This window comes from Pseudomonas moorei (assembly GCF_008801475.1).
GTDB lineage: Bacteria > Pseudomonadota > Gammaproteobacteria > Pseudomonadales > Pseudomonadaceae > Aquipseudomonas > Aquipseudomonas moorei.
In genome coordinates this window covers 57672-225570 of the sequence record NZ_VZPP01000012.1, presented here as the reverse complement: position 1 = coordinate 225570, position 167899 = coordinate 57672, and the positions used below count along the sequence as shown (strand labels likewise).

The following is a 167899-nucleotide window of genomic DNA, read 5'->3' as shown; positions in this document are numbered from 1 at the left end:
GGGAACAGGCTGGTCTGGCTGCGGGGCTCTCCCTGGATGTAGGCCATAACGAAAAATGCTCCGTATCTTTCGATACGGAGCATTTTCTTTGAGCGCTGCGCAGATTGCTAGGTTTTCACACAGTCTGTTGTGGGCCTTTTTGCTTTTCCATGGGCGAAAAAAAGGGGCGGTTTGACCCGCCCACATTTTTTCCCTATTCCCTTTGTTCCTTTTCATCGTCCTGATGAATCGCTTCCTGCGATGTCCCTACCCTTCGTCCTTGAAGGGCGTGTCTGTCCGTCGACACAACCCGAATATTAGAGCCTTCAGCGGCAAGAGCAATCGGGCTCCGGGGCTGGCCCGGCCTGTCATATATCGTAAATCTTAAGTTTTTTACCTACGTTTCAATGGGATAGATCTTCTCTGTCAGATGTATAACCGACGACTGCCCTGTAAAAATAACGAACACTTACGAAAGAGTAAGCAATGTCTTACAACGCAAGACTACGAACCAGAGGTCATGCCCGGGGATGCAGTCGTTTTCACTCCAACAACAAAAGCCCCGAACCAGTCGGGGCTTTTTTCTAGCTGCTACGAAGCCGTTACTGGAACAGCGACTCGCTGGACAGGCCGTTTTTCTCCAGAATCTCCCGAAGACGCTTCAGGCCTTCAACCTGAATCTGTCTGACTCGTTCCCGAGTCAGGCCAATCTCAAGGCCTACGTCTTCAAGGGTGCTGCTTTCGTGGCCGCGCAGACCGAAACGCCGCACCACCACTTCGCGCTGCTTGTCGGTCAACTCTGAAAGCCACTGATCGATGCTCTGGGACAGGTCGTCATCCTGCAACAGTTCGCATGGATCGGTTGGGCGATCGTCAGTAAGGGTATCCAGCAGGGTTTTATCCGAATCCGGACCCAGCGAGACATCGACCGAAGAAACCCGCTCGTTCAGGCCCAGCATGCGCTTGACCTCGCCTACCGGTTTTTCCAGCAGGTTGGCTATTTCTTCGGGTGAGGGTTCATGGTCGAGTTTTTGCGTCAGCTCCCGTGCGGCCCGCAGGTACACGTTGAGCTCTTTGACCACATGAATCGGCAATCGGATGGTCCGGGTCTGATTCATGATCGCGCGCTCGATGGTTTGACGAATCCACCAGGTCGCGTAGGTCGAGAAGCGGAAGCCGCGTTCAGGGTCAAACTTCTCTACCGCCCGGATCAACCCCAGGTTGCCCTCCTCGATCAGATCCAGCAGCGACAAACCACGATTGACGTAACGCCGGGCAATTTTAACTACCAGCCGCAGGTTACTTTCAATCATGCGCTTGCGTCCGGCCGGATCGCCACTTTGCGACAGGCGCGCAAAATGAACTTCTTCTTCGGGGGACAATAATGGGGAAAAACCGATTTCATTGAGATACAGCTGCGTGGCATCGAGTGCACGCGTGTAATCAATGTATTTATGCTGCTTTAAAGACGCGGAGTGTTTGGATTTGGCACGAACGGAAGGTGGAGCCGCCCCTTCATCATTCGACATCGAATCCGTACCGATGCCGGTCTCCATAAGGAGAACCTCATCGTCGATGTCAAACTCCGGCACTTCTTTACTGAGAGCCATTGTTATAGTCCTTTGGTGAGTTCGACCTCAAGCTCAAGCGGCGCCTTTATCCTTGGCAACGCTGGAGCCTGTCCCCTCTACGATGGAACAGGCTGGTAAGCGATCAACGACGTGGCAGGAATTGCAGCGGATCTACAGGTTTACCTTGCCGGCGAATCTCAAAATGCAGTTTCACCCGGTCCGTACCCGTTGACCCCATTTCGGCAATTGTCTGTCCGACCTTGACCTGCTGCCCCTCCCGAACCAACAGCCTGCGGTTGTGTCCGTAGGCACTGACGTAGGTTTCGCTGTGTTTGATGATCACTAATTCGCCGTAGCCCCTTAAGCCACTCCCGGCGTATACGACCGTCCCATCAGACGCAGCTAAAACAGGCTGTCCCAAATCCCCGGCGATATCAATTCCTTTATTCAAACTACCGTTTGAAGAGAATTTTCCAATTAAAATGCCATTAGATGGCCATCCCCAGCCGGTCGGGGCCGGGCCCGGGGGAGGCAATGGTTCGGGTGCCGGCTTGTTGGCGACGGACGGTACCACCGTCGGCGCAGTGGTGGTCGAACCGTTTACCGGACGACGGATCACCGTGGTTTTAATCGAGGACGATGGCGTTGAATTTGACGAACTGACTGTCGTTGTCGACGTTGAATCGCTGCGTCCGTCGAAGCGAATCGTCTGACCAGGATGGATCGTATAAGGCGCAGGAATGTTGTTGCGCGCCGCCAGGGCCTTGTAGTCCCAGCCGTAGCGAAAGGCAATGGAAAACAGGGTGTCTTTGGGGCGAACGACGTACTGCCCCGTCGTCACGGCCGGACGCTGGGCCACGGCATTGTTGCGATCGACGACGCGTACATCGCTGGATTTGTTGCTGGAACATCCGACCAGCAAGGTGCTCAAGACAAGGCCAGTCACCAGGCGCTGAAAGCTCGTTATACCCATACGCTGCGCAATGACTGTGAGACTCACCCGCCGCTCCCTTTATGGTGGCTGAAAATGTGATTTGCCGTGTTTAGGCATGAAGTGTCGCAAGTATAACGGGCCGGCCACGCTTTACCTTTAATGAAGCGAAATGGCTTCGCGCACACGTTTGCTGCCCGATAAAACAACCTGTTTAACTGATCGACGCCGCTATAAGACAAAGGCAATCGAGGAGAATTCAGCGGGCCGAAACAAATGCTCAGGCCAGTGGCCCGTTGAGCAGCGGAACGAAGCGCACCGCCTCCAGAACGCGCCTGGAAAAGCCGTGTTCTTCTCGAATGATCAGCAGCAACTGCTGAACCTCTCCCGCCCCCACCGGGATCACCATACGCCCGCCGGGTGCCAGTTGATCGAGGAGCGCCTGCGGGACATCGGTCGCCACTGCTGTCACGATAATGCCATTGTACGGCGCCAGCGCCGGCCAGCCTTCCCAGCCATCGCCCCAACGAAACACCACATTGCGCAGGTTCAATTCAACCAAGCGTTCCTTGGCGCGATCCTGAAGGACTTTGATGCGCTCGACGGAAAACACTCGTTCGACCAGCTGCGACAAAACAGCCGTCTGATAACCCGACCCTGTTCCGATTTCCAGCACTTTGTCCAATGGACCGGCTTCCAGCAGCAGCTCGCTCATTCGCGCCACCATATAAGGCTGGGAAATGGTCTGGTTATGCCCGATCGGCAGTGCCGTATCTTCATAGGCGCGGTGCGCCAGCGCTTCGTCGACGAACAGGTGACGAGGTGTGCGGCGGATGACTTCCAGCACCTTGGCGTTCGACAACCCTTCCTCATACAAACGCTGGATAAGGCGCTCACGGGTCCGTTGCGAAGTCATCCCGATGCCGCGACGCAGCATATCGTCGTGCTCACGAGACATTAGCGCAGCCCCTCCAGCCAGCCATCGAGACTTCTGAAGGCGTCATTGAAGGTACGATCCAGTTGCAATGGGGTAATGGACACATAGCCCTGCATGACCGCATGAAAATCAGTGCCCGGACCGCCGTCCTCGGCATCCCCGGCAGCCGCGATCCAGTATCCGGCCTTGCCTCGCGGGTCGACCACCTGCGTCGGCGCCGCCGCACGTGCGCGATGGCCGAGACGGGTCAACTGGATACCGCGGATGTGGGCCAGCGGCAAATTCGGAATGTTCACGTTCAATACCGTACGCGGAGGAAGTTCAAGTTCCGCATGAGCTTCGACCAGTTTGCGCGCAAAGTACGCCGCCGTAGGAAGGTTCTCGACTTGTCGTGAGACCAACGAAAAGGCGAACGAAGGGCGTGCCAGGAAACGCCCTTCGAGCGCGGCCGCCACGGTTCCGGAATACAGGACATCGTCCCCCAGGTTGGCGCCCAGGTTGATCCCGGACACCACCATATCCGCTTCACGCTCCAGCAAGCCATTGAGGCCCAGGTGCACGCAATCGGTCGGCGTGCCATTCACGCTGATAAAGCCATTGCTCAGCGTCTGCGGGTGCAACGGACGGTCGAGCGTCAATGAGCTGCTGGCGCCGCTTTTGTCCTGGTCCGGGGCGATAACCACGCACTCGGTGTAATCCGCCAGCGCAGCATAAAGCGCGGCGAGACCGGGTGCGGTTACCCCATCGTCGTTTGAAATCAGAATACGCATGGGCTGTCCGTTTGCCCCACCGGCACCAGATCAACGAGTTCGCGCACCAATACGGTGGCGAAGCATCCGGCCGGCAGGACGAATTCCAGTTGCAGAATGTCAGGCTCGGGATAATGCCACGTCAACCCGGCTATGGGCAGTCGCAGGATGCGACGTTCGTGGCTCATTCCGGCGTTAATCAACCAATCGCGAAGGTCGGCTTCGCGGGCGGCGATTGCCTGCTCCAGTTCATGGACAGCGCCCGCGGTCGGCGAGTCACCTTCGCCCCACTGCGGGCCGGTCGGATGCAGATCGAGAATCGCCAGACGCGGGTCGCTGCACTCGGCCTCACCGGCCGGAAAGAAGCTGCGGCTATCGGTGAATGCCAGCAAATCACCCACTTGGGCGCGCTGCCAGGTGCCATCGGCGACACGGGCGGCCAACACCTGGTTGAACAGAAAACTACGGGCTGTGGAGAGCAGGCGCGACCTGACGTTGCGTTGCTCTGGCAAGGCCTTGCGCGCAGCCCAGGCGCGGGCATCGACCACATTGCCGCCATCGTGCCCGAAGCGCTGGGCGCCGAAATAGTTGGGGATGCCTTGTTGGGCGATCAACTGCAGGCGCTCTTCAATGGCCGCCTTGTCGCCGGCGAACTGCGTCAGGCGCAAAGTAAAGCCATTGGCCGAGTGGGCCCCGCGTTGCAGCTTGCGCTTGTGCCGACTGGTCTTGAGGATTTTCAGCGTGTCGTTTTCTGCCGCCGACAGATCCGGATCGGCCTTGCCCGGCAACTGCACGCTGAACCACTGTCGTGTCAGCGCCTGGCGATCCTTGAGTCCGGCATAGCTGACGGTGCGCAATGGCACGCCAGCGGCCTTGGCAATGCGCCGCGCTGCTTCTTCCGTATTCAGGCCGCGTTTTTCCACCCAGATCCACAGGTGTTCGCCATCACCGCTCAAAGGGATATCAAGGACTTCGTCGACCTGAAAATCTTCCGCGATGGCTTTCAAGACTGCGGTGCCGAGGGCTTCACCATAGGCCCGCGGGCCGAGCAATTGCAGTTCGTTCATGCGCGCAGCAACAAGGCAACGGAGTGCACCGCAATGCCTTCTTCGCGACCGACAAAGCCAAGCTTTTCGGTAGTGGTAGCCTTGACGTTCACTTGATCCAACTCAACTTGAAGATCCGCGGCAATCAGCGCGCGCATCGATTCGATATGCGGGGCCATTTTCGGCGCCTGGGCGACGATGGTGTTATCGACGTTGCCGACCTTCCAGCCCTTGGCGTGAATCAGTGCGACGACATGACGCAACAGCCCACGGCTGTCGGCGCCCTTGAATTGCGGGTCGGTGTCCGGGAAATGCTTGCCGATGTCACCCAGCGCAGCCGCGCCGAGCAAGGCATCGCTCAAGGCGTGGAGCAGGACGTCACCGTCAGAATGGGCGAGCAGCCCGAAGCCGTGTGCAATGCGCACGCCGCCCAAAGTGATGAAATCGCCTTCAGCGAAACGGTGCACATCATAGCCGTGGCCAATACGCATAAAAAACGCCCCGATTTTTGTCAGGGCGTGATTCTACCTGCTATTGAGCGGCTAGTGTCCTGTCTCACAAGTACGTTCCTCTTTTGACGACAACAGACGCCGTCAAAAAGGAACAGTACTTGCGAGACGGGGCACTAAAGCATGCGCGTGATGCCGCAAGTGATCATCGATGAAACTGGCGATGAAGAAATAGCTGTGGTCGTAGCCGGGCTGCAAGCGCAACGTCAGCGGATGACCGGCCAGTTTGGCGGCCTGTTGCAAGGCTTCGGGCTTAAGCTGGGTGGCCAGGAAATCATCGCGATCACCCTGATCGACCAGCAGCGGCAACTTCTCGTCAGCCTCGGCAATCAATGCGCAGGCATCCCACTCGCGCCATTTGGAACGGTCTTCCCCGAGGTATCGGGAAAAAGCCTTCTGCCCCCAAGGGCAGTCCATCGGATTGTTGATCGGCGAAAACGCCGACACCGAGAGATAACGCCCCGGGTTGCGTAAGGCACAGACCAACGCACCGTGTCCGCCCATGGAGTGACCGCTGATGCCGCGCTTGTCCGACGCAGGGAAATGAGCCTCTACCAAGGCAGGCAATTCCTGCACGACGTAGTCATGCATCCGATAGTGACGCGACCAGGGTTCCTGCGTGGCATTCAGATAAAAACCTGCGCCGAGACCGAAGTCCCAAGCGCCATCGGGATCGCCCGCCACCTCCGGACCACGAGGGCTGGTGTCCGGGGCAACGATGATCAATCCCAGCTCGGCAGCCATGCGCATAGCGCCGGCCTTCTGCATGAAGTTCTCGTCGGTGCAGGTCAGGCCGGACAGCCAGTACAGCACCGGCAGTTGACCGCCCTGCTCCGCCTGCGGCGGCAGGTACACGGCAAACACCATGTCGCAGCCGAGCACGTCTGAGCGATGCCGGTAACGCTTGTGCCAGCCGCCGAAGCTTTTCTGGCAGGAAATATTTTCCAGGCTCATGGCTGACCTCAGAAATGGATGACGGTGCGGATACTTTTTCCTTCATGCATCAGGTCGAAAGCCTTGTTTATATCTTCCAGGCCCATGGTGTGGGTGATGAAGGTGTCCAATGGGATTTCCCCGGTTTCGGCCATTTCCACGTAGCTTGGCAACTCGGTACGGCCGCGCACGCCACCGAACGCCGAACCGCGCCAGACGCGACCAGTGACCAACTGGAACGGACGGGTGGAGATTTCCTGACCAGCACCGGCCACACCGATGATGACCGACTCGCCCCATCCCTTGTGGCAGCACTCCAGTGCGGCACGCATCAATTGGACATTGCCGATGCATTCGAAGGAGAAGTCGACGCCACCATCGGTCATGTCGACGATGACTTCCTGAATCGGACGGTCGAAGTCTTTCGGGTTCACGCAGTCGGTTGCACCCAACTGTTTGGCGATTTCAAATTTGGCCGGGTTGATATCGATGGCAATGATACGGGCGGCCTTGGCTTTGACTGCACCGATGACAGCCGACAGACCGATACCGCCAAGGCCGAAAATGGCCACGGTATCACCGGGTTTCACCTTGGCAGTGTTGAGGACTGCGCCGATGCCGGTGGTGACACCACAACCCAACAGGCAGACTTTTTCCAGGGGTGCTTCTTTAGCGATCTTGGCCACGGAGATTTCCGGCAACACGGTGTACTCGGAAAAAGTCGAAGTGCCCATGTAGTGGAAAATCGTTTCACCCTTGTAGGAAAAACGCGAAGTGCCATCCGGCATCAGACCTTTGCCCTGAGTTGCGCGAATTGCCTGGCAAAGGTTGGTTTTGCCCGACAGACAGAATTTGCACTGACGGCATTCAGGGGTGTACAGCGGGATCACATGGTCGCCGACGGCCACAGAGGTCACGCCCTCGCCAATGGCTTCGACAATCGCACCACCTTCGTGACCGAGAATCGACGGAAAGATACCTTCCGGGTCGGCACCGGACAGGGTGTAGGCATCGGTATGGCAAACACCGGAAGCCACCACGCGCAGCAACACTTCACCGGCCTTGGGCATGGCGACATCGACTTCAACAATCTCCAGAGGTTTCTTGGCCTCGAAGGCAACGGCGGCGCGCGACTTGATCATGGTGATTCTCCAGTGAATAAAAACGAGACAGGGAGTGTATTACAGCGCCTTACGGTGAATAATCCGGACAAAAGCAAAACATTATTGCTACACAGGGATAATCCAGGATGTCCGAAAATCGCTGGGAAGGTATCGACGAATTTGTCGCGGTCGCCGAATGCAGTCAGTTCACCGCTGCCGCCGAACGCCTGGGGGTTTCTTCCTCCCACATCAGTCGACAAATCGTACGACTGGAAGAACGCCTGCAAACCCGCTTGCTCTATCGCAGTACGCGCCGGGTCGCGCTGACCGAAGCCGGGCAAACTTTTTTGCAACATTGCCAGCGTTTGCAGGACGGTCGCGAGGAGGCGTTGCGCGCGGTCGGCGACTTGACCAGCGAGCCCAAGGGCATGTTGCGCATGACCTGCGCCGTAGCCTACGGCGAACGCTTTATCGTGCCACTGGTCACGCGCTTCATGGGGCTCTATCCGCAGTTGCGGATCGACATTGAACTGAGCAATCGCCAGCTCGATCTGGTGCATGAGGGCCTGGACCTGGCCATCCGCCTGGGTCGCTTGCAGGACTCGCGACTGGTCGCCACCCGCCTCGCGCCACGGCGCATGTTTCTTTGCGCGTCGCCTTCCTACCTGGAACGTTATGGTCGCCCACACAGTTTGTCGGAATTGAGCCGTCATAACTGCCTGATCGGCAGCTCCGATCTCTGGCAACTGGAACAGAACGGGCGGGAATTTTCCCAGCGCGTCCAGGGAAACTGGCGCTGTAACAGTGGGCAAGCGGTGCTGGATGCGGCGCTACAGGGCGTAGGGTTATGCCAGCTGCCGGATTATTACGTGCTGGAGCATTTGAAAAGCGGTGCGTTGATTTCGCTATTGGAGGCGCATCAGCCGCCGAACACTGCGGTGTGGGCGCTTTATCCACAGCAACGGCATCTGTCGCCCAAGGTGCGCAAACTGGTCGATTATCTGAAGGAAGGATTGGCCGAAAGACCCGAATATCGGGGTTAGGATCGACTAGCCTCGGTTAGCCCAACGTTGACGCAACCACTCCAAATCTTCAGGGCGAGTGACCTTGAGATTATCGGCGCGCCCTTCGATCAGGCGCGGCGCCATCCCCGCCCACTCCATGGCCGAAGCTTCGTCGGTAATGACGGCGTCGGCCACCAGGCTGTCCGCCAGCGCGCGATGCAATGCGCCAAGACGGAACATCTGCGGCGTATAGGCTTGCCAGATCACGCTGCGATCCACGGTTTCCACCACACGCCCCTGCTTGTCGACCCGTTTCAAGGTATCCCGTGCCGGTACCGCCAGCAGTCCACCCACCGGATCATCCGCCAGGTCGCCCAGCAACTTGTCCAGATCATCGCGGCTCAGATTGGGCCGGGCAGCATCGTGCACCAACACCCAATCCTCATCGTCCGCACCTAACGCATGCAGGTGCAGCAACGCATTGAGTACCGATCCGGAACGCTCGGCACCGCCGTCAACACGTTGAATGCGCCGATCGGAAGCACACGCCAGGTTCGGCCAGTAAGGATCATCAACAGCAAGACTGACCACCAACCCCTTGAGGGCCGGGTGATCAAGGAAACAGCCGAGGCTGTGTTCGAGAATAGTGCGCCCGCCCAATTGCAGGTATTGCTTGGGACGGTCTGCGGCCATACGGGCACCGACGCCCGCGGCAGGAATCACGGCCCAGAAGGCCGGTAGAGACACGTTCATTGCGCCAGCTGGTAAAGGGTTTCACCGTCCTTGACCATGCCCAGCTCATGGCGAGCCCGCTCTTCAACAGTCTCCATGCCCTTTTTCAACTCGCTGACTTCAGCGTCCATCACCCGATTGCGCTCCAGCAACGACTCATTCTCAGCATGCTGATCCGCGATCTGCTGAGTCAGTTCGGCCACTTGCGCCAGACTGCCATTGCCCACCCACAGGCGGTACTGCAGGCCAGCCAGCAGCAAGAGCAAGACGAGGAACAACCAATTGGGACTGCGCATCGAATATCAGGTATCCAGTGAAAAAAGACAGCCATACCAAAACATGAAGCTACTGATAGCACGAAGCCTGGATGAACCAGGCTTGTGCTTATAAGGCATCAGATTAGTGGTAAAAACGTCGCCGCAGCGATTTTTCCGACACAATCCGGTGTCTTTTTTACTATGTACTGGTTAGCCGCGGAATTCACTGCGGCCGTTGTACTTGGCTTTGCCGTTCAACTGCTCTTCGATACGCAGCAGTTGGTTGTACTTGGAAACGCGATCGGAGCGGCACAGGGAGCCGGTCTTGATCTGGCCAGCCGAGGTGCCCACAGCCAGGTCGGCAATGGTCGAGTCTTCGGTTTCGCCGGAGCGGTGCGAGATCACGGCGGTGTAACCAGCGGCCTTGGCCATCTGGATGGCTTCCAGGGTTTCGGTCAGGGTGCCGATCTGGTTGAACTTGATCAGGATCGAGTTGGCGATCTTTTTGTCGATGCCTTCTTTCAGGATCTTGGTGTTGGTTACGAACAGGTCGTCACCTACCAGCTGGGTCTTCTCGCCGATCTTGTCGGTGAGGATTTTCCAGCCAGCCCAGTCGGACTCGTCCAGACCGTCTTCGATGGAAATGATTGGATAACGCTCGGTCAGACCTTTCAGGTAATCAGCAAAACCTTCAGCGGTGAAGACTTGGCCTTCGCCCGACAGGTTGTATTTACCGTCTTCGTAGAATTCGCTGGCCGCGCAGTCCAGAGCCAGGGTCACGTCGGTGCCCAGCTTGTAACCGGCATTGGCCACGGCTTCGGAGATCACTTTCAAAGCGTCTTCGTTGGAGGCCAGGTTCGGCGCGAAACCACCTTCGTCACCGACGGCAGTGCTCAGGCCACGGGCCTTCAGCACGGCTTTGAGGTGATGGAAAATCTCGGTGCCCATGCGCAGACCTTCCGAGAAAGTCTTGGCGCCTACTGGCTGAACCATGAATTCCTGGATATCGACGTTGTTGTCGGCGTGCTCGCCACCGTTGATGATGTTCATCATCGGAACCGGCATCGAGTAAACACCCGGGGTGCCGTTCAGGTTGGCAATGTGAGCGTACAGCGGCAGATCCTGGTCCTGTGCAGCTGCCTTGGCCGCAGCCAGGGAAACGGCGAGGATCGCGTTGGCGCCCAGGGTTGCCTTGTTTTCAGTACCGTCGAGCTTGATCATCGCCAGATCCAGCGCTTTCTGGTCGCTTGGGTCTGTACCTTTCAACAGGTCGCGGATCGGACCATTGATGTTGGCAACGGCCTTCAGTACACCCTTGCCCAGGTAACGGCTTTTGTCGCCATCACGCAGCTCGAGCGCTTCACGCGAGCCAGTGGAAGCACCGGACGGCGCGCAGGCGCTGCCGATGATGCCGTTGTCGAGAAGCACGTCCGCTTCCACGGTGGGATTGCCACGGGAGTCGAGAACTTCACGACCTTTGATGTCGACGATTTTAGCCATTGTTGTAAACACTCCAAAGTTGACGAAAACGACGCAGCTGTAGGAAATCTTTTATCGTCGGCAAGTGATGTGCAGCGGGCAGACTTGCGGACGACAAGGCCCAGACCCGAGGGCCTGAGCGTTAAATCGTGCGGTACTTTACCGGAGAAATGAGGATTACGCGGTTTCTACCGTCGGAAAACTCTTCACCAGTTCGTCCAGGGCTTTTAGCTGGGCCAGGAATGGCTCCAGTTTGTCCAGACGCAAGGCGCAAGGGCCGTCGCACTTGGCGTTGTCCGGGTCCGGGTGCGCTTCCAGGAACAGGCCAGCCAGGGACTGACTCATGCCTGCCTTGGCCAGATCGGTGACCTGGGCGCGACGACCACCGGCGGAATCGGAGCGACCGCCAGGCATTTGCAGGGCGTGGGTCACATCGAAGAACACCGGGTATTCGAACTGCTTCATGATGCCGAAGCCGAGCATGTCGACGACCAGGTTGTTGTAGCCAAAACTCGAACCGCGCTCGCAGAGGATCAACTGATCATTACCGGCCTCCACGCACTTGTTCAGGATGTGTTTCATTTCCTGAGGTGCGAGGAATTGAGCCTTTTTGATATTGATCACGGCACCCGTCTTGGCCATCGCGACCACCAGGTCGGTCTGGCGCGACAGGAAGGCCGGCAGCTGAATGATGTCGCAGACTTCAGCAACGACCGCGGCCTGCTCCGGCTCATGGACGTCGGTGATGATCGGCACACCAAAGGCTTGCTTGATGTCCTGGAAGATCCGCATGCCCTCTTCCAGGCCGGGGCCACGGTAAGAGGTCACGGAGGAGCGGTTAGCCTTGTCGAAACTGGCCTTGAACACGTAAGGGATACCGAGCTTCTCGGTAACCTTCACGTATTCTTCGCAGACCTGCATTGCCATGTCGCGGCTTTCCAGCACGTTCATGCCACCGAACAGCACCATTGGCTTGTCGTTGGCAATCTCGATATCGCCTACACGGATGATCTTCTGCGCCATAAGGTTCAAGCCTTCTTCTGGTGTTGAGCCAAAGCGGCTTTGACGAAACCACTGAACAACGGGTGACCGTCGCGAGGTGTCGAGGTGAACTCAGGGTGGAACTGGCAAGCAACGAACCATGGGTGATCCGGTGCTTCAACCACCTCAACCAGCGCGCCATCACCGGAACGACCGGAGATTTTCAGGCCGGCTTCGATGATTTGCGGCAGCAGGTTGTTGTTCACTTCGTAGCGATGACGGTGACGTTCGACAATCACGTCCTTGCCGTAGCAATCGTGAACCAGGGAACCCGGCTCCAGCAGGCAGTCCTGCGCACCGAGGCGCATGGTGCCGCCCAGATCGGACGCTTCGGTACGGATTTCGACGGCACCTGTGGCATCTTCCCACTCGGTGATCAGACCCACGACCGGGTGACCGCTAGCGCGATCGAACTCGGTGGAGTTGGCGTCTTTCCAGCCCATGACGTTACGAGCGAACTCGATCACGGCCACCTGCATGCCCAGGCAGATACCCAGGTATGGCACCTTGTTTTCGCGAGCGTATTGAACCGCAGTGATCTTGCCTTCCACGCCACGCAAACCGAAGCCACCCGGGACCAGGATTGCATCAACGCCTTCGAGCAGCGCGGTGCCCTGGTTTTCGATGTCTTCGGAATCGATGTAGCGCAGGTTGACCTTGGTACGGTTGCTGATGCCGGCATGACTCATCGCTTCGATCAGCGATTTGTAGGCGTCCAGCAGCTCCATGTACTTCCCGACCATGGCGATGGTGACTTCGTGCTCCGGGTTCAGCTTGGCGTCGACCACAGCTTCCCACTCGGACAGATCGGCACCGCCACATTGCAGGCCGAAACGCTCGACGACGAAATCGTCCAGACCCTGGGAGTGAAGAATGCCCGGGATCTTGTAGATGGTGTCGGCGTCTTCCAGCGCGATCACTGCACGTTCTTCAACGTTGGTGAATTGCGCGATCTTGCGACGCGAAGACACATCGATCGGGTGATCGGAACGGCAAACCAGCACGTCAGGTTGCAGGCCGATGGAGCGCAGCTCCTTGACCGAGTGCTGGGTTGGCTTGGTTTTGGTTTCGCCGGCAGTGGCGATGTACGGCACCAGCGTCAGGTGCATCAGCATCGCGCGCTTGGCGCCGACTTCGAAACGCAACTGGCGGATGGCTTCGAGGAACGGTTGGGATTCGATGTCACCCACGGTGCCACCGATCTCGACCATCGCCACGTCGGCGTCGCCGGCGCCCTTGATGATACGGCGCTTGATTTCGTCGGTGATGTGCGGGATGACCTGGATGGTTGCGCCCAGGTAGTCACCACGACGCTCTTTGCGCAGCACATGCTCATAGACACGGCCGGTGGTGAAGTTGTTGTTCTGGGTCATGGTCGTGCGGATGAACCGCTCGTAGTGGCCCAGGTCCAGGTCGGTCTCGGCGCCGTCGTGGGTGACGAACACTTCTCCGTGCTGGAACGGGCTCATGGTGCCCGGGTCGACGTTGATGTACGGGTCCAGCTTCAGCATGGTGACCTTAAGTCCCCGCGCCTCCAGGATGGCCGCCAATGATGCCGATGCAATGCCTTTCCCCAATGAAGAAACAACACCGCCCGTGACGAATATGTAGCGCGTCATGAAAAACCCTAGAAGTCTGCGTTAAAGCGGTCCGAGCCGCCGGGGAAAGCGAAGGAAGGCCGAAGCCCCCGATCACCTGCATTAATCACAGTGCACCTTTCAAAAAAACCGCCGCGTTGGGACAGACCGGAAGATGAAACACCGGTACGTTGCTCGCTACACATTTTTTGGAATCGCCCAGCAAAGACTGCTTGGTAATCGGCAACTCCTGCAATTCAGGCGAATCCACAGAAGTTGTATCAAGAAGGGAGCGTAGTCTACCGGAAAGCCCCTTTCAGCTCAAACCTTGATCTTCGCTCGGCGGTTGCCAACACAATTTCCAGCCATCTGCCGTACTGCCATCCAGCCCCGGGAGGTTCGCCACCGCCAGTAATTGCTGACCTTTGTACAGCAGCGGCAATCTGCCGCGGACGAACAACGGTACAGCGCTTTCGTTGAGCAAACGCTTCAAGTCGCGATGACCCCGACCTGGCAAATCCATCACCTCGCCCCCTTCACGATAGCGGATCTGCAAAGGGCCATCGGGCATTTGCCCGGTAAGGGCAAGCACACCATTGTCGGGTAGGACCCGTGGCAGCGCAGGGTCGGGCCACGCGCCAACAGCAGGAGGCGGACGCAACCAGGCGCCGGATAACCACCAGACTCGCCCCCCCGCGCGGTGCAACTCACCCTCCGCCAAGCGCCAGATGGGCCGCGCATCGCCAGTGGCATCGCGCAAATCCTCCCAACCCGACCAATGGTCTCTGTCCGGGAGGTTTGTCAGGGGCTCGAGCCAGTGACTCAAGGCGTTGCGTTGGCGCGCGTCGGAGAGTTTTTCCAACGGTGCCAATTCCAGCGACGGCAAACCCAGCCAATCGAAATCACCGGGTGTGCTGGCCTGGCTCAAGTCGATTTGTGCCAACTCGCCGAGCAATCCTTGCGCTTCGCCCATATGCCCAGCGCTGCGGGCCATGCTCGCGATTGCCTGCGGCCAGCGCGCGGTCAATACCGGCAATACCTGATGACGCAGATAATTGCGCGAGAAGTGTTGATTCAGGTTGGACGGGTCCTCGATCCAGCTCAATTGATGCTCGGCCGCGTAGGCTTCCAGATCGGCGCGAGTCGCATCCAGCAAGGGCCGCAACAGATAGCCCTTGCCCAGCCGACGCTGGCGAGGCATCCCCGACAGACCTCGCACCCCCGCCCCCCGCAACAATCGGAACAGCAGCGTTTCTGCCTGGTCGTCACGATGCTGTCCAGTCAACAGAACTTCATTGGCCCGGGTGACCTCGACGAACGCAGCATAACGGGCATCCCGGGCCGCACGCTCAAGGCTGGCGCCGGGCTGAACCTGCACCCGACTCACGTGCAATGGCACTTGCAGGGCGTCACACACCGACCGGCAATGATCCGGCCAGGCATCAGCCACAGACTGAAGACCGTGATGGACATGAATGGCACTCAATGGCGGCAGGGATTCGGTTTTCGCGAGTTTTGCGAGAAGGTGCAACAGGACGGTGGAGTCGAGACCACCGGAGAACGCGATGTGCCAGGCTTTGGCGTTGCGCCAGGGCGCGAGATTCAGGAGAAGTCTGGCGGGCAGATCAATATTTGACTGACTCATAACCTTCATTCACTTAAATCAAATGTGGGAGCGAGCTTGCTCGCGATAGCGGTATAACAGACAACGAATTGGTTGAATGTTAAGACCCCATCGCGAGCAAGCTCGCTCCCACATGGTAAAGCGAACAGCGAGGTCAGGTCAGAGACCGTAGCTCATCAGACGCTCGTAACGACGATCCAGCAACGCCTTGTGATCGAGCTTCTTCAGCATCGCCAGTTGCGAGCTCAGTTCGGCACGGATATTGGCAGCGGCCGCCGCTGGATCACGGTGCGCACCGCCCAATGGCTCGCTGATCACTTTGTCCACGATGCCCAGGCCTTTGAGGCGCTCGGCGGTAATGCCCATGGCTTCAGCGGCGTCCGGTGCCTTCTCGGCGGTTTTCCACAGGATCGAAGCGCAACCTTCCGGCGAGATCACCGCGTAGGTCGAGTACTGCAGCATGTTCAACTGATCGCAAACACCGATCGCCAAAGCGCCACCGGAACCACCCTCACCGATCACGGTGGCGATGATTGGGGTTTTCAGGCGAGCCATGACACGCAGGTTCCAGGCAATGGCTTCGCTCTGGTTGCGCTCTTCGGCGTCGATGCCAGGGTAAGCGCCCGGCGTATCGATGAAGGTCAGGATCGGCATTTTGAAACGCTCGGCCATTTCCATCAGACGGCAGGCCTTGCGGTAGCCTTCCGGACGCGGCATGCCGAAGTTGCGGCGAACCTTTTCGCGCACTTCACGGCCTTTCTGGTGACCGATCACCATCACTGGCTGGTCATCCAGACGAGCGATACCGCCTACGATGGCGGCGTCGTCGGAGAAGTGGCGGTCGCCGTGCAACTCATCGAACTCGGTGAAGATATGTTCGATGTAGTCCAGGGTGTATGGGCGACGCGGGTGACGCGCCAGACGCGCGATCTGCCAGCTGGTCAGCTTGCCGAAGATGTCTTCGGTCAGGGTGCTGCTTTTATCCTGCAGGCGGGAGATCTCATCGCCGATATTCAGCGAATTGTCATTACCGACCAAGCGCAACTCTTCGATCTTGGCTTGCAGGTCGGCGATCGGCTGTTCGAAATCTAGAAAATTCGGGTTCATAGGCGTCCGTCTTGGGTCGACGTCCAAGAGAGCTTGGGCCGGCCGGTTGTCTATTCGCGCCCTACCTTAAGGGACAGGCGCGTTCAGGTCGAGATTAAAAATTCAGGTCAAGGTCAGGGCGATCCAACAGCCCTGACCGTCAACGGTATTGGAGGAAGACGTTGTCTCGCCCGAACTGGTCACGCAGGGCTTGAATCAACGCATCCGCCGGATCGATTCGCCAGCCTTCGCCGAACTGCAGCAAGGCTTTCGCATCGGGACTGGTGTAGTCCATGGTAATCGGGCACGCACCGCGGTGGCGCTTGAGCAACTCACCCAGCCAGCGTAGCTGATCACCTTTCAAATCTTTCGCGTGCAACTTCAGGCGCAGGCTCTCAGCCAGGTTGGTACGCGCATCTTCCATGCTCATTACCCGCTTGACCCGCAACCGCAGGCCGCCTGAGAAGTCATCGTTGCTGACTTCGCCTTCAACCACCACCATTGCATCGGTCTGCAACAGTGATTGCGCGGAATGGAACGCATCGGCAAACAGCGACGCCTCGATCCGCCCGGAACGGTCATCAAGGGTAATGAACCCCATCTTGTCGCCCTTTTTGTTCTTCATTACCCGCAGGGCGATGATCATGCCGGCGACCGTCTGGGTATCGCGCGCAGGCTTGAGATCAATGATGCGCTGACGGGCGAAACGGCGTATTTCACCTTCGTATTCGTCAATCGGGTGACCGGTCAGGTACAGGCCCAGGGTGTCTTTTTCCCCTTTCAACCGCTCCTTGAGGGTCAGTTCCTTGGCTCTGCGATGATTGGCGTAGACATCGGCATCTTCTTCGACGAACAAACCGCCAAACAGGTCGGCATGGCCGCTGTCGTGGGTGCGGGCAGTTTGCTCGGCAGCCTTGATCGCCTCTTCCATGGCCGTCAGCAGGACGGCACGATTGCGGTCGATATTGGCTTGATAGGCCTTCGGCTCGTCGTGGAAATACGGGCCAAGACGATCCAGCGCACCGCTGCGGATCAAGCCGTCGAGAGTGCGCTTGTTGATGCGCTTGAGGTCGACCCGGGCACAGAAATCGAACAGATCCTTGAACGGACCGTCCAGGCGCGCTTCGGTGATCGCTTCGACCGGCCCCTCGCCCACGCCCTTGATCGCGCCCAGGCCGTAAATGATCCGGCCTTCGTCGTTCACCGTGAACTTGAACTCCGAGGTGTTCACATCCGGTGCATCGAGGCGCAGCTTCATCGTGCGCACTTCTTCGATCAAGGTCACGACCTTGTCGGTGTTGTGCATATCCGCCGAAAGCACCGCCGCCATGAATGGCGCCGGGTAGTGCGCCTTGAGCCATGCCGTCTGGTACGAGACCAGACCATAAGCGGCGGAGTGGGATTTGTTGAAGCCGTAGCCGGCGAACTTTTCCACCAGGTCGAAGATGTTACCGGCCAGGTCGGCATCGATATTGTTGGTGGCGCAACCTTCAATGAAACCGCCACGCTGCTTGGCCATTTCTTCGGGCTTTTTCTTACCCATCGCCCGACGCAGCATGTCCGCACCACCAAGGGTGTAGCCGGCCATGACCTGGGCAATCTGCATCACCTGTTCCTGATACAGGATGATGCCGTAGGTTGGCGCCAATACGGGTTTGAGGCCTTCGTACTGGTAATCCGAGTGCGGGTACGCCAGTTCGGCGCGACCGTGTTTACGGTTGATGAAGTCATCCACCATGCCCGATTGCAGCGGGCCGGGACGGAACAGCGCCACCAGTGCGATCAAGTCTTCCAGGCAGTCGGGCTTGAGCTTCTTGATCAGCTCTTTCATGCCGCGGGATTCGAGCTGGAACACCGCCGTGGTTTCGGCTTTTTGCAGCAGCGTGTAGGTCGGCTTGTCGTCCAGCGGGATAAACGCGATATCCAGCGGCGGTTCGTTGACCTTGGCGCGGTCGCGATTGATGGTTTTCAGCGCCCAGTCGATGATCGTCAGGGTCCGCAGGCCGAGGAAGTCGAACTTCACCAGACCGGCGGCTTCAACGTCGTCCTTGTCGAACTGGGTCACCAGGCCATCGCCTGCTTCGTCGCAATAGATCGGCGAGAAGTCGGTCAGCTTGGTGGGCGCGATCACCACGCCACCGGCGTGCTTGCCGACGTTACGCACCACACCTTCAAGCTTGCGGGCCATCTCCCAGATTTCCGCGGCTTCTTCATCGACCTTGATGAAGTCACGCAGGATCTCTTCCTGTTCGTAGGCCTTTTCCAGGGTCATGCCGACTTCGAACGGAATCATCTTCGACAGACGATCCGCCAGACCATAAGACTTGCCCTGCACCCGCGCCACGTCACGGACCACGGCTTTTGCGGCCATGGAACCGAAGGTGATGATCTGGCTTACCGCGTTGCGGCCGTACTTTTCGGCCACGTAGTCGATCACCCGGTCACGACCGTCCATGCAGAAGTCGACGTCGAAGTCGGGCATGGAGACCCGTTCCGGGTTAAGGAAACGTTCGAACAGCAGGTCATATTCCAGCGGGTCGAGGTCGGTGATCTTCTGTACATAGGCCACCAGCGACCCGGCACCCGATCCACGGCCAGGCCCCACCGGCACGCCGTTGTTCTTGGCCCACTGGATAAAGTCCATCACGATCAGGAAGTAACCCGGGAATCCCATCTGGATGATGATATCCAGCTCGAAATTCAGCCGGTCGACATAGACCTGGCGCTTGGCCTCATAGTCTTCAGTGGTGTCCTTGGGCAGCAGAACCGCAAGCCGCTCCTCAAGACCATCGAAGGAAACCTTGCGGAAATATTCGTCGATGGTCATGCCATCGGGAATCGGGAAGTTGGGCAGGAAGTGCGTGCCCAGCTTGACTTCGATGTTGCAGCGCTTGGCGATCTCGACCGTGTTTTCCAGCGCTTCGGGAATATCGCTGAACAGCTCGGCCATTTCCTCGGCGCTTTTGAGGTACTGCTGATCGCTGTAATTCTTCGAACGCCGCGGATCGTCGAGGGCACGGCCCTCACCGATGCAAACGCGGGTTTCGTGGGCCGCGAAGTCTTCCTGCTTGATGAAGCGCACATCGTTGGTCGCCACCAGCGGCGCACCGATTTTCTCGGCCAGCGCCACGGCGCCGTGCAGTTGCTCTTCGTCGTTGGGGCGGTTGGTGCGCTGGATTTCCAGATAGAAGCGGTCCGGGAACACCGCCATCCACTCCCGCGCCAAGGCTTCGGCTTCGTCCGGGTTGCCACTGAGCATCGCCTGGCCGATTTCGCCCTCTTTCGCTGCCGACAGCATGATCAAGCCTGCGCTGGCTTCGGCAACCCACTCGCGCTCGATGATGATCGAACCATTACGCTGGCCGTCGATAAAGCCCCGTGAAATCAGCTCGGTAAGATTGCGATAACCTTCGGCGTTCATCACCAACAGGCTGATCCGGCTCAGCGGGTTGTCCGGATCCTTGTTCGACAGCCACAGGTCGGCGCCGCAGATCGGCTTGATCCCGGCACCCATGGCGGCTTTATAGAATTTGACCAGGGAACACATGTTGTTCTGATCGGTGACCGCAACGGCAGGCATGTTCATGCCAACCAGGGTCTTGACCAGCGGCTTGATCCGCACCAGACCGTCGACCAGGGAATATTCAGTGTGCAGGCGTAGATGAACAAATGAAGCCGGCATAGTGATCCTGCGTATATTCATGAAAACAACAAGGCCCGGATTGTACCGGGCCTTGGCAAAAAAAATCAGCCTTGCTGCTAACTCTCGATCAGGCTTTCCCGCGCTTCAAAAGCCAGACGCACAGGCGCAAACGAACGTCGGTGGATAGGCGTCGGCCCAAGGCGCGCGAGCGCTTCCAGATGAACAGGCGTCGGGTAGCCTTTGTGGCCGCCGATACCATAACCAGGGTAAATCAGCTCGAAAGCCGCCATTTCCCGATCACGACTGACCTTGGCCAAAATCGAAGCCGCTGCAATGGCCGGTACCTTGCCATCACCCTGCACCACCGCCTCGGCGCGCATCGGCAATTTCGGACAGCGATTACCGTCGATCATCGCCAGTTTCGGCTGGATATGCAGCCCTGCTACCGCGCGCTGCATGGCCAGCATGGTGGCATGCAGGATGTTCAGCTCGTCGATCTCTTCGACTTCCGCGCGGGCGATACACCAGCTCAGGGCTTTCTCGCAGATTTCATCGTAGAGTTTTTCGCGGCGAGCTTCGGTGAGCTTCTTGGAGTCATTCAAACCGAGAATCGGGCGGTTCGGATCAAGGATTACCGCAGCCGTCACCACGGCACCGCAGAGCGGACCGCGACCAACTTCGTCGACACCGGCAACCAATTCTTCCACTTCAGCGACCAAGGTGAAATCCAGCCCCATCTGCATGCTTGCTTTACTCATTGTACTTGGCCGATCAGGTTCAGCACCGCATCCGCCGCCTGATTAGAGGCATCCAGACGCAAGGTACGGTGGATTTCATCAAAACCGCGGGTTTGCTCTTCGCCACCCTCGATCAGCGGCGATAGGGTCTGGGCCAGGGCTTCGACCGTCGCATCGTCTTGCAGCAACTCGGGCACCAGCAGACGCTGGGCCAGCAGGTTCGGCAGAGAGACGTAGGGACTTTTCACCATCCGCTTGAGAATCCAGAACGTCAGCGGCGCCAAGCGATACGCGACCACCATGGGCCGCTTGTACAACAGGGCTTCAAGCGTTGCCGTTCCAGAGGCGATCAGCACCGCATCGCACGCAGCCAAGGCCAGATGGGATTTGCCATCGAGCAACGTGAGCGGCAGATCGCGACCGGCCAACAGCTCTTCAAGCTGCGCGCGGCGCTGCGGATTGGCACATGGCAAGACAAACCGCACGCCTGGACGCAGCGCCCGCAGGCGTTGGGCAGCGTCGAGAAACAATGCACCGAGACGGCCCACTTCGCCGCCTCGACTGCCGGGCATCAAGGCGACCAACGGCCCATCAGGCAATCCAAGCTCGGCCCGCGCTGCTGCGCGGTCGGCCTCAAGCGGAATGGCATCGGCAAGGGTGTGCCCGACAAACCGTACCGGCACGCCCTTCTCTTCATAGAACTTCGCTTCGAATGGAAATAGCGTGAGCATCAGATCGCAACCCTCGCGAATCTTCAGCACCCGCTTCTGTCGCCACGCCCAGACCGACGGGCTGACGTAATGCACAGTCTTGATGCCGGCCTGACGCAGCTTGAGTTCGATATTGAGATTGAAGTCCGGGGCATCGATTCCGATGAACACGTCCGGCTTCGCAGCAATCAGGTCCGCGACCAGTTTCTTGCGACGCGCCAGCAATTCGCGCAACCGACCCAGCACTTCCACCAGGCCCATGACGGACAGGCGCTCCATCGGGAAATACGAGGTCAGGCCCTCAGCCTGCATCAATGGACCGCCGACACCGATGAACTCGACTGCCGGGTATTGAGCCTTGAGCGCACGCATCAGCCCCGCACCCAGAATGTCACCGGAAGCCTCACCCGCCACCAGCGCGATTCGCAGATTGGCCATGATCAGCGGGTGATGCCGCGGGTCGAAGACTGGATGGAGTCGCGGAACACCGCCACTTCCGGGAATTGCTCAGACGATTCGGCCAGCTCGGCGAGCGCCTGCTCAACCGTCAGCCCCTGGCGGTAGACCACCTTGTAGGCGCGACGCAGGGCGTGGATTGCATCTTCGCTGAAACCACGACGGCGCATGCCCTCGAAGTTCATGCTGCGGGCTTCGGCCGGGTTGCCGAACACCGTGACATAAGCGGGAACGTCTTTACCGATGGCGGTACCCATACCGGAGAAGCTATGGGCGCCAATGTGGCAATACTGGTGAACCAGGGTAAAACCGGAAAGGATCGCCCAGTCGTCAACGTGCACATGACCGGCAAGTGCAGTGTTATTGACCAGAATGCAATGGTTGCCGATGACACTGTCGTGACCGATGTGCGCGTAGGCCATGATCAGGTTGTGGTCACCCAGGGTGGTTTCCGAACGGTCTTGAATAGTGCCCCGGTGAATGGTCACGCCTTCGCGAATGACGTTATGGTCGCCAATGACCAGTCGGGTTTCTTCACCCTTGTATTTCAGATCAGGCGTGTCCTCGCCTACCGAGGAAAACTGATAGATGCGATTGTACTTACCGATTCGGGTCGGGCCTTTGAGAATCACGTGCGGCCCGATCACTGTTCCCTCGCCGATTTCCACACCTGCGCCGACGATCGACCACGGGCCGACCTCGACACCGTCGGCCAGAACAGCCGTCGGATCGATGATTGCGCGAGGGTCAATCAAACTCATAGTTTGCGTTCCGCGCAGATGATTTCAGCAGAGCAGACTGGTTTGCCATCGACCGAAGCCTGGCATTCGAACTTCCAGATCTGACGCTTGCAGCTAATGAACTTGGCTTCAAGGATCAACTGGTCACCCGGCAACACCGGCTGGCGGAAACGCAGCTTGTCGGAACCGACGAAGTAGTAAAGCGTGCCATCAGCCGGCTTCACGTCGAGCATTTTGAAACCAAGGATCCCGGCAGCCTGAGCCATCGCCTCGATGATCAGCACGCCCGGCATGATTGGATGCGCAGGGAAGTGACCGTTGAAGAATGGTTCGTTGATGCTGACATTCTTGTAGGCGCGAATGCGCTTGCCTTCCACATCCAGATCCACGACCCGGTCCACCAGCAGGAACGGGTAACGGTGAGGCAGGTATTCGCGAATCTCGTTGATGTCCATCATTTCGGGGGGAAGCCTATGTAAAGATTGGAAGCGCGCGACTGACGCGCACTCCTCTAGCAAATCAAGGGCGCAGTCTAGCGGCTGTGCACGCTTGATATGGAAATGGTATCAGCCATCTGATGAAGCATTACCGTCAGGGGTCACTTCCCCTACTTGCTTTTCAAGCTGTCGCAAACGCCGTGCGATATCATCGAGCTGACGGATACGGGCCGCGCTTTTGCGCCACTCGGCCGCTGGCTGCATTGCCGTACCGGAAGAGTAGGAACCTGGCTCGGTGATCGAGTGGGTCACCATGGTCATCCCGGTAATGAAAACGTTGTCGCAAATATCGATATGCCCCACCAGCCCCACACCACCAGCAAGCATGCAATGCTTACCGATTTTGGTGCTGCCGGAAATCCCCACGCACGCGGCCATGGCCGTGTGATCACCAATCTGGACGTTGTGGGCGATCTGAATCTGGTTGTCGAGCTTAACGCCATTACCAATGACGGTATCGGCCAGCGCACCGCGGTCGATGGCGGTGTTCACGCCAATTTCCACGTCGTCACCGACCAGCACGCCACCGATCTGGGCGATTTTCTGCCAGATACCCTTCTGGTTGGCAAAACCAAAGCCTTCACCACCGAGTACGGCACCGGACTGGATAACCACCCGCTTCCCGACGCGTACATCGTGATACAGCGTGACCCGCGGCGCGAGCCAGCCACCTTCACCGATGACACTACGAGCGCCGATGAAGCAGTGCGCACCAACCGTCACACCCGCGCCAATATGCGCCCCGCTTTCGATGACCGCAAAAGCACCAATACTTGCCGCAGGATCGACCACTGCGTCAGGCGCAATCACCGCCGTCGGATGAACACCCGCAGCAGCCTTGGGCTTGGGATCGAACAAGTGAGAAATACGAGCGTAGGCGGCGTATGGATCAGGTACCACCAGTGCATCTCCGGCAAAACCTTCAGCATCAGCAGCTTTGAGCAACAAAGCTGCGGCTTGACTGCCTGCCAGGTATTTACGGTACTGGGGATTTGCGAGAAAGCTCAACTGAGTTGGGCCAGCCTCCTGCAAGGTAGCTAGCCCAGTAATTGCTTTGTCCGGGTCGCCACTGAGGGTGGCACCGAGGAACTCGGCCAACTGGCCGAGCTTGATAGTCACGGTCATGGATTATTTCAGCTGATTCATGCGCTCGATAACCTGGCGCGTGATGTCGTACTGAGGTTTGACATCAATCACTGCACCACGCTCGAACACCAGGTCGAAAGCACCTTTCTTGATGACTTCTTCTACAGCGCTATCCAGTTTCGGCTTGAGCTGCTTCAGCATTTCACGGTCGGCAACGGCTTTGGCTTCATTCAACTCCTTGGACTGGAATTGGAAGTCACGAGCCTTTTGCTTGAATTCAAGCTCCAGACGCTCACGTTCGCCTTGCTGCATTTTGTCACCACCAGCCATCAGACGATCCTGAATGCCCTTGGCACTGCTTTCCAGTGTCTTGAGCTTGGTCAGCTGCGGACCAAATTTTTTCTCGGCATCAACGGCGTATTTCTTGGCCGCATCAGACTCCAGCAATGCCATCTGATAGTTCAGAACAGCGATTTTCATGTCGGCAAAAGCCGGGCCTGCTACCAGTACGGAAGCCAGGAGAACCAATTGAGTCAACTTACGCACGATGCACTCCTACAAAATCCATTGTCATTATCTTGGGTCAGACGCTTAGAACGTCTGGCCGAGGGAGAATTGGAACACTTGAGTCTCGGCATTGCTGTCCGGCTTTTTAACTGGCATCGCCAACGCGAAGCTCAACGGACCAAGGGCGGTAACCCAAGTCACACCGACACCCACAGAACTGGCCATATTACTCAGGCTGATGTCATTACATTGAGTGTTGGACTTCGAGCCATCGGCGTTGGTGCTCTGCTTGCAAGTCGAATCGAACACGTTACCCACATCCCAGAATACCGAGGTACGCAAGGAGCGCTGATCTTTCACGAACGGCAACGGGAACAGAAGCTCTACACCACCCTGGATCAGGACGTTACCACCAAACGGCAGTGGATCCTGATCCGGATCGACTGCGGTCCCCGGGTTCACGCCCCGGCTCGGAGTACTACGAGGCCCCAGAGTGCTGTCCTTGAAACCGCGAACCGAGTTGAAACCACCAGCATAGTAGTTTTCATAGAATGGCAAGCCATCAGTGGAACCATAACCATCGCCATAACCCAGTTCGGTGTGCAGGCGCATGGTGTAGTTTTCAGACAACGGCTGGAACAGTTGACCGCGATAATCCAGTTTGAAGAACGACAAATCGCTGCCCGGTGTTGTCGCTTCCGCGGTCAAGCTTTGGGAATGACCACGGGTTGCCAGTACGCCTTTGTTCAATGTGGACTCGGACCAACCGGCCGATGCCTTGAAGTTCAGGTACTGATCGCCTTGCTGGTTAACGAAGTCGAAAATTTCGTCGACGGTATAAAGACCCGTCTTGATCTTGTCCTGTTGCGCAGTCAAACCAAAGGTAAGACGCGAAGTCTCGCTGATCGGATAACCGACACTGACGCCCGCTCCCAGGCTGTCTACGGCGTAGCTGGCAACGTTTACATCAAGATCTTTATAGTCGGTTGTGCGATAGAACGCGTTGTAACCCAGGCTCACACCATCAGCAGTCCAGTACGGGTCGACATAACCGAAGTTATAGCGACTTTGATATTGGCTGCGAGTCAAGCCGATGCTGACCTTGTTACCCGTACCCAGGAAGTTGTTCTGGGTAATCGAACCACCGAGAATCAGACCTGCACTCTGTGCAAAACCAATACTCGCGGTAATCGAACCGGACGCTTGCTCTTCAACGCTGTAGTTCACATCCACCTGGTCATCGACGCCAGGCACGGCAGGTGTTTCAACGTTGACTTCCTTGAAGAACCCCAGTCGCTCCAGACGAGTCTTGGATTGATCGATCAGGTAAGTCGACGCCCAACCGCCTTCCATCTGACGCATTTCACGACGCAGCACTTCGTCTTCGGACTTGGTGTTGCCACGGAAGTTAATGCGGTTGACGTAAGCACGCTTGCCCGGATCCACAGCAAAGGTGATATCTACGGTGTGGTCTTCATCATGAGGCTGCGGCACGCCGTTTACGTTGGCGAAGGTATAGCCTTCGTTACCCAGGCGACGGGTGATCAGCTCGGACGTAGTGGTCATCAGCTTGCGCGAGAATACCTGGCCTTTCTGCACCAGGAGCAGGGACTTGACCTGATCCTCGGGGACCTTCAGGTCACCGCTCAACTTGACGTCACGTACGGTGTACTTTTCGCCTTCGTTAATATTGACGGTGATGTAGACGTGCTTCTTGTCCGGGGTGATGGAGACCTGGGTCGAAGCGATATCCATGTTGATATAGCCACGGTCCAGGTAGTAGGAACGCAGACGCTCCAGGTCACCGGACAGTTTTTCACGAGCGTACTTGTCGTCGTTCTTGAAGAACGACAACCAGTTGGTTGTCTTGAGTTCAAACAGATCAATGAGGTCTTCATCAGGGAAGACAGTGTTGCCTACCACGTTGATGTGCTGGATAGCTGCGACGGTGCCTTCGTTGATGTTGACCTTCAAGCCGACGCGGTTGCGCGGCTGCGGTACCACCTCGGTGTCGACGGTAGCGGAGTAGCGACCCTGAGCGACGTATTGGCGCTGCAGCTCGTTACGTACACCTTCGAGGGTAGCGCGCTGGAAGATCTCGCCTTCGGCCAGACCGGATTGTTTGAGACCCTTCATCAGGTCTTCAGTGGAAATCGCCTTGTTACCTTCGATCTCGATACTGGCGACCGACGGACGCTCGACTACAGTAATAACCAGGACGTTGCCATCGCGGCCCAGCTGGATATCTTGAAAGAAACCGGTTTTGAACAACGCACGAGTGGATTCCACCAGGCGACGATCATCCGCCTGTTCGCCGACGTTCAACGGCAAAGCACCAAAGACGCTACCCGCGGAGACCCGCTGGAGGCCATTGACGCGAATATCAGAGATAGTGAAGGACTCGGCGTGAACTTCGGCGATCATCAATACGGTGAGAACCGCAGTTAGCAGCAGACGTTTCATGAAGTCCTTTCTTATTCCAACTGGCAATAAACAAACTGCCGCAAAATGCGGCAGATTCGCAATTCAGCGACGTTACAGACGACCCAGATCATTGACCAGAGCAAGCAACATCACTCCGACCACCAAACTGATACCGATCTGTATCCCCCAACCTTGCACCCGATCCGACAAGGGACGACCACGCGCCCACTCAATCAGATAAAACAACAAATGCCCCCCATCCAGCACAGGAATGGGCAGCAAATTCAGAACACCCAAGCTAATACTCAGATAAGCAAGGAAATTCAGGAAATCAGCAACACCCGACTGGGCCGAAGCGCCCGCCACTTTAGCAATGGTTATCGGTCCACTCAAGTTTTTTACCGAGAGCTCACCGAACAACATTTTCTTGAGTGAATCCAGGGTCAGCACGCTCATTGTCCAGGTGCGTCGAGCCCCCTCAGCAATTGCGGCCACTGGCCCGTAACTGACCTCGCGAATCATCTCAGGCGGCCAGTCGACAGCCTTTACCCCAGCCCCCAGGTAACCAGTGGGGGCTTTGCTTTCGCCACGGGCAGCCAGCGTGACAGGGACGTCGATTTGAGCACTATCACGCTCAACCCGCAGCATGATTTTGGTACCAGGATGCATACGAACGGTATCGACCACCTGCTGCCAGTCATCCAGCGCCTTGCCATCCAGTGCCAACAATCGGTCGCCGGTTTTCAAGCCAGCCGCTTGAGCCGGGCCCTTCGGATCCAATTCGGCCAGGACCGGCGGCAATGCAGGACGCCAAGGACGGATACCCAGCGAACGAATCGGATCCGGCTCATCAGCCCCCTTGAGCCATTTATCCAGCGCCAGCTCACGAGGAGAGTCAACCGTGGAGCCCTGATCACGAACCAACACCTGCAGCGAACCGCTCTCCCCCAGTCGGCGGACCAATTGCAAATTCACTGCCGCCCAGCCGGTAGTCGGCTCACCGTCGATAGAGATAATTTCCTGTCCAGGGCTCAATCCGGCCCTGGCGGCGATACTGCCCGACTCCACAGCACCGATGACCGGGCGCACCTGCTCGCTACCGAGCATGGCCAAAACCCAGAAAAACACCATCGCCAACAGAAAGTTGGCGATCGGTCCCGCTGCCACGATGGCAATGCGCTGGCGCACCGATTTGCGATTGAAGGAATGATCGAGCTGATCGACAGGCACTTCACCTTCGCGCTCATCGAGCATTTTGACGTAGCCGCCCAAGGGGATGGCGGCCACCACGAACTCGGTACCTTTCTTGTCGTGCCAGCGCAGCAGCGGCATCCCGAAGCCCACGGAAAAGCGCAGCACTTTGACCCCACAGCGACGCGCAACCCAGAAATGGCCGAACTCGTGGAAGGTAACCAGCACGCCCAAAGCCACCAGGGTGCCGACAATCATATAGAGCGCGCTCATCTACTTTCTCCGCAATCCTATCCGGTGCTGCATGGGCCAACGCAGTGCACACTTACCGCCCGTGTCGACTCAACCATTGTTCGGCCAGTACACGTGCCTTCGTATCTGCCGTGAACACTGCCTCGAGATCATCCACTGCTACCACAGGCTCGAGATTCAACGTTTCTTCGATGATACTCGCGATTTCAGGGTAGCGGACCCGTCCGTCGAGAAAGGCTGCAACCGCGACCTCATTTGCCGCATTCAACATGGCCGGTGCACTGTTGCCTGCTTCGGCCGCCAGACGCGCCAGCCGCAGACAAGGAAACCGCTCTTCGTCGGGCGCCTGGAAGTCCAGGCGCGCGATAGCAAACAGATCCAGCGGTGCCACACCTGAATCGATCCGCTCCGGCCAGGCCAGTGCATTGGCGATTGGCGTGCGCATGTCCGGGTTGCCCAACTGAGCCAACACCGAGCCATCGATGTAATCGACCAGCGAATGAATCACGCTCTGCGGATGAACCACCACTTCGACCTGGGACGGCCTGGCATCGAACAGCCAGCAGGCTTCGATCAACTCGAGCCCTTTATTCATCATGCTGGCCGAATCAACCGAAATCTTGCGCCCCATGGACCAGTTCGGATGAGCACAGGCCTGTTGGGGAGTCACATGGGCCAGTTCAGCCATGGGCGTCTGGCGGAACGGGCCGCCAGAGGCTGTCAGCAAAATCCGACGCACACCCACCGCACCGAGACCACGGGCAAAATCCTGCGGCATGCACTGGAATATCGCGTTGTGCTCACTGTCGATCGGCAGCAATACCGAGCCACTCTTGCGCACGGCCTGCATGAACAACGCACCGGACATTACCAGCGCTTCTTTGTTGGCCAGGAGAATTTTCTTGCCCGACTCGACGGCCGCCAGGGTTGGACGTAATCCCGCCGCACCGACAATGGCCGCCATGACCGCATCGACTTCAGGGTCTGCAGCAATCTGACACAGCCCTTCCTCCCCCACCAGAACCCGGGTTGAAAGCCCCGCTGCATGCAGATCATCCTGCAAGGCTCGGGCAGCTCCCGCCTCTGGCACAACAGCGAACCGCGGCGCGTGGCGAACGCAAAGTGCCAACAACTCGCTCAAACGTGTGAAACCGCTCAAGGCAAAGACTTGACAACGCCCGGGGTGGCGAGCGATGACATCGAGAGTGCTCAGACCGATCGATCCGGTCGCTCCCAGAACGGTAATCTGCTGTGGGCGGTTCAAGGCGCAGCCATCCATAGCAGTACGGCGAACACGGGAATAGCTGCCGTCAGACTGTCGATCCGATCCAGAACGCCACCATGCCCCGGTAACAGATTACTGCTGTCCTTGATCCCGGACTGACGCTTGAACATGCTTTCGGTGAGGTCACCCACAACCGAGACAAACACGATCAAGGCTGCGCCGATCAGCCCCTTGAACAGCTGGGCAACTGTCCAGTCCCGAACAAACCCGACGATTACAGTGATGAGCAGGCTCGACACCAAACCGCCGTAAACGCCTTCCCAGCTCTTGCCAGGACTGACCTGTGGCGCCAGCTTGCGCTTACCGAAAGCCCGGCCGGAAAAATACGCACCGATATCGGCGCCCCAGACCAGCACCATCACCGCCATGATTAACCAGTTCCCCAGCGGTTCCTGCTTGATCAAGACCAAGCCTTGCCAGGCTGGTAATAGAATCAACAGACCGACCACCAGCTTGCAGGCCGCACTGGCCCAATGCGCGCTGGACTGCGGATAGGTGAGCACGAGATACGTCGCAACCCCCCACCAGATGACCGAAGCCCCCAGTATCCAGGGCGCGAGACCGGGTAGCAGGTGCATGACCAACAACATCACCGCGACGACAGCAGCATAGCCAAAACGCATCGACTGGGCGGTAAAGCCTGCCAGGCGAGCCCATTCCCAGGCACCGAGAGTCACAACCAACCCGATGAACAAGGCAAAAGCGGAACCCTCGAGGAGAAAAAACCCGCACAGGGCAATCGGCAGCAGGATCAATGCCGTGATGATTCGTTGTTTAAGCATTAAACCCGGGCTCCAGCCTCGACCTGCTCACTCGTTTTACCGAAGCGGCGCTGGCGAGATGCGAAATCGGCCAGCGCGTTCCGCATGGCATCGTGTTTGAAGTCCGGCCAGAACAGGTCGGAAAAATACAACTCGGCATAAGCCAACTGCCACAGCAGAAAGTTGCTGATGCGGTGCTCGCCTCCGGTACGGATGCACAGATCGGGCAACGGCAGATCGCCCGTAGCCAGACAGGTTTGCAGCAGTTCCGGGGTGATGTCTTCAGGACGCAGATGCCCGGCCTGAACTTCCCGCGCCAGGCGCTGAGCGGCTTGCGCGATATCCCACTGCCCACCGTAGTTGGCCGCGATCTGCAGGATAAAGCGATTGGCGCCGGCCGTCATGGCCTCAGCTTCGCGCATCGCAGCCTGAAGTTCAGGGTGAAAACGCGAGCGGTCGCCAATGATGCGCAAACTGATGTTGTTTTCGTTGAGGCGCTTGGCCTCACGACGCAATGCCTTGAAGAACAAGTCCATCAAGGCACTGACCTCATCGGCCGGACGCTGCCAGTTCTCGCTCGAGAACGCGAACAAGGTGAGCACTTCGACTCCTGCCTCGGCACACACCTCGATAACCGCACGAACCGCATCCACACCCGCTTTATGCCCGGCGACGCCAGGCATAAAGCGTTTTTTCGCCCAGCGATTATTACCATCCATGATGATCGCGACATGGCGCGGCACCGTGGACGGTGCAACCTGCTTGGTCTTTTCCATGAAAACGCGACCCTTATACGGCCATCAGGTCTTTTTCTTTCTCTGCCAGCTTCGCGTCGATTTCAGCCACGAACTTCTTGGTCAGGTCGTCGATTTCGCCAGTGGCGCGACGCTCTTCGTCTTCGCTGATTTCTTTTTCCTTGACCAGGTCCTTCAGCGAGCTGTTGGCATCACGACGGATGTTGCGCACGGCTACACGGGCGTCTTCGGCAACATCACGAGCCTGCTTGGTGAAGCCGCGACGGGTTTCTTCAGTCAGGGCAGGCATGGAGATCAGCAACAACTCGCCAAGGTTGGTCGGGTTCAGGTTCAGACCGGCACTGCCGATCGCCTTGTCGACGGCGCCGAGCATGTTGCGCTCGAAGGCAACGACTTGCAGGGTACGAGCATCTTTGACGGTGATGTTGGCCACTTGCTTGATCGGAGTATCGGAACCGTAGTACGGCACCATCACGCCTTCCAGAATGCTTGGGTGTGCTTGACCGGTACGAATACGGCCGAAGTTGTGCGCCAGCGACTCCACGGATTTCTGCATGCGCTCTTTAGCGTCTTTCTTGATTTCGTTGATCATTGTTGGCCTTCCTCGATCAGGGTCCCTTCAGCGCCGCCGTGCACAATGTTCAGCAGGGCGCCGGGCTTGTTCATGTTAAATACGCGCAACGGCATCTTGTGGTCGCGGCACAGGCAAATGGCCGTCAGATCCATCACCCCAAGCTTGCGATCCAGTACTTCATCGTAGGTCAGATGATCGAACTTCTCGGCATGCGGGTCTTTGAATGGGTCAGCGGTGTAGACGCCATCGACCTTGGTCGCCTTGAGCACGACATCGGCATCGATTTCGATCGCGCGCAGGCAGGCTGCCGAATCCGTAGTGAAGAATGGATTGCCGGTACCGGCCGCGAAAATCACTACATCCTTGGAGTTGAGGTGGCGCATGGCCTTGCGGCGATCATAATGATCGGTTACGCCAACCATGGAAATGGCCGACATCACGATGGCGGAGATATTGGCACGTTCGAGCGCGTCGCGCATGGCCAAGGCGTTCATCACAGTGGCCAGCATGCCCATGTGGTCGCCAGTGACCCGATCCATGCCAGCCTTGCTCAGTGCCTCGCCGCGGAACAGGTTTCCGCCGCCGATCACCAGACCCACCTGAACACCGATGCCAACCAGCTGGCCAACTTCCAGCGCCATGCGATCCAGAACTTTCGGATCGATCCCGAACTCTTCCGAGCCCATCAGGGCCTCGCCGCTAAGCTTGAGTAGAATGCGTTTATAGCGAGCCTGATAACCACTGCCCTGCTGAGCCATTGCGAATCTCTCCTGCGGCGTATTTTAAAAATTCTTTGCGAGCTGTTTTCAGCTGGCGTTCACTCTAGCTTGGCGCTGCTTCAGCGCCATCGGAACATGGCTTTGTAAGCCAGTTCCAAAAGGAAACCAATTAAAAATTGGTACCCCATCTGAAAAGAGGCTGCGCGCGTGAGCGGGCAGCCTCTTCAGGGCGACAGTTAAAAAAACCGTCTTATTGCTTGGAAGCAGCCGCAACCTGAGCAGCAACTTCTTCAGCGAAGTTGTCAACTGGCTTCTCGATGCCTTCGCCAACCTTGAAGTAGGTGAAGGAAACGATTTCTGCGCCAGCTTTCTTGGCCAGAGCACCAACGGTGACTTCTGGATTCATGACGAAAGCTTGCTCGACCAGGCTGGCTTCGGCCAGGAACTTGGTGATACGGCCGGCGATCATCTTCTCGACGATTTCTGCTGGCTTGCCTTTCATCTTGTCTTCGTTCAGGGTCAGGAAAACACCCTTCTCGCGCTCGATGGCTTCTGGCGAAACCTGCGATGGCAGCAGGAACTCTGGGTTGCTTGCCGCCACGTGCATGGCGATCTCTTTGGCCAGCTGAACATCGCCGCCCTTGAGAACAACAGCAACACCGATCTTGTTACCGTGCAGGTAGGTGCCGACAACATCACCCTCTACGCGTACCAGACGACGAATGTTGACGTTTTCGCCAACTTTGGCAACCAGGGCTTCACGAGCCGATTCCTGAGCGGCGATCAGCGGAGCTGCGTCGGTCAGTTTTTCGGCGAAAGCTTTTTCTACGCTGGCAGCAACGAAGTTCTTGAAGTCGTCTTGCAGAGCCAGGAAGTCGGTCTGCGAGTTCACTTCCAGCAGTACCGCGGACTTGTCGTCAGCCTTGATGGCGATTGCGCCTTCAGCAGCAACGTTACCCGCTTTCTTGGCAGCCTTGATGGCGCCCGAAGCACGCATGTCATCAATGGCTTTTTCGATGTCGCCGCCAGCCTTGGTCAAGGCCTTTTTGCAGTCCATCATGCCTTCGCCAGTACGCTCGCGCAGTTCTTTGACCAACGCTGCAGTAATCTCTGCCATTTCAAAATTCCTCTTGGATAGGTTATCAACCATTCCACCCGATCGAACGGGCGTTCAATTCTTCCCGAACCACCCTTGTTAGCTGCCGCACGTTACAGATAAAGCAGTGGGCGCCGACAAATGGTTTTCGAGGTGGCAAAAAGGGGGCCAAGCCCCCTTTTTGCTTACTGAGTCAACGCCAGGGCGTCAATTACTCAGCTGCAGCTGCCGGAGCTTCTTCAACGAAAACTTCGGTGCCGCCAGCAACGTTGTTGCGACCACGGATAACAGCGTCAGCCATCGAACCCATGTACAGCTGGATAGCGCGGATTGCGTCATCGTTGCCTGGGATGATGTAGTCAACGCCTTCCGGGCTGCTGTTGGTATCGACTACGCCGATAACCGGGATGCCCAGCTTGTTGGCTTCGGTGATCGCGATGCGCTCGTGATCAACGTCGATTACGAACAGAGCGTCTGGCAGACCGCCCATGTCCTTGATACCACCCAGGGAACGATCCAGCTTTTCCAGGTCACGGGAGCGCATCAGCGCTTCTTTCTTGGTCAGCTTGGCGAAAGTACCGTCTTCGGCTTGTACTTCAAGGTCACGCAGACGCTTGATGGAAGCACGGATGGTTTTGAAGTTGGTCAGCATGCCGCCCAACCAGCGGTGGTCGACGTACGGCGAACCGCAACGTGCTGCTTCTTCAGCAACGATCTTGCCAGCGGAACGCTTGGTGCCGACGAACAGAATCTTGTTTTTGCCCTGGGCCAGACGCTCTACGAAAGTCAGAGCTTCGTTGAACATTGGCAGGGTTTTTTCAAGGTTGATGATGTGGATCTTGTTACGCGCGCCGAAAATGTATTTACCCATTTTCGGGTTCCAGTAACGGGTCTGGTGACCGAAGTGCACACCGGCCTTCAGCATATCGCGCATGTTGACTTGGGACATGATAGTTCCTTAATAAGTCGGGTTTGGCCTCCACGTATCCCAATGACCAACCAGCAGCATCAGCTGAAGGCACCCAGGTCATCGTGTCGACACGTGTGTGGATTTAGGCTTTTCGGGGCATCCCCGGAAAGCGGCGCATTTTATATCACAGGGGAGGAAAAAACGAAACCCGGATTCTGAAATCCTGGCGACCACGCAGCTCCATCCCTTGGAATCCGCCCACAATGCACCATTCTATGGAGAGAAGCGATGCACAGAGCGGCGGATTTGCCCTGATCGTCTGTTAGAATTGCGTTTTTCAGGGCTGCGAAGTTCGATTGCGCAACGCCCTTTTCGTTGAGAAGCGCCATCGAGCGCAGAGAGAGCCTGTATGACCGTCACCCTCAAAACCCCCGAGGACATCGCAAAAATGCGCGTCGCCGGCAAACTGGCCGCCGATGTGCTGGAAATGATTGCCGAATACGTCAAGCCGGGTGTGACCACCGATCAACTGAACCAGATCTGCCACGACTATATTGTCAACGAGCAGAAAGCCATCCCTGCCCCCCTGAATTACAAGGGCTACCCGAAGTCGATTTGCACGTCGATCAACCACGTGGTCTGCCACGGCATCCCGAACGACAAGCCGCTGAAAGACGGCGACACCCTGAACATCGACGTCACCGTCATCAAGGACGGCTACCACGGCGATACCAGCCGCATGTTCCACGTCGGCACCGTGCCGGTCTGGGCCGAGCGTCTGTCGCAAGTGACCCAGGAATGCATGTACAAGGCGATTGAAATCGTCAAACCCGGTTGCCGCCTTGGCGACATCGGTGAAATCATCCAGAAACACGCTGAAAAGAACGGTTTCTCGGTGGTTCGCGAATTCTGTGGTCACGGCATCGGCAAAGTCTTCCACGAAGAACCGCAGATCCTGCATTACGGTCGCGCAGGCACCGGCATGGAACTGCAAGCCGGCATGACCTTCACCATCGAGCCGATGATCAACCAGGGCAAGGCTGACACCAAGGTGCTGGGTGACGGCTGGACCGCGATCACCAAGGACCGCAAGCTGTCGGCACAGTGGGAACACACGCTGCTGGTGACCGAGACCGGTTACGAGATCTTCACCTTGCGCAGCGATGACACCATCCCGCGCATTTCGGCCTGATCCGCCCCGCTCCACTCCCAGCCTTATAGAAAGGAAAGCCAATCGATGCCGCAGGTGGATCCAGAACTCTTCGATCGCGGCCAGTTCCAGGCTGAACTGGCCCTGAAGGCAAGCCCCATTGCGGCCTTCAAGAAGGCAATCCGCCAGGCCCGCGAGGTGCTCGACGGGCGCTTTCGCAGCGGCCGGGACATTCGCCGGCTGATCGAGGACCGTGCCTGGTTCGTCGATAACATCCTGCAAAAGGCCTGGGAGCAGTTCAACTGGAGTGAAGACGCCGACATTGCGCTGGTAGCGGTCGGTGGCTATGGTCGGGGCGAACTGCATCCGTATTCAGACATTGACCTGCTGATCCTGCTCGACAGCGCCGATCACGAAATCTTCCGTGACTCCATCGAGCGCTTTCTGACGTTGCTGTGGGACATTGGCCTGGAAGTCGGTCAGAGCGTTCGCTCGGTCGAAGAGTGCGCCGTCGAGGCCCGCGCCGATCTGACGGTTGTCACCAACCTGATGGAAAGCCGCACCATCTGTGGCCCGGAGCGCTTGCGCCAACGCATGCTGGACGTCACCAGCACCGCGCACATGTGGCCGAGCAAGGATTTCTTCCTGGCCAAGCGTGCCGAACAGAAGGCCCGTCACCACAAGTACAACGATACCGAATACAACCTGGAACCCAACGTCAAAGGCTCGCCGGGCGGACTAAGGGATATTCAGACGATTCTGTGGGTGGCTCGTCGCGAGTACGGCACCCTGAACCTGCGCGCACTGGCGGGCGAAGGCTTCCTGGTAGAAAGCGAAAACGCCCTGCTGGCCTCGTCCCAGGAGTTCCTGTGGAAGGTGCGTTACGCCCTGCACATGCTCGCTGGCCGTTCGGAAGATCGCCTGCTGTTCGATCACCAGCGCACCATTGCCAAGCTGCTGGGGTTCGAAGGTGACGACGCCAAGCAAGCCATCGAAAACTTCATGCAGCAGTATTACCGGGTGGTGATGAGCATCGCTCAGCTCAGCGACTTGATCATCCAGCACTTCGAGGAGGTCATCCTCGCGCCGGATGATCAAGCGCCGCCGCAGCCGATCAACTCGCGATTCCAGCTCCACGATGGCTACATCGAGGCGCGCAACGACAACGTGTTCCGCCGCACTCCGTTTGCCATGCTCGAAATTTTCGTGCTGATGGCCCAGCAACCGGAAATCAAGGGCGTACGTGCCGACACCATTCGCCTGCTGCGCGAGAACCGGCACCTGATCGACGACGATTTCCGCAACGACATTCGCAACACCAGCCTGTTCATTGAATTGTTCAAGTGCAAGATCGGCATCCATCGCAACCTGCGCCGCATGAACCGTTACGGCATCCTCGGGCGCTATCTGCCGGAATTCGGATTTATCGTCGGACAGATGCAACACGACCTGTTTCACATCTATACGGTTGATGCCCACACCCTGAACCTGATCAAACACCTGCGTAAGTTGCAGTACACGCAAGTGTCGGAAAAATTCCCTCTGGCCAGCAAGCTCATGGGCAAACTGCCCAAACCCGAGCTGATCTACCTGGCCGGGCTGTACCACGACATCGGCAAAGGCCGGCATGGCGACCACTCGGATATCGGCGCCGTGGATGCCGAGGCTTTCTCCCAGCGTCACCAACTGCCCGTGTGGGACAGTCGCCTGATCGTCTGGCTGGTGCAGAACCATCTAGTGATGTCGACCACCGCCCAGCGCAAGGACCTGTCAGACCCGCAGGTGATCCACGATTTCGCACAGATCGTCGGCGATGAAACCCGCCTCGACTACCTCTACGTGCTGACCGTCGCCGACATCAACGCCACCAACCCGACGCTGTGGAACTCCTGGCGCGCCAGCCTCCTGCGCCAGCTCTACACCGAAACCAAGCGTGCCCTTCGTCGCGGCCTGGAAAACCCGGTTGATCGCGAAGAGCAGATCCGCCAGACCCAGAGCGCCGCCCTGGACATTCTGGTGCGCGGCGGCACCGATCCGGACGATGTCGAGCAGCTTTGGGCGCAACTGGGCGATGACTATTTCCTGCGCCATACCGCCGGCGACGTGGCCTGGCACAGCGATGCGATCCTTCAGCAGCCAGCCGATGGCGGGCCACTGGTGCTGATCAAGGAAACCACTCAGCGCGAGTTCGAGGGTGGCACGCAGATCTTCATCTACGCACCCGACCAGCACGACTTCTTTGCCGTGACCGTCGCCGCAATGGACCAGCTCAACCTGAACATCCACGACGCCCGGGTCATCACCTCCAGCAGCCAGTTCACCCTCGATACCTACATTGTGCTCGACGCGGATGGCGACTCGATCGGCGATAACCCGGAGCGGGTCAAGGAGATCCGCGATGGCCTGACCGAAGCCTTGCGAAATCCGGACGACTACCCGACCATCATCCAGCGCCGGGTCCCCCGCCAGCTCAAGCATTTCGCCTTCGCGCCGCAGGTGACGATCCACAACGACGCCCAGCGCCCGGTCACCGTGCTTGAACTGACCGCTCCCGACCGCCCTGGCCTGCTGGCGCGGATCGGCACGATCTTCCTGGAATTCGACCTGTCGTTGCAGAACGCCAAGATTGCGACCCTGGGCGAACGGGTGGAAGACGTGTTTTTCATCACCGACGCCAACAACCAGCCATTGTCGGACCCGCAGCTGTGCAGCCGTTTACAGGACGCAATCGTCGAGCAATTGAGCGTCAATCAGGAACCCGATATCAAACTGTCGCGAATCAGTATCTGACATGACAAATTTTCCCCTGTGGGAGCGAGCCAGCCCTTCGTTGTAGCTGGCTTGCCAGCGATGGACCCAAGAACACCGCGCTTACCCGGCAAGCACGCGTTATCGTTAACGACCATCGCTGGCAAGCCGGCTCCCACAAGAAACATGGGTTGTCCACACCCCGCACCGAACGAGATCTACCGATGAACAACGCTCTGACCCAGCTCCAGCCCTACCCTTTTGAAAAGCTCCGCGCGCTGCTCGGTAGCGTCACGCCAAACCCGGAAAAACGTGCCATCGCACTGTCCATCGGCGAGCCGAAACACCGTTCGCCAAGCTTTGTCGCCGAAGCCCTGGCAAGCAATCTGGATCAGATGGCCGTATACCCGACCACCCTCGGCATCCCGGCCCTGCGTGAAGCCATCGCCGCATGGTGCGAGCGTCGCTTCAACGTCCCGAACGGCTGGATTGACCCGGCGCGCAACGTGCTGCCAGTCAACGGTACCCGTGAAGCGCTGTTCGCCTTCACCCAGACCGTCGTCAACCGTGGCGACGATGCGCTGGTGGTCAGCCCGAACCCGTTCTATCAGATCTACGAAGGCGCCGCGTTCCTGGCTGGAGCCAAGCCGCACTACTTGTCATGCCTGGATGAAAACGGCTTCAACCCGGATTTCGACGCCGTTTCACCGGACATCTGGAAACGCTGCCAGATCCTGTTCCTGTGCTCGCCAGGCAATCCGACCGGCGCACTGATCCCGGTCGACACGCTGAAAAAGCTGATTGCCCTGGCCGATGAGTACGACTTCGTGATCGCTGCCGACGAGTGCTACAGCGAACTGTACTTCGACGAACAAACCCCGCCGGCCGGCCTGCTCAGTGCCTGCGTGGAACTGGGCCGCAAGGACTTCAAGCGTTGCGTGGTATTCCATAGCCTGTCCAAGCGCTCGAACCTGCCGGGCCTGCGTTCGGGTTTTGTCGCCGGTGATGCGGACATTCTCAAAGGCTTCTTGCTGTATCGCACTTACCACGGCTGCGCGATGCCGGTGCAAACCCAACTGGCCAGCGTTGCCGCGTGGAACGACGAAGTGCACGTGCGCGCCAACCGTGCGCTGTACCGCGAGAAGTATGACGCGGTGCTGGAAATCCTCAGCCCGGTCATGGACGTACAGCGCCCGGATGGTGGTTTTTACCTGTGGCCGAATGTGGCCGGTGACGACGCGGCCTTCTGCCGTGACCTGTTCGAACAGGAGCATGTGACCGTGGTGCCGGGTTCTTACCTATCGCGGGATGTCGATGGGGTCAACCCGGGAGCCGGGCGCGTACGCATGGCACTTGTGGCGCCGCTGGCTGAATGCATAGAAGCAGCAGAACGCATCCGCAACTTCATTATCACCCGTAAATAACTTTTTATAATTACCCGCACTGTGCAACGCAGTGCGGGCTGATCTTTTCAGTTACAACCACCCTCTATACAAACCTCCAACCAAACATTATTTTCAAAACCCCATTAAACCCAACATACCCACTCAACAAAACAACTAACACCACCAAACAACCAACAACCCCTTGCTTGATACACGGACGTACAACCATGACCTCATTTATCCCCTGCACAACAATCACCCCCACTAGCAACTCCTCTTCTTATAACGCAGCCACTCAAGAACGCCCTCTTAATTCCAACACCCGCTCTTCAAGTCGCCCGAAAAGAAATATTGGATCCCATACAAAGTATTGGAAAAACGGAAAAACGCTCAAAATCGCCATGTACGACGCCAGTGCGGAAGCTATTGCAGCGGTAAAGGAGGCCGCCAGTGAATGGCTCCCCTACGTTAACCTGAAGTTTGAGTTTATAAATGGCGAGATAGGCGATATCCGAATCTTTTTAAACCCACCAGACGGCGTTCAGTCCTCTGCTATCGGTACAGACGCCCTTATCGACGACATCGGCGGCACTGACGAGCTTAGGCGAGGCCCAAGTATGTTTCTGAAATGGGTACCCGGCGACAGCCGATTCAAGTATGTGGTCATGCACGAATTCGGACATGCCCTTGGGGCGGAACACGCTCACCAGCACCCCGATTCTGCAATCCCCTGGAATGCCGAGAACACTTATAAATACTGCATACAACATTATGGCTGGAGTAAGAGTGTAGTCGACAAAAATATCTTGCCCCTCCCTCGAAACGACCAACACACCTACATCCCTTATGACGGAGACTCCGTCATGCATTATGAAATCATTCCTGAATGGACGACTGACAATTGGGCCCAGTCGGAAACCTGGGCAATTAGTGACGGAGATATTGCGATTATGCGCATGGCTTATCCCAAGGATTAACGACAATGCGCAATACAAACTACCGCGCCTGTCAGGCAAGTAATTGGCTATTTCACCACCCCCAGATCAGCCTCACTTAAGTCCAGCTTCCCCAACATTTCTCGAAGCACGTCATCACCAATACGGTGATGACGTTGGAGCTGTACAACTCAAGCTGCTGCGCCCGTAGCGCTTTCAAACGCAAGCGACGCTACAACAGGTCCATCTGAAGCGGTCTTGCGCCCACTTTGAAAAGGGAACCAAGGCACAGTTGAAGGCAAACTCCGGCAATGCCCATACTGGCGCTGGCCAGCGAAAACACGCCCGTCACCGCTGCAACCAGGGCGAACTTGAACGTCACCAGACTCTAGACATTGCTCATCAGCGCCTCGCCCTGCAGCCTGTGCATCAATAGTGCCGGCCAGGCGAGCAGCGCACCGGCGGTGATCTATAACAGCGGCAACGGCAGTGGGATCACCTGTCCGATCAGGCGTAAAACGCCGACCAGCATTAACATGATCACGACGGTACAGGCGATTTGCATAACGCAGGGTTCCCGGGCGATCGACAGCATTGAAGTGCCATATCAGCCGCTTAGACTGTGCACTGACCTTTGCACCAATGTCGCACGCAACAATCACCGCTATCACCCCAAACCCTGTCGAAGCCGAGCTTGCTCGCGATAGCGCCGGATCAGCCATCATCAATGTTGAATGTTAAGCCGCCATCGCGAGCAAGCTCGCTCCCACAGGATTTGCGCTTCCATGGCATAATCCCGGACCTTTTATTCCCGGCACCTGTAAAGGGGGCGATTCCTTGACCGTTTCAAGTAAAACATTGCACCTTTTCGGCATCAAAGCCTGCGACACCATGAAAAAGGCGCGCACCTGGCTTGATGAACACGCTGTCAGCTATGACTTCCATGATTACAAGGCGGTCGGTATCGACCGTGAACACCTGACCCAATGGTGCAACGAGCACGGCTGGGAAGTGGTGTTGAACCGTGCAGGCACGACCTTTCGCAAGCTCGACGACGAACGCAAAGCCGATCTCGACCAGTCGAAAGCCATCGAGCTGATGCTCGCACAACCTTCGATGATCAAGCGCCCGGTGCTCGATCTCGGTGACCGAACCCTGATTGGCTTCAAGCCAGATATCTACGCGGCAGCACTCAAGTAAGCAGCCCGTTCCAATTTGCTAGAGGTATCAACATGTCCACTACCCCGTTCAGCCTGGCCTTTGGTGTCGGCACTCAAAACCGTCAAGGCGCATGGCTGGAAGTGTTTTACGCGCAGCCATTGCTCAATCCGTCCGCCGAACTGATCGCTGCCATTGCCCCGATTCTGGGCTACACCGAAGGCAACCAGGCCATCGCCTTCACCACCGCACAGGCTTCGCAACTGGCTGAAGCGGTCAAAGCGGTCGACGCTGCCCAGGCCGCCCTGCTGACCCGTCTGGCCGAGAGCCACAAGCCGTTGGTCGCGACCATTCTGGCCGAAGACGCTCAACTGACTTCCACGCCTGAGGCTTACCTCAAGCTGCACCTGCTGTCCCATCGCCTGGTCAAGCCGCACGGCCTGAACCTGGCCGGTGTGTTCCCGCTGCTGCCAAACGTGGCATGGACCAGCCAGGGTGCAATCGACCTGGCCGAACTGGCCGAGCATCAACTGGAAGCCCGCCTGCGTGGCGAATTGCTCGAAGTGTTCTCGGTAGACAAGTTCCCGAAAATGACCGACTACGTCGTACCGGCCGGCGTGCGTATCGCTGACGCGGCACGTCTGCGCCTGGGCGCTTACGTTGGTGAAGGCACCACCGTGATGCACGAAGGTTTCGTCAACTTCAACGCCGGCACCGAAGGCCCGGGCATGATCGAAGGCCGTGTATCGGCCGGCGTGTTCGTCGGCAAAGGCTCTGACCTGGGCGGCGGCTGCTCGACCATGGGCACCCTGTCGGGCGGCGGCAACATCGTGATCAAGGTGGGCGAAGGCTGCCTGATCGGCGCCAACGCCGGTATAGGTATCCCGCTGGGCGACCGCAACACCGTTGAATCGGGCCTGTACGTGACCGCTGGCACCAAAGTGGCGCTGCTGGACGAGAAAAATCAGTTGGTCAAAGTGGTCAAGGCCCGTGAACTGGCCGGACAGCCTGACCTGCTGTTCCGTCGCAATTCGGAAACCGGTGCCGTGGAGTGCAAAACCCACAAATCGGCGATCGAACTGAACGAAGCGCTGCACGCTCACAACTAAGCGTCACACAAGCTCACCTGTAGGAGCGAGCCTGCTCGCGATGGACGTCAACGATAACGCGGGGCATCAGATAGCCCGTGTCGTCCAGTCGATCATCGCGAGCAGGCTCGCTCCCACAGGGGTCTGGCGTACGCCCGCCCAAGTTCAACAGGGCTCAAAAGCATGATGATTCCCTCCCCCTGGCGCGCCGACTTTCCGGCCATCGCCGCGCTGCAACGGCAAGACCAGACCTATCTGGACAGCGCCGCCACCACGCAAAAACCTCAAGCCCTGCTCGATGCCCTCACGCATTACTACGCCAATGGCGCGGCCAACGTGCATCGGGCGCAACACCTGCCAGGTGCTCACGCCACCCAGGCGTTCGAGGACAGCCGCAGCAAAGTCGCCCAGTGGCTCAATGCCGGTGACAGCGGGCAGATTATCTTCACCCACGGCGCGACGTCTGCGCTGAATCTCCTGGCCTATGGCCTGGAACACGTATTCAACCCGGGCGATGAAATTGTCATCAGCGCCCTGGAACATCACGCCAACCTGCTGCCATGGCAGCAACTGGCGAAGCGTCGCGCATTGAAACTGGTGATCCTGCCGCTGACCGCCGACGGTCTGATCGACCTCGAAGCCGCGGCGCAATTGGTCGGCCCGCGCACTCGCCTGTTGGCGGTCAGCCAGTTGTCCAACGTGCTCGGCGCCTGGCAACCATTGCCCGCACTGTTGGCGATGGCCAAGGCGCACAATGCATTGACTGTGATCGACGGTGCCCAAGGCGTGGTCCATGGTCGACATGACGTCCAGGCACTGGGTTGCGACTTCTATGTGTTTTCCAGCCACAAGCTCTATGGCCCCGATGGCCTGGGCGTGCTGTTTGGACGCCATGAAGCCCTGCAACAGCTTCAGCCCTGGCAGTTCGGCGGCGAGATGGTGCTGGACGCCAACTACCACGACGCACGCTTTCGCCCTGCACCGCTGGGATTTGAGGCGGGCACACCGCCCATTGCCAGTGTGATCGGTCTGGGCGCGACTCTGGATTACCTCGCCGGGCTTGATCAGGACGCCGTGTCCGCCCATGAAGCGGCACTGCATGACTATCTGATCAAAGGCCTTGAGGCGCGCAACGGCATCCGCCTGCTGGGTGCACCGCAAGTGGCACTGGCCAGTTTTACCGTCGAGGGTGTGCATAACGCCGATCTGGCCCACTTGCTGACCGAGCAAGGGATCGCCGTTCGCGCCGGCCATCACTGCGCCATGCCATTGCTGAAAAGCCTTCAACTGGCCGGAGCAATTCGGGTGTCGCTGGGGTTATACAATGACTCTGAAGACCTTGAGCGTTTCTTTGAAGCCCTGGATCAGGCACTGGAGTTGCTGCGATGAGTTTGCCCGCCGATGCCGTGACCGCCCTGCAAGCCTTTCAGAATGCACCTGGCTGGGAACAACGGGCACGCCTGTTGATGCAATGGGGCGAACGCCTGCCAGCGTTGAGCGATGAGGATAAGGTCGAGGCCAACCGCGTGCACGGCTGTGAAAGCCAGGTATGGCTGGTGGGCGAGCTGCGCGATGGTCATTGGCAGTTCAGCGCCAACAGCGATGCGCGGTTGATTCGCGGATTGGTAGCGCTGCTGCTGGCACGGGTCAACGGCTTGTCGGCGGCTGAGTTGCAACAGGTGGATTTACCGGACTGGTTCAATCAACTGGGGCTCGGTCGCCAGTTGTCCCAGTCCCGTAGCAATGGTTTGAATGCTGTTTTACAGCGGATGCGTGACTTGGCAGGTTAATGGCCTGCTCGCGATGAGGCCATCAGCAACAACCGTCAAACCTCAGGTTTGACCCGATCCGCCGGCCGCCGCACCCCCGCCACGATCTTATCCACAGCCTTGGTCGCCGCGACCATGCCGAACGTCGCCGTCACCATCATCACTGCGCCAAAGCCGCCGGCGCAGTCGAGCTTCACACCGTCACCGACAAAACTCTTCTGCAGGCAAATGCTGCCGTCCGGTTTCGGGTAGCGCAGCTGCTCGGTGGAAAACACGCAGGGCACGCTGTAATGGCGGGTCACGGTGCGCGAGAAGCCATAATCTCGGCGCAGGGTTGAGCGCACTTTCGAGGCCAATGGGTCGTTGAAGGTGCGGTTGAGGTCACAGACCTGGATCAATGTCGGATCAATCTGCCCGCCCGCGCCGCCGGTGGTGATGATCTGGATCTTGCGGCGCTTGCACCAGGCGATCAGCGCCGCCTTCGCATTGACGCTGTCGATGCAATCGATCACGCAGTCGATGTTCGGCGTGATGTACTCGGCCATGGTCTCGCGGGTGACGAAATCCGCCACCGCGTGCACGGTACAGTCCGGGTTGATACCGCGCAGGCGCTCGGCCATCACCTCGACCTTGGGCTTGCCGACGGTGCCGTCCAGCGCATGCAATTGACGATTGGCATTGCTGACGCAGACGTCGTCCAGGTCGAACAGCGAAATCTCGCCCACGCCGCTACGAGCCATGGCTTCCGCCGCCCAGGAGCCTACGCCGCCGACGCCGACGATCGCCACATGGGCCGCGCGCAGGCGCTCAAGGCCCTCGACGCCATACAAACGGGCGATACCAGCAAACCGCGGATCTTCTGTACTCATGACCATTACCCCAAAAACCGGCGCGCATTATAGAGGGTGTCCGGCCTTCTAATAAGATTTAACTTTCAAGCTACAAGTGTAAGAACTTATGTGAAAGCACATTGCCCAATGTCGAGCATTTCCCTGTCCGATGTACGTTCAGCGATCTGCCGGTGTAGGATGCGCGCCCCTTGGCGGTAGCCAACCGTTCCTTCGTTCCACAGCCTTTGGAACCCGAAATAGCTATGTCATCGCGTAAATTTGGACTCAATCTGGTGGTGGTGCTCGCCATCGCCGCCTTGTTTACCGGCTTCTGGGCACTGATCAATCGCCCGGTCACCGCTCCCAACTGGCCTGAACAGATTTCCGGCTTTTCCTACTCTCCGTTCCAGCAGGGGCAATTCCCACAGAAGGACCAGTACCCCACTGACGACCAGATGCGACGCGATCTGGAAATCATGAGCAAGCTGACGGACAACATCCGTATTTACTCGGTCGACGGCACGCTGGAGGACATCCCCAAGCTCGCGGAAGAATTCGGCCTGCGGGTGACCCTGGGGATCTGGATCAGCCCGGACCAGGAGCGTAACGAGCGAGAAATCGCACGGGCCATCGAGCTGGCCAACACTTCGCGCAGCGTCGTGCGTGTGGTTGTAGGCAACGAGGCGATTTTCCGTAAGGAAATTACCGCCCAGGAACTCAGCGTACTGCTGGACCGCGTTCGCGCCGCCGTGAAGGTGCCGGTCACCACGTCCGAGCAGTGGCACGTCTGGGAAGAACACCCGGAACTGGCCAAGCACGTCGACCTGATCGCCGCGCACGTTCTTCCTTACTGGGAATTTATCCCGGTGGACAAGGCTCAGCAGTTCGTTCTGGACCGCGCCCGCGACCTGAAAAAGCTGTTCCCGAAAAAACCGCTGTTGCTGTCTGAAGTCGGCTGGCCGAGCAACGGCCGCATGCGCGGGGGCGCCGACGCGTCGCCGGCAGACCAGGCGATCTACTTGCGCAACCTGGTCAATAAACTCAACCGCCAGGGCTTCAACTACTTCGTGATCGAGGCCTTTGATCAGCCGTGGAAGGCCAGCGACGAAGGTTCGGTGGGCGCGTATTGGGGCGTGTTCAATGCCGCGCGCCAGCAGAAATTCAACTTCGAAGGCCCGGTAGTCGCCATTCCGCAATGGCGCGTACTGGCTATTGGCTCGGTGGTGCTCGCACTGCTGTCGCTGACCCTGCTGATGATCGACGGCTCGGCCCTGCGCCAACGTGGTCGTACCTTCCTGACGTTTATCGCGTTCCTCTGCGGTTCGGTGTTGGTATGGATCGGTTATGACTACAGCCAGCAATACAGCACCTGGTTCAGCCTGACGGTGGGCTTCCTGCTCGCCCTTGGTGCGCTCGGTGTGTTTATCGTGCTGCTCACCGAGGCACATGAACTGGCCGAGGCGGTGTGGACTCACAAGCGCCGCCGGGAATTCCTGCCGGTGGTCGGTGATTCGAGCTACCGCCCCAAAGTGTCGATTCACGTGCCGTGCTACAACGAGCCGCCCGAGATGGTCAAACAGACCCTCGATGCCCTGGCCAACCTCGACTATCCGGACTTCGAAGTCCTGATTATCGACAACAACACCAAGGACCCGGCGGTCTGGGAACCGGTGCGTGACTACTGCGAAACCCTCGGCCCGCGCTTCAAGTTTTTCCACGTCGCGCCATTGGCCGGCTTCAAGGGCGGTGCACTGAACTACCTGATTCCGCATACCGCCAAGGACGCCGAAGTCATCGCGGTCATCGACTCGGACTATTGTGTGCATCCGAACTGGCTCAAGCACATGGTGCCGCACTTCGCCGATCCGAAAATCGCCGTGGTGCAATCGCCACAGGACTATCGCGACCAGAACGAAAGCACCTTCAAGAAGCTCTGCTACGCGGAATACAAAGGCTTCTTCCACATCGGCATGGTCACCCGCAACGACCGTGACGCGATCATCCAGCACGGCACCATGACCATGACCCGTCGCTCAGTGCTCGAAGAACTGGGCTGGGCCGACTGGTGCATCTGTGAGGACGCCGAGCTGGGTCTGCGGGTGTTCGAAAAAGGTCTGTCGGCGGCGTACTACCATGACAGTTACGGCAAGGGCCTGATGCCCGATACCTTTATCGACTTCAAGAAACAGCGGTTCCGCTGGGCCTACGGCGCCATTCAGATCATCAAGCGCCACACCGCCAGCCTGCTGCGCGGCAAGGACACCCAACTGACCCGCGGCCAGCGTTATCACTTCCTCGCGGGCTGGTTGCCGTGGGTGGCGGACGGCATGAACATCTTCTTCACCGTTGGTGCACTGCTGTGGTCGGCGGCGATGATCATCGTGCCGCAACGGGTCGATCCGCCGCTGCTGATCTTCGCAATCCCGCCTCTGGCACTGTTCGTGTTCAAGGTCGGCAAGATCATCTTCCTCTACCGCCGTGCGGTGGGTGTGAACCTGAAAGACGCATTCTGCGCGGCCCTGGCCGGACTGGCGTTGTCGCACACCATCGCCAAAGCGGTGCTGTACGGTTTCTTCACCAGCAGCATTCCGTTCTTCCGCACCCCGAAAAATGCCGACAACCACGGCTTCTGGGTGGCGATTTCGGAAGCTCGCGAAGAGGTGTTCATCATGCTGCTGCTATGGGGCGCGGCGCTGGGGATCTTCCTGGTCAACGGCATGCCGAGCAATGACATGCGCTTCTGGGTCACCATGTTGCTGGTGCAATCGCTGCCTTACCTGGCGGCGCTGATCATGGCGTTCCTGTCGTCGCTGCCAAAACCCGTGGCCGAGACGGCAACGGCACCTGCGGTCTAAATCTTCGCGGATGCACTAAACGGCGGCCTATGGTCGCCGTTTTGCTTTAAGATAACCGCCATTTTGCAGGGCTTGGCGCAATACGAATCCCTGTGGGAGGGAGCCTGCTCGCGATGACGATGTAACAATCACAGATTATGTTGACTGACACGCCGCCATCGCGAGCAGGCTCGCTCCCACATTGGCCCTTGCCCATATTCAAGTTTTCCGGAGTTTTCACATGACGGCCCACGCCGACCTTTCGCCGACCCTTCAACTCGCCATCGACCTGATCCGTCGTCCATCCGTGACGCCGGTCGACGCCGATTGCCAGAAGCAGATGATGCAGCGCCTGGGCGATGCCGGTTTTGCGCTCGAGCCGATGCGCATCGAGGATGTGGATAACTTCTGGGCTACCCACGGTAATCACGACGGTCCCGTACTGTGCTTTGCCGGTCACACCGACGTCGTACCGACCGGCCCTGTGACCGCCTGGCAGATCGACCCGTTCAACGCGGTGATCGACGAACACGGCATGCTCTGCGGCCGTGGCGCGGCGGACATGAAAGGCAGCCTCGCCGCCATGACCGTGGCCGCCGAACGTTTCGTCGCCGACTACCCGGATCACAAGGGCAAGGTCGCGTTCCTGATCACCAGTGACGAAGAAGGCCCGGCGCACCATGGCACCAAAGCCGTGGTCGAGCGCCTGGCCGCGCGCAAGGAGCGTCTGGACTGGTGCATCGTCGGCGAGCCGTCGAGCACCACCCTGGTCGGTGACGTGGTCAAGAACGGCCGTCGCGGCTCCCTTGGCGCCAAGCTGACCGTCCGCGGCCTACAGGGCCATGTCGCCTATCCGCATCTGGCGAAGAACCCGATCCACCTCGCTGCCCCGGCCCTGGCCGAACTGGCCGCCGAGCACTGGGATCACGGCAACGACTTCTTCCCGCCGACCAGTTTCCAGATTTCCAACGTCAACTCCGGCACCGGTGCGACCAACGTCATCCCTGGCGACCTGGTAGCGGTGTTCAACTTCCGCTTCTCTACCGAGTCGACCGTCGAAGGCCTGCAAAAACGCGTGGCCGACATCCTCGACAAACACGGTCTGGACTGGCACATCGACTGGGCACTGTCCGGCCTGCCATTCCTCACCGAGCCGGGCGCGCTGCTCGACGCAGTCTCGTCCAGCATCAAGGACATCACCGGTCGCGAGACCAAGGCGTCCACCAGCGGCGGCACCTCCGACGGGCGCTTCATCGCCACCCTGGGCACGCAAGTGGTTGAGCTGGGGCCGGTCAACGCGACCATCCACCAGGTCAACGAACGGGTTCTGGCGGCTGATCTCGACGTGCTGACCGAAATCTATTACCAGACCCTGATCAAGTTGCTCGCCTGATGCTGGCCTGCCCGATTTGCAGCGAACCGCTCAACGCGGTGGACAACGGCGTGGCCTGCCCCGCCGGGCATCATTTCGACCGAGCACGCCAGGGTTACCTGAACCTGCTGCCGGTGCAGCACAAGAACAGCCGCGATCCCGGGGACAACCAGGCGATGGTCGAAGCACGCCGCGACTTTCTGAACGCTGGGCACTATGCGCCGGTGGCCAAGCGCCTGGCGGAGCTGGCGGCCGGGTATGCGCCGCAGCGCTGGCTGGACATCGGTTGTGGCGAGGGTTACTACACCGCGCAGATCGCCGATGCCTTGCCGGACGCCGACGGTTACGCGCTGGACATTTCCCGGGAAGCGGTCAAACGCGCCTGCAAACGCAATCCGCAACTGACCTGGTTGATCGCCAGCATGGCCCGCGTTCCCCTGGCCTCTGGCAGTTGCCAGTTCCTGGCCAGCGTCTTCAGCCCGCTGGACTGGCAGGAAGCCAAACGCCTGCTCAGCCCTGGCGGTGGACTGATGAAAGTCGGACCGACCAGCGGCCACCTGATGGAATTGCGCGAACGGCTGTATGACGAAGTCCGCGAATACGTTGACGACAAGCATCTGGACCTGGTGCCGGAAGGCATGGCGCTGGCGCACAGTGAAACCCTGGAATTCCGACTGACGCTCACCAGCGGTCAGGATCGTGCCAACCTGCTGGCCATGACGCCCCATGGTTGGCGCGCCAGTGCCGAGCGCCGCGCCGCAGTCATTGAGCAGGCCGAGCCGTTCGAGGTCAACGTGTCGATGCGCTACGATTATTTCGTTCTTCAATAACTTTCAATTTTGGCCTTGGGCGATCCCCCAAGGCCGGCTAAATCCGCGAATGGATTTTTCAGACCGCAGTGAGGACATCCATGCGCCAACCCGATATCGAGATTTACCTGAAAGACGCCGACGTCGACCACAAGGCCATCTCCGCCTGGCTCGGCACCGCCCTGGGCCCGTGCACCGACTGGGTTCAGAAAGGCCAGACCTACAAGTGCAAGGCCGGTAACGTGCCGGTGACCTGGTTGCCAAAAGCCGTAGGAAAATGGAACAGCCTGTACCTGGAAAGCGACCAGACGCCGTGGGAAGACGACATCGCTTGTGCACGCGCCGCCTTTGCCGCGCTGAATGTCGAAGTGCGTTGCGCACCGGGGAGCTGGGTCGAGGAGGAAGGTGAGGAGACGGCCGATCGCTGGATTCGCATCAGTGCCGACGGTGAAGAAGAAATCACCTGGAAGACCGCTTAAAGCCTGAACACCGCACCTGTAGGAGCGAGCTTGCTCGCGATGGTCGTCAACGATAACGCGCCAATTCCGGAAAGCGCGGCTTCCTTGAGATCTTCGCGAGCAGGCTCGCTCCCACAGTGTTTTTCTGGTCCGATGAATGTGCTTACAACCCCACCACATCCTCAGCCTGCAAACCCTTCTGCCCTTCCACCACCGCATATTCAACCTGCTGGCCTTCGGTCAGCGAGCGATGCCCCTCACCACGAATGGCCCGGTAGTGCACGAACACGTCCACCCCGTCCGCGCGCTGGATAAAACCGTAGCCCTTGGCGTCGTTGAACCACTTCACGTTGCCGGTTTCACGTGTTGCCATCTGTTCATACTCCTTTTTTATTATTGATCGGGCTTTTCGCAGGAAAGCCTCGGGAAAATTGCTTGCACTGGTCGTGCCACTGTCTGGCCAGCGCGGGCTCGCCGAGTATATGACAGCCGTAAAAACTCTCAACTCACTTTACTTAGCCGCTTTTTTGCCGATTTTCAGCGAATCCGGCACACTATCGACCGCCCGAGCATTTGCTTGGTTTTATTCACTCACGCAGAAGCCGTATGACCCGTTCCCCGCTCCGCCGTCTTGTGTTTGGCACCCTGCGCCGACTTTTGTACCTCTGGGTTCGCTCGGAGACGATCAACCAGTCGTCGTTCACCCTTGACCTCGACCGCAGTCGCCCGGTGTTCTACGTCCTGCAAAACCCTTCGCTGACCGACCTCGCCGTGGTCGACACCGAATGCACCAAAGCCGGTCTGCCGCGCCCGGTGCTGCCGGTCTCGGTGGGCAATCTGCTGGAACCGGCCGCGTTCTTCTACCTGACGCCGGACCCGGACTGGCTCGGCCGCCAGGACAAGCGCGGCGCGCCGCCCACCTTGACCCGCCTGGTCAGCGCCTTGAGCCAGAACGCGGCCGAAGACGCACAGATCATTCCGGTCAGCGTGTTCTGGGGCCAGTCGCCAGACAGCGAATCCAGTCCCTGGAAACTCCTGTTCGCCGACAGCTGGGCCGTCACCGGGCGCCTGCGTCGCTTGCTCAGCATCATCGTGCTGGGGCGCAAGACCCGCGTGCAGTTCTCCGCGCCGATCCACCTGCGCGAACTGATCGACCACAACAAGGGCCACGAGCGCACCGTACGCATGGCCCAGCGCATCCTGCGGGTGCACTTTCGCAACTTGAAAGCCGCCGTGATCGGCCCGGACATTTCCCACCGCCGCAATCTGGTCAAGGGCTTGCTCAACCAGCCACTGGTCAAACAGGCGATCATCGAAGAGGCCGAGCGCGAAAACATCTCCCTGGAAAAAGCCAAGGCCCAGGCCCTGCGCTATGGCAACGAGATCGCCTCGGACTACACCTACACAGCGATCCGCTTCCTGGAAGTGGTACTGAGCTGGTTCTGGAACAAGATCTACGACGGCATCAAGGTCAATCACATCGAAGGTGTGCAGAAAGTCGCCCAGGGTCACGAAGTGATCTATGTGCCGTGCCACCGCAGCCACATCGACTACCTGCTGCTCTCCTATCTGCTGTTTCGCAACGGCCTGACCCCGCCGCACATTGCCGCCGGGATCAACCTCAACATGCCGATCATCGGCGGCCTGCTGCGGCGTGGCGGTGCGTTTTTCATGCGCCGTACCTTCAAGGGCAACCCGCTGTACACCTCGGTGTTCAACGAATACCTGCACACCCTGTTCACCAAGGGGTTCCCGGTGGAGTACTTCGTCGAAGGCGGGCGTTCACGCACCGGGCGCATGCTGCAACCGAAAACCGGGATGCTCGCGATCACCTTGCGCAGCTTCCTGCGTTCGTCGCGCATGCCCATCGTGTTCATACCGGTTTACATCGGCTACGAACGCGTACTGGAGGGCCGGACCTACCTCGGCGAATTGCGCGGCGCGAGCAAGAAGAAAGAATCGATCTTCGACATTTTCAAAGTCATCGGCGCGCTCAAGCAGCGCTTCGGCCAGGTGGCGGTGAACTTTGGCGAGCCGATCAAACTGGCGGAGTTCCTCGATAGCGAACAGCCGGGCTGGCGTAAACAGGAGCTTGGCCCGCAGTTCAAACCGGCCTGGCTCAACGAAACCACCAACCGTCTCGGCGAGAAAGTCGCGCAACATCTGAACGAAGCTGCCGCGATCAACCCGGTCAACCTGGTCGCTCTGGCACTGCTGTCCACCAGCCGCCTGGCGCTGGACGATCGCGCCATGGCGCGGGTGCTCGACCTGTATCTGGCCTTGCTGCGCAAAGTTCCATATTCGCCACACACCACCCTGCCGGATGGCGACGGCCGGGCCTTGATCGAGCATGTCAAGGACATGGATCTGCTCTCGGAGCAGAGCGATGCCTTGGGCAAGATCCTGTATCTGGACGAGCAGAACGCTGTCCTGATGACCTACTACCGCAACAACGTGCTGCACATCTTTGCCCTGCCGGCGCTGCTGGCGAGTTTCTTCCAGAGCGCCTCGCGCATGAACCGCGAACAGATCCTGCGCTACACCCGCGCGCTGTATCCGTACCTGCAAGCGGAGCTGTTCATACGCTGGTCGCTGGACGAACTCGATGCAGTGATCGATCAATGGCTCGAGGCCTTCGTCGAGCAGGGCCTGCTGCGCTTCGAGAACGGCGTATACCTGCGCCCGGCACCGAGCTCACGGCATTTCGTGCTGCTGACACTGCTGTCGAAAAGCATCGCCCAGACCCTGCAGCGCTTCTACATGACCGTTTCCCTGCTGCTCAACAGCGGCCAGAACAGCATCAGCGCCGAAGAACTGGAAGACCTGTGCACAGTCATGGCCCAGCGCCTGTCGATCCTCCATGGCCTGAACGCTCCGGAATTCTTCGACAAAAGCCTGTTCCGCCACTTCATCCAGACACTGCTCGACCTCGACGTGCTCAAACGCGATGCAGCCGGCAAGCTGGGCTATCACGAATTGCTCGGCGAACTGGCCGAAGGTGCGGCCAAACGAGTGTTGCCAGCGGAGATTCGTTTGTCGATCCGTCAGGTGGCCTTGCATCGCAGTGAAGATGCAGCAGAGCTGGCAACGCCGCGCTGACCCAGATCGCAGAAGCAAGGAAGCTTCTCATCTAAATGACCGCACTTTAGCTGTCGCGCGCAGGACTTTCCCTACATTGGATTGAGTACTGGGGGAATATGCTGTCGGTTCGTCACTTTCGACGAGTCAATGATAAGGAAATCAACATGAGCAACGAAAACACCCTGAGCATCAGCGGCAACGTTCACTATCTGGAAAGGATTGCGCTTTTGCCGAACTCGACACTTTACGTCAGTCTGCAAGACGTTTCACTGGCTGATGCCTCTGCCAAACAACTGGCCGCTCAAGTCATCCCTCATGCAGAAAGCGCAGGCTTGAACTTCAATCTTCAGTACAGCACCGCAGACGTCCTGCCCCGTCATACCTATGCCATCAGTGCACAAATCAAAACCGATGGCGAACTGGTCTTTGCCAGCACTGAGCATCACCCTGTAGAGCTGGGCGTCGACGGCGTGCAGCCTGTTGAAGTGCTGGTCCACAGGGTTTAACACAAACCTACGGCAACAATTCTTCAAACCCTGAGCATTAACGCCAGACTCCCCGTCAGGCGTCTGCAATACCTTGCCGGGCGATATCGCCGGCAATTTCCTTTAAATTATCGTTGGCGCCGAGCTTCTTCGGCGTCAACGACATGGATTCCAATGATGAAAAAACTTTCGCTTCTGGGACTGACAGCTCTGCTTGGAGCTTGCCAATCGATACAACCTGCCGCCAAGACCAGCCTGGACGGTGAAGTCTTCTACTTGCAACGCATCGCCCTACCCCCTGACGCCGTCTTGAACGTGAGCCTGCAAGACGTGTCGCTGGCCGATGCGCCGGCGGTGGTTCTCGACGAACAGAAAGGCCAGATCAAGGGCCAGGTGCCGCTTCCCTTTCATCTGAGTTACGATCCTGCGCAGGTCAAACCGGGTCATCGCTATTCGGTCAGTGCGCGCATTGAGGTCGATGGCAAGTTACTGTTCATCACCACCGAAAATCACGCTGTGAAGCTTGATGGCAACGATCCACAACCGATGAAAATCCGCGTTGACGCCGCCCGCTAACTCTCATTTTTGAACAAGGAAGCTGCCATGCTCCGCCCCACCCTCCGCTTTGCTGGCCTGTGCGCTGGCTTGATGATCTGCGCCAACGCCATGGCACTGTCCCTCAGCGACCTGTCGCAAAAAGACGCCACCGGCGGCCTCAGGGATGCACTGACTCAAGGCGCACAACTGGCCGTGAAACAACTCGGTACGCCGGGTGGTTTCAGCAACAATCCGGAGGTAAAAATCGAACTGCCGGGCAAACTGGGCAAGGTTGCCAGCAAAATGAAACAGTTCGGCATGGGCGATCAGGTTGATCAACTGGAAGTCAGCATGAACAAAGCGGCGGAAACCGCCGTGGTCCAGGCTCAGCCGATCCTCGTGGATGCGGTGAAGAAAATGACCGTGGAAGACGCCAAGGGCATTCTCAGTGGCGGCAACGACTCGGCCACCCAGTACCTGAACAAAACCAGTCGCGAACAGATCCGCGCCAAGTTCCTGCCTATCGTCAAGCAAGCCACCGACCATGTCGGTCTGGCCCAACAGTACAACTCATTCGCCGGCCAGGCCGCGACCATGGGCGTGATCGACACCAAGAACGCCAACATCGAAAGCTACGTCACCGAACAGGCACTGAACGGCCTGTTCGAGATGATCGGCAAACAGGAAGAAACCATCCGCCAGAACCCCGCAGCTGCCGCGACCAGCCTGGCGAAGAAGGTGTTTGGTACGCTCTAAGCCGAAACACAAATCCTGTGGGAGCAGGAACATCCGAGGGAAATTGGTCGGCTGTCAGGCCGCCATCGCTGCGATGCGGCGCCCCGACAAGCCAGCGCCCACAGAAAAGCAAGTCGGCGTACACCCACCCGCTCATCACCACTCATCAGCGAGCGTTAGCTCGCCTGCAGCTCTTGATCTACCCGCCCCTTCGGGAGGCTGAGTGGAGGTGTTCATCCGGGGAATGGCGCGCAGCGCCGTTCGACGCAGTCGAACACGCTGCATGTAGGTCGTCGCGAAGCAGACCGGAGGGCAGTGTCCCTGGATGAATACCGCAGCGAAGGAACGCCGAGCCCCAGCGAGGGGCCGGACGCTCGGGGCGAGCCTTTTTGGGTACTTTTTGCTGGGCCGGCACTCCGGCGTTTGAAAAAAGTGCCTCGCCGTAAGGGCGAAACCGCCAGCCGCCATCACCACAGCAACGGATATGTACCCAACCACCCCAAAGCCTGGTCGGCCCGAAGGCCGCCACGCCCAAAGATCAGACCGACTCTTTCCTGACCCGGAACCAAGCCGCATACAACGCTGGCAAAAACAGCAAAGTCAGCGCCGTCGCCACGATCAACCCGCCCATGATCGCCACCGCCATTGGCCCGAAAAACACGCTGCGTGACAGCGGAATCATCGCCAGCACCGCCGCCAGTGCGGTCAGCACAATCGGTCGGAACCGCCGCACCGTCGCCTCGATAATCGCCTGCCATGGCTTGAGCCCGGCCGCGATGTCCTGCTCGATCTGATCCACCAGAATCACCGAGTTACGCATGATCATCCCTGACAATGCGATCGTCCCGAGCATCGCGACAAACCCGAACGGCTGCCGGAACACCATCAGGAACAGGGTCACCCCGATCAGCCCCAAGGGCGCTGTCAGAAACACCATCGCCGTGCGAGAAAAACTGCGCAGTTGCAGCATCAGCAACGTCAGCACGACCACGATGAACAGCGGTACGCCAGCCTTGACCGAGTTCTGCCCGCGTGCCGAGTCCTCCACCGTACCGCCGACATCCAGCAAATAGCCGTCAGGCAGTTCCGCGCGAATCGGATCGAGGGTCGGCAAGATCTGCTGCACCAGGGTCGCCGGTTGCTCCTTGCCATAAATGTCGGCGCGAACCGTCACGTTGGGCAAACGGTTACGGTGCCAGATCACGCCTTCCTCAAAGCCGTATTCCAGTGTTGCGATCTGCGACAGGGCCACGCTACGACCGTTATCGGTCGGCACCGCCAGGCTTGGCAGCAACGACAGTTCGCTGCGTTCATGCAAGGTGCCGCGCAGCAGGATCTCGATCAACTCGTTGTCTTCGCGGTACTGGCTGACACTGGAGCCGGTCAGTGAACTTTGCAGGAACTTCGACAGGTTCGCCGTGCTCACGCCCAATGCACGAGCGCGGTCCTGATCGACGTTCAGATACACGACTTTGCTCGGTTCTTCCCAGTCCAGGTGGACATTGACCACGTGCGGATTTTCGCGAACCTTGGCCGCGACTTTGCGAGCCAGTGCGCGGACTTCCTCAATGTGTTCACCGGTCACGCGGAACTGCACCGGATAACCAACTGGCGGGCCGTTTTCCAGGCGCGTAACCCGCGAGCGCAGGGCCGGGAATTGTTCATTGAGGGTGTCGATCAGCCAGGTGCGCAGCGCTTCACGCTCCTCGATGGTCTTGGCCAGGACGACAAACTGGGCGAAGCTCGCTGCGGGAAGTTGCTGGTCCAGTGGCAGGTAAAAACGCGGCGAGCCGGTGCCGACGTAAGCCACGTAGTTATCGATTCCGGCTTTGTCCTTAAGCAGCGCTTCGAGGCGTTTGACCTCCTCGGTGGTATTGCTCAGGGAAGCGCCTTCGGCCAGTTTCAGGTCGACCATCAACTCCAGTCGCCCGGAGGCCGGAAAGAACTGCTGCGGCACAAAGCGGAACAGCACGATGGAGGCAATGAACAACACCACGGTCAAGGCGATAACGGTTTTACGCCAGCGCACACACCACTCCACCAGACGTCTGACGCGCTGATAGAACGGCGTTCCATAAGGGTCGGGCTGGCCCGTGCCGTGTTTGGCTGCGTGAATTTTCGCCAGGTCCGGCAGGAGTTTTTCCCCCAGATACGGTACGAAAACCACAGCGGCCACCCAGGAGGCGAGCAGCGCGATCGTCACCACCTGGAAGATCGAGCGGGTGTATTCGCCCGTACCCGATTGCGCGGTGGCAATCGGCAGGAAGCCGGCGGCGGTGATCAGCGTGCCGGTCAGCATGGGGAAGGCGGTGCTGGTCCAGGCGTAGCTGGCGGCTTTTATGCGATCGAAGCCTTGCTCCATTTTGATCGCCATCATTTCCACGGCGATGATCGCGTCGTCCACCAGCAAACCCAACGCCAGCACCAGCGCGCCGAGGGAAATCTTGTGCAGGCCGATCCCCAGGTAATACATGCAGGCGAAGGTCATTGCCAACACCAGCGGAATCGCCAGGGCGACCACCATGCCCGTGCGCACGCCGAGAGAGAAAAAACTCACCAGCAGCACAATCACCAAGGCTTCCACCAGCACCTGAACGAACTCACCGACGCCGGTTTTCACCGCGGCGGGCTGGTCCGACACCTTGCGCAACTGCATGCCGGCCGGAAGGTTTTTCTGGATGCGGGCGAACTCGACTTCCAGGGCTTTGCCCAGCACCAGGATGTCGCCACCATCTTTCATGGCCACGGCCAGACCAATCGCATCTTCAGCCATGAAGCGCATGCGCGGTGCGGGAGGATCGTTGAAACCGCGGCGTACGTCAGCCACATCGGAGATGCGGAAGGTGCGATCCCCGACCCGTATCGGAAAGTTCTTTATCTCATCGACTGTCTGAAAATTCCCCGATACCCGTAGCTGCAATCGCTCGCTGCTGGTTTCAAAGAAGCCGGCGGTGGACACCGCGTTCTGTTCTTCAAGCGCCTGTTGCACCGCCGCCAACGGCAAGCCAAGGGTGGCAAGCTTGACGTTGGAAAGCTCGATCCAGATTTTTTCATCCTGCAACCCGAGCAGGTCAACCTTGCCCACATCCTTGACCCGCTGCAGCTGGATTTGAATGCGGTCGGCGTAGTCCTTGAGCACGGCGTAGTCGAATCCTTCGCCGGTCAAGGCGTAGATATTGCCGAAGGTAGTACCGAACTCATCGTTGAAAAATGGCCCCTGGATGCCCGGTGGCAGGGTATGGCGGATGTCGCTGACCTTCTTGCGTACCTGATACCAGAGGTCCGGGATTTCCACCGAGTGCATGGAGTCGCGCGCGATGAACGTCACCTGGGATTCACCCGGACGGGAGAACGACACGATGCGCTCGTACTCGCCGGTTTCCATCAGTTTCTTTTCGATGCGCTCGGTCACCTGACGCGAGACTTCCTGCGCCGTCGCCCCCGGCCAGTTGGTGCGGATCACCATGGCCTTGAAGGTAAACGGCGGGTCTTCGCTTTGACCGAGCTTGGTGTAGGACAGTGCACCAACGATTGCCAGCAACAGCATCAGGAACAGTACGATCTGGCGGTTACGCAGCGCCCATTCGGAAAGATTGAAGCCCATCGGGGATTACTCCTTGTCCGCCAGATTGACCACGCGGTTGGAGCGATCCACCGGGCGCACATGCTGCCCGTCGAGAAGCACATGGACGCCAGCGGCCACGACCCAGTCGCTGGCATTGAGACCTTCGAGCACCGGGACGGTCTTCTCACCGAAGGCACCGACCCGCACAGGGGTCTTCTTCAACGTATTGTTGGCGCTGACCACCCAGACGTAGGTCACGCCATTTTCCGCGGTCAACGCCGAAAGCGGCACGGACAGCGGGATCACCTCAGCGGTCTGCACAAACACTCGGGCGCTCTGGCCCAGCTCGGCAGGGACCTTGCCGCCGGTGAAGGCGATGCGAGCGGCAAAGGTGCGGGATTTTGGATCGGCGGCCGGCGACAGTTCGCGGATATGCCCGGCGAAGCGTTGATCGGGTTGCGTCCACAGCTCCACCGAAACTGGCTGCCCGACCTTGAAGCGGCCGAAGCTCTGTTCCGGCAGGCTGATCAACACTTCACGCTCGCCATCGGTGGCCAGGGTAAACACGGTTTGCCCGGCCGCCACTACCTGCCCGACTTCTACGGCACGCTTGGCCACCACCCCGTCCTGCGGCGCACGCAGCACGGCATAGCTGGCCTGGTTGGTCGAGACGTTGAACTCGGCTTTGATCTGCTTGAGGCGTGCCTCACCGGATCGATAGAGGTTTTCGGCGTTGTCGTACTGCGAACGACTGACCAGCTGACGGTCCATCAGGGTCTTGTAACGATCGCGTTCGGAACGTACCAGGTTGAGGTTGGCTTCGGCGGCGGCGACTTGGGCACGGGTGGCCTCCAGTTGCAGGCGAACGTCCTGGGGATCGAGCTCTGCCAGCGGTTGATCGGCCTTGACCCGCTGCCCCTCTTCGACCAGTCGTCGGCTGACTTTACCGCCAATCCGGAACGCCAGGTCGGGCTCATAGCGGGCACGAACTTCACCGGGATAGCTTTCCATCGCCTGCGCCGAAGGCTCTGGCTGAACCACCATGGCCGGACGAATGCTGATTTGGGGCGCCTCTTCGTGACCGCACGCAGACAATAAAAACGCCAGACTGACTGGCAACGCGAGGGGCAAGGCATAGCGGAACATGGTGAAGGACCTTTCGCTAATAGTGCTTGGAATATTTATACTGGCCAGTATGTTATTAATAGCAAACTGACCAGTCCAGTAATAAAAGCGAATATGCCGAACAATCTTTCAGCACCCAGCGGCCCAGGCCGCCCCAAGGATCTGGCCAAGCGCCAGGCGATCCTCGATGCGGCGAAAACGCTGTTTTTGAGCAAGGGTTACGCCAGCACCAGCATGGACGCCGTCGCAGCCGAGGCCGGTGTGTCGAAGCTGACGGTCTATAGCCACTTCAACGACAAGGAGACGCTGTTCTCCGCCGCCGTGATGGCCAAGTGCGAGGAGCAATTGCCGCCGCTGTTCTTCGAACTGCCGCAAGGCGTGGCGGTGGAAACGGTGCTGCTGAATATCGCGCGCGGGTTTCATCAGCTGATCAACAGCGACGAGTCGGTGAACCTGCACCGGTTGATGATGACCCTGGGCAGTCAGGACCCGAAGCTCTCGCAGATTTTCTTCGAGGCCGGGCCACAGCGCATGTTGCAGGGCATGGAGCGTCTGTTGACCCGAATAGACGACAGTGGCGTGTTGAGCATCGACAAACCGCACAATGCGGCCGAGCACTTCTTCTGCCTGCTCAAGGGGGCGGGGAATTTTCGTTTGCTATATGGCTGCGGTGAACCGCCGGTGGGCGAGGCGGCGGAGAGCCATGTGCGGGAAGTGGTGGGGTTGTTTATGCGGGCTTATCGGCCTGATCCCGTGTGAGAGATTTGTAGTGTTCTGGTAGACGCCATCGCGAGCAGGCTCGCTCCCACAGGGTCAGAGGAGAACCTGTGGGAGCGAGCCTGCTCGCGATGGGGGCAACCCAGTATTAAGGCTTGAGCGCCTTCTTCGGATAGATGTCATACCGACTGGATTTGCCATCCAGCGCATGACTGGGCTTGGGCCCTTCAATGCACGGCGCCTTGCGCGGTCGCTTGACCACCACCCGATGGCTGGCCAGCGCCAACGCCGCTTCAAGCAGTGCCGGCGCGTCCGGGTCATCGCCCACCAGCGGCCGGAACAGGCGCATTTCCTTTTTCACCAATGCGGTTTTCTCACGGTGCGGGAACATCGGGTCGAGGTAGATCACCTGCGGTGGCTCGCCTTCCCAGTTGCGCATCACATCGATGGAGTTGCCCTTGAGCAAACGCATGCGCGCCACGATCGGCGCCACGTCGAAATCTTCCGCGCCGCGGGCCAGACCATCTTCGAGCAAGGCGCCGATCAGCGGCTGACGCTCGATCAGGCTCATCTCGCAACCCAGGCTGGCCAGCACGAATGCATCCTTGCCCAGCCCTGCCGTGGCATCCAGTACACGTGGACGCACGCCCTGAGCGATGCCAACGGCCTTGGCGATCATCTGCCCGCTGCCACCCCCGTATAACCGACGGTGAGCCGCGCCACCCTCGACGAAATCAACTCGCACCGGCCCCGGCGCATCCGGTCCCAGTTGTTGCAGCTGCAAACCCTGCTCGCCCACCTGCAAGACAAACTCGCCGTCGGCCACCTGCAATGGCAGGCCCAGGCGCTCGGCCCACTGCTCGGCTTGCGGCTCGAACGCCGCGTCCAGGGCCTCGACATGAATGCGGCAGGCCGCGGGTTGATCAATCATCGGAAAACACGCTCAAAAAATTAATGATCGGCAAAAACTGCCGATAACAAAACTATCGAGCATTTTGCCAGAGCTGAGCGTCGACCGAGAGAAATGTCAGACATTCAACCCACAATCACAGGTTTTATCTCGCCCTACGGCAATTACAACCTGCGAAATACCCAGGCACTGAGCGGTGTCAGTCACATCTGGCAGGATTTCTTTGCCCGTGCGCTGTCCGATCAGTCGGGTGATGTGCTGCCGCAATCTCTCAACTTTCCACCGGTCGATCTCGAAAGCCCGGTTGAGCCCACCGTTGGCAGCGACCTGCTGGCGCACATCGTTTCCCAGCGCGAGTGCGACGTGAAAGACAACGTGGTACGCCCGCCCGAGCCGCTGTTCCTGCCGATCGCCGAGTTTGAAATGGACCTGGCCGACAAGCCGTTCCCACCGTTCCCGCCGGAAGAAATCGCCGCCCAGCAGAAACAGCAGGACTTCGAAAGTGGCTGGGTTCGTCCGATCGTGTTGACCGCCGGTCAACCTGTGCCAGCTGCCGGTCCCGCGCCGCAACCGCGTCCCCTGCACCTGCCGATCGCCGAGTTTGATCTCGACCTGCTGGACAAGCCTTTCCCGCCCTTCTCCCCCGAAGAACTGATCGAGCAACAGAAGCAACTCGACTTCGATAACGGCTGGGCACGGCCGATCATCCTGCAAAACCTGCGTCTGGCCGCCTGACCCTCAGCGACACCTGCGCTGTTCAGTCCTTGAACAATGAATTGGCCTGCTGGAACGGCATGGAGCGCGACGTGAAGCCGAACGTCCCCGAATCGCGGATCTCCTGGGCGGCCCGGAAGAACTCGCCATAGGCTGCCAATGCCAGCGCCGAACCGACACTGATCCGTTTAACGCCCATCTCACTCAACTGCTCGACCGATAACTTCAGGCCGCCGGACATCAATACGTTGACCGGTTTCGGCGCCACGGCGCGGACCACCGCCAATACGTCTTCGGCGCTGCGCAGGCCCGGCGCATACAGGACGTCGGCACCGGCCTCGGCAAACGCCTGCAAGCGGCGAATGGTATCGGCCAGGTCGGGATTGCCGTGCAGAAAGTTCTCGGCCCGCGCGGTCAGCGTGAACGGAAACGGCAAGCTACGGGCGGCGGCAACGGCGGCTTCGATGCGTGCCACGGCATGTTCGAAGCAGTAGATCGGGCCCTCTTCACGCCCGGTGGCGTCTTCGATCGAGCCACCGACCGCCCCCACTTGCGCCGCCCGCAAAATACTCGTCGCGCATTCGGCCGGATTGTCGGCAAAGCCGTTTTCCAGATCGACTGCGACTGGCAAATCACTGGCCGCGACAATCGCCTGAACGTTCAACAGGGTTTCGTCGAGGGTCAACCCGCCATCGGGACGCGCCCTGGAAAACGCATAACCGGCACTGGTGGTCGCCAACGCCTCGAAGCCCAGGCTGGCGAGCATTTTTGCTGAACCGGCGTCCCACGGATTGGGAATCACGAAAGCGCCTTTGCGCTCGTGCAGGGCTTTGAAGGCTTGGGCTCGAAGGGTTTGTGCGTCCATTGGCAGGCTCCTGAAAAGGCGAACGAATCCGCTTCAGAGCAGGCCAAGTTGCTCGGCAGCGGGTTCTCTGTATAGCTCAGGCAGCGGCGGCAAGCCAGGTAGACGCAACATCAATCTGGCGTGAAACCGCTGCGCCAGTTTCGCCGCCAACACGTTGTCGGCGGTGTGCAGGAAGATATAAGGCGTGCGCCCCTCTTCGATCCACAGGGCAATTTTCTCCACCCAGGGCAGCAGAAACGGATCGTTGGCTTCCAACTGCGGATGGCCGATGAAGCGCACCTGGGGACATTGCGTGAACGCCGCCGGACGGGGTGGGACCCGCGGCTTTTTCGATTGGGCGTGCAGCACCGAAGGGTCGGTCGATGTGCAACTGAACAGCGCGCGCGAATCGAGACAAATGCGCTCGACGCCGCGATCCAGCAACAGGCGGTTGAGCTCGCGTTCGCTGTCACCCTTGGCGAAAAAGGCGTCATGCCGCACTTCCACCGCCAGTGGTCGCTCAAGGGCATCGATAAAACCCGCCAACTCGGGCAAGCGTTGCGGTGTAAAGCTCTTCGATAGCTGCAACCACAACGGCGCTACCCGCGCGCCGAGCGGGCTGAGCAACTGCGTGAAGGTTTCGGCGGCGGTCAGTTGTTCACGCAGGTCGCCGCCATGACTGATGTCGCCGGGGAACTTGGCGGTGAAGCGAAAGTGTTCGGGCAGGGTTTCGGCCCAGCGCTGCACGGTGGTGGCAGCCGGGCTGGCGTAGAAGGTCGTGTTGCCTTCCACAGCGTTGAACACTTGGGAATACAGACTCAGAAACTCGGCGGGCTTGGCGTCCGCCGGATACAGATACTCACGCCAGGCGTTTTCGCTCCAGGACGGGCATCCGAGGTAGTACGGCAGCATCATCAGATGTACAGGTCGAGACCCAGTACTTCGGCATCCCAATCGACAAAACCGGCGGTGCTCAAGTAGCTGGCCAAAGCCATCGCCACACTTTTGCTCATGGCACGGTGGTAAATCATGTCTTGCTGACGGGCAGGGAGATTGCTCAGTTTTTGTGCGGAGGCTCTGGCGGCTCGGGCGGCCAGTTGCTCTTCGGACGGAAATTCCAGCTCACCGTCGATATCGACGGACTCGTCTTCCACCACATGGCCTTTACGAGGCTTGCGCTTGATGGGGTAGGACTGAGAAGAAATGCCGTCTATACGCATAATTGTATGCTCGGTATCAGTGATGGCAGTTTAGTGGCGCATATCCCACTTCGCAAACCGCCGAGTGATAACTAGAACACATAAAAAGCAAAAGGTTTAAAAGCGGGAATTAGAAACTGACGATTGGTTTGGATTGGCACACTTTGTGGCGAGGGAGCTTGCTCCCGCCGGACTGCAAAGCGGCCCCATTCCTACAGCCTCACCTTGCCACCAGGTATTGCGACGGCTTCGCCGCCGAACGGGAGCAAGCGCCCTCGCCACAAAAGCGATCTCAGCACTGAATCTGGTGAATCAACGCGCTTTCGGCGTCGCCACCTTGTCCCGCAAATAAACCGGCTGTGCTTCATCCGCCACAATCGCCTCACCGCGCTCCCAGGCAAATCGCGCCAGCGTCAGCAAGTCTTCGGCATGGGGCAGCATGCCCGCGTCCTGACCGCTCAGGTGGACGCCGATACGCTCGGCATACCCCCAACCTGTGCCCGCGCCAAACCATTCGCCACTGGCATCAGCCGGCAATGCAGCCACTTCCGGGGCCAATACCGCTTCAGCCCCGACCAGTCGCATCTCCCCTGCCGTTTCGCGGTAGCAGCCCCAATACACCTCGTCCATCCGCGCATCGATGGCCGCCGCAACCTGGCTGACACCCTGCTCGCGATACGCACGCTGGGCCAATACGGCCAGATTCGACACCGGCAACACCGGGCGATCCAGGGCAAATGCCAGGCCCTGCACCACGCCGATGGCAATCCGCACGCCGGTAAACGCACCCGGTCCGCGACCGAAAGCGATGGCGTCGACCGCTTGCAGCGTGGTCCCGGCATCGGCCAGCAACTGCTGGATCATGGGCAACAGCTTCTGCGCATGCAGGCGCGGGATCACCTCGTAATGGCTCGTGACCTTGCCGTCATGCAGCAAGGCAACGGAGCAAGCTTCAGTCGCGGTGTCCAGGGCCAGCAAGGTGCTCATCGATGTATCCGTAAAAGAGGTCAGAAAAAAGTGCGTCAGTATAAACAACTACGGCCCGCAAGCGGGCCGTGGATGATGCAGCAAATCAGACTTTTCAGCTCAGGGCAGCCAGCACCTTGGCGGTGATCGCTTCAACCGAACCGACACCTTCGATATGACTGTACTTCGGCTTGCCATTGGCAGCCGAGAGCTTCTGGTAGAAGTCCACCAACGGCTTGGTCTGCGAATGGTAGACCGACAGGCGATGACGCACGGTTTCTTCGGTGTCGTCCTTGCGCTGTACCAGGTCTTCACCGGTGATGTCGTCTTTGCCCGCGATTTTCGGCGGGTTGTAGACGATGTGATACACGCGACCGCTGGCCTCGTGAACACGGCGACCGGCGATACGCTGAACGATTTCTTCGTCTTCAACGGCGATTTCAACCACGGCATCCAGCTCGACGCCAGCCGTCACCAGGGCTTCAGCCTGAGGAATGGTGCGCGGGAAACCGTCGAACAGGAAACCGTTGACGCAGTCGGACTGGGCAATGCGGTCCTTGACCAGTGCGATGATCAGGTCATCGGATACCAGGCCGCCCGCATCCATGATGCTCTTGGCTTTGATGCCCAGCTCGGTGCCGGCCTTGACCGCTGCGCGCAGCATGTCGCCGGTGGAGATTTGCGGAATACCGAATTTCTCGGTGATGAACTTAGCCTGAGTACCTTTACCGGCCCCGGGAGCTCCCAGCAGAATGACGCGCATCGATGTGCTCCTCAATTTTTTTATATAGATAACGTCAGATTCGCCTCATGGGGCCAATCTCAAAAATAGGGTCGTGACCGCCCAAACGGCCAAAGGCTGATCAAGATACACAGCAGGCTGCGCCCACACAAGCCGCCAAAAGTCGGAGAAACCGCCGCCTCCTGCGACCTTTTGGCGCGGTTCCCCTGGTCGCAACCCCATCATTAACTGTCGCCTTGCCGCACTTTCTTGCTTGCCTTTGACCGGCATCCGCCCCCTGCAGCGAATGCCTGCCACAGGGCAAAAACCTTAGCCGGTATTGCGCAAACCGGCAGCAATCCCCGCCACAGACACCAGCAATGCCTGTTCTACCGGGCTGCCCTGTGCCACGTCCTGTTGTCGCGAGCGCGCCAACAACTCGGCCTGCAATAGATGAAGCGGGTCGAGGTAGGTATTACGCAAGCGGATGAATTCAAGGGTGTCAGGGCTATGTGCCAGTAGCTGCGACTGTCCGGTCAGACCCAGGACGACCGCGCATGCCTGCGACAATAGGTCGCGTAAGTGTGCGCCCAATGGCAGCAATTGCGGTTCCACCAGACGCTCATCGTAGGACCGGGCGATGTCCGCGTCGGCCTTGGCCAGGACCATTTCCAGCATATCGATGCGCGTACGGAAGAACGGCCACTGCTCGCGCATTTGCCCCAGCAGCTCACCTTCACCGCGCTCCAGGGCCTTGCTCAAGGCCGCTTCCCAACCGAGCCAGGCCGGCAACATCAGGCGTGTCTGGGTCCAGCCAAAGATCCACGGGATCGCCCGCAGGCTTTCGATCCCGCCGGCCCGGCGCTTGGCGGGACGGCTGCCCAACGGCAGACGCCCGAGCTCCTGCTCAGGGGTGGACTGGCGGAAGTATTCAACGAATTGCGGATTTTCCCGCACTACGGCGCGATAAGCGCTCACGCCGTCGGCCGCCAGTTCGTCCATCAGATGGCGCCACTGCGGGGTCGGAGGGGGCGGTGGCAACAGGGTCGCTTCAAGCACCGCCGCCAGATACAGATTGAGGTTTTGCTCGGCGATGTCCGGCAGGCCGAATTTGAACCGGATCATTTCCCCCTGCTCGGTGGTACGGAAACGTCCCGCGACCGAACCCGGCGGCTGCGACAGAATGGCCGCATGAGCCGGGCCGCCGCCACGGCCCACGGTGCCGCCGCGACCGTGGAACAACAGCAGCTCTACCTGCTGCTCGCGGCAGATATCCACCAACCGTTCCTGCGCCCGATATTGCGCCCAGGCCGCCGCCGTGGTGCCGGCGTCCTTGGCGGAGTCGGAGTAGCCGATCATGACCTCCTGCGGCCCTTGCAGGCGCGAGCGATATCCCGGCAGCAGCAGAAGTTTCTCGATCACCGGCCCGGCGTTATCCAGGTCCGCGAGGGTTTCGAACAACGGCACCACGCGCATCGGCCGCAACACGCCAGACTCTTTGAGCAGCAGTTGCACGGCGAGCACATCGGAAGCGGCACCGGCCATGGAGATCACATACGAACCGAGGGATGCCCCCGGCGCCGCGGCGATTTCCCGACAGGTCGCCAGCACTTCGGCGGTGTCGGCAGACGGCTTGTAGTGCGGCGGCAGCAAGGGCCGACGGTTGTTCAGTTCACGCATCAGGAAGGCAATGCGCTCTTCTTCGCTCCAGTCTTCGTAGCGACCCAGGCCAAGGTAATCGGTGATTTCGGTCATGGCTGCACTGTGCCGCGACGAGTCCTGGCGCACATCGAGACGCACCAGGAACAGGCCGAAGGTGACCGCTCGGCGCAAGCAGTCGAGCAACGGGCCGTCGGCGATCACGCCCATGCCGCATTGATGCAGCGAGTGGTAGCACAGTTCCAGCGGATCGAGCAGTTCCCGATTGTTCTGCAAGACATCGGCCGGTGCCGGCGCAGGTGTGGTCAACGCAGCGTGAGCCCAGTTGCGCGTCGCACGCAGGCGCTCGCGCAGTTGTTTGAGGACCGCGCGATAGGGCTCGGCACTGTCGCCGGCCCTGGCTTTCAATTCGTCGCTGGCCTGCTGCATCGATAGTTCGGCGGCGAGCTGATCGACGTCACGCAGGTACAAATCCGCCGCCATCCAGCGCGCCAGCAGCAACACTTCACGGGTAACGGCGGCGGTCACGTTCGGGTTGCCGTCGCGGTCGCCGCCCATCCACGAAGCAAAGCGAATCGGCGCGGCTTCCAGGGGCAAGCGCAGGCCCGTGGCGGCATGCAGGGCCTGATCGGCCTTGCGCAGATAATTGGGAATGGCTTGCCACAGCGAATGCTCGATCACCGCGAAGCCCCATTTGGCTTCATCGACCGGTGTCGGACGTGTACGACGGATCTCTTCGGTGTGCCACGCTTCGGCGATCAGGCGCTGCAGTGTCGACTTGATCTGCTCGCGCTCGGCGCCGGTCAGGTCGCGATGGTCCAGGGCCGCCAGTTGCGCGGCGATGGCATCGTACTTCTGGATCAAGGTGCGACGCGCGACTTCGGTCGGGTGCGCGGTGAGAACCAGCTCGATTTCCAGCCGCCCCAATTGCCGGGCCAGGGACTCGGCGCCATGGCCTTCGGCGCGCAGCCGGGCAAGCAGTTCCGGCAGCACACGCGCTTCGAACGGCGCCGGCCTGGATTCTTCGCGGCGGTGAATCAGCTGATATTGCTCGGCGATGTTGGCCAGATTGAGGAACTGATTGAACGCCCGCGCCACTGGCAGCAACTCGTCCTCGGTCAACTGATTGAGGCTGGCGCTCAATTCGGCGTCCATGGAACCGCGGCGATCGGCCTTGGCCCCTTTGCGGATCTGCTCGATCTTGTCGAGGAAACCGTCCCCGTACTGGTCACGAATGGTGTTGCCCAACAGCTCACCCAACAGGTGAACATCCTCGCGCAAGCGTGCATCGATATCGGTCATCAGCAGTTCTCCAGCGAAAAATCCGGGCGGCCATGAACTTAAAGAGTGCCGCTCCAGAGCGCTTCTTACAAGCAAGACGACGAAGGGACTTTAAACCTTGGGCGTTAAGGCTAGTCTGAACTATGAGCCGTACAACGACTGTCACCGGCCAATGCCGGACACTCACCCGGCCTGCCACGAGCAGGAGCGCAATGAGGTCATTATGAAAATCCGCGAACTGGCCCAGCATTGGGAAGAAAATGCCAAGGGTCGCCTGACCAAGACCGGCTACACGATTCATCTGGACGTGGAAGCCGCCGCACGCCTGGCGGCCATTACCGAGATGTACCCCAAACGACAACCCGAGGAGCTGCTCGGTGAACTCATCGGCGCCGCGCTGGAAGAACTGGAAAAAAGCTTTCCCTATGTGAAAGGCTCGACCGTGGTGGCCACTGACGAAGAAGGTGACCCACTGTATGAGGACATCGGCCCGACCCCTCGCTTTCTCGCCTTGTCCCGCCGGCACTTGCATGACTTGTCAGCAGGCAACGACAAGCAAAAACACTGATTTTCCCTCCGAATGATCCCCTTGTAGGAGCGAGCCTGCTCGCGATGGTCGTCAACGAAAACGCGGGAAGTCTGGTTCCCAGCGGCGTTCGAGAGTCCATCGTCGGAACGCCGCCCGGAGCTGGCTCGCTCCTGCAAACGCCAGACCTCACGCCTGATTAATTTCTCTGAACTTTCGAAAAACCCCTCGGGTCAACCCAGTAACCATGCCTGGGACGGCCGTATCAAATCCCCTCGAAACCTTAGCTCGCGGCTCCTTTGCCCAGGATGGATTTTTTTGTTGTTCAGGAGTTAGTCCAATGGAGTTGAAGATCATGAAAACAGGTACTGGCAAATCCTCATCCACCCCTCTGCATGGCCTGAAAATGGCAACCCTCGCCCTCGGCGGCAGTCTCGTACTGGCCGGTTGCGCTGGCAACCCGCCCACCGAACAATTCGCCGTCACCGAGTCAGCGGTCAATAACGCTGTCAGCGCCGGCGGGACTGAATTCGCGGCGGTGGAAATGAAGTCTGCGCAAGACAAGCTCAAACAAGCCGAAATCGCCATGCACGACAAGAAGTACGAGCAAGCGAAAACCCTGGCCGAGCAAGCCGAATGGGATGCTCGCGTGGCCGAACGCAAAGCCCAGGCGATGAAAGCCGAACAAGCGCTGAAGGACGCTCGCCAAGGAGTTCAGGAACTGCGTCAGGAAAGCCAGCGCACCGTTCAGTAACGGCGCGGCGCGACGTATTTCTTACTCGACTAAAAGGACGAAACCATGATTTCCAAATGCATGAATTCCAAACAATTGATGATCCCTGCCCTGCTGGCCGCCAGTATTGCCCTGGCAGCGTGCTCGACACCGCCCAACGCCAATCTTGAACAGGCCCGCACCAACTATTCCGGCCTGCAGGCCAACCCGCAGGCGAGCAAAGTCGCAGCGCTGGAAACCAAGGATGCCAGTGATTATCTGGACAAGGCCGACAAGGCCTATCTGGATAAGGAAGACCCGGCCAAAGTCGATCAACTGGCCTATCTGACCAACCAGCGTGTCGAAGTGGCGAAACAGACCATCGCCCTGCGTACGGCGGAAGCCAACCTTAAAAACGCTTCTGCGCAGCGCGCCCAGGCCCGCCTGGATGCGCGTGACCAGCAGATCAAGCAATTGCAGGACAGCCTCAACGCCAGGCAAACCGATCGCGGCACGCTGGTGACCTTCGGTGACGTGCTGTTTGCCACCGACAAGGCCGAGCTGAAATCCAACGGTCTGATGAACATCAACAAACTGGCGCAGTACCTCCAGGAAAACCCCGACCGCAAGGTCATCGTCGAAGGCTACACCGACAGCACCGGTACGGCGTCGCACAACCAGTCGCTGTCAGAACGTCGCGCCAACTCAGTGCGCATGGCACTGGTGAAAATGGGCGTCGACCCGACCCGCATCGTCGCCCAGGGTTATGGCAAGGAATACCCGGTGGCGGACAACACCAGCGTGTCGGGACGGGCACAGAATCGTCGGGTGGAAGTGACGATTTCCAACGATAACCAACCGGTGATTCCACGGTCGGCGGTGAGTGCCAACACCCAATAAAAACCACAATGGGAGCGAGCCTGCTCGCGATGAGGCCTGGACATTCAACATCTGTGTTGACTGTCACGCCGCCATCGCGAGCAGGCTCGCTCCCACGTCAGGTTTCTGTTCAGGGTTGCAGTTGCTGCGGCGTTTCCTGACCCATGCAACGCACGGCTTTTTTCTTGCTGTCGATCAGCACCCCGGTCAGGCCTTTCTGTTCGGTGTCGAACAGCACCAGCACGCCATCGATGCACTGCGCCACTTGGGCGGCCGGTTCCAGGGAGACTTTATAGTCCTCGCCCGGCACGGTCTTGAGCATGGTGAATTCGTTGAGCAGCAACGCATCCTCAGGCTTGGCGAAGTGCAGGTAGCCGTACCACCACAGGGCACCCACAGTGCCGAGGATGCTGCAAATACCGGTGATGATCAGCGGGATGGCGTTACGTTCTTCACTCATTGCGGACTCTCTGGTGGTTCATCTTCAGAATGTTCGGGCGCCGGGTAATTGGGGATCTCACCCAGGCGGCGCAGACCGTTGAAATGCTGCGGGTCATCAAGAAAACGCAGCATGACCTTGCGCCAGACCGGATCGGCGAACGTCTGCACGTGCCCCCCGCGGGTCAGTTGCAGCACGCGCGGCGGCGGCGCAGCTTGATACAGACGGATGCCGTTGGAAAGAGGCACGAGTGGGTCGTCGATGCTGTGGTAGATCAGTTTCGGCACGCCATTGATCTTTCCCATCGAGTTGATTGCACTGTCGCCGTCCGGCACCAGCCACGACAACGGCACCTGAAATGCCCAGGTCAGCCATGAGTTGCTCAGGGCATATCGGCCGACACTGCGGTAACTGGCGGGCACGCCGTCGAGCACGAACGCCTTGAGTTGTTTCTGCCGCTCCGGGTGCAGAGCCAGGTAATGCACGGCCATCGAGCCGCCGAGGCTTTGCCCGAGGAGGATCACCGGCTTGCCCTTGACCTCCGGCGCCTGGTCCAGCCAGGCGAATGCCGCGTCGATGTCCAGATAGATCTCCGGCAGGCTCGGCTCGCCTTCGGACAGGCCATAACCGCGATAGTCCACCAGCAACACTTGGTAACCCTTTTCCGGCAACCAATAGCTGCCGCCCAGATGCATGGGCAGGTTTCCGCCATTGCCGTGCAGGTGCAGCACCGTGCCCTTGACCTCTACCCCCTTTTTCGCCGGCAACCACCAGGCATGCAGGCGCAGGCCGTCGGCAGTGGTCAGTGTGACGTCGCGGTATTCGAGCCTGGCTTTTTCCGGGGTGAACAACTGGCCGGGTTCGGGGTAGAACAGCAGCGAGCTGCAACCGCTCAGGGCCAGGAGCAGGCAGATGACGCCGAGGATTCTCATCCGTTGAAACCTCGCAAAAAAGAAGAAGGCCGAACACCGAACCCTGTGGGAGCGAGCCTGCTCGCGATGGCGGTGCATCAGTCAACATTGAGGTTGAATGTAAAACCGCTATCGCGAGCAGGCTCGCTCCCACAATGGTCCATGGCTTACCGCTACAGGATGTTGGAGTAATCCGCCTCGATCCGGTCCAGGCTCAGGTGATTGAGGAAGTTGGAGAAGCACATCCACGCCGACAACGCATTCATGTCGCGGAACTGCTCCGGCAGGTACTTGGGCGGTACCACCAGCCCTTCATCCACCAACTGCCGCAGGGTGCGCATGTCTTCCAGCGTGGTCTTGCCGCAAAACAGCAGCGGTATCTGCTCCAGTTTGCCTTTGCGCACGGCCAACTGAATGTAGTTGTAAATCATGATGAAGCCCTTGAGGTAGGACAAGTCTTTGGTAAATGGCAGACCTGTCGGCACCGAACCTCGAAAAACGCGACTGGTGTTGCTGTAGCTTTCCGCCATTTCAAAACCCTGCTCGCGGAAAAACTCGAATACCTGCAGGAAGTCGGCCCCCTCCTCAACCATGTGAATGGCGCGGGTACGGTTGGTCAGTTTGCGCAGGCGACTCGGATAGGAGGCGAAGGTGATGATTTCCATCAGGATCGCCAGGCCTTCCTGGGTCACCGTCGACGAGGGCGGGCCCTTGGCCAGGAAGGTGCAGATCGGCTGGTTCAGGCCATTGAGCGTGGTGCCGACGTGCACCAGTCCTTCGTGGACTTCCAGGGCGCGCACATCGCGCTGGTTGAACATCGCGTCGGCGCGGATCTTGATGTAGTCGGCACCGGCCGCCGCATCGGCGACGATACCGTCGGACTCGAACACCCGAATGGTTTCCTCGGCCTCGCCGAACACCTTGTTCAAGCGATGCTGGAGCATTTCCACCGCATCCTTGGCCGTCAGCGTCTTCGGTTCATCCTTGAGGTCGCCACGGCCATCGATGTTGTTCAGGTAATCGGAGAGCATCAGCCCCAGGTCGGACAGGGTCGGGTCACCGGCGTGGAACGCGTCGGACGCGGCACCGTACAACTCCTGGGAAATCAAGCCGAAATCCTCGGTGCCGCGCGCTTCGAGCATGCGCACCACCATCCGGTATTCCTTGCACATGCGCCGCATGATCTGGCCGACCGGGTTGAACTGGCCGAGCTGGCGGGTGATGTCGCGCTCGATGTTCTGGAACTCCAGCTTCACTTTGCTGGAGTCGAAGGACAGCGGCCGGTTCAGGTAGTAGTCGCGGTCCACCGCCGGCATTTCCTTGCCCTTGGCCTTGAGGAAACCCTTGCGGATGTTGTCGTCCCACTTGACCGCATCGAGGACGCGGATCGGCGTCTGCGCCAGCACAATGCGATCGGACAAAATGCGTATCGACTGCTGGTATTCGTCCACCCGAAACTCCTGTTGAAAGCGTTATGTGGGTTTATTTGGCCTTGGCCTGGCGCTGATAACGCACCACCTCGACGAACACATCGGAATTGGCCGGGTCATCGAGGTAGGCGGACACCTGGTCCATCTTGCTGTTGATCAACACGCCGTCGCCTTCAGCCGTTTGAAAGCCATCGCCGCTCAGGGCCTTCTGCTGCAATGCCTGATTGATTTGCTCGAGGTCGAGGTTGTAGACCACCAGTTCATGTTTGTCGGTCAATTCGAAGCCGGCGATGGTGAAGTGCCCGCCGAACTGCGCTGGCACTTTCGCCGACAGATACCAGCGACTGCCATGTCGTGACACCGTGAAAGGATAGGCTTCGCGCTCCTTGGGTTTGGCGCGAAAGTAGCTGATCGCCTGGTACTGGTTATCACCGATGCGCGTCAGCTCCAGATTCAGTGGCTCACCCCAGGCGTTGGTGCTGGTCCATTTGCCGAGCAACCCTTTGGGCGCGGGTTCGCTCGTGGGCAGCGGCTCCTTGAAGGTCACCAGGCAGCCACTGAGCAGCAGGAACGACAGGGCGATCACTGCGACTTGCCAGGCTTTCATTCAACACTCCCTATGAACGGACTCCGCACCCAGCAAGCTCGCTCCTACAGTTATTACACCGACGCCAATACCAAATGCATGTAGCGCGTCAGGATGCCGAGCATTTCCTCTTCGGCCACCGGTTCGGCGTCGTTGAGCAGGCCCTGATATTCCATCCGTCCGATGATAGCCGTCAACACTTTGGCATCCTGTTGCGGCTCGCGGGAACCCAATACCTGAAACAGCTGGCAGGAGCCCTGCAGGAGAATCTGCTGGTGCGAGCGCACCAACTCGGCCAGGCGCGGGTTCAACAGCGCTTCCTGGCGGAATGCCTGTTCGGCCATCAGATGTTCGCGACGGGTGAGCAGTTGCCGGTGCACATAGTCCGCCATCAGCCGTGCGATATCGTCCGCCAGCTTCGAACGGGCCTCCGGGCTGCCATCGCCACTGTCGACCATTTCGCGCAGCAGGCCTTCGTTATTCACCCACAACTTGGCCATGTAGGCTGCGCTGCGTTCAACGTATTGAGCGAAGGTATCGGTGAGCAGATCATCGATATCCTTGAAGTAGTAGGTGGTCGCCGACAACGGCACATTGGCCTCGGCAGCCACTGCGCGGTGGCGCACGGCCCGCACGCCATCGCGCACGACAATGCGCATTGCAGCATCGAGAATCTCCTGTCGACGCTGTTCGCTGCCCTGTCGGCTGGCCTTGCGGCCCTGGTACTGAACACTTTCAGCGACCGCAGTGGCGACACCCGCTGCACCTTCTTGAGCCATTGCACCGTTCACGACAGGATTCCTCTCTCACTTCAAAAGTAACCATTTGATACGTTTGTACCAGACAGGCAATAAAAAACCGCCTGAAAAGGCGGCTTTTTAATTAAAACACTTACGCTTGCGGCCGCATGTGCGGGAACAGGATCACGTCGCGGATCGACGGTGAGTTGGTCAGCAACATCACCAGACGGTCGATGCCGATACCTTCACCCGCCGTTGGCGGCATGCCGTATTCCAGCGCGCGAACGAAGTCGGCGTCGTAGTGCATGGCTTCGTCGTCGCCGGCGTCCTTGTCGGCCACCTGCGCCATGAAGCGTTCGGCCTGGTCTTCCGCGTCGTTCAACTCGGAGTAGGCGTTGGCGATTTCACGGCCGCCAATGAACAGCTCGAAACGATCGGTGACGTTCGGGTTCTCGTCGTTACGACGAGCCAGCGGCGACACTTCGAACGGGTACTGGGTGATGAAGTGCGGCTGTTCCAGCTTGTGCTCGACCAGCTCTTCGAAAATCATCACCTGCAGCTTGCCCAGGCCTTCGAAGCCCAGCACCTTGGCGCCGGCCTTCTTGGCGATGTCGCGGGCCTTGTCGATGTCGTTCAGATCGTCAGCGGTCAGCTCAGGGTTGTACTTGAGGATCGAGTCGAACACCGACAGACGCACGAACGGCTCGCCGAAGTGGAACACCTTGTCGCCGTACGGCACGTCGGTGCTGCCCAGAACCAGCTGCGCCAGTTCACGGAACAGTTCTTCGGTCAGGTCCATGTTGTCTTCGTAGTCGGCGTAGGCCTGGTAGAACTCCAACATGGTGAATTCAGGGTTGTGACGAGTCGAAACGCCTTCGTTACGGAAGTTGCGGTTGATCTCGAACACTTTTTCAAAACCACCGACCACCAGACGCTTGAGGTACAGCTCAGGCGCGATACGCAGGAACATTTCCATGTCCAGCGCGTTGTGGTGGGTTTCGAACGGTTTGGCTGCCGCGCCGCCCGGAATGGTTTGCAGCATCGGCGTTTCCACTTCCAGGAAGTCACGCTTCATCAGGAAGCTGCGGATGTGGGCGATGACTTGCGAACGCACGCGGAAAGTCTGGCGCACGTCCTCGTTGACGATCAGGTCAACATAACGCTGACGGTAGCGTTGCTCGGTGTCGGTCAGGCCGTGGTGCTTGTCCGGCAGCGGGCGCAGGGATTTGGTCAGCAGGCGCACGCTGGTCATTTCGACGTACAGGTCGCCTTTGCCGGAGCGGGCCAGGGTACCTTCGGCGGCAATGATGTCGCCCATGTCCCAGGTTTTCACCGAGGCCAGGGTTTCTTCGGACAGGGTCTTGCGGTTGACGTAGACCTGGATACGCCCGGTCATGTCCTGGATCACCATGAACGAGCCACGGTTGAGCATGATACGACCGGCAACCTTGACCGGAATCGCAGCCTCTGCCAGCTCTTCCTTGGTCTTGTCCGCGTACTGCTTCTGCAAGGCATCGCAGTAGTTTTCGCGGCGGAAGTCGTTCGGGAAGGCATTGCCCTTGGCGCGCTCGGCAGCAAGCTTTTCCTTGCGCAGGGCGATCAGGGAGTTTTCTTCCTGTTGCAGGGCTTGCGGGTCGAGTTCTAGGTCGCTCATGTCTTTAAATTTTCCATCAGGTTCGTTGTCCCCGACCTGCGGTCGGGGAGCGCCGGCACGCCGGCTCCTAAAAAAGGGTTACAGGCCGGATTTCAGGCTGGCTTCCAGGTATTCGTCGATGTCGCCATCGAGCACCTTGTCGCAGTCGCTGCGTTCGATGTTGGTGCGCAGATCCTTGATCCGCGAGGCATCCAGCACGTACGAACGAATCTGGTGACCCCAGCCGATATCGGACTTGGTGTCTTCCAGGGCCTGGGAGGCCGCGTTGCGTTTCTGCATTTCCTGCTCGTACAACTTGGCCCGCAGCATTTTCATGGCGGTGTCCTTGTTGGCGTGCTGGGAACGTTCGTTCTGGCAGCTGACCACGGTGTTGGTCGGTACGTGGGTGATACGTACGGCCGAGTCGGTGGTGTTTACGTGCTGACCACCGGCACCGGAGGAACGATAGGTATCGATCCGCAGGTCTGCCGGGTTGATCTCGATTTCCACCTTGTCATCGATCTCGGGGGAAACGAACACCGCAGAGAACGAGGTGTGGCGACGGTTGCCGGAGTCGAACGGGCTCTTGCGCACCAGACGGTGTACGCCGATCTCGGTACGCAGCCAGCCAAAGGCGTATTCGCCCTTGATGTGCACGGTAGCGCCCTTGATCCCGGCGACTTCGCCGGCGGACAACTCCATGATGGTGGCGTCGAAACCGCGTTTGTCGGCCCAGCGCAGGTACATGCGCAACAGGATGTTGGCCCAGTCCTGGGCTTCGGTGCCGCCGGAGCCGGCCTGGATGTCCAGGTAGGCATTGTTCGGGTCCATTTCGTGGCTGAACATGCGGCGGAATTCAAGCTTGGCGAGGTTTTCCTCGAGACGGGCCAGCTCGGCGACCACATCGCCCACCGCGCCTTCGTCGTTTTCTTCGACAGCCATGTCCAGCAGGTCGCGGCAATCGGCCAGACCGGCGTTCAGCTCGTCCAGGGTTTCGACGATCTGGGCCAGCGCAGAGCGCTCGCGGCCCAGTTCCTGGGCGTACTCAGGTTTGTTCCAGACATTCGGATCTTCAAGCTCGCGATTGACCTCGGTCAGACGCTCATGCTTTTGATCGTAGTCAAAGATACCCCCGAATGGTTTCGGAGCGCTCGGACAGGTCCTTGATGGTGTTAAGGATCGGGTTGATTTCCATGGCGGGCAGCACTCGTTGGCGAACTTTTGAAAGCCGGCGAGTATAACGGCAAACGGCCGGAAACGGCAGTCCGCTTGGCTGAAAAGGCAGGGTTTAGGGGAAATGTTGATCGGTTAAAACACCAAACCTGTGCGAGCTCGCTCCGGGCGGCGTTCCGACGATGGCGGTATAACCTTCAACATCGATGTTGACTGAGCCGCCGCTTTCGCGAGCAAGCTCGCTCCCACAAGAAATGCGTTGATGAGCAGAACAGGCGGCTCACCCGATCCCCACCTGATTACGCCCATTCTTCTTCGCCAGATACAGCCCCTTGTCCGCCGCCGAGATCAATTCGCGGCAATGGCTGCCTGCTGCCGGGGTGACGGTCGACAGGCCGATGCTGACGGTCAGGCTGGAGCCTTCGGTCGGGGAAATGTGCGGGATCTTCAGGGCTTCGATGGTCATGCGCAGTTTTTCCGCCACCAGTCGGGCTCCGCCCTGAGAGGTGTTGGGCAGGACCAGGGCGAACTCTTCACCGCCGTAACGGGCCGGCAAGTCCGAAGGCCGGGCGCTGGCATCGCGGATCGCCGCGGCGACCCTGCGCAGGGCCTCGTCGCCTTCGAGATGGCCGAAGGTGTCGTTGTAGGTCTTGAAGTAATCCACATCGATCATCAGCAGCGACAACTGGCTCTGCTCGCGCAGGGAACGACGCCACTCAAGCTCCATGTATTCATCGAAATGCCGACGGTTCGACAGCCCGGTCAGGCCGTCGGAGTTCATCAGGCGCTGCAGCACCAGATTGGTGTCGAGCAACTGCTGCTGGCTCACCCGCAAGGCGCGATACGCCGCGTCCCGCTGCAACAGGGTCATGTAGGAGCGCGAGTGATAGCGGATGCGCGCGACCAGTTCGATGTTGTCCGGCAGCTTGACCAGGTAATCGTTGGCCCCGGCCGCGAACGCCGCGCTCTTGATCAGCGGGTCTTCCTTGGTCGACAGGACAATGATCGGGATGTCCTTGGTCGCCGGGTGATTGCGGTACTCGCGCACCAGGCTCAGGCCGTCCAGACCGGGCATGACCAGGTCTTGAAGGATCACCGTCGGCTTGATGCGAACCGCATGGGCAACAGCCTGGTACGGGTCGGCGCAGAAATGGAAGTCGATGTTTTCTTCGTTCGATAACCCGCGGCGCACCGCCTCGCCGATCATTGCCTGATCGTCCACCAACAACACCATGGCGGCGTTTTCGTCAGTCTTGAAGTCGTCGAGCTGTAAATCAGTCATGTGCGTTCACCTGAATACTGCCTGGGCCAGGATTGCCGGGAAAAGTCGTCATTTAGGGAAAATCTCGAGCAATCGTGGCGCTATTTTTTCCAGCGGGCGAATTTCCATGGCGGCATCGATGGCCGCGGCCGCCTTCGGCATGCCATACACCGCACTGCTTTGTTGGTCCTGCGCGATGGTCAGGTAGCCTTGCTGGCGCATGAGTTTAAGCCCTTGTGCACCATCACGCCCCATGCCGGTGAGCAAAACGCCCACTGCATCGCCGTTCCAGTGATTGGCGACGCTCTCGAAAAACACATCGATGGAAGGCCGATAGATTTCGTTGACCGGCTCGGCGGTGTAGGCCAGCGTGCCGTTTTTCAACAAACGAATATGGTGATTGGTGCCGGCCAGCAAAACCGTGCCGCTTTGCGGCGTTTCGCCTTCCTGAGCCAGGCGCACGTTGAGACCGCTGGCGCTGCCGAGCCATTCGGCCATGCCGGCGGCGAACACCTGGTCAACGTGTTGCACCAGCACGATGGCGGCGGAGAAATCCTTCGGCAGGCCCTTGAGCAAGACCTCCAGCGCCGCCGGCCCACCTGCCGAGGAACCGATGGCGATCAGGCGCTTGGCCGAGGCCGAACCGCGCAACGGACTCGGTGCCGGCCGCTCCCGATGCCCCTTGTCGCCGATCAGCCAGCCGATGTTCATGATCTTGCGCAGCAGGGGCGCCGCCGCTTCCTGGGCATTACCCGCACCGAGGGACGGGGTGTCGACCACATCCAGGGCACCATGGCCCATGGCTTCGAACACCCGGTGCACGTTTTGCTGGCGATCCACGGTGACGATGACAATGGCGCACGGGGTTTCGGCCATGATCCGCCGCGTGGCCTCCACCCCGTCCATCACCGGCATGATCAGATCCATCAGAATCAGATCCGGCGTCTGTTCAGCAGCCTTTTGCACGGCCTCCCTGCCGTTGGTGGCGACCCAGATCACCTGGTGCGCCGGCTCGAAGGCCAGCGCCCGGCGCAGCGCCTCCACGGCCATGGGCATGTCGTTGACGATGGCGATTTTCATGCCCGCGCTCCTCCTATGAGCTCAACCACTGCATCGAGCAGGGCGTCGTCATGAAAACTGGCTTTGGCTAGATAATAGTCGGCTCCAGCGTCCAGTCCACGACGACGATCCTCTTCACGATCCTTGTAAGACACCACCATCACCGGCAGCGATTGCAGGCGATTGTCCCGACGCAACAGCGACACCAGTTCAATGCCGTCCATGCGCGGCATATCAATGTCGGTAATCAACAGATCGAAATCCTCCGAGCGCAGCGCATTCCAGCCATCCATGCCGTCGACCGCCACGGCCACGTCATAGCCCCGATTGAGCAACAGCTTGCGTTGCAACTCACGCACGGTCAGGGAGTCATCGACCACCAGAATCCGCTTGCGGGCCGCCTCGGCGGCCTGGTTGCCGTGTCGGGCAATGCGCTCCAGGCGCCCGGTATTGAGCAGTTTGTCCACCGAACGCAGCATGTCCTCGACGTCGACGATCAGCACCACCGAACCGTCGTCGAGCAAGGCCCCGGCAGAAATGTCCTGGATCTTGCCCAGACGCTCATCCAGCGGCAACACGACCAGGGTCCGCTCACCGATAAAGCGCTCGACCGCCACCCCGTAGATCGTATCGCGCTCGCGGATCACCACGACTTTCAGAGTCTGCTGGTGGCCTTGATTCACCGGGCGCTGCAACAGCTGACTGGCCGCCACCAGGCCAACGTGCCGGCCTTCATGCCAGAAATGCTGACGACCCTCGAGCTGCACGATGTCGGCCGAATCCAGATCGCACATGCGCTCGATGTGGGCCAGCGGAAAGGCATAGGCCTCTCCGCCGACGTCCACCACCAGACTGCGCACCACCGACAGGGTCAGTGGCACTTCCAGATGAAAGCGACTGCCCTCGCCCGCCGTCTGCTCCAGCACCACCGCGCCCCGCAACTGGCGGACCATGTGCTGCACCGCATCCAGACCGACACCGCGTCCGGAGACTTCAGTGACGGTGTCGCGCAGGCTGAAACCTGGCAGGAACAGGAAAGTCAGCAGCTCCTCTTCGCTGAGCTGGGCAGCGGTTTCAGCTGGGGACAATTGGCGTTCGATGATGCTGCGGCGGACATTCTCAAGGTCGACGCCATTGCCGTCATCGCTCAGTTCCAGCACCAGCAAGCCCGCCTGATGGGAGGCACGCAAGCGAATCACGCCCTCGGCCGGTTTGCCCGCCAACAGCCGTTGTTCAGGGGTTTCGATACCGTGATCGACCGCATTGCGCAGCAGGTGCGTCAGTGGCGCTTCGAGTTTTTCCAGCACGTCGCGGTCAACCTGGGTCTTCTCGCCCTCGATTTCCAGACGCACTTGTTTACCGAGACTGCGCCCGAGGTCGCGGACCATTCGCACCTGACCGTTCAAGACATCAGCGAAGGGCCGCATGCGACAGGCCAGCGCGGTGTCGTACAACACCTGCGCGCGCTGGCTGGCCTGCCAGGCGAACTCATCCAGCTCGGCGTTTTTTTCCACCAGCAATTGCTGGGACTCGGCCAACAGTCGACGCGCATCTTCGAGGGCTTCCCGGGCTTCGAGGCTCAGGGCGTGCTCCTTGAGATGGACGTTGAGGTTTTCCAGTGCTCGCAGGCTGTTGTTCTGGATGCGCTTGAGACGCTGCATGGTGGCCAGGTGCGGTTTGAGGCGCAGGGTTTCCACCAGGGATTTGCTCGACAGGTCGAGCAGGCTGTTCAGGCGCTCGGCGGTGACTCGCAGCACGCGCTCGCCATTCTCGGTGGTGCGCCTGGACTTTTTCGGCGCTTGCGCAATCGGCTCGACGGCAGGAGCAGGTTCTTCGGCAAGGGACGCTGGCTCTTCAAGTTGAAGCTCTGCCATCAGGGATGCAGCCGTTGCCGTGACTGGCACGGCAGCAGCCGGATCAAGCAAGCGCCCCATCAAGGCGACATAGGCCTCGATATCCGCTGGCACCGGAGCATTGCTCGGCGTCGCGATGCGCATCAACAAATCGGTGCCTTGCAGCAATGCATCGATGTGTTCGGGACGCAGCAGCAGGCGGCCTTCCTGGGCGCTGACCAGGCAGTCCTCCATCACATGGGCAACGCTGACCCCCGCATCGACCCCGACGATCCGCGCCGCACCTTTGAGCGAGTGCGCCGCGCGCATGCACGCCTCAAGCTGGTCGGCCTGGGTCGGATTGCGCTCCAATGCCAGCAGACCGGCACTCAGCACTTGGGTCTGGGCCTCGGCTTCGAGGCTGAACAGTTCCAGCAAAGAGGCGTCGCGCATCTGCTCGGGGGTCATGTGAGGCTCCGGGTCACGGCGGACAACAGCTGTTCTTCATCCAGCCAACGCAGGCTGCGACCCCTGAATTGCAAGACGCCACGGGTGTACCGGGCACTGGCCTGGGTGCCGGAGCGCGACGCGGCATCGAGGATCTGCTCGTCGATGGCATGAATGCCGTCCACTTCGTCAACCGGCACCACCACGGGCCCGCCATGGGCGGCGATGATCAGCATGCGCGGCATGACCCGAGTGCCGGGGGCGACATTGCTGATGCTGTCGAGCCCCAACAATTCGACCAACGAGAGGCACGCCACCAGCGCACCGCGCACGTTCGCCACGCCGAGCAAGGCGCCGGAGCGCTGATGCGGCAGCGAGTGAATCGCTTGCAGTGGCGCGACTTCAACCAGACTGCGAGTGGCCAGGCCCAACCATTCTTCGCCGAGGCGGAACATCAACAGCGAGCGGGTTTTCACCTCGCTCTCCACGGCGCTGGACACCTGCACGCGGTCGTCCTGCTGCAAGGCATAACGATCCAGCAGGCGCGTGGCGGCGGCCGAATACACGGCGCAATTGCGGCAATGAATGTGTTCGCTCAGCAGCGGGCAGGACTTGTCGCCATGGATACCGATACGGTTCCAGCAATCGTCGATGGCCTGGGCATCTTCACGGGTGACGCTAAAGGTGGCGGAGGCGATCATCGTTTGCGCTCACTGTCAGCGGCGCGCTCGCTGCGGGCGGCGCGGTCCTGTAATCGTCTGGCTCCCACGGTGTCGCCCTGGGATTGCAGCAAGGCTGCCAGGTGCATCAACGCGTCGGGATGTTGCGGCTCGAGGTACAACGCCTTGCGATAAAAACCCTGGGCTTCCAGGACACTGCCGGCCACATCGCTGAGCAACCCGAGCCAGTAAAACACCTGAGCCACAGGTTCGTGGCTGCGCAAGTAACTTTCGCACGCGGCACGGGCTTGGGCACTCTTGCCTTCGTTGGCCAGCGAAGCGATGTTGGCCAGCAGCGTGACAGCGTCGGCACCGTCAGTTTTTGCCGTATGCGCTGTCGGCGCCACGGACGCGAACGGGCGTCTGTGTACTGGCGCCGGCACCACGTTGCGTACCGGTCGCGGCACAGGCAATGGCGCAGGAACCATGGCCGGTAAAGGCTCGGGCTCCGCCGCGTGATGACGGCTGAAGGCAAAGGACTGTGCAATGCCAATGGAGCGCATGCCGAACCGTCCCAGCAGGCTGCCTTCGGCCGGGCCGATAAACAACACACCATCGACGTGGGTCAGGCGCTTGAGCACTTCGAAAACCTGCTGTTGCGTGGTCTGATCGAAATAGATCAGCAGGTTGCGACAAAACACGAAGTCGTAGGGTGGCTCGTTGGCGAGCAACGCCGGATCGAGCACGTTGCCGACCTGAAAACGCACTTGATCCAGCACCCGGCCATCGAGGCGAAACCCGTCGTTTTCTGCCACGAAATACCGGTCGCGAAAGGCAATATCCTGCCCACGGAACGAATTCTTGCCGTAGAGCGCGCGCCGGGCTTTTTCCACCGACAGCGGGCTGACGTCCATGCCGTCGACCTTGAACTGGTGCGGCATGAGCCCGGCATCCAGCAACGTCATGGCAATCGAATAGGGTTCTTCGCCGGTTGAGCAAGGCAGGCTGAGAATCCGCAAAGCACGCAGGTTGTTGATCTCGGACAGGCGTTTGATCGCCAGTTTCGCCAGGGTGGCGAAGGACTCCGGGTAACGGAAAAACCAGGTTTCGGGGACGATCACCGCTTCGATCAGCGCCTGCTGTTCGTCTCGGGAACCCTGCAAGGTTTGCCAGTATTCATCGGTGGTCAACGCATTGGACGCGGCGCTGCGCTGGCGCAATGCACGCTCGATGATGGCGGGCCCCACGGAGGTGACGTCGAGGCCGATGCGTTCCTTGAGGAAATCGAAAAACCGCTGATCACCGCTCATGACCGCTCCTCAAGCAGCGCCAGATCCAGCGGTGGCGACGGGAACAGCAGCGCGCGGACCTGATCGTCCAGCAAGTCGGCGACCCGCACCCATTGCAATAAACCCTGCGCATCTTCGCGCACAGGCCCGAGGTACGGCGCCTGGCGGTTATCGAGGCCGTAGGGCTGAAAATCCGCCGGGTTGCAACGCAAGGTGTCAGTGGCCTGTTCCAGAATCAGCCCGAGCAATTTCGGCGCGGCGCGTTCATCCGCGCGGTAATGGACCAGTACCAGTCGCGTACTGGTTCGAGCCTGGGCCGGGATACCAAACGTCAAGGCGCACAAGTCGATCACCGGCACCACCGCACCACGACAGGCGAATACCCCGGCGACCCAGTGCGGCGCGTGGGCAATCGGCTTCAGCGGCAGGCGCGGCAGCACTTCCGCGACCTCGGTGGCTTGCAAGGCATAGCGCTCGCTGCCGATGCGGAACACCAGAAACAACGCATGCAACGCCTGCTTCACGGCAGGGCGTTTGGCCGTGAGTTCGCTCATCAGACTTTGAATCGCGAGACGCCGCTACGCAGCCCCACGGCCACCTGACTCAGCTCGTCGATGGCGAAACTGGCCTGACGCAGGGATTCGACGGTCTGGCTGCTGGCATCGCCCAGTTGCACCAGGGCGTGGTTGATCTGTTCAGCGCCGGTGGCCTGGGCCTGCATGCCCTCATTGACCATCAACACGCGCGGCGCCAGCGCCTGAACCTGATGGATGATTTGCGACAGCTGCTCGCCAACCTGCTGCACTTCGGCCATGCCGCGGCGCACTTCCTCGGAGAACTTGTCCATGCCCATCACACCGGCCGACACCGCCGACTGAATCTCGCGCACCATCTGCTCGATGTCATAGGTGGCGACGGCGGTCTGGTCCGCCAGACGCCGCACTTCGGTCGCCACCACGGCAAACCCGCGGCCGTATTCCCCGGCCTTCTCGGCTTCGATCGCCGCGTTGAGCGACAGCAGGTTGGTCTGGTCGGCGACTTTGACGATGGTCACCACCACCTGATTGATGTTGCCGGCCTTCTCGTTGAGGATCGCCAGTTTGGCGTTGACCAGATCGGCCGCCCCCATTACCGAGTGCATGGTTTCTTCCATGCGCGCCAACCCCTGCTGCCCGGAACCGGCGGCCACCGAGGCCTGATCGGCAGCGGTGGAGACCTCGGTCATGGTGCGTACCAGATCACGGGAAGTGGCCGCGATTTCACGGGAGGTCGCGCCGATTTCGGTCGTGGTGGCGGCGGTTTCGGTGGCGGTGGCCTGTTGCTGCCTGGACGTGGCGGCGATCTCGGTGACCGACGTGGTGACCTGCACCGACGAGCGTTGGGCCTGGGACACCAGCGAGGTGAGTTCGGTCATCATGTCGTTGAAGCCGGTTTCGACCGCACCGAATTCGTCCTTGCGCTCCAGGTTCAGACGATTGCTGAGGTCGCCGGTGCGCATCACTTCGAGGATGCTGACGATGCGGTTCATCGGCGCCATGATCGCGCGCATCAACAGCAGGCCGCAGAGGCCGGCAGCCAGTACGGCAACCAGCAGAGAGATGCCCATGCTGATTTTTGCCGTGACCACCGCGTTATCGATGGCCACTATGTCCTTGTCTGCCACCACTTTATTTTCATGGATGATGTCGTTGAGTTTCATGCGGCCTGCCGTCCAGGCCGGGATCAGCTGCTCATTAAACGTCCTGATGGCGTCTGCTGCCTGATTGCGCTTATGCAAATCGAGTACAGCCGCTAACGCATTGTTGTAATCGGCATGAATCTTTTCGAAGGCGACGAACTCGACCTTGTCTTCTTCGGTAGTGATGGTGGCGCGATAGTTACTGATTTCCTCCTGCAGACGCGCTTCGTATTTTTTGTAATCTTCGACATCTTCTTTACTGATGCCCGAACTTTGCTTCAAACCCAGCAACTCCTGGGTCTGAATGAAACTTTCGGACCAGGCGCCGCGAATCATCGAGCTGTAATACACCCCCGGCAACGCGTCATCACGCACGCTGGCTTCGCTTTCCTCGATTTTCAATAACCGTGAATAAGAGGCGACGACCATCAACAGCATGATGGCGATAATTACCGCAAAGCTCGCCAAAATGCGTTGGCGCAACGTCCAGTTCTTCACAGTCAGTCCTCGGGGGCCATTTCAAATGCTGGGGAGTATAGCCGAGGGCGGTGTTTCATTTATAAGACGCTTGTGCACCACTTCTCATCCCGCCGAAATAGGCAGGACCGGCTCTGGATCGGGACTTTGCGCCATGGTTCAGGATACTGGCCAGTGGCGTTGTGCAAGAAGGGGGCGTGAATGGGCCATGAATGACGTTGTCGTGGCTCAAAAGGCTTCTCTGGCAAGCCAGCTAGAGATCGATTCTGTAGAGCTGGCTTGCCGGTGAAGACAACCGGAAGGGCTACACCGAAGCCTGCCGGACCTGCTTCTCCAGCTCCGCTTTCAAACCCGGTTCCAGCTTGAGCTGACGTGCCAGTTCATCCAGGTAGGACTTTTCCATAAAGCTTTCCTCGTCCACCAGCATCACACTGGCGATGTACATCTCGGCGGCCATCTCCGGGGTGCTGGCCGCGCTGGCGACGTCGGCCGGGTCCAATGGCTTGTTGAGTTCGGCGTGCAACCAGTGCGCAAGCGCCTGATCGTTGTCCAGCCGGGCGAACTCACCCTCAATCAATTCGCGTTCGCGCTCGTCGATATGACCGTCGGCCTTGGCCGCCGCCACCAGGGCCTTGAGAATGGCCTCGCTGTGCTGCTCGACTTGCGCCATCGGTAAACGGTCAAGGGTTTGCGGCTCATGCCTGGGTGTCGTGCCCTGCTGGGCCTGCCAGTTGCCGTATGCCTTGTAGGCCAATACGCCCAGCGCCGCGAGGCCACCGTACACAGCCACCTTGCCTCCGACTTTGCGTGCCTTCTTGCTGCCCAGCAGCAAACCCATGGCGCCCGCCGCCAGTGCACCGCCGCCAGCGCCCGAAAGCAGACCGCCAAGCCCGCTCGAGCCACCACTGCGGCCCCCAAGCATTCCGCCAAAGCCAGCGGACGTCTTGTTCTGCGTGCCGCCCGCCTTGTTCTGCAACAAGTCCTGGCCAGATTTGAGTAGCTGATCGAGCAATCCGCGGGTATTCATTTTCCGCCTCCATAAAAGGTGTAACCGGATTTGAGGCCCCAGCCTAGTTCGAAAGTGCCCGACCGCCGCCAGGGAGAGTGCTTCCAGATGTTGCTCTGGCGCTTTCGCTTACCGCTTGAAGCCTGTTTCGGTTTTTTAGATATACACTCGAACAAATCGATAAAAACCGCCCACCGGGTACGCTTCCCATGATGACCTTGCGTCAAATCCGTCATTTCATTGCCGTGGCCGAGACCGGCTCGATCTCCGCCGCCGCGCAAACCGCCTTTATTTCCCAATCCACCCTGACCCTGGCCATCCAGCAACTGGAGGAGGAAATAGGCGTCAGCCTGTTCAGCCGTCACGCCAAAGGCATGACCCTGACCCACCAGGGCCATCAATTCCTGCGCCAGGCACACTTGATCCTGGCCACCGTGGACAACGCCAAACGCAGCCTGCAACAGAGCACCGACCAGGTCGCCGGACAGCTGATCATCGGGGTGACCAGCCTGGTGGCCGGTTATTACCTGGCGGACTTGCTCACCCGCTTCCAGCGCGCCTACCCCAATGTCGAAATCCGCGTGATGGAAGACGAGCGCCCCTACATAGAACATTTGCTGGTCAGCGGCGAGATTGATGTCGGCGTGCTGATCCTCTCCAACCTCGAAGACCGCCACGCCCTGCAGACCGAGGTACTGACCCACTCACCCCACCGGCTCTGGCTGCCCGCCCAGCACCCGCTGCTGGAGCACGACAGCATCAACCTGGCCGATGTCGCCCGCGAGCCGTTGATTCAATTGAACGTCGATGAAATGGACCGCAATGCCCAACGCATGTGGACAGCAGCCTCACTGCAACCGCGCATTACCTTGCGCACCGCCTCGACCGAAGCCGTGCGAAGCCTGGTGGCCGCAGGCCTTGGCGTGTCCATTCAACCGGACATGACCTACCGCCCCTGGTCACTGGAAGGCGACATCATCGAGGCGCGGCCGATTGCCGACCTCAGCCAGACCCTCGACGTCGGCCTGGCATGGCGGCGCGGCACGGCGCGCCCGGCCCTGGTCGACCCGTTCCTGACCGTCGCCCGCGAACAACCCCACGGCGGACGCAAGCCATCTATTTAATCGAACGCCACCTTCAGTATTTAGTATTTGTCGACCTCGGGTCCGCGCACTAGTCTTGCTCCATCTATAAGACGGCCGGCCCCAGTCACAGGGAGCAGCATGGCCACACAAGAAAAGAGAATCCGAAAAATGGCTGGCGCGCAGACCCCGTTGTTCACCGCCTTGTTGATCGATGGCGAATTGGTCGCGGGCCAGGGATTTGTCGAGCCGATTCTCAACCCGGCGACCGGCGAAGTCCTGACGCAGATCGCCGAAGCCAGCACCGAGCAAGTCGAAGCCGCCATCCTCGCCGCCCACCGCGCCTTCGCCAGCTGGTCGCGGACCACTCCGCAGCAGCGTTCGAACCTGTTGCTGGACATCGCCAACGCCATCGAAAAAAACGCCGACCTGCTCGCCCGCCTCGAATCCCTGAACTGCGGCAAGCCGCTGCACCTGGCTCGCCAGGACGACTTGAGCGCGACAGTCGACGTGTTCCGTTTCTTCGCCGGTGCCGTGCGCTGCCAGACCGGGCAGCTCAGCGGCGAATACCTGCCGGGCTACACCAGCATGGTGCGGCGCGACCCTATCGGGGTCGTGGCGTCCATTGCGCCGTGGAACTACCCGATCATGATGGCCGCGTGGAAAATCGCACCGGCCCTGGCCGCCGGCAACACGCTGGTGTTCAAACCGTCCGAGCACACGCCACTGTCGATCCTGGCCCTGGCGCCGGCATTGGCCGAGATTCTGCCGCGCGGCGTGATCAACATCGTCTGCGGCGGCGGTGAAGGCGTCGGCAGTCACCTGGTCAGCCACCCGAAAGTGCGCATGGTGTCGTTGACCGGCGATATCGTCACCGGGCAAAAAATCCTCCAGGCCGCGGCCAAAACCCTTAAGCGCACCCACCTCGAACTCGGCGGCAAGGCCCCGGTGATCGTCTGCAACGATGCCGACATTCAGGCGGTGGTCGAGGGCGTGCGCGCCTATGGCTATTACAACGCGGGCCAGGACTGCACCGCCGCCTGCCGGATTTATGCGCAGAACGGGATTCACGATCGCCTGGTGGCCGAACTCGGTGCGGCGGTCAGCAGCTTGCGCTTCGCCGGCAAACGCGATGCCGACAACGAACTCGGTCCACTGATCAGCACTCGCCAACGTGACCGTGTGGCCAGTTTCGTCGAACGCGCCCTTGGCCAGCCGCACATCGAACGGGTGACGGGCGCTGCCGTGCATTCCGGCGCCGGTTTCTACTACCAGCCAACCTTGCTGGCCGGCTGCAAACAGACCGACGAAATCGTTCAGCGCGAAGTGTTCGGACCGGTGGTCACCGTCACCCGCTTCGATGAGCTGGAGCAAGCAGTGGACTGGGCCAACGATTCGGAATACGGCCTGGCGTCCTCGGTTTGGACCCAGAACCTCGACAAGGCGATGCAGGTCGCCGCGCGATTGCAGTACGGCTGCACCTGGATCAACAGCCATTTCATGCTGGTCAGCGAGATGCCCCATGGTGGCCTGAAGCGTTCGGGCTACGGCAAGGACCTGTCCAGCGATTCGCTCCAGGACTACAGCGTGGTACGGCACATCATGGCCCGCCACGGACAGCATCTCTGACTACGCTAATAACAAGCCGCTAACGGCATGCTTCACCCCGTTCAAAAACTGCCCCGACCATAATTTGAAGAAGAGGGAATTCCCATGTTCGTGCACAAGACCGCACTGCTCAGTGCAATCACCACCGCGCTGCTGGCCAGTGCCAGTGTCCAGGCCGCCGAGCCGCTGAAAGCTGTCGGGGCGGGCGAAGGCCAACTGGATATTGTGGCTTGGCCTGGCTACATCGAACGGGGCGAAAGCGACAAGGCCTACGATTGGGTCACGGGTTTCGAGAAGGAAACCGGCTGCAAGGTCAATGTAAAAACCGCCGCGACCTCCGACGAGATGGTCAGCCTGATGGCCAAGGGTGGTTACGACCTGGTGACAGCCTCCGGCGACGCCTCCCTGCGCCTGATCGTCGGCAAGCGTGTGCAGCCGATCAACACCTCGCTGATCCCGAACTGGAAAAACATCGACCCGCGCCTCAAGGACGGACCGTGGTACGTCGTCAATAAACAGACCTACGGCACCCCGTATCAGTGGGGTCCGAACGTATTGATGTACAACACCAACGTGTTCAAGACCGCACCTGACAGCTGGGGCGTGGTGTTCGAGGAACAGACCCTGCCGGATGGCAAGTCCAACAAAGGTCGCGTGCAGGCTTACGACGGCCCGATCTACATCGCCGATGCGGCGCTGTACCTCAAGGCGACCAAGCCGGAACTGGGCATCAAGAACCCCTACGAGCTGAACGAAGAGCAATACAAAGCGGCGCTGGCCCTGCTCCGCAAGCAACAGCCGTTGATCCACCGCTATTGGCATGATGCGACCGTGCAGATGAGCGACGTCAAAAACGAAGGCGTGGTGGCCTCCAGTAGCTGGGGCTACATGGTCAACGGCCTGGTGGCGGACAAGCAGCCAGTGGCCTCGGTCATTCCGAAGGAAGGTTCCACGGGCTGGGCCGACACCACCATGATGCACGTCGATGCCCAGCACCCGAACTGCGCCTACAAGTGGATGGACTGGTCGCTGCAACCGAAAGTCCAGGGTGACGTGGCGGCATGGTTCGGCTCGCTGCCAGCGGTGCCGGCGGCGTGCAAGGAGAGCGAACTGCTCGGCGCCGAAGGCTGCAAAACCAACGGTTTCGACCAGTTTGACAAGATCGCCTTCTGGAAAACCCCGCAAGCTGAAGGCGGCAAATTCGTGCCGTACAGCCGCTGGACCCAGGACTACATTGCGATCATGGGCGGCCGCTAATTCTTGAAGTGAAGTAGATCCCTGTGGGAGCGGGCTTGCCCGCGATGGCGGAGTGTCAGGCAACACCCTATTGACTGTGCTGACGCCATCGCTGGCAAGCCAGCTCCCACAGTTGATTACCTCTGTTGCCACTGCCGAGCAAGGCAGCCGGCTGTAGTTGACCGTTACTCGTTTATTCAGAAGTCCAGGCAGGGCCGCTGCGACGGCCCTCGCCTTTTTGGAGCACCGCACCATGACGCTTGCAGTCCAGTTCACCAACGTTTCCCGTCAGTTCGGCGAAGTGAAAGCCGTTGACCGGGTTTCCATCGACATCCAGGACGGCGAGTTTTTCTCCATGCTGGGGCCTTCCGGCTCGGGCAAAACCACCTGTTTGCGCCTGATCGCCGGTTTCGAACAACCGAGCGCGGGCTCTATCCGGATTCATGGCGAGGAAGCCGCCGGGCTTCCGCCGTACCAGCGCGACGTGAACACCGTGTTCCAGGATTACGCGCTGTTTCCGCACATGAACGTTCTCGACAACGTCGCCTACGGCCTGAAAGTCAAAGGCGTCGGCAAGACCGAACGCCTCAAACGCGCCGAAGAAGCCCTCGACATGGTCGCCCTCGGCGGTTACGGGGAGCGCAAGCCGGTGCAACTCTCCGGCGGCCAGCGCCAACGCGTGGCCCTGGCCCGCGCCCTGGTCAATCGTCCGCGCGTGCTGCTGCTCGACGAACCCCTCGGCGCGCTGGACCTGAAACTGCGCGAGCAAATGCAGGGCGAGCTGAAGAAGCTGCAACGCCAGCTCGGCATTACCTTCATCTTCGTCACCCACGACCAGACCGAAGCGCTGTCCATGTCCGATCGCGTGGCCGTGTTCAATAAGGGACGCATCGAACAAGTCGACAGCCCGCGCAATCTCTACATGAAACCGGCGACCACCTTTGTCGCCGAATTCGTCGGCACCTCCAACGTGATTCGCGGCGACCTGGCGAAACAGCTGAGCGGCAATCCACAGCCGTTTTCGATTCGCCCGGAACACGTGCGTTTCGCCGAAGGCCCGCTGGCCGCACACGAAATTGAAGTCAGCGGCTTGCTGTACGACATCCAGTACCAGGGCAGTGCCACCCGCTATGAACTGAAGCTGGAAAACGGCCAGACCCTGAACATCAGCCAGGCCAACAACCAGTGGCTGGATGTCAGCGCCCAGCACCAGACCGGGCAACGCATCAGCGCACGCTGGGCTCGCGAAGCCATGGTGCCGCTGTTCGACACCGTTGCAGGCGGGGTGTGACATGAACACCGTGGCACTCTCTCAAACCCGGTCGGGCGGCTCGCCGTTGCACAGGTTTTCCAATCTGCTGTATCGCCGGCCAAACCTGTACCTGTCGCTATTGCTGGTGCCGCCGCTGCTGTGGTTCGGCGCGATCTACCTGGGCTCGTTGCTGACCTTGTTGTGGCAGGGTTTCTACACTTTCGATGACTTCACCATGGCGGTCACGCCGGAACTGACCCTGGCGAACTTCGCCGCGCTGTTCCAGCCATCGAACTTCGACATCATCCTGCGCACCCTGAGCATGGCCATCGTGGTCTCGATCGCCAGCGCCATCGTTGCGTTTCCGATCGCCTACTACATGGCGCGCTACACCACTGGCAAGACCAAGGCGTTTTTCTACATCGCGGTGATGATGCCGATGTGGGCCAGTTACATCGTCAAGGCCTATGCCTGGACCTTGCTGCTGGCCAAGGGCGGCGTGGCGCAGTGGTTCGTGCAGCACCTGGGCCTGGAACCGCTGTTGCAGTTGGTGCTGGGGATTCCCGGCGTGGGCGGCAGCACCTTGTCGACTTCGCACCTGGGGCGCTTCATGGTGTTTGTCTATATCTGGCTGCCGTTCATGATCCTGCCGATCCAGGCTTCGCTGGAACGCCTGCCGCCGTCGTTATTGCAAGCGTCCGCCGACCTCGGCGCCAAACCACGCCAGACGTTCATGCAAGTGATTCTGCCGCTGTCGATTCCGGGCATTGCCGCCGGTTCGATCTTCACGTTCTCGCTGACCCTCGGCGACTTCATCGTGCCGCAACTGATCGGTCCGCCGGGTTACTTCGTCGGCAGCATGGTGTACGCCCAACAAGGCGCGATCGGCAACATGCCGATGGCCGCTGCCTTCACCCTGGTGCCGATCGTGCTGATCGCCATTTACCTGTCCATCGTCAAACGCCTGGGGGCCTTCGATGCACTCTGAAAAGGCTTCAATCGGTCTGAAAATCGCGGCCTGGGGCGGGTTGGTGTTCTTGCACTTCCCGATCCTGATCATCTTCATGTACGCCTTCAACACCGAAGACGCGGCGTTCAGCTTTCCGCCCAAGGGCTTCACCCTGAAGTGGATAGGCGTAGCGTTCTCGCGGCCTGACGTGCTGGAAGCGATCAAGCTGTCGCTGCAGATTGCCTCGATTGCCACGCTGATCGCCCTGGTCCTTGGCACGCTGGCATCGGCGGCGCTGTACCGCCGGGACTTCTTCGGCAAGCAAGGCATCTCGCTGATGCTGATCCTGCCGATCGCCCTGCCAGGGATCATCACCGGTATCGCGCTGCTGGCGACCTTCAAGACGCTGGGCATCGAGCCGGGAATGTTCACCATCATCGTCGGTCACGCGACCTTCTGTGTGGTGATCGTCTACAACAACGTCATCGCCCGCTTGCGCCGCACCTCGCACAGTTTGATCGAGGCCTCGATGGACCTCGGCGCCGACGGCTGGCAGACCTTCCGCTACATCGTCCTGCCGAACCTCGGCTCGGCGCTGCTGGCCGGCGGCATGCTCGCTTTCGCGCTGTCGTTCGACGAAATCATCGTGACCACCTTCACCGCCGGTCATGAACGCACCCTGCCGCTGTGGCTGCTCAATCAGCTGAGCCGCCCACGGGACGTGCCGGTAACCAACGTCGTCGCGATGCTGGTGATGATGGTGACCATGCTGCCGATCCTCGGCGCTTATTACCTGACCCGTGGCGGTGAAAGCGTTGCGGGCAGTGGCGGCAAATAACCGAAACCCAATTCCCGATGTGGAAACCGGCTCCTGTGGGAGCCGGGTTCCACAGAACAAAACAATGGATTCGAAGAGGAGAAGAACATGCAAACCCAACTCTTGATCAACGGCCAGCTCGTCAATGGCGAAGGCCCTGCCCAACCCGTGTTCAACCCGGCGCTGGGCCGCGTGCTGGTGGAAATCAACGAAGCCAGCGAAGTCCAGGTCGATGCTGCCGTGCGCGCCGCCGATGCCGCGTTTGACAGCTGGTCACACACCCCGCCGAAAGAACGCTCGCTGCTGCTGCTCAAACTGGCCGACGCCATCGAAGCCCATGGCGAAGAGCTGGCCAAACTGGAATCGGACAACTGCGGCAAACCCTACAGCGCAGCACTGAACGACGAGATCCCGGCGATTGCCGACGTGTTCCGTTTCTTCGCCGGTGCCAGCCGCTGCATGAGCGGTTCGGCCGGGGGTGAATACCTGCCGGGCCACACCTCGATGATCCGCCGCGACCCGGTGGGCGTGATTGCCTCCATCGCGCCGTGGAACTACCCGCTGATGATGGTCGCCTGGAAAATCGCCCCGGCCCTCGCCGCCGGTAATACCGTGGTGCTCAAGCCGTCGGAACAAACGCCGCTGACCGCACTGCGCCTGGCACAACTGGCGTCGGAAATTTTCCCGGCCGGCGTGCTCAATCTGGTGTTCGGCCGTGGCCCTACCGTGGGTAGCCCGCTGGTCACCCATCCGAAAGTGCGCATGGTGTCGCTGACCGGTTCGATCGCCACCGGTTCGAACATCATTTCCAGCACCGCCGACAGCGTCAAACGCATGCACATGGAACTGGGCGGCAAGGCCCCGGTGATCATCTTCGACGACGCCGATATCGACGCCGCCGTGGAAGGCATTCGTACCTTCGGCTTCTACAACGCCGGGCAGGACTGCACTGCTGCCTGCCGCATCTACGCGCAGGAAGGCATCTACGACAAGTTCGTCGAGAAACTCGGCGCGGCCGTCAGCAGCATCAAGTACGGCTTGCAGGACGACCCGTCGACCGAGCTCGGCCCACTGATCACCGCGCAACATCGCGACCGCGTGGCCGGGTTCGTCGAGCGCGCCGTGGCGCAACCGCACATCCGGTTGATCACCGGCGGCAAAGCGGTGGAAGGCAACGGTTTCTTCTTCGAACCGACGGTGCTGGCCGATGCCCAGCAGGACGACGAAATCGTCCGTCGCGAAGTGTTCGGGCCGGTGGTGTCGGTGACCAAATTCACCGATGAAGCGCAGGTATTGGGCTGGGCCAACGATTCGGACTACGGCCTGGCCTCGTCGGTGTGGACCGCCGACGTCGGTCGTGCCCATCGCCTGTCGGCGCGCTTGCAGTACGGCTGCACCTGGGTGAACACCCACTTCATGCTGGTCAGTGAAATGCCTCACGGCGGTCAGAAACTCTCCGGCTACGGCAAGGACATGTCCATGTATGGCCTGGAGGATTACACCGTCGTGCGGCATGTGATGTTCAAGCATTAAAAAACAAAAGCATCGCTGGCAAGCCAGCTCCCACATGATCTCCGCAATCCCTGTGGGAGCTGGCTTGCCAGCGATGGTGTCACCTCGGTTTCAAGGCAGAAACCGGCAGTACGCACCACCAGGTTCCAACCAAAGAAGCCAAAACAATAACCACCGATCCGGGCAGCGCCGCCAAGGCTCTGCCACGGTTTCGGACATCCGAAATCTGCCGATTTTCCGGAGCAACCACTATGAGTGCAACACCCGAACTCTCTGCCGGCGTTGTCGATAGCGACGCCGAGCAGCTACGTAAACTGGGTTATACGTCCAATTTCAATCGCAGCATGAGCCTGTGGGAAAACTTCGCCCTGGGCTTCACTTATCTGTCCCCGGTCGTAGGGGTTTATACCCTCTTCGGCCTGTGCCTCGCTGCTGGCGGGCCACCGATGTTCTGGGCTTACCTGCTGGTCGGTTGCGGCCAACTGCTGGTGTGCCTGATCTTCGGCGAAGTGGTGTCGCAGTTCCCGATTTCCGGTGGGGTGTACCCATGGGCCCGTCGCTTGGTGGGCAAACGCTGGGCGTGGATGGTCGGCTGGATCTACTCCATCGCCCTGTGCGTGACCATCGCTGCCGTTGCCGTGGGTGCAGGTCCTTACCTCGCCGCCATGATGGGTTTTGAACCGAACAACAACACCAACATCGTCATCGCCCTGTTCCTCACACTGTTCGCCACGCTGATCAACCTCAGCGGCACCAAAGTGCTGGCGCGCATTGCCATGTTCGGCTTCCTCTGCGAGCTGATCGGCGCGGTGATCGTCGGTGTCTACCTGTTGGTTTTCGAACGTCATCAGCCGCTCAGCGTGCTGCTCAACACCTTCGACATCAGCGTCGACGGCTCGTACCTGCCGGCCTTCCTCACCGCCTCGCTGGCAGGGATGTTCCTGTACTACGGCTTCGAGGCCTGCGGCGACGTCGCCGAAGAAACGCCGAACCCGAGCGCAAAAATCCCGGTAGCCATGCGCATGACGATCTACATCGGCGGCATCGCGGCGATGTTCGCCTGCCTGGCGCTGATCCTCGCCGTGCCGGACGTGCAAGCAGTGATCAACGGTACCGACAAGGACCCGGTCACCACCATCCTCAACAACGCCTTCGGCCCGGTGGGTTCGAAAGTGGTGATGGGCGTGGTCATGATTTCCTTCATCTCCTGCGTCATCAGCCTGCAAGCGGCGGCGAGCCGACTGCTGTATTCCTACGCGCGTGATGAGATGGTGATCGGCAGCCGACTGCTGAAGAAGATTTCTCCTACGACTCAAGTTCCGGTTTCTGCGCTGTTCGTGTCCGGTGTCCTGCCGGCCCTCATCATCATTCTCGGCTTCTTCCTGCAGGATGCCGTGGCCACCATCGTCAGCTTCGCCGCCATCGGCATCTACCTGGCGTTCCAGATGATCGTGCTCGCCGCGCTGTTTGCCCGACTCAAAGGCTGGAAACCGAGCGGCAAATTCACCCTCGGTGCCTGGGGCTGGCTGGTGAACATCGGAGCACTGGCCTATGGCCTGGGCGCCATCGTCAACATGGCCTGGCCACGTACCCCGGACGCTGCGTGGTACATCAACTACGCCATGGTCCTGAGCACCGCCATCGTCATTGGCCTGGGCCTGCTGTACATGTGGATCGCCAAGCCGTACGACCACGGTACCGCGCCTGCCGGGGATGCCTGGAAGGTGAGCCGGTAACGGTATTTGCCCCTTGATCGAAGACCCTGCCCGCAGTGATGCGGGTGGGGTTCGAGTGGCTAAAGCGGTTGTGGCTGGATGAGCGTTTCGATGGACAAAAAACCGCCCTTGGAGGCGGTTTTGCTGTTACAGGCATGTCACTTCTGCAGATGCCCGCACAGAAAAAACCTACAGATGCGACCTTCCGAAAAAACCCGCGATTCCTACATCACGCGTCGCCAGAGTAGACTTGGCGCCGCGAGCGCCTGACCGATAGGCTTTGTCCCGTCGCTGCACAATCAGCGACCCGGAGTCGAAGCCGGAACATATCAACATGGCGCATCCGCGCCCCCATACAAGCTGGGGCATTTTTTTGCCTTTCAGTTTCGTGTTATGGCGGGCCGTGTGGCGCGGGCCTCTCAGCTTCCATGTTGATCGAGAATGTTCCGACTTCGAACGCCGCACGGTCCGCCACCCCAATCTGTCGAAGGATTAGTGGCGGCTCTTTTTCAATATGGAGTCGAACAATGCGCAGATCACGTCACCAGAAAACCTGCCAAGCCTGAGCGCCTTGAATTGGGCAAGCATCTCGGTGCCTTTGCTGCATTACCAACATCACGCCTGGATCAAGTGGCGGGACATGCCTGAGTTGATGCAAACGCAACGACCGTTCCCAATAGCCGGCACCCGCTGAATCGATTCGATTGGCAAAAGGGCGAACTTCATCGTCCGCCCTTTTGATTCTCTTACCTAAAACCTCGAAATACTGCGCATCGCATCCACCAGATACCTCATCGCAATCCGGTCGCTCTCCGACAATTCGCGATAGCGCTCCACCAGTTTCATTTCTTCGGAATTCAATCGGCGCCTTCGCCGCCCGCTGCCCAGGCACGGAAAGATTCCCAGTATTTCGGTGATGCCTTGTACTTTCGACATGGACGATGTCCTTCTCTACGTCATAGAAAACTTCAAAAACCGCATCGCCCTACCCCTTTTCAGCAGCCTTCTTGTGCCGACTGAATCGCACCGGCCCGAAGGGCATAAACCGGTCATGCCCACAGAATAGAAAGTATCGGGACGCTGAAAAGCGTTTTTTAGAGTAATTAGTCGAAAAAAGCAGAAATGCCCTCTAAATCAGACGTCACTGTCGGAAATCTTTACCGACACGTCTTGTTTCATTGCCGCGCTAGCGTCGTGCCATCAATCAATTTTGCTCTGCCATCGAACGGTTTAAGCTATTCGGCATCTGTTTAAAGTCCGTTGCGTTTGGCCGAAGGCATGTCCGAACCCCTATTTCTGATCCAGCACGTGCCAGGAACGGCGCGGGATTGTTCACGACAGGTTGTATTTATGCACCGCAGGAATTTGCTCAAAGCCTCCATGGCCATCGCTGCCTACACCGGTTTGTCGGCCACCGGCCTGCTCGCCGCCCGCGCCTGGGCTGCCACCGGGGCTGCCGATGGTGAAGCCCAGGCCTTCGATTTCGAGTCGCTGAAAGTGCAGGCCAAGCAACTGGCCAGCAATCGCTATCAGGACACCAAGCAAGTGTTGCCACCGACCCTGGCGACCATGACCCCGCAGAATTTCAACGCGATCCGCTACGACGGCAATCATTCGCTGTGGAATGAATTGAACGGTCAGCTGGATGTGCAGTTTTTCCACGTCGGCATGGGATTCAAGCAGCCGGTGCGCATGTACAGCGTCGATCCGAAGACCCGCATGGCCCGTGAAGTGCATTTCCGCCCGTCGCTGTTCAACTACGAGAACACCACGGTCGACACCAAACAACTGACCGGCGATCTGGGTTTCTCCGGGTTCAAGCTGTTCAAGGCGCCGGAGCTGGACAAGCACGACGTGGTGTCGTTTCTCGGTGCCAGTTACTTCCGCGCGGTGGACGCCACTGGCCAATACGGCTTGTCGGCCCGCGGCCTGGCGATCGATACCTACGCCAAAAAGCGTGAAGAGTTTCCCGACTTCACCAAGTTCTGGTTCGAGACGCCGGACAAGGACAGCACCCGTTTCGTGGTCTATGCCCTGCTCGACTCGCCGAGCGCCACCGGTGCCTACCGCTTTGACATCGACTGCCAGGCCGAGCGCGTGGTGATGGAAGTCGATGCCCACGTCAACGCACGTACCGCCATCGAACAACTGGGCATTGCGCCGATGACCAGCATGTTCAGCTGCGGCACCCACGAACGCCGGATGTGCGACACCATTCACCCGCAGATCCACGACTCCGATCGCCTGGCGATGTGGCGCGGCAACGGCGAGTGGATCTGCCGTCCGCTGAACAACCCGGCCACCCTGCAATTCAATGCCTTCGCCGACAAGGACCCGAAAGGTTTCGGCCTGGTGCAGACCGATCACGAGTTCGCCAGCTATCAGGACACCGTCGACTGGTACAGCCGGCGCCCGAGCCTGTGGGTCGAACCGACCACCGCCTGGGGCGAAGGCTCCGTCGATCTGCTGGAAATCCCTACGACCGGCGAGACCCTCGACAACATCGTTGCGTTCTGGACCCCGAAAAAACCGGTGGCGCCCGGTGATTCACTGAACTACGGCTACAAGCTCTACTGGAGCGCCCTGCCGCCCGTGGGCACACCGCTGGCGCGGGTCAACGCAACGCGTTCGGGCATGGGTGGTTTCACCGAGGGCTGGGCACCGGGCGAGCATTACCCGGAGGTTTGGGCCCGGCGTTTCGCGGTGGACTTCACCGGAGGTGGTCTGGACCGCTTGCCGGAAGGCGCGGGCATCGAGCCGGTGGTGACCTGCTCGAATGGCCAGGTCAAGGACTTCAACGTGCTGGTGCTCGATGACATCAAGGGCTACCGCATCACGTTCGACTGGTACCCGACCAACGACAGCGTGGATCCCGTGGAACTGCGCCTGTTCATCCGCACCCATGACCGTACATTGAGTGAAACCTGGTTGTACCAGTACTTCCCGCCAGCGCCGGACAAGCGCAAATACACCTGATTACCGGTTGCGCCCTCTCACCATTCGGTTTTCCGAACGCGACCTGCCGGTCAGTTCGGTTAACCGGATTATTCAGCGCTTAAAAACCCGGCCAGACAATTTAATTTCCTTATAAATCAATAGCTTGACTCGTTCAGCCTGGCCTGGCATGAGTCATGCTCTACACTTCCTCGACGAATGCCTGCGGTGCCAACACTTCAGGAGCTCAGGCATCCGCAGCACAAAAAGGGCCGATGAACTGGCTCCATAAAAAAAACAATGTCGAGGAAAATTTGATGCGCATCGTTCCCCATATCCTGGGCGCAGCCATTGCTGCCGCTCTGATCAGCACGCCAGTTTTCGCCGCCGAACTCACCGGCACCCTGAAGAAGATCAAAGAGTCCGGTGTGATCACCCTCGGGCATCGTGACGCTTCCATTCCGTTTTCCTACATTGCAGACGCTTCCGGCAAACCGGTCGGCTACTCCCACGATATTCAGCTGAAAATCGTCGAAGCCATCAAAAAAGACCTGGACCTGCCTAACCTGCAAGTCAAATACAACCTGGTCACTTCGCAAACCCGTATCCCGCTGGTGCAGAACGGCACCGTGGACCTGGAGTGCGGTTCCACCACCAACAACGTCGAGCGTCAGCAGCAAGTTGACTTCTCCGTTGGCATCTTCGAAATCGGTACCCGTCTGCTGACCAAGAAAGGCTCTGCGTACAAGGACTTCGACGACCTCAAAGGCAAGAACGTCGTGACCACCGCCGGTACCACGTCCGAGCGCATCCTCAAGTCGATGAACGCCGACAAGCAAATGGGCATGAACGTCATCTCCGCCAAAGACCACGGCGAATCCTTCCAGATGCTGGAATCGGGCCGTGCCGTCGCGTTCATGATGGACGACGCGCTGCTGGCCGGTGAGGCCGCCAAAGCCAAGAAGGCGGATGACTGGGCCGTGACCGGCACGCCACAGTCCTACGAAATCTACGGCTGCATGGTGCGTAAGGGCGACGAGCCGTTCAAGAAAGCCGTGGATGACGCCATCAAGGCCACCTACGCTTCGGGCGAGATCAACAAGATCTACGACAAATGGTTCATGCAGCCCATCCCGCCTAAAGGCCTGAACCTGAACTTCCCGATGAGCGACGAGCTCAAGGCCCTGATCGCCAACCCGACCGACAAAGCGGCTGACGACAAGAAATCCTGATTTCTGACTAACCTTATCTCCTGGGAGGGCCTCGGCCCTTTCCGGAGATTGTCATTCCCTGCTGGCATTTCTGGAAGCACTCGAACCGGTGGCTGTCGAGCCGATCGCGTGTGCCTGATCGAACTGACCCCTGTGGTCACCGGATCGGGCGGGAACGGAGCTTTCCCCAGGCGGGTACTTGTACATCGATCGAATCCGAGGGGAGACCCTAATGAATTACAACTGGGACTGGGGCGTGTTCTTCAAGTCCACCGGCGTGGGCAGCGAGACCTATCTCGACTGGTACATCGCCGGTCTGGGCTGGACCATCGCCATCGCCATCGTGGCCTGGATCATCGCCCTGACACTGGGCTCGATTCTGGGCGTCATGCGCACCGTGCCGAATCGCATCGTATCGGGCATCGCCACCTGCTACGTCGAGCTTTTCCGTAACGTGCCGCTGCTGGTTCAGCTGTTCATCTGGTACTTCCTGGTGCCGGACCTGCTGCCACAGAACCTGCAAGACTGGTACAAGCAGGATCTGAACCCGACGACCTCGGCCTTCCTCAGCGTTGTCGTCTGCCTGGGCCTGTTCACCACCGCTCGCGTCTGCGAACAAGTGCGCACCGGTATCCAGGCCCTGCCCAAAGGCCAGGAATCCGCGGCCCGCGCCATGGGCTTCAAGCTGCCGCAGATCTACTGGAACGTGCTGCTGCCGCAGGCTTACCGGATCATCATTCCGCCGCTCACCTCGGAATTCCTGAACGTCTTCAAGAACACCTCCGTGGCTTCGCTGATCGGCCTGATGGAGCTGCTGGCGCAGACCAAACAGACCGCCGAATTCTCCGCCAACCTGTTCGAAGCCTTCACCCTGGCAACGCTCATTTACTTCACCCTGAACATGAGCCTGATGTTGCTGATGCGTCTGGTCGAGAAGAAAGTCGCCGTACCAGGCCTGATCTCCGCGGGGGGTAAATAATGGAACTCGACTTCTCGGGCATCATCCCGTCCCTGCCGGGCTTGTGGAACGGCATGATCATGACCCTGCAACTGATGGCGCTGGGCGTCATCGGCGGGATCATCCTCGGCACCCTCCTGGCGCTGTGCCGTCTGTCCCACAGCAAACTGCTGTCGAACCTGGCCGGTGCCTACGTCAACTACTTCCGCTCGATCCCGCTGCTGCTGGTCATCACCTGGTTCTACCTGGCGGTGCCATTCGTGCTGCGCTGGATCACCGGCGAAGACACCCCGATCGGCGCGTTCGCCTCGTGCATCGTGGCCTTCATGATGTTCGAAGCGGCCTACTTCTGCGAAATCGTCCGGGCCGGCGTGCAGTCGATCCCCAAGGGCCAGATGGGAGCAGCCCAGGCGCTGGGCATGACCTATGGCCAGATGATGCGCCTGATCATCCTGCCCCAGGCATTCCGCAAGATGACCCCGCTGTTGCTGCAACAGAGCATCATCCTGTTCCAGGACACGTCGCTGGTGTATGCGGTGGGCCTGGTGGACTTCCTCAATGCCTCGCGCGCCAGTGGCGACATCATTGGCCGTTCCAATGAGTTCCTGATCTTCGCAGGTCTCGTGTACTTCATCATCAGCTTTGCCGCCTCGCAGCTGGTCAAGCGTCTGCAAAAAAGGTTTGCCGTATGATCTCTATCAAGAATGTCAACAAGTGGTATGGCGACTTCCAGGTACTGACTGACTGCAGCACCGAGGTCAAAAAAGGCGAAGTGATCGTGGTCTGCGGGCCGTCCGGCTCGGGCAAATCAACCCTGATCAAATGCGTCAACGCCCTGGAACCGTTCCAGAAGGGTGACATCGTGGTCGATGGCACGTCCATCGCCGACCCGAAGACCAACCTGCCGAAACTGCGCTCCCGTGTGGGCATGGTATTCCAGCACTTCGAGCTGTTCCCGCACCTGACCATCACCGAAAACCTGACCATTGCGCAGATCAAGGTATTGGGCCGCAGCAAGGAAGAAGCCACCAAGAAAGGCCTGCAACTGCTTGAGCGCGTCGGACTTTCGGCCCATGCCCACAAGCACCCCGGCCAACTGTCCGGTGGTCAGCAGCAGCGCGTGGCGATTGCCCGGGCGCTGGCGATGGACCCGATCGTCATGCTGTTCGACGAACCGACCTCGGCGCTGGACCCGGAAATGGTCAACGAAGTGCTCGACGTGATGGTGCAACTGGCCCACGAAGGCATGACCATGATGTGCGTGACCCACGAAATGGGCTTCGCCCGTAAAGTTGCCGACCGGGTGATTTTCATGGACGCCGGCAAGATCATCGAAGACTGCAAGAAAGAAGAGTTCTTCGGCGACATCAACCACCGTGCCGAGCGTACCCAGCACTTCCTGAACAAGATTCTGCAGCACTAAAGCACACGCTCGCCCTCCCTGCAGGAGCGAGCCTGCTCGCGATGAATTCAAAGACACCGCGTCCATTCAGAATGAACGCGTCATCGTTGACGACCATCGCGAGCAGGCTCGTTCCTCCAGTAGTCAGGCAAGCGCTGGTTGACCCAAGGCATCTGTGATGAAATGCGACCCCAATCCCTATCGCGCCCCGCCGCCATCACTCGCCGTGAAACCCCGTCTGATTCGTCATTTGTTCCTGCCGCCGCTGATCATCGCGCTGATGATCGGATTGGGTTATGTCGGCTTCTGGCTCAGTGAGCACTACGGCATTCGCAGCCTGAGCGAGAACGGCCAGCGTCAGCTGGAACTGCACGCCCGTGCCGTCGAGAGCGAAATCAGCAAATACACCTACCTGCCCAGCCTGCTGGAACTCGAATCCAGTGTCTCGCAGTTGCTGGCCGACCCGACCCCGGAGCACCGGCAAACGGTCAATGATTACCTTGAAGGCCTGAACCGGCGCAGCCGCAGTCGGGCCATCTATGTGATGGACACCACCGGTCGCGTCATGGCCACCAGCAACTGGCGCGATGTCGACAGCTACCTGGGTGAAGACCTGTCCTTCCGTGCCTATTTCCAGAATGCCGTGCGCGGCCAGCCGGGACGTTTCTACGGCATCGGCAGCACCAACGGCGAACCCGGTTATTACCTGGCCCACGGCCTGGAAGAACACGGCAAGATCATCGGCGTGGCCGTGGTCAAGGTTCGCCTCGAAGCCATGGAAGAGCGCTGGCAGCGGGCGCGCCTGGAAGCCTTTGTCAGTGACGAGAACGGCATCATCATTCTGTCCAGCGACCCGGCGCGGCGACTCAAATCCGTGGTGCCGCTGAGCGACGAGACCAAGGAAAAACTGGCCCGCAGCCTGCAGTACTACTGGTTCCCGTTGAACGAACTGCAACCCCTGGCCCGGGAAACCCTGTCCGAAGGCGTGGAAAAACTGACCTTTCCCGCCAACAGCGAGCTGGACTCCGATAAAGAAAACATCAGCTATCTGGCGCAGACCCGGCCATTAAGCGATACCCCATGGAATTTCACCCTGCTCACGCCGCTGCAGGATTTGCGCCGAGAAGCGATCAATCAGGGCGTTCTGGTGGCGGTGGCCTTCGCCCTCGTGGCGTTCCTGCTGATCGCCTGGAACGAACGGCGCAAGGTGATTTCCACGCGCCTCGCCGCCCGCGAGGCCTTGCAGGAAGCCAACAATCAACTGGAGCGTCGGATTACCGAACGCACCGTCGACCTGCGCGCCAGCAATGAACGGCTCAAGGGCCAGATCCGCGAAAGACGTCAAGCCGAAGAGACCTTGCGCCGCGCCCAGGATGAACTGGTGCAGGCCGGAAAACTCGCCGCCATCGGCCAGATGTCCACCAGCATCGCCCACGAACTGAACCAGCCGCTGGCGGCGCTGCGCACCCTGTCCGGCAACACCGTACGCTTTCTGGAGCGCGGTCAACTGGACGTGGCCAGCACCAACCTCAAGACCATCAACGAGCTGATCGACCGAATGGGCCGGATCACCGCCAGCCTGCGCTCCTTCGCCCGACGCGGTGACGACAAGGGCCAGGCTGGCCTCGGCAAAGCCGTGGAAGCTGCCTTGCAACTGCTCGGCGGCCGGGTGGAAAATGCCCATCTGCAGGTGCACCACCATTTCGACGACGTACAACTGCAGATCGACCAGACGCGCCTGGAGCAGATTCTGGTCAACCTGATGGGCAACGCCCTCGATGCCATGCAGGCGCAGCCGCAGCCCGAGCTGTGGCTCGAAGGTGAAGTGTTCGAGGGCAAGTATCGACTGCGCGTCAGGGACAACGGCCACGGTATCGATGCCGAAGCGCGCAAGCACCTGTTCGAACCCTTCTTCACCACCAAACCCGGCGAACAAGGGCTGGGCCTGGGCCTGACGCTTTCCGCGAGCCTGGCCGCCGCCACTGGCGGGCACCTGGGCGTCGAACACCCCGCCAGCGGTGGTACCGCTTTCGTCCTCAGTTTACCGTTGGTAAGCCCCACACCTGCCGAGCCAATATGAACAACGACCTTAGTGTGCTGATTGTCGAAGACGACCCCCATGTGCTGCTCGGCTGCCAGCAGGCGCTGAGCCTGGAAGACATTCCCTGTATCGGCGTCGGCAGCGCCGAAGAAGCCCTGGAGCGGGTCGGCGACAATTTTGCCGGCATCGTCATCAGCGACATTCGCCTGCCGGGTATCGATGGACTGGAACTGTTGAACCGGCTCAAGGCCCGCGACCGCAGCCTTCCGGTGGTGCTGATCACCGGTCATGGCGACATCTCGATGGCCGTCGGCGCGATGCAGAAAGGCGCCTACGACTTCATGGAAAAACCCTTTTCCCCGGAGCGTCTGGTGGACGTGGCCCGCCGCGCCCTGGAACAACGCAGCCTGGCGCGTGAGGTGACGTCTCTGCGTCGGCAATTGGCCGAACGCGATTCCCTCGAAGGGCGCATCATCGGTCGCTCGCCGGCCATGCAGAATCTGCGCGAGTTGATCGCCAACGTCGCCGATACCTCAGCCAACGTGCTGATCGAAGGCGAAACCGGCACCGGCAAGGAACTGGTTGCCCGTTGCCTGCATGATTTCAGCCGCCGACACAGTAAACAGTTCGTCGCCTTGAACTGCGGCGGCCTGCCGGAAAACCTCTTCGAAAGCGAAATTTTCGGCCATGAAGCCAACGCCTTCACCGGCGCGGGCAAGCGGCGCATCGGCAAGATCGAGCACGCCGACGGCGGCACGCTGTTCCTCGATGAAGTGGAAAGCATGCCCCTGCCCTTACAGATCAAACTGCTGCGGGTGTTGCAGGAGCGTACCCTCGAGCGACTCGGTTCGAACCAGAGCGTGGCGGTCGATTGCCGGGTGATTGCCGCGACCAAGTCCGACCTCGTCGAGTCGAGCAAGGCCGGGGAATTTCGCAGCGACCTGTATTACCGCCTCAACGTGGTCACCCTGGAACTGCCACCGTTGCGCGAACGTCGCGAAGACATCCTGCAATTGTTCGAGCATTTTCTGCAGCAGTCGTCCCTGCGCTTTGACCGTGCCGCGCCGGAACTGGATAACCAGACCCTGTCCAACCTGATGAGCCACGACTGGCCGGGCAACGTGCGCGAACTGCGCAACGTCGCCGAGCGCTTTGCCCTGGGTCTGCCAGCCTTCAAGAAACCCGGTGCCAGCGCCGGCAATCAGGGCCTGGCCTTTGCCGAAGCGGTGGAAGCCTTCGAACGCAACCTGCTCGGCGACGCCTTGCAACGCAGCGGTGGCAACCTGACCCAGGCCAGCCAGGAACTGGGCATGGCCAAGACCACCTTGTTCGACAAAGTGAAGAAGTACGGGCTGAGTCACTGATGGATCTGATGCTCAAGGCAACACTGGGCGCGGCGGTGGTGCTGATCCTCGCCGCATTGGCCAGGACCAAAAACTATTACATCGCCGGCCTGGTGCCGCTGTTTCCCACCTTTGCCCTGATCGCCCATTACATCGTCGGCAAGGGCCGCTCCCTGGAAGACCTGAAGACCACCATCCTGTTTGGCATGTGGTCGATCATTCCATACTTCGTCTACCTGGCCACGCTCTACGTGATGGTGGACCGGATGCGCCTGGAAGCTTCTCTCGCGGTAGCCGCAGTGGCCTGGTTGATGGCGGCGACTGTGCTTGTCTCCCTCTGGGTTCGCCTGCACACCTGACACCCCCTTTGTGGGAGCGAGCCTGCTCGCTCCCACAGAATTTGTCCCGGGTTTGGCCCATCCCTTGCATTTACCCCCAAAAGCCCTCTCGCCCGGCCTGCATGCCGGTTGAACCTTCGGAGGGCGTCCGCTAAAGGGTGAATCCTGACAGTGAACATCGTTATTGCAAACCGAAAGGCACCACACCCATGACTTTCACCGTGATCATGCTGGTGGCGTGTTCCATTGTGATGGACGTCATTGGCCAGCTCTGCTTCAAGCTCGGCCTGGACCGATTGCCGGAGCTCGAAGGCGGCTTTCGCCTCAATGCGTTCTGGGGCCAGGTATTCAACGCGCCGCTGCTGTGGTGCGGGATCGGCGCCTTTGTGGTCGAGTTTCTGGTCTGGCTCGAAGCCCTGTCCCGGGCACCGCTGAGCCTGCTGTTTCCGGCAGCGGCGCTGGCCTACTGCGGCGTGGTGCTGGCGAGCAAGCTGGTCCTCGGTGAAACCGTCAGTCGCCGTCGCTGGCTGGGTACGCTGGTGATTTCGGCGGGCGTGATGCTCGTGTGTGTCGGCCATGGATGAGGGTCAATCGATGATCGGCAGCAAGACTGACTGGCTGCACGAACGGCTCGGCACCCTCGTTCTCTGGGCATTGCTGATCAGCTTCGAAAGCGCCGGCCAGATCGCCAGCAAAGTCGGCGGCGATCAACTCGGGCAGATGGATTTCACCCTGCATTGGCTGTTGGCCGTGGCAGACAATCCCGGGGTGTGGGTGGCGATCGGCTGCTACATCGGGGCGTTCTTCGTCTGGATGCTGATCCTGCGACGCAGCAGTCTCTCCCTGGCGTTTCCCCTGAGTTCACTGGTGTTTGTCGGGGTACTGCTGGGATCGTGGCTGGGATTGGGAGAGCAGATCAGTGTGCTGCACTGGGTCGGGGTGGCGGTGATCATGGGTGGGGTGGCGTTGCTGGCCGAGGGTGAGCAAACCTGAAGACACCGCAACTTTTGTGGCGAGGGAGCGAGCTCCCTCGCCACACAATCTCATTTGAACTTGTAGGCTATCGCCACCTGCGCTTCACCCTGATTGGTATCGCCAACGGCCTTGACAATGCTGCTGTCCGCCGCCGAACCCGTCAGATGAATCCAGCTCGCGCTGGTCAGCAGCGACCAATGCGCGGCCAGGGGAAACTCGAAGCTCTGGGTCAGCGCCACGTTCTGCAACCCGCCGCCGGCGTTGTAGCGACGAATCCCCGAAGCCTGTGACTCATCGCTGCTGACGCCGAAGTAGGTCTGGGTTTGTCGGGCATCGGCGAAGTGCGCCGTCAGGTTCGTGCTGCCGATCACCCCGCCGCCCAGCGGATAACCCACCTCGCCACCGACCCGCCCCAGCACCCCACCCTGCCCGCTGCCGCCGCCCACTGCCTGGCCGACTGACGCAAACACCCGCCAGAAATCAGCCGGGGCGTACTGCACGAACCCGCCCACCTCGGCCATATCCGGCACATCGCGCAGGCCGCGCAACGTCCCGTTCGCGGTTCGACCCGGCAGGTAGTTCGCAAAGGGCCCGGCACTGAATCCGTTGGCCTTGAACGCACTCCAGGTCAACCCGTCATCAGTGCTGAGACTGACATCGCCCCAGTCCAGATCGAGGTACGGTATCGGCTTGGTTTCGTATCGACTGCCGGTCGGGTCATGGGGTTGATAGCCCAGGCCCAGCCCGGCTTCACCCGTGAGGCTATCGGCGTTGGCGTTGATGGAAAGACAGGTCAGCGCGGTAAAGAGCGCAACGGTAATCCTCGACATGAGGTAATTCCTTATACGGTACATGCGCGCATCAATCCCTGAATTGACGCCATCAGGCAAGCACTCATGTTGTTTGTAGCGACCTACAAAAATTGTAGCTTCGTCTTCTCGAACACGGGCCAGAACCCCAGTCTTGCTGGGCCGGACACAATTGGCACGGTCTCTGCTGTACCCCGTTGGCAAGCGCAAACAGCGCGAAACGCTTAATAGGTACAACAGATGATTGACTGGCATATCGTGTGTGATTTCGACGGGACCATCACCCGCACCGACGTGATCGACAGCATCCTCCAACGATTCGCCGACCCGAGCTGGGAAGCGATCGAAGAGGAGTGGCTGACAGGCAACATCGGCTCCCGTGAATGCCTCAGCCGCCAGCTCGCGCTGGTCAAGGCCACCCCGACCGAACTGCTCGACTTCTTCGACAGCATCGAAATCGACCAGGACTTTCCTGACTTCGTCGACCACGTCATCGGCCTCGGCGCGTCCCTGGAAGTGGTCAGCGACGGCATCGAACAAGGCATCGCGCGCATCCTCGCGCGCAATTACGTCAGCCTCCTGCCGATCCTCGCCAACCGCTTGCGTCAGGTCGATCACGACAGCTGGCGCATCGACTTCCCGTACGCCAACGATGCGTGCCGCGCCGCTGCCGGCAACTGCAAATGCAAATCCACGCCCAAGGCCAAGCGTGTGCTGGTGATCGGTGACGGTCAGTCCGACATGTGCGTGGCTTCCACCGCCGATTTCGTGTTCGCCAAGGATCGCCTGGCCGAGCACTGCGAGCGCAACGGCATCGCCTTTGCGCGCTTCGACAGCTTCGCGCAACTACCGGCAATGTTGGCCCTTTTACCCAATGCAAACGCCGCCAACGCCACCTCTTTCAACACAGAAACACAGGAACTTTTCCACCATGTCTGATATTCGAATCGCGACTGCCGAAGACCAAATTTTGCTGGAAAAGGAAGCCAAGTACTGCTCCTACGGCGACACCGTTCACTACATCGAGCCGCCGCGCATTTTCAGTCGCTGCGAAGGCTCCTACGTCTGGGACACCAGTGACCAGGCCTATCTCGACCTGCAAATGTGGTACTCGGCGGTCAACTTCGGTTACGCCAACCCGCGCCTGAACAATGCGCTGAAACAGCAGATCGACACCCTGCCGCAGATCGCCAGCCAATACCTGCACAAAGGCAAGATCGAGCTCTCGGAAATGATCGCCGTGGACGCGAAGAAGAAGTTCGGCCTCGACGGTCGCGTGCACTTCAACGTCGGCGGCTCGCAGTCCATCGAGGACTCGCTGAAAGTCGTGCGCAACGCCACCAACGGCAAGAGCCTGATGTTCGCCTTCGAAGGCGGTTATCACGGCCGCACCCTCGGCGCCTCGTCGATCACCTCCAGCTACCGCTATCGCCGCCGCTACGGCCACTTCGGCGAGCGCGCCAACTTCATCCCGTTCCCATACCACTTCCGTGGCCCCAAAGGCATGACCAAGGAAGAGTACGGCAGCCACTGCGTGCAGCAATTCGCGCGCTTGTTCGAGACCGAATACAACGGCGTCTGGGACCCGAAAGTCGGCCAGAGCGAGTACGCCGCGTTCTACGTCGAGCCGATCCAGGGCACCGGCGGCTACGTGATCCCGCCGATGAACTTCTACAGCGAACTCAAGCAGGTACTCGACCAGCACGGCATCCTGATGGTCGTCGACGAAATCCAGATGGGCTTCTACCGTACCGGCAAGTTGTGGTCGATCGAGCACTTCGACGTCAAACCGGATGTGATCGTCTTCGGCAAGGCCCTGACCAACGGTCTCAATCCGCTGGGCGGCATCTGGGCCAAAGAAGAGCTGATCAACCCTAAAGTCTTCCCGCCGGGCTCCACCCACTCGACCTTTGCCTCCAACCCATTGGGCACGGCGGTGGGTCTGGAAATGTTCAAGATGACCAGCGAAGTCGACTACGGCGCGATGGTCATGAACAAGGGCAAGTACTTCCTTGAAGGCCTGAAAGACCTGCAGAAACGCTACCCGATCATCGGCGACGTCGATGGCCTGGGCCTGGCGCTGCGTTGCGAAATCTGTGGCCCGGACGGCTTCACACCGGACAAGGCGACGCTCGATTTCATGGTCGAGGAAGGCATGAAGGGCGACATCGAAATCGACGGCAAACGCCTGGGCTTGATCCTTGATGTTGGCGGTTACTACAAGAACGTCATCACCCTGGCCCCATCGCTGGAAATCAGCTACGCGGAAATCGACCTCGGTATTGCCCTGCTCGATCGCCTGCTGCACCGGGCAATGAAACGATGAACACGACGGCATCACCGGACGCGATCGATATGGGCGAAGGCCGCGCCGGGTTTGTCATCGGCAATGGCGAGGTCGCGGTGTTGTTGATCCACGGCCTCACCGGCACCCCGACGGAACTCCGTCGGGTAGCCATGGGCCTGGCGAAAGCCGGGCACACGGTCTACGTGCCGACCCTGGCCGGCCACTGCGGAGGCAACGCCGACCTGCAAGCCACCGGCTGGCGCGACTGGTATGAAAGCGCTCGCAGCACTTTCGTCGGTATACGGCGCAAGCACGAGCGCGTGTTCGTCGGTGGTTTGTCGATGGGCGCGGTACTGTCGATGTACCTGGCCGCCGAGCACCCCGGGCAAATCGAAGGCTTGATGTTGTATTCCACCACCCTGCGCTACGACGGCTGGAGCATCCACAAACTGGCGTTCCTCACGCCCTTGCTGATGAAAATCCCGTTCGGCGTGCACCTGTGCAGCTTCGAAGAAAAACCGCCCTATGGCATCAAGAACGAACGCCTGCGAGCGATCGTCGAACGCCAGATGAAAGAAGGCGAAAGCAGCCAGGCCGGTCTGTTGACCATGGAAGGCGTGACCGTGCGCGAACTGCACCGACTCAATGCCGTGGTGAAAAAACGCATGCCGTCGATCACCACACCCACGTTGGTCGTGCACTCCCTGGAGGACGACATCACCAGCCGCTGGAACGCCGACTATGTCGAACGCAAGCTCGGCGGGCCGGTGATCAAGGTCATGCTGGACGACTGCTATCACATGATCACGGTCGACCTGCAATACCACCGGGTGATCGAACTGAGCGTGGACTTCATCCAGCAGCGCTTCATCGAGCAACATTCCGTACCACAGCCCCCGCACGGGGAGTATCGGCAACTGGCCTGAGCCCGTGGCGAGCCCGATAGCAGACGGCTCGCCACTGGAGGGGTAATGTCGGCTACTGTATTACACCAGGCTTCACGATTTATCCCGCCCTGGCTTTCGACAAGCGAAACCCGATGACCAAACACCAACCCGCCAACGCCCGACCCTTCGCCATTTCCGGCTGGAGCCTGCAACGCAAACTGGTGCTGGCCTTCTGGCTGGTCAGCGTGATCCCGACCATGATCGCCGCCGAACTCGCAGCCACCACCCTGTCGCAGATTTTCGACAGCAACGTACGAATCTGGCTGCAGGAATCGACCAAGATCGTCGAAGACGAAATCGGCGAAATCCTGCGGGACAATGCCCGGGCCGCACAGCTGTTCCTGCGTTACATGCGCCCGCCCATCGATCAACTGTCGAGCCAAACCGACAAACTGTCCGCCGACATCGCCGACGCCGTCGGCATCGATGTGGTGGCGCTGGTGCGCAACAGCGATCACAAAGTGTTGTTCAGCACCGCCTCCGACGACATCGTCCGGCAAATCAGCATCGCCCCCAAAGCCGTCCTGCAAACCCTGCAAGTCGGCGGCATCGCCACCGGCACGGTGGTCTCGACCTTCGAGACCGAACAGGCCGGTGTCGGGTACAAACTGGTCGTGGCCACTTACCTGGACAGCAGTTTCCTCACCAGCGTGGCCGAGGTGCATTCCCTGGACCTGCGCTTGTACCTGGCCAAGGCCAATGACTTCGCCGAAGTGTTCTCCTCCCAGCGCTTCGAAGATCACCCGTCGGCCGTACCGGAAAAAATCGAACAGATCCTGCGCGCTACCCGGCAGCCGACCGAGCAGTTCACCAGTCGCTACAGCGGCATCTACCGCCCGATCTTCAATGAAGACGGTGATTTGCAAGGCGTGATCTTCAGCGGTCTGCTCCGCCATAGCAGCCTGTTGGGCCTGGTCAATCAAAGCAATCTGTTCATCCTGATTTTCCTGCTCAGCTCGGCGGCGTCACTGACGGTCGGCTGGCTGGTCTCACAGCGCCTGACCAAACCGTTGCGCGGTCTGTCCCACGGCGTTCAAGCCGTAATCGCCGGAGACTACCGACAACGCTTGCCGGTGACCGGCAGTGACGAACTGGCGGAACTGAGCAGCACCTTCAACCACATGAGTGAGCGCCTCGGCGAGTTGCAGCACCTGGAATCGCAGCTGCGCCGCCGCGATCGCCTGCATGCGCTGGGCGAAGTCGCGATGGGGCTGGCCCATGAAATCCGCAACCCGTTGGGCATCATCAAAACCGCCACGCAACTGCTGCATCGGCGCGCCGATCTGCCCGAGAGCGACAAGCGGCATCTGGAATACGTGGTCAGCGAAGTCAGCCGGATCAATGACCTGATCACCGACTTCCTCGATTTTGCCAAGCCCAGTGCCCCGATGCGTTCGACGCAATCAGCGCGACCGCTGGTGGACGAGCTGGCCGGGTTCTGCGCACCGGAACTGGCCAGCCACAACATCGACGTGCGCATCGACGATCAGGCCCCCGGAGCCACGGTTTACGCCGACGCACGACAACTCAAACAGGCCGGCCTGAACCTGATCGTCAACGCCATCGACGCCATGCCCGATGGCGGTCACCTGACCCTGGGCATCAGCCGCGATGGTCCCTACACCGTGATCAGCATCGGCGACACTGGCCAGGGCATCGAGCCGGACATGCTGGAACGCATCTTCACACCGTTCGTCACCACCAAAGCCTCTGGTACCGGGCTGGGTCTGGCGAAGGTCTTCTCGATCATGGAAAGTCATGACGGACGCATCGAGTGCGCCAGTGAAAAACATGCCGGGGCCACATTCAGCCTGTACATTCCGGCCAATGGCGCCGACTTCGACGAGGGCAGCGATGACACATAACGTACTGGTGGTCGATGACGAGCCCAAACTCTGCGACCTGCTCGCCTCGGCGTTGAGCCAGAACGGCATCAACGTCTTCACCGCGGGCAATGGCCTGCACGCACTCAAGGTGCTGGAGGTCGAAGACATCGATCTGGTGATCAGCGACTGGCGCATGCCCGGTATGGACGGCCCGCAATTGCTGGCAGAAATCAAAAGCCGTTTCCCGCAGCTGCCGGTGATCGTCATGACCGCCTACAGCACGGTGAAAAACGCCGTGCAGTCGATGCGCAACGGGGCCTTCGACTACATTGCCAAACCGTTCGACATCGACGAACTGGACATCACCGTCAGCAAGGCCCTGCAATTTCGCGACATTCTCAAAGACAACCAGCGCATGCGCGCCGAGCTCGATGAACACCAGCAGATCGACAGCCTTGTCGGTGACAGCCCGAGTTTCCGGCAGGTGCTGCATGCGATCGACTCAGTGCGCGAAAGCAACGCAACGATCCTTCTGACCGGCGAAAGCGGCACCGGCAAGGAAATGGTCGCCCGGGCGATCCACAAGCACGGCAATCGCGCCGACAAGCCTTTCGTCGCGGTGAACTGCGCGGCCATTCCCGAAGGCTTGCTGGAAAGCGAAATGTTCGGCCATCGCAAAGGCGCCTTTACCGGCGCCGTGACCGACCGGGTCGGACGGTTCCAGCAGGCCGACAAGGGCACGCTGTTCCTCGATGAAATCGGCGAAATGCCCCTGGCGTTGCAGGCGAAAATCCTTCGGGCCTTGCAGGAACGGGTGATCGAGCCCGTGGGCGATCCCCGGGAGCGCAAGGTCGATGTGCGGGTCATCGCCGCGACCAATAAAAACCTGCTGGACGCGGTGGCCAACAAGGAGTTTCGCGAAGACCTCTACTATCGGCTCAATGTGTTCCCGATTCCCCTGCCGGCCCTGCGCGAACGGGTCGAAGACATCGCCCCGCTGGCCCGGCACTTCGCCCATACGCTGGGTGCTGCCGCCGGCAAGCGCATCACCGGTTTCAGCCCTGAGGCGTTACAGGCCATGGCCAATTACTCATGGCCGGGGAACATCCGCGAACTGCAAAACTGTGTGGAGCGCGCCACCATCGTCGCCTCGGGGGCGGTGATTGAAGACAATGATCTGCCGGCGTATCTGTTTGCTTCGTCGCCAGCCAGCACCAGCGCCATTCTCAGCGAGGGCGCCAGCGTGCCGCCGGATCTGGATGCCGCGTTGGCGGAAGTCGAAAAGGCCTACATTCTGGCAGCCCTGGCACAGAGCAACGGCGTACAGGCCGCCGCCGCGCAGTTGATCGGAATCTCTGAGCGCAGCTTCTGGTACCGGCTTAAAAAGCTCGGGATTCATGTGGACAAGATTGTGCGCTGAGCCAGGAAGCACACCGCCCTCTGTGGGGCTCGCTCCCACAGAGGGCGCGCTTTGCGCAGGATCAGCTGACGGTTCCGCCCTTCGCTTCGCTCATGATCTGCCGGATCGCCCCGACGAAGGTTTCCACCGGTTGCCCGCCCGTGACCGCGTATTGGTCGTTGAAAACCACCGTCGGCACCGAATTCACCCCACGTGACAGCCAGAGCTGTTCCTCTTCGCGAACCGCGTTGGCGTATTCATCCGACGCCAGGATCGCCTCGGCCCGCTGCCGGTCCAGACCAACGCTTTGCGCAATCTGCGCCAACTGAACCGGGTCGGACGGGTTACCGCCATCACTGAAATACGCCTTGAACAAGGCCTCTTTCAACGGCAGCTGCAAGCCTTCCAGAGCCGCCCAGTGCAGCAAGCGGTGTGCATCGAAGGTGTTGTAGATCCGGCTATTGCCGTCCGTGCGAAAAGCAAACCCCAGCTCGGCACCTCGCGCGCGGATCATCTCGCGATTCTTCTGCGACTGCTCGGGTGTCGAACCGTACTTCTCGGTGATGTGTTCGGTAATGTTCTGCCCTTCGGGGCCCATCTTCGGGTTCAGTTCGAACGGCTGGAACCGGATCTCGGCCCGGACCTCGTCGCGCAGGATCTCCAGGGCGCGGGTCAGGCCGTACAGACCGACGACGCACCAGGGGCAGGACACGTCGCTGACAAAATCGATTTTCAAGGGGCTGCTCATCACATACCTCGCTGGCGGGACACAGGTCGTAAAGCTCGAACGATACACCTGTCGCCCACCCTGCAGGAGCCGGCTTGCCGGCGAACCGGACGACGCGGGACAGCAGGCATGCTGGCATTGCTGGCATTGCTGGCAAGCCCGCGTCTACAGCGTTACAGGAGGTTGTGTCCGGCCACCGGCTCAATCTGCGCCCAATGCGAGGTGTCCTCGCGATGAGCCCGCAAGTACGGCAACACCGCCGCCAGCAACGGCGCCTTGAACGCCTCCTGGAAACGGTGGGCCAGTCCCGGTATCAAGATCAATTCACTGCCACGCAAATGCGCCGCCAGGTGCACGCCGTGCATCACCGGCAACAGCGGATCGGCCGTGCCATGCACCACCAGCGCCGGCACGCGCAACTGGTTGAGCAACGCCACCCGACTGGGCTCGGCCAGGATCGCCATGATCTGCCGTTTCACCCCTTCAGGATTGAATGCCCGGTCATAGGACAGTGCCGCCTGATGCAACAGGGCCTGGCGATCATCGCTCACTGCCGGGCTGCCCAGCGCCGCCAGCAGGTCGGCCTGTTGCTCCAGGGCGACTTCACGATTGGGCGCGCCACGACGCGCCAGCAACCGCACCAACGCCTCACTCGGCGCGGGCAGGCCTTCGGCGCCGGAACTGGTCATGATCAGGGTCAGGCTTTCGACCCGCTGCGGGGCCATGGCCGCCATATGCTGGGCGATCATTCCGCCCATGCTCGCTCCCAACACGTGGAATTGATCGATGTGCAAGGCATCCATCAATCCCAGGCCATCTTCGGCCATGTCGGTCAGCGAGTAGGGCGCCGAGACCGGCAAACCGAGCTTGTAGCGCAACACTTCGAAGGTCAGGTTGGCCTCGTCCGGCGGTTGCCGCCAGGTGGACAGGCCGACATCGCGATTGTCATAACGAATCACCCGAAAGCCCTGCTCACACAAGGCGACCACCACTTCATCGGGCCAATGAATCAGTTGCCCGCCCAGGCCCATCACCAGCAACAGCGCCGGATCAGACGCACGACCGATGCTCTGGTAGGCCAGGCTCACCTGCGCCAGGTCCGCCCGTTCGGTTGGAACATTGACGTCACAACGAGACGCCGCCCATGACGGCAGGCCAAAAAACAATGCGGCCAGAAGTAAAAATACACGCATGAAAAACACCGAAACGCAGAACCCCAGTAGAGCGCGAGTCTGATGAAGTTTGTTCAAGCGCGCTGCCACAGTTCGATGACAGTTTGATGAAGGGTGCCGGACGGTCATCCGGGCACAAACACCGGCAGGCGATAACTATGTACCGCCATGCCGCCTCACGACCGACCTGTAATGGCCCCGATTTTTCACCCATCGGAGTCCTACTTCATGCTCGAAACACCCACCGCACCACTGGCCGACTTCGGCCTTGTCCCCCCATCAGCCCAAAACACCGACGACAACCTGTGCCTGAGCGCGTCGGCGCGCTGGAACCATTGCCGCGATCAGTGGCTGGCACTCATGGCACAGAACCCCCAAGCCCCCTTGACCGCCGACTGGTGGCAGGCACGGGCCCGCGGCACCGACCGGTCGCGCCAGGCACAGGCCATTGGCCTGTATCGCCAGCATTTCGAGGCGTCGTGCCAATGGGCATACGCCCAAGCTATCTTGAACGCCGAACAGCTCGACGTGCTGCTGGACCTCTTCAAACCGATCGCGCCAACAACCACCCTCGAAATTCTGGTTTATGTCGAAACACTGTCGCTCAGGGCCGACAGCGGTGTGACGGTCGAACTGCCGGGCGCCCTGGTCATTACCCGCAATACCGACCAACCGGTTACCCAAATGCTCTATTGGCCGTCTCGGCCAGTACCGTGGATGACCTTTGAAAGCCGCAACGATCTGGAACGCTGGTTGATCCAGCAGCAACCTCAACTGGAGACCCGCCGCATCACGGTCGACTACACCGTGCTCGACAAACCCGAACTGCCAAAAAGTGCCGAGTCCCTGTTGGCGCGACTGGCCACGGCTGGCGACGAGCGCCAGCGCAACGACAGTGTTTTTGCCTCGCCCCCCGACCTGTCCTTGCCGGACGCCAGTGACGACGTCGCCCCGTTCGCTCAACTGAGCCCGGACATTCCATTTGAGCGGCGCCGCAGTGCGGTACTGCAACAGCAAACGGCACTGGAGAACCTGCTGGGCCCGGACTTCCCTGCCACGCCCGACGACCCACGCCTAAAGCGGCTGCAACAGCAATTCGACACCCTTCGCGCCGCCGAGCAGGCCAGCACCGAGGCCGCAAACGCCCTCCTGGGTACCGACAACGTTCCGCAACTGCTGGAACTTCGCCACCAGCCTGGGCCCCATTACGCGGCGCTTTACCAGGCGCGCCTGAGCGGCCTGCGTGCCGAAGCCGACCTGCAATTGAGCCTGAGCCAGATCAGCAACGATGAATTTCAGTGGCTCACGACCGTACTTGACGCACCCGATCAACCGCGACCGGCCGATTGCGTGGTCGCACGGCTGGTGCTGTCAGCGACAGCCAGCGAGGGCGACGGCGCCACCACGCAGAATCAGGAACTGGACGGCGTATTAGTGTTTGCCCACCCATCGGCTTTGCTGCCGTCCGCCAGCGACAGTCTGCTGCTCTACTGGCCCGGACGCTTCGGCGGCCTGCAACGGTTCGACTCTCGCCAGGCACTGGAGCAGCAGCTGTTCAAGCGGCCGGTCAACGACGACACGCAAACCCTCCAACTCGCGGTGCTGACCGGCAACCCGTTCGAATACGCCTTGCAAACCCAGCTGCACAGCTGTGAACAACAGGCGGCTCGGCTGATGACTGCCAACCCCGTTCCATCCCATGCCGACCAACGCGCAGCGGAACTGGAAAACCTGCGCGAACAGACCCTCGCCCGCCTGACCGTCCCCACAGCCCCCGCGCGGGAGCTGGCTTTTGCCCACATCGTCGAGCAACACCGCAGCGTCCTGCTGGCCACCGGCTTGCCGTCGTCCCTCAGCGCACTGTCCGCGGCGCAACGCGAGCGCCTCAAGGCACTGTTCACCGCCTACATCGCAGCGATGAAGCGCGCCCATCAATGGCTTGAACGGGAGCTGCCGCTGCGCGAGACCTTCAGCAAAAAGGCTATCAACGCCCGCCTGCGCCAAGACTTCGGGCTCACGCAAGACGTCGAGGTGTTGCTGGACATCCCCGACACCACCACCTGGCGCAAAGAGCTGATCGAGGGCGCGACGCCAGGCACACCGCAAAAAAGCGTACTGGTCGGCAGCGAGCAACGCAGCCGGTTGTCCCTCGCCGAACTGGCGCAAAGCAATATCGATCAGCCGATGTGGTTGCGCGTGTCGTTGATGCGGGTCGAGATCAGCGGTGCTGACGAGGCGCAACGGCAGAAGGTGAAAAACGGCATCACCCAGGACTACCTGCGCAAACTGGTGACCGAGCTCGATCTGGCCGGGAAATATGAGTCGTTGATCCGCGAGACCTTCCTGGGCACCCCGAAAGCCTCGGCCTTCAGCAATGAACATCGGCGTGAATGCCTCAGCGAGCCGTGGCGCCTGATGCTTGAACTGCAAGGCGAGTTCGCCGTGCTTGCCAAGGACATCGACGTCGCCGGCCAGCGCGTGCTGCAGATCGCCATCGACGCCAACAGTCGTGAAGCCTTTGCGGCCGACGGCAAGCGCATCGTGCTGCTACCCGCACACCTGACAGTGGGCGGTACGGACACGCCGGGCCAGGGACCGAGCACCCTGGCGGGCGTGACCTTTATCGTCGAGCAAATCAGCGGCCTGACCCTGCTCTATCGGCCTGACAGCCCCGACGGGGTCTTTCTGCGTCAGTTCGACAGCCTCGACCAGGCGCGGATGTTCCTGTTCAACCAATGCCTGAACAGCACCATGGTCAACTACCTGGCCGGTCGCGCCCTGACCGGGGAATTCGCCTGGCACGTCAGCCGGATCAACCAGGCCCGACTGAAAAACTTTGACGCCCTGATCGGCGTCGGCACCGCCTGGCCCGCCAGCACCTCCCTGGCTGCGCATCTGCTCAATGTTCACATGGGTCGCCTGCTCGAAGCGCATCGGGCGACCTCGCGTTCCAACGATGCCTTGTATCTGGAACTCGTCGCGCTGCGCTCCGGGGCCCTGTTCAACTACCTGAAAATGGCGCTGGGCGTCGTGCCTTTCATCGGCACGGCCATTGCCCTGTATGACGCCTGGCACAGTGCCAACCTGGCCGTCGCGGCTTTCTTGCGCGGTGATGTCGGCCATGGCCTGGCCGAGGTGGAAGCGGTGTTGCTGTCATTGGTCGATGCCGCCATGGATGTGCTACCCGGCGCCAGCGCGACGTCCGGCGCAGCGCGTGCCGCCACGCGTGGGCGACAATTGCGCGCCATGACGAAAAACCCGGGTGCCTTGCAGCTGTCGACCCCGCAGCAGGTCAAACGCACTCTGGAGCGCTTCAGGGGCTATGAATACGAAGACGAGATTTCCCTGGCCGGCCTGCAACCGGGCACCGAAGGCCTTTATCGCAACGTTTATCGACACCCTGACGGCGACTTCATGGTCAGCCAGGGTCGCCTCTATCGCATCGAATTGACCGACAACCCACCGCAATGGCGCTTGAGCGCCACGAGCACCCGAACCTACAAACAACCCATCGCCCTGGACGAAGCCGGCGACTGGAACACCCACTACGCGGTGTACGGCACAGTGACAGCAGGAGGGGGTGCCGGTGGCGGCGCGGTGCTCGGGCATATGGCTGACGGCCTCGATCCACTGTGGCCCGCCGCGATTCGCCGCTGGTTGCCGCGCTGGTGGGCCGACCGGGCCCTGCGTCGCCAGTTGACCCTGACCAACACCGTCGATGCCTACACCCGGCGACTGCAAACCCAGACCCACAGCTCGAACGCCGTCCTGGAGCACTACTTCAGCCTTGATCTGAACCAGCGCCGCCCCCTTCGCGCCAATATCGACATCGCCTGCGTGAACGACATCGAGCTTGCACAGACGCTGTACCTGAACCTTGAAGAGTTGATGCTGTTCAGCCATGGCCGAAAACGCACGCAGATCGAAGATTTTCAAAGCCGCTGTGCCTGGGTCATCGTCGATCGCACAGTGCGGCGGGTTGGCCTGGCCAAGGAGCGGCTGGTGGAACATCTCGACCGGATCGATCAGGTGATCGCCCGTTCGGACGCCACGCCCTATAACGATACCGCCACACACGTGCAATTGATGGCGCAACGCAAGGAAATACGAATCGAGTTTCTCAAGGACTATGACCAGCTTCACACACAGGTCACAGAAGCCAATCGATGGAACGGCCGGATCACCCAACGCACGCAAAAATCGAAGATGGCCCCGGAAATGGCCACCGTTAACGATAAATTCAGCGATGCCAATTACTACTACCTGAAAGCGGCGCATGTACTGGAGATCATCACCCACTACACCGCCGTCACCGACCAGTCCTGGGTCTACTTTCACGTGCAATTGAAAGAGGCCCGCAACAAGGTCGGGCGCGCCCTGCTGACCCAACATCAGTTGCCTGAAGTGCAGGCCACGATTACCCAGCGCAACAAAGTGCTCGAAGACTGCCTGACGACCTATGCCGAATTTCGTCGCAACCTTGGCGCCTGGTCGCTGGGTTATCCGCAGCATCTGGATCTGGAGCACGTCACCGCGTTTCTCGACAACCTGGAAAAAGTCGAAGCGTCGGCTCGCCATGCCATCAAAACACGCCCATCCAGCACCGCGAAACCGGGAAGCGCCGGGAAGCAGCTGTTCGAGACCGAAGACAACCAGTTGCTGATCGGCGTAGCCAGCACAGATGCCGCGACCCGACAACAGCGCTTCACCATCGAGGGGGTCGATGGTCACAGGGAAACCTGGTTACCCCGCTCCTCAAGCGGCAAATATCACCTCAGTCAACCCGTGGTTGCTGCGCCAACGGAGCTGGCGACCGATATCACACCGTTGCTGGTGGAGGCCAGGAAACGACTTGGCGCCGTGGACGCCTACAAAAGCAAAGTCGACGGCTACGCCCGGCAGGACATGTTGCCGGTCGATCTGGAGCACATGATGACCCGTGAGGCTGCGGAACTGAACATGCGGGCCCAGGCCATTGAACGGCTGTCACCCACGGAGACGGTCGCCCTGCAATTGCGCAATCGCGCGAACGAATTGTCCCAAGCCGGCCGCACGCTGCGAATTGACCAGACCCTGAAGAGCAAAACTCCGACCGAGGGTTATCTGGACTATCTGCTCGAACAACGGGTGGTCGACATTCGCAAGGAGGGCGGCCTGCGCGATCTGGGTAAACGCGCGGACGGGCGCAGGGATTTCCTCCAGGAATACGAGATCCGCGATGTGCGCGGCGAGTCTCCCCAGACCTTGTGGTATGCACATTTCCACTACAGCTCGGCGAAACCTGCGTTCAACGATTTCGTCAAAGGTCATTTGAAACTGCCGGAGCAACGCAACCTCGGCCTGCAATGGCAGCAGGCCCAGGCTGAGAGTGGTGCCCACGTGCAAGCGATCTGGCGCGGCGACATCGGCAAACCGCTGGGGATCAAACACTTCTCCGAACTTTAAACACCGCAAAATCCTGTAGGAGCGAGCCTGCTCCGGGCGGCGCTCCTACAGGGGGGAGGTGATCAAGCCAATTGGCTGCGCAACTGTCGCGCCGCCGCCACCATGTTGACCAGCGCCGCTTCGGTTTCCGGCCAGGCGCGGGTCTTCAGACCGCAATCGGGGTTGACCCACAAACGCTCGGCCGCAATGCGTTTCGCGGCTTTGCTCATCAGCTTGACCATCTCGGCGGTGTCCGGCACACGTGGCGAGTGGATGTCATAGACGCCCGGACCGATGTCGTTCGGGTAGTCGAACGCGTTGAAGGCCTCCAGCAACTCCATGTCGGAACGCGAGGTTTCAAGGGTGATCACGTCCGCGTCCATGGCCGCGATGGCTTCGATCACGTCGTTGAATTCGCTGTAGCACATGTGGGTGTGGATCTGGGTTTCGTCACGCACACCGCTGGCACTCAGACGGAACGCCTCCACCGCCCAGTCCAGATATTCCTGCCATTGCGCCCGGCGCAGCGGCAGGCCTTCACGGAAGGCGGCTTCGTCGATCTGCACGATCTTGATGCCGGCAGCTTCCAGGTCCAGCACTTCGTCACGCAACGCCAAGGCCAATTGTTGCGCCTGGACTTTGCGCGAAACGTCCTCACGGGGGAACGACCACATCAGCATGGTCACGGGACCGGTGAGCATGCCTTTCATGACCTTGTCGGTCTGGCCCTGTGCATAAGTGATCCAGTCGACGGTCATGGCGTTCGGTCGGCTCAGGTCACCATAAATGATCGCCGGTTTCACGCAGCGCGAACCGTAACTCTGCACCCAGCCGAAACGGGTAAACAGGTAGCCGTCCAGCTGTTCGGCGAAGTACTCGACCATGTCGTTGCGCTCGGCCTCACCATGAACCAGCACATCCAGCCCCAGGCGCTCCTGAATCTGCACGGAGTGGCGGATTTCGTGGCGCATGGCATCGGTGTAGTCATTGGCCGACAGCTTGCCTTGCCTGAAGGCCTGGCGTGCCAGACGGATCGAAGCGGTCTGCGGGAACGAGCCGATGGTGGTGGTCGGGAACGCCGGCAGTTTCAGGTGTGCACGCTGCTGTTCGATGCGTTTGGCAAACGGCGAATGACGCTGACTGTCCGTCGGGCCGATCGCCGCGACACGTGCCTGAACGTCGGCCTTGTGGATGCGCGGCGACTCGGCACGGCTGAGCTGGACGGCGCGGCTCTCGGCCAGGGCGGCTTGCACCTTGGGCGCGTGTGGATCGTTCAAGGCATCGCGAAGCACTGCGATTTCGCCACACTTTTGTACCGCAAACGCGAGCCAGCTTTTGAGCTCCGGATCGAGTTTGTCTTCACGCTCCACATCCACCGGACTGTGCAGCAGCGAGCAGGAACTGCTGACCCACAGATTGTCGCCAAAGCGTTCCTGGGCGGCTTGCAGTTGTGCGAGCACCGGCTCCAGCTCGCAGCGCCAGACGTTGCGGCCATTGACCAGGCCCACCGAGAGAATCTTGTAGGTGGGCAGGCGATCGAGCACATGCAGCAGTTGATCGGGCGCGCGCACCGCATCGATGTGCAGACCTTGCACCGGCAGGCCGACGGCGAGGCCGAGATTGTCTTGCAGGCCGCTGAAGTAAGTCGCCACGAGTTTTTTCAGTGGCGAGTACTGAAGGATGTGGTAGGCGCGTTCAAAGGCGTTTTTCCAGGCTTGCGGCAGGTCGAGGGTCAGGATCGGTTCGTCGATCTGCACCCATTCCACGCCTTGGGCCGCCAGGCGACCGAGGATTTCGTTGTACACCGGCAGCAAGTGTTCCAGCAGGTCGAGCTTGTCGAAGGGGTTGCCTTTGGCCTTGCCCAGCCACAGGTAGGTCAGCGGACCGATGATCACCGGCTTGACGTTGTGACCGAGGGCCCTGGCTTCGTCGACTTCGTCGAACAGCTGTTCCCAGCTCAGCTTGAATGTTTGCTCGGCGCTGAATTCCGGGACCAGGTAGTGGTAGTTGGTGTCGAACCACTTGGTCAATTCCTGGGCGTATTGCGCCTGGCCATGTTCACCGCCGCAGCAGGTCGCCGTGGCGCCACGGGCCATGGCGAACAGGGTGTCGAGGGTCGGCAGGCCGTGCGCGTCCCTGGTGCTGTCGAAGCGCTCGGGGACCACACCGAAGGCCAGTGAGTGGCTCAGCACCTGGTCGTACCAGGCGAAGTCACCAACGGGCAGCAGGTCGATGCCGGCGTCTTTTTGCAATTGCCAGTGGGTGGCGCGCAACTGGCGGCCGACGCTTTGCAGCGCCTCCTGGTCGAGATCGCCCTTCCAGTAGGACTCGAGGGCTTTTTTCAATTCGCGGTCGGCGCCGATGCGCGGAAAACCTAGGGTGTGGGCCAAGGCCATGGTGAGTTTCCTCCCTTAAAAGATGGCGCTATTGTCGACAGCCAGACCAACATGAGACAAACTCAACCTTTTCGTGTTGATCACAAGTTTTCCTCATGGAGCCCACGGTGCTTGAAATCCGTCACCTCAAGACCCTGCACGCCTTGCGCGAAGCGGACAGCCTGGTGGATGCGGCCGACCGCCTGCATTTGACCCAGTCGGCGCTGTCCCACCAGTTCAAGGAACTGGAAGAGCGCATGGGCATGCCGCTGTTCGTGCGCAAGACCAAACCGGTGCGTTTCACCAGCGCCGGATTGCGCCTGCTGCAACTGGCCGATGCCACCCTGCCGCTGCTGCGCGCCGCTGAACGCGACATCGCGCGGCTGGCCGGTGGCACCGCCGGGCGTTTGCACATGGCAATCGAGTGCCACAGTTGCTTCCAGTGGCTGATGCCAACCATCGATCAATTCCGCGACGCCTGGCCGGAGGTCGAACTGGACCTGGCTTCCGGTTTCTCCTTCGCGCCGTTGCCGGCCCTGGCCCGTGGCGATCTGGACCTGGTGGTGACCTCCGATCCACTGGATCTGGTCGGGATCACTTACGTGCCGCTGTTCACCTACGAGGCGATGCTCGCCGTGGCCAACCAGCACCGTCTGGCGAGCAAGGCCTACATCGTCCCGGAAGACCTGGTCACGGAAACCTTGATCACCTACCCGGTGGAGCGCGACCGGCTGGACATCTTCACCCGCTTCCTGGAACCGGCGGATATCGAACCGGCGCAGGTGCGCACCTCGGAACTGACGGTGATGATGATGCAACTGGTGGCCAGCGGACGCGGCGTCTGCGGCATGCCCCATTGGGCGCTGCACGAGTACAGTTCACGGGGTTACGTGAAGGCCAAGCGGCTGGGCGAGAAAGGGTTGTTCGCGACGCTGTACGCGGCGGTGCGCACCGACATGCTCGATGCACCTTACATGCGTGATTTCCTGCTGACGGCGAAGGACACGTCGTTTTCGACGCTGGATGGGGTGAGCGCGGTTCGCTAGAACACCACACCCTCTGTGGGAGCGGGCTTGCCCGCTCCCACAGGGATTTGCGGCGCACTTACAACTGTCGCCACATATGAATCTTGTCGAAATACTCCTCGCCCACCCGCACGGCCATCGGCTCAAGTCCGAACTGGACGAACCCGCAACGCCGGTACAGGTTGAACGCGGCGTCATTGCCGGCGGTGACGGTCAGTTTGATCAGCCGCAGTTCCGGATGCTGCTGCGCCTCGGCCAACACCGCCTGCACCAGCTGATAGCCGAGCCCGCGTTGACGGACATCGGCGGACACGTACATGCCAAACAGCGTGGCCTTGTGCCTGGCCTTTTCCCGAAGCTCCAGGGCCAGCCCGACAATGCCCGCCAACCTGCCCTCTTCGAACGCGCCGAACACCCGATCCAGCTTGCTGGTCAGGCGTGACTCCCACCACTGCAATGGCATGGAGGCACGCTCGCGTACGCTGGAGGTGAACGCCTGCGGGTGACGGTCATAGGCTTCGAGCATCAACTCCCGGTAAGCCAGGGCGTGGCTGGCATCCAGACGCTCGATCCACATGGTCAGGCCATCCGGCGCTGTTCAAGCATCAGCCGCAGCGCCAGCGTCGACAGCACGAAGCCCATGAAATAACGCTGCAGCGCCAGCCAGGTCGGGTTGTTGACGAACCACGAGGCGATGCCCGCGGCAAACAGGGCGATCAGCAGGTTGACGCAGAAACTGACGCTGATCTGCGTCAGGCCCAGCACGATGCTTTGGGTGAACACCGAACCGTGTTCAGGGCTGATGAACTGCGGAAACACCGAGAGGTAGAACACCGCGATCTTCGGGTTCAGGGCACTGGTCAGAAAGCCCATGGTGATCAGTTTGCGCGACGAATCCGGCGGCAACTGTTGTGCCTCGAACGGCGAACGCGCACCGGGTTTCACCGCTTGCCAGGCCAGCCACAGCAGGTACAGTGCGCCGGCCCATTTCAACACTTCATACGCCATCGGTACCGCCAGGAACACGGCGGTCAAACCGGCAGCCGCGGCGAACAGATGCACAAAAAAACCCGAAACCACACCCAGCAACGACGTCACGCCGGCCTTGCGTCCCTGGCAGATCGAACGGGAAATCAGATAGATCATGTTCGGCCCCGGCGTCAGCACCATCAGCAACGCGGCAGCGGCGAAAATCAGCAAATCCTGAAGCGGGATCATGGCGGTTCCTTGGCGTGGATGATCAGGCGATTGCGGTCAGCGAAGCCCGATAAAACGGCAGGATCAGGTCCCGTGTCAATGGCGCCAGGATGACGTTGCCGTTGGTGGCCGGGTCGATCCAGATCACTTCTTCGATCTCTGCTGCCGGGGAAACTTCGGCATCAATGGTCAGCAGAAAGATTTCCGCCTGTACGACAAAACCCGGCTCGTTGGCAGCCGGAGCCGAGAACTGCCCGAGAAAAGTCGCACTCGCTGGATCGATGATCAATCCCAACTCTTCGTCCAACTCACGGGCCAGGGCATGAATCGGTTGTTCATCGACTTCGATCTTGCCCCCCGGCTGCATGAACGCCTCGGTGCCGCGCTTGCGCACCAGCAAGGTACGGCCGTCGGGGCCGATCAGCAGGGCAGCGGCGATGTGGATAAGTGCGGAATCAATGAGAGAAGCATCAGTAGGAAAAGACATTGCTGACCAAGGGTGCGTGTAAGGGCTGTAAAGAATCCCACGCCTTTTTGCCTCGGCCAAGGGCTGGGGCTCGCCAAGGACCAGAACGGTCCGCTGGCTAGCCCGGAAATTTCCCACGAACGACTTTGGTAGCGTGGTTGTACCGATTTTCAACGGTCCACCGCCACGTTCGCAGCCTATGGAAGCCCTTGCATGTCCGACATCTCAACGCTGAAAGAAAAAATCAACACCAAGACATTTCATCTCTTTCTTTTGTCTCTGGTGACATGGGGGCTCTATTCATATATCTGGCTGTACAAAACCTCTACAGCAATTGAAGAGGTCACTCGCATCAAGGTCATGAGTACATCTTTTCTGGTCGGGTATCTGACTTTCATCAGCATGGGGGCCTTTCTGGTCCCCCTTGTTGCCCCCTTCGCCCATTGGCTAACAGTATTCTGGTCCGTCGCGATCTGGTTGATTACCGTCAATTGGTGCTTCCGCGTAAGAACGGCACTCAGGACGTACGCCTTGACTGAGCACAATTTCGCGCCACGAATAAACCGGATATTTTCGGTGCTTTTCACCTTTTACCACGTCAACTACTGCATCAACGCCCTTGCGAGCGACAAGCAGAAGCGCGAAGACAAAAAGCGAGCGAAGCAGCAAGCTATTCAAGCTTGAACGAAAAAGGCGCCCCCCCCCGAGAAGATGTTCGCCGTTTTTGCTCTTCGCCACATCATCAACCCACGAGGAAGCCATGCGGCCGTAGCTCATGGCGGTGAAAACAGTGAATTGTCGTGGGGGTGTATCGTTTGACCGGGCCTCATCGCGAGCAGGCTCGCTCCCACAAGGGAATGTGTTTGATCACAAGGGCACGGCTCACGCAGATCCAATGTGGTAGCGAGCTTGCTCGCGATGGCGCCAGGGCAGATGCCAAAGAATCCGGATCAACGCGCCGGTATCAGCAGCTCTCGCAACCCGGATGCATGCTCAACCACCGCCCCCGGCAACTTCAGCCGCTGATCATCCAGATACCGATAATCCTGGCGTGCCGCCGTCAACCGGTTCAGGTCCAGCTCGACCGCAAACTGCCCTTCCTCGCGCCCGGCCTCGAACAGCAAGGTGCCCAGCGGATCCACCAACGCGCTGCCGCCGGCGAACAGCAAGCCGCCATCGCCCGCTTCCACGCGGTTGACCATCAGCGCAAACGCCTGGTTTTCCTGGGCGCGGGCCATGATCGCGGTGCGGTGGGTCGGGCCGTAGGGGTCCATGTTGCCGTTGGTGACCAGCAGCAACTCGGCGCCCAATTGCGCCAGGGCACGGGCGGTTTCGGGGAATTCGATGTCGTAGCAAATCAGCAGGCCGACGCGCACGCCGTTCCACAGGCAAGTGGCATAGCGGTCGCCCGCCTCATAGACGCCGCGATCCGACGCCCACAGGTGCGTCTTGCGATATTTCAGCGCGATGCCTTCGGGCGTGATCAGCAGCGTGGTGTTGTAGAAACGGCCGTTGTCGTTCTCGGCGGTGCCGATGACCACGGCAATCTTGCGTTCACGGGCGGCGGCGACAATGGCGCTGACGCTCGGACCGTCCAGCGGCTCGGCGATCTCGGCCACGGATTCGGCCGACGGGAAGCCCATCAAATGGCTTTCCGGGAACAGGATCAGTTGTGTATCGGCGGCGCAGGCATTGATCGCCGCCAGAGCGCGTTCGAGGTTGTAAGCCGTGTCGTTGTCACGGCCCGCCAGTTGGGCGAGTTCGACCTTCATGGGGATTCCTTGTCATGGATGCCGGGCGGCACAAAGATTGCCCGGTCGCTGTCTGTGCGCCAGTATGCGCAGCAAGCACGCAGGCGGGGAATTACGCCGCTGGGGTAACACGATAGGGGTAGAGGCATGACACTCTCGTTGGACGACATCGCCTGGCACCGTTCGGTCGGGCACCTGATCGACGCCCTGGACAAGCCCAATTTCTGGACGCAACTGGTGCGTTTGCTGGATCAGTACGTGCCGTGCGACAGCTGGGTGGCCCTGCTGTTCAGCGCCGATCAACACCCGCAGGTGTTCGCCGAATGCCCTGGCGAAGACGGCGGCCCCGATCAGTTGTTTCAGGATTACCTGCGCGGGCTGTACCTGCTCGACCCGTTCTACATCGCCTGCCGCGAACAATCGCGCACCGGGTTGTATCGCCTGTCGGAAGTGGCGCCCGAGCATTTCGAACTCACCGAATACTATCAACGCTACTTTCGTGTGAATGTCGTGGCGGACGAAATCCAGTTTAATTGCCAGCTCGAAGGCGACCGCACGCTGTGCCTGTCCCTGGGCAGCAAGCGGCGCTTCAGTGCCGGGCAGATTGCCTTGCTGTCGCTGATCCAGCCGTGGGTGCTTGGCCTGTTGCGCCAGCGTCTACCCTATGAAATCAACGAAGTGGTCGCGCTTGCGCCGGCCCCGGTACAAGGCGACTGGCGCGTGCAACTGGAAGCGTCGGTGCAGCAACTCAAAGGCGCGCAGTTGACCGCCAGGGAGCTGGATGTCGGTCGCTTGATGCTCAGCGGTTGCTCCAGCAAGGAAATCGCCCGCAAACTGGAAATTTCCATCGAAACCGTGAAGGTCCACAAGAAACACATGTACAGCAAGCTCGGGATCAAGTCCCAGTCCGAGCTGTTTTCGATTTTTCTGCAGGCACAAAATGCCTGACATAACACTGAAATGCTTTTCCATAGGAGCGAGCCTGCTCGCGATGATCGTGAACGACAACGCGGGGAACCTGATGCCCCGTGGTGTTCTCTGGATAATCGCCAGCAGGCTCGCGCCTACAGTGATTTGCGTTTAGCCGAATAATTGAGTCCGAACCCAAGGAAACCGTATGAGCCTGTCACTGCTGAGCCGCTACGCCTTCTTTGCCGTCTGCGTGATATTCACCCTCGCCAGCCTACCCTTTCTCGAACACGACTGGCTGTGGCCGATCACCGCTGTCACGGGCGTACTCAGCCTGATCGGTGTTTTCGATTTGCTGCAAAGCCCGCACGCGGTGCGCCGTAATTACCCGATCCTCGGCAATATTCGTTACCTGGTCGAAGCCATTCGCCCGGAAATCCGCCAGTACCTGCTCGAATCCGACAGCGACGCCCTGCCCTTTTCCCGGGCCCAGCGTTCGCTGGTCTACTCCCGCGCCAAAAATGAAAGCGCCGACAAGCCGTTCGGCACCCTGATCGACGTGTATCAGTCGGGTTTCGAGTTCATCGGCCATTCCATGCGTCCGGCGCCGCTGAGCGACCCCAGCGGTTTTCGCGTGATGGTCGGCGGCCCGCAATGCACCCAGCCGTATTCGGCGTCGGTGTTCAACATTTCGGCCATGAGCTTCGGCTCGCTCAGCGCCAACGCCATTCGCGCGTTGAACCAGGGCGCCAAACTCGGCAATTTCGCCCACGACACCGGCGAGGGCAGCATCAGTCCGTATCACCGCGAACACGGCGGCGACCTGACCTGGGAACTGGGCAGCGGCTATTTCGGTTGCCGCACCCCGGACGGGCGTTTCGACCCGGAACGCTTCGCCGCGCAGGCGCAGACGCCACAGGTGCGGATGATCGAAATCAAGATGAGCCAGGGCGCCAAACCGGGCCACGGCGGGATTCTGCCCAAACACAAGGTCACCCAGGAGATCGCCGATACCCGCGGCATCCAGATGGGCGAAGACTGCATCTCGCCGTCACGCCACAGCGCGTTTTCCACGCCAATCGAAATGATGCATTTCATCCAGCAGTTGCGTGAACTGTCCGGCGGCAAACCGGTGGGCTTCAAGTTCTGCCTCGGTCATCCGTGGGAGTTCATGGGGATCGCCAAGGCCATGCTGGAAACCGGCATCCTCCCGGACTTCATCGTGGTCGACGGCAAGGAAGGCGGCACTGGCGCTGCGCCCGTCGAGTTCACCGACCACATCGGCGTGCCGATGCGCGAAGGGCTGCTGTTCGTGCACAACACCCTGGTGGGCCTGAACCTGCGGGACAAGATCAAACTCGGCGCCAGCGGCAAGATCGTCAGCGCCTTCGATATCGCCAGCGTCCTGGCCATCGGTGCCGACTGGGCCAACTCGGCGCGTGGCTTCATGTTTGCCACCCAGGACACCTTGCGCCAACGGGCGCTGGTTGTGCCGGACAAAGCCCAGCGCGTCTACAACTTCCACCGCAACACCCTCAAGGGCCTGGCCGAGATGCTCGCCGCCGCCGGCCTCGAGCATCCGTCGCAGTTGTCGGCCAGGCACTTGGTGCGGCGCATGTCGGCGACCGAGATCAAACTGTTCTCGCAGCTGCATGTGTTCCTGAAGCCGGGCGAATTGCTGACCGGAGAAGTGAACGGCGAGTTTTACTCGCGGATGTGGCAAATGGCGCGGGCCGACAGTTTCGAACCCAATGAGGTCGCGGCTGCCTGACCGCCACGGCCTCGTCACTGCGCTTCACCAACGAAGCGTTTTGATCGGGGCCGGTTCTTTCATCACGATAAAGCCGTAATCACCGATCAGGTAGATCCGGTAGAACTGGCTCTCCACCAAAGCGGGAAAGCCTTGATACCCCACCTTCGTCGCGTTACGTCGTTCCTTCTCCGCAACCACGTTGGTGATGCCCACCGTGGGCAGGTTTTCGGCCAGCATGAAGAAGTCGGTATTCAGCAGATAGTGCAACACCGGCATGTGCTTGAACGAGCCCGCGGCCCCCGCCAGCCAATGATCGGAATAAGTCACCGACAGGTAGATGCGCTTGGCCTCGCGCAATGCCCGATGGCTGGCGATGTCGTACTCAAGGCTGTACAGCGCGCTGCTGGCGAAGGTTTTCTGCAGCGTCAGTACCCGGCCATAGGCGAACGACAGTGACAGCATCGCCACCAGCGGCACCACCAGCAGCACCGGCAATCGCTCGTGCAGGGGTGCCAGTGCCAGATGAGCCAGGTAGAACATCAGCACCAGCAAGACGGCGAAACCCATCAAGGTTCTGGCGCCTTCGTTGAAGTCGCGGAAAAACAGCGCAACCCCCGACACCAACAGCAGCACGATGGGCACGCACAGTAAACACAGCAGACCGATCAACCATTTCGCCGGCCCACTGTCCGGACGCTGCACAACCCGTGAACCCAGGTGAACCGCACCGACAATGGCGCACAGCAACAACCCGGCGAACACCCAGGCAAATCCGCCATGGAACAGCAACACCACCTTTTCCAGCACCCGACCGATGTTGATCTGGATTTGCAGCCAGGGATGCGCGCCCCAGTTCAGCAACTGCGTGCGCCTCTCTCCCATGAAGGGGTAGGCGCTGACGCCGTAGATCAGCCAGCCCAGCATGACCTGAGCGAGCTTCCAGCCGATCAGACCGCCCCACTGCGGCCAGGCCACTTTGTCGTTGGCGGCCCGCAGTACCTCCAGGCAACACAGGCCGAGAAACACATTGAGGCTCACCTGATACAGCCCGAGCGCCAGTGCAATCAGGAATGACGGCACCAGCCATTGCACATTGCGCGAGGGGTGGCGAAAGGTGATGGCGTAGATCACCGCCACCACGCTCAGGACCATGATCGGGCCATCGTAGTGATAGGACAGGTTTTGCAGGAAGAACGGGTTGTACCAGAGTGGCAACAGCACCAGACAGCTGGCGACCGTCGGTTGACGGAAGTAATGAAAGGTCAGGCTGGTCAGTGCCGAGGCCATGGCCACGGTCGCGATCAACAGCGGCAACGGAAAGATGTTCGGCGCGGCGTTGCTGAAGGTCAGCAGGTTGTAGAACAGCTCGGCGAACAGCCGCCCCTCTTCGGCCCAGGCCATCCCCGCCGACAGCGAGCGCCAGTTGTCATCAATGTAGGGGTAATCCGCCAGGATCAGCGGCAACACATACAAAAAGGTCGCCAGCAGGAAAAACAGCCAGACCTGTCGGCGTCCGAGTTCCCTGACGAAGAAATCACTGAATCTGCCCATGCTAAGGCCCATGCCGGCTTTTGCCGCCGACGATGTCTTTGACCACATAGCGCGGCCGGTGCTTGGACTCGATGTAGATTCGGCCGATGTATTCACCGAGGACGCCGATGCCGATCAACTGCACACCGCCAAGAAACAGAATGGCGGTCATCAAGGACGGATAACCGGGCACGCTGTTGCCGAAGAAAATCTTGTCCAGCACCATGTACACCGCGTACAGCACGGCGAAGATCGACACGCAGCCACCGACGTACGTCCATAAGCGCAATGGCACAGTGCTGAACGAAGTCACGCCTTCCAGTGCCAGGTTCCACAGCTTCCAGCCGTTGAACTTGCTGTCCCCCGCCACCCGCCTGGCCCGCTCGTATTCCACCACGACACTGTTGAACCCGGCCCACGACAGCACGCCCTTCATGAACAACTGGTGCTCGGGCAAGGCGCGAATCACGTCGACCACCTTGCGGTCCATGAGGCGGAAGTCACCGACGTTCTCTTCGATCCGGGTGTACGAAATCCGGTTCAACAGGTGGTAGAACAGCGAGGCACTGTGGCGTTTCAGATAACTGTCGGTGGCCCGATTGCGACGCTTGGCCAGCACCACATCGGCGCCCTTTTGCCATTGCTCGATCAACAAGGGAATGACGCTGATCGGGTCCTGCAGGTCGACGTCCATCGGGATCACCGCATCGCCGGTGGCATATTCCAGGCCGGCGAACAGGGCGGGCTCCTTGCCGAAATTGCGCGAGAAATTGATCAGCATGACCTGATCGTCCGCCTGCGCCAGGGCTGTGGCCTGCTCGCCCGTAAGGTCTGAGCTGCCATCATTGATGAAGACGATCTCCACTTCGGTCCGGTCAAGCCTCAATTCACGACGCACCGCCTGGTAAAACAGGTTGATCGCCTGTTCTTCATTGAATACCGGGACGATGAGCGACACTTTCATGCTTCACGCTCGCGAAACACCACGTACTTGGAAAACAGGAAGCCGAACACCAGGCTTAACGCCGAAAACAGCGCCACGGTCAGCAGGCCGTGCAGCCGCCATGCGTCACCGAGGTGCCCGACGCCCAGGCTCAGCGCGCCCATCGCCACAAGAAACAACAGATAACCGCCCACGGAGGCCTTGGCATCGAAGGTGTAGAGCGCATTCATGTAGAAGGAAAACGAGGCCGCCACGCAGAAGGCCGCAAGATTGCTGGCAGCCTGAGTCAAACCGGCCGCCACGCTGAGCAGGAAAAAGATCTGCCAGTGAATCAACGTGTTTGCAACGCCAATCACCGTGTAGCTGGACAAGCCTTTCCACACCCGTCTCATGCTGACAACCCTGTGTTGGAACCTGGTACATCCACAGTCATTTGAGCTTGTCTACTGTCAGAAATCACAGGTATTGCAGCCTTTCAGACCAGCGGTTAAACGCTGCCACCGCGCCACGAGACATTCCGAAATATCCCGCCTTTGCATTTACCGGCGAATCACGCCACCCTGCGCGCCGCCGATGTGCGGGCGCAACCTTTCGCCCCTCCCGGACTCCTTTGTTCAACACCCGTTCAAGAGCCTGATGTCATGACGTTAGAGCGCGATCCCCGGATCGACTTTTTTCGTGGCCTGGCACTGATCTTCATTTTCTGGGATCACGTGCCCCACAACCCTCTGGGTCAAATCACTCTGCGTAACTTCGGTTTTAGCGATGCTGCCGAAGTCTTCGTGTTTCTGGCCGGTTTTGCGGCGGTGCTGGCCTACGGCAAAATTCTCGCGCGCGAGGGATTTCTGATCACCTGCGTGAAGATCCTGCGCCGGGCCTGGGTGCTCTACGTGGTGCATATTTTCCTGCTGGCGATGCTGATGGGCATTGTGTTCTTCGCCAACAGTCACGTGGAGACCCGGGATCTGGTGGAGGAAATGGGCATGCACCACTTCATCGCCAGCCCGCAACAGGCCCTGATCGATGAACTGCTGCTGCGCTTCAAACCAAACCTGATGGACCCGCTGCCGCTGTACATCGTACTGCTGGCCGGGTTACCGCTGGTGCTGCCGCTGCTGGTGCGCAAGCCCTGGGCGGTGGTGGCGGCGTCATTGACGGTGTACCTGCTGGCGCAGTGGCTGGGCTGGAACCTGGCCGCCATCAAGGACGGCGTGTGGTACTTCAACCCTGTCGCCTGGCAGTTGCTGTTCGTGCTCGGTGGTGCGGCGGCGATTCACTCACAGCGCCCGCGCTTGTCCGAGCCCCGACCTTTGATTCGCCAGCCATTGTTCATGACGGCAGCGGCATACGTTGTGGTCGCGGGCGTGCTGACGGTGTTATGGCGCTGGCCGCAGATCCACGACGCGCTGATGCCGGCCAGCCTGAGTAACCTGTTGTACCCGATCAGCAAGACCAACCTGTCCCCCGTGCGCCTGCTGCACTTTCTGGCGCTGGCTTACGTCACCGCAAAACTGCTGCCCGACAGCGGCTGGACGCGAAACTGGCTGGCCCGGCAAAGTTGCCGCATGGGTCGTTTCTCCCTGGAAATCTTCTGCCTGGGCGTGCTGCTGGCGCCCCTGGCGGACATGGTCAATGCGATGACCGACGATGCCTTCGCCATGCAGATCTTCACGGCGCTGGTGGGGGCGGGGTTGATGGCGTTGCTGGGGGCCTGGCTGGAGTTCAACAAACGCTTGAATCAGACCATTAAAAGATCACAGGCGGTGACAGTGCCTGCCTGAGGCAATTACTTGTGGCGAGCGAGCCTGCTCCGGGCGGCGTTCCGACGCTGGAGCGCGAAGCGCCCCAAAAATGGGACGGCTACGCAGTCCAGCGGGAGCAAGCTCCCTCGCCACAGGGAAGCGCGTTCCTTCGTTGAAACAGTTTGCCGGGCTGAAACCCTTTTGTGGCGAGGGAGCTCGCTCCCGCTGGGCTGCGAAGCGGCCCCAACCCCTGTCATCGGATTATGTCTGACTAAACCGGTTACCTGGTTTTGCGACTGCTGCGCACTTGAGCGGGACGGTGCGGCGATCCGACAAGCTCCCTCGCCACAGAAGCACTGCAGCCACGTTAATTCCGTCAGGGATTTCGGATTTCTCCTTCAGGAAGCGCGGCGATGTGTAGGTTGGATGACACCTAGGATCAATAGGAATTTTCACAAAAGGACGCAAGGAATGCTTCCACGCCCAAACTCCCACCTTCTGCGCCAAGGACGTTTTTCCGAATCAGGCCGGGCCTATCTCATAACTGCGGCTGTACATCAAAGACGCCCGATATTCAGCGATTGGAGTCTGGGGCGCTTGCTGGTTGCTGAGCTCAGGCGTGCCCACGATCAGGAACGGGTGAACTCAATTGCCTGGGTAGTCATGCCTGATCACTTTCATTGGCTGTTACAACTTGAAAAAAGCAGCATGGCGCGACTCATGCAGGCTACCAAGTCCCGCAGCACACTGACCATCAACCGGATATTGAATCGAACTGGCGCATTTTGGCAATCCGGCTATCACGACCGTGCAATCCGCAATGGGGAAGATTTGCGGCCTTTCGCTCGCTACATCGTCGCCAATCCTTTGCGCGCAGGATTGGTGGCAAAAATCGGTGATTACCCGCTCTGGGACGCCTGCTGGCTTTGAAACCAATTGCCGGTGTAAACCCTTTTGTGGCGAGGGAGCTCGCTCCCGCTGGGCTGCGAAGCGGCCCCAACCCCTGTCATCGGGTTATGTCTGACTGAACCGGTTGACTGGTGTTCGACTGCTGCGCATTCGAGCCGGACCAATCTCCCTCGCCACAGAAATCAGAAGAAACCCGATAGTTGGAGGTTCACAATTTTTTCACCATCGCCAACCACCGTCTAAGCTTCAGACAAGTCAGATCAATCTGCGTGAATGGATCAGTCGACTATGGGCGCGTTATGGCAAACCGATTCGAGTAAAACTGTGGTCCCGACTGAACGTGTGGATGAAGCGCCTATACCTGAAAAACCCCGTCGCAGCCGCATCAAGCACGGGTGGAAGGCGTTCTGGTTGCTGATATTGATCATTGCGATTGTCGTAGGCCTGGCGGCGTCCAAGGAGATGCGCACGTCGAGGTTTCAAGCGCGAGAGGTCAGCAAGTTTGCCGAAACCCTGAGTTATGAACTCAAACCCGGGCCCAGTGACGCCATTCGCTACCCCGGCGCCGGTCCTTTCGACCAGCGTCTGGGCTACAGCTCGCTGGGTGAGTTCCTGCCCCGTCTGCTCAAGCGCAATTTCGTCATCGAAGCGCAAACCCGCTTTTCCCCGGCACTGATGAGCTACGCCGACAAAGGCCTGTTCGTACCCTACGCCGAAAAAATCCAGGCCGGGTTATCGATCACCGATTGCCGCGCCGCGCCGTTGTACCAATACAACTATCCGCAACAGCTCTACTCCAGCTTTGACTCCATCCCGCCGGTGGTGGTCAACAGCCTGCTGTTCATCGAGAACCGTTTTCTGCTTGACCCCAAACAACCCCTGGCCAACCCCGCCGTGGACTGGCCGCGTTTCGGCATGGCGGCATGGTCCCAGGTTGCCAAAATGTTGCATGTGCCTGGTCAATCGGCCGGCGGCAGCACCCTGGCCACTCAGCTGGAAAAATACCGGCACTCGCCCGATGGCTTGACGGTCAATGGCGCGGAAAAAATCCGCCAGATGATTTCCGCCACCGTGCGCGCCTATCAGGCCGGGCCACAAACCCTCGCAGCCCGGCAGAACATTGTTCGCGACTACCTCAACAGCGTGCCGCTGTCAGCCGTGCCCGGCCACGGCGAAGTGCACGGCATGGCCGAAGGCTTGCGGGTGTGGTACGGCTCCGATTTCAACCAGGCCAACGAGGTCCTGACCAGCACTGCGACGGACCCGAAAACCATGGCGGCGAAAGGTCTGGCCCTGCGCGAAATGCTGTCATTGATGATCGCCCAGCGCCGTCCTTCCCATTACCTGACCAAGGGTCGCGACGAACTGGTCGACCTCACCGACAGCCACATTCGCCTGTTGGCACAAAATGGCGTGATCGACGCGCCGTTCGCCGCCGCCGCATTGGCCAGCAAGGTGACCTACCGCGACTGGGCCACCCAGCCGACCATTCAGCCCATCGAAGCCAACAAGGGCATCAGCGTGGCCCGCAGCCGTCTGGCCGGGATGCTCAATCGTCCGCTGTACGACCTCGACCGCCTCGACCTCTCGGCCACCAGCACCTTGCAAAATGAACTGCAAACCCAGGCCACCGAGTACCTGAAAAAACTCGCCGACCCGGCCTTCGCCTCGCAGATTGGCCTGATCGGCGAGCATCTGTTGACCCCCACCAGCACCACGCAAGTGCGCTACAGCTTCACCCTGTTCGAATTGACCCCGGACGGTTCGCGGGTGCGGGTGCAGACCGACAGCACCGATCAACCGTTCGACATCAATGAAGGCAGCAAACTGGAACTGGGCTCCACCGCAAAAATGCGCGTGCTGACCACCTATCTGCAGATCATTTCCGAGTTGCACGATAAATATGCCGGCATGACCATCCCGGAACTGAAAAAAGTCGACGTGCCGGAACAGGATCACCTGACCCGCTGGGTGGTCGATTATCTGATTCAGAACAAGGACCGCAGCCTGCAGCCCATGCTCGGTGCGGCGCTGGACCGCAAGTATTCCGCCAGCCCTGGCGAAGCGTTTTTCACCGGTGGCGGATTGCACGTGTTCCATAACTTCCGCAAGGAAGACAACGGCCGCATGCCGACCCTGCGCGATGCCATTCGAGAGTCGATCAACCTGCCCTTCATTCGCCTGATGCGCGACCTGGTGCGCTACACCACGTATTCGGGTCCCAACAACAGCTCCGAACTGCTCAAGGACGACAACGACCCACGTCGCCAGGAATACCTGGCTTCGTTCGCCGACCGCGAAGGCACTTCGTTCCTGCTGAAATTCTGGAAAAAGTACAAAAACAAGGACACCCAGGCACGGCTCGATACCTTCCTCGACGGCATGCGCCCAACGCCGATCCGCCTGGCCGCCGTGCACCGTTACCTGCTGCCGCTAGCCAGCCAGGAAAGCTTCAACACATTCGTACGCTCGAACCTCAGTGGCGCCAAGCTCACCGAAAAACTGACCGATGATCGCCTCATCCGGCTCTACGACAGTTACGGCCCCGGCAAATACGACCTGCCGGACCAGGGCTTCATCGCCAAGGTTCACCCATTGGACCTGTGGATGATGGGCTACTTGCTGCACAACCCGGACGCGACCTTCAGCCAGATCGTCAAAGCCAGCCAGTTCGAACGCCAGGAAGTCTACAGCTGGCTGTTCAAGAGCAAACACAAGGGCGCCCGTGACAGCCGCATTCGCACCATGCTGGAGATCGAGGCCTTCCTCGACATCCACCAGCGCTGGCAAAAAGTCGGCTACCCGTTCGACCACCTGGTGCCATCGCTGGCAACCGCCATCGGCAGCTCCGGCGACCGTCCCGCCGCGTTGGCCGAGCTGATTGGCACCATCCTCAATGACGGTGTACGCATGCCGACCCTGCGCATCGACAGCCTGCACTTCGCCGCCGGCACGCCCTATGAAACCAAACTGATCAATGACCCGGAGGTCGGCAAACGGGTGATGCCATCCGAAGTCGCCACCGCCATGCGCGACGCCCTGTCGCAAGTGGTGGATGCCGGTACCGCGAAACGGGTCGCCGGCACGTTCAAACTGCCCGACGGCAAGCCGCTGGCCATGGGCGGCAAGACCGGCACCGGTGACAACCGCATAGAAGCCATCGGCTCCGGCGGACGGGTCCTGAGCTCCAAGTCCCTCAACCGCACGGCGACTTTCGTGTTCTACATCGGCGACACCCACTTCGGCACCCTGACCGCTTTCGTGCCGGGGCGCTCGGCGGAAGCCTTCACCTTCACCTCGGCGTTGCCGGTGCAGGTACTCAAGGGCATGGCGCCGATCCTGACCCCTTACTTGCAACCGGGCACCCATACGATGTGCCAGCCAACCCAGGTGACCGCCGGCCGTTGAGCGATGGCCAACGGCTGAACCGGGTGGCGGTACATATGTATTTTTCACTCCTTGATTTTTGGAGAGTCGAGCCGCACCCGGCACCTTTTACAACCAATCTTTGAGCTTTTTTTGCGCCACAGGCCTACCTAGTCTGGTCGTCCGAATCATGATCAAAGGACGATCAAGCAATGCCCACGACCCCCTCGGCGATTCAGGGATCCAACCCGCTCGACATCGCCCCGCTCGATAAAAGCATCCACTTCCATCAGGTCAAAAAGGCGATTCCTGCCTGGCTGCTGAACACCTCGCCATCGCGTGTGGACGACCTGAAATCGGTCAGGCTGACGCTGCCCGACTGGCACAGGAACGCGTCAACACTCGCTCACCGCAAGTTGAAAAAAGCCAACCAGCTCGGCTGGACTGCGCAGAACACGGCGGATACGGCACTCAAGGATGTGAAGGATATTTCCGCCTTTGCCAAACCCCTGCTGCAGAAAGCATTGAAAGACCGCTTCGACGTCGAAGACGATGTCGAGGAAACCTGGCTGCGGCTCTATGCCCCGGTGACGACGGCTTGGTGGGTGCATGACTTCTCCGGCGGAACCACCAGCCGCACGGTCTCGCTGCTGGACGCCGCGCTGCATAACTTTTCCCGGGACGAAACCTTCACCGAGGACTCCGAGTTCATCACCCGCCCCGACACACGCGGGCATTTCAACGTCAAACCACTCAAGCCCAAAGTGAGCATCGAGCAGTTCAAGGCCCTGTGTCGCGAACTGGACATCGGCGCCCGCTATCAACAGCACCTGAATGACGTTTTACTGCCAGCCGACAAAACGGCGAGCAATGTCCTGCGCCACAAAGTCGTTCAGAGCCAGAAAAGCGCACTGAATGCCGCCGCGTACATGGCCCTGATGAAGAACGACATCGACCAGGCGGCCTTTGACGTGGTGCAAGGCATGCTCAACGACCGTTCGCGGCTGGAGTGGAACGGCAAACCCGTCGGCTATTACAACCTGGCGATGATGGACACACGCCTGAGCGGCATCATCCTGATCGCGTCCGATACCTCCAGCGCCAGCGGCCCGGTCCCGGTGATTGCCTATGTGCCCCATGATCCGCTGCACCCGCTCAAGCAATACCCCTCCTCACTCGATTTCATGGCTGAACTGACACGCCAGTTGCGCGATGGCGAATCCGCCAACAGCTATCAACGCTTCTTCAGCCAATTCGTGCCTCATGAGCAACGGGGCCATTTCTTTGCCGGATTGAACGCGCGCCTGAGCACCGTGAAATGGCAGCCGGCCCCCGCAGGTTCCAACTTGCCGAGCTGGCGCGAAACGCCTGTGGATAAACCCAATCTGCAATTCAGTGTGTCCAGCATCAAGATCGACCGGGAGACAACCTTCAATAATGACCTGTGGGGCTATCGCTACCGGCAGACCCTGAACAAGGTTTTCAACGATGCCCGGGAAATCGCCATCTCCACCGAATACGCCGACCGCATGGCTTGCTGGGCCTGGTGGGACAACCTGGAAAAAATGCTCTCGGACATCCTCAACATTGCCTTGCTGGTGGCGACGCCCTTGGTGCCGGGCCTGGGGCCATTGATGCTGGCGTATACGGCCTATCAACTGACGGATGGCGTGGTCGAGGGCCTTGTCGATCTGGCTGAGGGACGCCTGGCCGAGGCCGGTGAGCAGACCCTCGGCGTGCTCGAAAGCGTCGTTCAGTTGGGGGTGTTCGCGGCGGCAGGCTCTGTCGGCAACGCTGCAGGGGCGAAGCTGTCACCGTTTTTCGAAGGCCTGAAACCGGTGCGGCTGGCCAACGGTGACACGCGTTTATGGAACCCCGACCTCAGCCCCTATGAACGTACCGACGTGGATTTGCCCGCCGATGCCCGGCCTGATGACCAGGGTATTCACCAGCATCAGGGCCGGCGCATCCTGCGCCTGGACGATCAACATTTCGAAGTGCTGGATGACGCGGTCACCGGACAACCACGCATTCGCCATCCGGAACGCTTCGATGCCTACGCACCGACCCTGCGCCACAATGGCCATGGGGCCTGGGTCTGCGAAACCGAAAACCCGCGCGAGTGGGAAGGCTCGACCCTGATGCGGCGCCTCGGTCACAGCACCGAGGGTTTCAACGATGAACAACTGGAGGAGATACGTCAGATCAGCGGCACCGAAGAAGGCGTGCTGCGCCGGGTGCACGTGGAGAGCGCACCACCGCCGCCGCTGCTGACCGATACCCTGCAACGCCTGGCTTCACCGCCCATTGAGCCCGCGCCGTTACCCGATGAGATCGCGCCACTGTTCAGCGATTTTCCCGAACTGCCGGCGACCGTTGCCGAACAAATCATCGAGGGCGCCAGTGCCTCGGAAGATCGTCACATCACCGAGAAAAAACGCCTGCCCCTGCGCCTGAAAACCCAGGCCCGGGAGCTGCAATTCGAAACCCGGGCGGTACGAGCAGCCCAGGGTTTGTACCCGAGCGCCTCAATCACCCCCGACACCGAACGCCTGGTGCTCGGCACCCTGCGCTTTCACACCGATACCTTCGGCGACCTGCGCCTGGAGATTCGTCAGGGCACATTCGATGGCGAACTGCGTTACAGCGTCGGCCCCGATGACGCCACGCGGGTGCGGGTACTGATTCGCGACGAGGACGGGCAGTATCAGGTGCGTGATGGCGAGGATCAGCCGATCCACGAAGCCGATGATTTTTTTGAAGCCGTGCTACAGGCCACGCAGGAAAATGGTCAAACCAGCCTGGGCTACAAACCGGGTGATGCCGAAATGTTCAGGCAGTGGGTCATGGAAAAATCAGCCCCACCCAGCGAACGCCGGACCGTGCTCGCCGAGCCGCCCGTTCGCATGGTGGCCGAGCATGAAACGATGCTGTTGGTGCGTGGGGGCTTCCTCAGCAGGGGGAGCCAAACAGTGCACGAACGCATCCATGAACTTTATCCGCACTTCAGTGATACCGAGGTCGATACGTTCGCCAGCGCCCTGATTGAAAGGGGTGAGCCAATGCAGTTTCTGGAGGAGCAAGAAAGTGTTCTCAACGAGCTGAACGATGTGCTCATTCGCTGGAATGCAACGTTTTACGATGAGGAGGGTGCAATGGGTTCGCCAGTAAACGGCATCCGGGGACACATTGCCGATCGCTTGCGCGACTGTTTCAACCGAAGAAACACCCAATTCGGTAGTCGCACCGATCCGCATGGCTATGCGCTGGATCTGTCACATGATGAATTTCTAATACCTATGGACCTGGGGGCCGAATGGCCCAAACGACCGCTGCTACAAAATTTCCTGAATAAAGTCACGATCCTGAAACTCGACAATACGCGTTTTCCTGGCAAGGCAAACAGCTTGTTGAAAGACTTCCCCAACCTACGCGAACTCAGCGCCAGTCGATGCAACCTGACGAGCCTGCCAGAAAACATCGGCGCCATGCAGCGGCTCGAACGTCTGCGCTTGAGTGACAATGAAATCATGCTGGACGCCGCCGCCGTCGAGCAATTGAAGCACCTGACTTACCTGGAGATTCTCCGTCTCGATGAGAATCCCTTGAACAGGGTGATCGACATCTCACGCATGCCCCGCTTGAAAGTCGTCGGGCTTCGGGACACGGTCATTACCACCTGGCCCGAAGGAACGTTGAGCAAAACCAGGCCCCGGGGTTTTCTGCTGGATCTTCGGGACAATCCGATCAGCCTGATTCCCGAGGTGGTCCCCGGCTCACCACAGGCCTGGGTCGTGGCGCGCACCCGGCTGGATGTCGGTAACCTGTCGGAAGCCAACCAGGCTCGCTATCAAGCAATTCGTCGTTCGGTGCAACTGCCCCCCGAACCCATCGTGCCCTCCAACAGCCTGGCCGAGTGGGTTGTCAGCTCCAATTACAGCGCGGAACACTGGAACGACGTGCCCGGCTGGGACATTGACCGGGCCAATCACTGGTCGGAGCTGGCCGATGAGCCCCAGGCACAGGGCTTCCTGAAAGTATTGCTCGAAACCCAACGAAGCAAAGACTTCAAGGCCGGCGGCCCGGCCAAGGATCAACTGGTGCAGCGTGTCTGGCGCATGCTCGATGCCGTGTACGTCGACACGTCTCTGCGGGAAAAGCTGTTCACCATGGCCGTCGCGCCGGTGGATTGCGCCGACGCCGGTGCCCAGTTGTTCAATAACATGGGCGTCAATGTGCTCGCCTACGAGGCCCATGCGTATTCCACCGATCCGGCTCAGCTGGAGCAAAAACTGGTCACCCTGGCCAAAGGCGCCGCGCGGCTGGAACAGGTCAACGACATTGCCCGCGCTGATGTCGCCAGTCGTGGCGGCAACCCGGACGAAGTCGAGGTCTATCTGGCCTATCAGACCGGATTGGCAGAGCGCCTCGACTTGCCCTGGCAATCGAAGGGCATGCTGTTCCGGCCGGTGTCCGGTGTCACTGACGCGATGATCAATCAAGCCTATGACACGGTGCTGAGCCTGGGCGAAGGCGATGGCCTGGTGGACCGAATGCTCGAACAGGATTTTTGGCAAGCCCATTTGGATGAACGCTATGCGACCGATATGCAAGCCAATAAACGTCGCTATCAGCACCTGTCAGATCAACTGGACACCTTGCGCGAAACACAGCGTGAATGGGTCGAGGCGAACTCGGAGGACCAGCGCGCCGAACTGCGCAGTCGGCTCAGGGAACTGATGAACGATCTGCCGGCACCCGACACGGTGGTCTTCGCCGATGAGCCGTTCAGCGATGCCATTTTCGACCGCCTGCTGGTCGACCTGGGCGACGCCGAAAAGGAACTGTCCAGACGCTTGACCCGTGCAGCCATGAGGCTCGCCGGCCAGTAAAACCGAAGAGATTGGGACAGCCTGACGGCGGTTTGCGCCGTCAGGCTGTCCCAGGACCTCAGACTTCGGAATCCCAGACCACCGTGACACTGCCGAAATACTGTTTTGGCGCCCCTGGCAAAAAAAGATGATCGGGCTTCTCAAGTTCGAAGTGCAACGTGCCCGGCTGACGATCCACATAGTGGCCTGGCTGAAAAGTCACGGCCCCGCCCTCAGTCAGCAGTTCCTGACGCTGGACCGGTCTTCCGGCGTTATCGGTCAGGCCACCCGGCAAGCTCACGCTGACTTTCAACGGAGCGGTCAGCATCATATTCCGATCAGCCAAATAGCAGACCCGTCCGTCGGTGATTGAACACTGTAGAAACATTTTGAAGCGCGAACTGGCCGAGATATTGAAGGTCTGGTCACGGAACAGCCGCACCGGTTTACGCCCCGCCTGTAACCAGCTTTGCCAGCCACCGGCCGGTACCAACTGAATTTTCTCGCCTCCCGGCGGGACATCGACCTTGAGCGTATGTTGAACGTCGAGATTGAAGTTCATCGTCAACACCGGACTGCTCGGCAGCATGACGTCGCCGAAGTCGAAGTCGCCGTTGGGGCCGATGGTGTAAGTCAACGAGCCACTATAGAGCCCTGAAGCCATCTTCAGGGGATCGGGAGTCTCCAGTTCATAGGCGAAATCCAGATAATCGAAGCGCAACCAAGGGACGTCATATTTCGCCTGTTTTGAACAGGCCTGCGCCATCGGCGCTTTCCAGAAAAACTCGTAAAAATTGGTGCTGTAAAATCCACTGCCTGTGTACTGACAGGGCGATGGTGCATACACCCAACTCGACCCCCACAAAAGATTGTGGGCAATCCGGTAGTCCTCGGCCCCGCCCACCAGCTCCTTCACGTCATCGGTCACGGCACGTGAGCCAATGCCGGCGATACGTATCCGGACCATTTGGGGGTCTCCGGTCGTTTCATGTATCACGGCCAGATCACGCCATTGCGCCGGCACCTTCAACATTGCCCCTCGCCGCTCGGAAGCATGGTTGGCCAGAATCGGTGAACGTGATTGGAATTGAATCGGCACCTGCAAGCTGAACAAATCGTCTCCCTCGCACTGCTGCGCGTGACTTTTGCAATAACCGCTGGGTGGCGTGGTGTTCGTGAACTTGTTGAGGTGCGGATGAGCCGAATCAGGCTTGAACAACGCAGTGATTGAAACGTCCTGAGCCAACGCCTGGGGCGTCAGCAACCACACCATCAAAAGACTCCATAACCAAAGAAGCCTCGTTGAAAACAAAAATCCAGTAACGCTCATCTGTGCCCGTCTCCGATAACCCCGCCCTGTTCCTTGGGAGGGTTGATATCCACTTGTCATTCAAACGCTTCAAGGCCCGGCATAACCAAAGAGGTCAGGGTGCAGCGGCACTGAATATCAGCTGGACCGTTCCGTAATACGTACCCGGCTTATAGCCACCGGCCGGCACCTTCGGTTGAATGTCCAAAGGAAAGCGTCCGCCTGCCATGGCTTGTGCCGCCGACACCACTTCGCGCGGTTTCGGATCGTGGCTCAGCTCCTGACCGTTGAAACTGACCCGCAAGTAGATGTTCTGGTCTTCACGTCCGTTGAACAGATAAGGCTCGGCGTCCAGCCGCGCTTCGATCGCACTGGTGTCGTGCTTGACGTCGAAATTCTTGCGCAGCCCTTCGAGCCTCGACGTATTGAGATTCCACGGCAGGGTCTGTTCGATATGAATCCAGTTCGACTCGGCCGGTATCACGTAAAAGCTCAAGGTCGGAATTTCCGCCCACACCTCGAACGTGCGCTCTTCCCGCGCCGCAAAAACCTGGGCACACGTCATCACGCCCACACAGAGGGCGAAGGCCGATTGCTTGATCATGTCAGTTACCTGTTGCGTGAAAAAAAGCGGCGAGTACTCCTGGGCGACTCGCCTTGGGCGGTATTACTGGCTGGCAACGCGCAACGCCTTTTTGTCGGCGCCTTCGATCAGGTTGAAGCGGTACTCCCGACCCGGTTTTTTCTCGAACTCGAACGACTTGCCCGCCAGAACGTGATGCTTGGTGGTGGGCTCGCACTCGGTTTCATTCTTCAGCGAGCAGTTGCGAAACTCATCGATCACCACCACGGTGTTGCCGTTATTGCGCAGTCGATAAACACCGGCGCTGTCATCTATCACGCTGTCGAAACGGCTGTTTTTCGGCCGGACAAAAAACACCGTGCCAAACCCGGTCATGACGTTGACCCCCGCGGACAGGTTCTCCTTGTAGGCCTCCCGCTCTTCACTGGACACCGCGAATTCGTCCTCCTTTTCCGGCACCACCGGCACGAAGCGCACACGAAAATACCGTTCGGTGTCACGCGCGCCCATGTGCAGCAAACGCGTGCCCTGCATGCCTTTGGCCGGCACGATCAGCCGGGCGGGGCTGGCCATCAAGCCATCCCGGCCGGCGCCATCCGATTGAGGCTTGACCGGTATTTCGCGGTGGCTGCCATCGGCGTCGTAGACGATTTCCAGGATGTTGACCTTGACGAACGCGGTGCTGTCCCCGCTGTTGTACACCCGCTTGAGGAAAGTACTCTTGTCGCTGTCCAGATAGTCGTACACCGTTCCGACATTGATCTGCGGACCTGCCTGAACCGCCAGCGAAAATCCGCTCAACCCCAACAGCAACCACAGACGCTTCATACCCTTGAACCTCATGACATTGAACACAACACAGGCGCGGTCCCTCGAGAGGCGGCCCATCAGATTTCCGAATCCCAGATCACGGTGACCTTGCCCCTGTAGAAGGGCCCGGCACCGGGCGACAACATGAATTCCACCTGCCTTTGCGGCACCTCGAAGTGCAGGACACCCGGCGCCCTGTCGACGTAGAAACCCGGCTGGAAATACAGCGCATTGGCCGCGCCCGCTCGCAGACGCATATGCCTGACGGGTTGCCCGCTCAGGTCGGTCAGGCCACCGGGCAAGGTGACAAAGACTTGCAGCTCCACCTGCCGTCTGGAGACGCGATCATCGAGCAGACAGTCGTAACTGACGCCGATGAACTCACACTCCATGTACATCTTGAAGCGCGATGAGGCCGAGATATTGAAGCTCTGGTCATGGAACAGCCGTACCGGTTTGCGCCCTGCCTGCAACCAGCTCTGCCAGCCCCCGGCCGGGACCAACTGGACTTGCTCGCCACCGGGCGGGATGTCGACCTTAAGGGTGTGTTGAACGTCGAGATTGAAGTTCAGGGTCAACACCGAATCGGTCGGTATCAACACATCGCCGAAATCGAAATCGCCGGTGGGGCCGATGCTGTAAGTCAGCGAGCCCGTGTATTGCCCAGAAGACATGCCCAAGGGATTGGGGGTCTCCAGTTCATAGGCGAAATCCAGGTGGTTGAAGCGCAGCCATGGAACGTTGAACTTTGCCTGTTTGGAACAGACGCCTTCGGTGGGCGTTTGCCAGAAAAAATCGTAGGTGGTGGAGGTGTACCAGCCCACCCCGCTGTAGACACAGGGCGACGGTGCATTCACCCAACTCAGGCCCCATAACAGGTTGTGCGCAATGCGGTAATCGGCGGCGCCCCCCACCAGCGTCATCACATCATCGGTCGCCACCTGCGAGCCGATACCGGCTATCCGTACCCGGACCTTCTCCGGTTCTCTGGTTGTTTCGTGATACACCGTCAACTCGCGCCACTGCGCTGGCGCTTTCAACATCGCCCCCTGCCGCACGGAGGGGTGATTGGCCGGGATCGGTAAACGTGAATTGAATTGAATCGGCACCTTCAAGCTGAAGAAATTGTGCAATTCACACTGCTCCGGCCAGCTCCCGCAATAACCGCTGGGCGGCGTGGTGTTCTTGAACTTGTTGAGATGCGGATAGGCCGAGTCCGGCTTGAACACGGCGGTGATCCTGACGTCCTCGGCTTTGGCTGAAGTCGTCATGATGCTGACGAGCAATGCACCCGCCAACCACCCCTTGCCATGTGAAACGAAAGAACGCGAGACGTTCATCTATGCCTGACCTCCGAAAACCAGATTCAACGACGGGCCTTCAGCCCGCCGTCTCGGCGTTGTGGGTGGCGTTCGCCAGGGTGTCCGGCGAACAGCGCAAATCACCGATCATCAGCACGTTGTTTTCACTGCGGTGTTTGTCGACATCGAGGCGGAACTGGCACAGCAACTGGTCGGCATAACGCACTTCCAGGGTCGGTGAGCCCGCGTTCATTTCCATCGAGAAGAAGCCGTCGACCTCGCTGACCCCACGGCTGGCGTGGTTGATCACGTGGTGGCCCTTTAGCGGCCGCCCCTGCGGATCGAGCAGACGCCCGAGCACGGTCAGGGTTTTCATTACCCGCACCTTGCGGTACTCCACGCCCCCCTTGTTCAGGTGATAGCGGGTGCGCGAAGGTTCGATGCTGGCCGCCGGCACGTGATTGCCTTCGAAATCGAAACTCACTGAACTGTTCCTGTAGGCCGTCAGCGGAATGAAATTGCGCCCTGGTCGCAGGGCTGCGCTGCCGCCGCTGAGGTCGTCGGCGCGCAAGGCAATACCGTCGATGTCGGACTCGACATCAACGATCATCCCGGCGCCGCGCCCTTGATGCTGGCTGGTCAACGCCATGCGTTGAGCGCCGACGACCAGCGTGCTGTCGAGGTTCACACCGCCGGTGAAGTTGTTGTTGAACGACGAGCGCTGGATAAAGCCGTCGCCGTTGATCTCATCGGTACGAAAATTCGCCAGGCTCGACAGGCCGACGCCATAGGTGTCGGTGAGCGCAGTCACTGAAACGCTCTGCAGCACGTGGTCTTGCAGGTCCTTGCGGTAACCGAGAGAGGCGTTGTTGTCACGACCGCCTTCACGGGCGGTGCGGCTGCCGATGCTCCCGGAAATCTGCTGGCCAGGACCACCGAGGGCCATGTTGATGCTCAGGTCGACCCCGCGATTGCGCGCTTCGCCGCTGCTGTAGCTGCCCGGACGGTCGAACAGCGACAGACGCCAATTGGCGTCGCTGCCAAACATCTGGGTACGTTGGGTCCAGCCGAGGTCGACGCCGACACCTTCGACATTGCCCTCACTGTGGGACACACGGGCATTGAGCGAACTCTTGCGGCTGATACGGTGGTTCAGCGCCAGCGATGAATTGCTGGTCTGGCCGGTGAACACATTGCGTTGGCGCACGCGGGTGCCGTCGGGCAGCGTGTCGTAGGTATTGGTGGTGTCGAGCCAGCTACGGTTGTGGCTGATCACCAGGCTGCCGGCACCATAGTTGTACAGACCTTGCAGGTCGGCACCGGTGCCGTGGTCTTCGGTCTGGTAAAGGTTGGCGTAGACACTGGTGCTGTTGCCCAGGGTCCAGTCGATGGAGCTGCCGTACTGGAGCTTTTCCCGCACCTGGCGTGCCGACAGGCCGAGTATCACCCTTGGGTGCAGCAGATAGTTGATCGAGGCGCCCGCCGTGGCATCGCCACTGCTTTGTTGATCCCAGTTGCTCAACAGTTTGCTTTCCTGCCCGGCGAACAGGTTGTAGCGCCAGCGCTCATCGTGGTTGCGCCAGTTGTTCGGCTTGTAGATCAGCTCCTGAGTGGTCGAGGTGACTTGACCGTCCTCGATCAGCCGTACTTCCACTTCGTAAATGCCGCCAGGCAATGGCCGGGTGTCGAGGGTCTGCAAGCCGGCCGGGACCGACTGTGTATTGATCAACAGGCCATCGCGGTAGATCTCTACCGAGCCCTGACGGTTGGCGGTGACATAAACCGGGTACACGCTGGGTTTCGGACTGTCGATGGCCAGACTGTCGGAGCTGCCATACATCACGCCCACGGCGGTGTCGGGGCTGGTGCCGAACGAACGGGGTTGGCGCGTCAGGCCTTCGGAATTGGGCGTGAAGTAGCCCAGCCGGAGGAAACTGCCTTCCAGTTCGCGCTGAGTGAAAAGCTCATGCACCGCGTGGTAGGTCTTGTCATCCGGCCCGCCCAGACGTGCCAGTTGCATGTTGAAGGTCTGGCTCCAGTTGCCCAGGCTGCCGCTGGCTTCCAGACCGAAACGACCTCCCAGGTCTTGATCCTGGCCACCGTTGAGATTGAGTTGGTTACGCACCATCAGGCCGCTGCTGCCGCCTTCGGGTTGATCGTGGAAACGCTTGGTTTCGCTGTCGCGCTCGGCATTTTCGGTGACGATCGACAGCAATGAATTTTCCAGGTTGTAGTGCACCGCCAGCATTTGTTCCGGGCATTGCCCCGTGCAGGCACCCAAGGCGACGCCGGGCTTGAGGATATCCGCCCAGGTCTGGCGCTCCCCGGCACCGAAACGGCTTTCACTGGTATCGGTGAAATCGAGCAATGTCACCCGGTCATCGCGGGACAACACAATCATCGCCTCGCCGAGGGGTTGCTGATCGAGTTCGACCCGAACCGCCAGCGGAACGTCGAAGAAATGCTCCTCGAACTCTGACGGCAAGCCTTTGGCCTGGGCCAGCAAACTTCGTGGCGTATTATCAACGGAAGTGGGCGCCGCAAATGCACTGCTACATAACAGCAACGCAAGCGCTGCCGCGATGGGCGTCATCGGGAACATGAACAAGTACTCTGATTACGAGAAAGTCAAAGCCCGGTCGACAGACAGATATGTTTGTCGACCGGTTACGCTACTTGAAGCAAGTAAGCGTTTTACCGTTGAGTTTTAACTTAGACGGAAGGTTCAACCACCAACATGACGACGCCGGTATAGTCGCCCGCATCAGGTTTGCCACCGACCGCACTGACTTTGAATGGCGCGCGATAACGAGTATTGGACTCGGTGTCGCCAACAACTTCTTGCGAAGTAGTTGTCAGCGCCTTGCCGTTGAGTTCGACTTTCAAATCGATGGTCTTGTTACCGGCAATCAGCTTCGGCACGCCTTCAAGTCGGGCGTTTACCTTGCCGGCGGTGTGGAGGACATCAAAGTGCCCGTCGACGGTTCGCATCGAACCGGTAGACGGGTTGTAGCTCATGTCCTGGTCTTTGTTGACCAGATCAGAATCCACCGGAACCGCGTAGAAGTCGTCGGCCGGAACGTGGGCAATCAGGTTGATGGCGTGCTTGGCTTCAGTGGCGGCAAACGCCATGGAAGAACTCAGTGCCAGAACAGCCAGAGGAGCAGCGAACGCGATTTTCTTGAACATCTTTCAGTACCTGTCTTTTAAAAAGGATTAACGCAGAAAGTTCAAGTTGAGCAAAACCGTCACGAGCAGCTATTTGCTCAGCTGAACTTTCAACGCCGAAAGATGATCGATCAATTTATCTGGAAAGTAAGCAGGAACGTTCCTGCAAGTGCGTAGCCAAAGTGCGACCGACACAGAAAGAAAAAACCTGAAATTATTCAAAACAGACTGTCTGACTGTAAGAGAAATACTACAAGCCGGACACTAACGAAAATGACTCGCAGAGACTAACGAAATTACTTCTGTAAGACCAATACCACAGTCCCCGAATACAAAAGGTTAAAGCACTGCATTAGAGAGTTAACACTAATTTAAACTTTTTCACCCGTTTTGGTCACACTTTTTTTGCGGGCTTGGCGGGCTCATCGGCTTGACGCTCGGGACGGCCACTGATCGGGGGGGCTTGCCTTTTTCTTAAGATATATCTTAAGTTGTATCTAAACACGACGAGAGAAAGCACAAATGAGAGACCATCATTCCCCCCACCGCGAGCACGGCGATGGCCGCGACGGCTTCGAGAAACGCCCCGGCCGCGAGCGCGGTGGCCGCGGTCCACGGGTCTTCGCCCCTGGTGATCTGAAATTGCTGTTACTGGCGCTGATCACCGAACAGCCTTGCCACGGTTACGACCTGATCCGCCAGATCGAAGGCATGTTCGACGGCGCCTACAGCCCAAGCCCCGGCGTGATTTACCCGACCCTGACCTTTCTGGAAGAGAGCGAAATGATTCAGGGCGACGCTGAAGGCGGGAAAAAACGCTATTGCGTGACCGATGCCGGGCGTCAATTCCTGGCCGAGCAGGCTGTTGCCCTTGAAGGTGTGCGAGTGCGCATCGATGTCAGCAAACGCTCCCTGCGCGGCCATGATCGTCCGCCCGAAATCCACGAGGCGGTGCACAACCTGCGCCACGCCCTGCAACTGCACCACGGCCGCTGGAGCGCGGAAGAAATCCGGCGTGTCGCCGCCCTGCTCAACGACACCGCCAAAGCCATCGTCGACGGCCCTGCCGTTCAAGCTGTCCAGGAGAAAGCCGAATGACTGAAGTTGTTACCCAAAGCATTCATCGCGTCATGCACGAAATCAAACGCCGTCGCCTGGAAGTGTTGCGGGTGGTCGACCAGACGCCGCGCATGCGCCGGATCACCCTGGGCGGGCCCGAGCTGGCGGGTTTTGTCAGCCTCGGCACCGACGATCACATCAAACTGTTGTTCCCGCAGAACGCGGCGGAACAGGCCGCGCTGGAAACCCTGGTGCTCGGCGCCGGCAAAGGCGATGGGCCGATGCCAGCCATGCGCGACTACACCCCGCGTCGCTATGACCTGGATACGCTGGAGCTGGACATCGACTTCGTGCTGCACGGCGACGGCCCTGCCTCGACCTGGGCCGAACAGGCCAAACCGGGGCAGTTCCTGCACATCGGCGGGCCCCGCGGTTCGATGATCGTGCCGGACATGTTCGACAGCTACCTGCTGATCGGCGACGAAACCGCCCTGCCCGCCATTGCCCGGCGTCTTGAAGGCTTGCCGGCGAACCGCCGCGCGCTGGTGATTGTCGAGGTGGAAAACGGCAAGGAGCAGCAAGTGCTGCAGAGCGCTGCCGAGGTCAATGTGATCTGGGTACTGCGCGAAGGTGGCAAGGACCATCTGCTGAGCACCGTGCGGCAGATCAAGGTGCCCACTGGCAGCCTGTATGCCTGGGTCGCGACCGAGACCAAGGTGTCACGACAAATTCGTCGGGTGTTGCTGGATGAGCACGGGCTGGACGAGCAGTTTGTCAAAGCCGTGGGTTACTGGCGGCTGGATAACACTTTGGATGACTGACCGGTTTCTGTGGGAGCGGGCTTGCCCGCGATAGCGGATTGGCAGGCACTTCAAAGGCGTCTGTCAGGCCGTCATCGCTGGCAAGCCAGCTCCCACAGGGTTAACGCCGTCGATCCAGGCTAACCATCAACAACGCAATCACCACAAACCCCGCCAACAATCCCCCGGCATTGATGAACACCTGTGGATAACCCAGCTTCTCCACATCAATGAACGGATAGGGATAGACCGCCAGCACATGCCCGCGCCACAGCGAATAGCCGAAGTACAGCAGCGGATAAATCACCCACCACGCGATGTGCCCCAGCCGCAACCGGCCCTTGGGCACACACCACCACCAATACACCAGAAACAGCAGCGGCATGACGTCGTGCAGCAGCTCATCGGCCAGCCATTGCCAGCCTTCGGGGTGCCACAAATGGCGCAGCAACAGGTTGTAGGCGATGCCGACCACGGCGATGCTCACGGCAATGCCGCTACTGACCGACGGCTGCAGAAACCAGCGCCGTGCCGCCGACTCGCGGGACGTCAGTTCACAGGTCAGGACTGTCGCCACCAATGTGTTGCTCAGTACGGTGAAGTAGCTGAAAAAACTCATCAGCCCACCCAGCAGGCTGGCGCCCAGGGTCCACCGCGAGTAGAAAATCAGGTACATCTGGATGCTCAATCCGGCCCAGCCCAGGACCGCTGCCACGGCAACGAAATGACGACGCGCGCCTGACCCGGTCGCCATCGGGTTGACCCTGTTCAGAGCGGGCGCTTGGTGCGCATCAGTTTCACGTAGAGGCGCTCGACCTTCTCCCGTGCCCAGGGGGTTTTGCGCAGGAACGTCAGGCTCGACTTGATGCTCGGGTCACTCTTGAAGCAGCGAATATCAATACGCTCGGCCAGTCCCGACCACTCGTAGTGTTCAACCAGGGCGTTGAGGATCTGTTCCAGGGTCACGCCGTGCAGCGGGTCAGTGTTGTGTTCGGTCATGCCGGGCCTTCAAGCAGAGTGAGGATTGGAAGCCGCGCACCTTAGCCGAGGGCTTCTTCGGGTGGAAGCGATCTATCAAATGTAGGTGATCCTGGGATCTTGAGGTCCTGTGAGAGCGAGCTTGCTCGCGATAAACGCAATGACACCGCAGGGCATCTGGTTTTACGCGTTTTCGTTCAAGTCCATCGCGAGCAGGCTCGTTCCAACAATTGTTACCGAATCCGAAAGAATTCATCTCAACAAAGCGCTTTCTCTATTTGTAACAGAACATTATCCTTGCGCCCGCCTTAGCTGAAACGCTTCCGCTGATTCGCATCACGCCCTGCTGATTCCGATTATTCCCAGAAAAAGATCAAGAATTCCCCCTCTATGCCTGATTTCAAACTTCCGAAAGACAGCGCTGTCTTAATGCCTGTTGCCTGCCGAAAAGCCCTGAACCTGATCGGCGGATTGACCGTGATGAGCCTCGCCACCTGCGCCCAGGCCGCTACGGCCTTTGATGGCAACTCACCGTGGATGCTCGGCGACTGGAACGGCACGCGTACCGAACTGGCGGAAAAAGGCTACGACTTCAAACTCGATTACACCGGCGAAATGGGCAGCAACCTGCACGGCGGCTACGACCACGATCGCACTGCGCGCTACAGCGACCAGTTCGGCCTCGGTACGCATCTGGATCTGCAGAAGATCCTCGGCTGGAACGACGCCGAATTTCAGCTGACCGTGACCGAACGCAGCGGCAACAACATCAGCAACGACCGGATCAACGATCCGCGGGTCGGCGGCTTCACCTCGGCCCAGGAAGTCTGGGGCCGTGGCCAGACCTGGCGCCTGACACAGATGTGGTATCAGCAGAAATTCCTCGACCAGGCACTCGACATCAAGGTCGGCCGCTTTGGCGAGGGCGAGGACTTCAACAGCTTCCCTTGCGACTTCCAGAACCTGGCGTTCTGCGGCTCCCAGGTCGGCAACTGGGCCGGCGGCATCTGGTACAACTGGCCGGTCAGCCAATGGGCCATGCGGGTCAAATATCACCTGACGTCCGAGCTGTACGCGCAGGTCGGTGCCTATGAGCAAAACCCGTCGAACCTCGACCGCGACAACGGCTTCAAACTCAGCGGCAGCGGCACCCAGGGCATGGTCCTGCCGGTGGAACTGGTGTGGACGCCGAAGCTCAACGGCCTGCCCGGCGAATACCGCGCCGGTTACTACTACAGCAGCGCCAAGGCCACCGACGTCTACAAGGACAGCAACGGTCAGCCCGCAGCCCTGAGCGGCGAGGCCTACCGTAGCGCGTCAAGCAAGCACGGTGTATGGCTCGGCCTTCAGCAGCAGGTCACCAGCGTCGCCAGCGATAACACCCGCGGCTTGAGCCTGTTCGCCAACGGCACGATGCACGACAAGAAAACCAACGCCATCGACAACTACGTCCAGGCCGGCCTCGTCTACAAAGGCCTGTTCGATGCCCGTGCCAAGGATGACATCGGCTTCGCCCTGGCCCGCGTCCACGTCAACCCGGCGTACCGCAAGAATGCCGAGGCGACCAATCAGGCCCATGCCGTTTTCGACTACGACGACCCGGCCTTCCTGCCGCCCCAGGACACCGAATACAGCGCCGAACTCTATTACGGCGTGCACGTCACGAACTGGCTCACCGTGCGCCCGAACCTGCAGTACATCCGCCATCCCGGTGGCGTGGACCAGGTCGACGACGCGCTGATTGGCGGGATCAAGGTCCAGTCGTCGTTCTGACCAATGCCACAAAACCTGTAGGAGCGAGCCTGCTCGCGATGGTCGTCAACGATAACGTTGGTTGCCTGACACCCCCGGGTAGTTCTCGGGTCCATCGCGAGCAGGCTCGCTCCTACAGGGATCACCGTTTTTATCTGAACCATGCCCGCGCGGGATCGTCATCTACAGTGAACTGACGCGGGACTACTTGAAACGTCACGGAGAATCACACTATGAGCACTGATGGTGCCTTGGGTCGAAGCCGGATATGGCCGACCCTGCTCGGCATACTGCTTCTGCTAATGGGCCTGGCCATGCTGGCCGGGGGAATCAAGCTGAGCATGCTCGGCGGCTCGCTGTACTACCTGCTGGCCGGTATCGGCATCGCGCTTACCGGCGTGCTGCTGATCACTGCCCGTCGCGCGGCACTGGGCCTGTACGCGCTGGTGCTGTTCGCCAGCACGGTCTGGGCCTTGTGGGAAATCGGCCTCGACTGGTGGCAACTGGTGCCGCGTCTGGCACTGTGGTTCGCCCTGGGCGTGGTGATGTTGTTGCCGTGGTTCCGTCGTCCATTGCTGCGTGACGGCACCGCACCACTGGGCACCGGTGCATTGAGCGTGGCCGTGGTGCTGGCGGGTGCAACCGCCATCGCCAGCCAGTTCACCCATCCCGGTGAAGTCCTTGGCGAGTTGGGTCGCGACAGCGCCGACATGACCAGCACGGCGCCAGCCATGCCCGAGGGCGACTGGCAAGCCTATGGCCGCACCGAATTCGGTGATCGCTACTCGCCGCTCAAGCAAATCACCCCCGGTAACGTCGGCAAGTTGCAGGAAGCCTGGCGTATCCGCACCGGCGACCTGCCGACCGCCGATGACCCGGTGGAACTGACCAACGAGAACACGCCGCTCAAAGCCAATGGCATGCTCTACGCCTGTACCGCTCACAGCAAGGTATTGGCGCTGGACCCGGACACCGGCAAGGAAATCTGGCGCTTCGACCCGCAGATCAAGAGCCCGGTGGGCTTCAAGGGTTTCGCCCACATGACCTGCCGTGGCGTGTCGTACTACGACGAAGCGGCCTACGCCAAGTCGGAAAACGCCGCATCGGCCGTCATCTCCGAGGCCGGCAAAGCGGTGGCCCAGGCTTGCCCGCGTCGTCTGTACCTGCCAACCGCCGACGCTCGCCTGATCGCACTGAATGCCGACACCGGCAAGGTCTGCGAAGGCTTCGGCAATAACGGCGTGGTGGACCTGACCCAAGGCATTGGCCCCTTCACGCCGGGTGGCTACTACTCCACCTCGCCGGCCGCGATCACCCGTGACCTGGTGATCATGGGTGGCCACGTCACCGACAACGAATCGACCAACGAGCCGTCCGGCGTGATCCGTGCCTATGACGTGCGCGACGGTCACCTGGTGTGGAACTGGGACAGCAACAACCCGGACGCCACCGAGCCTTTGGCACCGGGCCAGATCTACAGCCGCAACTCGGCGAACATGTGGTCGCTGGCCAGCGTCGACGAAAAACTCGGCATGGTTTACCTGCCGCTGGGCAATCAGACGCCCGATCAGTGGGGCGCGGACCGCACCCCTGGCGCCGAAAAATTCAGCGCCGGCCTGGTCGCTCTGGATCTGGCCACCGGCAAGGTGCGCTGGAACTACCAGTTCACCCACCATGACCTGTGGGACATGGACGTCGGCAGCCAGCCAACCCTGCTGGACATGAAGACCGCTGACGGCGTGAAACCTGCGCTGATCGCACCGACCAAGCAAGGAAGCCTGTATGTCCTTGACCGTCGCGACGGCACGCCGATCATTCCGATCCATGAAATCCCGGTCCCGCAAGGCGCCGTGAAGGGTGACCACACCGCACCGACCCAGGCCCGTTCGGACCTGAACCTGCTGGCCCCGGAACTGACCGAAAAAGCCATGTGGGGTGCCAGTCCGTTCGACCAGATGCTGTGCCGCATCCAGTTCAAGGAACTGCGTTACGAAGGCCAGTACACTCCTCCGTCGGAACAGGGCAGCCTGATCTATCCAGGTAACGTCGGCGTGTTCAACTGGGGTGGCGTGTCGGTCGACCCGGTTCGCCAGATGCTGTTCACCAGCCCGAACTACATGGCCTTCGTCTCGAAGATGGTGCCACGCGCCCAAGTCGCGGCCGGCAGCAAGCGCGAGAGCGAAACCGCTGGCGTGCAGCCGAACACCGGCGCCCCGTACGCGGTGATCATGCACCCGTTCATGTCGCCGTTCGGCGTGCCATGCCAGGCGCCGTCCTGGGGTTACGTGGCCGGTATCGACCTGACCACCAGCAAAATCGTGTGGAAACGCAAGAACGGCACCAGCCGCGACAGCTCGCCGCTGCCGATCGGCCTGCCCCTGGGCGTGCCAAGCATGGGCGGCTCGATGGTTACCGCCGGCGGCGTCGGCTTCCTCAGCGGCACCCTGGACCAGTTCCTGCGCGCCTATGACGTCAACACCGGCAAGGAACTCTGGAAATCGCGCCTGCCGGCCGGCGGCCAGGCGACACCGATGACCTACACCGGCAAGGACGGCAAACAATACGTGCTGCTCGTGGTCGGCGGTCATGGTTCGCTGGGGACCAAGATGGGTGACTATGTGATTGCGTACAAACTGCCGGAATAAGATTTAGCGGCAGTAAAACGAAAGGCGACGCCCGTGAGGACGTCGCCTTTTTTTGTGGCCGCAGATTTCAAAGCTCCACACGCCCCCTGTGGGAGATTGCTCGCGATGGTGTGTCAGCTACGTTGGTGTCAACTGACACTCCATCGCGAGCAGGCTCGCTCCCACAATTGACCGCGCAAAGCCGTGGTTCAGCTAACCTGAATCCCTGCTGAATACACCTTGGAATGACCGGTTAATGCCCAGGCATCATTGAAACCACCGCCAACCTGCCCCATCTAAGACCCATACCCATTGCGCAGGTGCCCAAATGAGCGACCAGCAAGAATTCCCCGAAGACCCGAGCGAATACGCCGATCCGGAAAACGCGACCCATCACTCCACCGGTAAAGGCCTCGCCCTGCCTGGCCAGAACCTGCCGGACAAGGTCTACATCATCCCGATCCACAACCGACCGTTCTTCCCGGCCCAAGTGCTGCCGGTGATCGTCAATGAAGAACCCTGGGCCGAAACCCTCGACCTGGTCGCCAAATCCGATCACCACTCCCTGGCCCTGTTCTACATGGACACGCCCCAGGAAGACCCGCGCCATTTCGACACCTCGGCCCTGCCGCTCTACGGCACCCTGGTCAAGGTGCATCACGCCAGCCGCGAAAACGGCAAGCTGCAGTTCGTCGCCCAGGGCCTGACCCGCGTGCGTCTGAAGACCTGGCTCAAACACCATCGCCCACCGTACCTGGTGGAAGTCGAATACCCGCACCAGCCCACCGAGCCGACCGACGAGGTCAAGGCCTACGGCATGGCGCTGATCAATGCGATCAAGGAATTGCTGCCGCTCAACCCGCTGTACAGCGAAGAACTGAAGAATTACCTCAACCGCTTCAGCCCCAACGATCCATCGCCTTTGACCGATTTCGCCGCTGCCCTGACCTCGGCCACCGGCAGCGAACTGCAGGAAGTGCTCGATTGCGTACCGATGCTCAAGCGCATGGAAAAAGTCCTGCCGATGCTGCGCAAGGAAGTCGAGGTTGCGCGCCTGCAAAAGGAAATTTCCGCCGAAGTTAACCGCAAGATCGGCGAACATCAGCGCGAGTTCTTCCTCAAGGAACAGCTCAAGGTCATCCAGCAGGAGCTGGGGCTGACCAAGGATGACCGCAGCGCTGACCTCGAACAGTTCGAACAGCGCCTGGTGGGTAAAGTCCTGCCGGTGCAGGTGCAGAAGCGCCTCGAAGAGGAAATGAACAAGCTGTCGATCCTCGAGACCGGCTCGCCGGAGTATGCCGTCACCCGCAATTACATCGACTGGGCGACCTCGGTGCCGTGGGGCGTGTACGGCGAGGACAAACTCGACCTCAAGTACGCGCGCAAGGTGCTGGACAAGCACCATGCCGGCCTCGAGGACATCAAGGACCGCATCCTCGAATTCCTCGCAGTCGGTGCCTATAAAGGCGAGATCAGCGGCTCGATCGTGCTGCTGGTCGGGCCGCCGGGCGTGGGCAAGACCAGCGTCGGCAAATCCATCGCCGAATCCCTCGGCCGGCCGTTCTACCGCTTCAGCCTCGGCGGCATGCGCGACGAAGCCGAGATCAAGGGCCATCGCCGCACGTACATCGGTGCGCAGCCGGGCAAACTGGTGCAGGCGTTGAAAGACGTCGAAGTGATGAACCCGGTGATCATGCTCGACGAGATCGACAAGATGGGCCAGAGCTACCAGGGCGACCCGGCCTCGGCGCTGCTGGAAACCCTCGATCCGGAGCAGAACGTCGAATTCCTCGACCATTACCTCGACTTGCGTATGGACCTGTCGAAGGTGCTGTTCATCTGCACCGCCAACACCCTGGATTCGATCCCCGGGCCGTTGCTTGACCGGATGGAAGTGATTCGCCTGTCGGGCTATATCACCGAAGAAAAAGTCGCCATCGCCAAGCGTCACCTGTGGCCCAAACAGCTTGAGAAGGCCGGTGTATCCAAGGGCAGCCTGAGCATCAGCGACAGCGCGCTCAAGGCATTGATCGACGGTTATGCCCGCGAAGCCGGTGTCCGCCAGCTGGAAAAAAACCTCGGCAAACTGGTGCGCAAAGCGGTGATCAAGCTGCTCGACGACCCGAATGCGGTGATCAAGCTTGGCCCCAAAGACCTCGAAAGCTCGCTCGGCAAACCGGTGTTCCGCAACGAGCAAGTGCTGTCGGGCACTGGCGTGATTACCGGGCTGGCCTGGACCAGCATGGGCGGCGCCACCCTGCCGATCGAAGCGACGCGCATCCATACCTTGAACCGTGGGTTCAAACTCACCGGGCAACTGGGGGATGTGATGAAAGAGTCCGCGGAAATCGCCTACAGCTACGTCAGTTCCAATCTGAAGTCGTTTGGCGGTGATCCGAAGTTCTTCGACGAGGCTTTCGTGCACCTGCACGTACCGGAAGGCGCCACCCCGAAAGACGGCCCGAGCGCCGGTGTGACCATGGCCAGCGCCCTGCTGTCGCTGGCGCGTAACCAGCCGCCGAAAAAAGGCGTGGCAATGACCGGTGAGCTGACATTGACCGGGCACGTGCTGCCGATTGGCGGGGTACGCGAAAAGGTCATCGCGGCGCGGCGGCAGAAGATCTTCGAGTTGATTCTGCCGGAGGCCAACCGGGGTAATTTCGAGGAGCTGCCGGAGTACCTGAAGGAAGGCATTACCGTGCACTTCGCCAAGCGGTTTGCGGATGTGGCGAAGGTACTTTTCTGATAGCCCTGTAGCGACTGTTTGATTGCTTTCGCGGGCAAGCCCGCTCCCAAAGGATTTTGCGGTGAACACACAATATGTGAGCACCGCTGAACACTGTGGGAGCGGGCTTGCCCGCGAAGGCGTCCGCCCTGCCACCACATCCTTCTGCGACTGTCACACCCTGTCTCATCTCAGTTATGCTCGCCGTTCGTCGTGAACGCCGGAGCCATTGACCTTATGTCCCCCACCCGCCTGTTTGTCCCCCTCGCCCTCGCGCTGTTGGCCGCCTGTGCCACTCAACCGAAGCAGAATGTGACCGTGGAAAAACAAAGCGAATGCCCGGTGAAACTCGCCAACGGGCAAAACCTGATCCTGACCCTGCCGAGCAATCCGACCACGGGTTACCGCTGGGCCATTCAGGATTCGGCCGGCGGCGTGTTGCGTGCGCTCAGCCCCGAGGTCTATACCAACCCGGAAGATGCCGGGGTGGTCGGCGCGGCCGGGGTTTCCACCTGGCGCTTTCAGGCCTTCGCCACCGGGACCGGGCGTTTGCGCCTGACTTCACAACAGCCTTGGGCACCGGAAGTGCTGCCGGTGGACTCTTTCGACTGCAGCATCTCGGTTAACTGACCGTGGGCTGGCTGATTCTGGCGCTCATGGGCGCAGTGACGTTCCTCTACGGCCTGAGCGTGCACGCCGCGCTGCTGTGCTTGCTGGTCAAGCCGCTGCCGGTCCTGGCGCTGCTCGGCTGGTTGCACGACGCGCCACCGAGCGAATATCGGCGCTGGATCAGCCTCGGCTTGATCTTCTCCCTGCTCGGCGATGTGCTGCTGGCGTGGCCGGGGGATTTGTTCGTGTTCGGCCTCGGGGCGTTCCTGGTCGCGCATCTGGCTTACTTGAAAGCGTATTTGAGCGATTGTCGGCGCCTGGCCGTATTGCCGCTGATCCTGGCCATGGGCGTCGGCGCCGTGTTGCTGGGGATTCTGATTTCTCATGGACTTGGGCCGTTGCTGATCCCGGTGATCGTCTATGGCCTGGCCATCAGCACCATGCTCTGGCGCGCACTGGCCCGACTCGGCACCGACGTGCCCAAGCGCTCGGCGTTGCTCGCAGCGGGCGGCGCCGTGGCGTTTGTGTTTTCCGACAGCGTGATTGGCATCAGTCGCTTTGTGGTGCCGTTCGAAGCCGCGCCGTATGTGATTATCCTCAGCTATTGGCTGGGGCAATGGGGGATCACCGCTTCGGCGTTCACCCAAAACAAGCGCTAACCCCTGTGGCGAGGGAGCTTGTCGGATCGCCGCACCGTCCCGTTCGGCGGCGCAGCCGTCGTAAATGCGGCTGATGAAGTAGTCCTGATAAAACAAAGGTGAATGGTTTGAGGGCCGCTGCGCAGCCCAGCGGGAGCAAGCTCCCTCGCCACAAAGCCTTCGCTTTATCAGACAACCCGCGCATCCCCGCGCCAACTTGGCTAAAATGCCGGCCTTTTCCACCTACGCCGCTGGAACCGCCGTGAGCAAAGAACCCGATCGCCTTTTCGCCCAGCCTTTGGCCCAGGTGCCTGACTTCGCCTTCAACGAGGACGTGGTGCGGGTGTTCCCGGACATGATCAAGCGCTCGGTGCCAGGTTATCCGACCATCGTGGAAAACCTTGGCGTGCTCGCCGCGCAGTTCGCCCAGCCCAACAGTGTGCTCTATGACCTGGGTTCGTCGTTGGGTGCCGTGACCCAGGCCCTGCGTCGCCACGTGCGTACCGACGGTTGCCGGGTGATCGCTGTGGATAACTCGGCGGCCATGGTCGAGCGCTGCCGCGAGTATCTCAACGGTCAGGACTCGATGTTCCAGGAGTTGCTGCCGGTGGAAGTGATCGAAGGCGACATCCTCGCCCTCGACTTCCAGCCTGCCTCGGTGGTGGCGCTGAACTTCACCCTGCAATTCATCGCTCCGGAACACCGCACGGCATTGCTGTCGCGCATCCGTCAGTCGCTGCTGCCCGGCGGTGCGCTGATCCTCTCGGAAAAACTGCGCTTCAACGATCCCGAAGAGCACGCGTTGCTCACCGATCTGCACATCGCGTTCAAACGCGCCAACGGCTACAGCGAACTGGAAATCGCCCAGAAGCGCAGTGCCATCGAAAATGTCATGAAGCCCGACAGCCTCGAAGAACACCGCGAACGCCTGCTGGCCGCCGGGTTCTCGAAAGTCGTGCCGTGGTTCCAGTGTCTTAACTTTGCCTCGTTGATTGCCTTGCCATGATTGATCTGTCCCCTCTCGCCCGCCGTCTGGCGGGCACACCCTTGGCCGACTGGGCCAACACCCTGCAAGCGCAACTCGACAAGAAAATGGAAAAGGGTCACGGCGACCTGGAGCGCTGGCAAAGTGCGCTGGACGCCCTGCCGAACCTGCAGCCGAGCGAAGTCGATTTGCTCAACGGCTTGACACTGGACACCGATTGCGACGATGCCACCCGCGCGCAGATGCGCACGGCGTTGATGGGCCTGTCACCCTGGCGCAAAGGGCCGTTCGACCTGTTTGGCGTGCACGTCGACACCGAATGGCGCTCGGACTGGAAATGGTCGCGGGTGGCTCCGCACCTGGACCTCAAGGGCAAACGCATCCTCGATGTCGGCTGCGGCAACGGCTATTACATGTGGCGCATGCTCGGCGCCGGCGCGGACAGCGTGATCGGTGTCGATCCGAACTGGTTGTTCTTCTGCCAGTTCCAGGCCGTGCAGCGTTACCTGTCCGAGCCGAATGCCTGGCACCTGCCCTTCCCCTTCGAAGACCTGCCGCCGAACCTGGAAGGCTTCGATACGGTGTTTTCCATGGGCGTGTTCTACCACCGCCGCTCACCGATCGAGCATTTGCTGGCGCTGAAGGATTGCCTGGTCAAGGGCGGCGAACTGGTGCTGGAAACCCTGGTGGTCGAAGGCGACAAACACCAGGTGCTGGTGCCGGAAGACCGTTATGCGCAGATGCGCAACGTGTGGTTCCTGCCCTCGGTGCCGGCGCTGGAATTGTGGCTGCGCCGCGCCGGGTTCAGCGATGTGAAGTGCGTGGACGTAAGCGTGACCACGGTCGAGGAACAGCGCGGCACGGAGTGGATGAAGTATCAGTCGCTCAGTGATTTCCTCGATCCGCACGATCACAGCAAGACCATCGAAGGGCTGCCGGCGCCGATGCGGGCTGTGATTGTCGCTCGCAAATAAACGATGGAGATCCCTGTAGGAGCGAGCCTGCTCGCGATGGACTTGAAAGCGCCGCGTTCATTCAGAAAGC

The 167899-nt window shown here is 59.9% G+C and carries 140 protein-coding genes and 2 pseudogenes; 64 read left to right on the top strand and 78 right to left on the bottom strand.

The window, feature by feature from the left end:
- Window positions 1-581: 581 nt before the first annotated feature.
- The 8 genes from rpoS to F7R06_RS23270 form a co-directional block, all read right to left on the bottom strand.
- The gene (gene rpoS / locus F7R06_RS23305) at window positions 582-1589 is read right to left on the bottom strand and encodes an RNA polymerase sigma factor RpoS (protein WP_059407844.1); all 1008 of its coding nucleotides are present in this window, start codon (window positions 1587-1589) and stop codon (window positions 582-584) included.
- A 103-nt stretch (window positions 1590-1692) separates the two neighbouring features.
- The gene (locus tag F7R06_RS23300; RefSeq protein ID WP_090316990.1) at window positions 1693-2550 is read right to left on the bottom strand and encodes a peptidoglycan DD-metalloendopeptidase family protein; all 858 of its coding nucleotides are present in this window, start codon (window positions 2548-2550) and stop codon (window positions 1693-1695) included.
- Between the two features lie 211 nt (window positions 2551-2761).
- A complete protein-coding gene (locus F7R06_RS23295; protein ID WP_174552471.1) occupies window positions 2762-3397 on the bottom strand; it encodes a protein-L-isoaspartate(D-aspartate) O-methyltransferase in 636 nt (211 codons plus the stop codon).
- 41 nt (window positions 3398-3438) lie between these two features.
- The gene (surE, locus tag F7R06_RS23290) at window positions 3439-4188 is read right to left on the bottom strand and encodes a 5'/3'-nucleotidase SurE (protein WP_090316987.1); all 750 of its coding nucleotides are present in this window, start codon (window positions 4186-4188) and stop codon (window positions 3439-3441) included.
- Complete coding sequence (truD, locus tag F7R06_RS23285; RefSeq protein ID WP_090316985.1) at window positions 4176-5234, bottom strand: tRNA pseudouridine(13) synthase TruD; 1059 nt, start codon at window positions 5232-5234, stop codon at window positions 4176-4178. The genes surE and truD overlap by 13 nt, the downstream gene beginning before the upstream one ends.
- A complete protein-coding gene (ispF, locus tag F7R06_RS23280) occupies window positions 5231-5704 on the bottom strand; it encodes a 2-C-methyl-D-erythritol 2,4-cyclodiphosphate synthase (protein ID WP_090316982.1) in 474 nt (157 codons plus the stop codon). Before ispF ends, truD begins: the two co-directional genes overlap by 4 nt.
- Window positions 5705-5806: 102 nt before the next feature.
- Window positions 5807-6676: an S-formylglutathione hydrolase gene (gene fghA / locus F7R06_RS23275; RefSeq protein ID WP_090316979.1), complete on the bottom strand. Its 870-nt coding sequence runs from the start codon at window positions 6674-6676 to the stop codon at window positions 5807-5809.
- 8 nt (window positions 6677-6684) lie between these two features.
- Entirely contained in the window at window positions 6685-7797 is a 1113-nt protein-coding gene (locus F7R06_RS23270) for an S-(hydroxymethyl)glutathione dehydrogenase/class III alcohol dehydrogenase (RefSeq protein WP_047526341.1), read from the bottom strand.
- Between the two features lie 107 nt (window positions 7798-7904).
- On the opposite strand from F7R06_RS23270, the gene F7R06_RS23265 reads away from it, so the two are divergent.
- Window positions 7905-8801, top strand: a complete 897-nt coding sequence (locus F7R06_RS23265) for a LysR family transcriptional regulator (RefSeq protein ID WP_090316976.1) — start codon at window positions 7905-7907, stop codon at window positions 8799-8801.
- Between the two features lie 6 nt (window positions 8802-8807).
- On the opposite strand, the gene ispD is transcribed toward F7R06_RS23265, so the two are convergent.
- The 23 genes from ispD to rpsB all read right to left on the bottom strand — a co-directional run bounded on the left by ispD (window position 8808) and on the right by rpsB (window position 34940).
- On the bottom strand, window positions 8808-9515 hold the full coding sequence (ispD, locus tag F7R06_RS23260) for a 2-C-methyl-D-erythritol 4-phosphate cytidylyltransferase (RefSeq protein WP_090316973.1): 708 nt from the start codon (window positions 9513-9515) through the stop codon (window positions 8808-8810).
- Complete coding sequence (gene ftsB, locus F7R06_RS23255) at window positions 9512-9790, bottom strand: cell division protein FtsB (protein ID WP_047526337.1); 279 nt, start codon at window positions 9788-9790, stop codon at window positions 9512-9514. Before ftsB ends, ispD begins: the two co-directional genes overlap by 4 nt.
- A 171-nt stretch (window positions 9791-9961) precedes the next feature.
- Window positions 9962-11251: a phosphopyruvate hydratase gene (gene eno, locus F7R06_RS23250; protein WP_090316970.1), complete on the bottom strand. Its 1290-nt coding sequence runs from the start codon at window positions 11249-11251 to the stop codon at window positions 9962-9964.
- Window positions 11252-11407: 156 nt separating this feature from the next.
- Window positions 11408-12253, bottom strand: coding sequence for a 3-deoxy-8-phosphooctulonate synthase (gene kdsA / locus F7R06_RS23245; protein ID WP_090316966.1), 846 nt, complete (start codon window positions 12251-12253; stop codon window positions 11408-11410).
- 5 nt (window positions 12254-12258) lie between these two features.
- Window positions 12259-13890, bottom strand: a complete 1632-nt coding sequence (pyrG, locus tag F7R06_RS23240) for a CTP synthase (protein ID WP_090316963.1) — start codon at window positions 13888-13890, stop codon at window positions 12259-12261.
- Between the two features lie 274 nt (window positions 13891-14164).
- Window positions 14165-15493, bottom strand: coding sequence for a tRNA lysidine(34) synthetase TilS (gene tilS, locus F7R06_RS23235; RefSeq protein ID WP_090316960.1), 1329 nt, complete (start codon window positions 15491-15493; stop codon window positions 14165-14167).
- Between the two features lie 138 nt (window positions 15494-15631).
- On the bottom strand, window positions 15632-16579 hold the full coding sequence (locus tag F7R06_RS23230; RefSeq protein WP_090316955.1) for an acetyl-CoA carboxylase carboxyltransferase subunit alpha: 948 nt from the start codon (window positions 16577-16579) through the stop codon (window positions 15632-15634).
- A 139-nt stretch (window positions 16580-16718) separates the two neighbouring features.
- On the bottom strand, window positions 16719-20240 hold the full coding sequence (gene dnaE, locus F7R06_RS23225; RefSeq protein WP_090316952.1) for a DNA polymerase III subunit alpha: 3522 nt from the start codon (window positions 20238-20240) through the stop codon (window positions 16719-16721).
- 77 nt (window positions 20241-20317) lie between these two features.
- Window positions 20318-20944, bottom strand: a complete 627-nt coding sequence (rnhB, locus tag F7R06_RS23220) for a ribonuclease HII (RefSeq protein ID WP_090316949.1) — start codon at window positions 20942-20944, stop codon at window positions 20318-20320.
- Between the two features lie 11 nt (window positions 20945-20955).
- Window positions 20956-22086 carry a lipid-A-disaccharide synthase gene (gene lpxB / locus F7R06_RS23215; protein WP_090316946.1) on the bottom strand — a complete coding sequence of 377 codons (1131 nt, stop codon included), beginning with the start codon at window positions 22084-22086 and terminating at the stop codon, window positions 20956-20958.
- 2 nt (window positions 22087-22088) lie between these two features.
- Window positions 22089-22865, bottom strand: a complete 777-nt coding sequence (lpxA, locus tag F7R06_RS23210; protein ID WP_090316944.1) for an acyl-ACP--UDP-N-acetylglucosamine O-acyltransferase — start codon at window positions 22863-22865, stop codon at window positions 22089-22091.
- A complete protein-coding gene (gene fabZ, locus F7R06_RS23205) occupies window positions 22862-23302 on the bottom strand; it encodes a 3-hydroxyacyl-ACP dehydratase FabZ (protein WP_007940511.1) in 441 nt (146 codons plus the stop codon). Before fabZ ends, lpxA begins: the two co-directional genes overlap by 4 nt.
- 108 nt (window positions 23303-23410) lie before the next feature.
- Window positions 23411-24466: a UDP-3-O-(3-hydroxymyristoyl)glucosamine N-acyltransferase gene (gene lpxD, locus F7R06_RS23200; RefSeq protein ID WP_090316941.1), complete on the bottom strand. Its 1056-nt coding sequence runs from the start codon at window positions 24464-24466 to the stop codon at window positions 23411-23413.
- Window positions 24467-24469: 3 nt separating this feature from the next.
- Complete coding sequence (locus tag F7R06_RS23195) at window positions 24470-24973, bottom strand: OmpH/Skp family outer membrane protein (RefSeq protein WP_007990260.1); 504 nt, start codon at window positions 24971-24973, stop codon at window positions 24470-24472.
- A 45-nt stretch (window positions 24974-25018) separates the two neighbouring features.
- Window positions 25019-27397: an outer membrane protein assembly factor BamA gene (gene bamA, locus F7R06_RS23190; protein ID WP_090316938.1), complete on the bottom strand. Its 2379-nt coding sequence runs from the start codon at window positions 27395-27397 to the stop codon at window positions 25019-25021.
- A gap of 72 nt (window positions 27398-27469) precedes the next feature.
- Entirely contained in the window at window positions 27470-28822 is a 1353-nt protein-coding gene (rseP, locus tag F7R06_RS23185) for a sigma E protease regulator RseP (protein ID WP_090316935.1), read from the bottom strand.
- 52 nt (window positions 28823-28874) lie between these two features.
- Window positions 28875-30065 (bottom strand): 1-deoxy-D-xylulose-5-phosphate reductoisomerase, encoded by a 1191-nt coding sequence (ispC, locus tag F7R06_RS23180; RefSeq protein ID WP_090318345.1) that lies wholly within the window; start codon window positions 30063-30065, stop codon window positions 28875-28877.
- The gene (locus tag F7R06_RS23175) at window positions 30062-30868 is read right to left on the bottom strand and encodes a phosphatidate cytidylyltransferase (RefSeq protein WP_090316932.1); all 807 of its coding nucleotides are present in this window, start codon (window positions 30866-30868) and stop codon (window positions 30062-30064) included. The genes ispC and F7R06_RS23175 overlap by 4 nt, the downstream gene beginning before the upstream one ends.
- Complete coding sequence (uppS, locus tag F7R06_RS23170) at window positions 30868-31623, bottom strand: polyprenyl diphosphate synthase (RefSeq protein WP_090316929.1); 756 nt, start codon at window positions 31621-31623, stop codon at window positions 30868-30870. The genes F7R06_RS23175 and uppS overlap by 1 nt, the downstream gene beginning before the upstream one ends.
- Window positions 31624-31636: 13 nt before the next feature.
- Window positions 31637-32194 (bottom strand): ribosome recycling factor, encoded by a 558-nt coding sequence (gene frr / locus F7R06_RS23165; protein WP_007978385.1) that lies wholly within the window; start codon window positions 32192-32194, stop codon window positions 31637-31639.
- A complete protein-coding gene (gene pyrH, locus F7R06_RS23160; RefSeq protein ID WP_003222124.1) occupies window positions 32191-32934 on the bottom strand; it encodes a UMP kinase in 744 nt (247 codons plus the stop codon). Before pyrH ends, frr begins: the two co-directional genes overlap by 4 nt.
- 211 nt (window positions 32935-33145) lie before the next feature.
- Window positions 33146-34012, bottom strand: coding sequence for a translation elongation factor Ts (tsf, locus tag F7R06_RS23155; protein ID WP_090316925.1), 867 nt, complete (start codon window positions 34010-34012; stop codon window positions 33146-33148).
- A gap of 190 nt (window positions 34013-34202) precedes the next feature.
- Window positions 34203-34940: a 30S ribosomal protein S2 gene (gene rpsB, locus F7R06_RS23150; RefSeq protein WP_008057307.1), complete on the bottom strand. Its 738-nt coding sequence runs from the start codon at window positions 34938-34940 to the stop codon at window positions 34203-34205.
- A gap of 370 nt (window positions 34941-35310) precedes the next feature.
- Here rpsB and map point away from each other — a divergent pair, with 370 nt between their 5' ends.
- From map to F7R06_RS23125, 4 genes are all read left to right on the top strand, one after another.
- Window positions 35311-36093, top strand: a complete 783-nt coding sequence (gene map / locus F7R06_RS23145; RefSeq protein WP_090316922.1) for a type I methionyl aminopeptidase — start codon at window positions 35311-35313, stop codon at window positions 36091-36093.
- A 45-nt stretch (window positions 36094-36138) separates the two neighbouring features.
- Complete coding sequence (locus F7R06_RS23140; RefSeq protein ID WP_090316919.1) at window positions 36139-38841, top strand: [protein-PII] uridylyltransferase; 2703 nt, start codon at window positions 36139-36141, stop codon at window positions 38839-38841.
- A 182-nt stretch (window positions 38842-39023) separates the two neighbouring features.
- Window positions 39024-40223, top strand: coding sequence for a succinyldiaminopimelate transaminase (gene dapC / locus F7R06_RS23130; RefSeq protein ID WP_090316916.1), 1200 nt, complete (start codon window positions 39024-39026; stop codon window positions 40221-40223).
- Between the two features lie 188 nt (window positions 40224-40411).
- On the top strand, window positions 40412-41161 hold the full coding sequence (locus tag F7R06_RS23125; protein WP_139204754.1) for a zinc metalloprotease: 750 nt from the start codon (window positions 40412-40414) through the stop codon (window positions 41159-41161).
- Between the two features lie 47 nt (window positions 41162-41208).
- On the opposite strand, the pseudogene F7R06_RS31565 reads toward F7R06_RS23125, so the two are convergent.
- Window positions 41209-41381: pseudogene (locus F7R06_RS31565) on the bottom strand (Na+/H+ antiporter); the annotation flags it as partial.
- A 575-nt stretch (window positions 41382-41956) separates the two neighbouring features.
- On the opposite strand from F7R06_RS31565, the gene F7R06_RS23110 reads away from it, so the two are divergent.
- The 4 genes from F7R06_RS23110 to F7R06_RS23095 all read left to right on the top strand — a co-directional run bounded on the left by F7R06_RS23110 (window position 41957) and on the right by F7R06_RS23095 (window position 45155).
- Entirely contained in the window at window positions 41957-42319 is a 363-nt protein-coding gene (locus F7R06_RS23110) for an ArsC family reductase (RefSeq protein ID WP_008057297.1), read from the top strand.
- 32 nt (window positions 42320-42351) lie between these two features.
- A complete protein-coding gene (gene dapD, locus F7R06_RS23105) occupies window positions 42352-43386 on the top strand; it encodes a 2,3,4,5-tetrahydropyridine-2,6-dicarboxylate N-succinyltransferase (protein WP_090316911.1) in 1035 nt (344 codons plus the stop codon).
- Between the two features lie 162 nt (window positions 43387-43548).
- Window positions 43549-44754, top strand: a complete 1206-nt coding sequence (locus F7R06_RS23100) for an aminotransferase class V-fold PLP-dependent enzyme (protein WP_090316909.1) — start codon at window positions 43549-43551, stop codon at window positions 44752-44754.
- Entirely contained in the window at window positions 44751-45155 is a 405-nt protein-coding gene (locus F7R06_RS23095) for a SufE family protein (RefSeq protein WP_090316907.1), read from the top strand. Before F7R06_RS23100 ends, F7R06_RS23095 begins: the two co-directional genes overlap by 4 nt.
- Before the next feature lie 35 nt (window positions 45156-45190).
- Here F7R06_RS23095 and tcdA read toward each other — a convergent pair whose 3' ends face one another.
- Entirely contained in the window at window positions 45191-46003 is an 813-nt protein-coding gene (gene tcdA / locus F7R06_RS23090) for a tRNA cyclic N6-threonylcarbamoyladenosine(37) synthase TcdA (protein ID WP_162493919.1), read from the bottom strand.
- 224 nt (window positions 46004-46227) lie between these two features.
- On the opposite strand from tcdA, the gene F7R06_RS23085 reads away from it, so the two are divergent.
- From F7R06_RS23085 to F7R06_RS23070, 4 genes are all read left to right on the top strand, one after another.
- Window positions 46228-48819, top strand: coding sequence for a glycosyltransferase (locus tag F7R06_RS23085; protein WP_090316903.1), 2592 nt, complete (start codon window positions 46228-46230; stop codon window positions 48817-48819).
- A gap of 220 nt (window positions 48820-49039) precedes the next feature.
- On the top strand, window positions 49040-50191 hold the full coding sequence (gene dapE / locus F7R06_RS23080; RefSeq protein ID WP_090316901.1) for a succinyl-diaminopimelate desuccinylase: 1152 nt from the start codon (window positions 49040-49042) through the stop codon (window positions 50189-50191).
- On the top strand, window positions 50191-51000 hold the full coding sequence (locus tag F7R06_RS23075) for a putative RNA methyltransferase (RefSeq protein ID WP_090316899.1): 810 nt from the start codon (window positions 50191-50193) through the stop codon (window positions 50998-51000). Before dapE ends, F7R06_RS23075 begins: the two co-directional genes overlap by 1 nt.
- A gap of 80 nt (window positions 51001-51080) precedes the next feature.
- Complete coding sequence (locus tag F7R06_RS23070) at window positions 51081-51458, top strand: hypothetical protein (RefSeq protein ID WP_090316897.1); 378 nt, start codon at window positions 51081-51083, stop codon at window positions 51456-51458.
- A gap of 142 nt (window positions 51459-51600) precedes the next feature.
- Here the strand turns inward: F7R06_RS23070 and F7R06_RS23065 are convergent, their stop codons facing one another.
- Window positions 51601-51810: a cold shock domain-containing protein gene (locus F7R06_RS23065; protein WP_019647794.1), complete on the bottom strand. Its 210-nt coding sequence runs from the start codon at window positions 51808-51810 to the stop codon at window positions 51601-51603.
- A gap of 233 nt (window positions 51811-52043) precedes the next feature.
- Here F7R06_RS23065 and plsB point away from each other — a divergent pair, with 233 nt between their 5' ends.
- From plsB to F7R06_RS23045, 4 genes are all read left to right on the top strand, one after another.
- The gene (plsB, locus tag F7R06_RS23060) at window positions 52044-54536 is read left to right on the top strand and encodes a glycerol-3-phosphate 1-O-acyltransferase PlsB (RefSeq protein WP_090316895.1); all 2493 of its coding nucleotides are present in this window, start codon (window positions 52044-52046) and stop codon (window positions 54534-54536) included.
- A gap of 146 nt (window positions 54537-54682) precedes the next feature.
- Window positions 54683-55024: a YbaY family lipoprotein gene (locus F7R06_RS23055; protein WP_090316893.1), complete on the top strand. Its 342-nt coding sequence runs from the start codon at window positions 54683-54685 to the stop codon at window positions 55022-55024.
- A gap of 156 nt (window positions 55025-55180) precedes the next feature.
- Window positions 55181-55579: a YbaY family lipoprotein gene (locus F7R06_RS23050; protein ID WP_090316890.1), complete on the top strand. Its 399-nt coding sequence runs from the start codon at window positions 55181-55183 to the stop codon at window positions 55577-55579.
- Window positions 55580-55606: 27 nt separating this feature from the next.
- Window positions 55607-56296 (top strand): DUF4197 domain-containing protein, encoded by a 690-nt coding sequence (locus F7R06_RS23045; protein ID WP_090316888.1) that lies wholly within the window; start codon window positions 55607-55609, stop codon window positions 56294-56296.
- A 517-nt stretch (window positions 56297-56813) separates the two neighbouring features.
- On the opposite strand, the gene F7R06_RS23040 is transcribed toward F7R06_RS23045, so the two are convergent.
- Together F7R06_RS23040 and F7R06_RS23035 are read right to left on the bottom strand one after the other, a co-directional pair.
- Window positions 56814-59879 (bottom strand): efflux RND transporter permease subunit, encoded by a 3066-nt coding sequence (locus tag F7R06_RS23040; protein ID WP_090316885.1) that lies wholly within the window; start codon window positions 59877-59879, stop codon window positions 56814-56816.
- A gap of 6 nt (window positions 59880-59885) precedes the next feature.
- A complete protein-coding gene (locus tag F7R06_RS23035) occupies window positions 59886-60986 on the bottom strand; it encodes an efflux RND transporter periplasmic adaptor subunit (RefSeq protein WP_090316882.1) in 1101 nt (366 codons plus the stop codon).
- A 93-nt stretch (window positions 60987-61079) separates the two neighbouring features.
- Between F7R06_RS23035 and F7R06_RS23030 the strand changes: the two genes are divergently transcribed.
- Window positions 61080-61724, top strand: coding sequence for a TetR/AcrR family transcriptional regulator (locus F7R06_RS23030; protein WP_090316879.1), 645 nt, complete (start codon window positions 61080-61082; stop codon window positions 61722-61724).
- Between the two features lie 106 nt (window positions 61725-61830).
- Here the strand turns inward: F7R06_RS23030 and F7R06_RS23025 are convergent, their stop codons facing one another.
- Window positions 61831-62613, bottom strand: coding sequence for a class I SAM-dependent methyltransferase (locus F7R06_RS23025; RefSeq protein ID WP_090316876.1), 783 nt, complete (start codon window positions 62611-62613; stop codon window positions 61831-61833).
- Between the two features lie 93 nt (window positions 62614-62706).
- Between F7R06_RS23025 and F7R06_RS23020 the strand changes: the two genes are divergently transcribed.
- A complete protein-coding gene (locus tag F7R06_RS23020; protein WP_090316873.1) occupies window positions 62707-63327 on the top strand; it encodes an energy transducer TonB in 621 nt (206 codons plus the stop codon).
- Between the two features lie 22 nt (window positions 63328-63349).
- Here F7R06_RS23020 and F7R06_RS23015 read toward each other — a convergent pair whose 3' ends face one another.
- From F7R06_RS23015 to ppc, 6 genes are all read right to left on the bottom strand, one after another.
- Window positions 63350-64171: an isocitrate lyase/PEP mutase family protein gene (locus tag F7R06_RS23015; protein WP_090316869.1), complete on the bottom strand. Its 822-nt coding sequence runs from the start codon at window positions 64169-64171 to the stop codon at window positions 63350-63352.
- Window positions 64172-64204: 33 nt separating this feature from the next.
- Window positions 64205-65065, bottom strand: a complete 861-nt coding sequence (locus F7R06_RS23010; RefSeq protein WP_090316867.1) for a DUF72 domain-containing protein — start codon at window positions 65063-65065, stop codon at window positions 64205-64207.
- Complete coding sequence (locus tag F7R06_RS23005; protein WP_090316864.1) at window positions 65065-65370, bottom strand: hypothetical protein; 306 nt, start codon at window positions 65368-65370, stop codon at window positions 65065-65067. The genes F7R06_RS23010 and F7R06_RS23005 overlap by 1 nt, the downstream gene beginning before the upstream one ends.
- Window positions 65371-65661: 291 nt before the next feature.
- A complete protein-coding gene (gene tsaB, locus F7R06_RS23000; RefSeq protein ID WP_090316861.1) occupies window positions 65662-66336 on the bottom strand; it encodes a tRNA (adenosine(37)-N6)-threonylcarbamoyltransferase complex dimerization subunit type 1 TsaB in 675 nt (224 codons plus the stop codon).
- A gap of 94 nt (window positions 66337-66430) precedes the next feature.
- The gene (gene adk, locus F7R06_RS22995) at window positions 66431-67078 is read right to left on the bottom strand and encodes an adenylate kinase (RefSeq protein WP_090316858.1); all 648 of its coding nucleotides are present in this window, start codon (window positions 67076-67078) and stop codon (window positions 66431-66433) included.
- Between the two features lie 288 nt (window positions 67079-67366).
- Window positions 67367-69997 (bottom strand): phosphoenolpyruvate carboxylase, encoded by a 2631-nt coding sequence (ppc, locus tag F7R06_RS22990; protein WP_090316854.1) that lies wholly within the window; start codon window positions 69995-69997, stop codon window positions 67367-67369.
- A 202-nt stretch (window positions 69998-70199) separates the two neighbouring features.
- On the opposite strand from ppc, the gene F7R06_RS22985 reads away from it, so the two are divergent.
- From F7R06_RS22985 to lptF, 3 genes are all read left to right on the top strand, one after another.
- Complete coding sequence (locus tag F7R06_RS22985) at window positions 70200-70544, top strand: pilin assembly protein (protein ID WP_090316851.1); 345 nt, start codon at window positions 70200-70202, stop codon at window positions 70542-70544.
- Between the two features lie 298 nt (window positions 70545-70842).
- A complete protein-coding gene (locus tag F7R06_RS22980) occupies window positions 70843-71256 on the top strand; it encodes a DUF4398 domain-containing protein (RefSeq protein ID WP_090316848.1) in 414 nt (137 codons plus the stop codon).
- Window positions 71257-71316: 60 nt separating this feature from the next.
- Entirely contained in the window at window positions 71317-72114 is a 798-nt protein-coding gene (gene lptF, locus F7R06_RS22975) for a lipotoxin F family OmpA-related lipoprotein LptF (RefSeq protein WP_090318342.1), read from the top strand.
- Between the two features lie 109 nt (window positions 72115-72223).
- Here the strand turns inward: lptF and F7R06_RS22970 are convergent, their stop codons facing one another.
- The 15 genes from F7R06_RS22970 to F7R06_RS22900 form a co-directional block, all read right to left on the bottom strand.
- On the bottom strand, window positions 72224-72553 hold the full coding sequence (locus tag F7R06_RS22970; RefSeq protein ID WP_090316845.1) for a PA3694 family proteiin: 330 nt from the start codon (window positions 72551-72553) through the stop codon (window positions 72224-72226).
- On the bottom strand, window positions 72550-73464 hold the full coding sequence (locus tag F7R06_RS22965; RefSeq protein ID WP_090316842.1) for an alpha/beta hydrolase: 915 nt from the start codon (window positions 73462-73464) through the stop codon (window positions 72550-72552). The genes F7R06_RS22970 and F7R06_RS22965 overlap by 4 nt, the downstream gene beginning before the upstream one ends.
- A gap of 152 nt (window positions 73465-73616) precedes the next feature.
- Window positions 73617-74894, bottom strand: coding sequence for a flavohemoglobin expression-modulating QEGLA motif protein (locus F7R06_RS22960; protein ID WP_090316839.1), 1278 nt, complete (start codon window positions 74892-74894; stop codon window positions 73617-73619).
- A gap of 31 nt (window positions 74895-74925) precedes the next feature.
- The gene (locus tag F7R06_RS22955) at window positions 74926-75480 is read right to left on the bottom strand and encodes a hypothetical protein (protein WP_090316837.1); all 555 of its coding nucleotides are present in this window, start codon (window positions 75478-75480) and stop codon (window positions 74926-74928) included.
- A 53-nt stretch (window positions 75481-75533) separates the two neighbouring features.
- Window positions 75534-76238, bottom strand: a complete 705-nt coding sequence (locus F7R06_RS22950; RefSeq protein ID WP_090318336.1) for a TetR/AcrR family transcriptional regulator — start codon at window positions 76236-76238, stop codon at window positions 75534-75536.
- 112 nt (window positions 76239-76350) lie between these two features.
- Window positions 76351-77853 carry a lysine--tRNA ligase gene (lysS, locus tag F7R06_RS22945; protein ID WP_090316834.1) on the bottom strand — a complete coding sequence of 501 codons (1503 nt, stop codon included), beginning with the start codon at window positions 77851-77853 and terminating at the stop codon, window positions 76351-76353.
- A 78-nt stretch (window positions 77854-77931) separates the two neighbouring features.
- A protein-coding gene (prfB, locus tag F7R06_RS22940; RefSeq protein WP_103403637.1) for a peptide chain release factor 2 occupies window positions 77932-79027 on the bottom strand; the annotation gives its coding sequence in 2 pieces (ribosomal slippage) (window positions 77932-78954 and window positions 78956-79027; 1095 coding nt in all).
- A gap of 258 nt (window positions 79028-79285) precedes the next feature.
- Entirely contained in the window at window positions 79286-80287 is a 1002-nt protein-coding gene (locus F7R06_RS22935) for a response regulator (RefSeq protein ID WP_090316830.1), read from the bottom strand.
- 48 nt (window positions 80288-80335) lie between these two features.
- Complete coding sequence (gene cheB / locus F7R06_RS22930) at window positions 80336-81346, bottom strand: chemotaxis response regulator protein-glutamate methylesterase (protein ID WP_090316827.1); 1011 nt, start codon at window positions 81344-81346, stop codon at window positions 80336-80338.
- Entirely contained in the window at window positions 81343-83625 is a 2283-nt protein-coding gene (locus F7R06_RS22925; protein ID WP_090316823.1) for a hybrid sensor histidine kinase/response regulator, read from the bottom strand. Before F7R06_RS22925 ends, cheB begins: the two co-directional genes overlap by 4 nt.
- On the bottom strand, window positions 83622-84305 hold the full coding sequence (locus F7R06_RS22920) for a chemotaxis protein CheW (protein ID WP_090316820.1): 684 nt from the start codon (window positions 84303-84305) through the stop codon (window positions 83622-83624). Before F7R06_RS22920 ends, F7R06_RS22925 begins: the two co-directional genes overlap by 4 nt.
- On the bottom strand, window positions 84302-85573 hold the full coding sequence (locus F7R06_RS22915; RefSeq protein WP_090316812.1) for a CheR family methyltransferase: 1272 nt from the start codon (window positions 85571-85573) through the stop codon (window positions 84302-84304). Before F7R06_RS22915 ends, F7R06_RS22920 begins: the two co-directional genes overlap by 4 nt.
- Window positions 85570-86106, bottom strand: coding sequence for a chemotaxis protein CheW (locus F7R06_RS22910; protein ID WP_090316808.1), 537 nt, complete (start codon window positions 86104-86106; stop codon window positions 85570-85572). Before F7R06_RS22910 ends, F7R06_RS22915 begins: the two co-directional genes overlap by 4 nt.
- Window positions 86106-87728 (bottom strand): methyl-accepting chemotaxis protein, encoded by a 1623-nt coding sequence (locus tag F7R06_RS22905; RefSeq protein WP_090316805.1) that lies wholly within the window; start codon window positions 87726-87728, stop codon window positions 86106-86108. Before F7R06_RS22905 ends, F7R06_RS22910 begins: the two co-directional genes overlap by 1 nt.
- Before the next feature lie 283 nt (window positions 87729-88011).
- Window positions 88012-88734 carry a tellurite resistance TerB family protein gene (locus F7R06_RS22900; protein ID WP_090316801.1) on the bottom strand — a complete coding sequence of 241 codons (723 nt, stop codon included), beginning with the start codon at window positions 88732-88734 and terminating at the stop codon, window positions 88012-88014.
- A 188-nt stretch (window positions 88735-88922) separates the two neighbouring features.
- On the opposite strand from F7R06_RS22900, the gene F7R06_RS22895 reads away from it, so the two are divergent.
- The 9 genes and pseudogenes from F7R06_RS22895 to F7R06_RS31140 form a co-directional block, all read left to right on the top strand.
- Window positions 88923-89837: a LysR family transcriptional regulator gene (locus tag F7R06_RS22895; protein WP_090316798.1), complete on the top strand. Its 915-nt coding sequence runs from the start codon at window positions 88923-88925 to the stop codon at window positions 89835-89837.
- Window positions 89838-89936: 99 nt separating this feature from the next.
- Window positions 89937-91424, top strand: a complete 1488-nt coding sequence (locus tag F7R06_RS22890) for a gamma-aminobutyraldehyde dehydrogenase (protein ID WP_090316795.1) — start codon at window positions 89937-89939, stop codon at window positions 91422-91424.
- A gap of 84 nt (window positions 91425-91508) precedes the next feature.
- Window positions 91509-92660 carry a putative ABC transporter substrate-binding protein YdcS gene (gene ydcS / locus F7R06_RS22885; RefSeq protein WP_090316792.1) on the top strand — a complete coding sequence of 384 codons (1152 nt, stop codon included), beginning with the start codon at window positions 91509-91511 and terminating at the stop codon, window positions 92658-92660.
- 232 nt (window positions 92661-92892) lie between these two features.
- A complete protein-coding gene (locus F7R06_RS22880; protein WP_090316789.1) occupies window positions 92893-93930 on the top strand; it encodes an ABC transporter ATP-binding protein in 1038 nt (345 codons plus the stop codon).
- 1 nt (window position 93931) lies between these two features.
- The gene (locus F7R06_RS22875; protein ID WP_090316786.1) at window positions 93932-94879 is read left to right on the top strand and encodes an ABC transporter permease; all 948 of its coding nucleotides are present in this window, start codon (window positions 93932-93934) and stop codon (window positions 94877-94879) included.
- Window positions 94869-95678, top strand: coding sequence for an ABC transporter permease (locus F7R06_RS22870; protein ID WP_090316783.1), 810 nt, complete (start codon window positions 94869-94871; stop codon window positions 95676-95678). The genes F7R06_RS22875 and F7R06_RS22870 overlap by 11 nt, the downstream gene beginning before the upstream one ends.
- An 87-nt stretch (window positions 95679-95765) precedes the next feature.
- Entirely contained in the window at window positions 95766-97190 is a 1425-nt protein-coding gene (locus F7R06_RS22865; RefSeq protein ID WP_090316780.1) for a gamma-aminobutyraldehyde dehydrogenase, read from the top strand.
- 230 nt (window positions 97191-97420) lie between these two features.
- Window positions 97421-98905 (top strand): APC family permease, encoded by a 1485-nt coding sequence (locus tag F7R06_RS22860; protein WP_090316778.1) that lies wholly within the window; start codon window positions 97421-97423, stop codon window positions 98903-98905.
- 526 nt (window positions 98906-99431) lie between these two features.
- Window positions 99432-99578 (top strand): annotated as a pseudogene (locus tag F7R06_RS31140) (phage antirepressor protein); the annotation flags it as partial.
- 56 nt (window positions 99579-99634) lie between these two features.
- On the opposite strand, the gene F7R06_RS22850 reads toward F7R06_RS31140, so the two are convergent.
- Window positions 99635-99820: a hypothetical protein gene (locus F7R06_RS22850; protein WP_090316775.1), complete on the bottom strand. Its 186-nt coding sequence runs from the start codon at window positions 99818-99820 to the stop codon at window positions 99635-99637.
- A 414-nt stretch (window positions 99821-100234) separates the two neighbouring features.
- Between F7R06_RS22850 and F7R06_RS22845 the strand changes: the two genes are divergently transcribed.
- From F7R06_RS22845 to F7R06_RS22800, 10 genes are all read left to right on the top strand, one after another.
- Window positions 100235-101860, top strand: coding sequence for a glucan biosynthesis protein D (locus F7R06_RS22845; protein WP_090316771.1), 1626 nt, complete (start codon window positions 100235-100237; stop codon window positions 101858-101860).
- Between the two features lie 275 nt (window positions 101861-102135).
- Window positions 102136-103050 carry a glutamate/aspartate ABC transporter substrate-binding protein gene (locus F7R06_RS22840; protein ID WP_090318333.1) on the top strand — a complete coding sequence of 305 codons (915 nt, stop codon included), beginning with the start codon at window positions 102136-102138 and terminating at the stop codon, window positions 103048-103050.
- A 211-nt stretch (window positions 103051-103261) separates the two neighbouring features.
- Entirely contained in the window at window positions 103262-104008 is a 747-nt protein-coding gene (locus tag F7R06_RS22835) for an amino acid ABC transporter permease (protein ID WP_090316765.1), read from the top strand.
- Entirely contained in the window at window positions 104008-104679 is a 672-nt protein-coding gene (locus tag F7R06_RS22830; RefSeq protein WP_090316762.1) for an amino acid ABC transporter permease, read from the top strand. The genes F7R06_RS22835 and F7R06_RS22830 overlap by 1 nt, the downstream gene beginning before the upstream one ends.
- Window positions 104676-105410: an amino acid ABC transporter ATP-binding protein gene (locus tag F7R06_RS22825; RefSeq protein WP_090316758.1), complete on the top strand. Its 735-nt coding sequence runs from the start codon at window positions 104676-104678 to the stop codon at window positions 105408-105410. The genes F7R06_RS22830 and F7R06_RS22825 overlap by 4 nt, the downstream gene beginning before the upstream one ends.
- Window positions 105411-105567: 157 nt before the next feature.
- Window positions 105568-107469 carry a two-component sensor histidine kinase AauS gene (gene aauS, locus F7R06_RS22820; protein WP_090316755.1) on the top strand — a complete coding sequence of 634 codons (1902 nt, stop codon included), beginning with the start codon at window positions 105568-105570 and terminating at the stop codon, window positions 107467-107469.
- Entirely contained in the window at window positions 107466-108794 is a 1329-nt protein-coding gene (gene aauR / locus F7R06_RS22815; protein WP_090316751.1) for a two-component response regulator AauR, read from the top strand. Before aauS ends, aauR begins: the two co-directional genes overlap by 4 nt.
- Before the next feature lie 8 nt (window positions 108795-108802).
- Window positions 108803-109132 (top strand): GlpM family protein, encoded by a 330-nt coding sequence (locus F7R06_RS22810; protein ID WP_162493925.1) that lies wholly within the window; start codon window positions 108803-108805, stop codon window positions 109130-109132.
- Window positions 109133-109320: 188 nt separating this feature from the next.
- Complete coding sequence (locus F7R06_RS22805; protein WP_090316746.1) at window positions 109321-109695, top strand: DMT family transporter; 375 nt, start codon at window positions 109321-109323, stop codon at window positions 109693-109695.
- A gap of 10 nt (window positions 109696-109705) precedes the next feature.
- Window positions 109706-110104, top strand: a complete 399-nt coding sequence (locus F7R06_RS22800; RefSeq protein ID WP_090316743.1) for a DMT family transporter — start codon at window positions 109706-109708, stop codon at window positions 110102-110104.
- Between the two features lie 50 nt (window positions 110105-110154).
- On the opposite strand, the gene F7R06_RS22795 is transcribed toward F7R06_RS22800, so the two are convergent.
- Complete coding sequence (locus F7R06_RS22795) at window positions 110155-110916, bottom strand: MipA/OmpV family protein (protein ID WP_090316740.1); 762 nt, start codon at window positions 110914-110916, stop codon at window positions 110155-110157.
- A 219-nt stretch (window positions 110917-111135) separates the two neighbouring features.
- Here F7R06_RS22795 and F7R06_RS22790 point away from each other — a divergent pair, with 219 nt between their 5' ends.
- The 5 genes from F7R06_RS22790 (at window position 111136) to F7R06_RS22770 (ending at window position 117375) form a co-directional block, all read left to right on the top strand.
- Complete coding sequence (locus F7R06_RS22790) at window positions 111136-111834, top strand: MtnX-like HAD-IB family phosphatase (RefSeq protein WP_090316738.1); 699 nt, start codon at window positions 111136-111138, stop codon at window positions 111832-111834.
- Window positions 111827-113221, top strand: a complete 1395-nt coding sequence (locus F7R06_RS22785; RefSeq protein WP_090316734.1) for an aspartate aminotransferase family protein — start codon at window positions 111827-111829, stop codon at window positions 113219-113221. The genes F7R06_RS22790 and F7R06_RS22785 overlap by 8 nt, the downstream gene beginning before the upstream one ends.
- The gene (locus tag F7R06_RS22780) at window positions 113218-114108 is read left to right on the top strand and encodes an alpha/beta hydrolase (RefSeq protein WP_090316731.1); all 891 of its coding nucleotides are present in this window, start codon (window positions 113218-113220) and stop codon (window positions 114106-114108) included. Before F7R06_RS22785 ends, F7R06_RS22780 begins: the two co-directional genes overlap by 4 nt.
- 113 nt (window positions 114109-114221) lie before the next feature.
- Complete coding sequence (locus F7R06_RS22775) at window positions 114222-115994, top strand: sensor histidine kinase (protein ID WP_090316728.1); 1773 nt, start codon at window positions 114222-114224, stop codon at window positions 115992-115994.
- Window positions 115984-117375 carry a sigma-54-dependent transcriptional regulator gene (locus F7R06_RS22770; protein ID WP_090316725.1) on the top strand — a complete coding sequence of 464 codons (1392 nt, stop codon included), beginning with the start codon at window positions 115984-115986 and terminating at the stop codon, window positions 117373-117375. Before F7R06_RS22775 ends, F7R06_RS22770 begins: the two co-directional genes overlap by 11 nt.
- A gap of 61 nt (window positions 117376-117436) precedes the next feature.
- On the opposite strand, the gene F7R06_RS22765 is transcribed toward F7R06_RS22770, so the two are convergent.
- The gene (locus F7R06_RS22765; protein ID WP_090316723.1) at window positions 117437-118102 is read right to left on the bottom strand and encodes a DsbA family oxidoreductase; all 666 of its coding nucleotides are present in this window, start codon (window positions 118100-118102) and stop codon (window positions 117437-117439) included.
- 152 nt (window positions 118103-118254) lie between these two features.
- The gene (locus tag F7R06_RS22760) at window positions 118255-119274 is read right to left on the bottom strand and encodes an alpha/beta fold hydrolase (protein ID WP_090316720.1); all 1020 of its coding nucleotides are present in this window, start codon (window positions 119272-119274) and stop codon (window positions 118255-118257) included.
- A gap of 171 nt (window positions 119275-119445) precedes the next feature.
- On the opposite strand from F7R06_RS22760, the gene F7R06_RS22755 reads away from it, so the two are divergent.
- Window positions 119446-124698 (top strand): dermonecrotic toxin domain-containing protein, encoded by a 5253-nt coding sequence (locus F7R06_RS22755; RefSeq protein WP_342671258.1) that lies wholly within the window; start codon window positions 119446-119448, stop codon window positions 124696-124698.
- A 62-nt stretch (window positions 124699-124760) separates the two neighbouring features.
- Here the strand turns inward: F7R06_RS22755 and metE are convergent, their stop codons facing one another.
- Entirely contained in the window at window positions 124761-127073 is a 2313-nt protein-coding gene (gene metE / locus F7R06_RS22750) for a 5-methyltetrahydropteroyltriglutamate--homocysteine S-methyltransferase (RefSeq protein ID WP_090316717.1), read from the bottom strand.
- Window positions 127074-127180: 107 nt separating this feature from the next.
- Here metE and metR point away from each other — a divergent pair, with 107 nt between their 5' ends.
- The gene (gene metR, locus F7R06_RS22745; RefSeq protein WP_090316714.1) at window positions 127181-128098 is read left to right on the top strand and encodes a transcriptional regulator MetR; all 918 of its coding nucleotides are present in this window, start codon (window positions 127181-127183) and stop codon (window positions 128096-128098) included.
- A 58-nt stretch (window positions 128099-128156) separates the two neighbouring features.
- Here metR and F7R06_RS22740 read toward each other — a convergent pair whose 3' ends face one another.
- The 3 genes from F7R06_RS22740 to F7R06_RS22730 are packed head-to-tail and all read right to left on the bottom strand — an operon-like array spanning window position 128157 to window position 129761.
- On the bottom strand, window positions 128157-128654 hold the full coding sequence (locus F7R06_RS22740; protein WP_090316712.1) for a GNAT family N-acetyltransferase: 498 nt from the start codon (window positions 128652-128654) through the stop codon (window positions 128157-128159).
- Window positions 128655-128656: 2 nt separating this feature from the next.
- Window positions 128657-129295 carry a LysE family translocator gene (locus tag F7R06_RS22735; protein WP_090316710.1) on the bottom strand — a complete coding sequence of 213 codons (639 nt, stop codon included), beginning with the start codon at window positions 129293-129295 and terminating at the stop codon, window positions 128657-128659.
- A gap of 22 nt (window positions 129296-129317) precedes the next feature.
- Window positions 129318-129761, bottom strand: a complete 444-nt coding sequence (locus F7R06_RS22730) for an NUDIX hydrolase (protein WP_090316708.1) — start codon at window positions 129759-129761, stop codon at window positions 129318-129320.
- Window positions 129762-129953: 192 nt separating this feature from the next.
- On the opposite strand from F7R06_RS22730, the gene F7R06_RS22725 reads away from it, so the two are divergent.
- Window positions 129954-130424, top strand: coding sequence for a DUF4234 domain-containing protein (locus tag F7R06_RS22725; RefSeq protein WP_090316706.1), 471 nt, complete (start codon window positions 129954-129956; stop codon window positions 130422-130424).
- Between the two features lie 266 nt (window positions 130425-130690).
- Here the strand turns inward: F7R06_RS22725 and F7R06_RS22720 are convergent, their stop codons facing one another.
- Window positions 130691-131512 (bottom strand): carbon-nitrogen hydrolase family protein, encoded by an 822-nt coding sequence (locus F7R06_RS22720; RefSeq protein ID WP_090316704.1) that lies wholly within the window; start codon window positions 131510-131512, stop codon window positions 130691-130693.
- A gap of 126 nt (window positions 131513-131638) precedes the next feature.
- Here F7R06_RS22720 and F7R06_RS22715 point away from each other — a divergent pair, with 126 nt between their 5' ends.
- Both F7R06_RS22715 and F7R06_RS22710 read left to right on the top strand, forming a co-directional pair.
- Window positions 131639-132439 carry a helix-turn-helix transcriptional regulator gene (locus F7R06_RS22715; protein WP_090316702.1) on the top strand — a complete coding sequence of 267 codons (801 nt, stop codon included), beginning with the start codon at window positions 131639-131641 and terminating at the stop codon, window positions 132437-132439.
- Between the two features lie 169 nt (window positions 132440-132608).
- The gene (locus F7R06_RS22710; RefSeq protein ID WP_090316699.1) at window positions 132609-134171 is read left to right on the top strand and encodes an FMN-binding glutamate synthase family protein; all 1563 of its coding nucleotides are present in this window, start codon (window positions 132609-132611) and stop codon (window positions 134169-134171) included.
- A gap of 24 nt (window positions 134172-134195) precedes the next feature.
- Here F7R06_RS22710 and F7R06_RS22705 read toward each other — a convergent pair whose 3' ends face one another.
- The 3 genes from F7R06_RS22705 to F7R06_RS22695 are packed head-to-tail and all read right to left on the bottom strand — an operon-like array spanning window position 134196 to window position 137018.
- On the bottom strand, window positions 134196-135704 hold the full coding sequence (locus tag F7R06_RS22705) for a glucosyltransferase domain-containing protein (RefSeq protein WP_090316696.1): 1509 nt from the start codon (window positions 135702-135704) through the stop codon (window positions 134196-134198).
- A gap of 1 nt (window position 135705) precedes the next feature.
- Window positions 135706-136647: a glycosyltransferase family 2 protein gene (locus tag F7R06_RS22700; RefSeq protein WP_090316693.1), complete on the bottom strand. Its 942-nt coding sequence runs from the start codon at window positions 136645-136647 to the stop codon at window positions 135706-135708.
- On the bottom strand, window positions 136644-137018 hold the full coding sequence (locus tag F7R06_RS22695) for a GtrA family protein (RefSeq protein ID WP_090316690.1): 375 nt from the start codon (window positions 137016-137018) through the stop codon (window positions 136644-136646). The genes F7R06_RS22700 and F7R06_RS22695 overlap by 4 nt, the downstream gene beginning before the upstream one ends.
- Before the next feature lie 249 nt (window positions 137019-137267).
- Here F7R06_RS22695 and F7R06_RS22690 point away from each other — a divergent pair, with 249 nt between their 5' ends.
- From F7R06_RS22690 to F7R06_RS22670, 4 genes are all read left to right on the top strand, one after another.
- A complete protein-coding gene (locus tag F7R06_RS22690) occupies window positions 137268-138407 on the top strand; it encodes an OpgC family protein (RefSeq protein ID WP_090316686.1) in 1140 nt (379 codons plus the stop codon).
- 432 nt (window positions 138408-138839) lie between these two features.
- A complete protein-coding gene (locus F7R06_RS22685; RefSeq protein WP_090316683.1) occupies window positions 138840-139298 on the top strand; it encodes an REP-associated tyrosine transposase in 459 nt (152 codons plus the stop codon).
- A 267-nt stretch (window positions 139299-139565) separates the two neighbouring features.
- Entirely contained in the window at window positions 139566-142685 is a 3120-nt protein-coding gene (locus tag F7R06_RS22675; protein ID WP_090316680.1) for a transglycosylase domain-containing protein, read from the top strand.
- Between the two features lie 170 nt (window positions 142686-142855).
- Window positions 142856-147535, top strand: a complete 4680-nt coding sequence (locus tag F7R06_RS22670) for an NEL-type E3 ubiquitin ligase domain-containing protein (RefSeq protein WP_090316677.1) — start codon at window positions 142856-142858, stop codon at window positions 147533-147535.
- Between the two features lie 58 nt (window positions 147536-147593).
- Here F7R06_RS22670 and F7R06_RS22665 read toward each other — a convergent pair whose 3' ends face one another.
- The 6 genes from F7R06_RS22665 to F7R06_RS22640 all read right to left on the bottom strand — a co-directional run bounded on the left by F7R06_RS22665 (window position 147594) and on the right by F7R06_RS22640 (window position 154706).
- Window positions 147594-148787: a hypothetical protein gene (locus tag F7R06_RS22665; RefSeq protein WP_245706668.1), complete on the bottom strand. Its 1194-nt coding sequence runs from the start codon at window positions 148785-148787 to the stop codon at window positions 147594-147596.
- 151 nt (window positions 148788-148938) lie between these two features.
- A complete protein-coding gene (locus tag F7R06_RS22660) occupies window positions 148939-149427 on the bottom strand; it encodes a CS1 type fimbrial major subunit (RefSeq protein WP_090316672.1) in 489 nt (162 codons plus the stop codon).
- Between the two features lie 63 nt (window positions 149428-149490).
- The gene (locus F7R06_RS22655; RefSeq protein ID WP_090316669.1) at window positions 149491-150234 is read right to left on the bottom strand and encodes a pilus assembly protein; all 744 of its coding nucleotides are present in this window, start codon (window positions 150232-150234) and stop codon (window positions 149491-149493) included.
- A gap of 59 nt (window positions 150235-150293) precedes the next feature.
- Window positions 150294-151556 (bottom strand): hypothetical protein, encoded by a 1263-nt coding sequence (locus tag F7R06_RS22650; protein WP_090316667.1) that lies wholly within the window; start codon window positions 151554-151556, stop codon window positions 150294-150296.
- A gap of 40 nt (window positions 151557-151596) precedes the next feature.
- The gene (locus F7R06_RS22645; RefSeq protein ID WP_090316663.1) at window positions 151597-154119 is read right to left on the bottom strand and encodes a TcfC E-set like domain-containing protein; all 2523 of its coding nucleotides are present in this window, start codon (window positions 154117-154119) and stop codon (window positions 151597-151599) included.
- Between the two features lie 110 nt (window positions 154120-154229).
- On the bottom strand, window positions 154230-154706 hold the full coding sequence (locus tag F7R06_RS22640) for a CS1 type fimbrial major subunit (protein ID WP_090316659.1): 477 nt from the start codon (window positions 154704-154706) through the stop codon (window positions 154230-154232).
- A gap of 501 nt (window positions 154707-155207) precedes the next feature.
- Between F7R06_RS22640 and F7R06_RS22635 the strand changes: the two genes are divergently transcribed.
- Together F7R06_RS22635 and F7R06_RS22630 are read left to right on the top strand one after the other, a co-directional pair.
- On the top strand, window positions 155208-155783 hold the full coding sequence (locus F7R06_RS22635; protein ID WP_090316654.1) for a PadR family transcriptional regulator: 576 nt from the start codon (window positions 155208-155210) through the stop codon (window positions 155781-155783).
- Window positions 155780-156565: a siderophore-interacting protein gene (locus F7R06_RS22630; RefSeq protein WP_090316648.1), complete on the top strand. Its 786-nt coding sequence runs from the start codon at window positions 155780-155782 to the stop codon at window positions 156563-156565. The genes F7R06_RS22635 and F7R06_RS22630 overlap by 4 nt, the downstream gene beginning before the upstream one ends.
- 100 nt (window positions 156566-156665) lie before the next feature.
- Here F7R06_RS22630 and F7R06_RS22625 read toward each other — a convergent pair whose 3' ends face one another.
- Window positions 156666-157298 carry a Pr6Pr family membrane protein gene (locus F7R06_RS22625; protein WP_090316644.1) on the bottom strand — a complete coding sequence of 211 codons (633 nt, stop codon included), beginning with the start codon at window positions 157296-157298 and terminating at the stop codon, window positions 156666-156668.
- A gap of 14 nt (window positions 157299-157312) precedes the next feature.
- Entirely contained in the window at window positions 157313-157543 is a 231-nt protein-coding gene (locus tag F7R06_RS22620; protein ID WP_007985772.1) for a VF530 family protein, read from the bottom strand.
- A gap of 369 nt (window positions 157544-157912) precedes the next feature.
- On the opposite strand from F7R06_RS22620, the gene F7R06_RS22615 reads away from it, so the two are divergent.
- From F7R06_RS22615 to cmoB, 7 genes are all read left to right on the top strand, one after another.
- Window positions 157913-159295: a carbohydrate porin gene (locus tag F7R06_RS22615; RefSeq protein ID WP_090316641.1), complete on the top strand. Its 1383-nt coding sequence runs from the start codon at window positions 157913-157915 to the stop codon at window positions 159293-159295.
- 212 nt (window positions 159296-159507) lie between these two features.
- Complete coding sequence (locus tag F7R06_RS22610) at window positions 159508-161919, top strand: glucose/quinate/shikimate family membrane-bound PQQ-dependent dehydrogenase (protein ID WP_090316638.1); 2412 nt, start codon at window positions 159508-159510, stop codon at window positions 161917-161919.
- 307 nt (window positions 161920-162226) lie between these two features.
- Window positions 162227-164644, top strand: coding sequence for an endopeptidase La (gene lon / locus F7R06_RS22605; protein ID WP_090316635.1), 2418 nt, complete (start codon window positions 162227-162229; stop codon window positions 164642-164644).
- 216 nt (window positions 164645-164860) lie between these two features.
- The gene (locus F7R06_RS22600; protein WP_090316632.1) at window positions 164861-165253 is read left to right on the top strand and encodes a protease inhibitor I42 family protein; all 393 of its coding nucleotides are present in this window, start codon (window positions 164861-164863) and stop codon (window positions 165251-165253) included.
- A 2-nt stretch (window positions 165254-165255) separates the two neighbouring features.
- Window positions 165256-165891: a lysoplasmalogenase gene (locus F7R06_RS22595; RefSeq protein WP_090316629.1), complete on the top strand. Its 636-nt coding sequence runs from the start codon at window positions 165256-165258 to the stop codon at window positions 165889-165891.
- A 205-nt stretch (window positions 165892-166096) separates the two neighbouring features.
- Window positions 166097-166876, top strand: a complete 780-nt coding sequence (gene cmoA, locus F7R06_RS22590; RefSeq protein ID WP_174552466.1) for a carboxy-S-adenosyl-L-methionine synthase CmoA — start codon at window positions 166097-166099, stop codon at window positions 166874-166876.
- Window positions 166873-167829, top strand: a complete 957-nt coding sequence (cmoB, locus tag F7R06_RS22585) for a tRNA 5-methoxyuridine(34)/uridine 5-oxyacetic acid(34) synthase CmoB (protein WP_090316623.1) — start codon at window positions 166873-166875, stop codon at window positions 167827-167829. The genes cmoA and cmoB overlap by 4 nt, the downstream gene beginning before the upstream one ends.
- Window positions 167830-167899 lie beyond the last annotated feature (70 nt).

What these genes read in the sequence shown, in the direction of transcription:
- F7R06_RS22600 (WP_090316632.1), top strand. Translation starts at nt 164,861, where the DNA reads ATGTCCCCCACCCGCCTGTTTGTCCCCCTCGCCCTCGCGCTGTTGGCC.
- fabZ (WP_007940511.1), bottom strand. Translation starts at nt 23,302, where the DNA reads ATGATGGACATCAACGAGATTCGCGAATACCTGCCTCACCGTTACCCG.
- F7R06_RS23065 (WP_019647794.1), bottom strand. Translation starts at nt 51,810, where the DNA reads ATGGCAACACGTGAAACCGGCAACGTGAAGTGGTTCAACGACGCCAAG.
- F7R06_RS22740 (WP_090316712.1), bottom strand. Translation starts at nt 128,654, where the DNA reads ATGTGGATCGAGCGTCTGGATGCCAGCCACGCCCTGGCTTACCGGGAG.
- F7R06_RS22830 (WP_090316762.1), top strand. Translation starts at nt 104,008, where the DNA reads ATGGAACTCGACTTCTCGGGCATCATCCCGTCCCTGCCGGGCTTGTGG.
- F7R06_RS23055 (WP_090316893.1), top strand. Translation starts at nt 54,683, where the DNA reads ATGAGCAACGAAAACACCCTGAGCATCAGCGGCAACGTTCACTATCTG.
- cmoA (WP_174552466.1), top strand. Translation starts at nt 166,097, where the DNA reads ATGCCGGCCTTTTCCACCTACGCCGCTGGAACCGCCGTGAGCAAAGAA.
- rpsB (WP_008057307.1), bottom strand. Translation starts at nt 34,940, where the DNA reads ATGTCCCAAGTCAACATGCGCGATATGCTGAAGGCCGGTGTGCACTTC.
- dnaE (WP_090316952.1), bottom strand. Translation starts at nt 20,240, where the DNA reads ATGCCGGCTTCATTTGTTCATCTACGCCTGCACACTGAATATTCCCTG.
- rpoS (WP_059407844.1), bottom strand. Translation starts at nt 1,589, where the DNA reads ATGGCTCTCAGTAAAGAAGTGCCGGAGTTTGACATCGACGATGAGGTT.
- adk (WP_090316858.1), bottom strand. Translation starts at nt 67,078, where the DNA reads ATGCGCGTCATTCTGCTGGGAGCTCCCGGGGCCGGTAAAGGTACTCAG.
- F7R06_RS22850 (WP_090316775.1), bottom strand. Translation starts at nt 99,820, where the DNA reads ATGTCGAAAGTACAAGGCATCACCGAAATACTGGGAATCTTTCCGTGC.
- rseP (WP_090316935.1), bottom strand. Translation starts at nt 28,822, where the DNA reads ATGAGCGCGCTCTATATGATTGTCGGCACCCTGGTGGCTTTGGGCGTG.
- truD (WP_090316985.1), bottom strand. Translation starts at nt 5,234, where the DNA reads ATGAACGAACTGCAATTGCTCGGCCCGCGGGCCTATGGTGAAGCCCTC.
- F7R06_RS22805 (WP_090316746.1), top strand. Translation starts at nt 109,321, where the DNA reads ATGACTTTCACCGTGATCATGCTGGTGGCGTGTTCCATTGTGATGGAC.
- pyrH (WP_003222124.1), bottom strand. Translation starts at nt 32,934, where the DNA reads ATGGCTCAGCAGGGCAGTGGTTATCAGGCTCGCTATAAACGCATTCTA.
- F7R06_RS22620 (WP_007985772.1), bottom strand. Translation starts at nt 157,543, where the DNA reads ATGACCGAACACAACACTGACCCGCTGCACGGCGTGACCCTGGAACAG.
- F7R06_RS22890 (WP_090316795.1), top strand. Translation starts at nt 89,937, where the DNA reads ATGGCCACACAAGAAAAGAGAATCCGAAAAATGGCTGGCGCGCAGACC.
- F7R06_RS22760 (WP_090316720.1), bottom strand. Translation starts at nt 119,274, where the DNA reads ATGCGTGTATTTTTACTTCTGGCCGCATTGTTTTTTGGCCTGCCGTCA.
- F7R06_RS23005 (WP_090316864.1), bottom strand. Translation starts at nt 65,370, where the DNA reads ATGCGTATAGACGGCATTTCTTCTCAGTCCTACCCCATCAAGCGCAAG.
- F7R06_RS23035 (WP_090316882.1), bottom strand. Translation starts at nt 60,986, where the DNA reads ATGTTCCGCTATGCCTTGCCCCTCGCGTTGCCAGTCAGTCTGGCGTTT.
- F7R06_RS22845 (WP_090316771.1), top strand. Translation starts at nt 100,235, where the DNA reads ATGCACCGCAGGAATTTGCTCAAAGCCTCCATGGCCATCGCTGCCTAC.
- F7R06_RS22800 (WP_090316743.1), top strand. Translation starts at nt 109,706, where the DNA reads ATGATCGGCAGCAAGACTGACTGGCTGCACGAACGGCTCGGCACCCTC.
- F7R06_RS23020 (WP_090316873.1), top strand. Translation starts at nt 62,707, where the DNA reads ATGTCAGACATTCAACCCACAATCACAGGTTTTATCTCGCCCTACGGC.
- F7R06_RS22900 (WP_090316801.1), bottom strand. Translation starts at nt 88,734, where the DNA reads ATGAATACCCGCGGATTGCTCGATCAGCTACTCAAATCTGGCCAGGAC.
- plsB (WP_090316895.1), top strand. Translation starts at nt 52,044, where the DNA reads ATGACCCGTTCCCCGCTCCGCCGTCTTGTGTTTGGCACCCTGCGCCGA.
- F7R06_RS22770 (WP_090316725.1), top strand. Translation starts at nt 115,984, where the DNA reads ATGACACATAACGTACTGGTGGTCGATGACGAGCCCAAACTCTGCGAC.
- lptF (WP_090318342.1), top strand. Translation starts at nt 71,317, where the DNA reads ATGAATTCCAAACAATTGATGATCCCTGCCCTGCTGGCCGCCAGTATT.
- F7R06_RS22795 (WP_090316740.1), bottom strand. Translation starts at nt 110,916, where the DNA reads ATGTCGAGGATTACCGTTGCGCTCTTTACCGCGCTGACCTGTCTTTCC.
- pyrG (WP_090316963.1), bottom strand. Translation starts at nt 13,890, where the DNA reads ATGACGCGCTACATATTCGTCACGGGCGGTGTTGTTTCTTCATTGGGG.
- F7R06_RS23265 (WP_090316976.1), top strand. Translation starts at nt 7,905, where the DNA reads ATGTCCGAAAATCGCTGGGAAGGTATCGACGAATTTGTCGCGGTCGCC.
- tilS (WP_090316960.1), bottom strand. Translation starts at nt 15,493, where the DNA reads ATGAGTCAGTCAAATATTGATCTGCCCGCCAGACTTCTCCTGAATCTC.
- F7R06_RS23030 (WP_090316879.1), top strand. Translation starts at nt 61,080, where the DNA reads ATGCCGAACAATCTTTCAGCACCCAGCGGCCCAGGCCGCCCCAAGGAT.
- F7R06_RS22965 (WP_090316842.1), bottom strand. Translation starts at nt 73,464, where the DNA reads ATGAGAATCCTCGGCGTCATCTGCCTGCTCCTGGCCCTGAGCGGTTGC.
- F7R06_RS23025 (WP_090316876.1), bottom strand. Translation starts at nt 62,613, where the DNA reads ATGATTGATCAACCCGCGGCCTGCCGCATTCATGTCGAGGCCCTGGAC.
- F7R06_RS22920 (WP_090316820.1), bottom strand. Translation starts at nt 84,305, where the DNA reads ATGATCGCCTCCGCCACCTTTAGCGTCACCCGTGAAGATGCCCAGGCC.
- F7R06_RS22840 (WP_090318333.1), top strand. Translation starts at nt 102,136, where the DNA reads ATGCGCATCGTTCCCCATATCCTGGGCGCAGCCATTGCTGCCGCTCTG.
- F7R06_RS22720 (WP_090316704.1), bottom strand. Translation starts at nt 131,512, where the DNA reads ATGAAGGTCGAACTCGCCCAACTGGCGGGCCGTGACAACGACACGGCT.
- eno (WP_090316970.1), bottom strand. Translation starts at nt 11,251, where the DNA reads ATGGCTAAAATCGTCGACATCAAAGGTCGTGAAGTTCTCGACTCCCGT.
- F7R06_RS23230 (WP_090316955.1), bottom strand. Translation starts at nt 16,579, where the DNA reads ATGAACCCGAATTTTCTAGATTTCGAACAGCCGATCGCCGACCTGCAA.
- F7R06_RS22665 (WP_245706668.1), bottom strand. Translation starts at nt 148,787, where the DNA reads ATGGTGTGGTTGCTGACGCCCCAGGCGTTGGCTCAGGACGTTTCAATC.
- surE (WP_090316987.1), bottom strand. Translation starts at nt 4,188, where the DNA reads ATGCGTATTCTGATTTCAAACGACGATGGGGTAACCGCACCCGGTCTC.
- ppc (WP_090316854.1), bottom strand. Translation starts at nt 69,997, where the DNA reads ATGACCGATATCGATGCACGCTTGCGCGAGGATGTTCACCTGTTGGGT.
- ftsB (WP_047526337.1), bottom strand. Translation starts at nt 9,790, where the DNA reads ATGCGCAGTCCCAATTGGTTGTTCCTCGTCTTGCTCTTGCTGCTGGCT.
- F7R06_RS23175 (WP_090316932.1), bottom strand. Translation starts at nt 30,868, where the DNA reads ATGCTTAAACAACGAATCATCACGGCATTGATCCTGCTGCCGATTGCC.
- F7R06_RS22915 (WP_090316812.1), bottom strand. Translation starts at nt 85,573, where the DNA reads ATGAGCGGTGATCAGCGGTTTTTCGATTTCCTCAAGGAACGCATCGGC.
- F7R06_RS22870 (WP_090316783.1), top strand. Translation starts at nt 94,869, where the DNA reads ATGCACTCTGAAAAGGCTTCAATCGGTCTGAAAATCGCGGCCTGGGGC.
- F7R06_RS22660 (WP_090316672.1), bottom strand. Translation starts at nt 149,427, where the DNA reads ATGATCAAGCAATCGGCCTTCGCCCTCTGTGTGGGCGTGATGACGTGT.
- ispF (WP_090316982.1), bottom strand. Translation starts at nt 5,704, where the DNA reads ATGCGTATTGGCCACGGCTATGATGTGCACCGTTTCGCTGAAGGCGAT.
- lpxD (WP_090316941.1), bottom strand. Translation starts at nt 24,466, where the DNA reads ATGACCGTGACTATCAAGCTCGGCCAGTTGGCCGAGTTCCTCGGTGCC.
- F7R06_RS23050 (WP_090316890.1), top strand. Translation starts at nt 55,181, where the DNA reads ATGAAAAAACTTTCGCTTCTGGGACTGACAGCTCTGCTTGGAGCTTGC.
- F7R06_RS22735 (WP_090316710.1), bottom strand. Translation starts at nt 129,295, where the DNA reads ATGATCCCGCTTCAGGATTTGCTGATTTTCGCCGCTGCCGCGTTGCTG.
- F7R06_RS22685 (WP_090316683.1), top strand. Translation starts at nt 138,840, where the DNA reads ATGCTTCCACGCCCAAACTCCCACCTTCTGCGCCAAGGACGTTTTTCC.
- F7R06_RS23095 (WP_090316907.1), top strand. Translation starts at nt 44,751, where the DNA reads ATGAGTTTGCCCGCCGATGCCGTGACCGCCCTGCAAGCCTTTCAGAAT.
- F7R06_RS22655 (WP_090316669.1), bottom strand. Translation starts at nt 150,234, where the DNA reads ATGAAGCGTCTGTGGTTGCTGTTGGGGTTGAGCGGATTTTCGCTGGCG.
- F7R06_RS22645 (WP_090316663.1), bottom strand. Translation starts at nt 154,119, where the DNA reads ATGTTCCCGATGACGCCCATCGCGGCAGCGCTTGCGTTGCTGTTATGT.
- aauR (WP_090316751.1), top strand. Translation starts at nt 107,466, where the DNA reads ATGAACAACGACCTTAGTGTGCTGATTGTCGAAGACGACCCCCATGTG.
- F7R06_RS23015 (WP_090316869.1), bottom strand. Translation starts at nt 64,171, where the DNA reads ATGGACGCACAAACCCTTCGAGCCCAAGCCTTCAAAGCCCTGCACGAG.
- F7R06_RS22630 (WP_090316648.1), top strand. Translation starts at nt 155,780, where the DNA reads ATGACTGAAGTTGTTACCCAAAGCATTCATCGCGTCATGCACGAAATC.
- F7R06_RS23070 (WP_090316897.1), top strand. Translation starts at nt 51,081, where the DNA reads ATGCGCCAACCCGATATCGAGATTTACCTGAAAGACGCCGACGTCGAC.
- F7R06_RS22865 (WP_090316780.1), top strand. Translation starts at nt 95,766, where the DNA reads ATGCAAACCCAACTCTTGATCAACGGCCAGCTCGTCAATGGCGAAGGC.
- tsf (WP_090316925.1), bottom strand. Translation starts at nt 34,012, where the DNA reads ATGGCAGAGATTACTGCAGCGTTGGTCAAAGAACTGCGCGAGCGTACT.
- F7R06_RS23040 (WP_090316885.1), bottom strand. Translation starts at nt 59,879, where the DNA reads ATGGGCTTCAATCTTTCCGAATGGGCGCTGCGTAACCGCCAGATCGTA.
- F7R06_RS22835 (WP_090316765.1), top strand. Translation starts at nt 103,262, where the DNA reads ATGAATTACAACTGGGACTGGGGCGTGTTCTTCAAGTCCACCGGCGTG.
- F7R06_RS22695 (WP_090316690.1), bottom strand. Translation starts at nt 137,018, where the DNA reads ATGAGACGGGTGTGGAAAGGCTTGTCCAGCTACACGGTGATTGGCGTT.
- F7R06_RS22690 (WP_090316686.1), top strand. Translation starts at nt 137,268, where the DNA reads ATGACGTTAGAGCGCGATCCCCGGATCGACTTTTTTCGTGGCCTGGCA.
- metE (WP_090316717.1), bottom strand. Translation starts at nt 127,073, where the DNA reads ATGGCCTTGGCCCACACCCTAGGTTTTCCGCGCATCGGCGCCGACCGC.
- F7R06_RS22985 (WP_090316851.1), top strand. Translation starts at nt 70,200, where the DNA reads ATGAAAATCCGCGAACTGGCCCAGCATTGGGAAGAAAATGCCAAGGGT.
- rnhB (WP_090316949.1), bottom strand. Translation starts at nt 20,944, where the DNA reads ATGCAGATGGGGCTGGATTTCACCTTGGTCGCTGAAGTGGAAGAATTG.
- F7R06_RS22755 (WP_342671258.1), top strand. Translation starts at nt 119,446, where the DNA reads ATGGCCCCGATTTTTCACCCATCGGAGTCCTACTTCATGCTCGAAACA.
- F7R06_RS22700 (WP_090316693.1), bottom strand. Translation starts at nt 136,647, where the DNA reads ATGAAAGTGTCGCTCATCGTCCCGGTATTCAATGAAGAACAGGCGATC.
- F7R06_RS22810 (WP_162493925.1), top strand. Translation starts at nt 108,803, where the DNA reads ATGCTCAAGGCAACACTGGGCGCGGCGGTGGTGCTGATCCTCGCCGCA.
- F7R06_RS23045 (WP_090316888.1), top strand. Translation starts at nt 55,607, where the DNA reads ATGCTCCGCCCCACCCTCCGCTTTGCTGGCCTGTGCGCTGGCTTGATG.
- F7R06_RS23085 (WP_090316903.1), top strand. Translation starts at nt 46,228, where the DNA reads ATGTCATCGCGTAAATTTGGACTCAATCTGGTGGTGGTGCTCGCCATC.
- F7R06_RS22980 (WP_090316848.1), top strand. Translation starts at nt 70,843, where the DNA reads ATGGAGTTGAAGATCATGAAAACAGGTACTGGCAAATCCTCATCCACC.
- F7R06_RS22970 (WP_090316845.1), bottom strand. Translation starts at nt 72,553, where the DNA reads ATGAGTGAAGAACGTAACGCCATCCCGCTGATCATCACCGGTATTTGC.
- F7R06_RS22780 (WP_090316731.1), top strand. Translation starts at nt 113,218, where the DNA reads ATGAACACGACGGCATCACCGGACGCGATCGATATGGGCGAAGGCCGC.
- lpxA (WP_090316944.1), bottom strand. Translation starts at nt 22,865, where the DNA reads ATGAGTTTGATTGACCCTCGCGCAATCATCGATCCGACGGCTGTTCTG.
- F7R06_RS22955 (WP_090316837.1), bottom strand. Translation starts at nt 75,480, where the DNA reads ATGAAAGCCTGGCAAGTCGCAGTGATCGCCCTGTCGTTCCTGCTGCTC.
- tcdA (WP_162493919.1), bottom strand. Translation starts at nt 46,003, where the DNA reads ATGAGTACAGAAGATCCGCGGTTTGCTGGTATCGCCCGTTTGTATGGC.
- F7R06_RS22610 (WP_090316638.1), top strand. Translation starts at nt 159,508, where the DNA reads ATGAGCACTGATGGTGCCTTGGGTCGAAGCCGGATATGGCCGACCCTG.
- F7R06_RS22880 (WP_090316789.1), top strand. Translation starts at nt 92,893, where the DNA reads ATGACGCTTGCAGTCCAGTTCACCAACGTTTCCCGTCAGTTCGGCGAA.
- F7R06_RS22705 (WP_090316696.1), bottom strand. Translation starts at nt 135,704, where the DNA reads ATGGGCAGATTCAGTGATTTCTTCGTCAGGGAACTCGGACGCCGACAG.
- F7R06_RS22775 (WP_090316728.1), top strand. Translation starts at nt 114,222, where the DNA reads ATGACCAAACACCAACCCGCCAACGCCCGACCCTTCGCCATTTCCGGC.
- tsaB (WP_090316861.1), bottom strand. Translation starts at nt 66,336, where the DNA reads ATGAGCACCTTGCTGGCCCTGGACACCGCGACTGAAGCTTGCTCCGTT.
- lon (WP_090316635.1), top strand. Translation starts at nt 162,227, where the DNA reads ATGAGCGACCAGCAAGAATTCCCCGAAGACCCGAGCGAATACGCCGAT.
- dapC (WP_090316916.1), top strand. Translation starts at nt 39,024, where the DNA reads ATGAACAACGCTCTGACCCAGCTCCAGCCCTACCCTTTTGAAAAGCTC.
- F7R06_RS22825 (WP_090316758.1), top strand. Translation starts at nt 104,676, where the DNA reads ATGATCTCTATCAAGAATGTCAACAAGTGGTATGGCGACTTCCAGGTA.
- aauS (WP_090316755.1), top strand. Translation starts at nt 105,568, where the DNA reads ATGAAATGCGACCCCAATCCCTATCGCGCCCCGCCGCCATCACTCGCC.
- uppS (WP_090316929.1), bottom strand. Translation starts at nt 31,623, where the DNA reads ATGGAAAAGACCAAGCAGGTTGCACCGTCCACGGTGCCGCGCCATGTC.
- F7R06_RS22615 (WP_090316641.1), top strand. Translation starts at nt 157,913, where the DNA reads ATGCCTGATTTCAAACTTCCGAAAGACAGCGCTGTCTTAATGCCTGTT.
- F7R06_RS23295 (WP_174552471.1), bottom strand. Translation starts at nt 3,397, where the DNA reads ATGACTTCGCAACGGACCCGTGAGCGCCTTATCCAGCGTTTGTATGAG.
- F7R06_RS23075 (WP_090316899.1), top strand. Translation starts at nt 50,191, where the DNA reads ATGCTGGCCTGCCCGATTTGCAGCGAACCGCTCAACGCGGTGGACAAC.
- F7R06_RS22790 (WP_090316738.1), top strand. Translation starts at nt 111,136, where the DNA reads ATGATTGACTGGCATATCGTGTGTGATTTCGACGGGACCATCACCCGC.
- F7R06_RS22625 (WP_090316644.1), bottom strand. Translation starts at nt 157,298, where the DNA reads ATGGCGACCGGGTCAGGCGCGCGTCGTCATTTCGTTGCCGTGGCAGCG.
- F7R06_RS22925 (WP_090316823.1), bottom strand. Translation starts at nt 83,625, where the DNA reads ATGACCCCCGAGCAGATGCGCGACGCCTCTTTGCTGGAACTGTTCAGC.
- dapE (WP_090316901.1), top strand. Translation starts at nt 49,040, where the DNA reads ATGACGGCCCACGCCGACCTTTCGCCGACCCTTCAACTCGCCATCGAC.
- F7R06_RS22910 (WP_090316808.1), bottom strand. Translation starts at nt 86,106, where the DNA reads ATGAGCGAACTCACGGCCAAACGCCCTGCCGTGAAGCAGGCGTTGCAT.
- ispD (WP_090316973.1), bottom strand. Translation starts at nt 9,515, where the DNA reads ATGAACGTGTCTCTACCGGCCTTCTGGGCCGTGATTCCTGCCGCGGGC.
- ydcS (WP_090316792.1), top strand. Translation starts at nt 91,509, where the DNA reads ATGTTCGTGCACAAGACCGCACTGCTCAGTGCAATCACCACCGCGCTG.
- F7R06_RS22675 (WP_090316680.1), top strand. Translation starts at nt 139,566, where the DNA reads ATGGGCGCGTTATGGCAAACCGATTCGAGTAAAACTGTGGTCCCGACT.
- F7R06_RS22730 (WP_090316708.1), bottom strand. Translation starts at nt 129,761, where the DNA reads ATGTCTTTTCCTACTGATGCTTCTCTCATTGATTCCGCACTTATCCAC.
- lysS (WP_090316834.1), bottom strand. Translation starts at nt 77,853, where the DNA reads ATGAGCGACCTAGAACTCGACCCGCAAGCCCTGCAACAGGAAGAAAAC.
- F7R06_RS22935 (WP_090316830.1), bottom strand. Translation starts at nt 80,287, where the DNA reads ATGACTGATTTACAGCTCGACGACTTCAAGACTGACGAAAACGCCGCC.
- F7R06_RS23125 (WP_139204754.1), top strand. Translation starts at nt 40,412, where the DNA reads ATGACCTCATTTATCCCCTGCACAACAATCACCCCCACTAGCAACTCC.
- F7R06_RS22710 (WP_090316699.1), top strand. Translation starts at nt 132,609, where the DNA reads ATGAGCCTGTCACTGCTGAGCCGCTACGCCTTCTTTGCCGTCTGCGTG.
- F7R06_RS22765 (WP_090316723.1), bottom strand. Translation starts at nt 118,102, where the DNA reads ATGAGCAGCCCCTTGAAAATCGATTTTGTCAGCGACGTGTCCTGCCCC.
- F7R06_RS23140 (WP_090316919.1), top strand. Translation starts at nt 36,139, where the DNA reads ATGCCGCAGGTGGATCCAGAACTCTTCGATCGCGGCCAGTTCCAGGCT.
- F7R06_RS22640 (WP_090316659.1), bottom strand. Translation starts at nt 154,706, where the DNA reads ATGTTCAAGAAAATCGCGTTCGCTGCTCCTCTGGCTGTTCTGGCACTG.
- F7R06_RS22785 (WP_090316734.1), top strand. Translation starts at nt 111,827, where the DNA reads ATGTCTGATATTCGAATCGCGACTGCCGAAGACCAAATTTTGCTGGAA.
- F7R06_RS23270 (WP_047526341.1), bottom strand. Translation starts at nt 7,797, where the DNA reads ATGATCAAGTCGCGCGCCGCCGTTGCCTTCGAGGCCAAGAAACCTCTG.
- bamA (WP_090316938.1), bottom strand. Translation starts at nt 27,397, where the DNA reads ATGAAACGTCTGCTGCTAACTGCGGTTCTCACCGTATTGATGATCGCC.
- F7R06_RS22875 (WP_090316786.1), top strand. Translation starts at nt 93,932, where the DNA reads ATGAACACCGTGGCACTCTCTCAAACCCGGTCGGGCGGCTCGCCGTTG.
- F7R06_RS22715 (WP_090316702.1), top strand. Translation starts at nt 131,639, where the DNA reads ATGACACTCTCGTTGGACGACATCGCCTGGCACCGTTCGGTCGGGCAC.
- frr (WP_007978385.1), bottom strand. Translation starts at nt 32,194, where the DNA reads ATGATCAACGAAATCAAGAAAGACGCTAAAGAGCGCATGCAGAAATCC.
- F7R06_RS22860 (WP_090316778.1), top strand. Translation starts at nt 97,421, where the DNA reads ATGAGTGCAACACCCGAACTCTCTGCCGGCGTTGTCGATAGCGACGCC.
- map (WP_090316922.1), top strand. Translation starts at nt 35,311, where the DNA reads ATGACCGTCACCCTCAAAACCCCCGAGGACATCGCAAAAATGCGCGTC.
- F7R06_RS22635 (WP_090316654.1), top strand. Translation starts at nt 155,208, where the DNA reads ATGAGAGACCATCATTCCCCCCACCGCGAGCACGGCGATGGCCGCGAC.
- F7R06_RS22650 (WP_090316667.1), bottom strand. Translation starts at nt 151,556, where the DNA reads ATGAACGTCTCGCGTTCTTTCGTTTCACATGGCAAGGGGTGGTTGGCG.
- lpxB (WP_090316946.1), bottom strand. Translation starts at nt 22,086, where the DNA reads ATGGCCAATCTGCGAATCGCGCTGGTGGCGGGTGAGGCTTCCGGTGAC.
- cmoB (WP_090316623.1), top strand. Translation starts at nt 166,873, where the DNA reads ATGATTGATCTGTCCCCTCTCGCCCGCCGTCTGGCGGGCACACCCTTG.
- F7R06_RS22950 (WP_090318336.1), bottom strand. Translation starts at nt 76,238, where the DNA reads ATGGCTCAAGAAGGTGCAGCGGGTGTCGCCACTGCGGTCGCTGAAAGT.
- F7R06_RS23010 (WP_090316867.1), bottom strand. Translation starts at nt 65,065, where the DNA reads ATGATGCTGCCGTACTACCTCGGATGCCCGTCCTGGAGCGAAAACGCC.
- dapD (WP_090316911.1), top strand. Translation starts at nt 42,352, where the DNA reads ATGTCCACTACCCCGTTCAGCCTGGCCTTTGGTGTCGGCACTCAAAAC.
- F7R06_RS23100 (WP_090316909.1), top strand. Translation starts at nt 43,549, where the DNA reads ATGATGATTCCCTCCCCCTGGCGCGCCGACTTTCCGGCCATCGCCGCG.
- F7R06_RS22725 (WP_090316706.1), top strand. Translation starts at nt 129,954, where the DNA reads ATGTCCGACATCTCAACGCTGAAAGAAAAAATCAACACCAAGACATTT.
- fghA (WP_090316979.1), bottom strand. Translation starts at nt 6,676, where the DNA reads ATGAGCCTGGAAAATATTTCCTGCCAGAAAAGCTTCGGCGGCTGGCAC.
- kdsA (WP_090316966.1), bottom strand. Translation starts at nt 12,253, where the DNA reads ATGGCGCAGAAGATCATCCGTGTAGGCGATATCGAGATTGCCAACGAC.
- F7R06_RS22670 (WP_090316677.1), top strand. Translation starts at nt 142,856, where the DNA reads ATGCCCACGACCCCCTCGGCGATTCAGGGATCCAACCCGCTCGACATC.
- cheB (WP_090316827.1), bottom strand. Translation starts at nt 81,346, where the DNA reads ATGAAAATCGCCATCGTCAACGACATGCCCATGGCCGTGGAGGCGCTG.
- F7R06_RS22895 (WP_090316798.1), top strand. Translation starts at nt 88,923, where the DNA reads ATGATGACCTTGCGTCAAATCCGTCATTTCATTGCCGTGGCCGAGACC.